Annotated in this window: 178 protein-coding genes, 2 tRNA genes, 1 other RNA gene and 4 pseudogenes; 115 read left to right on the top strand and 70 right to left on the bottom strand. The window is 62.8% G+C overall.

The genetic code is table 11. The annotated features are described in order from the left end of the window. Positions 1–98: 98 nt before the first annotated feature. From ACWGTI_RS22635 to ACWGTI_RS22600, 8 genes are all read right to left on the bottom strand, one after another. On the bottom strand, positions 99–773 hold the full coding sequence (locus tag ACWGTI_RS22635) for a peroxiredoxin-like family protein (protein WP_454589157.1): 675 nt from the start codon (positions 771–773) through the stop codon (positions 99–101). 420 nt (positions 774–1,193) lie between these two features. After that, complete coding sequence (locus tag ACWGTI_RS22630) at positions 1,194–2,435, bottom strand: MFS transporter (protein ID WP_454589156.1); 1,242 nt, start codon at positions 2,433–2,435, stop codon at positions 1,194–1,196. 159 nt (positions 2,436–2,594) lie between these two features. Then, entirely contained in the window at positions 2,595–3,695 is a 1,101-nt protein-coding gene (locus ACWGTI_RS22625) for an aminotransferase class I/II-fold pyridoxal phosphate-dependent enzyme (protein ID WP_454589155.1), read from the bottom strand. Positions 3,696–3,939: 244 nt separating this feature from the next. Continuing rightward, complete coding sequence (locus tag ACWGTI_RS22620) at positions 3,940–4,407, bottom strand: MucR family transcriptional regulator (protein WP_454589154.1); 468 nt, start codon at positions 4,405–4,407, stop codon at positions 3,940–3,942. Between the two features lie 211 nt (positions 4,408–4,618). Next, a complete protein-coding gene (locus ACWGTI_RS22615; protein ID WP_454589153.1) occupies positions 4,619–5,326 on the bottom strand; it encodes an ROK family protein in 708 nt (235 codons plus the stop codon). 154 nt (positions 5,327–5,480) lie between these two features. Next, positions 5,481–6,854 carry a glucose-6-phosphate dehydrogenase gene (zwf, locus tag ACWGTI_RS22610; protein ID WP_454589152.1) on the bottom strand — a complete coding sequence of 458 codons (1,374 nt, stop codon included), beginning with the start codon at positions 6,852–6,854 and terminating at the stop codon, positions 5,481–5,483. A gap of 22 nt (positions 6,855–6,876) precedes the next feature. Further along, positions 6,877–7,890, bottom strand: coding sequence for a phosphogluconate dehydrogenase (NAD(+)-dependent, decarboxylating) (gene gnd, locus ACWGTI_RS22605; RefSeq protein ID WP_454589151.1), 1,014 nt, complete (start codon positions 7,888–7,890; stop codon positions 6,877–6,879). A gap of 61 nt (positions 7,891–7,951) precedes the next feature. Next, a complete protein-coding gene (locus ACWGTI_RS22600; protein ID WP_454589150.1) occupies positions 7,952–10,354 on the bottom strand; it encodes a glucan 1,4-alpha-glucosidase in 2,403 nt (800 codons plus the stop codon). Between the two features lie 204 nt (positions 10,355–10,558). Between ACWGTI_RS22600 and ACWGTI_RS22595 the strand changes: the two genes are divergently transcribed. The 8 genes from ACWGTI_RS22595 (at position 10,559) to ACWGTI_RS22560 (ending at position 19,836) form a co-directional block, all read left to right on the top strand. Next, positions 10,559–11,572, top strand: coding sequence for a substrate-binding domain-containing protein (locus ACWGTI_RS22595; protein ID WP_454589149.1), 1,014 nt, complete (start codon positions 10,559–10,561; stop codon positions 11,570–11,572). A 46-nt stretch (positions 11,573–11,618) separates the two neighbouring features. Beyond that, positions 11,619–13,088 carry an ATP-binding cassette domain-containing protein gene (locus ACWGTI_RS22590; RefSeq protein WP_454589148.1) on the top strand — a complete coding sequence of 490 codons (1,470 nt, stop codon included), beginning with the start codon at positions 11,619–11,621 and terminating at the stop codon, positions 13,086–13,088. Positions 13,089–13,119: 31 nt separating this feature from the next. Next, complete coding sequence (locus tag ACWGTI_RS22585; RefSeq protein ID WP_454589163.1) at positions 13,120–14,067, top strand: ABC transporter permease; 948 nt, start codon at positions 13,120–13,122, stop codon at positions 14,065–14,067. 2 nt (positions 14,068–14,069) lie between these two features. Further along, on the top strand, positions 14,070–15,017 hold the full coding sequence (locus ACWGTI_RS22580; protein WP_454589147.1) for an ABC transporter permease: 948 nt from the start codon (positions 14,070–14,072) through the stop codon (positions 15,015–15,017). A 108-nt stretch (positions 15,018–15,125) separates the two neighbouring features. Next, positions 15,126–16,151, top strand: a complete 1,026-nt coding sequence (locus ACWGTI_RS22575; protein ID WP_454589146.1) for a BMP family protein — start codon at positions 15,126–15,128, stop codon at positions 16,149–16,151. Positions 16,152–16,328: 177 nt separating this feature from the next. Then, on the top strand, positions 16,329–17,840 hold the full coding sequence (locus tag ACWGTI_RS22570; protein WP_454589145.1) for an ABC transporter ATP-binding protein: 1,512 nt from the start codon (positions 16,329–16,331) through the stop codon (positions 17,838–17,840). Further along, positions 17,840–18,895: an ABC transporter permease gene (locus tag ACWGTI_RS22565; protein ID WP_454589144.1), complete on the top strand. Its 1,056-nt coding sequence runs from the start codon at positions 17,840–17,842 to the stop codon at positions 18,893–18,895. Before ACWGTI_RS22570 ends, ACWGTI_RS22565 begins: the two co-directional genes overlap by 1 nt. Continuing rightward, positions 18,892–19,836 carry an ABC transporter permease gene (locus tag ACWGTI_RS22560; RefSeq protein WP_454589143.1) on the top strand — a complete coding sequence of 315 codons (945 nt, stop codon included), beginning with the start codon at positions 18,892–18,894 and terminating at the stop codon, positions 19,834–19,836. The genes ACWGTI_RS22565 and ACWGTI_RS22560 overlap by 4 nt, the downstream gene beginning before the upstream one ends. Positions 19,837–20,042: 206 nt before the next feature. Here the strand turns inward: ACWGTI_RS22560 and ACWGTI_RS22555 are convergent, their stop codons facing one another. Further along, the gene (locus ACWGTI_RS22555; RefSeq protein WP_454589142.1) at positions 20,043–20,810 is read right to left on the bottom strand and encodes an SDR family NAD(P)-dependent oxidoreductase; all 768 of its coding nucleotides are present in this window, start codon (positions 20,808–20,810) and stop codon (positions 20,043–20,045) included. A 232-nt stretch (positions 20,811–21,042) separates the two neighbouring features. Here ACWGTI_RS22555 and ACWGTI_RS22550 point away from each other — a divergent pair, with 232 nt between their 5' ends. Both ACWGTI_RS22550 and ACWGTI_RS22545 read left to right on the top strand, forming a co-directional pair. Next, entirely contained in the window at positions 21,043–21,198 is a 156-nt protein-coding gene (locus ACWGTI_RS22550) for a hypothetical protein (RefSeq protein ID WP_454589141.1), read from the top strand. Between the two features lie 165 nt (positions 21,199–21,363). Next, positions 21,364–22,323, top strand: coding sequence for an LLM class flavin-dependent oxidoreductase (locus tag ACWGTI_RS22545; RefSeq protein ID WP_454589140.1), 960 nt, complete (start codon positions 21,364–21,366; stop codon positions 22,321–22,323). Between the two features lie 229 nt (positions 22,324–22,552). On the opposite strand, the gene ACWGTI_RS22540 is transcribed toward ACWGTI_RS22545, so the two are convergent. Then, positions 22,553–23,221 (bottom strand): cysteine hydrolase family protein, encoded by a 669-nt coding sequence (locus ACWGTI_RS22540; RefSeq protein ID WP_454589162.1) that lies wholly within the window; start codon positions 23,219–23,221, stop codon positions 22,553–22,555. Positions 23,222–23,565: 344 nt separating this feature from the next. On the opposite strand from ACWGTI_RS22540, the gene exbB reads away from it, so the two are divergent. The 5 genes from exbB to ACWGTI_RS22515 all read left to right on the top strand — a co-directional run bounded on the left by exbB (position 23,566) and on the right by ACWGTI_RS22515 (position 28,403). Further along, positions 23,566–24,549 carry a tonB-system energizer ExbB gene (exbB, locus tag ACWGTI_RS22535; RefSeq protein ID WP_454589139.1) on the top strand — a complete coding sequence of 328 codons (984 nt, stop codon included), beginning with the start codon at positions 23,566–23,568 and terminating at the stop codon, positions 24,547–24,549. 6 nt (positions 24,550–24,555) lie between these two features. After that, positions 24,556–25,020 carry a TonB system transport protein ExbD gene (gene exbD / locus ACWGTI_RS22530; protein ID WP_454589138.1) on the top strand — a complete coding sequence of 155 codons (465 nt, stop codon included), beginning with the start codon at positions 24,556–24,558 and terminating at the stop codon, positions 25,018–25,020. Continuing rightward, a complete protein-coding gene (locus ACWGTI_RS22525; protein WP_454589137.1) occupies positions 25,017–25,988 on the top strand; it encodes a TonB family protein in 972 nt (323 codons plus the stop codon). The genes exbD and ACWGTI_RS22525 overlap by 4 nt, the downstream gene beginning before the upstream one ends. Positions 25,989–26,212: 224 nt before the next feature. Next, positions 26,213–27,163, top strand: a complete 951-nt coding sequence (locus ACWGTI_RS22520; RefSeq protein WP_454589136.1) for a hypothetical protein — start codon at positions 26,213–26,215, stop codon at positions 27,161–27,163. Positions 27,164–27,191: 28 nt separating this feature from the next. Then, positions 27,192–28,403 carry a hypothetical protein gene (locus ACWGTI_RS22515; RefSeq protein ID WP_454589135.1) on the top strand — a complete coding sequence of 404 codons (1,212 nt, stop codon included), beginning with the start codon at positions 27,192–27,194 and terminating at the stop codon, positions 28,401–28,403. A gap of 66 nt (positions 28,404–28,469) precedes the next feature. On the opposite strand, the gene ACWGTI_RS22510 is transcribed toward ACWGTI_RS22515, so the two are convergent. The 3 genes from ACWGTI_RS22510 to ACWGTI_RS22500 all read right to left on the bottom strand — a co-directional run bounded on the left by ACWGTI_RS22510 (position 28,470) and on the right by ACWGTI_RS22500 (position 33,058). After that, complete coding sequence (locus tag ACWGTI_RS22510; RefSeq protein WP_454589134.1) at positions 28,470–31,895, bottom strand: acyl-[ACP]--phospholipid O-acyltransferase; 3,426 nt, start codon at positions 31,893–31,895, stop codon at positions 28,470–28,472. Positions 31,896–31,989: 94 nt separating this feature from the next. Beyond that, on the bottom strand, positions 31,990–32,277 hold the full coding sequence (locus ACWGTI_RS22505; protein ID WP_454577649.1) for a YiaA/YiaB family inner membrane protein: 288 nt from the start codon (positions 32,275–32,277) through the stop codon (positions 31,990–31,992). Between the two features lie 94 nt (positions 32,278–32,371). Beyond that, positions 32,372–33,058, bottom strand: coding sequence for a PspA/IM30 family protein (locus tag ACWGTI_RS22500; RefSeq protein WP_454589133.1), 687 nt, complete (start codon positions 33,056–33,058; stop codon positions 32,372–32,374). A 109-nt stretch (positions 33,059–33,167) separates the two neighbouring features. On the opposite strand from ACWGTI_RS22500, the gene ACWGTI_RS22495 reads away from it, so the two are divergent. The 4 genes from ACWGTI_RS22495 (at position 33,168) to ACWGTI_RS22480 (ending at position 38,658) form a co-directional block, all read left to right on the top strand. Next, the gene (locus tag ACWGTI_RS22495) at positions 33,168–33,776 is read left to right on the top strand and encodes a TetR/AcrR family transcriptional regulator (protein WP_454589132.1); all 609 of its coding nucleotides are present in this window, start codon (positions 33,168–33,170) and stop codon (positions 33,774–33,776) included. A gap of 60 nt (positions 33,777–33,836) precedes the next feature. Beyond that, a complete protein-coding gene (locus ACWGTI_RS22490) occupies positions 33,837–35,843 on the top strand; it encodes an acyltransferase family protein (protein ID WP_454589131.1) in 2,007 nt (668 codons plus the stop codon). Positions 35,844–36,351: 508 nt separating this feature from the next. Beyond that, positions 36,352–37,359 carry an acyltransferase family protein gene (locus ACWGTI_RS22485; RefSeq protein WP_454589130.1) on the top strand — a complete coding sequence of 336 codons (1,008 nt, stop codon included), beginning with the start codon at positions 36,352–36,354 and terminating at the stop codon, positions 37,357–37,359. A 207-nt stretch (positions 37,360–37,566) separates the two neighbouring features. Then, entirely contained in the window at positions 37,567–38,658 is a 1,092-nt protein-coding gene (locus ACWGTI_RS22480; RefSeq protein ID WP_454589129.1) for a hypothetical protein, read from the top strand. A 53-nt stretch (positions 38,659–38,711) separates the two neighbouring features. Here ACWGTI_RS22480 and ACWGTI_RS22475 read toward each other — a convergent pair whose 3' ends face one another. The 4 genes from ACWGTI_RS22475 to ACWGTI_RS22460 are packed head-to-tail and all read right to left on the bottom strand — an operon-like array spanning position 38,712 to position 42,373. After that, positions 38,712–39,860, bottom strand: a complete 1,149-nt coding sequence (locus tag ACWGTI_RS22475) for a glycosyltransferase (protein WP_454589128.1) — start codon at positions 39,858–39,860, stop codon at positions 38,712–38,714. Then, the gene (locus ACWGTI_RS22470) at positions 39,857–40,627 is read right to left on the bottom strand and encodes a glycosyltransferase family 2 protein (protein ID WP_454589127.1); all 771 of its coding nucleotides are present in this window, start codon (positions 40,625–40,627) and stop codon (positions 39,857–39,859) included. Before ACWGTI_RS22470 ends, ACWGTI_RS22475 begins: the two co-directional genes overlap by 4 nt. Next, positions 40,620–41,741 carry a DegT/DnrJ/EryC1/StrS family aminotransferase gene (locus tag ACWGTI_RS22465; protein WP_454589126.1) on the bottom strand — a complete coding sequence of 374 codons (1,122 nt, stop codon included), beginning with the start codon at positions 41,739–41,741 and terminating at the stop codon, positions 40,620–40,622. Before ACWGTI_RS22465 ends, ACWGTI_RS22470 begins: the two co-directional genes overlap by 8 nt. Then, a complete protein-coding gene (locus ACWGTI_RS22460; RefSeq protein ID WP_454589161.1) occupies positions 41,741–42,373 on the bottom strand; it encodes a NeuD/PglB/VioB family sugar acetyltransferase in 633 nt (210 codons plus the stop codon). The genes ACWGTI_RS22465 and ACWGTI_RS22460 overlap by 1 nt, the downstream gene beginning before the upstream one ends. A gap of 162 nt (positions 42,374–42,535) precedes the next feature. Between ACWGTI_RS22460 and ACWGTI_RS22455 the strand changes: the two genes are divergently transcribed. Continuing rightward, complete coding sequence (locus ACWGTI_RS22455) at positions 42,536–43,696, top strand: hypothetical protein (RefSeq protein ID WP_454589125.1); 1,161 nt, start codon at positions 42,536–42,538, stop codon at positions 43,694–43,696. Positions 43,697–43,938: 242 nt separating this feature from the next. Here the strand turns inward: ACWGTI_RS22455 and ACWGTI_RS22450 are convergent. After that, positions 43,939–44,014 (bottom strand) — tRNA-Ala (locus ACWGTI_RS22450). 160 nt (positions 44,015–44,174) lie between these two features. On the opposite strand from ACWGTI_RS22450, the gene ACWGTI_RS22445 reads away from it, so the two are divergent. Both ACWGTI_RS22445 and ACWGTI_RS22440 read left to right on the top strand, forming a co-directional pair. Then, positions 44,175–44,465: a YggT family protein gene (locus ACWGTI_RS22445; protein ID WP_454577644.1), complete on the top strand. Its 291-nt coding sequence runs from the start codon at positions 44,175–44,177 to the stop codon at positions 44,463–44,465. 13 nt (positions 44,466–44,478) lie between these two features. Beyond that, entirely contained in the window at positions 44,479–44,790 is a 312-nt protein-coding gene (locus ACWGTI_RS22440; RefSeq protein WP_454589124.1) for a DUF167 family protein, read from the top strand. A gap of 3 nt (positions 44,791–44,793) precedes the next feature. On the opposite strand, the gene ACWGTI_RS22435 is transcribed toward ACWGTI_RS22440, so the two are convergent. The 3 genes from ACWGTI_RS22435 to ACWGTI_RS22425 are packed head-to-tail and all read right to left on the bottom strand — an operon-like array spanning position 44,794 to position 47,543. After that, positions 44,794–45,675 carry a MurR/RpiR family transcriptional regulator gene (locus tag ACWGTI_RS22435; RefSeq protein WP_454577642.1) on the bottom strand — a complete coding sequence of 294 codons (882 nt, stop codon included), beginning with the start codon at positions 45,673–45,675 and terminating at the stop codon, positions 44,794–44,796. Between the two features lie 27 nt (positions 45,676–45,702). After that, on the bottom strand, positions 45,703–46,770 hold the full coding sequence (locus tag ACWGTI_RS22430) for an ABC transporter ATP-binding protein (protein ID WP_454589123.1): 1,068 nt from the start codon (positions 46,768–46,770) through the stop codon (positions 45,703–45,705). A 2-nt stretch (positions 46,771–46,772) separates the two neighbouring features. Continuing rightward, the gene (locus tag ACWGTI_RS22425) at positions 46,773–47,543 is read right to left on the bottom strand and encodes an SDR family NAD(P)-dependent oxidoreductase (RefSeq protein WP_454589122.1); all 771 of its coding nucleotides are present in this window, start codon (positions 47,541–47,543) and stop codon (positions 46,773–46,775) included. A gap of 179 nt (positions 47,544–47,722) precedes the next feature. Between ACWGTI_RS22425 and ACWGTI_RS22420 the strand changes: the two genes are divergently transcribed. From ACWGTI_RS22420 to ACWGTI_RS22405, 4 genes are all read left to right on the top strand, one after another. Then, positions 47,723–48,955, top strand: a complete 1,233-nt coding sequence (locus ACWGTI_RS22420; RefSeq protein WP_454589121.1) for an ABC transporter substrate-binding protein — start codon at positions 47,723–47,725, stop codon at positions 48,953–48,955. Positions 48,956–49,336: 381 nt separating this feature from the next. Then, positions 49,337–50,206: a carbohydrate ABC transporter permease gene (locus ACWGTI_RS22415; RefSeq protein ID WP_454589120.1), complete on the top strand. Its 870-nt coding sequence runs from the start codon at positions 49,337–49,339 to the stop codon at positions 50,204–50,206. Continuing rightward, complete coding sequence (locus ACWGTI_RS22410) at positions 50,203–51,027, top strand: carbohydrate ABC transporter permease (RefSeq protein ID WP_454589119.1); 825 nt, start codon at positions 50,203–50,205, stop codon at positions 51,025–51,027. Before ACWGTI_RS22415 ends, ACWGTI_RS22410 begins: the two co-directional genes overlap by 4 nt. Before the next feature lie 25 nt (positions 51,028–51,052). Continuing rightward, positions 51,053–52,600, top strand: a complete 1,548-nt coding sequence (locus tag ACWGTI_RS22405; protein ID WP_454589118.1) for a M81 family metallopeptidase — start codon at positions 51,053–51,055, stop codon at positions 52,598–52,600. A gap of 111 nt (positions 52,601–52,711) precedes the next feature. Here ACWGTI_RS22405 and ACWGTI_RS22400 read toward each other — a convergent pair whose 3' ends face one another. The 6 genes from ACWGTI_RS22400 to ACWGTI_RS22375 all read right to left on the bottom strand — a co-directional run bounded on the left by ACWGTI_RS22400 (position 52,712) and on the right by ACWGTI_RS22375 (position 58,031). Continuing rightward, the gene (locus ACWGTI_RS22400; protein WP_454589117.1) at positions 52,712–54,766 is read right to left on the bottom strand and encodes a M3 family metallopeptidase; all 2,055 of its coding nucleotides are present in this window, start codon (positions 54,764–54,766) and stop codon (positions 52,712–52,714) included. A gap of 95 nt (positions 54,767–54,861) precedes the next feature. Continuing rightward, positions 54,862–55,275 carry a nuclear transport factor 2 family protein gene (locus ACWGTI_RS22395; RefSeq protein ID WP_454589116.1) on the bottom strand — a complete coding sequence of 138 codons (414 nt, stop codon included), beginning with the start codon at positions 55,273–55,275 and terminating at the stop codon, positions 54,862–54,864. 67 nt (positions 55,276–55,342) lie between these two features. Then, complete coding sequence (locus ACWGTI_RS22390) at positions 55,343–55,987, bottom strand: carbonic anhydrase (protein WP_454577633.1); 645 nt, start codon at positions 55,985–55,987, stop codon at positions 55,343–55,345. A 139-nt stretch (positions 55,988–56,126) separates the two neighbouring features. After that, complete coding sequence (locus ACWGTI_RS22385; protein ID WP_454589115.1) at positions 56,127–56,891, bottom strand: DUF429 domain-containing protein; 765 nt, start codon at positions 56,889–56,891, stop codon at positions 56,127–56,129. Continuing rightward, positions 56,888–57,772 (bottom strand): pyridoxal kinase PdxY, encoded by an 885-nt coding sequence (gene pdxY, locus ACWGTI_RS22380; RefSeq protein ID WP_454589114.1) that lies wholly within the window; start codon positions 57,770–57,772, stop codon positions 56,888–56,890. Before pdxY ends, ACWGTI_RS22385 begins: the two co-directional genes overlap by 4 nt. Before the next feature lie 7 nt (positions 57,773–57,779). Then, complete coding sequence (locus tag ACWGTI_RS22375; RefSeq protein ID WP_454589160.1) at positions 57,780–58,031, bottom strand: hypothetical protein; 252 nt, start codon at positions 58,029–58,031, stop codon at positions 57,780–57,782. A 235-nt stretch (positions 58,032–58,266) separates the two neighbouring features. On the opposite strand from ACWGTI_RS22375, the gene ACWGTI_RS22370 reads away from it, so the two are divergent. The 7 genes and pseudogenes from ACWGTI_RS22370 to ppa all read left to right on the top strand — a co-directional run bounded on the left by ACWGTI_RS22370 (position 58,267) and on the right by ppa (position 63,417). Further along, positions 58,267–58,905 (top strand): LemA family protein, encoded by a 639-nt coding sequence (locus ACWGTI_RS22370; protein WP_454577630.1) that lies wholly within the window; start codon positions 58,267–58,269, stop codon positions 58,903–58,905. Positions 58,906–59,106: 201 nt separating this feature from the next. Beyond that, positions 59,107–59,916 carry a TPM domain-containing protein gene (locus ACWGTI_RS22365; RefSeq protein WP_454589113.1) on the top strand — a complete coding sequence of 270 codons (810 nt, stop codon included), beginning with the start codon at positions 59,107–59,109 and terminating at the stop codon, positions 59,914–59,916. 49 nt (positions 59,917–59,965) lie between these two features. After that, a pseudogene (locus ACWGTI_RS22360) lies at positions 59,966–60,430 on the top strand (TPM domain-containing protein); the annotation flags it as partial. Positions 60,431–60,487: 57 nt separating this feature from the next. Then, positions 60,488–61,369 (top strand): TPM domain-containing protein, encoded by an 882-nt coding sequence (locus tag ACWGTI_RS22355; protein ID WP_454589159.1) that lies wholly within the window; start codon positions 60,488–60,490, stop codon positions 61,367–61,369. A 5-nt stretch (positions 61,370–61,374) separates the two neighbouring features. Continuing rightward, positions 61,375–62,013, top strand: coding sequence for a TPM domain-containing protein (locus ACWGTI_RS22350; RefSeq protein ID WP_454589112.1), 639 nt, complete (start codon positions 61,375–61,377; stop codon positions 62,011–62,013). 240 nt (positions 62,014–62,253) lie between these two features. Next, positions 62,254–62,760: a GNAT family N-acetyltransferase gene (locus ACWGTI_RS22345; protein ID WP_181062087.1), complete on the top strand. Its 507-nt coding sequence runs from the start codon at positions 62,254–62,256 to the stop codon at positions 62,758–62,760. Positions 62,761–62,883: 123 nt separating this feature from the next. Then, positions 62,884–63,417 (top strand): inorganic diphosphatase, encoded by a 534-nt coding sequence (gene ppa, locus ACWGTI_RS22340; RefSeq protein ID WP_454577626.1) that lies wholly within the window; start codon positions 62,884–62,886, stop codon positions 63,415–63,417. A 5-nt stretch (positions 63,418–63,422) separates the two neighbouring features. On the opposite strand, the pseudogene ACWGTI_RS22335 reads toward ppa, so the two are convergent. Then, positions 63,423–64,015 (bottom strand): annotated as a pseudogene (locus ACWGTI_RS22335) (hypothetical protein). A gap of 43 nt (positions 64,016–64,058) precedes the next feature. After that, positions 64,059–64,670, bottom strand: a complete 612-nt coding sequence (locus ACWGTI_RS22330; RefSeq protein ID WP_454589111.1) for a TetR/AcrR family transcriptional regulator — start codon at positions 64,668–64,670, stop codon at positions 64,059–64,061. Positions 64,671–64,748: 78 nt separating this feature from the next. On the opposite strand from ACWGTI_RS22330, the gene ACWGTI_RS22325 reads away from it, so the two are divergent. Both ACWGTI_RS22325 and ACWGTI_RS22320 read left to right on the top strand, forming a co-directional pair. After that, the gene (locus ACWGTI_RS22325) at positions 64,749–66,032 is read left to right on the top strand and encodes an MFS transporter (protein ID WP_454589110.1); all 1,284 of its coding nucleotides are present in this window, start codon (positions 64,749–64,751) and stop codon (positions 66,030–66,032) included. 254 nt (positions 66,033–66,286) lie between these two features. Beyond that, positions 66,287–67,861, top strand: coding sequence for an alkaline phosphatase D family protein (locus ACWGTI_RS22320; RefSeq protein ID WP_454589109.1), 1,575 nt, complete (start codon positions 66,287–66,289; stop codon positions 67,859–67,861). Between the two features lie 177 nt (positions 67,862–68,038). On the opposite strand, the gene ACWGTI_RS22315 is transcribed toward ACWGTI_RS22320, so the two are convergent. Then, positions 68,039–68,317, bottom strand: coding sequence for a hypothetical protein (locus ACWGTI_RS22315; protein WP_454589108.1), 279 nt, complete (start codon positions 68,315–68,317; stop codon positions 68,039–68,041). A gap of 197 nt (positions 68,318–68,514) precedes the next feature. Between ACWGTI_RS22315 and typA the strand changes: the two genes are divergently transcribed. Then, complete coding sequence (gene typA / locus ACWGTI_RS22310; protein ID WP_454589107.1) at positions 68,515–70,344, top strand: translational GTPase TypA; 1,830 nt, start codon at positions 68,515–68,517, stop codon at positions 70,342–70,344. A 55-nt stretch (positions 70,345–70,399) separates the two neighbouring features. Here the strand turns inward: typA and ACWGTI_RS22305 are convergent, their stop codons facing one another. Both ACWGTI_RS22305 and ACWGTI_RS22300 read right to left on the bottom strand, forming a co-directional pair. After that, positions 70,400–71,032 carry a DUF1062 domain-containing protein gene (locus ACWGTI_RS22305; RefSeq protein ID WP_454589106.1) on the bottom strand — a complete coding sequence of 211 codons (633 nt, stop codon included), beginning with the start codon at positions 71,030–71,032 and terminating at the stop codon, positions 70,400–70,402. A gap of 388 nt (positions 71,033–71,420) precedes the next feature. Then, positions 71,421–72,455, bottom strand: a complete 1,035-nt coding sequence (locus ACWGTI_RS22300) for an L-idonate 5-dehydrogenase (RefSeq protein ID WP_454589105.1) — start codon at positions 72,453–72,455, stop codon at positions 71,421–71,423. Positions 72,456–72,596: 141 nt separating this feature from the next. Between ACWGTI_RS22300 and ACWGTI_RS22295 the strand changes: the two genes are divergently transcribed. Further along, positions 72,597–73,211 carry a LysE family translocator gene (locus tag ACWGTI_RS22295; RefSeq protein ID WP_454589104.1) on the top strand — a complete coding sequence of 205 codons (615 nt, stop codon included), beginning with the start codon at positions 72,597–72,599 and terminating at the stop codon, positions 73,209–73,211. A gap of 77 nt (positions 73,212–73,288) precedes the next feature. Here ACWGTI_RS22295 and ACWGTI_RS22290 read toward each other — a convergent pair whose 3' ends face one another. Both ACWGTI_RS22290 and ACWGTI_RS22285 read right to left on the bottom strand, forming a co-directional pair. Then, on the bottom strand, positions 73,289–73,612 hold the full coding sequence (locus tag ACWGTI_RS22290; protein ID WP_181062078.1) for a YciI family protein: 324 nt from the start codon (positions 73,610–73,612) through the stop codon (positions 73,289–73,291). Between the two features lie 123 nt (positions 73,613–73,735). Continuing rightward, a complete protein-coding gene (locus ACWGTI_RS22285; protein WP_454589103.1) occupies positions 73,736–74,299 on the bottom strand; it encodes a peroxidase-related enzyme in 564 nt (187 codons plus the stop codon). Positions 74,300–74,430: 131 nt separating this feature from the next. On the opposite strand from ACWGTI_RS22285, the gene ACWGTI_RS22280 reads away from it, so the two are divergent. Next, positions 74,431–79,221: an NAD-glutamate dehydrogenase gene (locus tag ACWGTI_RS22280; protein WP_454589102.1), complete on the top strand. Its 4,791-nt coding sequence runs from the start codon at positions 74,431–74,433 to the stop codon at positions 79,219–79,221. Positions 79,222–79,507: 286 nt separating this feature from the next. Then, entirely contained in the window at positions 79,508–80,887 is a 1,380-nt protein-coding gene (locus ACWGTI_RS22275; RefSeq protein ID WP_454589101.1) for an MFS transporter, read from the top strand. 37 nt (positions 80,888–80,924) lie between these two features. Here ACWGTI_RS22275 and purH read toward each other — a convergent pair whose 3' ends face one another. From purH to htpX, 5 genes are all read right to left on the bottom strand, one after another. Next, entirely contained in the window at positions 80,925–82,541 is a 1,617-nt protein-coding gene (gene purH / locus ACWGTI_RS22270; protein WP_454589100.1) for a bifunctional phosphoribosylaminoimidazolecarboxamide formyltransferase/IMP cyclohydrolase, read from the bottom strand. A 105-nt stretch (positions 82,542–82,646) separates the two neighbouring features. Continuing rightward, positions 82,647–84,371, bottom strand: coding sequence for a heparinase II/III family protein (locus ACWGTI_RS22265; protein ID WP_454589099.1), 1,725 nt, complete (start codon positions 84,369–84,371; stop codon positions 82,647–82,649). A gap of 143 nt (positions 84,372–84,514) precedes the next feature. Beyond that, positions 84,515–84,799, bottom strand: a complete 285-nt coding sequence (locus tag ACWGTI_RS22260) for a hypothetical protein (protein WP_454589164.1) — start codon at positions 84,797–84,799, stop codon at positions 84,515–84,517. 204 nt (positions 84,800–85,003) lie between these two features. Continuing rightward, entirely contained in the window at positions 85,004–86,389 is a 1,386-nt protein-coding gene (locus ACWGTI_RS22255; RefSeq protein ID WP_454589098.1) for an RsmB/NOP family class I SAM-dependent RNA methyltransferase, read from the bottom strand. Next, positions 86,380–87,411 carry a zinc metalloprotease HtpX gene (gene htpX, locus ACWGTI_RS22250; protein WP_454589097.1) on the bottom strand — a complete coding sequence of 344 codons (1,032 nt, stop codon included), beginning with the start codon at positions 87,409–87,411 and terminating at the stop codon, positions 86,380–86,382. The genes ACWGTI_RS22255 and htpX overlap by 10 nt, the downstream gene beginning before the upstream one ends. Before the next feature lie 104 nt (positions 87,412–87,515). Here htpX and ACWGTI_RS22245 point away from each other — a divergent pair, with 104 nt between their 5' ends. Continuing rightward, positions 87,516–87,734: a DUF1674 domain-containing protein gene (locus ACWGTI_RS22245; RefSeq protein ID WP_454589096.1), complete on the top strand. Its 219-nt coding sequence runs from the start codon at positions 87,516–87,518 to the stop codon at positions 87,732–87,734. A gap of 7 nt (positions 87,735–87,741) precedes the next feature. Here the strand turns inward: ACWGTI_RS22245 and ACWGTI_RS22240 are convergent, their stop codons facing one another. Continuing rightward, positions 87,742–88,407 carry an HAD-IA family hydrolase gene (locus ACWGTI_RS22240; RefSeq protein ID WP_454589095.1) on the bottom strand — a complete coding sequence of 222 codons (666 nt, stop codon included), beginning with the start codon at positions 88,405–88,407 and terminating at the stop codon, positions 87,742–87,744. 185 nt (positions 88,408–88,592) lie between these two features. Here ACWGTI_RS22240 and ACWGTI_RS22235 point away from each other — a divergent pair, with 185 nt between their 5' ends. From ACWGTI_RS22235 to ACWGTI_RS22225, 3 genes are all read left to right on the top strand, one after another. Beyond that, entirely contained in the window at positions 88,593–89,462 is an 870-nt protein-coding gene (locus ACWGTI_RS22235; RefSeq protein ID WP_454589094.1) for a transglutaminase-like domain-containing protein, read from the top strand. Positions 89,463–89,750: 288 nt separating this feature from the next. Beyond that, positions 89,751–91,112: a pilus assembly protein TadG-related protein gene (locus ACWGTI_RS22230; protein ID WP_454589093.1), complete on the top strand. Its 1,362-nt coding sequence runs from the start codon at positions 89,751–89,753 to the stop codon at positions 91,110–91,112. 363 nt (positions 91,113–91,475) lie between these two features. Further along, positions 91,476–92,744, top strand: coding sequence for a class I SAM-dependent methyltransferase (locus ACWGTI_RS22225; RefSeq protein WP_454589092.1), 1,269 nt, complete (start codon positions 91,476–91,478; stop codon positions 92,742–92,744). A gap of 1 nt (position 92,745) precedes the next feature. On the opposite strand, the gene ACWGTI_RS22220 is transcribed toward ACWGTI_RS22225, so the two are convergent. Next, the gene (locus ACWGTI_RS22220; protein ID WP_454589091.1) at positions 92,746–93,483 is read right to left on the bottom strand and encodes an MOSC domain-containing protein; all 738 of its coding nucleotides are present in this window, start codon (positions 93,481–93,483) and stop codon (positions 92,746–92,748) included. 9 nt (positions 93,484–93,492) lie between these two features. Continuing rightward, a complete protein-coding gene (gene acs / locus ACWGTI_RS22215; RefSeq protein ID WP_454589090.1) occupies positions 93,493–95,448 on the bottom strand; it encodes an acetate--CoA ligase in 1,956 nt (651 codons plus the stop codon). 315 nt (positions 95,449–95,763) lie between these two features. Between acs and ACWGTI_RS22210 the strand changes: the two genes are divergently transcribed. Further along, positions 95,764–96,036, top strand: a complete 273-nt coding sequence (locus tag ACWGTI_RS22210) for an usg protein (RefSeq protein WP_454589089.1) — start codon at positions 95,764–95,766, stop codon at positions 96,034–96,036. A 232-nt stretch (positions 96,037–96,268) separates the two neighbouring features. Here ACWGTI_RS22210 and ACWGTI_RS22205 read toward each other — a convergent pair whose 3' ends face one another. The 3 genes from ACWGTI_RS22205 to ACWGTI_RS22195 all read right to left on the bottom strand — a co-directional run bounded on the left by ACWGTI_RS22205 (position 96,269) and on the right by ACWGTI_RS22195 (position 99,892). Continuing rightward, complete coding sequence (locus tag ACWGTI_RS22205; protein ID WP_454589088.1) at positions 96,269–97,303, bottom strand: aldo/keto reductase; 1,035 nt, start codon at positions 97,301–97,303, stop codon at positions 96,269–96,271. Positions 97,304–97,345: 42 nt separating this feature from the next. Further along, positions 97,346–98,632, bottom strand: a complete 1,287-nt coding sequence (locus tag ACWGTI_RS22200) for an SGNH/GDSL hydrolase family protein (protein ID WP_454589087.1) — start codon at positions 98,630–98,632, stop codon at positions 97,346–97,348. A 66-nt stretch (positions 98,633–98,698) separates the two neighbouring features. Next, positions 98,699–99,892, bottom strand: a complete 1,194-nt coding sequence (locus tag ACWGTI_RS22195) for an MFS transporter (RefSeq protein ID WP_454589086.1) — start codon at positions 99,890–99,892, stop codon at positions 98,699–98,701. Between the two features lie 127 nt (positions 99,893–100,019). On the opposite strand from ACWGTI_RS22195, the gene ACWGTI_RS22190 reads away from it, so the two are divergent. Beyond that, a complete protein-coding gene (locus ACWGTI_RS22190; RefSeq protein ID WP_454589085.1) occupies positions 100,020–100,928 on the top strand; it encodes a LysR family transcriptional regulator in 909 nt (302 codons plus the stop codon). Between the two features lie 50 nt (positions 100,929–100,978). Here the strand turns inward: ACWGTI_RS22190 and ACWGTI_RS22185 are convergent, their stop codons facing one another. Together ACWGTI_RS22185 and ACWGTI_RS22180 are read right to left on the bottom strand one after the other, a co-directional pair. After that, positions 100,979–102,028, bottom strand: coding sequence for an aldo/keto reductase (locus tag ACWGTI_RS22185; RefSeq protein ID WP_454589084.1), 1,050 nt, complete (start codon positions 102,026–102,028; stop codon positions 100,979–100,981). A gap of 109 nt (positions 102,029–102,137) precedes the next feature. Continuing rightward, positions 102,138–102,800: a YggS family pyridoxal phosphate-dependent enzyme gene (locus ACWGTI_RS22180; RefSeq protein ID WP_454589083.1), complete on the bottom strand. Its 663-nt coding sequence runs from the start codon at positions 102,798–102,800 to the stop codon at positions 102,138–102,140. Between the two features lie 147 nt (positions 102,801–102,947). Here ACWGTI_RS22180 and leuS point away from each other — a divergent pair, with 147 nt between their 5' ends. Next, positions 102,948–105,575: a leucine--tRNA ligase gene (gene leuS / locus ACWGTI_RS22175; RefSeq protein WP_454589082.1), complete on the top strand. Its 2,628-nt coding sequence runs from the start codon at positions 102,948–102,950 to the stop codon at positions 105,573–105,575. After that, on the top strand, positions 105,562–106,137 hold the full coding sequence (gene lptE / locus ACWGTI_RS22170; protein WP_454589081.1) for an LPS assembly lipoprotein LptE: 576 nt from the start codon (positions 105,562–105,564) through the stop codon (positions 106,135–106,137). Before leuS ends, lptE begins: the two co-directional genes overlap by 14 nt. A 75-nt stretch (positions 106,138–106,212) precedes the next feature. On the opposite strand, the gene fsa is transcribed toward lptE, so the two are convergent. Next, a complete protein-coding gene (gene fsa, locus ACWGTI_RS22165; RefSeq protein ID WP_454572861.1) occupies positions 106,213–106,869 on the bottom strand; it encodes a fructose-6-phosphate aldolase in 657 nt (218 codons plus the stop codon). A gap of 90 nt (positions 106,870–106,959) precedes the next feature. On the opposite strand from fsa, the gene ACWGTI_RS22160 reads away from it, so the two are divergent. The 8 genes from ACWGTI_RS22160 (at position 106,960) to ACWGTI_RS22125 (ending at position 115,762) form a co-directional block, all read left to right on the top strand. Beyond that, a complete protein-coding gene (locus tag ACWGTI_RS22160) occupies positions 106,960–109,143 on the top strand; it encodes a primosomal protein N' (RefSeq protein WP_454589080.1) in 2,184 nt (727 codons plus the stop codon). A 15-nt stretch (positions 109,144–109,158) separates the two neighbouring features. Continuing rightward, entirely contained in the window at positions 109,159–109,854 is a 696-nt protein-coding gene (locus ACWGTI_RS22155; protein ID WP_454589079.1) for an aspartate/glutamate racemase family protein, read from the top strand. Between the two features lie 95 nt (positions 109,855–109,949). After that, positions 109,950–110,345, top strand: coding sequence for an AGROH133_08824 family phage infection protein (locus ACWGTI_RS22150; protein ID WP_454589078.1), 396 nt, complete (start codon positions 109,950–109,952; stop codon positions 110,343–110,345). 247 nt (positions 110,346–110,592) lie between these two features. Beyond that, positions 110,593–111,153, top strand: a complete 561-nt coding sequence (locus ACWGTI_RS22145; protein WP_454589077.1) for a F0F1 ATP synthase subunit delta — start codon at positions 110,593–110,595, stop codon at positions 111,151–111,153. Continuing rightward, positions 111,153–112,682 (top strand): F0F1 ATP synthase subunit alpha, encoded by a 1,530-nt coding sequence (atpA, locus tag ACWGTI_RS22140; RefSeq protein WP_454572867.1) that lies wholly within the window; start codon positions 111,153–111,155, stop codon positions 112,680–112,682. The genes ACWGTI_RS22145 and atpA overlap by 1 nt, the downstream gene beginning before the upstream one ends. A 31-nt stretch (positions 112,683–112,713) precedes the next feature. Further along, positions 112,714–113,598, top strand: a complete 885-nt coding sequence (locus ACWGTI_RS22135) for a F0F1 ATP synthase subunit gamma (RefSeq protein ID WP_454572868.1) — start codon at positions 112,714–112,716, stop codon at positions 113,596–113,598. 70 nt (positions 113,599–113,668) lie between these two features. Beyond that, complete coding sequence (atpD, locus tag ACWGTI_RS22130; protein WP_454589076.1) at positions 113,669–115,252, top strand: F0F1 ATP synthase subunit beta; 1,584 nt, start codon at positions 113,669–113,671, stop codon at positions 115,250–115,252. Positions 115,253–115,354: 102 nt separating this feature from the next. Further along, a complete protein-coding gene (locus ACWGTI_RS22125) occupies positions 115,355–115,762 on the top strand; it encodes a F0F1 ATP synthase subunit epsilon (protein WP_454572870.1) in 408 nt (135 codons plus the stop codon). 151 nt (positions 115,763–115,913) lie between these two features. On the opposite strand, the gene ACWGTI_RS22120 is transcribed toward ACWGTI_RS22125, so the two are convergent. After that, a complete protein-coding gene (locus tag ACWGTI_RS22120) occupies positions 115,914–117,422 on the bottom strand; it encodes a mannitol dehydrogenase family protein (RefSeq protein WP_454589075.1) in 1,509 nt (502 codons plus the stop codon). A gap of 174 nt (positions 117,423–117,596) precedes the next feature. On the opposite strand from ACWGTI_RS22120, the gene uxaC reads away from it, so the two are divergent. The 12 genes from uxaC to ACWGTI_RS22060 all read left to right on the top strand — a co-directional run bounded on the left by uxaC (position 117,597) and on the right by ACWGTI_RS22060 (position 129,774). After that, positions 117,597–119,006, top strand: a complete 1,410-nt coding sequence (uxaC, locus tag ACWGTI_RS22115) for a glucuronate isomerase (RefSeq protein WP_454589074.1) — start codon at positions 117,597–117,599, stop codon at positions 119,004–119,006. Between the two features lie 39 nt (positions 119,007–119,045). After that, the gene (locus ACWGTI_RS22110) at positions 119,046–120,023 is read left to right on the top strand and encodes a TRAP transporter substrate-binding protein (protein ID WP_454589073.1); all 978 of its coding nucleotides are present in this window, start codon (positions 119,046–119,048) and stop codon (positions 120,021–120,023) included. 57 nt (positions 120,024–120,080) lie between these two features. Next, entirely contained in the window at positions 120,081–120,608 is a 528-nt protein-coding gene (locus ACWGTI_RS22105) for a TRAP transporter small permease (RefSeq protein WP_454572874.1), read from the top strand. Then, positions 120,608–121,888: a TRAP transporter large permease gene (locus tag ACWGTI_RS22100; protein ID WP_454589072.1), complete on the top strand. Its 1,281-nt coding sequence runs from the start codon at positions 120,608–120,610 to the stop codon at positions 121,886–121,888. Before ACWGTI_RS22105 ends, ACWGTI_RS22100 begins: the two co-directional genes overlap by 1 nt. A gap of 12 nt (positions 121,889–121,900) precedes the next feature. Then, complete coding sequence (locus tag ACWGTI_RS22095) at positions 121,901–122,674, top strand: FadR/GntR family transcriptional regulator (protein ID WP_454589071.1); 774 nt, start codon at positions 121,901–121,903, stop codon at positions 122,672–122,674. 20 nt (positions 122,675–122,694) lie between these two features. Beyond that, positions 122,695–123,552, top strand: a complete 858-nt coding sequence (gene kduI, locus ACWGTI_RS22090) for a 5-dehydro-4-deoxy-D-glucuronate isomerase (protein ID WP_454589070.1) — start codon at positions 122,695–122,697, stop codon at positions 123,550–123,552. Further along, complete coding sequence (gene kduD, locus ACWGTI_RS22085) at positions 123,549–124,316, top strand: 2-dehydro-3-deoxy-D-gluconate 5-dehydrogenase KduD (protein WP_454589069.1); 768 nt, start codon at positions 123,549–123,551, stop codon at positions 124,314–124,316. The genes kduI and kduD overlap by 4 nt, the downstream gene beginning before the upstream one ends. Before the next feature lie 10 nt (positions 124,317–124,326). Next, on the top strand, positions 124,327–124,665 hold the full coding sequence (locus ACWGTI_RS22080; protein ID WP_454589068.1) for a cupin domain-containing protein: 339 nt from the start codon (positions 124,327–124,329) through the stop codon (positions 124,663–124,665). A 272-nt stretch (positions 124,666–124,937) separates the two neighbouring features. Continuing rightward, the gene (gene recQ, locus ACWGTI_RS22075; RefSeq protein WP_454589067.1) at positions 124,938–126,773 is read left to right on the top strand and encodes a DNA helicase RecQ; all 1,836 of its coding nucleotides are present in this window, start codon (positions 124,938–124,940) and stop codon (positions 126,771–126,773) included. Positions 126,774–126,953: 180 nt separating this feature from the next. Then, the gene (locus ACWGTI_RS22070) at positions 126,954–128,000 is read left to right on the top strand and encodes an alpha/beta fold hydrolase (RefSeq protein ID WP_454589066.1); all 1,047 of its coding nucleotides are present in this window, start codon (positions 126,954–126,956) and stop codon (positions 127,998–128,000) included. A gap of 284 nt (positions 128,001–128,284) precedes the next feature. Continuing rightward, the gene (locus ACWGTI_RS22065) at positions 128,285–128,923 is read left to right on the top strand and encodes a glycoside hydrolase family 25 protein (RefSeq protein ID WP_454589065.1); all 639 of its coding nucleotides are present in this window, start codon (positions 128,285–128,287) and stop codon (positions 128,921–128,923) included. Positions 128,924–128,976: 53 nt separating this feature from the next. Next, the gene (locus ACWGTI_RS22060; protein ID WP_454589064.1) at positions 128,977–129,774 is read left to right on the top strand and encodes a hypothetical protein; all 798 of its coding nucleotides are present in this window, start codon (positions 128,977–128,979) and stop codon (positions 129,772–129,774) included. A gap of 150 nt (positions 129,775–129,924) precedes the next feature. On the opposite strand, the pseudogene ACWGTI_RS22055 reads toward ACWGTI_RS22060, so the two are convergent. After that, positions 129,925–130,880: pseudogene (locus tag ACWGTI_RS22055) on the bottom strand (IS5 family transposase). A 77-nt stretch (positions 130,881–130,957) separates the two neighbouring features. Between ACWGTI_RS22055 and ACWGTI_RS22050 the strand changes: the two are divergent. Next, a complete protein-coding gene (locus ACWGTI_RS22050) occupies positions 130,958–131,653 on the top strand; it encodes a hypothetical protein (protein ID WP_454589063.1) in 696 nt (231 codons plus the stop codon). Positions 131,654–131,661: 8 nt separating this feature from the next. Here the strand turns inward: ACWGTI_RS22050 and ACWGTI_RS22045 are convergent, their stop codons facing one another. After that, positions 131,662–132,603: an AraC family transcriptional regulator gene (locus tag ACWGTI_RS22045; protein WP_454589062.1), complete on the bottom strand. Its 942-nt coding sequence runs from the start codon at positions 132,601–132,603 to the stop codon at positions 131,662–131,664. A gap of 127 nt (positions 132,604–132,730) precedes the next feature. On the opposite strand from ACWGTI_RS22045, the gene ACWGTI_RS22040 reads away from it, so the two are divergent. Then, on the top strand, positions 132,731–133,624 hold the full coding sequence (locus tag ACWGTI_RS22040; protein WP_454589061.1) for an SDR family oxidoreductase: 894 nt from the start codon (positions 132,731–132,733) through the stop codon (positions 133,622–133,624). A 50-nt stretch (positions 133,625–133,674) separates the two neighbouring features. Here the strand turns inward: ACWGTI_RS22040 and ACWGTI_RS22035 are convergent, their stop codons facing one another. Beyond that, entirely contained in the window at positions 133,675–134,163 is a 489-nt protein-coding gene (locus ACWGTI_RS22035; RefSeq protein WP_454589060.1) for a hypothetical protein, read from the bottom strand. A 347-nt stretch (positions 134,164–134,510) separates the two neighbouring features. Here ACWGTI_RS22035 and ACWGTI_RS22030 point away from each other — a divergent pair, with 347 nt between their 5' ends. Then, entirely contained in the window at positions 134,511–134,810 is a 300-nt protein-coding gene (locus tag ACWGTI_RS22030) for a DUF1236 domain-containing protein (RefSeq protein WP_454589059.1), read from the top strand. A gap of 72 nt (positions 134,811–134,882) precedes the next feature. Beyond that, a complete protein-coding gene (locus tag ACWGTI_RS22025) occupies positions 134,883–135,077 on the top strand; it encodes a hypothetical protein (RefSeq protein WP_454589058.1) in 195 nt (64 codons plus the stop codon). Between the two features lie 103 nt (positions 135,078–135,180). Here the strand turns inward: ACWGTI_RS22025 and ACWGTI_RS22020 are convergent, their stop codons facing one another. Next, positions 135,181–136,227 (bottom strand): class I SAM-dependent methyltransferase, encoded by a 1,047-nt coding sequence (locus ACWGTI_RS22020; protein WP_454589057.1) that lies wholly within the window; start codon positions 136,225–136,227, stop codon positions 135,181–135,183. Positions 136,228–136,504: 277 nt separating this feature from the next. On the opposite strand from ACWGTI_RS22020, the gene ACWGTI_RS22015 reads away from it, so the two are divergent. Then, entirely contained in the window at positions 136,505–138,484 is a 1,980-nt protein-coding gene (locus ACWGTI_RS22015; protein WP_454589056.1) for a putative bifunctional diguanylate cyclase/phosphodiesterase, read from the top strand. A gap of 741 nt (positions 138,485–139,225) precedes the next feature. Then, on the top strand, positions 139,226–139,825 hold the full coding sequence (locus tag ACWGTI_RS22010; RefSeq protein ID WP_454589055.1) for a hypothetical protein: 600 nt from the start codon (positions 139,226–139,228) through the stop codon (positions 139,823–139,825). A 399-nt stretch (positions 139,826–140,224) separates the two neighbouring features. Here the strand turns inward: ACWGTI_RS22010 and ACWGTI_RS22005 are convergent, their stop codons facing one another. Beyond that, positions 140,225–140,464: a hypothetical protein gene (locus ACWGTI_RS22005; protein ID WP_454589054.1), complete on the bottom strand. Its 240-nt coding sequence runs from the start codon at positions 140,462–140,464 to the stop codon at positions 140,225–140,227. A 351-nt stretch (positions 140,465–140,815) separates the two neighbouring features. On the opposite strand from ACWGTI_RS22005, the gene ACWGTI_RS22000 reads away from it, so the two are divergent. Then, positions 140,816–141,094 carry a hypothetical protein gene (locus ACWGTI_RS22000; RefSeq protein ID WP_454589053.1) on the top strand — a complete coding sequence of 93 codons (279 nt, stop codon included), beginning with the start codon at positions 140,816–140,818 and terminating at the stop codon, positions 141,092–141,094. A gap of 394 nt (positions 141,095–141,488) precedes the next feature. On the opposite strand, the gene ACWGTI_RS21995 is transcribed toward ACWGTI_RS22000, so the two are convergent. Then, on the bottom strand, positions 141,489–141,737 hold the full coding sequence (locus ACWGTI_RS21995) for a hypothetical protein (protein WP_454589052.1): 249 nt from the start codon (positions 141,735–141,737) through the stop codon (positions 141,489–141,491). Positions 141,738–141,840: 103 nt separating this feature from the next. After that, positions 141,841–141,930: transfer RNA gene (locus ACWGTI_RS21990), tRNA-Ser, on the bottom strand. 368 nt (positions 141,931–142,298) lie between these two features. On the opposite strand from ACWGTI_RS21990, the gene ACWGTI_RS21985 reads away from it, so the two are divergent. The 3 genes from ACWGTI_RS21985 to ACWGTI_RS21975 all read left to right on the top strand — a co-directional run bounded on the left by ACWGTI_RS21985 (position 142,299) and on the right by ACWGTI_RS21975 (position 144,088). After that, complete coding sequence (locus ACWGTI_RS21985) at positions 142,299–142,997, top strand: 50S ribosomal protein L21 (protein WP_454589051.1); 699 nt, start codon at positions 142,299–142,301, stop codon at positions 142,995–142,997. Between the two features lie 99 nt (positions 142,998–143,096). After that, a complete protein-coding gene (gene rpmA / locus ACWGTI_RS21980) occupies positions 143,097–143,366 on the top strand; it encodes a 50S ribosomal protein L27 (protein ID WP_454589050.1) in 270 nt (89 codons plus the stop codon). 134 nt (positions 143,367–143,500) lie between these two features. Continuing rightward, positions 143,501–144,088: a GNAT family N-acetyltransferase gene (locus ACWGTI_RS21975; protein ID WP_454572915.1), complete on the top strand. Its 588-nt coding sequence runs from the start codon at positions 143,501–143,503 to the stop codon at positions 144,086–144,088. Between the two features lie 181 nt (positions 144,089–144,269). Here ACWGTI_RS21975 and ACWGTI_RS21970 read toward each other — a convergent pair whose 3' ends face one another. Then, positions 144,270–145,133 (bottom strand): endonuclease/exonuclease/phosphatase family protein, encoded by an 864-nt coding sequence (locus ACWGTI_RS21970; protein WP_454589049.1) that lies wholly within the window; start codon positions 145,131–145,133, stop codon positions 144,270–144,272. 170 nt (positions 145,134–145,303) lie between these two features. Here ACWGTI_RS21970 and obgE point away from each other — a divergent pair, with 170 nt between their 5' ends. Together obgE and proB are read left to right on the top strand one after the other, a co-directional pair. After that, a complete protein-coding gene (gene obgE / locus ACWGTI_RS21965) occupies positions 145,304–146,335 on the top strand; it encodes a GTPase ObgE (RefSeq protein ID WP_454589048.1) in 1,032 nt (343 codons plus the stop codon). A 2-nt stretch (positions 146,336–146,337) separates the two neighbouring features. Next, positions 146,338–147,465, top strand: a complete 1,128-nt coding sequence (gene proB / locus ACWGTI_RS21960; RefSeq protein WP_454589047.1) for a glutamate 5-kinase — start codon at positions 146,338–146,340, stop codon at positions 147,463–147,465. Between the two features lie 6 nt (positions 147,466–147,471). On the opposite strand, the gene ACWGTI_RS21955 is transcribed toward proB, so the two are convergent. Continuing rightward, positions 147,472–147,957 (bottom strand): hypothetical protein, encoded by a 486-nt coding sequence (locus tag ACWGTI_RS21955; protein WP_454589046.1) that lies wholly within the window; start codon positions 147,955–147,957, stop codon positions 147,472–147,474. A gap of 78 nt (positions 147,958–148,035) precedes the next feature. Between ACWGTI_RS21955 and ACWGTI_RS21950 the strand changes: the two genes are divergently transcribed. From ACWGTI_RS21950 to ACWGTI_RS21940, 3 genes are all read left to right on the top strand, one after another. Next, positions 148,036–149,316, top strand: coding sequence for a glutamate-5-semialdehyde dehydrogenase (locus ACWGTI_RS21950; protein ID WP_454589045.1), 1,281 nt, complete (start codon positions 148,036–148,038; stop codon positions 149,314–149,316). A gap of 204 nt (positions 149,317–149,520) precedes the next feature. After that, positions 149,521–150,153 carry a nicotinate-nucleotide adenylyltransferase gene (locus ACWGTI_RS21945; RefSeq protein WP_454589044.1) on the top strand — a complete coding sequence of 211 codons (633 nt, stop codon included), beginning with the start codon at positions 149,521–149,523 and terminating at the stop codon, positions 150,151–150,153. 221 nt (positions 150,154–150,374) lie between these two features. Next, positions 150,375–151,655, top strand: a complete 1,281-nt coding sequence (locus ACWGTI_RS21940; RefSeq protein WP_454589043.1) for an MFS transporter — start codon at positions 150,375–150,377, stop codon at positions 151,653–151,655. A gap of 69 nt (positions 151,656–151,724) precedes the next feature. Here the strand turns inward: ACWGTI_RS21940 and ACWGTI_RS21935 are convergent, their stop codons facing one another. Further along, positions 151,725–152,579, bottom strand: a complete 855-nt coding sequence (locus ACWGTI_RS21935; RefSeq protein WP_454589042.1) for a mechanosensitive ion channel family protein — start codon at positions 152,577–152,579, stop codon at positions 151,725–151,727. A gap of 240 nt (positions 152,580–152,819) precedes the next feature. Here ACWGTI_RS21935 and rsfS point away from each other — a divergent pair, with 240 nt between their 5' ends. From rsfS to ACWGTI_RS21885, 10 genes are all read left to right on the top strand, one after another. Then, a complete protein-coding gene (gene rsfS / locus ACWGTI_RS21930; RefSeq protein WP_454572924.1) occupies positions 152,820–153,197 on the top strand; it encodes a ribosome silencing factor in 378 nt (125 codons plus the stop codon). Between the two features lie 62 nt (positions 153,198–153,259). Beyond that, entirely contained in the window at positions 153,260–153,742 is a 483-nt protein-coding gene (gene rlmH / locus ACWGTI_RS21925) for a 23S rRNA (pseudouridine(1915)-N(3))-methyltransferase RlmH (RefSeq protein WP_454589041.1), read from the top strand. Between the two features lie 210 nt (positions 153,743–153,952). Beyond that, positions 153,953–155,296, top strand: a complete 1,344-nt coding sequence (locus tag ACWGTI_RS21920; RefSeq protein WP_454589040.1) for a murein hydrolase activator EnvC family protein — start codon at positions 153,953–153,955, stop codon at positions 155,294–155,296. A 1-nt stretch (position 155,297) separates the two neighbouring features. After that, on the top strand, positions 155,298–156,623 hold the full coding sequence (locus ACWGTI_RS21915; RefSeq protein ID WP_454572927.1) for a S41 family peptidase: 1,326 nt from the start codon (positions 155,298–155,300) through the stop codon (positions 156,621–156,623). Between the two features lie 180 nt (positions 156,624–156,803). Continuing rightward, on the top strand, positions 156,804–157,982 hold the full coding sequence (locus ACWGTI_RS21910; protein ID WP_454589039.1) for a divergent polysaccharide deacetylase family protein: 1,179 nt from the start codon (positions 156,804–156,806) through the stop codon (positions 157,980–157,982). A 5-nt stretch (positions 157,983–157,987) separates the two neighbouring features. Then, a complete protein-coding gene (locus tag ACWGTI_RS21905) occupies positions 157,988–158,506 on the top strand; it encodes an RNA pyrophosphohydrolase (RefSeq protein WP_454589038.1) in 519 nt (172 codons plus the stop codon). Between the two features lie 295 nt (positions 158,507–158,801). Then, positions 158,802–159,935 carry an alanine racemase gene (gene alr, locus ACWGTI_RS21900; protein ID WP_454589037.1) on the top strand — a complete coding sequence of 378 codons (1,134 nt, stop codon included), beginning with the start codon at positions 158,802–158,804 and terminating at the stop codon, positions 159,933–159,935. A gap of 90 nt (positions 159,936–160,025) precedes the next feature. Continuing rightward, positions 160,026–161,282 (top strand): D-amino acid dehydrogenase, encoded by a 1,257-nt coding sequence (locus tag ACWGTI_RS21895; protein ID WP_454589036.1) that lies wholly within the window; start codon positions 160,026–160,028, stop codon positions 161,280–161,282. 71 nt (positions 161,283–161,353) lie between these two features. Further along, entirely contained in the window at positions 161,354–161,635 is a 282-nt protein-coding gene (locus ACWGTI_RS21890; protein WP_454572932.1) for a type II toxin-antitoxin system TacA family antitoxin, read from the top strand. After that, complete coding sequence (locus ACWGTI_RS21885) at positions 161,632–162,120, top strand: GNAT family N-acetyltransferase (protein WP_454589035.1); 489 nt, start codon at positions 161,632–161,634, stop codon at positions 162,118–162,120. The genes ACWGTI_RS21890 and ACWGTI_RS21885 overlap by 4 nt, the downstream gene beginning before the upstream one ends. Before the next feature lie 114 nt (positions 162,121–162,234). Here the strand turns inward: ACWGTI_RS21885 and ACWGTI_RS21880 are convergent, their stop codons facing one another. Together ACWGTI_RS21880 and ACWGTI_RS21875 are read right to left on the bottom strand one after the other, a co-directional pair. Continuing rightward, a complete protein-coding gene (locus tag ACWGTI_RS21880) occupies positions 162,235–162,585 on the bottom strand; it encodes a phospholipase D family protein (protein ID WP_454589034.1) in 351 nt (116 codons plus the stop codon). Between the two features lie 294 nt (positions 162,586–162,879). Continuing rightward, positions 162,880–163,761 carry a LysR family transcriptional regulator gene (locus ACWGTI_RS21875; protein ID WP_454589033.1) on the bottom strand — a complete coding sequence of 294 codons (882 nt, stop codon included), beginning with the start codon at positions 163,759–163,761 and terminating at the stop codon, positions 162,880–162,882. A 366-nt stretch (positions 163,762–164,127) separates the two neighbouring features. Here ACWGTI_RS21875 and ACWGTI_RS21870 point away from each other — a divergent pair, with 366 nt between their 5' ends. Then, positions 164,128–165,624, top strand: a complete 1,497-nt coding sequence (locus tag ACWGTI_RS21870) for a CoA-acylating methylmalonate-semialdehyde dehydrogenase (protein ID WP_454572936.1) — start codon at positions 164,128–164,130, stop codon at positions 165,622–165,624. A 324-nt stretch (positions 165,625–165,948) separates the two neighbouring features. Further along, positions 165,949–166,227: a hypothetical protein gene (locus tag ACWGTI_RS21865; RefSeq protein ID WP_454589032.1), complete on the top strand. Its 279-nt coding sequence runs from the start codon at positions 165,949–165,951 to the stop codon at positions 166,225–166,227. An 8-nt stretch (positions 166,228–166,235) separates the two neighbouring features. Here the strand turns inward: ACWGTI_RS21865 and ACWGTI_RS21860 are convergent, their stop codons facing one another. After that, a complete protein-coding gene (locus ACWGTI_RS21860; protein WP_454589031.1) occupies positions 166,236–166,925 on the bottom strand; it encodes a GntR family transcriptional regulator in 690 nt (229 codons plus the stop codon). Positions 166,926–166,994: 69 nt separating this feature from the next. Between ACWGTI_RS21860 and ACWGTI_RS21855 the strand changes: the two genes are divergently transcribed. From ACWGTI_RS21855 to ACWGTI_RS21795, 13 genes and pseudogenes are all read left to right on the top strand, one after another. After that, entirely contained in the window at positions 166,995–167,888 is an 894-nt protein-coding gene (locus ACWGTI_RS21855; RefSeq protein WP_454589030.1) for a dihydrodipicolinate synthase family protein, read from the top strand. A 10-nt stretch (positions 167,889–167,898) separates the two neighbouring features. After that, positions 167,899–168,342, top strand: a complete 444-nt coding sequence (locus tag ACWGTI_RS21850; protein ID WP_454589029.1) for a GNAT family N-acetyltransferase — start codon at positions 167,899–167,901, stop codon at positions 168,340–168,342. Then, on the top strand, positions 168,339–169,583 hold the full coding sequence (locus ACWGTI_RS21845) for an NAD(P)/FAD-dependent oxidoreductase (protein ID WP_454589028.1): 1,245 nt from the start codon (positions 168,339–168,341) through the stop codon (positions 169,581–169,583). The genes ACWGTI_RS21850 and ACWGTI_RS21845 overlap by 4 nt, the downstream gene beginning before the upstream one ends. Positions 169,584–169,596: 13 nt before the next feature. Beyond that, the gene (locus ACWGTI_RS21840; protein WP_454589027.1) at positions 169,597–170,598 is read left to right on the top strand and encodes a 4-hydroxyproline epimerase; all 1,002 of its coding nucleotides are present in this window, start codon (positions 169,597–169,599) and stop codon (positions 170,596–170,598) included. A 335-nt stretch (positions 170,599–170,933) separates the two neighbouring features. Then, positions 170,934–171,836, top strand: coding sequence for a branched-chain amino acid ABC transporter permease (locus tag ACWGTI_RS21835; RefSeq protein ID WP_454572944.1), 903 nt, complete (start codon positions 170,934–170,936; stop codon positions 171,834–171,836). Positions 171,837–171,840: 4 nt separating this feature from the next. After that, positions 171,841–173,436, top strand: coding sequence for a high-affinity branched-chain amino acid ABC transporter permease LivM (livM, locus tag ACWGTI_RS21830; RefSeq protein WP_454589026.1), 1,596 nt, complete (start codon positions 171,841–171,843; stop codon positions 173,434–173,436). After that, positions 173,436–174,542 (top strand): annotated as a pseudogene (locus tag ACWGTI_RS21825) (ABC transporter ATP-binding protein); the annotation flags it as partial. The gene livM and the pseudogene ACWGTI_RS21825, both read left to right, overlap by 1 nt. Positions 174,543–174,553: 11 nt before the next feature. After that, positions 174,554–175,282: an ABC transporter ATP-binding protein gene (locus ACWGTI_RS21820; RefSeq protein ID WP_454589158.1), complete on the top strand. Its 729-nt coding sequence runs from the start codon at positions 174,554–174,556 to the stop codon at positions 175,280–175,282. Positions 175,283–175,299: 17 nt separating this feature from the next. Beyond that, positions 175,300–175,647: a DUF6867 family protein gene (locus tag ACWGTI_RS21815; RefSeq protein WP_454589025.1), complete on the top strand. Its 348-nt coding sequence runs from the start codon at positions 175,300–175,302 to the stop codon at positions 175,645–175,647. 137 nt (positions 175,648–175,784) lie between these two features. Next, positions 175,785–176,906 (top strand): branched-chain amino acid ABC transporter substrate-binding protein, encoded by a 1,122-nt coding sequence (locus tag ACWGTI_RS21810; protein WP_142869799.1) that lies wholly within the window; start codon positions 175,785–175,787, stop codon positions 176,904–176,906. A 299-nt stretch (positions 176,907–177,205) separates the two neighbouring features. Next, positions 177,206–180,664 carry a pyruvate carboxylase gene (gene pyc, locus ACWGTI_RS21805; RefSeq protein ID WP_454589024.1) on the top strand — a complete coding sequence of 1,153 codons (3,459 nt, stop codon included), beginning with the start codon at positions 177,206–177,208 and terminating at the stop codon, positions 180,662–180,664. Between the two features lie 265 nt (positions 180,665–180,929). Then, positions 180,930–181,190, top strand: coding sequence for a DUF2312 domain-containing protein (locus tag ACWGTI_RS21800; RefSeq protein WP_023800031.1), 261 nt, complete (start codon positions 180,930–180,932; stop codon positions 181,188–181,190). A gap of 53 nt (positions 181,191–181,243) precedes the next feature. After that, positions 181,244–181,696 carry a hypothetical protein gene (locus ACWGTI_RS21795; RefSeq protein ID WP_454589023.1) on the top strand — a complete coding sequence of 151 codons (453 nt, stop codon included), beginning with the start codon at positions 181,244–181,246 and terminating at the stop codon, positions 181,694–181,696. A 10-nt stretch (positions 181,697–181,706) separates the two neighbouring features. Here the strand turns inward: ACWGTI_RS21795 and ACWGTI_RS21790 are convergent, their stop codons facing one another. After that, entirely contained in the window at positions 181,707–182,216 is a 510-nt protein-coding gene (locus tag ACWGTI_RS21790; RefSeq protein WP_454589022.1) for an arsenate reductase ArsC, read from the bottom strand. A gap of 203 nt (positions 182,217–182,419) precedes the next feature. Here ACWGTI_RS21790 and ACWGTI_RS21785 point away from each other — a divergent pair, with 203 nt between their 5' ends. Beyond that, positions 182,420–182,767 (top strand): hypothetical protein, encoded by a 348-nt coding sequence (locus ACWGTI_RS21785; RefSeq protein ID WP_454589021.1) that lies wholly within the window; start codon positions 182,420–182,422, stop codon positions 182,765–182,767. Positions 182,768–182,818: 51 nt separating this feature from the next. On the opposite strand, the gene msrB is transcribed toward ACWGTI_RS21785, so the two are convergent. The 4 genes from msrB to ACWGTI_RS21765 form a co-directional block, all read right to left on the bottom strand. Then, entirely contained in the window at positions 182,819–183,223 is a 405-nt protein-coding gene (gene msrB / locus ACWGTI_RS21780) for a peptide-methionine (R)-S-oxide reductase MsrB (RefSeq protein WP_454589020.1), read from the bottom strand. Between the two features lie 103 nt (positions 183,224–183,326). Then, a complete protein-coding gene (locus ACWGTI_RS21775; RefSeq protein WP_454589019.1) occupies positions 183,327–184,517 on the bottom strand; it encodes a vWA domain-containing protein in 1,191 nt (396 codons plus the stop codon). 8 nt (positions 184,518–184,525) lie between these two features. Beyond that, entirely contained in the window at positions 184,526–184,972 is a 447-nt protein-coding gene (locus ACWGTI_RS21770; protein ID WP_454589018.1) for an N-acetyltransferase family protein, read from the bottom strand. A gap of 90 nt (positions 184,973–185,062) precedes the next feature. Beyond that, on the bottom strand, positions 185,063–185,902 hold the full coding sequence (locus tag ACWGTI_RS21765) for an AAA family ATPase (RefSeq protein ID WP_454589017.1): 840 nt from the start codon (positions 185,900–185,902) through the stop codon (positions 185,063–185,065). Positions 185,903–186,047: 145 nt separating this feature from the next. Here ACWGTI_RS21765 and ssrS point away from each other — a divergent pair. From ssrS to ACWGTI_RS21735, 6 genes are all read left to right on the top strand, one after another. Then, positions 186,048–186,203: non-coding RNA, 6S RNA (gene ssrS, locus ACWGTI_RS21760), on the top strand. Between the two features lie 135 nt (positions 186,204–186,338). Further along, on the top strand, positions 186,339–186,926 hold the full coding sequence (locus tag ACWGTI_RS21755) for a 5-formyltetrahydrofolate cyclo-ligase (RefSeq protein ID WP_454589016.1): 588 nt from the start codon (positions 186,339–186,341) through the stop codon (positions 186,924–186,926). Between the two features lie 59 nt (positions 186,927–186,985). Beyond that, positions 186,986–187,810: a TIGR00282 family metallophosphoesterase gene (locus tag ACWGTI_RS21750; RefSeq protein ID WP_454589015.1), complete on the top strand. Its 825-nt coding sequence runs from the start codon at positions 186,986–186,988 to the stop codon at positions 187,808–187,810. Positions 187,811–187,883: 73 nt separating this feature from the next. Continuing rightward, the gene (locus ACWGTI_RS21745) at positions 187,884–188,645 is read left to right on the top strand and encodes a TerC family protein (RefSeq protein WP_454589014.1); all 762 of its coding nucleotides are present in this window, start codon (positions 187,884–187,886) and stop codon (positions 188,643–188,645) included. Positions 188,646–188,832: 187 nt separating this feature from the next. After that, complete coding sequence (locus tag ACWGTI_RS21740) at positions 188,833–189,582, top strand: YebC/PmpR family DNA-binding transcriptional regulator (protein ID WP_112559692.1); 750 nt, start codon at positions 188,833–188,835, stop codon at positions 189,580–189,582. Between the two features lie 32 nt (positions 189,583–189,614). Continuing rightward, positions 189,615–189,941 (top strand): SelT/SelW/SelH family protein, encoded by a 327-nt coding sequence (locus tag ACWGTI_RS21735; protein WP_454589013.1) that lies wholly within the window; start codon positions 189,615–189,617, stop codon positions 189,939–189,941. A 33-nt stretch (positions 189,942–189,974) separates the two neighbouring features. Here ACWGTI_RS21735 and ACWGTI_RS21730 read toward each other — a convergent pair whose 3' ends face one another. Together ACWGTI_RS21730 and ACWGTI_RS21725 are read right to left on the bottom strand one after the other, a co-directional pair. Further along, positions 189,975–190,451: an anthrone oxygenase family protein gene (locus ACWGTI_RS21730; protein WP_454589012.1), complete on the bottom strand. Its 477-nt coding sequence runs from the start codon at positions 190,449–190,451 to the stop codon at positions 189,975–189,977. A 1-nt stretch (position 190,452) separates the two neighbouring features. Continuing rightward, positions 190,453–191,286: an NAD(P)H-binding protein gene (locus tag ACWGTI_RS21725; protein WP_454589011.1), complete on the bottom strand. Its 834-nt coding sequence runs from the start codon at positions 191,284–191,286 to the stop codon at positions 190,453–190,455. A 111-nt stretch (positions 191,287–191,397) separates the two neighbouring features. Here ACWGTI_RS21725 and ACWGTI_RS21720 point away from each other — a divergent pair, with 111 nt between their 5' ends. Then, positions 191,398–192,033 (top strand): TetR/AcrR family transcriptional regulator, encoded by a 636-nt coding sequence (locus tag ACWGTI_RS21720; protein ID WP_454589010.1) that lies wholly within the window; start codon positions 191,398–191,400, stop codon positions 192,031–192,033. A 5-nt stretch (positions 192,034–192,038) separates the two neighbouring features. Here the strand turns inward: ACWGTI_RS21720 and ACWGTI_RS21715 are convergent, their stop codons facing one another. Next, positions 192,039–192,539 carry a hypothetical protein gene (locus ACWGTI_RS21715; protein ID WP_454589009.1) on the bottom strand — a complete coding sequence of 167 codons (501 nt, stop codon included), beginning with the start codon at positions 192,537–192,539 and terminating at the stop codon, positions 192,039–192,041. Positions 192,540–192,686: the final 147 nt, after the last annotated feature.

The raw sequence follows: 192,686 nt of genomic DNA, 5'->3' as shown, positions 1-192,686 counted from the left end.
CCGCGTCACACCCACAGAGTGCTCACACTATTTCCAAAACTCAGGATATGACCAAAACTAATCTCATCAAGCTCTAGCCCCCCTACCGAAGCTGCTCCTTACCTTCCGATTTGCGACGCGACCGACATCATCGCCTCAGAGTTCGGGTGGGCGCCCAAGCCGCCATCGAAAACCTCGGAGAACGTCCAGCGAACGACGCCGTTGCGGTCGAGCAGGAACTGGCCCATGAGCTGGCCCACGCCGGTCGCCATCATTTGCTGGTCCGCTTCAGCGATATCGTAATTGTCTATTTTGTTCAGATATTCGAGCGTGGCAAACGGATCCATCGGCTCAGGCATTTCGCCCGGCACATTGAGCCGCATAGCCTTCACATCGCTCATTGAGACCTTGTGCGGCCATGCGCTCTCGCCCTCGGTGATCTGCATATTGGGGAGCCCAAAAGCGCGGTGTGAAGCCCGCTCAGGATCAGACGCCGCGAGCAGAGCCGGCATCGGATGATAACGGAGATAAAGGCGTGCCCGTTCGATGGGCGTGTTCACCACCGTCAGGGTTTCGATGCCCTTTGCGTTAAGGGCTGGTGTGAGCAGCGAAACCGTTGCGATATGACGCCTGCAAAAAGGACAATGGAGACCTCGATACAATCCGACCAGCACTGGCTTCTCGCCGCGGAAATCGTCGATAGCTATCTTGCCCTCGCGAGTGATCGCGTCGAGCACGAAATTGGGCGCCGTTTCGCCAAGTTGCAGCGGGCCTATGTCGAGACGTTCTGACATGCTGATCCCTCCTCGCGGGCCAATCGACAACAGATGTGCGGGCGGGTGGCTTGAGCCCATGTTGCGGCACATACGTCCTTGGGTCTGCTGAAATGGCGGTCGGCCTAGGACGGCGTCGACGGTCCATTCATAGCACGGAGGGAACCGCTTTTACACTAGATGGCGCCCCGCGAACACCGCACCTTCTCGGGCAGACGATCCCACAAAGATTATGCTTCCGTACGCGTTCCGCAACGATGCAACTGCTGTCCAGCTTGCAACAGCTTTTGTATCGCGGGAATGGCGGCTATGGGTCGCTTCTGAAGGGCAGCTTCCCGGTCATTCGAGCGCAAACCTGTCCGTCAGCAAACGGCGCCATCACAGCCGGCGCAAGCTGATTGGCCTGGGCGTCGGATCCGGCGGCTCGGATCCGGCGCTCGATCAGTTGCGGCTGTTGAGATGCCGCACCTTGCGCAGTTGCGGAAACAGCACCGCCCACAGTCCGGCGACGGCAATCGCGCCGACGCCACCGATCACGACGGCCGGCACGGTGCCAATCAGCGCCGCCATGGTGCCGGCGCGGAACTCGCCGACTTCGTTGGAGGCGCCGACGAAGACCTGGTTGACGGCGTTGACGCGGCCGCGGACCTCATCCGGCGTCCACAGCTGGATCAGCGTCTCCCTGATGTAGACGCTGAACATGTCGGTGGCGCCGAGGCCGGCAAGGGCCAGGATCGACAGCCAGGTGATGGTGGAGACGCCGAACAGCACGGTGAAGGCGCCAAACCCAGCCACGAAGCCGAGCATGATCTTGCCGGCATTGTCACGCAGCGGATGTCCGGCAAGCCAGACCGCAACGCAGACGGCGCCGATGCCGGGCGCCGAGCGGAGCAGGCCGAGCCCCCAGGGGCCGAGCTCCAGAATGTCGCGGGCATAGACCGGCAGCAGCGCCGAGGCGCCCGACAGAAGCACGGCGAAGAGGTCGAGCGAGATGGCGCCGAGCACGATCTTCTCACTCCAGATGTAACGGAAGCCGGCAAACAGCGTTTCCATGGTCGGCTTGTCGGTAGCACTTTGCTGGGCGGGCTTGGGAATGGTGAAGATCAGCAAACCGGCCACCAACATCAGCAAGGAGGCGACGGCATATGCTGCTTCGGCCGAGACGCCATAGAGCAGGCCGCCGGCGACCGGGCCGACGATGGTTGCCATCTGCCAGGCGGACGAGTTCCAGGCGATCGCATTGCCGAAATCCTCCGGCGGCACCAGATTGGCGAACAGCGAAGAAGAGGCCGGCCCGTAAAAGGCGCGCGTCATTCCGAATAGAGCCAGCACAATGAAGATCGGCAGCGGACTGCCGAGGCCGCGCAAGGTCAGGAACAGGAGAACGAGCGCACAGCCCGCCTCGATCACCGTCGCCAGCGCCATGATGAGGCGGCGGCCGAAACGGTCGGCGACGACGCCGGTGACCAGCACCAGCAGCAGCGACGGCAGGAACTGGACGATACCGACAATGCCGAGATCGAAGGGATCGCGGGTCAGATCATAGATCTGCCAGCCGACGGCGACGGACACGATCATGGTGGCGAAGGTGGTCAGGAACCGCGCCGCCCAGTAGCTCAGGAAGGAGCGATGGCGGAAAGCGGCGTAGCGCTGGTCGGGCGATGTCTGGGAATGGGACGTCATGGATATAGCCCCGTTTGCTTTGGCATTCGCCGACGGGGCACTTCCCAGAAATGGGCGCTGTTCCGGCCAATGAGACTTATCAAAGTTCGGGGCGCGTATGCGTTATAATGGGCCTTGGATCAAGGTTTTTTCGCCGGGCTCGTCCGACCGCACGCGGAGTTACTGTCGCAATGCGGCGGAGATGGCGTCGAGACCGCCCTGCAATTCCGCCTCTTTCGGCCAGCCGAAACCGATGCGGAAAAAGCGCTTCGGCATATCGAACCAGTGGCCGGGCCCGACATAGGTGCCGTGGATTTCCGGCAGGTTGACGTAGAAGCGGTCGAGGTCGAAATCGGCGCCGACATTCAGGCGGGGAAAGCCGACGACGCCGCCTTGCGGTCGCACCCAGTCGACCAGGGGTTCGCGGTCGATCCACGCCTGGACGATGTCGCGGCGCTTCGCCATTTCGGGCAAAAGCGCGGACAGGAAAGCGTCGCGGCGCTCCAGCATGCCGCGCGCAATGCCTTCGTCGATGACGCTGCCGCAAATGCCGATCTGCTCCTTGGCGGCGAGGAAGCGCTCCTGAAGGTCGGCATCCCTGGTGATCAGCCAGCCGATGCGGATGCCGGGAATACCGAAGGCCTTCGACAGCGACGAGACACTGATGGCCTTGGGGCTTAGCGAGGCGGCCGCCGGCAGGCGCGTTCCGTAGGACAGATCGCGATAGGTTTCGTCGACCAGCAGGTGGCAGTCGCTCGCTTCGGCCAGCGCAATCAGCGCATCGAGATCGGCCCGGTCCATCATTGTGCCGGTCGGGTTGTGCGGGCAGGTGACGCTGATCAGCTTCGTGTTCGGTTGCATGCTTGCCGCGACGCTGCCGACATCGACGGCAAAACCTTTGTCGAAGTCGAGGTCGACATAGGAGATGGCGCAGCCGATCGCCTTGGGGGTCTCGATGTTGGTGGCATAGTTCGGGCGGACGACGACGAGATGGTCGCGCTCGGACAGAAGCGAGGTCGAGATGATGAACAGGGCGCCGGCCGCACCTGCGGTGACCAGGACGTCGTCAGGCGAAATGCCGGAATCCTGCACCGCGATCAGCGCCCGCAAATCCTTGTCGCCGCGATGCTCACCATAGAACAGGGTAAGATCGGGAAGCGACAGGCCGATGTCGGAGAGTTTCTGGTCGGCGATCGAGCTCTCGGAGAGGTTGTAGCGGATGCGGTCGTAACCGTATTCCTCCGGCGCCTCTTTCTCGATCACCATTCTGGCGTAGTTCATGGCCACTCCCCCAAAGTCCTGACATTTCAGAGGTACAAGCCATAAAAGCCCGAAGCCTGCCAAGAGCCGGATGATTTCAGGTCTGTTCGACCTGAAATCTGAATCCGTCTCTTAAATCAAAGAGAGAGCATGATGTCGTCCGAAAAACCGCTTCACACTTTTCGGCATCATGTTCTAGCTCATTCGCCGCCAGGCTTCTGTTCCAGAAGTCCAAACTGTTGGCTCAGCGCCGACCAACTGATGATCAGGCCGGGACCTTGGCCTTGCGACCCTTGGCCTTGGCCGGAGCGGGCGCGGGCGCGGCCTTGCGGCCGAGGCCGATCGACTTGGCGAGCTCGGAGCGCGACGCGGCATAGTTGGGGGCGACCATCGGATAGTCGGCCGGCAAGCCCCATTTGGTACGGTAGGCTTCCGGCGTCAGGTTGAAGTGGACGCCGAGATGGCGCTTCAGCGATTTGAACTTCTTGCCGTCTTCGAGGCAGATGATGTAGTCCGCCGTCACCGACCGCTTGGGATTGACGGCTGGGACCTGCGGCGGCGCCACCGGAGCCGGCGGCTGGCTGAGCCCGCCGATCGACGCCGCAACGCTGGCGATGAGATCGCTCAGGCCGGCAACGGGCAAGCGGTTCTTCTCGACGTAAGCGGACACGATATGGGCGGTTAGCTCGAGCAGGTCGATGTCCTTGTCAGAGTCGTTGCTGTCGTCGGCCAATTTATCTCTCCGTCGCTAGGGGGGTGGCGAAAACTCCCAGAGCTGTCCCAGCGGAGCCGGAAATTCGCTCTAGTCATTTGTTTTGCCGCGTTTGTACGGTTGCGCCAGATGATTCCATCCGGTGCAACCGATCTAATCGCCAAATCTGCGTAACGCAATGACTTCGTATCACGTCACACGTCATTTTGAACGACTATACTGAATCTTAATACTATCGGACGATCAGCGCTCCGTCGCGCCATAGTCGAAAGCCGCCCTCGAAAGCGCGCGTATTGTCGCCGCGCCTGGATTTGGCGGGCAATTCATCAAGCTTGTCCACGTTGCCGCCGCCGATGACGATGTAGTCCGGCTGCAGGGCCGCACGCAGCCGGTCGACCACGTCGAAGACGTATTTGCGCCATTTCTTCTTGCCGTATTTCTCCAGGCCGCGCTCGCCGACATAGTCCTCGAAACTGCGGCCCTTGCGGTAGGGCAGATGCGCCAGTTCCATCGGCTGGCCGACATTGTCGAGGATCATGGCAGCACCCAGGCCAGTGCCGAGGCCGAGGAACAGCATGCGTCCGCGATCGTAGCTGCCGATCGCCTGCAGCAGCGCATCGTTGACGACCTTGACCGGCTTGCCGAAGGCGGCTGCGAAGTCATAACCATCCCAGCCCTTGCCGAGATTGGCGGGATCGAGCGACGGCCTGTTGTTCCTGACAGGGCCGGGATAGCCCATCGAGATCACATCATAGGCCAGTCCCTCGGCAAGCGTCTTCACCGTGGCAACCATCTGCTGCGGCGTCAGATCCGGTCCGGAATCGGCGCGGCGCGGCTCGCCGCCGGCGCTGGTGAGGATTTTTACATGCGAGCCGCCGACATCGATCGTCAGCACGACCGGTTCGGCCTCGGCCTTCACGGGCTTGGCTGCCTTGGCCATGTCGTTTCCTCCGCTCACTTGAGCATGATGCCGAAAAGTGTGGAAGCGGTTTTCTCGGACAAACGGGAACCGTTTGTCCAGACATCGTGGTCTATCTCATTGTTGTAGAGCCGGATTCAGATTTCAGGTCGATACGACCTGAAATCATCCGGCTCTAGGTCGGATTGATCCAGCCGTTCGGCGGGCCGAAGCTGGCCATGGCGTCGGCAGGCCCCCAGGTCTTCGGCTCGTAGACGTGCGGCGGCGTGGTGTCGCCAAGCACCGGGCCGACGATGCGCCAGGCCAGTTCGCTGGCGTCCTGGCGGGTGAACAGTTGGCCATTGCCGTTCATGGCATCGCCGATCAGCCGCTCATAGGGCGGCATGTCGCCCTTCGAGTCGTCGAGCGCGGTGAGTTCGACCTGCTCGCCGACCATGTCGTCGCCGGGGGCCTTGCGCTGCGCACCGATCGAGATCGCCACCTGCGGATCGATACGGAAGCGCACATAGTTGGCGTCGCCCGGCTTGATCGGATCGAAGACGTCGAGCGGCGGCCGCTTCATCCGCACGATCACTTCGGTCACATGCACCGGCATGTTCTTGCCGGCGCGGATGAAGAATGGCACGTCCTGCCAGCGCCAGGTGTCGACCATGAAGCGCACCGCGGCAAAGGTCTCGACCGGCGAATTCGGCTTCACACCGGGTTCGGCGAGATAGCCGGTAAACTGGCCGCGCACGACGTCTTCCTTGGTCAGCGTGCGGATGGCGCGCAGCACCTGTACCTTCTCGTCGATCAGATCGTCGGCCGAGCGGCCGACCGGCGGCTCCATGGCGAGCAGAAGCAGGATGTTGAGCAGATGGTTTTCGATCACGTCGCGGATAGCGCCGACATCGTCATAGAACTTGCCGCGACCCTCGATGCCGAAATCCTCGGCCATGGTGATCTGCACGCTTTCGACGAAATTGCGGTTCCAGATCGGCTCGAGGAAGGAATTGGCGAAGCGGAAATAGAGCAGGTTCTGGATCGCTTCCTTGCCGAGATAGTGGTCGATGCGGAAGATCGACTGCTCGTCGAATACCAGATGCAGCACCCGGTTCAGCCAGCGCGCCGACTGCAGATCGTGGCCGAACGGCTTTTCCACCATCAGCCGCGCGCCATGCGCGGTGCCGGACTGTTCCAGCCCCTGGACCACGGTCTCGAACATGGTCGGCGGCACGGCCATATAGTGCAGCGGCCGCTGCGCCGGGCCGAGCGCGGTCTTCAGCTTCTCGAAGGTCGCGCCGTCGCGATAGTCGCCGCTGACATAGCGCAGCAGATTGGCGAATTTGGCGAAGATCTTTTCGTCGATCTTGCCGACGGCATTGACGATGCCGTCGCGGGCGCGCGCCTGCAATTGCTTGATTTCCCAGGCGTCGAAGGCGACGCCGATCACCGGCTCGGTCAGCGTCCCCTTGGCGACCATCTGGTAGAGGGCCGGAAATATCTTCTTGTGGGCGAGGTCGCCTGTGGCACCGAAGAGCACCAGCGTGTCGGACCGTTCCTGGCTCATGCGTGCGTCTCCCCTGTCGCCTTCACTTGCCGGCCTTCGGCTTTTCGACATGGCCGCCAAAGGCATAGCGCATGGCCGACAGCAGCTTGTCGGAGAATTCGGATTCGCCCTGCGAGGAGAAGCGATCGAACAGCGCCGAGGACAGCACCGGCGCCGGCACGCCGGTGTCGATCGCCGCCTTCAGCGTCCAGCGTCCTTCGCCGGAATCCGAGACGCGGCCGCCAAACTGAGCCAATGCCGGATCACTCTTCAGTGCGCCGGCGGTCAGGTCGAGCAGCCAGGAGCCGATGACGCTGCCATGGCGCCAAACCTCGGCCACGGCGGCCAAGTCGATGTCGAACTGGTAGTATTGCGGGTTTTCCAGCGGGCTGGTCTCGGCATCTGCCGTGCGCTGCCTTTTGCCGGCATTGGCCGACTTCAGGATGTTCATGCCTTCGGCATAGGCGGCCATGACACCGTATTCGATGCCATTGTGGATCATCTTGACGAAATGGCCGGCGCCGCTGGGCCCGCAATGCAGATAACCGAACGGTGCTGTCCCGGCGGCCGTGTCCGGCGTGGCGCCGGCATCGGCGCCGGGCGCCAGTGTGGCGAAGATCGGATCGAGATGTTTCACCGCCACGTCGGGGCCGCCGATCATCAGGCAATAGCCGCGCTCCAGGCCCCAGACGCCGCCGCTGGTGCCGACGTCGACATAGTGCAGGCCCTTGGAGGCGAGTTCGGCCGCCTGGTCGACAGCGTCGTGATAGTAGGAATTGCCGCCGTCGATGATGATGTCGCCGGGTTCCATCAGCGCCGCCACCTGGTCGGCGATCTTGCCGGTGATCGCCGCCGGCAGCATCAGCCAGGCGCTGCGTGGCTTGGACAGTTTGCCGATGAACTCCTCCATCGAGGCAGCACCTATGGCGCCGTCGGCGACCAGGCCGGCAACGCTTGCCGGGTTGATGTCGTAGACGACGCATTCATGGCCGTCGCGCATAAGGCGGCGCACCATGTTGGCGCCCATCCTGCCCAGTCCCATCATTCCGATCTGCATGGTGTTGTCCTAGTCGCTGGAGGAAAAATCGCTTGAGGAATCTACTGACCTGTCATCTCGATCATTGGGCCTCGATATCGACCGTGAAGTCGACATTCACCCAACGGCTGGTGTCAGGCCAGAAAAAAGTGAAGACGATCGTGCTTCCCGGTCGCAACATGGTTACGTCGAGGTCGACCAGATGCATGCCGAAAGCGTTTTCGGCGGTGCGGTCGTCGCGCACCGTCAGCCATTTGTCGCTGCTCCAATGCACCACGCCGCGCGCCGCCAACTCGACGCGCAGCCTCTTGCCTTCGGGGATCGAGCGGATCTTGTTGTTGAAGCGCCATGCTCTGAAAGGCGAGACCGTCTTGTCCTTGATGTAGCGTTTGACGCCTTGCGGCGGCATGTCGAAGACGACACCGTCGCGCAGAGAACGCAACAGCTTGATGTGTTCGGAATGCGCCCAGACCAGCGGCATGGCGCTGCCCGATGGCTTGCCCAGCCACAATTCGCGCTCCGGGATGTCGGCGCTGTCCCAGACCTGTTCCGGCATCAACCCGCCTTGACCGGCCGACGCCTCGAAGGTTTTCAGCAGGCTTTCCGCCTTGTCCTTGTTTCCGGCGGCCAGTTCGTAGTGGGCGCGCTCACCGGCGAGCAGTGGCCAGGGACGGCCCTGGCCGGTTCCGTCGAAGGGCGCGCCGTCGGCGTGTTCGCCATACCCGTCGTCGGTGTAACGGTACCAGAGAGGTCCTTGCGGCAGGTCACAGCGCAATTGCGCATCGATGACCTTGACCGTGTCGACGATGCGCGGATCATCCGCGGCTCTGAGGCCAAAGCGGACCAACGCCAGCGCGTCCGGGCTGACGATCGCCTCGGCGGGCTTGTCGGTATCGCCTGGCGGCCGGTTCTTGATCGGCACGAAACCGTCCTTCGGCGAGGCAGCACCGGCATCGTCGGCCGGTGCGATGCGGACATAGTAGCCGTCGACGCTGGCTTGCCGGCACTCCGGCGTATCGCTGACATAGGTCCAGCGCTCGATCTGGTCGTTCCAGCAATCGGCGATCTCGCGCAGATAATTAGCCGGCTCCGATTTTCCTGAAACCGCAAACAGATCGGCGGCGCCAAGCAGAGCCGAGATCTCGACGGCAAGCGTAAACGGGCTGTAGCCGGCATCCTCTTCCCAGCGATCCTCGCCGGTAACGGGGCCGTTGCGCACGACATAGGACGCCGCCTTCTCGATCATCGGCATGAAGGCGGCGAGTTTGGCGCGCGGCAGATGGCCGGCGCGGTGCAGCGCATCGGCAAGCAGCAGCGGGAAGGCGCATTCGTCCATCTGGATGCCAGGCCAATAGGTCGAGCCGTCGAGCCACACATTCTGCGGCCAATGGCCGTCCGGCTGCTGGATGGAGCGAAGATAGGCGAGAATCTCCAGCGCCTGGCTCGGATCGCCGGCAGCCAGAAAGCCGCCCGCTGTTTCGACGAGGTCGCGCGGCCAGACCAAATGATAGCCGCCGAGGTCGTCGTCGCCCTTGCTCGCCCCCCACGGGATCGACAGGCTGGCGACGGCAGCACCAGGCCTGGCCAGAGACAGGTGCGTCGCCAGCACCGCGGTGCTGACACGGTAGCTGTCGAGGCCGGAAGCATCATGGCGGTCGAGCTGAAGCAGGCTGTCCTGCCATTTCCGCCATTTCGCGACATAGGTCTTTGCCGCCGGCTCAAAACCGCGCTTCAAGCTGGCGGTGGCGTTTTCGGCGGCTTCGTCTGGCGTCGCGCCAAAGCCGAGCGCCAGCAAGGCCGTGCCGCTGCCTGAGGAAAAGCCGATCTCGCCGGTCAGCGCGACATTGCCGTCTTCGGCGCGTTGGCCGGCTGGATCGAGCCGGCCGTCGCGGCTGAGCTGCTGCCAGCCGTCGGAAAAGCCGACATAGCCTGCGGAGCAGTCACCCCAGGGCAGCGATGAGGCAAGCGCCAGGAAAGTACCGCGCCCGGAGGCGAACAGCATCCGCTTGCCCTCGTGCTCGCCGACCCAGGCGGTGTTACCCATGCCGGCATTGACCAGATGCGGCGCCAAAAGCGCGTAGACCCGGTAGTCGGCGGCATTACCCTCGAGCGCCGTAAAACTGGTTTCCTGCAGCAGGGCCGGGCGTGCCGGATCGGCCAGGATGCGCTTCTCGATCCGGTAGCGCGCCGTCGCATTGATCAGCCGGTAGGCGGGCACGCCATGCTCGAACGGCTCGATGGTGTGCGTGGCGTCGCGCTTCTCCTCGGAGAACCAGCCGTTGGGGCCGGTGACCAGCAGCCCCATGTCGCGCGTGCAGGCGCTGTCGAGGCCGGGATAGTAGACCTCGTTGACAATGCCGTGACTGAGCGTGAACCAGACACGGCTCGCCGGCGAAAGCGCTGCGCCAGCGCCGCTCTTGGCGCTCGACGTCCAGCGCGCCGGAATTCCGGGCGCGCCTTCGGCTAGGGTCGGCGTCGCTGCCATGCGTGGTCTCCTGGACCCTTCCCTAGACCAGCATGCAAGCGCTTTTCAATCGCCGCACCGCAAGTTGATCGTGAAACCGGTACCGACCGCAGTTGACAAGTGGAGCCATCTGAATTTGTCTGACAATAGATAAAAAACAGGGCGCGAATGCCAAAACCATCAGAAGCAGTCGGCGGGGCCGACAACCATGGGAGGAACTACAGCATGAAGAAACTACTCGTCTTGAGCGCTCTGGCGGCAATGCTCGCCTCGGGCACGGCGCTGGCCGACACCAGCGGCAAGAAGATCGCCTTCTCCAACAATTACGCCGGCAATTCGTGGCGCCAGGCGATGCTCGACAGCTACGGCATCGTCACCAAGAAGGCGGTCGAGGACAAGATCGTCGGCGCGGCCGATATCTTCACCACCGCCGACAAGGAAGTGCCGACCCAGGCAGCGCAGGTGCAGAACCTGATCCTGCAGGGCTATGACGCCATAGTCATCAACGCGGCGTCGCCGGATGCGCTGAACGGCGCCATCAAGCAGGCTTGCGATGCCGGGATCGTCGTCGTCTCCTTCGACGGCACCGTGACCGAACCCTGCGCCTACCGCGTCGTCGTCGACTTCAAGGACATGGGCAAGCAGGAAGTCGAGCAGATGGCCAAGTTCCAGCCCAAGGGCGGCAATCTGCTTGAGATTCGCGGCCTGGCCGGCACCTCGATCGACGATGCCATCCATGCCGGCATCCTCGAAGGCGTTGCCGCTCATCCCGAGTTCAAGATCGTCGGCTCGGTCACCGGCGACTGGGACCAGACCACGGCGCAGAAGGCTGTCGCGACCATCCTGCCGTCGCTGCCCGACATCGTCGGCATCGTCGACCAGGGCGGTGACGGTTATGGCGCCGCACAGGCCTTCGCCGCCGCCGGCAAGCCCCGCCCGACCATCATCATGGGCAACCGCCAAGACGAGCTGAAGTGGTGGAAGGAGCAGAAGGACAAGGACGGCTACCAGACCTGGTCGGCGTCGATCGCGCCCGGCGTCTCGTCGCTGGCCTTCTGGGTGGCGCAACAGGTACTCGACGGCCGCACCGATATCCCGCATGACCTGCTGGTGCCGTATCTGGCCTTCACCCAGGACGATTTCGAGGCCGAGTTGCCGAAGATCAAGGAGGGCGGCGTCGCCACCCACGAATATAGCCAGGAAGACGCCATCGCGGCGATCAAAGCCAACATCAAGTGATCGCAGGCCGGTTGCCGTCCGCATCGCCAACCGGATATCGTTGAGCATGCTCAAGGCGAATACCGACATCATCAGACTGAACGGCGCCGAAAAACATTTCGGCGCCGTTCGGGCGCTTAACGGCGTCGACTTTCATGCCGGCGCCGGTGAATGCGTCGGGCTGGTCGGCCATAACGGCGCCGGCAAGTCGACGCTGATGCATATGGTGGCCGGCACGCTGCGGCCCGATGGCGGCCAGATCGCGGTGCGCGGCAATGCGGAAACCGACTACTCGGTGGCGCGGGCGCTCACGCTCGGCATACGCTGCGTGTTCCAGGAGCTGTCGCTCTGCCCGAACCTCAGCATCGCCGAGAATACGCGCATCAATCATCCGGCGCTGACCGGCTTCGGCTGGTGGCGCAAGGCAGCCGCTCTGATCGCCGCCAAGCTGGACGAAATCTTTCCGGATCATGGCATTTCTGCGGATGACATTGCCGGCGACCTGTCCATCGGCCGGCGGCAGATGGTCGAGGTGGCGCGCGCCTTCACGGTGACACGCGATCCGCTGGACCTTGTCATCCTCGACGAGCCGACTTCCTCGCTCGATGCGCATACGGCGGGCCAGTTGCTGGCCTTCGTGCGCCGCTTCGTCGCCGCCGGCGGCAGCTGCATCCTGATCTCGCATGTGCTGGGCGAGGTGCTGCAAAATGCCGACCGCATTGTGGTGATGCGCGACGGCAAGGTCGTCGCCGCCGATGCGGCAAAGGCGTTCGACCGCGACCGGCTGGTCGCGACGATGGGTGGCGCGGAAGCGCGGGAGAAAATTGCGGCGGAGATCGCCGCCGCCAGGCCAGCGGCCGGCCCGCTCAGGGTGCGGGCACGGCCGGCGCGGCAAGAGGATGGCAAAGAGCTCGTTGCACGTGCCGGTGAAATCATCGGCCTTGCAGGGCTCGCCGGCCATGGCCAGACCGATCTGCTGCTGGCGATCTTTGCCGCCGCGGCCCGCGCCAGGGCGGGCATAGAGGTGACCGCGCCGGTGGCGCTGGTGGCCGGCGACCGCCAGTCGGACGGCATCTTTCCGCAATGGTCTATTGCGGAAAATATCGGCATCCGCTCACTGGCGCGGTTGCGCAAAGGGCTGCTGATCTCGCCGCTGCGCGAGGCTGAACTCGCCGAATTCTGGAAGCAGAAGATCGGCATCCGCACACCAGATATGACCAACAACATCTTTTCGCTGTCTGGCGGCAACCAGCAGAAGGCGCTGTTTGCCCGCGCGCTCGGCTCGGATGCCGAGATCGTGCTGATGGACGACCCGATGCGCGGCGTCGACATAGGCACCAAGCTCGAGGTCTACGACCTCGTGCGCGAGGAAGCGGCCAAGGGCCGGACCTTCCTCTGGTACACAACCGAGACCGAAGAGCTCGACAATTGCGACCACATCCACGTCTTCAAGAACGGCCGCATCGTCGCCAATCTCACACGCGACGAGCTGACGGAGGAAAAGATCATCCAGTCCTCATTCGGCGACGCGGCCTGAGATGACGGCAATCGCTCCCGGCACGACCCCAATGTCCTCGCCGCGCAGCAGCGCCGCCCGCGCGCGCCTGCTGCGCAGCCTGTTGCCGGCTTTGTCGCTGGCCCTGGTGCTGCTCGCCATCGCCTGGCTCAACCCGCGCGCCATCTCCTATTTCGGCTTCAGCCTGATGCTGAACCTGGCGATCCCGATCGCGCTGGCGACGATCGCGCAGATGTTCGTCATAGCCGGCAATGAGCTCGATCTGTCGATCGGCACCTTTGTCGGTTTCGTCGGCTGCGTCACCGCGACATGGCTGAAGGATGCGCCACTGATCGGCGTGGCTATCCTCCTGGGGTCCATCGGCGTCTATGCGGTGCTCGGGGCCCTGATCCATCTGCGCAACCTGCCGTCGATCGTGGTGACGCTGGGCATGAGCTTCGTCTGGCAGGGACTGGCCATCCTGGTCCTGCCGAAACCCGGCGGCAAGGCGCCGGACTGGCTGCTGGCGCTGATGTCCTTCAAGCCGCCCTTCATTCCGTTCCCGATCATCGCCGCGCTGGTGATCGCGGCGGCGGTGCATTTCGGCCTGATGCGGACTTCCTATGGCGTCATCCTGCGCGGCTCCGGTGGCAATCCGGCCGCACTTCGGCGCGCTGGCTGGTCGCTGCTCCGGACCAAGATCGTGCTGTTTGCACTGACCGGCCTCTTCGGCGTGCTGTCTGGCATGGCGCTGATCGGCATGACCACTTCGGCCGATGCCAATATCGGCAACGGCTATACACTGCTGGCGATTGCCGGCGTCATTCTCGGCGGCGGCGAGTTCGTCGGCGGCCGGGTGTCGCCGATAGGCGCCGTGCTCGGCGCACTGACGCTGGCGCTCGCGGCGTCGCCGCTGCTCACCTTCATGCACATTCCGCCGGACTGGCAGGTCGCGGCCAACGGCGCCATCCTGATCATCGTGCTGGCGGCCCGCGTCCTGATCAGCCGCAGGGAGAGGTAGCGATGACGCTGGTGAAATCGCTAGCCGCCAAACCCTGGATCTGGTCCTTCCTCGGCGCGTTGCTGGTCTGGCTGGCGACCATCGCCTTCACCGGCGGCTATGGCGCCGGCGGCATGGTCACGGCCGCACTGTCGCTCGCCGTTTTCACCGTCATCGTCGGCGTCGGCCAGATGTTCGTCATCACGCTCGGCCCCGGCAATGTCGACCTGTCGCTGCCGGCCAATATCGGGCTCGCCAGCGCCGTCGCCATGAAGGTGATGGATGGCAGCGATTCCATGATCGTGGTCGGTCTGATCGCCGCGCTCGCCTGCGGTGCGGCGATCGGCGCCGTGAACTATCTGCTGATCTGGGCGCTCAGGATTCCGCCAATCATCGCCACGCTGTCGGCCAGCTTCATCATCCAGTCGATCGACATCAGCTATGGACGCGGCCTGCAGATCAAACCACCGCCGGGCTTTGCCGATTTTGCCAATTGGCAGGTGCTGGGCATTCCGGTGCTGGCGATCCTGACCGTGCTGTTCACCATAGGCGCGGCGATAGCGCTGCAGCGTATGATCTATGGCCGCTCGGTGCTGGCGATCGGCCAGAACATCCGCGCCGCGTGGCTGGCCGGCGTCAATGTCGGCCGCATCCGCTTCCTCACCTACACGCTGTCGGGCACGCTGGGCGGTCTCGATGGCGCGCTGCTTGCCGGCTATTTCCGCGGCGCCAATGTCGACATCGGCAACGAGTATCTGCTGGCCTCGATCGCCGTCGTCGTCATCGGTGGCACCTCGGTCGCCGGCGGCAAGGCCAATGTTCCCGGCGTCTGGGGCGCGGCCCTGTTTCTGGTGCTGCTCTTGACGATGCTCAACACATTCGGCGTCAGCGCCGGCGTGCGCCTCTTGCTGACCGGACTGATCATCGTCGGTGTCATCACTTTGGCCGGTGGCGAGAAGGCCCTGCGATAAATCGCGCCAAATTTGACCATGTGGACAAAAGTCCGCACCCGTTCCATAGTTCCGCGTCTGATTTCAGAACAGCCGGCTCGACACGGCTGTCAAACAGAGGGGCACTAGATGGAAAACCGCAAAAACAAATCGCAATCGACCGGCCTGTCGCGGCGCGACGTGCTGGAACTCGGCGCACTCGGCCTGGCTGCCGCCATGTTGCCGGGCGCAGCGTTAGCCAAGGACAAGAAGCTGAAGGTGGCGGCGATCTTCGCCACGCCGATCGAGGAGCCGTGGGACAACCAGATCCACGTCGCCCTGCAGAAGGCCGAGAAGGAACTCGGCATCGAATACAAATGGTCGGAAAAGGTGCAGACCGCCGATTTCAGCCGCGTCATGCGCGAATATGCGCAAGGCGGCTACCAGCTGGTGCTGGGCGACGCCTTCGCCGCCGAGCGTGAATCGCGCAAGACAGCCAAGCAGTTCCCGAAGACCGCCTGGCTGTTCGGCTCCGGCGCCGGGCCTGCCGACCCCAATTTCGGCGTCTTCGACAACTGGATCCACGAGCCCGCCTATCTCTCCGGCATGATCGCCGGCAAGATGTCGAAATCGGGCACGATCGGCGCGGTCGCGGCGATGGGCATTCCCGAAGTGAACCGGCTGGTCAATGCCTTCTTTGCCGGCGCCAAGGAGGTCAATCCGAACATCAAGAAGAAGGTCGCCTTCATCGGCTCGTTCTTCGATCCGCCAAAGGCGAAGGAAGCGGCTGTCGCCCAGATCGATGCCGGCGTCGACGTCATCTATGCCGAGCGCTTCGGCGTCATCGAGGCGGCGGTGGACAAGAAGATCCTCGCAATCTCCAATATGTCCGACCAGTCCAGCCTCGGCCCCGACACGGTCATCACCGGCCCGGTCTGGGACATGTATCCGACGGTCGAGCAGGCGATCAAGCTGGTCAAGGCGGGCGTCTTCACCGCGCAGGACTATGGCGATTTCTCGCGCATGGCCAAGGGCGGTTCGTTCCTGGCGCCCTACCACAAATTCGACAAGACGCTGCCGGCCGAGGTGAAGGATCTGGTCGAAAAGAAGAAGAAGGAGATCCTGGAAGGCAATTTCCGCGTGGATGTCGACGAGAACACGCCGGTTTCGGATTAGGCGCGGGGTAACCCCTCCCCCTTGAGGGGAGGGTGGCCCGCAGGGCCGGGTGGGGTCCGCCGTGAAGTACTCCATCTTGTTAGGTCATAGGTTGAGGCAGTTGAGGCGACCCCTCCCGCCTCGCTTCGCTCGGCACCCTCCCCTCAAGGGGGAGGGTTATCAGCGCCAGGAGTACCCTTGTCCGCCCCTCTCATTGAAATGCGCGGCATCACCAAGAGCTTCGGCGCCGTCAAGGCGAACGAGGCGGTCGATCTCAGCGTCGCGCCCGGCGAAATCCTCGGGCTGCTCGGCGAAAATGGCGCCGGCAAGACGACATTGATGAACGTGCTGTTCGGCGCCTATGCGCCGGATGCCGGTGAGATTCTGATCCAGGGCAAGCCGGTACGGATCACCAGTTCAGCCGATGCGCTAGCTGCCGGCATCGGCATGGTACACCAGCATTTTCATCTGGCGCCGCGGCTGACGGTGCTGGAAAACCTGCTGATCGGCATTCCCGGCAAATCCGGCCGCATCGACCGCGCGGGCGGACTTGCCCGGTTGTCCGACATAAGCCGCCAGCATGGACTGACACTCGACCCCGATTTGCCGGTCTCGGCGCTGTCGGTCGGCGAGCAGCAGCGGCTTGAAATTGTCAAGGCGCTGTTTCGCGGCGCCAGGCTGTTGATCCTCGACGAGCCGACCGCGGTGCTGGCGCCAAGCGAGGTCGATGGGCTGTTTTCGGCGCTGCGTTCTATGGCGGCACAGGGGCTCGGCATTATCTTCATCTCGCACAAGCTGAACGAGGTGCGGGCGCTGACGCATCGCTGCACCGTGCTGCGGCATGGCCGCGTTGCAGGCCGGGTCGATGACCCCGCCAACACGACGTCGGCTGCAATGGCTGAGCTGATGTGCGGCCATGAGATCGTGCCGCCGGCGAGAGGTCCGTCGACGCCGGGCGCTGATGTGCTGACGCTGGCCGGCATCTCCACCTCGCGGCACTCGGGCACGCCGCTGCGCGATATCTCGCTTGCCGTTCGCGCCGGCGAAATCCTCGGCATTGCCGGCGTCTCCGGCAATGGCCAGCGCGCACTGGCCGAGGTGATTTCCGGTACACGGGTGCCGGACGCAGGCTCGATGACAATAGCCGGCAAAACAGTGACTAGGTTCTCGCCGCGCGAAGTGCAGGCGCTCGGCCTCGGCCGCATCCCGGAAGACCGCATGACGACGGGGCTGGTGACCAATTTGCCGCTCGCCGATTCCATGGTGCTGCCGCGTATCAGCACCGCGGCGTTCAGCAGCAAGGGCCTGCTCAAGCCCGACGCGATCCGCGCTTTCGCCGAGGAGCAGATCAGGGCCTATGATATCAGATGCCCCGGGCCAATGACGCGCGCCGGCGCGTTGTCGGGTGGCAATCTGCAGAAGGCGCTCCTGGCGCGCGAGCTGGCCTTCGACCCGAAGGTGCTGATCGTCTCGCAGCCGACACGCGGCCTCGACATCGGTGCGGCCCGTTTCATCCACGAAAAGTTCCTCGACATGCGCGCCAGGGGCTGCGGCATCGTCGTCATCGGCGAGGATCTGGAAGAGCTGCTTGTGCTCTGCGACCGCATCGCGGTGATGTATGAGGGCCGCATCGCCGGCACGCTGGACAGCGCCAATGCGACCATTGCACGGCTGGGGCTGCTGATGACCGGGGCCGAGGGCCATAGTTGATGTTGCGCCTGGAAGTCCGGACCTCGACCCCCGCCTGGCTCAATCTGGCGCTGCCGATTTTGGCGATCGCGGCCACGCTGGTCCTGTGCAGCGGCCTGATCGCATTGGCCGGAGCCGGTGTGCTCGAAGCCTACGGCGTGATGCTGTCGGCCTCGTTCGGCGACAGCTACGCCATCACCGAAACACTGGTGCGCGCGGCCCCGATGATCTTCACCGGGCTGGCGGTCGCCGTCGCCTTCCGGGCCAAATTCTGGAATATCGGCGCCGAAGGGCAATTGCTGGCCGGCGCGGTCGCCAGCTGCTTCGTCGGCGCCATCCCGATGCCGGGCGCGCTCGCGATCCTGTTGATGGCGCTGGCGGGCGCTGCGGCCGGTGCCGTGGTGGCGCTGGTGCCCGCGACGCTGCGGGTCAAATTCAAGGTCGATGACGTCGTCAGTTCGCTGCTGCTCAACTCAGTCATCTACTACGCGCTGATGGCGCTGATCGAAGGGCCGTGGAAGGACAATTTCAGCGGTTATCCGATCTCGCCGCCGATCGAGGATTCGGCGAACTTCCCGGTGCTGCTGGAAGGCACGCGCCTGCATCTCGGCGTCGTCGCGGCACTGATCGCAGCGCCCCTGATCTGGTTCCTGATCGTGCGCACCACGCTCGGCTTCCGCATCCGGGTCACCGGAGAAAGCCCGGAAGCCGCCCGCTATGGCGGCATCCATGTCGAACGGGTGCTGATCTCGACCGCCCTGCTTTCCGGCGCGCTGGCGGGCTTGGCTGGCGTCGGCGAGGTCGGCGGCGTGCATTTCCAGGTGATGAGCGACATCTCGCCGGGTTACGGCTATTCCGGCATCGTCGTTGCCATGCTGGCCAGGCTCAACCCGCTCGGCGTCGTGCCGGCGGCGGTCTTCCTGGCTGCCGTAATGACCGGCGCCGAGGCGATGTCGCGCGCCACCGGCGTTCCGGCCTTCCTCAGCGATGTCATCCAGGGCACGGCGCTGCTGGCCATGCTGGTGGCGCTGCTGTTCACAGCCTATCGCATCCGACGCGTCGGAGCCGCATCATGAACGCGGTGTTCGAACAGATTTTTCAAGTCGGCTTCCTTGCCGCCATCATCCGCATCGCCACGCCGCTCGCCTTTGCCACGCTGGGCGAAATGTTCTCCGAGCGGGCCGGCGTGCTCAATCTCGGCATCGAAGGCATCATGCTGCTCTGCGCGATGACCGGCTTCACCGCCGCCAGCCTCAGCGGCAGCCTATGGCTCGGCATATTGGCGGCGGTGCTGGCCGGCATGCTGATGGGGGCGCTGCATGCGCTGTTCACCGTGGCGCTGGGCTTGAGCCAGCATGTCTGCGGCATCGGCGTCACTTTGTTCTCGTCGGGTCTCGCCTATTTCCTCTACCGGCTGATTTTCGGCCAGCAATCGGTGCCACCGAGCATCAAGGGATTCGCCACCCTGCCGATCCCGCTGCTCTCGGACATACCGGTGCTCGGCCCCGCCGTGTTCAACCAGTTTGCGCTGGTCTACATGGCAATCATGGCCATCCCGCTCGCCGCTTTCGTGCTCTACCGTACGCCCTGGGGACTGTCCGTGCGCATGGTCGGCGAGAACCCGCGCGCCGCCGACTCCGCCGGCGTCAGCGTCATTGCCACGCGCTTCCAGGCGGTCATCCTCGGCGGTGCCTTGATGGGGCTGGCCGGCGCCTTCCTGTCGATGGCGCAATTCAACGCTTTCACCTTCGGCGTCGTGTCGGGCCGTGGCTGGGTGGCGATCGCCCTGGTCGTGTTCGGCCGCTGGGACCCATGGCGTTCGGCCGGTGCGGCCCTTTTGTTCGCCTTTGTCGACGCCCTGCAACTGCGCATGCAGGCAAGCGGCCTCGGGCACATCCCTTACGAAGCGTTCCTGATGCTGCCTTTTATCTTCACCATCGTGGCGATGGCGGTGATGTCGCGCAATGCGGTGGCGCCGTCGGCGCTGCTGAAGCCGTTCCGACGGGAAGAGCGGTAGACGACTTGGCGCCTTTCCTCTCCCTCCGGAGGGGGGAGAGGTGGCGCGGCGAAGCCGCGACGGAGTGGGGGAACCACCTGGCAACCGTTGCCAACGGATGCGCATTAATCTTCCTGCACCGCGCCAGTGGTCGACCCCCACTCCGTCGAGCTGCGCTCGACACCTCTCCCCGATCGACGGGGGAGAGGAAGGGCGCCAAGCTGGCCTCACATCGCCGTAAAGCCGTTGTCCACGAACAGATGCGCGCCGTTGACGAAGCTCGACTCATCGCTGGCGAGATACAGCGCTGCCTTCGCCACCTCTTCCGGCTCACCGATGCGACCCTGCTGGGCGGCCAGCGCGGCGTCGGACACATCGACCCCGAGTTTGCCGAGATCGGCCACCTCGCGCAGGCCATGCGGTGTGCGGATGAAGCCGGGGCAGACGGCGTTGCAGCGGATGTTGCGGTCGCGGAACTCGACGGCGATCGCCCGCGCGAACATATGGCAGGCGCCTTTGGTGGTGTCGTAGAGCACCTCCATCGGCGTCGCCGCAACCGCCGAGATCGATGAGGTGCAGACGATCGAACCGCCACCGGCGGCGATCATGCCGGGCAGCACGGCGCGGGTCATCAGGAACATCGAGCGGACATTGACGGCATGCAGCCAGTCCCATTCCTGCGCTGTCGTCTCCAGAAACGGCTTTATCACGATGGTGCCGGCATGGTTGAACAGAACGGTGATAGGCCCGAGTTTTTCGGTCGCTCCTTTGACTGCCGCCTCTACCTGCGCTTCATCGGAGACATCGGCGACGAAATGCTCGGCCACGTGCCCTCGTGAGCGTATCGCGGCTGCTGTCGCGGCAGCCGCCTCGCCATTGCGGTCGATGATCGCCACCTTGGCGCCTTCGGCCGCAAACAGCTCCGACGCCGCCCCGCCCATACCCGTCGCGCCACCCGATATGATGGCGACCTTGCCGGCCAGTCTTCCACCCATAGTTTCTTCTCCCATTCCCGATCAATGCCCGGCTTCGACGTTGGAATGACGATGCTATCCCCGATGCGAACGCCGGCCAAGCCGACCTGCGGGTTGTCGCCAATGTCCGCCGCATAGCAAAGCTGAACCAACTTTTTGCATCATTTGAGAAAATTGTTCCACATATCGCCAAAAAATAGCACTCGACAAAGTCTACTGATTTTATAGATTAATCCACAAGACGGAGGTCGATATGTCCTATATCCAGAACACCGAGACGGATCGCACCAGCCAGAGGCTGGCCAATACCCCGAGTTTCCGCCCGGCCTATGCAGGCGCTTTCGCCTATCTCGTCTTTGCCCTTGCGTTCGTGTTCACCGGGGCAGTCGTGCTCGGCCTTATTCCCTGAGCATCAGGCCGAAAGGGTGGCGACCTAACGCCTTCAGGTAACCGGAGTTGAAGAACCGAACGCGGATGCGCTTTGGCGCGGACGCTTTGTTTTTGCGCATGTCGTTGTCCCAAAACCGGGCCCGCTTTCAGGCGACATGCATCCAACGTGATGGAGGAGATGGCAATGCCGATCGAGTTCACGCATGTTCCCGGTAAAACGCATGCCGACGACGCCGGCTCGGCCGTATCTTTCTTCTATGATTTCGTCGAGACGGCGACAAAGCTGTCGCTGATCGAGGATTCCGGTTTCCAGAAGATCGTCGTCGACGACCCGGCTGGTCTGCTGACCAATATGGACATTGCCGCCCAGGCGCTGGACCGCACCGCGGCGCTGGAAGTGGTGCTGACGCATTGGGCCGGCGTGATAGCTCCCGCGGTTGCGGCGCGGCAGCTGGCGGCGCTCGACGCCAGGAGCGGCGGCCGGCTGTCGCTGAGGATGCTGAGCGAGCCGCTGGATGACGACGATGCCGAAACGCGCCCGGTCGGCCACACGGTGGTCTGGCAGCGCATCGACGAATATCTGGTGCTGCTGAAGCGGCTGTGGTCGAACGACCGGCCGTTCGACCATGAAGGCGCCTTCTACAGCATCAAGGGCGGCTACGTGCCTCGCAAGAGACCGCATGGCGTCGGTGTGACCATCCGCATGGGTGGCCAGTCCGGCACCGCGCTCAAGGTCGCCGGCCGCCATGCCGACGTCTTCGAACTGTCGCCGGGTTCGCTGGACGAGATCCGCCAATTGATGGAGCGGGCGCGCAGCGCCGCCGCCGAACATGGCCGCGCCGGCAGGCTGCGTTTTGCGCTTCCAGTTCGTATCCGCCCGGAAGGCGATGCGTCTGCGGCTGGCCACAAGGCGATCGAGCTTTCCGGACCGCCGGCGCAGATCGCCCTGTCGCTGTTGCCTTATGCGGCGCTGGGCATCGGCGAATTCATGATCGTCGGCGTCGACAGGCCGAGGGAGATTGCCAGCATCGGCCGCGAGACGATCGCGCTCTTGCGCAACTCGCTGGCGCGCCGCGAGGCAGAAGTGCCGCAGCCAGGCGCGTTTGCGGCGCGAGGTGGTGCGGAGGTGCGCGCGGGGGGGTGAGTCCACAGGGCCCCGACGAGGCAATGAAAAGACGCCGGCTAGCGATTCTTCACACCCCCCTCTGTCCTGCCGGACATCTCCCCCGCAAGGGGGGAGATTGGCAGTTTCGAAGTGTCGCTTGTCCTTCAAACTTAGGAGATTGGCGAAAGCGGCTGAGCGCGTAATCTCCCTCCTTGCGGGGGAGATGGCCGGCAGGCCAGAGGGGGTGCTGTCCCTCCAGCCTTGATATTTAGCGGGCCGACAACCGCGCCAACGCCTCCAGCACAGCACCCGACTCCGCCAGCGCGCCGAAAACGCCGTCCTCCACCGTTACCATATGCAGCGCTGCTTCATGCGCATATTGGTCGCCGCTCGCACACGCATCGCTGATCGTCAGGCACTGGAAATTGCGGTCGCAGGCCTCACGCAGCGTGGTGTGGACGCAGACGTCGGTCGTGCAGCCGGAAAACATCAGATGGGTGATGCCTCGCGCCCGCAGCACCAGCTCTAAATCGGTGTAGGTAAAGGCGCTGTTGCAGGTCTTGTCGATGATGATGTCGTGCGGCGCCACGTCGATATCGGCGACGATCTGGAAGCCGGGGCCGGAGCGCAGCAGCATGTCGGTGCCTTCGAGGCCCGCCCGCCTGCGGCGCCATTGCTCATAAGGCGTCATGTCGGCCATGTCGCCCCGGTAGCCTTGTCTGGTGTGGATGATGGTAAGGCCGGCCGACCGCGCGGCCGCGATCAGCCGGTTGACGGTCGGCAGGATGGCGCGCAGCGGCGCGGGGTCATAACCCTTCCTGGCGAAATAGCCTGTCGGCGACAGGAAATCCTCCTGCAGGTCGATGACCAGCAGCGCGGTGTTTGCAGGCACCAACCGGCCGTCATAGGGGAAATCGAACGGTGTCGCCTTGATCATCGCCGCATGCCTCAGTTGCTGCCCAGCATCGTGGCCCAGCAGCACCGCCGCCGTCCATCCCTCCGTGTGACGACGCCAGGTAGACCGACGCCAGACGATGTGCCGGTTGAGACATCGCGCCAACGACCGCTAGCCAAAAAAGCCGTCTTGTTTGTTGACTCGCAAACTCATGTTTTATAGTCAAGCGAGGGGGACACCGCCCGAATTGCTTTCCAGAGGCTGTGCCGCGTTTGAGACAAAGCCAGAATCCGTGGCTGGGCTTTTCGGGTCGAGATGGGGGTATTTGCGATCCCGTCACCGGCCAGCCCCATCGGTTGCATGCAATGATGAAGCGAGGACGAAGCGTGTCCAGAAATGGTTTGTTGACGGCACTGGCCGCGATCATGCTGTCGGCCGGCAGCGTTGCTGCGCAAGAGCAGCCGGCCACCCAACCTCGGGTGACAACGGAACCGGCCGCAACCGCCCAGCCGGCGCCGGCCTCGCCGCCAGCGGCGGAGGAACAGGCGGCACCGACTGCGCCTGTCGTGCCACCAGCCGCCGGGCAAGTCGCGCCGGCCGCGCCACTGCCGACCACCGAGCCCGGTGCGCCCGCGCAGGCCGAGCCTTCCGCCATTTCGTTGGCCCTGCCGCACGATCTGTCGCCGTGGGGCATGTTCATGGCCGCCGACATCATCGTCAAGGCGGTGATGATCGGGCTAGCCTTCGCCTCCCTCGTCACCTGGACGGTGTGGTTGGCCAAGTCGCTGGAAATCCTGTTCGGCAAGCTCGGCGCGCGGCGCGCGGCGCGCGCCATCGGCAATGCCGCGACGCTGCGACAGGCCGGGCGCGCGCTTGGCAACAGTGGTGCCCCCGGCGCGCTCCTGGTGCAGGCGGCCGAGGAAGAGGCCGCGCTTTCGGCCGGCGCGCTCGACCACGTGACCGGCGACGGGCTGAAGGAACGCGTGACGTCGCGCCTGTCGCGGATCGAGGCGGCGGCGGCCCGGCGCATGTCGCGCGGCACCGGCGTGCTGGCGACGATCGGCTCGACTGCGCCCTTTGTGGGCCTGTTCGGCACCGTCTGGGGCATCATGAACGCCTTCATCGGCATCTCGCAGGCGCAGACCACCAATCTTGCCGTCGTCGCGCCCGGCATCGCCGAGGCGCTGCTGGCGACCGCGATGGGGCTGGTCGCGGCCATACCCGCCGTCGTCATCTACAACGTCTTTGCGCGCTCCATATCCGGCTACCGGCAGATCCTCGCCGATGCCTCCGCCGGCGTCGAACGGCTGGTCAGCCGCGATCTCGATTTCCGCACGGTGCCCCAGGCGGCAGCGCTGGCGGCGGAGTGATGGGCCATGGCGGCTAGAATTCGCGAGACTATCGACGGCGATCTCGAGGAAAACCACGAGATCAACGTGACGCCGTTCATCGATGTCATCTTGGTGCTGCTGATCATCTTCATGGTCGCGGCGCCTTTGGCGACGGTCGACGTCAATGTCGACCTGCCGGGTTCGACCGCGACGCCGGCGCCGCGGCCGGAAACGCCGTTGTTCCTGACGTTGAAGGACGATCTGACGCTGGCGATCGGCAATGACAGCGTTCCCCGCCAAGCCTTTGCGGCTGTGCTCGACGGCAAGACAAAGGGCGACAAGCAGACCCGCATCTTCCTGCGCGCCGACAAGGCGGTCGGCTATGGCGAGTTGATGGAGGTGATGAATCTCCTGCGCGGCACCGGCTACCTGAAGATCGCGCTGGTCGGACTGGAGACGGTGCCGGCGGATGCCGCGCCGCCGCCCCCGCAACCAGGCGCCGCCCCATGACGCATCTGGCTGCCGCCGTTACCATGGCCGATCCGCCGCGCACTGGCGCGCGCGAGATCGGTTTGTGGACGGCTGCGGCCGTGCTCGCCGTCGGCGCGCATGTGGTCATCGCCTATGCCGTGCAGAGCTTCTGCTTGGCCAACGAGACCGATGGCGGGCCGCCGCCAGCGATGGCGATCGAGCTGTCGCCTCTCGCGCCGGCGGTGCAGGAGGATTCGATGCCCGACGTGGTGACGCCGGAGCCGCCGAACCAGGTCGAGGAGACCGAAGCTGATATAGAACCCGCGCCCAAGCCCGTTGTGGAGCCCGCACCCGAAGCCGAGGCCGATCAGGCCGAGCCCGTCGCCGAAAAGCCGGAAACCGTGCTGCCAGACGAGACCGCTCCGGCCGAGATGACCGAACAACTCGAACAGCCGCCGTTGGACGAGGTTGTGCCCGAGATCGTCCAGACCGTGGCGCCGGACGTGATCATCCCGCTGCCGCAGCCAAAGCCGAAAGATGACAATCCGGTGGAGGAAAGGACCGCCGGGATGGCGAAGAAGCCGGTCGAAAAACCTGGACAGCGCCCGAAGAAGGACAAGAAGGAAAAGGCGGCGCGGGCGAAGGCGGTGATGACGGCCAGCGTCGATGCAAAGCCGGCTGCCAAAGCAACTACGCCGAAGGCGTCGCAAACAGGCTCGCGATCCGGCGACGCCAACAGGTGGAGTGCCTCGCTGCGGTCATGGATCAAGCGGCGCACCCACTATCCAAGCACGGCGAGGCCGAGGGGGGCCGAAGGCACCGTCAATGTCAGCTTCGTCGTCGACGCCTCAGGCAGGGTGACCTCCGCCCGCCTGGCGCGCTCCTCGGGCGACGCGGACCTCGACCGCGCCGCGCTCAGCGTCCTGCAAGGCGCCACGGTGCCGACGCCGCCGCCCGACAAGGTCGGCGCCGTGGTTGCGCCGATCGTGTTCAGTTTGAGGGATTAGGATCCGTTGCCGTCATGATCTCGCTGGAGTTGGCGGTGTGCGAGACTAGGTCTTCTCCAACCCACACCAGGCCGATTACCGATCAAGTTCCGCAGCCAATCTGGACAAGAGCTCATCAGGATCGGCAGTTTCACATTCCCAAACCACGACCACTTGGCCAGTTTACCCCACCTTAGCCAATACCCCCCATCCTACGCCCCAACACTCTGCCAAGGGGAAAAACCTTGCTCAAGGCGGTTCTGCAGCTGCTGCCGGGTCGGTTCATGGATGTGCGCATGCGCGTGTCCGACAGCTACGAGACGCGCGTCGTGGAGCGGCCCGGGCGCTGGATGCAGCCGGCCCAGCTGGAGCAATTGAGCGCGGATTTGCGGCTGGTGGCGTCGAAGACGCTCAGGGACAGCAGCCTGACCTATGGCGTGTTTTCCGGTGACCGCAGCCGGCTCGAACATTCCATCATCACCATCGTCTACCGGCGCAGCGACGGGCGGCCGATCGCCTTCAATGCGCTGGCGCTGATGGAGATATCGCTGGCTGGCAAGCCCTATGAGGTGTTGCATCTCGGCCTGGTCATGGTCGATCCGGACGAGCGCAGCCGGGGCCTGAGCTGGATTCTCTACGGCCTGACCTGTTTCCTGATGTTCCTGCGCAATCAGCTCCGGCCGATCTGGATCTCCAACGTCACCCAGGTGCCGGCCGTCGTCGGCATGGTCGCCGAGGCCTTCAGCAATGTGTTTCCCGGCCCGCACGCCGGTGCGCGGCGCTCGCTCACCCATGTGCTTTTGGCGCGGCAGATCATGGCGCGTCACCGCCATGTCTTCGGCGTCGGTCCCGAAGCTGGTTTCGACGAAGAGCGCTTCGTCATCACCAATGCCTATACCGGCGGCTCGGACGATCTGAAAAAGGCATTCGACGAAGCGGCCAAGCACCGCGACGAGATCTTTAACGCGTTCTGCCGCAACGAGCTCGACTATGGGCGCGGTGACGATGTGCTGCAGATCGGCCAGATGAGCTTCCAGTCCGCGCGCACCTATCTCGCCGACACGGTGCCGCGCGGCTCGCTTGCCGCCCTTGCCGTGGCGGGTGCGGCCGCCACGTTGCAGCGTCTGGTGCTGCCGGTTGTTCACTGGGCCGACTCCAGCCGCCAATGGAATGTGCTGAGACCATGGACACGCTAAGCTTCTCTTTTGAGGGGCGCCTCGAGCCATGAACCTCGACGACACACTGGTCGCCGACACCATCACTTCGCTGGCTGCGCTGGCGGGGCTGCTGATCGTCATCTCGGTGGTGGGCGCGCGCGACACCGGCGATCCCTTGTCGAGACGCTTCCTGTTCGGCCTGAGGGTGCTGGCGGCGCTGCTCGCCTGCCGAATTCTCGACTGGACGACGGGCTTTGCCGTCTTCCGCTTCGTCACCATCGTCGCGGCGGGCCTGCTGCCGCTGGCGGCGCTTTTGCTGACCGAAGGCCTTCTGCGCCGTCACGCGCCGTTTGCGCTTAAATTTTTCGCTGCCAGCGGCGTAGGGCTGTTCTTCCTGCTGGCGCTGATTCCCGAACGCTTCGCAGAGCCGTGGCGGATGGCGGCGCTGCTGGCCTTCCAGTTCGGTGGCTTTCTCGCCATAGGCTGGCTGGTGATGACGCGCGACCGCGACAGCCTATCGGCTGCCGAGAACCGCACGGTCGAGCGCATGGCGCTGTCGCTGCTTTTGATCCTGCCGTTCATGGTCACCGACTATCGGCCCGGCCTGTTCGAAGTGCCGGTGCGGCTTGGCGGCATCGCCATCCTGTTCCTGTGTTGGCTCACGATCGGGCTTGGGCGCGCGAGCCTTGGCCATCGCGACACGATCGGCGCCTTTGCCGTCGTTGCGCTGAGCTCGGTGTTTGCCGGGCTGGCGCTGGGCGGCATCGACGATCTCGGCTGGCGCGGCAGCGTGCAGGGCGTGGTGATCGTGCTGTCGGCGACGCTGCTGGCCGTCATCTACAATGACAGCGTCAGCCTTACCGCCGAAAAGCGCCGCGACTCGCTGCTGAAGCATATGGCCGAGGGCGATCTGACCGATTCCGCGCGCTTCCTGCGTGGGCTGCAGCACCATATCCTTGTCGACGGTGCGTTGATCCTGCCAACCGCCGACCTTGGCGATTTCGACCTCAAGGTGCTGGCGCGGGCGCTGGAACAGGAGCCCGTGCGCTCGGTCGCCGATATGAAGCTGGATGCGCCGGTCGACCAGGATATACGCGAACAGCTGGCCTGGCTGTTCGAGAAATACGAAGCGACACATGTTCTGCTGGCGACGCTCGAACCGTTGACCGTGGTGGCGCTCAACATGCCGGCGTTGGCCTCGTCGCCGGGGCTGGAGATGGAGCTGCGCGCCGTCCAGCGCATGGCGATGCTGATCTCGCAGCGGGAGCTAAAGGGCTGACCGCTTTCGGGACATAAGGCCGCCGTTTTGCGCCGGCCTTATGTCCCGTCGATCAACGCGCCTCGATCAGGCGGCCTTGGTCTTCATGGCTTCTTGGTCGCGTACCGTTTTGGTGACGGCGGCGAAGTCGAGCTTGCCGGAGCCGAGCACCGGCACTTTTGAGACGACCCGTACCTCGGCCGGGACCATCAGGTCCATGGCGCCATTGGCCTTGGCGAAGGCGAGGAAGTCCGCGCGGGAGGCGCCGGGAGCCTCGGTGATGAGGATCAGCTTTTCGCCCTTGCGTGCGTCCGGCACCGTGGCGACGGCCGACAGCGAGCCTTTCCACAATTCGCCGGCCAGAGCCTCGACAGCCGCCAGCGAGATCATCTCGCCGCCGATCTTGGCGAAGCGCTTGGCGCGGCCGCGGATGGTGATGAAGCCGCCCTCGTCGATAGCGACGACGTCGCCAGTGTCATGCCAGCCGTCTTCGAGCCGTTCGAGCACGCCGGGCTTCTCGGCCCGGAGATAGCCGGCCATGACATTGGGTCCGCGCACAAACAGTCGTCCACCATCATCGACGCCGGGCACCGGGTCGAGGCGGTATTCCATGCCGGGCATGATCTTGCCGACGGTTCCGGAGCGGTTGTACATCGGCGTGTTGATCGAGATCACCGGCGCCGTCTCGGTGACGCCGTAGCCCTCGAGGATGCGCACGCCGAACTTCTCCATATAGGTCATGCGCGTCGCTGCCTTGACCGGTTCTGCACCGGCAAAGCAATAGCGTATCGAGCGGAAGTCGTAGGGGTGCGCGGTGCGCGCATAGCCCGACAGGAAGGTATCGGTGCCGAAGATGATCGTCGCGTTCGAGGCGTAGATCAGTTCGGGCACGATGCGATAGTGCAACGGCGAGGGGTAGAAATAGACCGGCACGCCGGAGATCAGCGGCAGCACGGTGCCCGCCGTCATGCCGAAGGAATGGAAGATCGGCAGCACGTTGAACACCTTGTCGCCCGAATGGAAATCGATGCGGGACGCCGCCTGGGCGGCATTGGCCAGGATGTTGCGGTGGGTCAGCACGACGCCCTTGGGCGTGCCTTCCGAACCCGAGGTGAACAGGATCACCGCCGGATCGTCGGGCAAGCGCTTCGCGCGCGGCGTCGATTTGCGCAGCAGGCCGAGCAGCTTGTCCTTGAGACCGATGGTCTTCCTGAGATCGTCGAGCCAGACGATCTTGACCGACCGACCGAGTTCCTCGACCACGGCGCCGAGCTTTGCCTGTTCGACGAATGCGCGGGAGGTGAGCACGGTCCGGACTTCAGCCGCCTTGCAGGCCGACAGTATGTTGGTGGCGCCGGCGGTGAAGTTCATCATCGCCGGGACCTTGCCCGCCGACATGACGCCGAGCAGGGCTGCGCAGGCGCCGTTGGCGTTGGGCAGCATGATGCCCAGCGTCTGCTGGTCGGCATACGTGTTCTGGAACTTCTCGCCGAGCACGGCAACGGCCGTCAAAAGCTTGCCGTAGCTGAGCGAGCCGGTGACCGGATCCTCGACGGCGAGCTGCTTCATGCCGCGCTCATTGGCTGTCTGGATGATTTTTCCCAGCACGGTCTTGTCGATGTCCTGGGTGCGGAAGACGAGATCCGACATCACCTGGTAGAGGGCAGAGCCGGCCGCGGCGCGGCGCTTGCGCCCCTTCAGCTCCTGCGGCACTTCGAGCTTGACCGGTTCCAGAATGGTCACTTTGACCTTGGGGAACAGACGGCGGCGCACATGCTGCGAGGACAGCCGCGAGAAGTAGGTCTTCTCCAGCCCGTCGATGCGCACCGGCACAACCATCGAGCCGGTCTTGTCGGCGACCGTGGCGGCGCCGTCATAGACCTTCATCAGGCCGCCGGTGACAGTGATGCGGCCCTCCGGGAAGATGACCAGCGGGTCGCCACCCTGCACGACCTTGATCAGCGTGCGGGTGGACATTGGCTTGGCCGGATTGAGCGGCAATGCGCGGGCAAGTTTCATGAACGGCTTCATCCACCAGGCCTGGGCGATGAAGTAGTCGATGGCGAAGACCGGCTCCTCATCGGTCAGCGTCAGCGCCAGCGGGCCGTCGAGGAAGCTGACATGGTTGAGCGCCAGGATCGGCGCCTTGCCGGCCGCCTTGAGGTTGTCCATGCCCTCGACCTCCAGGCGCAGAAAGGCGCGGAACAGGATGGAGACGAAGTCACGGAAGGGATTGGTCGGCAGGAATTTCAGCATCAGCCAGGCGGCAATCGCATTGGCCGCAGCGAGGCCGAAGAGGATGCCGCCGATGGAGACCTTGGTCTGGATCAGGGCAACGATGACGCCGCCGACGGTCATGAAGCCGGCGTTGACGATGCTGACCGCGGCGACGACGCGGGCGCGGCGCGCTTCGGGCGACCAGGCCTGCACGGCGGCGAAGGTCGGCACCACCAGGAAGGCGGCTGCAATGGCCATGCCGGCGAGGTCGATCGCGACCCGGATCGTGTTCGGCCCGGCAAAGAATGCGCCGAGGGTTTCTGTCGGGGGCGAAGGCGTCATGCTCGAAATGGTCCAGGCCAGATGCAGGCCGAACAGCGCCAGCAAGGCCGTGCCGACCGGCGCCGGCAAGAGCACGATGCGCCCTTGCGACATCCAGGCGGCGATGGCCGAGCCGATCGCGATCGAGACAGCGAACACGGCAAGATAGCAGGTGACCGCCAGCTCGTTGCCGCCGAGCGAATCCTTGATCAGCACAGGCAAGAGCGACAGCACGACTGCGCCGATCAGCCAGAACCAGGACGTCATCAGGCCGGCGCGCCAGATGCGCATGTCGGTGCGCAATTCGGCCACCTGACGCCAGGTCGAGCGGAAGATGTTCTTGTCGATGACGAGGTCGGGCGCTGCCGAACCGGTGGACGGGATATAGCGGCTGACGAGCCAGCAGCCGACGGCGAGCGCCATCATGATCGGTCCGAACACCGTGACACCGATGCCATCGGCGGAAACGACGCCGCCGGCGATGGTGCCGCCGAGGATGGCGGCAAACGTGGCCGATTCGATCCAGGCGTTGGCCTTCGGCAATTCCTTGCGCTCGAGGTGGTCGGGCAGGATGCCGTATTTGATCGGCCCGAACAGGGCCGAGATGATGCCGAACATCAACAATGCCGTCATCAGCACGGGGATGGACGACAACGCGATGCCGGCAACGGACACACCAGCGGCGGCGATTTCGGCGAATTTCAGACGCTTGGCGATGAGGGCCTTGTCGAAGCGGTCGGCGATCTCGCCGCCGAGCGCCGACAGAAGCAGGAAGGGCGCCATGAAGACGGCGCCTGCCAGGGTGACCAGAGAGCCGCCTTTGTCCGCCGCCAGCGTAAACAGAATAAGAAGGGACAGCGTGTTCTTCAGGAAATTGTCATTGAAGGCGGACAGGAACTGCGTCCAGAACAACGGCGCAAAGCGCCGGGACGTCATCAGATGAGCTGTGGGACGATTGATCGGAGCGATTTCCATAGCGGCGGTTTCCATTGGGCAAGACCGTTGAAAATCCAGACGGGATCGATCAGCGGTCTTGCGCGGTTTGAGCCTATGTGTAGCGGGAACCCGGTTACACTTCGTTACTGCGGCTGACATCCATCAGCAGCTTCTCGGTCTTGGCGTCTTCCAGCCGGTTGATGAAGCGGCTTGCCTCTTCCGAGTCGCGCAGTGTCTTGGTGATGGTGATCGAGGTGTGCACGAGCATGATGGCGGCCATGGCATAAAACCCCTTGGCGGCGAAACTTGCTTCCATGAAGTAGATGCCGCCTGCCATCATCACAGCGGCAACAGCGAAACTGGCCATGGTGAAGGTCTTCCAGGCGCTTGAATCCTTGGGGGAATAGGTGTTCGGGGTCATCGGTATAATCCTTTCGTTTCAGGGTTAGGTTGGCTGGGCGTGGGTCTGTTTCAGGCCGGATACAATAAGATCGGATTTGGCAGGCCGGTCAGGGTCAAGCTGGCTTGGCCATCTTGGCGGCGAGGCGCTGGAGCACGGCGTCGGCGCTACTGCGCAACGGGGCGCCACACCCGGCGGCCGCGAGCTTTTCGCTGACCGCGGCCGGATCGCCCGACTGCTCCATCTCGGCCATGGCGGCCGCGGTGGCGTCGATCTGCTTTTGCCTTGTGCGCAGGCGAAGCAGCGTCTCCTCGGCGTCCTTGAGCGCCGAGAGGCTTGAGCCCGGAGCGCTTTCGCGCAGGCGCTGGGTTGAGTCGACCGCGGCAACAATGCGCTGGCCGCGCTGCAGTTCGCGCAGTCGCATTTCGGAAGCCCGGACAATGCGCTTTAGCCGCTCGATCTCGGTGCTGAAGCTCTTCTGCGCCTCGCTGGAGGCATCGCGTTCGGATTCCAGCATGGCGATGGTTTCGGCGGCCTCGCGGGCCAGTTCATTCTGGCCCTGGTCGATCGCGGCGATCGTGCGCTTCTCCAGATCGTCGATGCGAACGACCAGCTTCTTGAACTGCAAGACTTCCTGTTCGTTCTGGGCGATGGCAATTGCGACTGCCCGGCGGGCAGCAGCAATGGCGTCGGCGCAATCGCGGATCTGCTGGCGCAGGATCACCAGGGCGTTGCGGTCGACCACAGTCTCGGCGGCTTCGTAGCTTCGGCCCCGGACGAGGGCAAAAAACTGTTTCAACATTCCCGTTTCTCCTCTATGAACGTTGTTCACGAATGCAACGTAACACATCGTGAACGACGTTCAAGACAAAAAATGAACGGCGTTCACAAATTTCGCGTAAGGAAGGTTAATGACGGCAAAACGGGACGCCAAACGCGAGGATCTCAAAGGCAGGCTGATCGAGGCCGCCCAGGCGCGTATTCAATCCTCGGGGCTCGCCGGCCTGCGCGCCCGTGACATCACGGCCGATGCGGGCTGCGCGCTGGGTGCGCTCTACACCGCCTTCGCCGACCTCGACGAGCTCATCCTGCACGTCAATTCGATCACGCTGGCCAGTCTGGGAGCGGCCTTGGAACAGGAGGCGACCGGCACCGCCAAATCGAGAGCAAGGCTGAAGGCGCTGGCCAAAGCCTATCTCAGCTTCGCGCGCGACAATCGCATGGCGTGGAAGGCGCTGTTCGAACACCGCATGGCGCCCGGCGTGGCCGTACCTGAATGGCACCTGGCCGAACATGCGGTGCTGATCCAGCATCTGGTCGAGCCGCTTGCCCAGCTGCTCCCGGCGTTGGACACACCGGAGCTTCTGGCCCGCGCCCGCACGCTGTTCTCTGCCGTCCACGGCATCGTCGCCATTTCGCTCGAAGACCGTTTCATCGGCTTGGCGCCCACCGACCTCGAAAGCGAGCTGCTGGGTTTCGTCGACACGCTGGTGAGCGGGCTGGAGACGGAAAGGGAATGAGCTGCGGCGATCGGCTCTTTGCCTTGCCGATTTCTGCCCTTATGAAGATCGCGGCCAGAAATGCCCTGTTGGTTCAGGCCGGCTGAAGCAATTAGGGGATCTTCGTTGACAATCGATCAGGAACGTCGGTTTCGGCCCGAAATACAGGGGCTGCGCGGACTGGCCGTCGCTCTGGTCGTTGTTTTCCACTTGTGGCCCAATGTGCTTCCCGGCGGATATATCGGCGTCGACGTCTTTTTCGTCATTTCGGGCTATCTGATCACCGGTCTGCTGGCTGAGATGGCGCTGCGCGACGGCCGTATCTCGCTGATCGAGTTCTATTCGCGGCGAATCCGCAGGCTTTTACCGGCCGCGATCCTAGTGCTTCTGATGACGCTGCTCGGCACCCTGCTGTTCATTTCCAAGGCACGCTGGGAGGAAACCGCCAAGCAGATCCTGGCCAGCGCGCTCTATGTCGAGAACTGGCGTCTGGCCCACGAAGCTGTCAGCTATCTCGACGCCGACAATCTGCCGACGCCAGTGCAGCATTACTGGTCGCTTTCCATCGAAGAGCAGTTCTACATCGTCTGGCCGGTACTCATGATCGGCGTGATCTGGCTGGCGCGGCGATGGCAGCTCTCCTTGAGACGAAGCCTGGCGACGACATTGTCGCTTGTTTTCGTGGCATCGCTTGTCGCCTCGATTGTCCTGACGAAAACTGACCCCGCCCAGGCCTATTTCGTCAGCCACACACGCCTGTGGGAATTGGCGCTGGGCGGCCTGCTGGTGCTTGGCGAGCACCGGTTTCGATTGGGCGCGGGTGCAAGCCGGCTGTTGGCGTTTGCCGGTATCGCCGGCACCCTAGCCTCCGCTTTTCTGTTTTCAGCGGCGACGCTATTCCCAGGCGTCAGTGCGTTATTGCCAACCTTGGCCACCGTGCTCGTCATCCTGGCTGGCGACGTCCAAGCCGGTCGATTTCGCGGGCTCGATTTGTGGCCGATCCGTTTCATCGGCGATCGTTCCTATTCGATCTACCTCTGGCATTGGCCGCTGATCACATTCTTCCTGGGGCAGGGCCATTCGCTGACATTTGCCAGTGGTGTCGGCCTGATTGCGGTGACCCTGATCCTGTCGGACCTGTCTTATCGCTATGTCGAACAACCCTACCGGCAATCCCGGGGCGGCGCGTGGTGGAAGCCGCTGGGGTACGGTACCGTCGCAGTGCTGGCATGCGTGGCTGCATCAGGCAGCCTGCTGCTTTTTCTGAAAGCAGAACGCATCGACACCGCGCTGATCGGCACGCCTTCCTACCCCGGGCCTGCCGCTCTCGTCTCCGGCGCCGCGGTTCCGGACGGCCTGAATCTACTGCCGCCATTGGCCCGGCTGAGAAGGGACGTGCCGGTCGTGTATGCAACGAAGTGCCACCAGGAGGAAAGCTCTGAGCCCAAACGGTGCTCTCTCGGCGATCCGGCGGGTACGAAAACCATTGTCCTGGTGGGAGATTCTCATGCAGCCCAGTGGGTTCCGGCTCTGGACAAGATCGCCAAGGACCGCAAATTCAAACTGGTTACCTTTACAAAATCGGCCTGCCCATTCAGCCGCGTGGCCATCACGGCGGATGGCAAACCGAACGTGTTATGTGCGCAGTGGGGCGAAAAGGTGCTCGCCGAGATCCTCAAGCTGAAGCCGGATCTGATCGTCACTAGCCAGTCCAACTACGGATCGGTGCCGCAAGACATGATGATCGAGGGGCTGCGAAGTGTCTGGAGCAGGTTGACGGAAGCTGGTTCGCAAATCGTCGCCATTCGCAACACGCCCTACATGAAATTCGATCCGGGCGATTGCCTGAGTTCGACGCCAACGAAATGCGTCACAAAGCTGGGCGACATTGAGCGGAGCGACGTGTTGGTGTTGGCCGCGGAGGGACAGAAAAACGTGCGCGCCATCGACATGATCGACGCCATCTGCGGGCCGCAACTATGTCCGGCGGTTGTCGGCAACATCATTGTCTGGCGTGACAATCATCATCTGACAGCCAGCTATTCGCTTGCCTTGGCGCCTTATCTCGCAGCGAAGGCGGGTCTTTAGGAGGCGCCGAGGCGATTTCTCTCGCCAGAGATGCAGACGGGACAGGCTCGGGAAAAATTCCGCTGGTGGAGGCTGAAATCCACCGAAAGCGCGCCAGCTTCGTTTCCTGCTGCTTTGAGAATATTGTGCTTTTGGATTTTAATATCTCCCCTCGTCCAGCGGCGTTCTGTATCATCCCTGCTTCCAAGATCGCATCGCGGTGCCGGAGCAATGCTCCGCACAGCAAAGGCCCGGCAGGATCCGAAGCGGTTGCCCGAGCGTGCTCTGTTCCGGCGTCGCTAACACAAAAGAACGCGTTGGCTCTGGTTGGCCGCGGTAAGTTCGTGGCCGTTGATGCCCTGGCGCTTGGTCGGTCACCGCTAAAGCGCTCGACGGCCCGATAGTACAGGCATTGATCTGCTTATTAGCGGGAAATCTTCAAATGAGATTGAGACTTTTGTGAATCAGCGGTAATGCGCGGTTATAGCGAGGATCCTTGTCCAATGCATTGGTATGAAAGCCTCCGGCCATGACGGCGATCGCGCCGGCTAGTCCGAGCAGCGATAATTTCACAGCGATTCGTCTGATCGCTGCGCTCAGTGTCGTTCTGAGTCATTCCTATCCGATGCTGGGACTTCCAGTTGAACCGATCATCATGAACAGGTCGCTCGGCAATTTCGCCGTGCATTGCTTCTTCGTGATCAGCGGGTACCTAATCGCCGGCTCTTGGGCTCGCTCGCGAGGCTGGCCCTTTGTGCTTCGCCGTGCGGCTCGTTTGCTTCCAGCGTTGATCGTCAGCCACGCTTTTGCGCTCGCCGCCGCTGCTTATTTTAACGACTATGCCGGTCAACCTCAGGCGGGCATCATCCACGGGAGCTTGTGGACAATCAACTGGGAGGTCCTGATGTACATCGGCGTTGCGCTGTTCGGCATCATGGCTCTGCTGCGCCCATCCGTTGTCGGAACTGTCTACGTGGTCGGTCTTCTGCTGATCATTATCAACATGAAGTCCGCCAGCAACGGTCAAACCGTGATAGCGCCCTTGGTCCTTTTATTCGTCTGCGGTGCCTACATCCGGCTTGAGAAAAGCATCGAGATAGCTCGCCTTGGCCCACCGGCGATAGCTGTTCTCGCCCTGCTGTTTACGCCAAACGTGTCCAATGACGTCCTGGCCTTCGTGCAAGCATGGTGGAAATTCGGCTTCATCTGGGACGTTACGATATGGGAGGTACGCTATTTCATCTACCTTTTGGCGATGCCCATCGCTTTGATCTACATCTGCGCCTTCGCACCGTTTTCGATCAAGCTGCAAAACGATTACAGCTACGGTGTCTTCGTCTTCGCTTGGCCTATCCAGCAAATCTGCGTCCATTACATGATGGCGGGCTGGATGCCGGCTAACCCGCTTTTGTTGTTTGCCGTGTCGGGCACGCTGTCCCTTCTGGTCGCGGTTCCGCTTTGGCGTTACATTGAAAAGCCGATCAGCAAATGGCGGCTCCAGCAGCGAGCTGAAGCGCCAGCGGTTTCGACCGCATAGACAACAATTTGCACGAAGGCGCCGGCATCTCTGCCGACAACGTTTGCTTGTGACATTCGCCAGACGACCAACCCTACGAAGCTAGCCAGGCCGCCTTGGGTTTGCGTCACGCCGTTTTTGGTTTAGCTCATCCAACGGGAGCAGAACAACAGGGTACTGACAGCGCCGCGTTTCAATTTACTACGGGTTGGTATCAACGGAATTTACATGTTCTTTCTCAAACCCACGCACAAAGCTCCGGTACTTCGGAGACTCCAGAGACAGGAGCGTGCCACGATTTTTCATCTTGGCACACCCAAGACTGGCACGACCTACATCCAATCGCTGTCACGGATAAACCAGACTAAACTTATGGCCGCGGGCATCGTTTACCCAGATGTCAGAGTTGAGATCGGCAACTACGCCCATCACTCACTGGCTGGCGATCTCGAAGCGCCTTCTCCTGGCGCTGCTGCAGCCGACTACGCTGCGCTCAAGAACCACGCTGAAAACATCGTCATATCCTCCGAAGGTTTTTCAGAGTTGTCCCCTCGTGGAATGAAAGCTCTTGCCGACCTGCATCCTCACCGTAGGGCCTTTGCCGTTGTCTACTTCCGCGAGATGTCAGGCTTCCTGCGATCATTCACCCAGGAGCTTGTAAAGCACGGCTGGACTGAAAGTTTCGCAACGGAGACGTATATCAATCGCTTGCGCGCTTTCGTTGAAGACCCCGCAAAGCACAATCTGGGGCACTATCGGCAGATCGCTCAGCGTTGCGCCATGGCGTTTGGCGAGCCCTACACTGTCTTCGTCGCCTATAATAACGTGATCGACCAAGGCACCGATCTGTTCACCCATTTTTGGAAGAGCGTGGTCGGTATCTCAACGTTTGGGATGGATATCTCGACCCCTTTCCCAAATCGTCACGTTGGCTTCGAAGCATTAGAGACCAACCGGTTACTAAATGTGGCGCTGGTAAAATTGGGCGAAGAGCCGGGTCCATGGGTCCATCGGTGGCTTCTGGAGAATCTGTCCGAAATTAAGGCCGAGGTTGCCGAACTGGTGGACCTCGTGTCGTATCGCAGCTCGATCAAAATTCACTCCGAGATTGAACAGTTTCTCACCATCGAGCGTGATTTAGCCAACCACCATAGCGGACAGTTCCTGAATGCATCCGGGCGCGGTCGCATTTTCTCACAGGCCCACGAAAGTGAGCTTGAGTGGGCCGATATCGAGCGCTTCAGCGCCGATCATCCGGCGGCAATCAAAAAGCTCAACGCCCTCGCTTGGAAATGCGCGAAGGAAGCGTTACGGGATTGATTTAGAGACGTGCAAATGACTTCACATATCGGCAAATATCGGCTTTGAAGCCGTTAGGGCTTGAAGACGAGTCCCCTCAAGCGGCGGGGCAGGCTTACTTTGATCCGTCTGCCGGCAATTCTTAGAAGCTCAACCGTCCTTGTTTCTGCGATCAGCCGTCCAGAACCGGTTCGAGTCGTTTCGGTTTGAGAAACGGCCGCGTCTCCACGAGGTTGAGGATATGGGATCCAGGCGGAGTTGCGGCCAACTTTCTCGTGAAAATGATGAGCAGATAAGCCTCTTTGAATTATCTCGTCTGGCGGTATTTCAAGCAGGATTTCAGCTCCGAGCTGATTGAACATCGTTTCATACAACCCTCGGTGGTCCAGCAAGTACGACGCGATTTCAAATTTCAATGCACCCGGGTCGCAACTCGTCGACGCATTGATAAACCCGAACGCAGCATAGAAATTCTCCGGAGTAATCCTCCTCATCATGTTCACAAGGATGAGCCTATGTTCATTGATCGACCTATTACTAGTCGTAGGGCTTGGGCGACTCGTATTGGTGGCATGCACACGGAACCCCACCAACTTCTCAGGCATCACGAAAATCTCGTAGTGTTGCAAGACCCTAAGCCACATGTCCAAATCGGGGAGCTGCCTGTAAAAATTGTTATACGTCCCAACAGTCCCATAAACCTCGCGTTTTATGAGCACCGACGGATGGCAGAGGCAGTTACCGCTTTCAATTAGATCCCTGATCCATGTAAAGCGGGATCGATTCGGTTGCCTGAAAACTGCCTCAAACGATGGCGAATTCGCCGATGACAAAGGGCGGCCCAGCTCGTCGATCCATTCAACGTCAGAAAAGACAGCAGCCAAATTCGGTCCGACCTTAAATTTCTCGAGCTGTTGCTCAAGCTTAGCGGGAACCCAGACGTCGTCAGAATTACAGACCGCAATGTAGGCGCCTTCACACATCGAAAGGCCTATATTCATGGCCTGACAGGCGCCAACATTGCTGGGCAGAATCCGACGAACAACTCGCTCGTCACCTTTTGATCGTATCACGTCTGCAGAATTGTCGGACGAAGCGTCGTCCACAATGACGACCTGCAAATTTTCATATGTCTGCGCAAGAACGCTATCGATGGCCGCGCCGACAAAGGGGGCGTGATTGTATGACGGTATAAGAACGGAGACCAGCGGACTCGACGTCATTTAGTGCTCGCTATGGCGGCGTCGATGTAAGGATCGAAGGAAGCGTCGACATTGTTCTTCAAGGCCAAAAGCGACTTGACAATTGCCGATCGCTTCTGCTCCGAATTGAGCCGGGTCCAGGTGCCATTCGCGTGCAACCTGTAAACCGTGCATGTTCGAGCGGCAAATAGGGCTCCCCCGCTCGAAGCGATTGTCATGTTGAGGAGCCAGTCGTAACCGCTTTTGACGTTCGTTCGTTCGACTACTTCTACGAATCTCTCCGTCCGATAAAAGCAATTCGAAAACGTAGCGATCGGATTGCTTGTGAGCATGTCGAGAAGTTCAACCACACGATGCCGATTGACCGGCCATCCGGGATGATGCCAACTGGTGCCTGCTGCGTCATCAGTCACAAGGCAGGCAGAAAAGCATAGGCCGACGCTCGGATGAGCATCCATGAGAGATTTCTGGAGCTCTAATTTGTCAAATGATTGCCAGTAATCGTCACCCTCAAGAATTGCTAGGTATGGCGTATCCGCCAGACGTGCAAGCAGCTTATAATGCTCCATAACTCCGAGGTTTGACGCGTTCTTCCTAACGGTGATATTCGCGGCCGCACCTGACACTTTCCGAGCGATATCAACTGTATTATCAACCGAGCAATCATCCGACACTATTACATTGCAGTGTCGAAAAATCGACTGACTGCGAGCGCTTTGAATCGCCTCGGCAATGTACGCCTCGTGGTTATACGTTGGTATAACGACGGTTATCTGGGTATCAGCCATCAATAGCGTCCTTGACCGACGTCGCAATGAATAACGCATCATCGTCTGTGACCCCGCCATGCAGCGGAAGAGTTAATACTTCCAAAGCGGCGCGTTTTGCGTTTGGAAGATCAAACATAGTCTGTGACATCCGGCTCGTGTACGGCGTTACATCGGACATCAGGGGGTAGAAATACTTCCGCGTATAAATGCCAATCTCTCGTAGGGCTAAGTACACTTTGTCGCGGAGGGGTCGTCCATTCTCGACAGGCAGGCGGATAGCAAAATAGCTGCTTGACCCGACTGTCCCAGGGCGCTGGGGAACAATCTGAATCTTGCGGTGTTCCGAAAGGCTATCCCGATAGATTTGAATAACGGCGCTACGGCGAGCCCGTTCCTCAAATAGAGCGTTTAAGTTTGCCAAGCCAAATGCGGCGTTCAGCTCACTCATCTTCCCGTTGATCCCTACCTCCGAAATCAAATCTTCAGATTCGATACCGAAATTTTTCAGGATGCTAACCCGTGAGTTGACCTCAAGCGACGACGTAACCACGGCGCCGCCTTCTCCGGTATTAAATTGCTTGGTCGCGTGAAAGCTCATGGTAGTGGCGTCACCATAGTTCACCACCGGGCGTCCGTTGTAAGTCGCGTCGAACAAATGCGCGCCGTCATAAAGGATTGGAATTCGGTTGGAGCTCGATATCGTTGCCAATGCGTCGACATCGCAGGGGCAGCCATAAACGTGCACTCCCAGGATCCCACTGACGTCGCCGTCGATCGCCGAAGCAACAGAGTCGGGACTGATTGTAAGATACTCTTCTTCAATGTCCACTAAAACAGGGTCGAGACCAATCCAAATCAGAGCTCCGACCGAAGCTGCGAAGGTAAATGGGGTGGTTATAACCTTTTTTCGAAAATTCAGCGCTTTCGCCGCGATCTCGATTGCTACGGTGCCGTTGCTCATGAGGTTGACATGGCGCGTGCGGAATAGCTCTGCCAATCGAAGTTCTAGATCGGCTGAGATCGGACCCCCGTTTGTAAGCCGGCGGCTCTCTAGTGCCGGAGTTAATTGTGCAACGAAATCATCGATCGTCGGTACGATTGGGCGAGCAATATAGATCGGCGTATTTGGCACTAGAAAGACCTCGGCTTTGCTGGCACGCCGACCACGATTTCGTGATCGCGGACGTCCCTCACCACGCACGCCTGGGCGCCAACGACCACATTGTCGCCAATGTTAAGGGGATGGTCGGATGTCCCATTGATTACGGTGCAACCGACGCCCAGCCAAACTCCTGAGCCTACCGTCACATTTCCAGCAATCGTCACACCGCCGGCTATGAAGGAATTGGCACCTATTTTCACGTCATGATGAAGAATGGAGCCGAAATTGACGATCACGTTGTCCTCTAGCGCTGTGCCAGCTGAAATGACGGCATTCGCAAATATTTGTGCGGCTCCAGAAATCGATGCGGACGGAGAAACTAGAGCACGCGAGCTAATGAATGAGCCGATTGGCAAGCCCAGATCTCGAAGCACAGCAAGGATGTTTTTCCTGCCAGCATTGTCACCGATTGCTACGAACCAGCGGCCGTCCAGGAAACGTGAGGAGGCACCTTCCCGGGAAAGCACCGGTATGCCCTCAATATCAAAGCCAGACCTGAAATCATCAACAAAGGCGAGCGTAGGTACTCCTTCGGCATGCAGCTGGAACTGCAATTCCCGCGCGTGCCCGCCAGCTCCATATATTATAGCTTTATGAGTCATCACTAATTTGGCTCGAAGGATGTCGTAGCGTTCTAAGATGGGCGATCCAGGATTGCTAGTTTTTTGTGCCGTTTGCCTTAGAAATGCACAGGGTGTGAACCTCGGCTTAGGTGAAGCAACTGAGAGGCCTGAGTCAGGGCCTATTTTTTGGCGAGTGATTTGATGAAATCGTACGATTTGTTACTTTTCGATGACGTTTTGCCATCTTCTCTCTCGCCCTTCAGGACAACGGAATACCAACATCTGATGGGTACGTTTGATTCCGCTCTTATCTCATTGGAGGGATGGGGAGCTTGGCTCAGGGGTAGAACCTTTCTTGAGGAGCTCGCGGGCTCAACATTTGATTTGAATGCAAAGTCACGCATTTTCACGATGAACAGCGCGCCGCAGACTTCTGGAAGGGTCGCGTATGTTACGTTTCTGAATAACGCAGTCGCACTGCTTCCACATTTCACTGACAGACGCCTGCCGTTCATCTTGCAACTTTACCCCGGCGGAGGTTTTGAAATAAATCAAGAAGGCACCGATACTAAATTGAGGTCCGTGCTCACGAGCCCTCTCTGCAGGAGAGTCATAACTACGCAAACCATAACCCGAGATTACATAACGTCTGAGCGCATAGGTTGCGAGTTCGATAAAATCTCCCATATATTTGGTGGCGTGTTTAAAGGGTCCCGAGATTTTGACTACAGCGTCGATAAGAAGAGCTTTCCAAAGCATAAGCAGACCATCGATCTATGCTTCGTAGCGCACAAATACAATGGAGATATTAAGTCGAAGGGTTTTGATTATTTCATGGAGTTATCCAAAATTCTTGCACGAGATATCTCCGAATTGCGCTTCCATGTCGTCGGTGAATACGACGCCCATGACGTGCCTTTGGAAAGCATTGGCGATAGGACAATGTTTTACGGACGCCAACCAAGTGAATTTTTCCCTGAGTTCTATGCGGGAATGGATGGTATAGTCTCGGTCAACAGGCCATTTGTTCTAACCCCTGGAGCCTTCGACGGATTCCCTACCGGCGCGTGTTTGGAGGCCGGCTTCCACGGAGTTGCGAATTTCATAAATGATCCGCTCGGACTAAACCCCGGGTTCAAGGACGGTGAGGATATCTTGCTGATTGATGAGAATCTAACGGCGGCGGCCGCTAAAATTGAGGCCGTCCTTCGCGATAAGGATCGGCTGGCAAACTTGGGGCTGGGTGCTTACCGGACCTTTAGGCGAGTAGTGGATATTGATCAGCAACTCTCGCTAAGGACAGAGTTGATCGCGTCCGAATTGTCGACCCTGAAAAATGCGCGTCACGCGGAAGCGCCGTAGCGATCATGTTAGAGTTGTGCGCGGCGAGGTGACGTAGATTTTCACCCATCTCTGAGTGTCGAACGTCTTCGCTGTGCGGTGCTCGGCATCAGCGAGAGCTGAGTGGATCCTGAAGCGTACCGAGGCGCCGTCGCTGTGAAATAGCTTAGAGGAAAAGATCGCTCGCCCGGGCTTTGCCTGAGGCAGCGCTCGAAGGTCGGCGAGCCGCAGGTCGCCCTGCTGGGCGCGTTAAATCATCCCGCTGGTGGAGCTGAGGAGGATCGAACTCCTGACCTCGTCATTGCGAACGACGCGCTCTCCCAGCTGAGCTACAGCCCCATCCAGCGGATGGCGCATTTATCGAAGGCTGCGGTTTCCTGTCAAGGCGCGGTTTTGCCGAAATCCCTCGCCGCCACGCGCCGCGTCGGGCGCTGTGCAAAGGCTGCCCTTGCCGGTTTCGTGCGCAATGGCTACATGTCGGCAACAATCGGAGACCGGCATGCTCGCCCTCATTCAAACAATCGTCATGGCGCTCGACCTCTACTGGTGGATCATCATCGCCTCGGCGATCTTTTCCTGGCTTTATGCCTTCAACGTCGTCAACTCGCGCAATCAGTTCGTTAGCAGCATCGGCAACATGCTCTACCGGCTGACTGAGCCGGCGCTGCGGCCGATCCGTCGGTTCATGCCCGACCTTGGCGGTGTCGACATCTCGCCGATCATCCTGCTTCTGCTCCTGTTCTTCCTCAGGCAGCTCATTCTCACCACGATAGCGCCGCTGGTCCTGTGAGGCCGAAGATCGCTTGAGCGCGCCTTTCCATACCCGTGAGAATGGCGTCGACCTGTTCGTCCGGCTGACGCCGAAGTCTTCCGTGGACAGGCTTGAAGGCGTCGAAATATCGGCGGACGGGCGAAGCTATTTGAAGGCGCGTGTGCGCGCCGTCCCGGAAAATGGCGCGGCCAATCAAGCATTGCAAAGACTTGTCGCTCAGGGGCTGGGCGTTCCTGCATCGGCGGTGTCGGTTGTTGCTGGCGCTACCGCTCGCATGAAGACGCTACGCGTGCTCGGCGACCCGGCGGCGTTGGTGACGAGCATCAAGGCGCTCGCCAACTAGCCCTCAATCGCCCAACGGCAATTTGGGATCGTCGACCTTCAGCGTGTTCACGCTCTGCTTGATGCGGCGCAGGTTTTCCAGGACCTTTGGCCCGCGCGTCTCGGCGACCGATGTGACGATCATGTCGACGATCGACAGCAGCGCGTAGCGCGACGAGGTCGGCTTGTAGATGTTTCCGTCTTCCAGCGACTGGAACTGGATGACCGTGTCGGCGGCCTTGGCAAGGGCGGAGTCCGGCGGGGTGATGGCGATGGTGGTGGCGCCATATTGCTGGGCGACCTGCACGGCATCGATGACCGAGCGCGCATAGCCTGAGACCGAAAAGGCGATCAGCGTCGTCTCCGGCGTGGCGACCGCGGCATACATGCGCTGCAATTGCCCGTCGATCTGCGCCAGCACCGGCACGCCGAGCCGAAACAGCCGGTTCTGCATCTCCGTCGCCATCATCGAGGAAATGCCGCCGGAGCCGATGCACAGCACATTGCCAGAATTGACGATGCGCGCGGCGACGCCCACCAGCGTCTTCATGTCGAGATTTTCTGAGGCGCGCTGGATGGCGGCGATTGCGGCTTCGGTGATGGCCGACGCAATGCGCTGCTCGCGCGCATCGCGGCTGAGGGGTTCGGGCGACAGATACTGGCCGCCAATGGCGATGGCCTGCGCCAGATAGAATTTGAAATCGCGCAACCCCTCGCAGCCGAGATTGCGGCAGAAGCGGGTCACCGTCGGCTCGCTGACGCCGACGCGCGCGGCAATCTCGGAGATCGCAGCCTTGGAGGCGAAATCGAGATCGGTCAGCACCAGGCCGGCCAGCCGGCGGTCCGATTTGGTACCATCCTGCGACATCAGCTGCAGGCGCGTGATGATGTCGGCCGGTGTTTTCATCTCAGGGTTTTCGTTTTCATGGCGCCTTCATAGCGGCAGGCCCGTGGCCTTGTCGAACAGATGGATGTTGCCCGGCGCGACCGAGACCGGCAGCAATTCGCCCGGCTTGACCTGCACCCGGTCGCGAAACACGGCGCGCACCGTATCGGTGCCAATGGCGCCATAGACATGGGTTTCCGAGCCCGTCGGCTCGACGACATCGACCTTGATCGCCATCGCGTCGGCGGCCTCGCCGATGACGAAATGTTCGGGCCGAATGCCGGCTTCGACCGTGCTGCCCGCCGGCACCGTCTTGCCGGCGAGAGCAAGCCGCCCGCCGCCGGCCGATTCGAACCAGCTTTTCCCGGGCGTGGTCTTCAGCGCACCGGAGACAAAGCTCATCGACGGCGAGCCGATGAAAGAGGCGACGAATTTGTTGGCCGGACGGTCATAAAGCTCCAGCGGCGCGCCGACCTGCTGGATCTTGCCGCGGTCCATCACCACGATGCGGTCGGCCATGGTCATGGCCTCGATCTGGTCATGGGTGACATAGACGATGGTCGATTTCAGCCGCTGGTGCAGCGCCTTGATCTCGGTGCGCATCTGCACGCGCAATTGCGCGTCGAGGTTGGACAGCGGCTCGTCGAAGAGGAACACGGAGGGTTCGCGCACGATGGCGCGGCCCATGGCGACGCGCTGGCGCTGGCCGCCCGACAGCTCCCGCGGGTAACGGTCGAGATAGGAGAACAGGTTGAGGATGCCCGACGCCTTCTTGACCTTCTCATCGATGGCCGGGCGCGCCTCGCCGCGGATCTTTGGACCGAAGCCGATATTGTCTGCCGCCTTCAGGTGCGGAAACAGCGCGTAGGACTGGAACACCATCGCAATATTGCGCTGCTGCGGTGGCAACGCGTTGGCGCGCACGCCGCCGATCAGCAGATCGCCCGATGTGATCGGCTCCAGCCCGGCCAGCATGCGCAGCAAGGTCGACTTGCCGCAGCCGGACGGGCCGACCAGCACGACGAACTCGCCGCTCTTGATGTCCAGGCTGATGTTCTCGAGGATCTTGTGCCGTCCGAAGGATTTCGACAGGTCGCGGAACTCGACATCGGTCATGGTCAGGCTCCCAAGATGTCGTCGATGAAGGGCAAGAAACCGGCGGTCAGTCCGGCGTCGACCGGCACCACCGCGCCTGTCATCCCCGATGCGCGTTCCGAGGCAAGGAAAGCCACGGTTTCTGCCACTTCCGAGGCGTCGACGATGCGGCCCAGCGGATAGAGCCGCTGCAGCTTGCCGAGGACGTCCGGGTTCTTGGCCAGGCGATGGTCCCAGGCGGCGGTGCGGATGGAGCCGGGGCAGACGACATTGGCGCGCAGGCCGCTGCGGCCGAGTTCCACCGCGACCGATTTCGCATAGGCGTTGATGCCGGCCTTCGCCGCGGCATAGGCAGGGTTGCCGAAATGAGCGATGGCGTTGACCGAGGAGATGAAGACGACGCTGCCCGAGCCACGCGCGGCCATCGCCTTGATCAGCGGATCGGCGAACAGCATCACCCCGGTCAGATTGAGGTCGAGCTCGTGCTCTATTCTGTCGGGGGTCAGTGCGGCAAGCGTCTCGGCGCGCGTCCAGCCGGCATTGTTGATCAGGATGTCGGGAACGCCGTCTTTGTCGAGGATCGCCGGTATCGCCGCCTCGATGGAGGCCCGGTCGAGAAGGTCGAAGACGTGGCGCGACGTGAGATGCGGGCTGCGGAGTTGGTCCGCCGACTGGTCGCAGCCGACGATGCGCGCGCCGCGCTCAGCCAGCAGCGCCACGATGGCCGAGCCGAGGCCGCCGCCAGCGCCCGTCACCACGACCGTCTTGCCTGCAAATTCGGCGTTCGAAACCACGCTATGCGTCTCCCCGGGGTCTAAGATAATCGGAAAACGCTATTTTAAGAAATGTAATTAAGCAACAAGATAATCCGCTTGCACAGCGCCAAATGATGGATAATGTAGGAAAGTCACATAAAGCTTGTGCTGCCTGAAAGCCGAAAGAGCGCAGGCGCGCATCAAATGGGAGAGATCATATGACGCTTGCGAAATGGACTATAGGCCTGATGGCCGGAATGAGCATGCTGGCGCTGACGGCGCAGGCAGATGCCGGCGAAGTACGCGTCACCGTCGCCGAATACAGCGCCAAGACCGGGCCGTATTTCGAAGCGGTGAAGAAGGAATTCGAGGCAGCCAACCCCGGCATCACCGTCAAGTTCGAAGTGGTGCCGTGGGATGTGCTCTTGCAGAAGCTGACCACCGACATCACCGCCGGCACCAATGCCGATCTGTCGATCATCGGCACGCGCTGGCTGATCGATTTCGTCCAGCAGGATGTCGCCGAGCCGCTGGACGGCTACATCAAGCCTGACTTCAAGGACCGCTTCATCGACACTTTCCTGTCGCCCTCGATCATGGACGGCAAGACCTACGGCCTGCCGATCGCCGCTTCGGCGCGCGCCATGTACTACAACAAGGAATTGTTCGAGAAAGCCGGCATCGCCAATCCGCCGGCAACCTGGACCGAGTTGCAGGAAGACGCACGCAAGATCAAGGCGCTGGGCTCCGGCACGTTCGGCTTCGGCTTGCAGGGCAAGGAGATCGAGACCGACGTCTACTACTACTACGCGATGTGGTCGCAGGGCACCGAAATCCTCAACAAGGACGGCACTTCGGGCCTTGGCACGCCCGGCGCGCTCGAAGCCGCCAAGCTCTACAAGTCGATGATCGACGAGGGGCTGACGGAGCCGGGCGTCACCTCCAACAACCGCGAGGACGTGCAGAACCTGTTCAAGCAGGGCAAGGTCGGCATGATGATCACCGCCCCCTTCCTGTCCAACCAGATCAAGGACGAGGCGCCGAACCTGAAATATGGCGTTGCCGCCATTCCGGCCGGTCCGACCGGCGCTCGCGGCACGTACGGCGTCACCGATTCCATCATCATGTTCAAGAACTCCAAGAACAAGGATGAGGCCTGGAAGCTGCTCGATTTCCTGTTCACCACCGAACAGCGCGCCAAGTTCACTCAGGGCGAAGGCTTCCTGCCGGTGAACAAGGAAGAGGCCAAGATGGACTATTACCTCAACAATGCCGATCTGGCCGCGTTCACGGCGCTGCTGCCGGATGCCCGCTTCGCTCCGGTGATCCCGGGTTGGGAAGAAGTCGCCCAGATCACCTCGGACGCCATGCAGAAGATCTATCTCGGCGGCGACCCCGAGGCGGGCCTGAAGGAAGCGGCTGATAAGGCCAATGCGGTGCTGAAGAAATAGGGCGTATCTCCCAGCGCCCGGCGCGCCTCAAGATCGGGGCGCGCCACTTTTTCGCTAGCGCTGCCCAGCTAGGCTCCTTTCCTCTCCCTCCGAAGGGGGAGAGGTGGCTCGGCGAAGCCGAGACGGAGTGGGGGAACCACCGGGCAGCGCCGCGAAGGGACGCAGTAAGGGCACCAGGCGCAAGCATCGTCTAGCCTTTTCGCCCAAGGGGTCGCCCCCCACTCCGTCGGGCTTCGCTCGACACCTCTCCCCCGATCGACGGGGGAGAGGAAAGCCCCTTCCGACGCTGCCACGGAAGGGGCAAGCAAATGAGGGGCAGCGCTGACGCCGGGAAGAATTCAGGGCCACCCAAGTCTACAGCAACACGGTACCATCCAGCCGATGCAAAATCGCTTCTTGCCCTATCTCTTGACCTTGCCCAGCCTGCTGCTGGCCGCGATTGTCATCTTCTGGCCGGTGTGGGACCTGATCCAGATATCGACGCATGATGTCAGCCGTTTCGGCCAGCTGCGCGACTTCAACAATTTCGCCAATTATTCCGCCTTCCTCGCCGATCCCGACTTTCTGGCAGCACTTTGGCGCACCGGCCTGTGGACGCTGTTGGTGGTCGGCGGCGCACTGCTTTTGTCTGTTCCGGTGGCGATGATCCTCAATACCGATTTCTACGGCCGTGGCGTTGCCCGCGTCATCATCATGCTGCCCTGGGCAGTGTCGCTGACGATGACGGCGGTGGTCTGGCGCTGGGCGCTCAACGGCGAAAGCGGCATGCTGAACTCGGCGCTGATCGGGCTCGGCCTGATCCATGAGAATATCCAGTGGCTGGCGCGCGCCGAGACTGCATTCCCGATGCAGGTGCTGATCGGCATTCTCGTGACGGTGCCGTTCACGACGACAATCTTCCTCGGCGGCCTGTCGTCGATCCCCGACGACCTCTATGAGGCGGCGGCACTGGAGGGGGCGACGCAGCTGCAGCAGTTCCGCGAGATCACCTTCCCGCTGTTGAAACCGTTCATCAATATCGCGATCGTGCTCAACACCATCTATGTCTTCAATTCCTTCCCGATCATCTGGGTGATGACGCAGGGCGGACCGGCCAACTCGACCGACATATTGGTCACCCACCTCTACAAACTGGCGTTCCGCATCGGCAAACTGGGGGAGGCGTCGGCGGTGTCGCTGCTGATGTTCGCCGTCTTGCTGATCTTCACCATGATCTATGTGCGCCTCGCCATGCGGGAGCAACGCGCATGACATCCAAGCTGAAACGCACCATCATCGCCTGGCTGCTGCTTTCACCGCTGCTCGTGGTGACGATCTTTCCGTTCGCCGTGATGTTCCTGACCGCGGTCAAACCGAGGCAGGAAGTGCTATCGCCGACCTGGTGGCCGAGCGAGTTTCGTTGGTCGAATTTTGCCGACATGTGGGTGGCAACTAGCTTTGGCCAGGCGCTGGCCAATTCGCTCTATGTCTCGGTCATCGCCACCGTCGGCGCCATCCTGATCTCGGTGCCCGCCGCCTACGCCATGTCGCGGTTTCGCTTTGCCGGCTATGGCGCCTTCCGCCAGTTCCTGCTGATCTCGCAGATGATCTCGCCGATCGTGCTGGTGCTTGGCCTGTTCCGGCTGATGGCCGCCTGGGGCCTGATCGAATCAACCACCGCGCTTGGCGTCATCTACATGGCCTTCAATGTCGCCTTCACCGTGTGGATGCTGCAGAGTTATTTCGACACCATTCCGCGCGATCTCGAGGAAGCCGCCTGGATGGAAGGCGCCGGCCGCTGGCTGACCTTGCGAAAAGTGTTCCTGCCGCTCTGCCTGCCGGCGATCGCGGTCACCGCCATCTTCACCTTCATCAACGCCTGGAACGAGTTCGTGGTGGCGCTGACCATGCTGCGAAGCCAAGAAAGCTACACGCTGCCGATCCAGGTGTTTTCGCTGGTCGCCGGCCGCTACACGATCGAATGGCACCATGTGATGGCGGCGACGCTGCTGGCGACCTTGCCGGTGGCGATCCTGTTCATCTGGCTGCAGCGCTATCTCGTGCGCGGGCTGGCGCTCGGGGCGGTCAAATAGCGGCGCCATTCACTACGGAGTTTTCATGCGTATCTTCACCGCCTCGCTGGCGACGGAAACCAACACCTTCTCACCGGTGCCGACCGACCGCGCCTCGTTCGAGATGGCCTTCTATGCCGGGCCGGGCAAACATCCGGACACGCCGACACTATGCTCCTCGCCAATGGTCGCGCTGCGCCGGCGCGCCGCCGCCGAAGGCCTGACCGTCATCGAAGGCACCGCCACCTGGGCGGAGCCGGGCGGCCTGGTGCAGCGCCAGACTTTTGAGGCGCTACGCGACGAAATTCTGGGACAGCTCAAGGCGGCCTTGCCAGTCGATGCCGTGATCCTCGGCCTGCACGGCGCCATGGTGGCGCAGGGCTATGACGATTGCGAAGGCGACCTGCTGGAACGGGTTCGCGCCATGGTCGGGCCGGATGTTGTGGTCGCGGTGGAACTCGACCCGCACAGCCACCTGACGCCGAGGCGCGTCGGGGCTTCCGATATCATGGCCTATTTCCTCGAATTCCCGCACACCGATTTCTACGAGCGCGGCGAGCATGTGGTCGATCTCGGGCTGGCGGCGGCGCGGGGCGAGATCAAGCCCGTGATTTCGACCTTCGACTGCCGCATGATCCAGGTGCTGCCGACCAGCCGCGAGCCGATGCGCTCCTTCGTCGACCGCATCAAGGCGCTGCACGGCAAGAACGGCGTGCTGTCGGTTTCGGTCATCCATGGCTTCATGGCCGCCGACGTGCCGGAAATGGGCACCCGCATCCTGGTCGTCACCGACAATGACAAGGCCAAGGGCGATGCGCTGGCGGAGAGGCTGGGGCGTGAACTCTACGCCATGCGCGAGAAGACGGCGATGACGATGCTGAACACCGAGGACGGCATTGATCGGGCGCTGGCCGTGCGCAAGGAAAACCCGGACAAGCCGGCTGTCATCGCCGACATCTGGGACAATCCCGGCGGCGGCGTCGCCGGCGACGGCACCGTCGTGCTGCGCGCCCTGCTGGAGCGCGGCGTCGACAAGGTCGGCGTGGCGACGATCTGGGATCCGATCGCCGTCACCTTCTGTCAGGCTGCCGGCGAAGGCGCCGTCATCGACCTGCGCTTCGGCGGCAAGGCCGGGCCACTGGCCGGCGAACCGATCGATGCGAAGGTGCGGGTGCTGAAGGCGGTTCCTGAGGGCTGGCAGAGCTTCGGGCCGAGCCGGGTGACGCTCGGGCCAACGGCGCTGGTGCGCATCGAAGGCACCGAGGTCGACATCATCCTCAACACCAACCGCACGCAAACTTTCGAGCCGGATATTTTCTCCAATATCGGCGTCGATCCGATGGGCAAGGATATATTGCTGATCAAGTCGACCAACCATTTCTACGCCGGCTTCGCACCGATCGCGGCCGAGATTATCTATCTCTCGGCGCCGAGCTCGTATCCGAGCAATCCGGCGGTGACCGATTACAGGAAGCTGACGCGGCCGGTTTGGCCGCGGGTTAAGGATCCTTGGAAGCTGCCAATCTCCCCCCTTGTGGGGGAGATGCCCGGCAGGGCAGAGGGGGGCGCGAAGGATCGCGACGCTTCCTCGTAAGACGCGTAAAGACAAGTCAGATGGCGCACCTGCCGTTCACGGAAGGTCGGCGGGACAGCGCCCCCCTCTGGCCTGCCGGCCATCTCCCCCACAAGGGGGGAGACTAGCCAATCACACCAGCCCCCGCTTCACCATCATCGCTTCCGGCGACGGCATTTTCCCGCGAAACGCCGTGTACAGCTCCTCCGGATCCTTCGAGCCGCCGGCAGCATAGATGTTCTTCCGCAGCCGCTCCGCCAGCTCCGGATTGAACGCATCGCCGGTTTCCTCGAAGGCGGCGAAAGCGTCGGCGTCGAGCACTTCCGACCACATGTAGGAATAGTAGCCGGCTGAATAACCGTCGCCGGAGAAGACATGGCCGAAATGCGGGGTGCGATGGCGCATGGCTATCGTGTCTGGCATGTCCAGCTTCTCCAGCGTCTCGGCCTCGAAGTGAAGTGGCTGGTCCGGTGCATCGGACCGGGCGTGATAGGCCATGTCGATCAGCGCCGATGCGGTGAATTCCACCGTGGCGAAGCCGGCGCCGAAGGTGCGGGCGGCCAGCATCTTGTCGAGCAGCGCCTTCGGCATCGGCCTGCCGGTCTTCACATGCAGCGCATGCTTTTCCAGCACCGCCGGCACGGTCAGCCAGTGCTCGTAGAGCTGCGAGGGCAGTTCGACGAAGTCTCGGCTGACAGAAGTGCCCGCCACCGACGGCCAGGTGACGTCGGTCAGCATGCCGTGCAACGCGTGGCCGAACTCGTGGAACAGGGTTTTGGCCTCATCGACGGACAGAAGGGCTTCCTCGCCCGCCGGTGGCTTTGCGAAATTCATGATGTTGTAGATAACCGGCTTCGAGCCGTGCCCTAGCTTGTAGCCGGATTTCAGCGCGCTCATCCAGGCGCCGGAACGCTTCGAGGACCGGGCGAAATAATCGGCGAGGAACAGGCCGCGCTCGCTGCCATCGGCGTTCTTCACCACGAAGGTGCGCGCGTCGGGATGCCAGGCTGCAATGCCTTTCTTCTCCTCGAAAGCGATGCCGAACAGTTTTGTGGCGACGTCGAAGCAGGCGTCGATGACGCGGTCGAGTTGCAGGTATGGCTTCAGCTCCGCCTCGTCGAAGGCGAATTTTTCCGCGCGCAATTTCTCCTGGTAGAAGCGCCAGTCCCAAGCGGCGAATTTCTCGTTGCTGCCGGCTGCGGTCGCCAGCCGTTCCAGTTCCTTCTGGTCGGCGGCCGCCTTCTCCAGCGCCTTTTCCCACACCGGGTCGAGCAGGTCGTGCACGGCCTTCGGCGTCTTGGCCATGGTGTCGTCCAGCTTCAGTGCAGCGAAGGAGTCATAGCCGAGCAGCCTGGCCTTTTCGGCGCGCAGCTTCAGCATATGGCGCACGACCGCGGTGTTGTCGCTGGCGCCGCCATTCTGGCCGCGCATGGTGAAGGCGCGGTAGGCGGTCTCCCGCAAGTCGCGGCGTTCGGAAAAGGTGGTGAACGGCTCGTAGATCGAGCGCGATAAGGTGACGGCGTAACGGCCCTTCTGGCCGCGCGTCTCGGCGGCCTCGGCCATCGAGCTCTTCACGAAGTCCGGCAGGCCGGCAAGATCGGCCTCATCAAGGAACAGCGCCCAGTCGCGCTCGTCGGCAAGGACATTCTGGCCGAATGTGGTGCCGAGCGCGGACAGTTCCTCGCTGATGTTGGCCAGCCTCTTCTTGCCGTCGGCGTCGAGCTTGGCGCCGGAGCGGACAAAGCCTTTCCAGGTCTTTTCCAGCACCCGCAGCGTCTCGGCATCGAGCTTCAGAGAATCGCGGCGCTGATAGAGGTCGTCGATGCGGGCAAACAGCTTCTCGTTCATCGAGATCGCCGAGAAATGCCTCGACATCTTGGGCGAAATCTCGCGCTCCAGCGCCTGGATCGCGTCGTTGGTGTGGGCGCCGGCCCGGCACCAGAAGATCGACGAGACATGGTCGAGCGGCTCGCCGGCAAGCTCAAGTGCTGCCAGCGTGTTCTCGATGGTGGGCGCATCCTTGTTGCCGGCAATGGCGTCGATCTCGGCTTCATGCGCCTTCAGCGCTGCGTCGAACACCGGGGAAAAGTCGCCGTCGCCGATGTTGGCGAAATCCGGCAGGCCAAGCGGCCCTTGCCATTTGGTCAGCGGATGGACGGCGAGGTCGACGGTTTTCGTGGACGGCATGGGGGATCTTTCGATGATTGGCGAGCGGGTGGGCTTGCTCACCGATGTAGGGCGATGCCTGGCGCGGCGCAACAGCGCGGTCGTTCAAGCGGGCGTCAGAAGCCGTCGCAATTTTCCGCGAGCGCCGCTTGCGAACTGGCGGTGATGCGGTTGCCGGTGACGGCAAACGTCTCCTGCATCAGCATGTCGTTGTTGGGAAAATCATAACAGGCAATGACCGTGGTGACGCCGGCTTCGCTCTTTTCGATGCGATGCCGGATAGCGGCGCCGGCCACCGCACCCTTCCATTCGTCGATCGAGGCGATGAATTCCTGCTTCGACTGCACGACGCCGAGATCGTCGAGTTTCATGCGGACATCGTCGGCGAGCAGATCCGACAATTCGGTGCGGTCGGCAACCAGCAGCGCCGAATACCAGCGGTGGATGATGGCGCCGTCATCGGCGCGGGCAGGGGTGAGCGCGAGCGTCAGCGCCGACATGGCGAAGGCAATCACACGCCAAACCCGCATTCCCCGCCTCATCTCATCTGACCATGGTCTTATCCGAAAACCTGTGTCCACTTTTCGGGATCATGGTTTACCCCAAATCCGGCCGCTCGAAATCGCCGGTGTCCTTGTTCATCACCCAGAGCTCGCCGGTCGAAATGTCGAACCAGGCGCCGTGCAGGGCGAGCCGGCCCTTGCCTTCGAGAATGGAGACGCAAGGGAAAGTCCTGAGATTGGCGATCGAATAGCGGATGGAGATGCGCTCCAGCGCAGTCTGCCGTTCCGTCGCCGTCATGAAGGTGCTGGACGACACGGTTTCGGCCGCCGGCGCAATCAGGCTCATCCATTTGCCGATGAAGTCGCCGGGCGACAGCGGCGCCGAATTGGGGTCGAGCGCGGCGCGGATGCCGCCGCAGCGGCCATGGCCCATAACCACGATGTTTTTCACCTTGAGGCTCTGCACGGCGAATTCGAGCGCGGCCGAGGTCGAGTGGAACTCGCCGTCGGGCGCGTAAGGCGGCACCAGATTGCCGACATTGCGCAACACGAAGAGTTCGCCGGGGCCGGCGTCGAAGATCGCCTCGGGCGCCGAGCGCGAGTCGCAACAGGCAACGATCATGGTTTCCGGGGCCTGGCCTTCACGGGCGAGGTCGCGATAGCGTCCGCTCTCGCTGAGATAGCGGCCGTTCATGAAGTTGCGATAGCCGGCGAGAAGGTGTTCGGGGAGATGGGGCATGGAGCCTTTCCGGGTTGGTGGCGGCCGCTCTTTCTCAGTTTAGAAAGCCTCTAACGGCAAATGCCCGTCGCGGGCAATGCCGAATTGCGGATGGCTTCGTCGCAAATCGCCATGCGGCATGCATGGCTCGCGGCTTGCCTCAGGCCCAGATGGCGACGGGAATGCCGAAACGATCGGCAAGCGGGGGGTCGGGAAACGGCCGTGCCGCGCCGGTCGCGATGCGGCCGGCGATCAACATCATCGCCGCCGCATCGAGAAAGTCGTCGCTGGCCGCGCCTCTTGGCGGCGGCTGATCCAGAAAGCTTCGCTCATAGCCATGCCGGCAGAGCAGCGCCTTGCGCTCTTCCATCCCAGCCGGATTGATGGCGCCCTTGATTTTCTTCGGCAGCGTCATCGGTTTTTCGCCATTCAGCCGGGAGAAGGCGACTTCCGGGTGCGATTCGAAGACGCGGCTGCGCAGTTCTGGGCGCGCGAGGAGCAGCGCGTCGATCTCGCGGATTTTGTCAAAAATGCCGAAAGCCTGGATCGAGACGCCACGCGGCGGGTCGGAGGTCGCCTTGGCGATTTCACTGGCGCGGCGATGCGCTTCGTACCAGGCCTCTACCGTGGTGAAGTCGTTCGTATCGGCGTAAAGGGCGGCGCGCGAGGGAATGGCAAAGACACTGGATTGCCTCGCTCCGAGCTGCGGCCGAACCAGCGCTTCCGGTCCGCGCCCGCCTTTCTGCGAAAAATCCGGCAGGCCGATCGGCATGTCGACGGCAATCACCGCATCGGCCGGCAAGGCGTCGAGCAGGGCTGCAAAGCTCCGAAAGACAGTCACCGACGGCGAAACGCTTGGCCCTCGATGGACGGCGATCCAGCCCGCCTTGCAACCGTCGACGCCAGCCAGCGGACCGGAGATCACGCCCGGCGGTCCCGCCCCGGATGTGTGAGATGACGCAGCTGAACCATCGCCATCGGGTGCGACAGGCTCTGGGCATCGGTTTCCAGCTGCAATTCGTCGCCACCGCGTTTGGCCGTGCGCGCCAGGATCTCGTAGACCGCGGCCGTGGTCGACTGCAGCGCCTTGATCGGCGGCTGTCCCGACAGGATGCGGGCGAGGTAGACGGCCGCCGTCAGGTCGCCCAGCCCGTTCGGCGGCTTGTCGATCAGGCGATGTTCGGCCAGCAGCGCCTGGCTGGCGTCTAGCAGCAGATTGCCGGTGCCGCCGGTCATCATCGACGGCGCCGACGTCACCAGCATGGTTCTTGGGCCGGCATGGAGGGCGGCTGCAATGACCGATTTCAGATCGGGCAAAGGAGCGCCCGCCATCCACTCCAGCTCGTAGCGGTTGGGTGTGGCAATGTCGGCGATCGGCATCAGCCGGTCGCGCATGGCCGCAGCCGTCGGCTCTGGCACATAGAGCCCGCCGGAATCGCCCATCACCGGGTCGCATATATAGACCGCGTCAGGCGTCTTCGCCTTGACCGTGGCAACCAGCGAGGCGACGGCCTCGGCCTGGCCAGCCTCGCCGAGATAGCCCGACAGCACGGCGCCGACCTCGCCTAGCCAGGGCGCTCGTTCGAGATCGGCCATCAGCGCCTTGAACTGGTCGAGCGGCGGCACGATGCGCGTTGCCCTTCCATGGCCGGGGTGCCAGGGCAGGATGATTGTCGGCACCGCCCACACCGGAAAGCCCAGCGTCTCCAGCGCAAACACGGCGGCGCGGTTGCCGACCGAGCCGCGGGCGACATGGCTGGAAATGACGATGACCGCGCGCGGCGCGTCGGCTTTTTCGCTGTTCATGAAATTCCTAGCTGCCCCGGGAAACGTAGTACACGAGCCAGATCAAAAGGCCGAGGGCGACGATGAGCCCAAGCGTGCGGCCGATGCGGGTGCCCCAGACCTCGATCGGATCGGAGCGATCGGCCTCGGCGGCGGTGACATGATCTCGCGCGCCTTTCGCGGCGCGCGCGATGAACGACGTACCGCCGAGGCCACCCTCGTTCGCCACGCGCTCGATGATGCGACGCGATTCGCTGTCTTCGTCGCGGCGGTCCGCCATGATCCAGTCCTGTTTGCCGGCGACCATATCGTGTTCGTGCGGGCAATCACAGGGCCTCGGGGGCGCATGAGTGCGCGCCAGCCGCAGACATTTTCTTGAGCGCGGATTGTGCTAGATCAGAGTGGAGCATGATCTTTAGGACAAAACGGTTCCCGTTTGTCCGTGAAAATCGGTTCCCACTTTTCGGGATCATGCTCTAAAGCTTCGTATGCAACTTCTGTCGAGGGACCACACCATGTTTGCCCAGCGCCTTGCTTCACCGTTCCCCTTCCGCAGCCTGCCGGCCGTGTTGATGATGGCCATCGTGCTGCCGCTGCTTGCCGGCTGCGGCTACAACACCATCCCGACAGCGGAGGAAAACGCCAAGGCGGCCTGGAGCGAGGTGCTGAACCAGTATCAGCGCCGCTCCGATCTGATCCCCAACCTGGTCGAGACGGTCAAGGGCTATGCGGCGCATGAAAAGGATACGCTCGACGCGGTGGTCGAAGCGCGCGCCAAGGCGACGCAGATCACGGTAACGCCGGAAACCCTGAAGGATCCCGAAGCCCTCAAGAAGTTCCAGGATGCCCAGGCTGGGCTGACGAGCGCGCTGTCGCGGCTGATCGCGGTGTCCGAGGCCTATCCCGATCTCAAGGCCAACCAGAACTTCCTGGCGCTGCAGGCGCAGCTCGAAGGCACCGAGAACCGCATTGCGGTGGCGCGGCGCGACTACATCCTGGCCGTCAAGGACTACAATCTGACACTGAGGACCTTCCCCTCGGTGCTGTGGGCAACCTTCTGGTTCCGTAGCAACGAGCCCTTCGCCAACTTCACAGTCGAAGAAGACAAGATGCAGCCGCCGAAGGTCGATTTCGGAACGAAGCAGGGCGGGTAAGCGATCGGTTGGCAAGCTTGGTCATTTTCGGCCTTGTATTCCGTCACACCCCCCTCCGTCCTGCCGGACATCTCCCCCGCAAGGGGGGAGATTGGCAGCTTCGTGGCCGGACATCTCTTTCAAACGGTGAAAATTGGCGAAAGCACAGATGACGTTCGATCTCCCCTCTTGCGGGGGAGATGGCCGGCAGGCCAGAGGGGGGTGGGACGGAACGCCTACCTAGCTTTCCTTGGCATACTTCTCTGCTTCCTCTTCCCACTCTGCGCCTTCGCCGCCGATCTGCCAGCGCTAACGGGCCGCGTCGTCGACAATGCCGGCATCATCGACGCAGGAACCAAAGCTGCGCTGACGCAAAAGCTCGCCGACTTCGAGGCAAAAGGCTCGGACCAGATCGTCGTTGCCACGATCCCAAGCCTCGATGGCGAGGAGATCGAACCCTATGCCAATCGGCTGTTCCGCTTCTGGAAGCTGGGCCAGGCCAAGGAAAACAACGGCGTGCTGCTGCTGGTGGCGCCGAACGACCGCAAGATGCGCATCGAGGTCGGCTATGGTCTGGAAGGCACGCTGACCGACCTGCACACCAGGCTGATCATCGAAAACGACATGGTGCCGGCGTTCCGCGCCGGCGATTTCTCCGGTGGTATTTCCAAAGCCGTCGACGACATGGTGATGGTGCTGGAAGGCAATCCGGAGGAACTGGAGGCGCGCGGCAAGCGCAACGAACAGCCGCCGGTCGACATGGACAATCTGTTCTTTGGTGTCTTCATCAGCATCTGGGCAATCATTTTCTTCGGCAGCATGGCGGCCTCCATCCTGCCGCCGATCTTCGGCAAGAAACTTGGTCCCGGCCGCTACCGTTGGCTGGGCATGACTTTCGAGCCGCACAAGCGGTCATCCAGCGGCGGCTGGTCTTCGGGGGGCGGCGGCTGGTCGTCGGGCTCAAGCGGTGGCGGCGGCTTTTCCGGCGGTGGCGGTTCGTCCGGCGGCGGCGGCTCCTCGGGAAGCTGGTGACGAGATGACCGCACGCATCATCAATTCCCGGCATGGCCGCCTCGTCACAATGACGGGCGCTGTTTTGCTGGGGCTGGCGGTTTTGCTTGTCGACTTTGCCGCCATGGCTGCGGAGTTGCCCGCACTCACCGGTCGGGTGGTCGACAATGCCGACATCATCGATGCCGCGACGGAGGCGGCACTGACGCAGAAGTTGACCGATTTTGAGACCAAAGGCTCCGACCAGATCGTCGTCGCCACGGTTCCCAGCCTCGACGGCGAGGAGATCGAACCTTACGCCACCCGGCTGTTCAACTTCTGGCAGCTCGGCCAGGCCGGCAAGAACAACGGCGTGCTTCTGCTGGTGGCCAGGAACGATCGCAAGATGCGCATCGAGGTCGGCTATGGGCTGGAGGACACGTTAACCAACCTGCACGCCACACGGATCATTGAAGACGACATGGTGCCGGCCTTTCGTGCCGGCGATTTCTCCGGCGGCATTTCCAAAGCGGTCGACGACATGATCACGGTGCTTGGGGACAGTCATGGTGGTTGAGGGCGATGCGGGTGCACTGGAGGCGGTGACGATATGATGACGCGGATCATCAGCCCCGCCAGCCTTGGCCGTCTCACCGGTGTGTTGTTCGCCCTGGCGATTTTGGTCTTCGGGTTCGCGGCGCTGGCCGCGGAGTTGCCGGCGCTCACCGGCCGCGTCGTCGACAATGCCGGCATCATCGATGCCGCGACCAAGGCAGCACTGACCCAGAAACTGGCGGATTTCGAGACAAAAGGCTCCGATCAGATCGTCGTCGCGACCATCATCAGCCTCGACGGCGAGGAGATCGAACCTTACGCCAACCGGCTGTTCCGCTTCTGGAACCTCGGGCAGGCGGGCGAGAACAACGGCGTGCTTCTGCTGGTGGCCAAGAACGACCGCAAGATGCGCATAGAGGTCGGCTATGGGCTGGAAGGCACGCTGACCGACCTGCACACAAGACTGATCATCGAAAACGACATGGTACCGGCTTTCCGCGCCGGCGATTTCTCCGGCGGCATTTCCAAAGCCGTCGACGACATGGTCATGGTGCTGGAAGGCAATCCCGAAGAGCTCGAGGCGCGCGGCAAGAGCAATCCGGCCGACCACAGCGCACCGATAGACCCCATCGTGGCGATCTTCCTGATCCTGTGGGCGACGATGTTCCTCGGCGGTCTGGCGATGGCCTTCCTGCCGCCGATCTTCGGCACCAAGCTGTCGCCGGGCGTGTATCAATGGCTGGGCATGACCTTTCGCTATGGCCAGGGACCGAGCGGGTCGTCGTCGGGTTCAAGCGGCTGGACGACGAGTTCGTCGTCGGGCAGTGGATGGTCATCAGGAAGCTCCGGCAGCAGCTGGTCGTCGGGCTCGAGTGGCGGCGGCGGGTTTTCAGGTGGCGGCGGGTCGTCCGGCGGCGGCGGGTCTTCAGGGAGCTGGTGAAAAGAATGGCAACACGACCGATCAGCCCGCAGGACCACGAGCGCATCGCGGCCGCGATCCGCGCCGCCGAATCGAAAACCGACGGTGAGATATATTGCGTCGTCGCGCATGCCAGCGACGGCTACTTCTTTCCCGCCGCCTTCATGGCGACATTGGGCATGCTGATCGTCAGCCTCGCCGTCGCCTATGGGCTGGAGGCCTGGTGGCTGTCGATCCGGCTGCCGCAGTTCGTCCTCGCCGAGCTGCTGGCACTGGCGTCGGTGCTGGTGCTCTTGTGGGCGCTGCCGGCCTTGCGTATCCATCTGGTGCCGCGCCGGCAGCGTTATCAGGCAGCCCATGACAATGCGCTCAGGCAGTTCCTCGCCCGCAATGTCCACCGCACCACGGCGCGCACCGGCGTGCTGGTCTTCGTGTCGATCGCAGAGCGCTATGCCGAAGTGGTCGCCGACTCCGGCATCAACAGCAAGGTCGGCCAGCATGTCTGGGACGGTGTTATCAGCGACCTGACGCAGCATGCCGGCGACGACCGGCTCGCCGATGGCTTCGTCAAGGCGATCGGGCAGGTCGGCGCGGTGCTGGCCGAGCATTTCCCGGTTACGTCGGGCGACGCCAATGAGCTGGACGATCATCTCGTCGAAATCTGAAAGCCCGCCTGCAAACGCACCTCAGCCGGACGGCTGACGCGGTTTTCTACGCTTCCGGTGCTCACCTACAAAAGTACGCTTCGCTCCGGTTCTCGAAACCCGCGCCATCCGCCTCGGCCGAGCGCGTTTTCAAGCAGGCTTTACCTCGGCGTCACCTACCATGATGGCCTGTGCGAAACGTCAGGTGCGCTCTGACGGGACTCTTGCAAATGGCCGATGCGGGTTTATGGTTAACAAATCATGAATACGCTGAGCATCGACATCAGGAAAGCCGAACCGCGCGACGCCGGCGCCATCGCCGACGTGCATCAGCAGGCCTGGGAGGGCGCCTATTCCGGCATCATCCCGCATCGCTCGCTGACCTCGATGATCAACCGCCGCGGCGCCGACTGGTGGGCGAACGCCATCCGCCGCGCCGCCACCGTGCTGGTGGTCGAAATCGGCGGCACCATTGCCGGCTACGCCACGATCGGCAAGAACCGCGCCCGCGAGCTTCGGCAGCAGGGCGAGATCTATGAGCTTTACCTCCGTCCGGAATATCAGGGCATCGGGCTCGGCAGCCGGCTGTTCAAGGCGGCGCGGGCACGGCTTGCCGACCACGGGCTGAAAGGCATGGTGGTGTGGGCGCTGGAAGACAACCAGAACGCGCTGGCCTTCTATGCCGGCGCTGGCGGCCGCGATGTTGCCGAAGGCGTCGAGGTCTTCGAGCAGAGGGCGCTGAAGAAGGTCGCCTTCGTCTGGGAATGACGGCCCTCGGTTACAAATCATCATAAACTGTGCGCTTCCATAAGCGCTCCGTACCAATCGTCGCATTGCGCCATTGCGCCTCGCCCGCTATCGATCTGGAAAATCGAGAGAGGGATTTGAGCCATGCGCATTGAGGCCATTGCCAGCGGAAAGAACCCGCCTGAGGACGTCAACGTCATCATCGAGGTGCCGATCGGCGGCGAGCCGATCAAATACGAGATGGACAAGGAGGCCGGCACGCTGTTCGTCGACCGCTTCCTGCACACCTCGATGCGCTATCCCGGCAATTACGGCTTCGTGCCGCACACGCTGTCGGGCGATGGCGACCCGATCGACGTTCTGGTCTGCAACACGCGCGCGCTGGTGCCGGGCTGCGTCATCAATGTGCGCCCGATCGGCGTCTTGATCATGGAAGACAATGCCGGCCAGGACGAGAAGATCATCGCCGTGCCGTCGCCGAAGCTGACGCTGCGCTACGAAAACGTCACCGAATACACGCAGCTGCCCGAGATCACCCGTGACCAGGTTCAGCACTTCTTCGAACACTACAAGGATCTGGAGCCCGGCAAATGGGTGAAGATCGAAGGCTGGCACGATTCCAAATACGCCAAGAAGATGATCGTCGACGCGATCGCGCGGGCGAAGGCGGCTAAGTAGCCCGCTCAGTTATCCACCCTGCCAAAGGCCGGGACGTTGCCGATGACGGTGTGCTTGTCCTTGCCGCAGGCAAAGGTCCTTGCCTTTTCGTCGGCCAGCTTGCGCGCCTGGTCATTGGCTTGCGGGTTGCCGGTGGCGAGCACCAGGCCGATTGTGCAGCCGTCGCGGGCATCCATCTGGGCGACCTTGGCGACGAGCAGCACTTCGGTCGGCTTGTTCTCGTCCTCGGGGTTGCTGATCGAGCGGCGGTGGATGACGGGAAGGGAACGACGACGTCGCCCTTGGTCTCGATACGCCACTCGACCTTGGCGCCTGACGAATTGAATCCGGAAAAGCTCTCCCAGACCGTCGTCATGTCGCTGCTGGGCGGGAAGCCGTAAAACAGCGACTCACGGGCGTCGTCATAGGCGATCAGCACGGGAAAGCCCTTATAGCCGGAGCAGGCGAGTTCGGCCCAGTCGCCGTCGCCTTCCTCAGCTTGCGCGTAGGTGGCGCAATCCTTTTGCGAGTCGAGGTCGGTGTAGACGCTGGATATGCCATCGGCATGGGCTGCCTGGCAGAAACCGGCAAGGACAAGCGAGAGCAGAAGAGTGCGCATGGCGGACAACCCGTTTCGAGCTGCCGCAGCGTATCGTCAAATGTTATTTCTTCAAGCTCGCCTCAATCAGCAGGTCCGCGTTGCGGGCGACCGATGCCGCCGGGCCGCCGAGGCCGAACAGCTGGCCGCTGATATAGGCGCCTTCGATCAGGAGCAGCAGGCCGTCGCCCAGTGTGTCAGGGTCCTGCGCACCCATCGCTGCGGCCATGGCGCGCAGGCGGTGGCGCAGCTCCTGCTTGTTGGCTTCGCTGACGACGCGCGCCGGATGGCCGTGTTCGGGATATTCCACCGCCGCGTTGGTCATGCCGCAGCCGCGATAGGCCGGTCTTTGCGTGCGCTTGCCGACGCGGGTCAGGAAAGCCTTGAGCTGTGCGCGCGGGTCGCCGGGATGGGCGGCCACGGCTTCGTCGAAACGCTCCCAATATTCGCGGTCATATTGCCTGAGGTACGAGGCGGCCAGTTCGTCCTTGGAGGGGAAACTGCGGTAGAGGCTGGGCTTTGTGACGCCGGCGCGCCTGACGATCTCATCGACGCCGATCGCCCTTATGCCTTGCCGGTAGAAAAGGTCGTAGGCCACGTCGAGGATCTTGTCCGCTGCCTTCGGGGCCGGCGGTGCCTCGCTGATCGACGCTTCAACATTTTTGTCCGATGACATGCAAACAACCCGCTTGACAATGTTACTGACCGGTACGTATGTAGGCCATCACCTCATTGCAACGTACCGGTCAGTAACATGATAGCTCAATCCCGTCCCTTTGGCCAGCGCTACGCTTTCGTCGTGGTCGGCGTCATCTTCCTCTGCCTGCTGATCGCGGCCGGTCTGCGTTCCGCGCCCTCCGTAATGATGCTGCCGTTGGACAAGAGCTTCGGCTGGGGACGGGATACCGTTTCGATTGCCGCTGCCATCGGCATCTTCCTCTATGGCCTGACCGGACCGTTTGCTGCAGCGCTGATGGAGCGGATCGGTCTGCGCCGTACGCTGCTTGCCTCGCTGATGATCATGTCGGGCTCGACCGCTCTCAGCCTGCTGATGACCGAGCCCTGGCACCTGTTCCTCACCTGGGGCGTGTTTTCCGGTATCGGCTCGGGTGCTGTTGCCACCGTGCTCGGCGCCACCATCGTCAACCGCTGGTTCAAGACCAATCGCGGTCTTGTCATGGGCCTGATGTCAGCCTCCAGCGCCACCGGCTTGCTGGTGTTCCTGCCGCTGCTCGCCTCGCTCGCCCAGTCCGGCGGCTGGCAGCCGGTCGCCATCGCCGTCTCTGTCGCCACCGCCTGTCTGTTGCCGCTGGTCTGGCTGCTGGTGCCGGAGCGTCCGGCTTCGATCGGCATGGTGCGCTATGGCGCCGAGGCCGATGACGTGCCGCCGGTGTCGCCGGCATCGCAAGGCAATTTCCTGGCGCATACGCTCAACACGCTGCGCCGCGCCGCCGGCACCCGCGTCTTCTGGTATCTGTTTGCCACCTTCTTCATCTGCGGTTTCACCACCAATGGGCTGGTCGGCACGCATCTGATCTCCTTCTGCGGCGATATGGGTATCGCCGAGGTGCAGGCTGCCGGCCTCTTGTCGCTGATGGGCATCTTCGACCTGATCGGCACGACGCTGTCGGGCTGGCTCACCGACCGTTTCGACCCGCGCAAGCTGCTCGGCGTCTATTACGGCATTCGCGGCCTGTCGCTGATCTATCTGCCCTATTCCGGCTTCTCCGCGACCAGCCTGATCATCTTTGCGGTGCTTTACGGTCTCGACTGGATCGCCACCGTGCCGCCGACGCTGAGGCTCGCCAACGAAGCCTTCGGCGACCGCAGCGGCCCGCTGGTGTTCGGCTGGATCGTCGCCGGCCACCAGGTCGGTGCGGCAACCGCCGCCGCCTTCGGCGGCACCATGCGCGAGCTGCAGGGCAATTACGAACTGGCCTTCCTGATCGCCGGCATGACCGCGATCATCGCAGCCTGTATCTCGCTGCTGATCAATACCAGCAGGCCGGCGTTCGAGCCGGAGCCGCAGGCGGCTTAGAGCTGGTCTTCCCCTTCTCCCCTTGTGGGAGAAGGTGTCGCCGAAGGCGACGGATGAGGGGTGTTCCAGGGAACGCAGACGTCTCACTCCGCTGGAACACCCCTCTTCCGTCTCGGCGCTACGCGCCGATCCACCTTCCCCCACAAGGGGGGAAGGAAGAGGTTGGTTGTTATCAAACCTTCATCATCCCGAGATGCTCCTGAAACATTGACGCCGGAGTTTGGCGGCTTCGTTCAAGCCATCAGGAGACAGCCATGAACAAGATCTCGTTGACCCGCCGCGCCTTCGTCACATCAGCGAGTGCGGCCGGTCTGCTCGGCGCATCGGGCCTCGCTTTGCCCTATTATTCGCGCGCCAGCCAGCGCCCGGCCTTCACCCATGGCGTCCAGTCCGGCGATGTCGATGCCTCGAGCGGCATGGTGTGGACGCGCACGGACCGTCCGTCGCGCGTCATGTTCGAAGTGTCGTCGACGGAGAATTTCGCCAATGCCACCCGGTTGGCGCCGCTCGACACCTCGCCGGCCAGCGATTTTACGGTCAAGCGGCTGCTCACCGACCTCGCTTCCGACCAGGACATTTTCTACCGCATGACGGCCGCCGATCTCTCGGACATCAATGTCGTCTCCGAGCCGATCGTCGGGCGCTTCCGCACCGCGCCCGCCTCGAAGCGCGACATCAAATTCGCCTGGTCGGGCGACACGGCCGGCCAGGGCTGGGGCATCGACGAGACCGGCATGAAGACCTACGCCACCATCGCCAAGCATACGCCCGACTTCTTCCTGCATTCCGGCGACACGATCTATGCCGATGGCGCCATGAAGGATGAGGTTGACCTGCCGGGCGGCGGCAAATGGAAGAACGTCGTGCTCATCGACGGCAAGCGCAAGGTCGCCGAGACGCTGGACGAGTACCGCGACCAGTGGAAATACAACATGATGGACAAGAACGTCCTCGCCTTGAGCGCCATCTGCCCGACCTTCTACCAGTGGGACGACCACGAAGTGCTGAACAACTGGTCGGATTCGAAGAATCTGAGCGCCGACAGCCGCTACACCGAAAAATCCATCCATGTGCTGGCGGCCCGTGCGGCGCGCGCCTTCCATGAGATGACGACGATCCGCTACGAGCCGTCGGAACCCGGCCGCGTCTATCGCAAGATATCTCACGGGCCGCTGCTCGACGTGTTTTTCCTCGACATGCGTTCCTATCGCGGCCCCAACGGACCTGACATGCAGGATACCATGACGCCGGAGTCCCGCATGCTCGGCGAACAGCAGACCAAATGGCTGAAGCGCGAGCTGGCCAACTCCAAGGCGACCTGGAAGATCATCGCCGCCGACATGCCGCTTGGCCTCGTCGTCTGGGACGACGGCACCAAGAAGGTCGGTGCGGAAGCCGTCAGCAATGGCGACAATGGTCTGCCGAAGGGCCGCGAGCTCGAGATCGCCGACCTGTTGCGCTACATCAAGAACGCCGGCATTACCAACACGGTGTGGCTGACGGCCGACGTGCATTACACAGCCGCGCATTACTACAACCCCGACAAGGCGCAGTTCCAGGATTTCAATCCGTTCTGGGAATTCGTCTCCGGCCCGATCCATGCCGGTACGTTCGGCCCCAACGATTTCGACATGACCTTCGGGCCGGAGCTGAAATTCATCAAGGCGCCGATCGCCGAACAGGGCCAGAACCTGCCGCCATCGGCCGGCCTGCAGTTCTTCGGATTGGTGGATATTTCAGGCGCTACCGAGCAGCTGACGGTGCGGCTGATGGATCGTGACGACAATGAGCTCTACAAGGTGACGCTGGACCCGGTGCGGTCGGCTTAGGCTGACTTTGATCTTCCCCCTTGAGGGGGAGATGGCCGCGAAGCGGTCAGAGGGGGTCGGTTCGACAGGGCTCAACCTTCAATCGCAGCGCAGGAGGTCGGCGCTTCACGCGATACAACCCCCTCTGTCGCCTTCGGCGACATCTCCCCCTCAAGGGGGGAGAGGGGGCAGCGCCCCTCAATCCGGATAGCAAACCGTCGGAATTTTCGGCCAAACCGCACTGTCGCAGCCGGCTAGCTGCTGCCTCTGCTTGAAAGACGCGCTGACCGGGCCGGTCACCACGGGGTCGACGCCGTCTGGGGCGTCGGCAAACATCTGTTCGGCCGTCTGGTCGGATGACGAAGCGGGATTGGCTTCCTTCAACGTCGCGGCCGATTGGGCGGCATTGGCGGCCAGCAGGCCAGCGAATGCGACCGAAGCGATGAGTGGCCAAAATCGGTTGAGTTTGTCGGTCATGAATTTCGAACTGCCCGGGCCCTGAAAGGTTCCCGCCTTGGTTAACAAAACCATCTCACACCGAGATGCTTAAGATTTGATGAGTATTTGGTGATGCGCCTCCTCTTTCGCAATTGCGAAAAACCCTGTATGAGCCGCGCAACCGAAAGAGGCGGCGCCTTTTGGCCTGCTGCCTGCAACGCTCCCGAGACCACAACATGAAAATTCGTAATATCGCGATCATCGCGCACGTCGACCATGGAAAGACCACCCTTGTCGACCAGCTTCTGAAGCAATCCGGGTCCTTCCGCGACAACCAGCGCGTCGCCGAACGCGCCATGGATTCCAACGACCTCGAAAAGGAACGCGGTATCACCATCCTGGCCAAGGCGACCTCGGTCGACTGGAAGGATACCCGCATCAACATCGTCGACACGCCCGGACACGCCGATTTCGGCGGCGAGGTCGAGCGCATCCTGTCGATGGTGGATTCGGCCATCGTGCTGGTCGACGCCGCCGAAGGCCCGATGCCGCAGACCAAGTTCGTTGTCGGCAAGGCGCTCAAGGTCGGCCTGAAGCCGATCGTCGTCATCAACAAGATCGACCGCCCGGACGCCCGCCATGTCGAGGTGGTCAACGAGGTGTTCGACCTGTTTGCAGCCCTCGACGCCACCGACGAGCAGCTCGATTTCCCGATCCTCTATGGTTCGGGCCGTGATGGCTGGGTCTCGGAAAACCCCGAGGGCCCGAAGGACCAGCAGCTTTCGCCGCTGTTCGACCTCGTCATCAAGCATGTGCCGGAGCCGACGGTTCATCCCGGCCCGTTCCGCATGATCGGCACCATTCTGGAAGCCAACCCCTTCCTCGGCCGCATCATCACCGGCCGCATCGAATCGGGTTCGCTGAAGTCCAACCAGGCGGTCAAGGTTCTGCACCATGACGGCACCCAGATCGAAACCGGCCGCGTCTCCAAGATCCTCGCTTTCCGCGGCCTCGAGCGCCAGCCGATCGACGAAGCCCAGGCGGGTGACATCGTCGCCATTGCCGGCCTGTCCAAGGGCACCGTTGCCGACACCTTCTGCGACCCGTCGGTGACTGAGCCGCTGCATGCGCAGCCGATCGATCCACCGACCGTGACCATGTCGTTCCTGGTCAATGATTCCCCGCTCGCCGGCACCGAAGGCGACAAGGTGACTAGCCGCGTCATCCGCGACCGCCTGCTGCGCGAAGCCGAAGGTAATGTCGCGCTGAGGATCGAGGAATCGCCGGACAAGGATTCGTTCTTCGTCTCCGGCCGCGGCGAATTGCAGCTGGCCGTGCTGATCGAGACGATGCGCCGCGAAGGCTTTGAAATCGCCGTGTCGCGTCCGCGCGTCGTCATGCAGAAGGGCGAGAACGGCGAATTGCTCGAGCCGGTCGAAGAAGTCGTCATCGACGTCGACGAAGAGCATGCCGGCGTCGTCGTGCAGAAAATGTCGGAGCGCAAGGCCGAGATGGTCGAGCTGCGCCCCTCCGGCGGTAACCGCCAGCGCATCGTCTTCCACGCGCCGACGCGAGGCCTGATCGGCTACCAGTCGGAACTGTTGACCGACACGCGCGGCACCGCCGTGATGAACCGACTGTTCCATGCTTATGAACCCTACAAGGGGGAACTGCCCGGCCGCACCAATGGCGTGCTGATCTCCAACGAGCAGGGCGAGTCCGTCGCCTATGCCATGTGGAACCTGGAAGATCGCGGCCCGATGGTCATCGATCCGGGCGTCAAGGTCTATCAGGGCATGATCATCGGCATCCATAGCCGTGACAACGACCTCGAAGTGAACGTGCTGAAGGGCAAGAAGCTGACCAACATCCGCGCCGCCGGCAAGGACGAGGCGGTGAAGCTGACGCCGCCGATCCGCATGACGCTGGAGCGCGCGCTGGCCTGGATCCAGGATGACGAGCTGGTCGAGGTGACGCCGAAAACCATCCGGTTGAGAAAACTCTATCTCGATCCGAACGAGCGCAAGCGGTTCGAGAAGTCGGCCAAGGTGGTCGGCGCGGCATGATCGCCTGATTGTCTGGATTTAAGAGGGGAGAGGCACCGGTGCTTCTCCCCTCTTTTCATTCACCCACGGCAGCCGAGATAATGGCTCTGCGATCCGGTTCGCCGGTCAGGTCGATGCGGATGGTCGTTCCCTCACGAGCTGGCTTGCGCAAAGCCTTGGCCCCTTCCTGATCATCAACCACCAGCAGTCGCTTCCCCTCCAGTGCCTGGAGTCGCGATCGCGAGATGCCGAGCTCGCCGGCGAGCAGCCGGTCGAGCCGCAGCGATGTCGGCAATTCCAGCCCAAGCCTGAGTTCCAACGCGGTCGCGCTATCGCCATTGTCGCCGAGCCTCTGTTTGTGAACGACGACGTCGGAGAATTCCTCGACGCGACCCACCCGGCTGCGCAGTGCGACAACATCGAAGGCATGGCGGCGCGCTAGGGCCGGATCGTTGCTTTCAAGGGCTGCCAGCAGCGTTGGTTCGATGTCGCGGCGGTTGCAACGTTCGAAAACGCCGAAATTCCACGAATTGTCGCAGTCGATGCAGCGGTAGATCAGCCAGACATCGATGCGCTTGCCATTGGCGTTGACGCGGAATTTGTCGCTGCAGCGATAGGCTTTCAAAGTGCCGCAGCGGCTGCAGTTTATGAGAGGTCGAGGTGCGATTTCGGGTGCAATTGCCCAGTGGATGCGCAGAGTGCCGGACATGCCGATAAGCCCTTCCCGTCGGGAAGTTCATCAGGTCGGCGATGTCGAGATGCCCATGCGGGCGCGGCGTGGCGAGAGGCTGCGGTTTTCTGAAAGTCAGGTGTCACAGGCGCAAGGCCACGCGACGGCGGTTCAGCAATGCCAAACCGGTCTCGAACCGCCGCCCGAGGAACACATGAAAATGAAGCAGGCTCCGCTGATGCGACGCCCTGCCAGGTGTAATCAGGGGGGTTGGCGAGACCGGCGGTTACTGAGGCAAAATGAAGCTCGAAATGGATGTCGGGACGGCTCTTCTACAGCAATTCCAGGAAAAGTGTGAAACGGTTTTCCGTCCGGAATTGCGAAAACAGGGCAACAGGGCGGCAGACAGACAAGCCTCGCGGTTTGCCTAATTGAACGCGATTTGCACCTTCATCGACTGGGTGCGGTCGCCGGCAATCTCGAAAGCCGCAACCGCCTCGTTCATCGGATAGATGCCGGTCAGCAGAGGTTTGACGTCGACGCGACGGTTGTTGATCAGATCAACGGCCAGCGCGAACTCATCGTGGAAGCGGAAGGAGCCGCGCATCTCGATTTCCTTGGCGACGATGAGATTCTGCGGCAGCGACATATCGCCGCCAAGGCCGAGCTGGACAAGCACGCCGCGCGGCTTCAGCACGTCTAGCCCCGCCCGCACCGCGCGTTCGTTGCCCGAGCATTCGAACATGACGTCGAAGCTGCCCTTTTCTATGTTGTAGGCGGCAAGGCTGGCGCCGTCGGTGGCGACATTGATGGTGCGGTCGGCGCCGACCTCCCGGGCCTTGACCAGCACGGCATACATGACATCGGTGGCGACGATCTCGCGCGCGCCGTGGACGCGCGCGGCAAGGATGCACAGCGCGCCGATCGGCCCGCTGCCGGTGACCAGCACCCGCTTGCCGAGCAGCGAGCCGGCGCGGTTCATGGCGTGCAGCGTCACCGCGAAGGGCTCGGCAAAGGCGGCTTCGTTGATGGAGACATGGTCGGCTATCTTGTGGCACTGCCAGGCCTCGGCGACGAGACGCTGGCGGAAGGCGCCCTGTATGTGCGGCATCGGCATGGCGCTGCCATAGAAGCGCATGCTGAGGCATTGGTTCTGCATGCCTTGCAGGCAGTAGCGGCAGGCATTGCAGGGCCGGCTGGGCGAAATCGCGACGCGATCGCCGACGGCGAGGCTTGAGACGCCCGCACCAAGCGCCTTCACCGTGCCGGCAACCTCATGTCCCAGGATCATCGGCTCGCGCAGGCGGACCACGCCAAAGCCGCCATGGTTGTAATAGTGCAGATCCGAGCCGCAGATACCGCCGGCTTCGACTGAAATCTCGACCTGTCCGCCGCCAGGCGTGCCTGGATCGGTCTCTTCGATGCGAAGGTCCTTTGCCGCGTGAATGACGATCGATTTCATGGCGGCGATCCTTTCTCAAACCAGCGGTGTCAGCAAGGTCCGGCCGCTGAAATCGTCGCGCGTGCTGGCCCATCAAGCTCAAGGGTGCCAAATCGCTATCGATCGGATATTCTTTGCCGCCCAACGCTCGAAGGCTCCGCCATGCACCTCACCTCGCTCCTGATCTTCGCCGCCGCTTTGTTCGTCGCTGCCGGTTCGCCCGGCCCATCGATCGCGGCGCTGGTTGCCCGTGTCATCTCGAAAGGGTTTCGCGATGTGTTCCCATTCCTGCTCGCTATGTGGATCGGCGAGGGCATCTGGCTGTCGCTGGCGGTGTTCGGGCTGGCTGTCGTGGCGCAGACCTTTCACTTTGCCTTCGTCGTAGTGAAATGGGTTGGTGTCGCCTATCTCGCTTACCTCGCCTGGAGGATGTGGACCGCGCCGGTCGAGGCCAGGGAAGGCGATATGCCGCGTGAAGATTCGGCGACAAAGCTGTTCTTTGCCGGCATGGCGGTGACACTCGGCAATCCCAAGATCATGATGTTCTATCTGGCGTTGCTGCCGACCATCATCGATCTGGCTTCGGTCAGCATTGTCGGCTGGGTCGAGCTGACGGCGACGATGGCGGTGGTGCTGATCGCCATCGATCTCGCCTGGGTGCTGGCGGCTTCGCAGGCGCGCAAGCTGCTGAAGAGCAAGCGGGCGATGAAGATCGCCAACCGCATCAGCGCCGGCACCATGGCCGGCGCTGCCGCGGCCATCGCGGCGCGGTCATAGGGCATGACCCCAAACCGAAGGATCGCATCAGCGAAAGGCGGGATCTTTTTTTGCTTCGATGACTTTGGTAGATCGCGTCACATCATTTCGATGATCGGCGCGATCTCGACACTGAACGCCGGGTCCATCAGGATCGGGCAACCCTTCGCCTTGGCGACGGCATCGTCGATGTCCTTCGCTTCGACGATCGTGTAACCGGCGGTCGGACTGCTGCCACCATTGTTCTCGACCTTGCCGCCGGGCAGCACCATCTTCGACTTGCCGACCGGATTGCCGCCGTCGACGACGGCCGAGCCAAGCTTGCCGTACCAGCCGGTCCAGGCATCCATCGAGGCTTTCCGCTCGGCCTCGTCGGTCGGCATCTTGCCGGAGCCATGATAGACATAGAGAAATTTCGCCATGTTCTCCTCCCTAGGTGAGCGGCCCGAACCGGCACGCGGTCATGCCGCCTGCCGATCATCGGACCAAACGGGCAAACAAGCAACGAGAATGAGGGATAGCTGATATAGGGCGGCCGCCGCGCCTCACCGCGCCATGGCGTGGTATTCGTCGTTCGGCCGCATGTCTATTGCCGCCGCCACCCGGTTCGACATGTTGAAGAAAGCGGCAGTCGAGGCGATGTCCCAGATGTCGCGGTTGGTGAAGCCGGCGTTGCGCAGCGCTGCCCGGTCAGCCTCGACGATCTTTGCCGGCGCTTCGGTCAGCTTGACGGCGAACTCCAGCATCGCCGTCTGCTTCGGTGGAAGATTGGCGGCGCGGAAATTCATCACCATCATTTCGCCGAAGGCCGGGTCGCCGGACAGCTGCCGCACCGCCGCGCCATGCGCGGTCAGGCAGTAATAGCAATGGTTGATCGAGGAGACGACCACCGCGATCATTTCACGCTCCAGCTTCGACAGGCCGGATTCGCCCAGCATCAGATCGTTGTAGGTATCGGTAAAGGCGCGCAGCTTTTTCTCGTCGAAGGCATAGGCAAGAAGGACATTGGGCACCAGGCCGAGCTTTTCCTCGCATTTGGCGAAATAGGCTTTTGTCGCCTCGCTGAGCTCCGCAATGCCGAGGTCAAGCGCGCTGATCTTGCCGGACATGGGGTCTTCCTCCTCGTTCTCTACGGCCTGGCCGCCGAATTCCGATAATTTTTAGCGAGCCGTCAAACCTTTGTCGCCAAACGGCGGTCATCTGCTACCATAGTCGTAAAAGCATGTGACGGGAGGACATCATGGCGAGCGTGAAATCCGCAGCTAAGCCGAAGAAAAAAGCCAGTGCAGCGGCGAAGCCCGACGAGAAGTCGGCCGGTCTCGCCGACTATCTGCTGGCACGCGCGCCGGCGGAAGACATTGCCGCCTATGACGCCGCCGACCTTCAGCGCGCCGCGGATCTGGCCGGGCGGGCGGTCGCCGTCCACAAGAAGGGCCAGAGCGTCGTCGCCGTCGATGCCGAGTCGGGCGTCTCCCGCGAGGGCCGGCCGATGACGGTCATCACCGTCGTCAACGACAACATGCCGTTCCTGTTCGATTCGATCCTTGGCGAGATCACCGAGACCGCCGGCGAGCCGACTTTGGTCACCCATCCGGTCATCGTGGTGCGCCACGGCAAGGCCGGCGTCGACGAGATTCTCGGCGACGGCAGCGTCATCAAGGACGACAGCACCCACGACCGGCTGAGCGTCGTCCATGTCCACATCCCGCGCCTGACGGCGGAGCAGGCGAACGCGCTCGCTGATCGCTTGCGCAAGATGCTCAGCCAGGTCCGCGCCGCGGTCAGCGACTGGAAGCCGATGCTCGCCCGCCTCGACCAGGCGATCTCCGAGTTTCGCTATTCCGCCATGCCGCTCGACAAGAAGAGCGTCGCCGAGGCGATCGCCTTCCTGGAATGGCTGCGCGACGACAATTTCACCTTCCTCGGCATGCGCGAGTTCAAATACTCCGGCGGCGCGGAGAGCGGCAATCTGGAGCGCGCCGACAAGCCCGGCCTCGGCATCCTCTCCGACCCCGATGTCCTGGTGCTCAGGCGCGGCACCGAAGCGGTGACGACGACGCCGGAAATCCGCGCTTTCCTGCACGGGCCGGAGCCGCTGATCGTCACCAAGGCCAACGCCAAGTCGCTGGTGCACCGCCGCATCTATCTCGATTATATCGGCGTCAAGACCTACACCGCCAAGGGCACATTGTCGGGCGAATTGCGCATCGTCGGCCTGTTCACCTCGACCGCCTACACGCGCTCGGTGATGAAGATCCCGTATCTGAGGTCAAAGGCCGAAACCATCATCGCCAAGTCGGGCTTCGACCGCCACGACCATTCCGGCAAGGCGCTGATCAATGTCCTGGAGAGCTATCCGCGCGACGAACTGTTCCAGGTCCCGGTGCCGATCCTGAAGAAGCACGCCGCGGCCATTCTCGGCCTGGTCGAACGGCCGCGCGTCCGAGCCCTGGTGCGTGTCGACCAGTTCGACCGCTTTGTCTCCATCCTCGTCTTCGTGCCGCGCGACCGCTACGACAGCGTCGTGCGCGAGAAGGTCGGCACCTACCTCAAGACAGTGTTCGAAGGCCGTTTGTCGGCTTACTATCCGGCCTTCCCGGAAGGCGGGCTGGCGCGCGTGCATTTCATCATCGGCCGCTCCGGTGGCAAGACGCCGAAAGTCGAGCAGGGGACCGTCGAAGCGGCGATCCGCGACATCGTGCGCACCTGGGACGATGCGCTGGCCGATGCGGCTGAGGCCGGCGGCAGCGATCAGGCGTTGAAGGCTATCGCCGCGCGGTTTCCTGAGAGCTACCGCGATTCCTTCAGCGCGAGCGTGGCGCTGGCCGATGCCGGGCGCATCGCCAAAATCAGCGCCGCCAATCCGATCGCCATCGATTATTATCGCCATGGCGAGCAGAAACCGCATCAGGCGGCATTGAAGATCTATCATCACGGCAGCCCGGTGGCGTTGTCCAGACGGGTGCCGGTGCTGGAAAACATCGGCTTCCGCGTCATCAGCGAGCGGACGTTCGAGGTTGACGAGGACAGCGGCGACACCGTCTTCGTCCACGACATGGAGCTGGAGAACAGCTACGGCAAGCCGATCGACCTCACCGATGGCGGCGCGCTGTTCGAGGACGCGTTCCTGTCGGTGTGGCGCGGCGATATCGACAATGACAGCTATAACGGCCTTGCCCAGACCGCGGGCCTGTGGTCGGGCGAAGTCACCATCCTGCGCGCCTATGGCCGCTATCTGCAGCAGGCCGGCATTCCGCAGAGCCAGGATTTCATTGCCGCCGCGCTCAACCGCTATCCCGACATTGCGCGCGGGCTTCATGCGCTGTTCGTCGCCCGCCTCGGCCCGACGGCCGGGACCGAAGGCGTCGTCGCCGCCAAGCACCTTAAGGCCAAGATCAAGGATGCCTTGGAAGAGGTGCCGAATATCGACGACGACACCATCATCCGCCGCTACCTCAATCTGATCGAATCGTCGCTGCGCACCAATCATTTCGTCACCGAAACGAAGGCGAGAGGCCAATCGCTGGCGATCAAGCTGGACTCACAAGCGGTCGAAGGCCTGCCGGCGCCGCGACCATGGCGCGAGATCTTCGTCTACGGTTCCGAGGTCGAGGGCGTGCATCTGCGCTTCGGTCCGGTGGCGCGCGGCGGCCTGCGCTGGTCGGACCGCGCCCAGGATTATCGCACCGAGGTACTCGGCCTAGTCAAGGCGCAGCAGGTCAAGAACGCGGTCATCGTGCCGGTCGGCGCCAAAGGCGGCTTCTTCCCCAAGCGCCTGCCCGCAGGCGGCAGCCGTGACGCGATCTTCGAGGCCGGCACTTCGGCCTACAAGAACTTCGTTTCCAGCCTGCTGTCGATCACCGACAATATCGGCCTTGATGGCGTCATCCCACCGGCCGGCGTCGTGCGCCGCGATCCGGACGATCCCTATTTCGTCGTCGCGGCAGACAAGGGCACGGCGACCTTCTCCGACACCGCCAACGCTATCTCGGAGAAGCACGGCTTCTGGCTAGACGACGCCTTCGCCAGCGGCGGCTCGGCCGGCTACGACCACAAGAAGATGGGCATCACCGCCAAGGGCGCCTGGGAAGCGGTCAAGCGGCATTTCCGCGAGATCAACCGCGACATCCAGACCGCGCCCTTCACAGTCGTCGGCGTCGGCGACATGTCGGGGGACGTGTTCGGCAACGGCATGCTGTTGTCGCCGCAGACCAGGCTGATCGCCGCCTTCGACCATCGCGACATCTTCATCGATCCCGATCCGGACAGGGTGGCTTCGATGGCCGAGCGCGAGCGCATGTTCGCGCTGCCGCGCTCGTCCTGGCAGGACTACGACAAGACCAAACTGTCGGAAGGCGGCGTCATCGTCTCGCGCAGCCAGAAGTCGATCACGCTGCCGCCGGCGGCAGCCGCCGCGATCGGCCTCGCCAAGACCACAGCGACCCCGGTCGAGATCATGACCGCCATCCTCAAGGCGAATGTCGACCTTCTGTGGTTCGGCGGCATCGGCACTTATTTGAGGGCCTCGGGCGAAACCAACGCCGATGTCGGCGACCGCGCCAACGACGCCATCCGCATCACCGCGCTCGATGTCCGGGCGAAAGTGATCGGCGAGGGCGCCAATCTCGGCGTGACGCAGCGCGCCCGCATCGAGTTCGGGCTTGCCGGCGGCCGCTGCAATTCCGACGCCATCGACAATTCGGGCGGCGTCAACTGCTCCGACGTCGAGGTCAATATCAAGATCGCGCTGGCGTCCGCCATGCGCAAGGGATCATTGACCCGGCCGGCGCGCAACAAGCTGCTCGCCGAGATGACCGACGAGGTCAGCGGGCTGGTGCTGTCCAACAATTACGAACAGACGCTGGCGCTTTCCATCGCCCGCAAGCGTGGCCTCGCCGACATCGCGCATCAGAGCCGCTTCATGACGGCGCTGGAGGCGCGCGGCCTGCTCGACCGCGCTGTCGAAACGCTGCCGTCGCCGGCCGCCCTTGCCGAACGCGAGGCGCGCGGCGAGCCGCTGACCCGGGCCGAGCTCGGCGTGCTGCTCGCCTATGCCAAGATCGTGTTGTTTTCCGACATCGTCGCCAGCAACGTGCCGGACGATGCGCATTTCGACAGCGACCTGATGGGCTATTTCCCCGACCGGATGGCGAAGAAATATGCCTCGGAAATCCATGACCATCGTTTGCGCCGCGAGATTATCGCCCGCGTCGTCGCCAACGATCTGGTCAATCGCGGCGGTCCGTCCTTCGTCAACCGGCTGCAGGAAGCCACCGGCCGAACCGCCGCCGACGTGGTCCGCACCTTCGCCGTGGTGCGCGATGGCTTCGCGCTGCCGGCGCTCTACCGCGAGATCGACGCGCTGGACAGCCAGATCGATGGTCAGGCGCAGCTCGACCTCTATCAGTCCGTCAGCCGGCTTATCTTTGTGACCAGTGGCTGGTACCTGAAGAACGATGCCGGCACCGCAGCGCTCGGCCAGCGCATCGCCGAACTGCAGGAGGCGCGCAAGGCGCTGGAGCCGAAGCTTGTCTCGCTGCTGCCGGCGTTCTCGCGCGAGCGCGTCGAGGAGCGGCGGCACGGCCTGTTCAAGGCCGGCGCGCCGGAAAAGCTCGCCGGGCAGCTGGCAATGGCCGATCTGGCGGAACTGATCCCCGACATCGCGTTGACGGCGCGCACAGCCAATGCCGACATCGTTGCTGCAGCCAGAGCGTTCTTCGCCGTCAGCGATGCCTTCCGCATTCCCCGCGTTGAAGAGGCAGCGCGTTCGATCACGCCGTCGGACTATTACGACCAGCTGGCGCTTTCGCGCGCCACCGACACGATCGGCGCTGCCCGGCGTGGCATCGCGGTGGCCGCGCTCACCGGCCATGCCGGGACGGCTGACCCGGTGGCGGCATGGCTGGAGGCCGGCGGCGAGCGCGTGGCGCGCATCCGCGAACGCCTGCAGGCGCTGACCGAGGGCGGCGACATCACCGTCTCGCGGCTGTCGGTCGCGTCGGGGCTGATGAGCGATCTGACCGGGATGTGAGCTTCAAAAGCTTGGATTCCTCGCCCCCGCGAAAAGCGGGGGAGAGGTGGCCGCGAAGCGGCCGGAGAGAGGGCCCTCGTAGGGCTGAGCCTCGACCGGTCAATCCAAACGTGTGGCGCTTTCCCCCTCTCCGTCTCGGCTTCGCCGAGCCACCTCTCCCCCACTCCGTGGGGGCGAGGAACTCGAGAGCAATGAGGGGGTGGCCCAGCGCTTGATATTTGCATGGGCATTCGAAACATGCAGACATGGCGCCCGACATGGGCGGAGCGGATGTCGGGGAATCAGCATGGCGGCGGTAGAAACAGTGCAGCGGGCATCAGGACGCGGCATCTGGGGATGGATGTTCTTTGACTGGGCGGCGCAGCCCTTCTTCACCGTCGTCACCACTTTCATCTTCGGGCCTTATTTCGCCTCGCGCATGGTCAGCGATCCGGTCATGGGGCAGGCAATCTGGGCTTGGGGCATCGCCGCCGCCGGTCTGGTCATTGCCGTTTTGTCGCCCATCCTTGGCTCGATCGCCGACCAGACCGGTCCGCGCAAACCCTGGATCGCTTTTTTCGCAACGATCAAGATCACCAGTCTTTGCCTGTTGTGGCTGGCTGCGCCCGGCTCGAATGCGTTCCTGATCGTGGCGTTGTTCTCGTTGGCCTCGGTGGCAGCGGAGTTCTCGACTGTCTTCAACGATTCGATGATGCCGCGCCTGGTGCCGAAGAGCGAGATCGGCCGCATCTCGAACATCGCCTGGGGCCTCGGCTATCTCGGCGGTATGGTCGCATTGATCTTTGTCATTGCCTTCATGGCCGGCTCGCCGGAAACCGGCAAGACGATCATAGGCCTCAATCCCATTTTTGGGCTCGATCCGAGGCTCGGCGAAGATGCTCGCGCCACGGGACCGCTCTCGGCAGGCTGGTATTTCCTGTTCATCCTCCCGATGTTCTTCTTCACGCCGGACGCCATCAAGGGGATTCCGATCGGGCCGGCGGTACGTGAGGGCCTATCGGAACTGAAGTCGACTATGGCCGAAGCACGCAAGCGCGTCGGTATTTTCCGCTTCCTTGTCGCCCGTATGATCTACCAGGACGGCGTCAACGCACTGCTGACGCAGGGCGGCGTGTTTGCCGCGGCGATGTTCGGCTGGTCGATCACCGAAATCGGCATTTTTGGCATCATCCTCAACGTGGTCGCCATCGTTGGCTGCTGGATTGCCGCGCGCGTGGATACGGCCTTCGGCTCAAAAGTGGTTGTGATGATCTCGCTCGTGATGTTGACGGTGGCCACAGCCGGCATCGTCTCTACCGGGCCAGGTTTTACCCTGCTCGGTCTCATACAGCTCTCGACCACCGATTCGGGCGGCCTGTTCGGCACCGCAGCGGAGAAGGCTTACATCCTTTACGGCCTGTTGATCGGTCTCGCCTTCGGGCCGGTGCAGGCGTCGTCACGCTCCTACATGGCGCGCAGCGTCACCGCGGCCGAATCGGGCCGCTATTTCGGCATCTATGCCTTGTCCGGACGGGCAACGAGCTTCCTGGCGCCCTTCCTGTTGGCAACGATCAGCTGGGCCACCGACTCAGCGCGGCTCGGCATGGCGGTGATCATCCTGTTCCTCGGAATTGGCATCGCGATCTTGATCAAGACGCCGTATCCGGCCGATCAGCCGGTGGAGTGAGCTTACCCTCCCCATGATGGGGAGGGTAAAAAAGGCGCTAATGCCGGAAATGCCTCACGCCGGTAAACACCATGGCGATGCCATGCTCATCCGCGGCGGCGATGACGTCTTCGTCGCGCATCGAGCCGCCGGGCTGGATGACAGCGGTGGCGCCGGCTTCGATGGCCGATAGCAGGCCGTCGGCAAAGGGGAAGAAGGCGTCGGAAGCGATGACCGAGCCTTTGGTCAACGGCTCCGCCAGGCCAGCCGCTTCCGCCGCGTCGAGCGCCTTGCGGGCGGCGATGCGCGAGGAATCGACGCGGCTCATCTGGCCGGCGCCGATGCCGACGGTGGCCCCGTCCCTGGCGTAGACGATGGCGTTTGATTTGACGTGCTTGGCGATGCGAAAGGCGAATTTGAGGTCGGCCATTTCGGTTGCCGTCGGCGCGCGCCTGGTCACCACCTTGAGGTCGAGATCGTCGACAACCGCATTGTCGCGGCCCTGGACGAGCATGCCGCCGGCGACGGACTTCACCTTGATGCCGGCAGAACGCGGATCGGACAGGCCGCCGGTAACCAGCAGGCGCAAATTCTTCTTGGCGGCAACGATGCGGACGGCGTCTTCCGAGGCATTCGGCGCGATGATCACTTCGGTGAAGGTCTTGACGATCTCCTCCGCCGCCTCGGCGTCGAGGATGCGGTTCATGGCGACGATGCCGCCAAAGGCCGAGACCGGATCGCAGGCCAGCGCCCTGGCATAAGCCTCTGCCAGCGAGGCGCCTTCGGCGACGCCGCACGGGTTGGCGTGTTTGATGATGGCGACGGCCGCGCAGCGGTTGGGGTCGAACTCGCCGACGAGCTCGAAGGCCGCGTCGGTGTCGTTGATGTTGTTGTAGGACAGTTGCTTGCCCTGCAGTTGCCGCGCCGTGGCGACGCCCGGCCGCTTGTCACCGTTGACGTAGAAGCCGGCGCTCTGGTGCGGGTTCTCGCCATAGCGCATGACGCTTTCCAGCTTGCCGCCGAAGGCACGCCATGTCGGATGCTCGATCTCCAGCGTCTCGGCGAACCAGCCGGAGATTGCGGCATCATAAGTCGCGGTGCGGGCAAAAGCCTTGGCCGCCAGCTTCTTGCGAAAGTCCAGCGACAGCGAGCCGATGTTCATCTCCAGCGCATTGAGGACCGAGGCGTAGTCGCCGGGATCGGTGACGATGGCGACATAGGCGTGGTTCTTGGCCGAAGCGCGGATCATCGCAGGGCCGCCAATGTCGATGTTCTCGACAACAGCGGCATAGTCGGCGCCGGACCGGCGGACTTCCTCGAACGGGTAGAGATTGGAAACGAGAAGATCGATCGGCTCGATACGGTGATCATGCATCGCCTTGGCGTGCTCGGGATCATCGCGCACGCCGAGCAGCGCGCCGTGCACCGACGGATGCAGCGTCTTGACGCGGCCGTCCATGATCTCGGGGAAGCCGGTCAGTTCGGAGACATCGCGCACGGCAAGGCCGGCTTCGGCAATCGCCTTTGCCGTGCCGCCGGTCGAGACCAGCTCGACGCCGGCCGCTGCCAGGCCCCTGGCGAAGTCGATCAGGCCGGTCTTGTCGAAAACGGAAAGCAGTGCGCGGCGAACCGGAACGAGGTCGGGTGCCGGAATGTTCTTGGCGGCGACGGCCATGGGCTGACGGCCTTTCAGGGCTGATTGGAGAGCGTTGCCGGGCCGTAGCACATGAGGTCAGGAAATCAAGCGGAAGCTCGATCAAGCCGGCACCGGCAACGACGCTCAGTTGTTCTCGGGGTAGCCGGCGATGCCGGTGCGCGTCAGCTGCCAATGGACCTCGGCAATTTCCGAGGCCTTGAAGGCGAGCACGATCTGGCGGCTGCGGCGCGGGCCGCCAAGGCCGGCGAAATAGATCGATTCCTCGACCTCCGGCACCACCTCCGAGCAGGTGAAGACCCAGGTGTCGGCCTGGTCGGCGGTCAGCACCAGGCGGTCATACTCGTCCTGCAGCAGATTGATGTCGGGATGGATGTGGAAGCGCACGACGACGAAATCGCGGCCGTTGTTGCGGATCGCCGCACCGCCGGGACGCAGAATGCGGTCCCTGCCGGCGAGCACATTGCCCTCGCTCGACAATTTCATCTCGCGCTCATGCAGAAAGCCGAAGCGCTGGATATAGCCGTCGTGACGGGCGATGAAGCCTTGCGTACCTTTCTGGTCGATGCGCTTGCACGGCACATGCTGCGGGCCGCCCAGCAGTGGCGTGCCGAGCAGGTCGTTGACGCGCAGCGAATGGGAAAACCGCGCCGACGAGGTGTCGTTGATGGTGGCGGTCGAGTGTGCCGCCGTGGCGCGGGCCAGCGGCCGGAATTCGGCGGCGCCGTAGGTGTCGATGCCAGCGTTGACGACATAATGCTGGCGGCCCGAGGACAGCTCGAAGGCCAGGCACCCGGCATGCGCGGCGTTGGATACGTCGACAGGTGGCGACGCGCCGGTATCGGCAATGACCGTCACGCCGCCCATCGACAGCCGCTCATAGCCGGAATGCGGCGCGTGAAGCAGCGGCGCGCCGGCGGTGTCGTCATGGCGCAATATGGTGGCGATGCGGTCGTGGATGGTCGCGCCCATGCCATTGAAGCGGGCGAGGCTGCCGTCCTGATGGCGGAAGAAACGCAGCGCCGGCAGCATGCGGTCGATGGCGCCCATAAGTGCTGCCGGCGGCGTTTCGGCCTGGTTGGCATAGGTCTGGCGCAACGGCAGGAGATCGGCGAGCAGTTCGAGAACCGACATCGGATTGCGCGAAATATGGCCGCCGTCGGGAAGGATCTGCCGATCGAGTTCTTCCGCCAGATTGCGGGTGGCGCCGCGCAATGCCGAGGCCGGCGCCGGCAGCGACAGCGCGGCGAAGGCAAGCGCGATGCGGGCGCGCAGCCTGTCCTTGCCATCCGGCATTTCGCGCGCCATCGAACGGAGATAGCGGATCTGCACGGCAAGCGATTTCAGGAAGGCGCGGTAAAAGGGAAATTCGGCCCCTTGTAGGACAACCGAGGAATGTTGCAACCAGGCGATGACCCGCTTGGCCGTGGTGCCCGGCTCCCAGGCGATGCCGGAAATCTGGTTGCCATGCATGGCGATCCAGTCGGCAACCAGCGCGCGGGCATTGGCGGCGGCAAGCTCGGTGCCGGCGGCGCGCATGTGGCGCAGCCAACGGAAGCCGTGCAGCGTCTTCACCCAGCCGCGATTGGCGACTTCGATCTGGAATGGCGATTTGCCGCCGGTCTCGACCAGGTGGCCCGATAGCGGATAGCGGCCATAATAGATTTCGAGCGCGATCTGAGGGTCGGCGAGGCGCAGGTCCGGTGGCGCAATCAGGACGCGCTCCGGCGTGCGTCCGGAATAGCGCCAGCGATAGACTGGCCCTGCGCGCAGGCGCCGGCGCGTCTTGCGCCAAAGCTCCTTAGCGACAAGCGTCCACAGACGTGTCGTGCTGCCGGCCGCCAGTGCCAAAACCCCTCCTCGTCACCTGTGATAGAGCATGATGTTGTCCCAAAACCGCGTCACACTTTTCGGCATCGTGCTCCTGTACCCCAGCACAAGCTTATATGATTCAAGAACTTATGCGAAGTCGAATTCCGCCGACGTGAAGGGCTTCACGTTGCCGTCGGCCGATCCATCCCGAAAAAAGTCAAGCGATTTCCGAGGCTAAGCCCGACAATCCAGCGCTCACTTGCGGTTGTGGCGCGATCGGACTCGCTCGGCGAACAGTTTTCGCGATCGCGAAACGGGCGCGAGAAATAGAAGGCCTCGTGGAGGCCGACGGCGGCGGCGATGGATTGTCCACCGATATTCGCTACCAGAATGTCGATGATGAAATCGATGCCAGGCGGGGGAAGCATCGGTCTCTCGACGACATGCTTTAAGGAAATCGCAAGCACTCGGGTATTGGCTGGACCCTCCACGACTTCGTCATCCCAGGGCAACGCAGGAGCGCAGTTCCGTCGCGAAGACCCTGGGATTCATGCCGCGACATCGATCGGAGGATGCAGCGGAGCGGAATTGCTCCGCCCCAGAATGACGAAGTCACGAAGGCTTCAGCCAATCACCAAGGTCAGCTGTCCAAAACCTCTGTGCCAAAAATCCTAAGCCACACGCCGCATGCGAGCGGCAAAGAAGCCGTCCAGGCCGGAAATTCCCGGCGAGCCGAGATCGAGATCGGCGGGCGTTGTGCGCAGCGTGCCTTGCGGGGTCAGGAACGCGTCGAGCCCGGCGATTTCGCCTGGCAGCAATGGATCGTCGGCGATGTTCTTGTTGCCGGCCAGAAAGGCGCGGTACAGATCTTCGCCTTCGATCGGGTCTAGCGAACAGTTGGAAAAAACAATCCGACCGCCCGGTTTGACCAACATGACGGCACGGGCGAGCAGCCTTGCCTGCAGCTCGGCGAGCTTTTCGACGTCGGCCACCGTCTTCGTCCATGGCACATCGGGGTGCCGCCGCACCGTGCCGGTCGAGGAGCAAGGGGCATCGAGCAGCACGGCGTCGAACAGCTCCTGCGGCTGGTATTTCAGCAGATCGGCCTGGACGATTTCCGCCGACAGGCCGAGGCGTTCGAGGTTCTGCGTCAGCCGCGCCAGCCGGTTCTTCGAGGTGTCCACGGCAGTGACCTTTGCACCGGCAAGGATCAACTGGGCGGTCTTGCCGCCCGGGGCGGCGCAGAGATCGGCGACGCGCAGTCCTTGGACATCGCCGAACAGCCGCGCCGGAAAACTGGCGGCGGCGTCCTGGACCCACCAGGCGCCTTCGGTAAAGCCGGGCAGGTCGGTGACGGCGGCGCTGAGCTTTTCCACGCGGATTGTGCCGGTCGGCAGCACGATGCCGCCGAGCTTTTCGGCCCACAGTTCGGGGTCGGCCTTGACCGTGAAATCGACCGGCGCCTCGACGCGGTGCGCGGCCAGGATCCGTCCGGTCATCTCGGCCCCATAGGCAGCTTTCAGCCGGTCGGTGAACCACTTTGGCGCTTCATCGGTGGCGGCAAGTGCTGCCGGCAGTTCCAAGTCCTTGGCGCGCGCCAGTGTGCGCAGCACGCCGTTGACGAGACCGGAAAAGCGCTGCGCGCGCGGATCGGACTTGGCGTGGGTCACGGCCAAATCGACGGCGGCGCTGTCGGGGATGTCGAGGAACAGGATTTGGGCCGCCGCGACATGCAGGATGTGCGACAGAGCCGTGGCGTTGGGCGGTAGCGGCTTTTCAAGGCGACGCGCAAGCAGCCCGGCAATGGTCATGCGGTAGCGCAGCGCGGTCACCAGTATGGCGCGCACCAGGCCACGGTCGCGCAGTTCGAGCGCCTTGTATTGCGGATGACCGTTCTCGTGGTCGGTCAGCCCGTCGAGCGGCGTGCACGCGTCGATGACGGCGGCCAGCAGCCGCGCCGCCGCCTTGCGCGCGGCAAGGCCGGCGACGGGCTCACCTGTATTGTCTTCACGATTGCCTGAATGCGCGGGCCGGCCCCTGGCTCCGCTCACGACCACGGACCTTTGGGTCCGGTCGGGTTGCGGCCCCACGGATTGGATCTTGGCTCTTCCGGTTCGGCCAGTGGGTCGGGCTGGGCCGCCTTGCCCCACGGGCCTTGCTGGCCATCAGTCTGTAATTCTTCGGACGGCTCGGGCGCCGGCGCCTGACGCGGCGCCGGCTGGCTGGTGCGGCCTGCCATCTCGCGCGCCATCGCCTGCAGCGCGGCGATGCGGTTGTCGGTGTTCGGGTGGGTCGAAAACAGGCTGTCCATGCGCTCGCCATGAAGGGGATTGATGATGAAAAGATGCGCGGTCGCGGGATTGCGCTCGGCATCCGGGTTGCGGATGCGTTCGGCGCCGCGGGCGATCTTGTCAAGGGCGGACGCCAGCCAAAGCGGATTTCCAACGATTTCGGCGCCGCGCCGGTCGGCCTCGTATTCGCGCGTGCGGCTGACCGCCATCTGCACGATCATGGCAGCAAACGGCGCCACCAGCATCGCCACCAGCACGCCGACAAAGCCGAACGGGTTGTTGTTGTCGCGGCTGCCGCCGAAGAAGAAGGCGAAATTGCCGAGCATCGAGATCGCGCCGGCGAGCGTGGCGACGATGGTCATGGTCAGCGTGTCGCGGTGCTGGATGTGAGCCAACTCGTGCGCCATGACAGCCGCCACCTCCTCGTGCGAGAGGCGCTCCAGCAGGCCGGTCGAGGCCGCGACCGCGGCATTCTCGGGATTGCGGCCGGTGGCGAAGGCGTTGGGTTGCGGGTTGTCGATCAGATAGGTTTTCGGCATCGGCAGGCCGGCCTGTTTGGCCAGCGCCTCGACGATGGCGTAAAATTCGGGCGCATTCCTGGCGTCGACCTCGACGGCATGGTTCATCGACAGCACCATCTTGTCGGCATTCCAGTAGCTGAACAGATTGGTGCCGGCGGCGAACAGGAAAGCAATCATCATGCCGCCAGTGCCGCCGATCAGAAAGCCGACGCCCATGAACAGCGCCGTCATCGCGGCCAGAAGCATGGCGGTGCGTAGCGTGCTCATTGTCTGCTCCGTTTGCGGCCGTGGCAGAAAGGGGTCGATCCGGGTGCCATCATCGCTATATGATGGGAAACGCTCGTTCCCGTTTCAATCCGCGGAATTATCGCATGACCGACGAACCCAGTAAAACGCCCGCCGGCACGGATGACGACGCGCCGCCAGAGTTGACACCCGCCGCCCGCCGCGCGCTGGCCGAGGCCAAGGCGCGCCGTGAAGAGTATCGCCAGAAGGAAGCCACGCTGCCGAAGGAAGTCGGCGGCCGCGGCGGCAAGGAACCCGGCCGCTACGGCGACTGGGAAGTCAAAGGCCTGACCAGCGACTTTTAGATACGTCCTAGGCCGCGCTGCGCTGTGCCTCCAGCGTCATCCAACCGCTATCATCAATGGCGATGGAAACAGCGTCATAGCCGGCAATCGCCGTGTGCGGCGTCGCCATCGGATGCTGGTGGGTGGCGCTGATCACCATCACCGACGCTCCCGCCGCCTCGGCTGCGGCGATGCCTGCCGGGGCATCTTCGAAGACCAGGCAGTCGCCGATATCGACGCCGAGCCGTTTTGCCGCCAACAGGAAACAATCGGGCGCCGGCTTGCCGTGCGAAACGTCCTCGCCCGCGACCATCAGGGCGGGAACCGGGATGCCGGCCGCCTGCATGCGCAGCAGCGCCAGCGGGCGCGGCGCCGAGGTGACGATCGCCCAGCGTTTGGGCGGCAGCGCGTTGAGAAACGAAACGGCGCCGGCGATCGGCAGCACGCCTTCGACATCGTCGGACTCGGCCTGAAGAAGCACAAATGCCTCGTGCACCGGGTCGACGCCGGGAAGCGCCAGTTTGGTGATGGTCTCGACGGCGCGGACGCCATGGATCGTCGGCAGGAAGGCTTCGACGTCAAGGCCATGCTTACGCGCCCACGCCGCCCAGACACGCTCGGCCGAAGCAATCGAATTGAGCACCGTGCCGTCCATATCGAAGAGGAAGGCGGCGAATTTTCTGCCTGCAAACATCTGATTTTCCAAAGGGTTTTTCGGGAGCGTTTCGGGAGGGTCAAAACATGTCGTTCGACCGTAGCGCCATGGCGCCTGCCTGGGAAGGCGCGGGCAGGTCTTTTCGATTAGGTCCGGGGAACCATTATCCTGCTTTTGGCGTTTCAACCAACTGTCTTCCAAAACGAAATGACGGGGGAACCGCGATGCTGATCAGGCTCGGCTACGAAATCGCCATTGAGTGCACCAATGCCACGCCGGTCATCTCGTTGCTCGAGATCCATGCGGACCGGCAAGCCGACATCAAGCGGCAAACGCGCGTGCTCACGTCGCCTTCGGTGCCGAGCAAGGTCTATCATGACCTGTTCGGCAATGCCTGTCGCCGCTTTGTCGCGCCCGCCGGCAATTTCCGCATCCTCTACGACGCCGCCGTCGAGGACAGCGGCGAGCCCGATGAAGTCAACACGCTGGCCAGGGAAGTGCCGGTGGCGGAACTGCCGGACGATGTGCTCGGCTATCTCCTCGGCAGCCGCTATTGCGAGACCGATCATCTCGGCGGGTTGGCCTGGCAGCTTTTTGGCCATCTTCCGTCCGGCTGGGCGCGGGTGCAGGCGATCGTCGACTATGTCCACAACCGGCTGTCCTTCGGCTACGGCTATGCCCGCCCGACGCGAACGGCCGCCCAGGCGCATGAGGAGCGCGTCGGTGTGTGCCGCGACTTCGCCCATCTGGCGATCACTCTCTGCCGTTGCATGAACATCCCGGCCCGCTACGTGAACGGCTATCTCGGCGACATCGGCGTGCCGGTCGACCCGGCGCCGATGGATTTCTCGGCCTGGATGGAAGTGTTCCTCGACGGCAAATGGTACACGTTCGACCCCCGGCACAACAAACCCAGGATCGGCCGCGTCGTCATCGCGCGCGGCCGCGACGCGACGGATGTGCCGCTGCTGCACAGTTTCGGTCCGCACCAGCTGAGCCTGTTCAAGGTCTGGACCTATGAGCAGAAGGGCAAGCTGTTCAATCCGCCCTATCACGGCGTCGACAAGACCGTCAGCGCGGGCATGCTCGCGTAGAGCGATTCGCTGTCGGGATTCTGATCCGCTTCGACACACTGCATCTGCCGGATATCTGTGCCGGATCGGGACCGGGATTCCGCATGCGGTGGATCATGGTAAGCGCTTCGTAAATGAAGTTGCTTCGGCGATTTTCTGTTTACCGGCTGTTTACCTTGTACTCTGAGCGAACCAAGCAAAAACAACAGCTTGATTGCCTTGCGGCGGCCTTCGTCGACGTAGCCGCGCGATCCGGCCGGAAACGTGCATCGGCCCCCACACGGCGACGAGGCCGAGGGGAGCTAACAAATGCGGAATTACGAAGGTCTTGTTCACGCGGCTGGCGTTTTCGCCAGGGATCGCAGCGGAAGTTTCGCGGTGCTGTTCGGCGTTGCTGCTTCGGTCCTGGCGCTCGGCGTCGGCTTTGCCGTCAACATCTCCCAGATCTACAACGCCAAATCGAGCCTGCAGGGCGTGGTCGATGCCGCTGTCACCTCGACCGCACGCGACCTGACCACCGGCGTGATCAAGGAAGCCGACGCCAACAAGTCCGTGCAGGCGTTTCTCGACGCCAACAGCATGGCCGGCATACTGCAGGCCGATCAGATCGTTCTTGACAAGCTGACCGTCGACAGGACCGCCAACACTGTCAAGGCCGACGCCCACGTCGATATCGGGCTTTACTTTCCGCTGTTCAGCGTCGGCGACATGCAGCGCGTCGGCGCTTCGACCACGGCGCTCTATTCCGACAAGACCATCGAGGTCTCGATGATGCTCGACGTCACCGGCTCGATGGCTGGTCAGAAGATCAAGGATTTGAGGGCAGCGGCAAGCAATGCCGTCGATGCGTTCCTTGCCGGCCAGGACATTTCGAAGCCGCGGGTGCGCGTCGCCATCGTGCCCTACGCCAACTCGGTCAATGCCGGTGCGCTTGCCGCCAGCAGCGTGTTTGTCGAAACCAAGTCCAGTCAGCGCAAACAGGCGCCGGCCAATAACGACCCGCAAGCCGTCTCGTCATCGACGCGCCCGGACAATTGCGCCACCGAACGCAAGGGCGCCAACCAGTATACGGATGCCGGCCCCGATGTCGGCATGGTCAATCGCGATTATCTCTTGTCGGGCTTCGCGCAAAACACCAACACGGCGGCCTGTCCGGCCGCAGCGCTGATGCCGCTGACGGCCGACGCCAGCGCGCTCAAGAACGTCATCAAGAATTTTTCCGCTTCGGGCGGCACCGCCGGCCATATCGGCGTGCAGTGGGTCTGGTACATGCTGTCGGAAAACTGGGGCAGCGTGATGAAGGCGTCGCAGCGGCCGGCCAAAATGGACCCGAAGAAGGTCGCCAAATTCGCGATCCTGATGACCGACGGCGAATTCAACCTGTCCTATTTCGACGCCAGCAGCGTCGATCAGGTCTACAACGACGCCGGCAAGGAACCGACCCGTACGGCAGCCAAGACCTTGTGCGGCGCGATGCGCAACAAGGGCATCGAGATCTTCACCATCGGCTTCAATCTCACCGAGAAGAACGCCAAGGCGACCTTGCAGGATTGCGCCAGCCCGGACACCGGCAGCATCAAGCATTTCTACCAGGTTGCCAGCGGCACCGAACTGAACGATGCCTTCCAGACCATTGCCCGCAACATCGAGAACCTTGCGCTGACCAACTAGCCGACTTTCAGGCTCCAAAGGAAAAGGCCGCCGCTTCTTGACGAAGCCGGCGGCCTTCCGTGTTTCCGTCCCTGGCGCGGCCGATGGCGGCGACCGAAGTCACCCGCCGCGCTTCTCGCGCCTTAACGGGAAGACTGCTTCCCGAAAGTGCAATCCGCTGAGGCCACGTTCTGGAAAACGAAATCACTCGACATCGGATCACCTCCTTTCGATTGTTGAACACACAGTGATGATGGGGTGCGTCGCAGCAAAAGACAAGATGCTGGTTTGAAATAGCTGGCGAGCCGCCGTCTGCGCGCTGGGTTGCGAACGGCCGCCGGGGCGGGCAAACTTCGGCTGGGGACCAGCATTCGGAGGAATGGCATGGAAGCAGCGGAGAAGGCGGCGCGCATCGTGCGAACGGTGATCGAAACGCTGAAGCCGGGTTTTGCGGTCCGGCTGTGGACCGGCGAGCGAATCGGCCCCGCCAGCGGGCCAGTGCTCACCATCAACGACCAGGACATTGTCTGGCAGGTGGTGAAGCGGCCGTCCTTGTCAACGCTGATCGAGATGTGGATTTCCAAGACGATAGACATCGAAGACGGGACGATTTTCGATTTCTACGCCTTGCCGTCGCAAGGCAAGCTCAGGACCAAGATCAAGTCCCTGCCGAAGCTGGCGATCCTGCGCGACCTGCCGGCGGTGCTCTTGTCACGCAAGCAGATGAGTGCGCGCACCGATCTGTCGGGGCGCAATCCCTATGTCAGCGGGTCGAGCCAGGAAGCGATCCAGCATCACTACGACATTTCGAATGCCTTCTACCGGCTCTTCCTTGATGAGCGCATGGTCTACAGCTGCGGTTATTTCACAGATTTCGCCAACGGCATCGACCAGGCGCAGGCTGACAAGCTTGATCACATCTGCCGCAAGCTGCGGCTGAAGCCTGGCGAAAAGCTGCTCGATATCGGCTGCGGCTGGGGCGCCATGCTGATCCATGCGGCAAAGAATTACGGCGTCGTCGGCCATGGCGTGTCGCTGTCGCAGGCCCAGACCGATCTCGCCCGCGAGCGCATCCGCGCCGAGGGGCTGGAAGACCGGATCACCATCGAGATCAAATCCTATGCGGAGCTCACCGGTTCCTTCGACAAGATATCGTCGATCGGCATGTTCGAGCATCTCGGGCTGGCCAACCACGCTACCTATTTCAAGACCATCCATCGCCTGCTCAAGCCTGGCGGCATCTATCTGCACCACGCCATCACAAGGCGCAGCAAGGGAGATTTGAAGAAGACCCTGCGCAAGGGGCCGGAGTTCAAGGCGTTGCTCAAATACATTTTCCCCGGCGGCGAACTCGATACGATCGGCATGACGCTCGGCAATTTCGAGGCGCATGGCTTCCTGGTCTACGACGTCGAGAATTTGCGCGAGCATTATGCGCGCACCTGCCGGCTGTGGGCCGAGCGGCTGCAGGCCCGCTTCGACGAGGCGGTCGCCGAGGTCGGCGAGGCCAAGGCGCGGCTGTGGCTGCTTTATCTCACCGGTTGTTCGATAACCTTCGAGCGCGCTTCGGCGCAGGTTTTCCAGACCGTCGTCACCAAACGCGCGCGCGGCCCAAGCGGCCTGCCGCCAACGCGGGCCGATTTGTATCGGTAGGTTAGAGAAACCGCATCGGCGCGCCGGTCTCGACGCTGGCCGGCCTGTCCACCGTGCAATAGACGCCGAGATTGTGCGCGTTGTGGCGGACCAGATTGCGCAGGATACCGGGATCGTTGTCGAAGTCGTCCTGGGAAATGATGGTGAAGCCGCAGCGGCGGCATGGCTCGGAGATGGTCAAGAGCAGATCGCCGATGGCGAGCTTGCGGCCGATCCATTCGGTCTCCGGAAACGAACCTTCGACCGCCGCCATGTCGACGACGATGTTGGGTCGAAAGCGGCGCGGGTCGGGAACGCCTTCAGCGTGTAGCGCCTTCAGCCGCGCCAGCGATGCGGTGGTCAAGAGATGGATCGGCGCCTTGCGGTAGCGCTCGGCGGTCAGCGGGCCAGTGTAGCCGGGCGCGTTGTCCCGGCTGAACGGCCGGATCGAGGCGGGGAAGCCGAGATAGGCTGAGATCGCGCGGTCGCATTCCGCACCCGGTGCGGCCAGCCAGTAGCCATCGGGAACAGCGATCTCCAGCTGCCGATCGTTGCTCAGCCTTGTGCGGATGCGCGGCACCTTGTGCCACTTGGCGTCGCGATCGGGCCGCGCGATCTCGTTGTCGGAGGTATCGACGAGACCGAACAGGCGGTCGCCGTCGATGGTCTCAAGGCCGACCGAAATGGCGTCCCGGCGCTCGCCGGCAAGCGAACTAGCGGGATAACGCCAGAGCTCCGTGACTGCGCCCAGTGCAGCCATCAAATCCCGTCAGCCCTTCTTGTTCTGGCGGTTGGCGACCAGATCGTCGACCACCGCCGGATCGGCCAGCGTCGAAGTATCGCCGAGCGCGGAAAAATCGTCCTCGGCGATCTTGCGCAGGATGCGGCGCATGATCTTGCCGGAGCGAGTCTTCGGCAGGCTGGGGGCGAACTGCAGCTTGTCGGGCGAGGCGATGGCGCCAATCTCCTTGCGGACATGGGCGACAAGCTCCTTGCGCAGATCCTCGGTCGGCTCGACGCCTTTCATCAAGGTGACATAGCTGTAGATGCCCTGGCCCTTGATGTCGTGGGGATAACCGACGACGGCGGCCTCGGACACCTTCTCGTGGCTGACCAGTGCCGATTCGACTTCCGCCGTGCCCATGCGGTGGCCGGAGACGTTGATGACGTCGTCGACGCGGCCGGTGATCCAGTAGTAGCCGTCGGCGTCGCGGCGGCAGCCGTCACCGGTAAAGTATTTGCCCTTGTAGGTGGAAAAATAGGTCTGCACGAAACGGTCGTGGTCGCCATAGACGGTGCGCATCTGGCCGGGCCAGGAATCGGTGATGCAGAGATTGCCATCGGCCGCCCCTTCCAGCACCTTGCCTTCGCCGTCGACCAGCTGCGGCTTGACGCCGAAGAAGGGCCGCGTCGCCGAACCGGCCTTGAGATCAGTGGCGCCCGGCAGCGGCGTGATCAGGATGCCGCCGGTCTCGGTCTGCCACCAGGTGTCGACGATCGGCACCTTGCCGTTGCCGACGATGTTGAAATACCATTCCCAGGCTTCCGGGTTGATCGGCTCGCCGACCGACCCCAGCACGCGCAGCGATTTGCGCGATGTCTTCTTCACCGGGTCGTTGCCTGCGCCCATCAGCGCCCGCAGCGCGGTGGGCGCGGTGTAGAAGATGTTGACCTTGTGCTTGTCGATGACTTCCCAGAAGCGCGACTGCGTGGGGTAGTTCGGCACGCCTTCGAACATCAGCGTCGTCGCGCCGTTGGCGAGCGGGCCGTAGACGATGTAGCTGTGGCCGGTGACCCAGCCGACATCGGCGGTGCACCAGTAGATATCGCCGTCATGGTAGTCGAAGACATATTGGTGCGTCATCGAGGCATAGACGAGATAGCCGGCGGTGGTGTGCAGCACGCCCTTCGGCTTGCCGGTCGAGCCGGAGGTGTAGAGGATGAAGAGCGGATCCTCGGCCTTCATCTTCTCCGGCCTGCAGTCGCCGTTCACCGTGGCGATCTCGTCATGGTACCAGACGTCGCGCCCGTGGACCCAACCGGTCTTGCCGCCGGTGCGGCGCACGACCACCACTTTTTCGACCTTCGTGCCGGCCTTGGCCGCGATCTCGATCGCCTTGTCGGTGTTTTCCTTCAGCGGGATCGGCTTGCCGCCGCGCAGGCCCTCGTCAGCGGTGATGACGAAAGTCGACTTGCAGTCGTCGATGCGGCCGGCCAATGCGTCCGGCGAAAAGCCGCCGAAGACGATAGAATGGATGGCGCCGATTCGCGTGCAGGCCAGCATCGCATAGGCGGCTTCCGGGATCATCGGCATGTAGATGGTGACACGGTCGCCCTTCTTGACGCCGTGTTTCTTCATCACATTGGCCAGCCGGCAGACGTGCTCGTAAAGCTCGTTGTAGGTGACCTTCTTGTCGTCGTAGGGATTGTCGCCTTCCCAGATGATGGCGGTCTGGTTGCCGCGTTTCTTCAAATGGCGGTCGATGCAATTGTACGAGACGTTGGTCTCGCCGTCCTCGAACCATTTGATCAACACCTTGCCGTCGAAGGAGGTGTTCTTGACCTTGGTGAAGGGCTTGAACCAGTCGATGCGCTTGCCGTGCTTGCCCCAGAACTTGTCCGGGTTCTTCATGCTGTCGGCATACCATTTCAGGTAGGTGTCGTTGTCGATCAGCGCGTTCTTCTTCCACGCCGGCTGGACGCGGTGGACATGGACCTCGGACATGTAAAGCTTTCCTCCCGAACCGTTCCGACGGCTTGACGACCGGCGGCATCGCGGCGAAGCGGCCGCGAATTCGCGGGCATTATTAACAGTTCCGCCGTGACAGCAATATTAGACGTTGGATTCGCGCGGCGGGATGCCGCAGTTCGACTTTTCGCTTGTGTCAGCACTCGCGGGCGGTCGCTGCTAACTGCATGTTTTCGCGCGGAAAACCCGTTTGCGATCAGGAAAAATCAATAGACAGTTAAGGAACGGCGCGCACAATTCGGAGTTGGGAGGAATGGAGAATCAACCAAGGGGACGCCTAAGGGGGCTGCCATGCGCGATCATTCCGAAATGGACCTGATGCTTAGGGGGTATGGCCTGACCACGGCCAAGATTCTGTATCACTTTCCTGACCACCCGCATCTCCTGCAGAGCTTCATCTGGCAGGATTACGATCTGGCGCCGGAGTTTCCGGTGCTGATCAAATTCATCGAGTTCTGGAAGGCCAGGCTCGACGGGCCGCTGCATTCGATCAGCTACACCCACCAGAAGCTGATCGCGCCGAACGAGTGGCGGAAAGTGGATGGCGAGTTCGTGCTGCACTAGGACTGCGGCTTCGGAATCGTTAGGTAGGCGCTCTACGGCGCCCCCCTCTGTCCTGCCGGACATCTCCCCCACACGGGGGGAGATCGGCAGTTCCGCTGATAGCGCTATCTTTTTACGCTGGTGATTGGCGAAAGCCAAAGTGACGTCCAATCTCCCTCCTCGTGGGGGAGATGTCCGGCAGGACAGAGGGGGGCGCTGTCCCGCGAACCTTGGCCTCAGTAGTCCGATGCGATCACACCGCTGGCGGGTTCAGCCGGGCGAAACCTTCCTGGCGGCGATAGGGGAAGTAGGGGTAGGGCGCCGTAACTTCACTTGCGGCGTCGAGCTTCTTCACCTGCTCCGGCGTCAGCGCCCAACCGACGGCGCCAAGGTTCTGGCGCAGCTGTTCCTCGTTGCGGGCGCCGATGATGACGGAGGAAACGGTCGGGCGCTGCAGCAGCCAGTTGATGGCGATCTGCGGCACGGTCTTGCCGGTCTCTTGCCCCACTGCGTCGAGCGCATCCATGACCCGGTAGAGATGTTCGTCCGCGACCGGCGGGCCGAAATCAGCGGTGTCGTGCAGGCGGCTCTTTTCCGGCAGAGGCTCGCCGCGGCGGATCTTGCCGGTCAGGCGGCCCCAGCCGAGCGGGCTCCACACCAGCGCACCAACGCCCTGGTCGAGGCCGAGCGGCATCAGTTCCCACTCATAGTCCCGGCCGACCAGCGAGTAGTAGACCTGATGCGCGGCATAGCGCGGGTAGCCACGCTTGTCGGCCTCAGCCAGCGACTTCATCACTTGCCAGCCGGAGAAGTTGGAGACGCCGACATAGCGCAGCTTGCCGGCACGCACGAGATCGTCCAGCGTCGACAAGACTTCCTCGACCGGTGTCGAGGCATCGAAGGCGTGGAGTTGCAAAAGGTCGATGTAATCGGTGCCGAGGCGCTTCAATGCCGCGTCCACCGACTTGATCAGCCGCGAGCGCGACGAACCCCAGTCGGCCGGCCCATCGCCCATCGGCAGCGACGTTTTGGTCGAGATCAGAACGGCATCGCGGCGGCTCTTGATGGCTTCGCCCAGCACCTCTTCCGAAGCGCCGTTCGAATAGACATCGGCCGTGTCGAACAGATTGACGCCGGCTTCGAGGCATATGTCGATCAGCCGCCGCGCCTCCTTGGCGTCGCTGTTGCCCCAGGCGCCGAACAGCGGGCCGGAGCCGCCGAAAGTGCCGGCGCCGAAGGAGAGTGCGGGCACTTTCAGGCCCGATGCGCCAAGAGGTCTGTAATCCATGGTGTTGTCCTTCAATGGTGAAATCGGCAGCAACGCAGCCGCTCAGTTTTTGATCAACGGTTCTACAGCCTCGGCCATGGCCCGGTTGCCCTTGCCGCCGGGATGCAAATGGTCGCCGGAATCGAATTCAGGCAGCAGGCGCGTCGGATGCGAGGGATCGCGCAGCAGCAGGTCGAAGTCGACGACGGCATCGAAGGCGCCGCTGGTCCTGATCCAGTCGTTGAGCTTCTGGCGCAGCGCGTCCTTCTCCGGCGTGTAGTAGCTGTCGAGCGGCGTGCCGCTCAACGCGCCCTCGAAGGGCGTCAACGTACCGCCGATAATCTTCAGATTGTGTGCGTGGGCCTGGGCGGCGAGCTGCAGGTAGCCACTGGTCAGCGCCGCCAGGGAAGGCAAGGATTTCTTGGGCGCGAACGGCGTGCCGGGCCAGCTGATGTCGTTGATGCCGATGAGCACAACCACTGCCTTGGCGCCGGGCTGCGCCAGCACGTCACGGCCGAAGCGCGCCGATGCCTTCACTCCCATTGCGTCGTCGAGCAGCCTGGCTCCGGATATGCCTGCATTGAGCACTGCCACCTGGCTGGAGGCGAGGCGCTCGGCCAGCAAGTCAGGCCAGCGGTTGTCGGAATCAAGCGTGGCGCCGTTGCCGTCGGTGATCGAATCGCCAATGGCGATGATTGCGCCGTCATTGGCTGGCGCGTCGACCAGGATTTCGCTGAGCAGGATCCGCGCGTCGGTGGTTTGCGCCGTCGGCATTGTTTCCGAGGCTGTCTGGTCGCCGTCGCCGATATAGGCTGTCTGCTTGCCGTCCCAATGGAAGGTCTTGAGCGGCGTTGCCTGCGGCAGGTAGACCGACACCGAAAGTCGGCTCAAGGCATCGAGGCGCAGGTCCACCGGGTCGCTGATCAGAGATGTACCCGGCGCGATTGTGGCCTGGGCCTGTCCGCCGAAGGTCAGCGCGCGATCGGTGCCGGCGACGATTTTCGACCCCTCGCCGGCGACTGCCACACGGGCCTCGCCGATCGGGACCGGCGTGGCGGCATACTCGTTCGACAAGACGACACGGAATTTCTCGCCACCAAGGCTGATCCGGACCGTCTGGCGAACGGTCTGGTTCTTAAGCTGCGGCGGTATCTTCACCGGCAACGCGAAATCGGCGCCCCATGTCGACTGCGGACTGGCCAGCCAGGTGCCAACCCAAGCCTGCTTTTCGCCGGCTATCGCCGGATCGAACATCAACGACGCCGCCAAGGCGAGCGGAACGAGCTTCAAACGCCTGACCGCCGCATAGGCAACAATGGCATAGCGAACCGGATCTCTGCTGTTGGTCACAACGGTCTCTCCTGTTGGGTTCGTGTCCTGGCTTTTGTCGGAGGCAGCGACGTTTCGCAGTCGCGGTCACTCCGCGGCGGCGGAGCAGACGGCGACCGGCGCCAATTGCCCGCCGTTTCTGTCGAGACGCAGCGCCAAGGCGGCGACGCCGAGGGCGGCGACCGGTAGCAAGGCGGCGATCCAGGTCAGCGAGCCGAGGCCGAGGCCATGGGCGATCACCGCGCCGCCGAGCCAGGCACCGGCGGCATTGCCGAGGTTGAAAGCGGCGATGTTGAAGGATGAGGCGAGGCTCTGGCCGGCACCTTGCGCCTTCTCCAGCACCCACATCTGCAGCGGCGCCACCGTGGCAAAGGCAGCAGCGCCGAGCAGGCCGACATAGATCACGGCCAGGACCTGGCTGTGGACGGCGAAGGTCATGGTGGCGAGCACCAGCGCCAGCACGATGAGGCTGCCCAGCACGGCCGGCACCAGCCAGCGGTCGGCAACCTTGCCGCCGAGCAGATTGCCGGCGATGAGACCGCCACCGAAAACGAGCAGGATCGGCGATACGGCAGCCTCCCTGAAGCCGCTGATCTCGGTCAGCAGCGGGGCGATGTAGGTGAAGACGGCGAAGACGCCGGCATAGCCGAGCACGGTGGTGGCGAGGCCGAGCAGCACCGGCGTGCGGCGCAGAACAGCTAGATCGGCGCGCAAATTGGTCTTTTCGGGCTCCTCCTGGCTGCGCGGCACCAGAAGGAGAATGACGGCAAAGGCCGCGAGGCCGACCAGGGTCACGGCCCAGAAGGTGGCGCGCCAGCCGAAGGCCTGGCCGAGCCAGGTGCCGAAGGGCACGCCGAGAATGTTGGCGACGGTCAGCCCGGTGAACATCAGCGCAATCGCCGAGGCCTTCTTGTTGGGCGCGACCAGACCGGTTGCGACCACCGAGCCGACGCCGAAGAAGGTGCCGTGGGCAAAGGCGGTGATGATGCGGGCGCCCATCAGCGTCCAGTAGTCCGGGGCCAGCGCGCAGGCGAGATTGCCGAGCGTGAAGATGGCCATCAGCGCCAAGAGCACGGTCTTGCGCGGCCATTTGCCGGTGGCGATGGTCAAAAGCGGCGCGCCGATGACGACGCCGAGCGCATAGCCGGAAATGAGCTGGCCGGCGGCGGAGATCGAGACGCCGAGATCTTTGCTGACATCGATCAGCAGGCCCATGATGACGAATTCGGTGACACCAATGCCGAAGGCACCGGCGGCGAGGGCGTAAAGAGCGAGAGGCATGGCGGTTCCACTTCGAAGGCGATAGGCGGGCCCTGTCCAAAGCCGCGTCCCGACCCGAGAGATCGTGTTGCCATGCCTTGTGAACCAGACTTGCCTTAGGCATATTTCCTGTGAAATAGATTCACAGATGGCCAGACCCGACATCAATCGCTCCGGCGAGATCGAAGTGTTTGTCCGCGTCGTCGAGGCGGGCAGCTTCTCGGCCGCGGCGCGGGCGCTGCGCATGACGCCGTCGGCGGTGAGCAAGCTGATCGCGCGGTTGGAGGCCAGGCTCGGCGCGCGGCTGGTCACCCGCTCGACGCGCAAGTTGCTGCTGACGCCGGAAGGAACGGCTTTCTACGACAACGGGGTGCGCATCCTGGCCGACATGGCGGCAGCAGAGCGCGAGGCCGCAGTTGGCGCCGCGCCGCGCGGACGGCTGCGGGTCAACAGCTATGTGCCGTTTGGGGTGCACCGGCTGATCCCGCTGCTGCCGCGCTTTCTCGAACGCTACCCCGAGATTTCAGTCGATCTGGTGCTGACCGACAGCGTCATCGACCTGATGCAGGAGCGTGCCGACGTCGCCATCCGCGCCGGGCCGCTCGGCGAATCACGGCTGGTGGCGCGCAAGCTCGGGCAAAGCCGGATGGCGGTCGTTGCCGCGCCGTCCTACCTCACCGTTCATGGGACGCCGCAGACACCGGCCGATCTCGACAAGCACAATCGCATGGCTTTCGGCTTTGTCCGGCATGTCGATGGTTGGCAGTTTGTCGACGCAGCCGGCACCGACATCATGGTTCCCATCACGGGAAACACGGCGGTCGGCGATGGCGAGTCGATGCGGCTGATGGCGGTTGGCGGCGCCGGCATCGCCAGGCTGGCGCGCTGGCATGTGGCCGATGACATTGCGGCAGGCCGGCTGGTGGCGCTGCTCGAGGATTTCAATCCAGGCGACAAAGAACTTACCCACGCCGTCTATGTCGGCCAGGGCAGGCACCTTCCGGCCCGGGTGCGGGCCTTTCTCGACTTTCTGGTTGAGAGCGTTCGGATGGCTTGAACGATTTTGGGGAGCCCATCTGGCTCCCCAAGCATTCAACTGACGGACTACTACTTCTTCGGCGTGAACGGCGCCGGGCGGCGGCCGGCGCCTTGGCGCTCCAGCATCCAGCCGGGATATTCGGCCGGCAGGGCGCTGACTTCATCCAGCCTGGCGAGATCGTCGGCGTCGAGCTTTACATAGGCGGCTGCAAGGTTCTGCTCCAGCTGCTCCATGCGGCTGGCGCCGATGATGACGCTCATGACGAACGGTTTTGCCAGCACATAGCCGAGCGCCACCGTGGCGACGCTGACATCGTGTTTCCTGGCGATGTCGCGCATCACGGCGACAGCCGCCCAGGCGCGGTCCTCATTGACCGGCGGGAAGTTGAAGGCGGCGCGGCGGCCTTCGCCATTGCCGGGCGCGCCGGGGCCGTATTTGCCGGACAGCAGGCCGCCGGCCATCGGCGACCACACCATCAGCCCGAGCTTTTCCTCGTTGATCAGCGGTACGATCTCGCGTTCGAGGTCGCGGCCGGCGATCGAATAATAGGATTGGATGGTCTCGAAGCGGGAAAAGCCCTTGCGCTCGGCAATGCCCAGCGCCTTGGCGATGCGCCAGGCCTGCCAGTTGGAAACGCCGACATAACGCACCTTGCCGCTGGCGACGAGATCGTCGAGCGCCCGCAGCGTCTCGTCGATCGGCGTCACCGTGTCGGTGCCGTGCAACTGGTAGAGGTCGATGTGGTCGAGCTGCAGCCGCTCCAGGCTGCCGTCGACCGCATCCATGATATGGCCGCGCGAGGAACCGCGCTCATTCGGCCCCTGGCCCATGATGCCATGCACCTTGGTGGCGATGACGACGTCCGAGCGCCTGACGCCGAGATCCCTCAGCGACTGGCCGAGCAGGCGTTCGGACTGGCCGAACGAATAGACGTCGGCGGTGTCGAAGAAATTGACGCCGGCGGCGATGGAACGGGCAACGATGTCGTTGACTCCCTTCTGGTCAAGGCTGGCGATCAGGCCCCATTGGGCATTCTCGCCGGCGGCGCCGAAGGTCATGGTGCCAAGGCAGAGTTCGGAGACGAACATCCCCGTATTTCCGAGTTGATTGTAGCGCATGGGTAGCGGCTCCAGCAGATTGGTGGTGACGCTGATCAAATAGGAACGGCACGTTTCGTTTCCAGTCGTGGTGCAACGAACTGGTGGCGCTGGTCCAAGTGTTGGGTGGTTATCTGCTGCCGAAAATTGCCGATCCGACCCGGACGCTGGTGGCGCCGAAGGCGATGGCGGTCTCGTAGTCGCCGGACATGCCCATCGACAGTTTGGCCACGCCGGCCTCGCGAGCGAGCTTTTCCAGCAGGGCGAAATGCGGGCCGGGGTTCTCGTCCGCCGGCGGGATGCACATCAGGCCTTCGATGGCGAGGCCATGGACATCCCGGCAGCGGGCAACGAAAGCGACAGCGTCGCGTGGCTCGATGCCGGCCTTTTGCGGCTCCGAGCCGGTGTTGACCTGGACATAGAGCTTTGGCGCGCGGCCTTGCCTGGCAATCTCCCTGGCGAGTTCGGCGGCGATCTTCTCGCGGTCGACGGTCTCGATGACGTCGGCCAGCGCAACCGCTTCCTTGGCTTTGTTCGATTGCAGCGGGCCGATCAGGTGTAGTTCTATGTCGGGGAATTCTGCTTTCAGCGCGGGCCATTTGGCCTGCGCTTCCTGCACCCGGTTCTCGCCGAAGACGCGCTGGCCGGCCTCGATGACCGGGCGGACGGCGTCGGCCTCGAAAGTCTTCGACACCGCAACCAGCGTCACCGAGCCGGCGTCGCGGCCGGCCTCGCGCTCGGCAGCGGCGATCCTCGTCTTGACGGCGAAAAACTGTTCGACGGCGCTGGCCATGCCTATATCCTGCCTGTCTTTCTAGCGCTGGCCGGCTCGCCGCAGTTGACGGGTCCGGCAATCCATGGTGAACACCGCGACGACATTTACCTCGGCCACCGGGCGTTGTCCGGCGGTCTGCGCCTGCTTTTAAGTGAAAATCATCCGATGGCAACCGAACGATACAATCCGCGCGCGTCCGAGCCCAAATGGCAGAAAGCCTGGGCCGAGAAGAAGCTGTTCGAAGCGCACAACAACGACCCGAAGCCGAAATACTACGTGCTGGAGATGTTCCCCTATCCGTCGGGGAAGATCCATATCGGCCACACCCGCAACTACACGATGGGCGACGTGGTGGCACGCTACAAGCGGGCCAAGGGCTTCAACGTGCTGCATCCGATGGGCTGGGATGCCTTCGGCATGCCGGCCGAAAACGCGGCCATGCAGAACAAGGTCCATCCCAAGGAATGGACCTACGCCAACATCGCCGCCATGCGCGAGCAGCTCAAGATGATGGGCCTGTCGCTGGACTGGGCGCGCGAATTCGCCACCTGCGACGTCGACTATTACCACCGCCAGCAGATGCTGTTCCTCGATTTTGTCGAGAAGGGGCTGGTGACGCGCAAATCCTCCAAGGTCAACTGGGACCCGGAGGACATGACGGTGCTCGCCAACGAGCAAGTCATCGACGGCCGCGGCTGGCGCTCCGGCGCGCTGGTCGAACAGCGCGAGCTGACGCAGTGGTTCTTCAAGATCACCGACTTTGCGCAGGATCTGCTGGACTCGTTGAATGGCCTCGGCGAATGGCCGGAAAAGGTCAAGCTGATGCAGCAGAACTGGATCGGCCGCTCGGAAGGGCTGCTGATCCGTTGGCCGCTGGCAGCGCCGGTTGGCGATGCGCACGAGCTGGAAGTCTATACGACCCGGCCCGATACTATTTTCGGCGCCTCGTTCATGGCGGTCGCCGCCGATCATCCGCTGGCGAAGAAAGCCGCCGAGACCAATGTCGAGCTGGCCAAGTTCATCGACGAGGTGCGCCATATGGGCACGTCGGTGGCCGCACTTGAGACGGCCGAGAAGAAGGGCTTCGACACCGGCATCCGCGTCGTCCATCCGTTCGATGAGACTTGGACGCTGCCGGTCTATGTCGCCAATTTCGTGCTGATGGAATACGGCACCGGCGCCATTTTCGGCTGCCCGTCGGGCGACCAGCGCGACCTCGACTTCGCCAACAAATACGGCCTGCCGGTCATTCCGGTGGTGATGCCGGAAGATGCCGACGCAAAGACCTTCCAGATCACGGAAGAGGCCTATATCGACGACGGCGTGATGATCAATTCGCGCTTCCTCGACGGCATGAAGCCGGACCAGGCGTTCGACGAGGTCGCGAAGCTGCTGGAACAGAAAAGCATCGGCGGTCGGCCGATGGCCGAGCGCAAGGTGAACTTCCGCCTGCGCGACTGGGGCATTTCGCGGCAACGTTATTGGGGTTGCCCTATCCCGATGATCCATTGCGAGGATTGCGGCGTGGTGCCGGTGCCGAAGGCCGACCTGCCGGTCAAGCTGCCCGATGACATCGAGTTCGACCGTCCCGGCAATCCGCTCGACCGCCACCCGACCTGGCGGCATGTGAACTGCCCGCAATGCGGCAAGGATGCGCGCCGCGAGACCGACACGATGGACACGTTCGTCGATTCGTCCTGGTATTTCGCCCGCTTCACCGCGCCCTGGGCCAATGAGCCGACCGAGCCCAAGGCTGCCGATGACTGGCTGGCGGTCGACCAGTATATTGGCGGCATCGAGCATGCGATCCTGCACCTGCTCTATTCGCGTTTCTTCACCCGCGCCATGCGCGAGACGGGGCATCTCGACCTCGCCGAGCCGTTCAAGGGCCTGTTCACGCAAGGCATGGTGGTGCACGAGACCTACCGTGTCGGCGGCGCATCGACCAATGGACGCTGGCTGTCGCCAGCTGAGGTCAGGATCGAGGATGCCGGCGGCAAGCGCCGTGCCATCGAGATCGCCACCGGCGAAGAGGCAGCGATCGGCTCGCTCGAAAAAATGTCGAAGTCGAAGAAGAACACGGTCAGCCCGGAAGACATCACCGACGGCTACGGCGCCGACACCGCACGCTGGTTCATGCTGTCGGATTCGCCGCCCGAGCGCGATGTCGAATGGACCGACGATGGCGCCGCCGGCGCGCATCGTTTCATCCAGCGCGTCTGGCGCCTGGTGTCGATCGCCGCCGAGACCCTCGACGGCGTCAAGCCGCAGGCCGCGAAGGAGGGCGAGGCCGGGGCTGTTTCCAAGGCCGCGCACAAGATCCTGAAGGCCATCGGCGAGGACATCGAGAAGCTTGGCTTCAACCGCGCCATCGCCCGCATCTACGAGCTGGCCAACGCCTTGACCACGCCGCTCAACGACGTTGCCGAGGGCAAGGCCGATGCGGCGCTCAAGGGCGCCTGCCGCGAGGCCGTGGAGATCCTGGTGCATGTGGTGGCGCCGGTCATGCCACATCTGGCGGAGGAGTGCTGGCATACGCTGGGCGGCGTCGATCTGGTCGCCGAACGACCGTGGCCGGTCTACGATCCGGCACTGGTGGTCGACAACGAGATCGTGCTGCCGGTCCAGGTCAATGGCAAGAAGCGTGGGGATTTGACAATTGCCCGCGACGCGGACCAAGGTGCGGTCGAAAAAGCGGTGCTGGCCCTCGACTTCGTGCAAAAAGCGCTGGAAGGTAAGGCGCCCCGCAAGGTGATCATCGTGCCGCAGAGGATCGTCAATGTCGTTGCCTGATCTTGAAAAGACGACGCATTTGCTGCGCCGTGCCGCGCTGTACGGCATGGTCGCCTCGATGGCGCTTGTCTCGGCCTGCACCGTGCGTCCGCTCTATTCGAGCGCGCCGCTGACGGCAGGCTCCACGGTCAGCGCTTCGGCCGAACTGGCTTCGATCGCGGTCAAGCCGGTCAAGACCCGCTACGCCCAGCAGGTCCGCAACAATCTGATCTTTGCTTTTGGACAGGGCGCCGGCGAGCCGCCAGCGCCGGTCTACATGCTCGATATCGGCGTCACCGAACTGGTCGAATCGGCGGCGCAAGTGCAAATTCAGAGAGACGAGGACGAGCCCACCGCAGGCACGGTGACGCTGACCGCAAACTATGTGCTGACCGATGCCCAGACCGGCGCGGTCATCGCCACCGGCAAACGCTCGATCCCGTCATCCTTCGACAAACCGACACAGGAGTTCGCCTCCTACCGGGCGCAGCTCGACGCCGAGAACCGTGCCGCGCGCGAACTGGCTGAAATCGTGAGCCTGTCGGTCGCCCAGGACTTGGTCAAGCACGGCAAGAAGGCCTGAGCGCTTCAGCACATTTCTGATTGCAATAAAAAAGGCCGGTCTCCCGGCCTTTTTTATTGGTGTCGAAGTCTGATCTCAGCCGATCTTCTGGCCGGTCTTGGCCCAGTCAGCGAGGAACTGTTCGAGGCCCTTGTCGGTCAGCGGGTGCTTAACCAGCGCCTTCAGCGTTGCTGCCGGCGCGGTAACCACATCGGCGCCGATCAGAGCTGCCTGCTTGACGTGGTTCACGGTGCGAACCGAAGCGACGAGGATTTCGGTGTCGAAATCATAATTGTCGTAGATATGACGGATTTCCTCGATCAGCTCCATGCCGTTCGCGCCGGTGTCGTCGATGCGGCCGACGAAGGGTGAGATGAACGAGGCGCCGGCCTTGGCGGCGAGCAGCGCCTGGTTGGCCGAGAAGCACAGCGTCACATTGACCATGCGGTTCATCTCGGTGCGGATCGTCCTGCAGGCGCGCAGGCCGTCCAGCGTCAGCGGGACCTTGATGCAGATATTGTCGGCGATCTTGGCCAGGATCTTGGCTTCGGCCATCATGTCCTTGTATTCGGTGGCGACGACCTCGGCCGAAACCGGGCCCTTGACGATGTCGCAGATCTGCTTGGTGACATCGGCGATCTTGCCGCCGGATTTCAGGATCAGCGAGGGATTGGTGGTGACGCCGTCGAGCAGCCCCAGGTCGTTCAGCTCCTTGATGTCCTTGATGTCAGCGGTGTCGACAAAAAATTTCATGGGGGTCTCCTGAAAGATTTCCATGTGCAGCTCATGCACATTCGGGGTTGCGCTTTGATCTAGACCAAAGTCGGGGCAAGGTCACGCCCGATGATCGAAGATTCGCCCTTTGTCGCAGCCGCGCCGGTGCTGGTGCCGATGCCCGCCGAGCGCCCCTACACCTATGCCGTGCCAGCCGGCATGCGCGTGGTGCCGGGGTCGATCGTGCGCGTGCCGCTGGGACCACGCCAGGTTGCGGGCATCGTCTGGGACGGTGTGGTCGAAAAGGTCGACGCCAAGAAATTGCGACCGATCGAGCAGCTTTTCGACTGTCCGCCGATCGATCGCGGCATGCGCCGCTTCGTCGACTGGATCGCGCAATACACGCTGTCGCCGCCCGGCATGGTGGCGCGCATGCTGCTCAGGGCGCCGGAGGCGTTCGATCCCGAACCGTGGATCGAGGGCCTGCAGCGGACGCTCGTCATGCCTGACCGGATGACGGATGCTAGAACGCGCGTACTGGAGACGGCCGAAGGCGGGCTTGCCTGGACGCGCGCGGGGCTGGCGCATGCCGCCGGCGTGTCGTCGACGGTGGTCGAGGGGCTCAAGGCGCAAGGCGTGTTCGAGACGGTGATGATCCCGCCGCGACCGGTGGTCGCAGCGCCAGATCCCTCCTACGCCCTGCCGGAGCTGATGCCCGACCAGGCCGAGGCGGCCGCCATGCTGCGCACCAATGTCGGGGCCGGCGCCTTCAGCGTCACGCTGCTCGACGGCGTTACCGGCTCGGGCAAGACGGAAGTTTATTTCGAAGCGGTGGCGGCGGCACTCGATCAGGGCAAGCAGGTGCTGATCCTGCTGCCGGAAATCGCGCTGACGCATGCCTTCCTCGAACGCTTCCAGCAGCGCTTCGGCGCCAAGCCTGCCGAATGGCATTCCGACCTGCCGCCAAGGATGCGTGAAAAGGTCTGGCGACAGGTTGCGGAAGGCGGCGTGCGCGTCGTCGCCGGCGCGCGCTCGGCGCTGTTCCTGCCGTTCAGGGAGCTCGGCCTGATCGTCGTCGACGAGGAACACGACCCTGCCTACAAGCAGGAGGATCGCGTCTTCTACAATGCGCGCGACATGGCGGTGGTGCGCGGCCATATCAGCAGCTTTCCGGTGGTGCTGGCATCGGCGACGCCTTCGGTCGAAAGCCGGGTCAACGCACAACAGGGCCGTTATGCGAGAGCAGTGCTGTCAGCGCGCTTTGCCGAGGCCGCCCTTCCCGACCTGAAGACAATCGACATGCGGCGCGCGCCGCCGGTGCGCGGCGGCTTCCTGTCGCCGCTGCTGATTGAGCAGATGCAACGCACGCTGGAGAGACAAGAGCAGTCGCTGCTGTTCCTCAACCGGCGCGGCTACGCGCCGCTGACGCTGTGCCGGGTCTGCGGCCATCGCTTCGGCTGCCCGGTCTGTTCGGCCTGGCTGGTCGAGCACCGCTTTCGCGGTCAGCTCGTCTGTCATCATTGCGGGCACAATGAGAAACGGCCGGAGGCTTGTCCGGAATGCGGCACGCTCGACCATCTCGTCGCCTGCGGCCCGGGCGTCGAGCGCATCGCCGAGGAGGTCGTGGCGCATTTCCCCGACGCGCGCACCATCGTCTTGTCGTCCGACCTGATGGGCGGCGTGCGGCGGTTGCGGCTGGAGCTGGAAGCCATCGCCAATGGCGAGGCCGACATCGTCATCGGCACGCAACTGGTGGCCAAGGGGCACAACTTCCCTAACATGACGCTGGTCGGCGTCGTCGATGCGGATCTCGGTCTCGCCAATGGCGATCCGCGCGCCGCCGAGCGCACTTTTCAACTGCTCAGCCAGGTGACCGGACGCGCCGGCCGCACCGGCAAGAAGAGCCTCGGCCTGCTGCAGACTTTCCAGCCGGACCATCCGGTGATGCGGGCGATCGTGTCGGGCGACGCCGAGGCGTTTTACGAGCGCGAGATCACTGAGCGCGAACGGGCCGCACTCCCACCCTTCGGCCGGCTCGCCGGCGTCATCGTCAGCGCAGTGACCCGCGCGGAGGCCGAGGGCCATGCACGCGGCCTGCGCCGCGCCGCACCCCCGGCCAGCGACCTGTTCGTGCTTGGGCCCGCAGAGGCGCCGTTGTCGCTGCTTGGCGGCCGCCACCGCTTCCGCCTGCTGATCCAGGGCGAACGGCGCGCCGACATGCAGGGTTTCATCCGCACCATGCTGGCCGAAGGGCCAAAACAGCGCGGCTCGGTCCGCGTGCAGGTCGATATCGATCCGCAGAGTTTTTTGTAAGGAGCCGCGAACGCTATGAAAACCATTGGCCTGCTCGGTGGCATGAGCTGGGAATCGACGGCGATTTATTATCGCCTGCTCAACGAGATCGTACGCGAGCGGTTGGGCGGGCTGCATTCGGCCAAGGTGCTGCTCCATTCGTTCGATTTCGCCGAGATTGCGGAGCGGCAGCATCATGGCGACTGGGACGGTGCGGGCGTGCTTCTGGCGGATGCCGCGCGCAAGCTGGAGGCGGGCGGCGCAGAGGGGCTGATGATCTGCACCAACACCATGCACAAGCTCGCCGACCAGGTGCAGGCGGCGGTATCCATCCCGCTCATCCACATCGCCGATGCCACGGCGGTTGCGGTGAAGGGCGCCGGCGTGAAGCGGCCGGCGCTGCTGGCGACGTGCTTCACCATGGAGCAGGATTTTTACAAGGGCCGGCTGACGGAGAAATATGCGCTGCAGCCGGTGGTGCCGGATCAGGCCGGGCGCGACATGGTGCATCGGGTGATCTATGACGAGCTCTGCCAGGGCATCGTCAGCGCGCCATCGAAGGCGGCCTATATTGATGAAGTCGCCCGCCTGCGGCGCTATGAAAAGATCGACGGCGTCATCATGGGCTGCACCGAGATCACCATGCTGATCGGGCAAAGCGATTTTGACATGCCGGTGTTCGACACCACGCGCATTCATGCCGAGGCGGCGGTTGAATTCGCGCTTGGCTGATGCGCCCTTCCTAAAGTGCCGCTGCCATCTGGCGCGTGGTTTCCCATTCGCTAGAATGGCCGCGATTTCAAACAGCCATTTATCGAGGGGACAAGATGGAATTTGCGTTTCCGTGGCCAACCAGTGAGGGCGAGTGGCTGGCGTGGTCGAGCGCCGTGGTCACCTTGGCGCTGGGCTTGCTGTTTTTCCTCGCTCCGGGGCTCGCCTTCCGGATTCTGCGGCTGCAGGTGCGGCCTGAAAAGGCAGCGGCCATCGCCGAAGGGCGCGGCCGCATGTCGGGCTTCTATCTCGGCGTCAGCCTATGCTGCATCCTGCTTGCGCAGCCATGGCTCTACATGGCGCTCGGCTTCTCCTGGCTGTTCACCGCTTTCGGCCGTTTGCTGTCGATGATGTCGGATGGCGCCAACACGCCTTTCAACTGGGCGTCGATCATTGTCGAGCTGGTGCTGGCCGCACTTCCGCTCGCCTTCGTCTTCGGCTTTCTGCCCTGAATCGGCGGCCAATCCGAAGGCTTTGGTTGAACTCTGCCGCCGGATGCGACAATAGTGCCCGAAAAGCATGCGGAACGACGCATTGCGGTCTTAAAATGCCTGTGCTAGACGGCAATCGACTTTCGGCCGGGGATAGCGGAAGCCGCGCCTCCGTGCTTGAAAAAACTTAGTAAGGTCAAAGATTTAGCCAGAGTTTTTTGCTCGCGCCAACAATCTGCGGCCTGTCAGACAAGAGAAAAGACGGTCCGTGGCTCAATCGTCATCGCCAATCTCAGGTGTCGCAGAACGCTATGCGGGTTCGCTGTTCGAACTCGCACTGCAATCCAATTCAGTTGCCAACGTCGAGGCTGACCTCAACAGTTTCGCAGCGATGCTGGATGGCAGCGCCGACCTGACGCGCCTCATCAACAGCCCGGTGTTCTCCAGCGAGGACCAAGCCAAGGCCATCGCGGCAATCACCGACAAGGCCGGCATCACCGGCTTGACCGGCAATTTCCTGCGAGTCGTCGCCCGTAACCGTCGCCTCTTCGCCGTTCCCGGCATGATCAAGGCATTCCGCCAGATCGCCGCCGAACATCGTGGCGAGACCGCTGCCGAGGTCACCTCGGCGCATGAACTGACGGCTGCCCAGCAGACCGAACTGAAGGCCGCGCTGAAGAGCGTCGCCGGCAAGGACGTGGCCATCTCCGTCACCGTCGATCCGTCGCTGCTCGGCGGTCTGGTGGTCAAGATGGGCTCGCGCCAGATCGATACGTCGCTCAAAACCAAACTCAATTCGCTCAAGCTTGCACTGAAAGAGGTCGGCTGATGGACATCCGCGCCGCGGAAATTTCCGCAATTCTGAAAGACCAGATCAAGAATTTCGGCAAGGAGGCCGAGGTCTCCGAAGTTGGACAGGTGCTGTCCGTCGGTGACGGTATCGCCCGCGTCTACGGCCTCGACAATGTCCAGGCCGGCGAGATGGTCGAATTCCCCGGCGGCATTCGCGGCATGGCGCTCAACCTCGAAGCCGACAACGTCGGCGTCGTCATCTTCGGCGCCGACCGCGACATCAAGGAAGGCGACACCGTCAAGCGGACCGGCGCCATCGTCGACGCGCCTGTCGGCATGGGCCTGCTCGGCCGCGTCGTCGACGCGCTCGGCAATCCGATCGACGGCAAGGGCCCGATCAAGGCGACCGAACGCAAGCGCGTCGACGTCAAGGCGCCCGGCATCATTCCGCGCAAGTCGGTCAACGAACCGATGTCGACCGGCCTCAAGGCCATCGACGCACTGATCCCGGTCGGCCGCGGCCAGCGCGAGCTGGTCATCGGTGACCGTCAGACCGGCAAGACCGCCATCATCCTCGACACGATGCTGAACCAGAAGGCCGTTCACGACAACGGACCGGAAAAGGAAAAGCTCTACTGCGTCTACGTCGCCATCGGCCAGAAGCGCTCGACCGTCGCGCAGTTCGTGAAGGTTCTCGAGGAGCGCGGCGCGCTCGACTATTCGATCATCGTCGCCGCCACCGCTTCCGATCCGGCGCCGATGCAGTTCCTGGCGCCCTTCACCGCCTGCACCATGGGCGAATATTTCCGCGACAACGGCATGCATGCGCTGATCAGCTATGACGATCTGTCGAAGCAGGCCGTCGCCTACCGCCAGATGTCGCTGCTGCTGCGCCGTCCGCCGGGCCGCGAAGCCTATCCGGGCGACGTGTTCTACCTGCACTCGCGCCTGCTCGAGCGCGCCGCCAAGCTCAATGACGACAATGGCGGCGGTTCGCTGACCGCTCTGCCGATCATCGAGACGCAGGCCAACGACGTGTCGGCCTATATCCCGACCAACGTGATCTCGATCACCGACGGCCAGATCTTCCTCGAAACCAACCTGTTCTTCCAGGGCGTCCGCCCGGCCGTCAACGTCGGCCTGTCGGTGTCGCGCGTCGGTTCGTCGGCGCAGATCAAGGCGATGAAGCAGGTTGCCGGCTCGATCAAGGGCGAGCTCGCGCAGTACCGCGAAATGGCGGCCTTTGCGCAGTTCGGCTCCGACCTCGACGCCGCCACGCAGCGCCTGCTCAATCGCGGCTCGCGCCTGACCGAACTCCTGAAGCAGCCGCAGTTCTCGCCGCTCAAGGTCGAGGAGCAGGTCGCGGTGATCTTCGCCGGCGTCAACGGCTACCTCGATAAGTTGGCAGTCAACCAGGTCGGCAAGTTCGAGCATGGCCTGCTCAGCCACATGCGCTCGGCCGGCAAGGACGTGCTCGACGGCATCCGCAAGGAAAAGGCGCTGTCGGACGATCTTCGGGCCAAGCTGAAGGCCGAGATCGACACCTTCGCCAAGACCTTCGCTTGAGAAAGCCGGACGCACGGGATCAGGTTGAAGCATGCCTTCGTTAAAAGACCTTCGTAACCGTATCGCCTCGGTCAAGGCGACGCAGAAGATCACCAAGGCGATGCAGATGGTCGCCGCGGCGAAGCTGCGCCGCGCGCAGGAAGCTGCGGAAGCCGCGCGCCCCTATTCCGAACGGATGGGCGCGGTGCTGGCCAACATCACCCAGGCAATCGGCAGCGGCGGCGATGCCCCGGCGCTGATGACCGGCACCGGGAAGGACGATGTGCATCTGCTCGTCGTCTGTACGGCCGAGCGAGGCCTGTGCGGCGGCTTCAATTCGCAGATCGCCCGTCTCGCCCGCGACCATATCCGCCGGCTGCTGGCCGACGGCAAGCAGGTCAAGATCATCTGCGTCGGCAAGAAGGGTTTCGACATCCTGCGCCGCGACTATGCCTCGATGATCCTCGAACGCGTCGATCTGCGCGAGGTCAAGACGCTCGGTTTCGTCAATGCCGATGCCATTGCCCGCAAGGTCATCCACCTCTTCAACGAGGGCGGTTTCGACATCTGCACGCTGTTCTATTCGCAGTTCAAGTCGGTGATCAGTCAGATCCCGACCGCGCAGCAGATCATTCCGGCCGGCATCGCTTCCGCCCCGGCCGAGGCGACCGCAGGCGGCAACGCCGTCTACGAATACGAGCCGGAGCCGGGCGAAATCCTGACCGACCTCATTCCGCGCAACATCTCGGTTCAGGTCTTCCGTGCGCTGCTCGAAAACGCAGCCGGCGAGATGGGCGCCAAGATGAGCGCCATGGACAATGCGACGCGCAATGCCGGCGACATGATCAACAAGCTGTCGATTACCTACAACCGCCAGCGGCAGGCGCAGATCACCAAGGAACTGATCGAAATCATTTCGGGCGCCGAGGCGCTCTAGGCGCGGCCGCCAGGAGGTTATCGACCTTCCGGTGGAGCGTGAGAAACAAAGGACGAAAAGGGTAAAGACGATGGCGAAAGCAGCGACCCCGAAGGCGGCAGCTCCCAAAGCGGCGACAAAGGCTCCGGCAGCAGCGGCGAAGGCCGCTCCGGCCAAGAAGGCGGCCGAGCCCGCCAAGGCAGCGGCCCCGGCCAAGGCTGCGGCATCGAAGACGACAGCCGCCGTCGTCAAGAAGACCGGCGTTGTCGGCAAGGTCCGCCAGGTCATCGGCGCTGTCGTCGACGTCCAGTTCGGCGATCACTTGCCGGCCATTTTGAACGCCATCGAGACGACCAATGTCGGCAACCGCCTGGTGCTCGAGGTTGCCCAGCACCTCGGTGAAAACACCGTGCGCTGCATCGCCATGGACTCGACCGAAGGTCTGGTGCGCGGTCAGGACGTCTATGACACCGGCGCGCCGATCACCGTGCCAGTCGGTCCGGGCATGCTCGGCCGCATCATCAACGTCATAGGCGAGCCGGTCGACGAGGAAGGCCCGGTCGACGGCATCGAAATGCGCGCCATCCACCAGCCGGCTCCGTCCTATGTCGAACAGTCGACGGAAGCGCAGATCCTGATCACCGGCATCAAGGTTCTCGACCTTCTGGCGCCTTACGCCCGCGGCGGCAAGATCGGCCTGTTCGGCGGCGCCGGCGTCGGCAAGACCGTGCTGATCCAGGAGCTGATCAACAACGTCGCCAAGGCGCACGGCGGCTTCTCGGTGTTCGCCGGTGTCGGCGAGCGCACCCGTGAAGGCAACGATCTCTATCATGAGTTCATCGAATCCGGCGTCAACAAGAAGGGCGGCGGCGAAGGCTCCAAGGCGGCGCTGGTCTATGGCCAGATGAACGAACCGCCGGGCGCGCGTGCCCGCGTCGGCCTGACCGGCCTGACGGTCGCCGAATATTTCCGCGACCAGGGTCAGGACGTGCTGTTCTTCGTCGACAACATCTTCCGCTTCACGCAGGCGGGCTCGGAAGTGTCGGCGCTGCTCGGCCGCATTCCTTCGGCCGTGGGTTACCAGCCGACGCTCGCCACCGACATGGGCGCGCTGCAGGAGCGCATCACGACGACGACCAAGGGCTCGATCACTTCGGTGCAGGCGATCTACGTGCCCGCCGACGATTTGACCGACCCGGCGCCGGCAACATCGTTCGCCCACCTGGACGCGACGACCGTGCTCAACCGCGCGATCTCGGAAAAGGGCATCTACCCGGCCGTCGATCCGCTCGACTCGACCTCGCGCATGCTCGACCCGATGGTTGTCGGTGAAGAGCACTACCAGGTCGCCCGCCAGGTGCAGTCGATCCTGCAGCGCTACAAGTCGCTGCAGGACATCATCGCGATCCTGGGCATGGACGAGCTGTCGGAAGAGGACAAGCAGACCGTGGCCCGCGCCCGCAAGATCGAGCGCTTCCTGTCGCAGCCCTTCTTCGTCGCCGAAGTGTTCACCGGTTCGCCGGGCAAACTGGTCGACCTCGCCGACACCATCAAGGGCTTCAAGGGCCTCTGCAACGGCGACTACGATCACCTGCCGGAAGCCGCCTTCTACATGGTCGGCGGCATCGAGGAAGCGGTCGAGAAGGCACAGCGCCTGGCAGCTGAAGCGGCATAAGAAGCGAATAGCGAATAGGGAGTAGCGAATAGGGGATTGTTGGGTTGAGCGGGTCTTCTTTTGCTACCCGCTGCTCACTATTCCCTACTCACTAAATTGATCATGGCTGAAGCTTTCCAATTCGAACTGGTCTCGCCGGAGCGCCTGCTCGTTTCCGAGCAGGTCGAAGCCGTCGTCATTCCGGGCGCAGAGGGCGAGATGACCGTGATGGCGCATCACGCGCCGGTCATGACGACGATCAAGCCGGGCGTCGTCACGGTGAAGACCGCAGGCGGCAAGGAAGAGCGCTATGTGGTGTTCGGCGGCTTTGCCGACATCGTCCCTGCAGGCTGCACGTTGCTGGCCGAATCGGCTGTCGCAGTCGGCGACATCGACCGCGCCGACCTCGCCCGTCGCATCCAGGACGCCAAGGAAGACGCTGCCGACGCCAAGGACGATCAGTCCCGCAGCAAGGCCGAGCAGTTCCTCGCCCAGCTCACCACGCTCGAAAGCGCTCTGCTGGCAGCTTAAGTCTCAGCGAAAACAAAAGACGAGATAGGCCGGGTTCAAACCGGCCTTTTTTGTGCCCACAGAAATGCGGGAGAACGTTATCGGTCGGACGGAGTGCCGACTTGCCGGCTCGGCAACGCGGGCTCTTTCCGATCAGAATCCTAGACCGCCGTTAGGCCTGTCTCGTCGGTCCCGGTATGCCGAGCGCCGAAAGCGCTAGTGCCACCCTGCCTTGCTGGATGTGGACTCGATGGGCGGCGACCAGGTCGATCAGCGTCTGCCGCTCGGGCTTGCCGCTGGCGAAGCCGGCGAGGTCGAACACCGTCGCGACTTTTTCCAGCGTCGGCCGCTCGCCGAGCGCGGCCAGCGCTGAGTCGAGCGGATCGGTAAAGTGGGCTTCCGGCAGGTCCTTGCCGCGTGCCTCGCACGCTGAGATCCAGGCGGCGATCACCAGCGTCAGATGCTCCGGGACCAGGCCGGCCTGGATGCGCTCGATGGCGGAAGCGACAATGCGCTGCGGCAGTTTCTGGCTGCCGTCATTGGCAATCTGCGCCGTGCGGTGGGCGAGCGCTGTGTTGGAAAAGCGCTCGGCAAGTTCCGTTGTATAGGCCGATGTGTCGAGCCCGGCATCTCCAGGCAAGGTCGGAATCGCCTCGGCCCAGAGCCGGTCGACAAATTCACGGATCGCCGGGTCGGCGAAGGCGCGGTCGACGGTCGCGTGGCCGGAAAGCAGGCCGAGATAGGCGATGCCCGAATGGGCGCCGTTGAGCAGCCTGAGCTTCATGTCCTCGAACGGCCCGACATCCTCGACCATGGTGACGGCGAACTTTTCCCAGGCCGGTCTTCCGGTCGGGAACCTGTCTTCGATCACCCATTGCCGGAACGGCTCGGTCATCACCGGCCAGGAATCCGTGATGCCGAGCTCGCCGGCGATGCGCGCCCGGTCGGCATCGGTCGTTGCCGGCACGATGCGATCCACCATGCTCGACGGAAACGCCACCTCGTCGGCGATATGGCCGGCGAGAGGGGCTTCGCCTGATGCAGTGGTCTGGGCATCCCGCAATCTCGCAAACGCGGTCAGCAGCCGGTGCAGCGTGGCGCCGTTGGCCGGCAAGTTGTCGCAACACAGCACCGTGAAAGGTGGTACGCCGGCGACGCGGCGGCGCGCCAGCGACTCTGCCAGGAAGCCGTGTGCTGTCTTCGGCGATCCGGGATTTGCCAGATCGTGGACGATGTCGGGATGGGTCGCATCGAGGCCGCCGTCGGCAGCCCGGAGGTAAGCCTTTTCGGTGATGGTCAGCGTGATGATGCGGGTGCGCGGATCGGTCAGCGCGGCCAGCACCGCGCCGGGGTTTTCCGGCGCCACCAGCATCGACTGGATGGAGCCGATGACCTGGAGTTTTTCGCCACCGCTGTCTCTGACCGCCAGCGTATAAAGCCCGTCCTGCGGCGCCAGCGCATCGCGCGTGTCGGGGCTGCGCAGCGAGACGCCGATGATACCCCAGCCGGTCTCGCCGGCCGCCAGGCAGTCATCGACATAGGCTGCCTGATGGGCGCGGTGGAAGGCGCCGACGCCGAGATGGACGATGCCTGGGGCGACCCTGGCGCGATCATAGGCAGGGACCGCTGCCGAGGCCGGCAGGGATCGCACCGTGGTATTGGAAAGGCGGCTGCTGGTCATGGCGCGGCTTGTTCGTTGCATGGCGTGCGAGGCGGGTCGGCTAGCGGCGTATCATCCGTTCTCCCGTCGCACAATGACCCGATGTCGCCTAAAAGTCATCATACAACAATCCAATTTTTGTATGTTGACATTACTTCTTTCCGATCCTACCGATAGCGCCCTGGGAGGATGGACGTGGCAGGACTGACCGATCCGGATCTGCTTTTTGCCGCCGAAGGGCGAGCGCTTTCAGTCGCGCGCGATCTCTATGCCGGGGTCAAGGATCTGCCCATCGTCAGCCCGCATGGTCACACCGATCCGCGCTGGTATGCTCTCAACGAGCCGTTCCCCGATCCGGCACAATTGCTGGTCGTGCCCGACCACTACATTTTCCGCATGCTGTTTAGCCAGGGCGTGCCACTGGAGGATCTGGGCGTATCGACCCTCGACGGTTCGCCGGTCGAAGCCGACCCGAGGGCGATCTGGCGGCGCTTTGCCGAGCACTATTATCTCTTCCGCGGCACGCCGACACGGCTGTGGCTCGACCATGTGCTCGAGCACCTGTTCGGCATCGAAGAGCCGCTCAACGCCAAGTCAGCCGACCGCCACTACGACACCATCGCCGACCTGTTGAAACGTGACGACTATCGTCCGCGCGCGCTGTTCGAGCGCTTCAACATCGAAGTGATCGCGACGACGGAAGGCGCGCTCGATAGTCTCCAATGGCACAAGGCAATCCGCGACAGCGACTGGCAGGGACGCGTCGTCACCGCCTACCGGCCGGACGCCGTCGTCGATCCCGACTTCGAAGGATTCTCGGACAATCTCGACCGTCTCGGCGAGATCAGCGGCTGCGACACCGGCACATGGGCCGGCTATCTCGGCGCCCACCGTCAGCGCCGCGCCTTCTTCAAGACTTTCGGCGCGACCTCGTCCGACCATGGTCATCCGACGGCGGAGACCGCCAATCTTTCCGACGCGGCGGCGGAAGAGCTGTTCAACCGCATCCGCCGCGGCTCCGATGACGAGCGCGAGCGCAAACTGTTTCGCGCCCAGATGCTGACCGAGATGGCCAAGATGAGCCGCGACGACGGTCTGGTGATGCAGATCCATCCCGGCTCATGGCGCAACCATTCGCCCGGTGTTTTCCAGAAATTCGGCCGCGACAAGGGCTTCGATATTCCGACCCGCACCGACTATGCGGCGGCGCTCAAACCCTTGCTCGACTGCGTCGGGCTGGAGCGCGACCTCACCATCATCCTGTTCACGCTCGACGAGACGAGTTATGCGCGCGAACTGGCGCCGCTGGCCGGCGTCTATCCGGCGCTGAAGCTCGGCCCGGCCTGGTGGTTCCACGACAGTCCGGAAGGCATGCGCCGCTTTCGCGAGATGACGACCGAAACCGCCGGCTTCTACAACACCGTCGGCTTCAACGACGACACCCGCGCTTTTCCCTCGATACCGGCTCGCCACGACGTGGCGCGCCGGGTCGACTGCGCCTTTCTCGCCCGCCTCGTCGCCGAGCATCGGCTCACTGAGGACGAAGCGCATGAGCTGGCGCGGGAGCTTGCCTACACGCTTGCCAAGAAGGCGTACCGGCTCTGAGCCGGGCGCCTTGATTTTTACAAAGGGAGGAAGACAGTCATGTTCTATTTTTCAAAACTGACGGCAGCCACATTCGCCTTCGGCTCGCTGATGATCGGCGTCGCCAATGCCCAGACCGTGCTGCGTTCGGCCGACACCCATCCCGACGGGTATCCGACCGTCGAGGCGGTGAAGTACATGGGCGAGCTGATCAAGGAGCGCACCGCCGGCCGCTATTCGGTCGAGGTCTATCATTCAGCGCAGCTCGGCGAGGAGAAGGACACGATCGAGCAGACGCAGACCGGTGTCATCGACCTGAACCGCGTGTCGATGGGCCCCTTCAACGGCATCGTGCCGGAGACTGCGGTGCCGTCGCTGCCCTACATGTTCCGCTCGGTCGAGCATATGCGCCATGTCATGGACGGGCCGATCGGCGGCGAGATCCTGAAGGCGTTTGAGGCGCATGACCTTGTCGGTCTCGCCTTCTACGATTCCGGCGCGCGTTCCTTCTATAACACCAAGAAGGACATTACCTCGATGGCCGATATGAAGGGCATGAAGTTCCGCGTCATCCAGTCGGACGTGTTCGTCGACATGGTCAATGCGCTCGGCGCCAACGCCACGCCGATGGCCTATGGCGAGGTCTATTCGGCACTGCAGACAGGCGTCATCGATGGCGCCGAGAACAACTGGCCGAGCTTCGAATCCGCCAAGCACTATGAAGTCGCCAAGCATTACACGATGGACCAGCACCAGATCGTTCCGGAAGTGCTGGTGATGGCGAAGGCGAGCTGGGACAAGCTGTCGCCTGAAGACCAGGCGATCGTGCGCCAGGCGGCCAAGGACAGCGTCGTCAAGATGCGCGAGCTTTGGGACGCGCAGGAGAAGAAGTCGCGCGATATCGTCGAGAAGGCCGGCGTCAAGGTCAGCGAGATCGACAAGCAGCCGCTGATCGACGCGATGAAGCCGGTCTACGACAAGTACCTGTCGACGCCGGCGCTGAAGGATCTCGCGGCTCGTATCCAGGCAACCAAGTAATTCGTCGCGAAGGTGGTGGCGCGATCATCCGCGCCACCACTCAGCGGAGGGGTCCACATGAAATCATTCTGGCTGGCAACGGAGCGGCTGCTGTCGCAACTGGCGAAGCTTGCGCTGTGGGTCAGCGGGGCGGGCCTGACGCTGATGACGATCATCATCTTCTGGCAGGTATTCTCACGCTATGTCCTGAACAACTCGCCGAGCTGGACCGAGTCCCTCTCGGTGCTGCTGATGGGCTGGTTCATCTTCCTGGGCGCAGCAGTCGGTGTTCGTGAGCGCACGCATCTGGGTTTTGATGTGCTGCTCTATTTTCTGCCGCACTCGGGCAAGGCGGTGCTGCGCAGCATTTCGGACTTGGTCGTGCTCGCCTTTGGCTTTGGCATGATCGTCTACGGCGTTCAACTCGCCAGGCTGACCTGGAACACAATCATGCCGTCCCTCGATATGCCGGGCGGTGTCACCTTCCTGCCGGTCATCCTGGGCGGCGCGCTGGTCTGTCTGTTTTCCCTGGAGCGGCTGGCCGGGCGATTTGCCGGGCTGCCTGTCGATGCCGATCAATATGCTACGGGCGAAGAGGATCTGTAATGGCCCTGATAGTTCTCTTCGGCACGTTCGTCTTCCTGCTCATCATCGGCACGCCAATCGCATTCTGTCTTGGCGTGGCCAGCTTCGCCACCGTGCTGGTGCTCGGCCTGCCGCCGCTGGTGGTGTTCCAGCGCCTCAACTCAGGCGTTTCCGTCTTCTCGCTGATGGCCATTCCGTTCTTCATCTTCGCCGGTGACCTCATGGTGCGCGGCGGCATAGCCGCCAGGCTAGTGGCGCTGGCCGGATCGCTGGTCGGCCATCTGCGCGGCGGTCTCGGTCAGGTCAACATTGCGGCGTCAACCATGTTCGGCGGCATTTCCGGTTCAGCCGTAGCCGACGCGTCGGCCGTCGGCGGCCTGATGATCCCGCAGATGAAGGCGCGCGGCTACGGCGTCGACTATGCCGTCAACATCACATCGGTGGGCGCTATCATCGCTCTTCTGATCCCGCCGTCGCACAACATGATCATCTATTCGATCTCGGCCGGCGGCCGTATCTCGATCGCCGACCTCTTTACGGCCGGCGTCATACCAGGGTTGCTGCTGGCTTTGTCGCTGATGATCACTGCCTATTGGGTTGCCACCCGGCGCGGCTATCCCACCGAGCCTTTCGCTGGCTTCGGCCGGGTCCTGCAACTGCTCGTCGCCGCCATTCCCGGCCTCCTGCTCATCGGCATCATTTTCGGTGGTGTCAGGTCGGGCATCTTCACCGCCACGGAAAGCTCATGCATCGCCATCGTCTACGCCTTCCTGGTGACGCTCATCATCTACCGCTCGATGAGTTGGGGCGACTTCGTCGCCGCAACCACGGCGGCGGTGCGTACGACGGCCATGGTGCTGATGATTATCGGCTGCGCAGCCGCCTTCGGCTGGCTGCTGGCCTATCTCAGGGTGCCCGCCGCGCTGGTTGCCTTCCTGCAGTCGGTATCCGACAACAAGCTGGTCATCCTGCTGCTGCTCAACATCATCCTGCTTATCCTCGGCACATTCATGGACATGTCGCCGCTGATCATCATCACCACCCCGATCTTCCTGCCGGTGGTGACAGCCTATGGCGTCGACCCCGTGCATTTCGGTGTCATCCTGATCCTCAATCTCGGCATCGGCCTGTGCACGCCACCGGTCGGGGCGGTGCTGTTCGTCAGCTGCGCCATTGGTCGGATCCCGATCTGGACGGCGATGCGCTCGATCTGGCCATTCTACGGCGCGGCCTTCACGGTGCTGATGCTTGTCACCTACATACCGGAAATCTCATTGTGGCTGCCGAGCCTGTTCCACTAGAAGGTTACCCACGTGGCCGAAACAATTGCTGATCTGAAGGTCGAGAGAAAGCCCAAGCTGTCGGAGACCGTCGTCGCGGCGATCCGCAAGCAGCTGCATGCCGGCGAGATCCTGCCCGGCCACAAACTGCCGACCGAGGGACAGTTGACCGAGACCTTCGGCGTCAGCCGCACTGTCATCCGCGAGGCGCTGGCCAAGCTTGCCGCCGACGGCCTGGTCGAGGCGCGCCAGGGCGCCGGCGTCTTCGTCACCGAACACATCTCGACAATGTTCGGGGCGCTTGCCGCCGACATGGGAGCCAAGGATTCGGTCGCGCTCAACGTGCTGGAAGTGCGCCTGGCGGTCGAGATCGAATCGGCAGGGCTCGCCGCCATCCGCCGTAACGCCGCGCAGGAGGCGGCGATCCAGGAGGCCTTCTTCGAGTTCGAGCGGCTGCTGCTCAACAGCGAGCCGACCGGACCGGCCGATCTCGCCTTCCATCGGGCAATCGCCAGCGCCACCAACAACCCGTTCTATGTCGAGATGCTGGATGTGCTGGGCCGCCGTGCCATTCCCTGCGACGTGACCTCGCCCTGGTCGACCGAACTGGTGCAGTCCGACAGCTATCAGCGCGGCCTGCAGCGCGAGCATCTGGTGATCCTGAACGCGATCACGTCAGGCGACGCCGAAGGCGCGCGCGAGGCGATGCGCGCCCATCTTACCGCCAGCCAGCAGCGCTACCGCGAGCGTCTGCACGCCCGCCAGGTCTTCTACGCCGACTCGGTCAAGGCGGCTGACACCGAATAGACAAAGCAGCTGGAGCAGTAATGAACGAAATTCATCCGCATACCGATTTCAACTCGCGTTTCGCTATCGACCCGGTTGCCGCGGCTGCCATGGGGACCGACGAATTGCGTCACCACTTCCACATTGACGACCTGTTCCAGCCCGGGCGCATCAGCCTGACCTATACGCACTATGACCGCATGATCGTCGGCGGCGCCGTGCCGGCGGCTGCACCGCTGCCGCTGGAAGCGATCAAGCCGACGGGTACCAGGGATTTCCTCGACCGCCGCGAGCTTATCATCGTCAACATCGGCGGCGCCGGCTCGGTGACGGCAAACGGCGAGAGCCACCCATTGCAGGCGCGCGACATGCTCTATCTCGGCATGGGCAGCACCGACGTGTCGTTCGCGTCGGCCGACAAGTCCGCACCGGCCAAATTCTATCTGCTCAGCGCGCCGGCGCACCAGACCTATCCGAACCGGTTGATCCGCATCGGCGATGCCAAGCGCCTCGACCTCGGCAGCAAGGAGACCTGCAACGAGCGCTCGATCTTCCAGTTCATCCACGCCGATGCCGCAAAAACCTGCCAGCTGGTGGTCGGCATGACCCAGCTGGCGCCGGGCTCGGTGTGGAACACCATTCCTTGCCATGTGCATGACCGGCGCACGGAGGCCTATCTCTATTTTGACCTGCCGGAGACGGCGCGCGTCTTCCATTTCATGGGCGAGCCGGACGAAACCCGCCATCTCGTCATGGCCAATGAAGAGGCGGTGCTGTCGCCGGGCTGGTCGATCCATTCGGGCGCCGGCACCTCCAACTACGCTTTCATCTGGGCCATGGCCGGAGACAATGTCGACTACACCGATGTCGACCCGGTGCCGCTGGACGAACTGCGGTGAGCGGGCCTTCAGCCTTCAGCCTGGCCGGCAAACGCATCCTGGTCACCGGCGCCAACACCGGCATCGGCCAGGGCATCGCGCTCTCCATCGCGCGCGCGGGCGGCACTGTCATCGGCGTCGGCCGCTCGGCGATGGATGACACGCAAAGACAAGTCGTCGAGCTGGGCGGGCAGTTCGAGGCCGTGCGTTGCGATCTCGCCGACCATGCTGCCGCGAAGACCGTGCTCGACCAGGTCTGGGAAGTGACCGGACCGATCGACGGCCTGGTCAACAATGCCGGCATCATCCGGCGCGCCGATGCCGTCGATTTCTCCGAGGCCGACTGGGACGACGTCATCGACGTCAATCTGAAGACGCTGTTCTTCTTGAGCCAGGCTTTTGCCAAACGCGTGCTGGCAGACACCGGACGGCGCGGCAAGATCGTCAACATCGCCTCCGTGCTGAGTTTCCAGGGCGGCATCCGTGTCGCCTCCTACACAGCGTCGAAACATGGCGCTCTCGGCGTCACAAGGCTGCTCGCCTGCGAATGGGCGGCAAAGGGCATCAACGTCAATGCGATTGCGCCCGGCTATATCGAAACCAACAACACCGAGGCGCTGCGCGCCGATCCCGACCGCAGTGCCGCGATCCTGGCGCGCATCCCGGCCGGCCGCTGGGGCGGGCCGGAAGACATAGGCGACGCCGCCGTCTTCCTGCTGGCGCCGGCGTCCGACTACATGCATGGCGCGGTGGTTCCGGTCGACGGCGGCTGGCTGGCGCGATGAGGAGAGGACAATGACCGAGCCGAAGATTTTCGCCCATCCCGGCGAGAGCGCCTGGACGCCGACCCCGGACGGCAACAGGCGGCGCGTTCTCTTGCACACCGATGAACTGATGATGGTCGAATTCGGTTTCGACAAGGGCGGCGTCGGCGCGCTGCACTCGCACCCGCATGTCCAGGCCAGCTATGTCGCCGAAGGCCGCTTCGAGGTGACCATCGACGGCCGGACCGACATCATCGAGACCGGCGGCAGCTTCATCGTGCCGTCCAATCTGGTGCATGGCGTCAAAGCGCTGGAGGCCGGACGCCTGGTCGACAGTTTTACGCCGTACCGCGCCGATTTTCTGGCCTGAGCCTTTTCCGGTCTGTTCCGCAAACAGAAACCCGCGCCTCCTGGGAGGCGCGGGCTGTTGCCTGTGCGCTCGCGGCGCAGCGGTACTCGAAACATCGCCGCAGGGTTTGGATGGTGCCGTAACTTGGTGAAGATAGGTTTAACGCATCGTCCCGATGGCGGGCGGAGGCAACGTCGCCAAGGCGAGAATTTCCATCGCAGCGATTGCCGTGGCATAGCTCGACGCTTATCGTCACGCCCGCGCCCTGTGGGGCGGTGATTCACAGAAATTGCATGATGCAGATATCGACAACGAGCGTGCACGATCCCAAACGGCGCGTCCTGAAGGACGTATTCGGCTTCGACGATTTTCGCCCGGGACAGGCCTCCGTGATGGAGGCGCTGCTCGCTGGCCGTCATGTGCTGGCCGTCATGCCGACGGGGGCGGGCAAGTCGCTCTGCTACCAGGTTCCGGCGCTGGTCAAGGGTGGGCTCACCATCGTCGTGTCGCCACTGGTGGCGCTGATGCAGGACCAGGTCGCGGCGCTGCGCCTTGCCGGCGTCGCCGCCGATACGATCAACTCCTCGATCGAGCGCGATGCCAATGTCGCGGCGTGGCGCCGTGTTGCGTCGGGCCAGACGCGCCTGCTCTATCTGGCGCCGGAGCGGCTGATGACCGAGCGCATGCTGGATGCGTTGGCCAGGCTCGATGTCAGCCTGATCGCCATCGACGAGGCACATTGCATTTCGCAATGGGGGCCGGCGTTCCGGCGCGAATATGAAGACCTGTCGCAGCTGCGCGGCATCTTTCCCGATGTGCCAATCATTGCGGTGACGGCTACGGCGGACGAGACGACACGGGCAGACATCGAGACACGACTGTTTGGCGGGCGTGTAGACACGCAGGTGCTCGGCTTCGACCGGCCGAACATCAAGCTTGCCATTGAGCCGAAGCAGGACAGCAAGCGGCAGTTGCTCAATTTCGTCGAGCGCCATCAGGGGCGCAGCGGCATCGTCTATTGCCTGTCGCGCAAGAAGACCGAAGAAGTGGCCACCTTCCTCGAAAAGAACGGCGTCACCGCGCTCGCCTATCACGCCGGGATGAGCAAGGAGGCGCGTGACGCCAACCAGAACGCTTTCATGACGCTGTCGGGTGTCGTCATGGTGGCGACCATCGCCTTCGGCATGGGCATCGACAAGCCCGACGTTGCCTATGTCTTCCACACCGATTTGCCGGGCAGCCTGGAGGCCTACTACCAGGAGATCGGCCGCGCCGGCCGCGATGGCCGGGCGGCAGAGGCGCATATGCTGTACGGTCTTGGCGATATCCGCATGCGCCGCATGTTCATCGATGACGAGGACGCCGCCGTCGAGCACAAGCGCCGCTCGCATAGCCGGCTCGACACGCTGATCGGCTATTGCGAGACGGCCGAGTGCCGGCGCCAGGTGCTGCTCGGCTATTTCGGCGAAGAGGCGGCCCCTTGCGGCAATTGCGACAATTGCCTGGAGCAGGCGCCGCGCGCCGACGGCACCGCCGAGGCACGCATCATCCTGGCGGCGGTCGCGCAGAGCGGCGAGCGTTTTGGCGCCGGCCATGTCATCGACATCCTCCTTGGCCACGAGACCGAAAAGGTGGCGACCAGAGGTCATCACAGGCTGGCCTGTTTCGGCAGCGGCGCCGCGCACAAGAAGGATTTTTGGCTGTCGCTGATCCGCCAGCTTGTCGCAAACGGTTTCCTGGTGCCGGATCCGGGCGGCCATGGCGGCCTGGCCATCGCTGAGAAAGGCCATGCGCTCGGTCGTGGCGAGGTCGCGTTTCAGTATCGCGTCGAGACGCGCACGCGGGCCGCACGCCGCGCGGCTCGTGCCGGCCAGATACCCCAGGGCGAAAATGTGGATGCCTCGCTGCTGGCCGCGCTCAAGACGCTGCGGCTGCGCCTGGCCAAGGAGCGCCAGGTGCCGGCCTATGTGGTGTTTTCCGACCGCACGCTGATCGACATGGCCGAGCGCCGCCCGCAAGACCTCGACGGTTTCGCCGAAGTGAACGGCGTCGGTGCGGCCAAGCTGAAGGAGTTCGGCCGGGTCTTCCTCGCCGCGATTTCTGGGCACCAGTCGGAAGCGCAAGGTTAGACGCTTTCGCCGAAGTCAAGCTTTGTCGTATCCCGAATGTGTGCTGATCGGCTGGAAATGTATCTCAGTGTGTCCGGGTGCCGCCTAGCTACATCCGCTTTCAATTTGAACGGATGGGGACACATGGGAGATACACCCGGGCCATCCTTTCCGGTTGGTACCAATCAGTAGGAGAAACCAATGGCCGACGAAATCAACCACGACCGCCGCCGCTTCTTCGGTACGGCCGCCCTGAACCTCGCTGCCGCCGGCTTGGTCGGCTCGGCCGGCGCGCTGGCCAGCACGGCAAAGGCGGCGACCCTGCCCACGGTCAAGCCAGGGACGAACACGTCCTTCGTGGCGCTGAAGCAGGTCAAGGCCGGCGTTCTCGACATCGGCTATGCCGAGGCCGGTTCGGCCGATGGGCCGCCGGTCATTCTGCTGCATGGTTGGCCTTACGATATCCACGCCTTTGTCGATGTCGCGCCGCTCCTGGTATCGGCGGGCTACCGGGTGATCGTGCCCTATCTTCGCGGCTACGGCACGACGCGCTTCCTGTCCGCCGAGACGATGCGAAATGGCCAGCAATCGGTGGTCGCCCAGGACGTCATCGCGCTGATGGATGCACTCGGTATCCCCAAGGCGACCCTTGCCGGTTTCGACTGGGGCGCGCGCTGCGCCTGCATCGTCTCGGCGCTGTGGCCGGAACGCGCAAAGGCGCTGGTCTCGGTGAGCGGCTATCTCGTCGGCAACATCAAGACCGGCAAGGTGCCGCTGCCGCCAAGCGCTGAACATGACTGGTGGTACCAGTTCTATTTTGCCACCGAGCGTGGCGCGGCCGGTTACGACAAATACCGGCATGATTTCGCGAAGCTGATCTGGCAGACGGCGTCGCCGAAATGGAACTTTGACGACGTCACTTTCGATCGCAGCGCCGCGGCCTTCGACAATCCGGACCATGTGGCCATCGTCATTCACAACTACCGCTGGCGCGGCGGATTGGCGGCGGGCGATCCGCAATATGACGATCTGGAAAACCGGCTCGCCGCTGGTCCGATCATCGGCGTGCCGGCCATCACGCTCGAGGGCGACGCCAATGGCGCGCCGCATCTCGACCCGACGGCCTATCGCAACAAGTTTTCAGGCAAATATGCGCACCGGACGATCGAGGGTGGCATCGGTCACAATCTGCCGCAGGAAGCGCCGCAGGCTTTCGCCCAGGCGGTCATCGACGTCGACGGATATTGATCCTGGAAAATGAAGCGGGCGGCCATTGGCCGCCCGTTTGTACAAAGGACGCGAAGCCGAAGCCGTCAACGACCGGATCGCCAGCTTCCTGCAAAGCTGTGTGAAGGGTTTCATAGAGGCGGCCTTAGATAGGGCCAATATGCCTGAATTCAGCGAAGCAAGAGAGTCAGGTTCTCTATTCCGCACCAGTGTTCGCTGAGCTTCGGGGAAGTTCTTACAGCTTGCATCAATACGAACGGGGCGCGCCAAATTTTCGGCGCCCGCTTGGCTATGGGAGCAGGGGCATGCCGACGCGTGAAGGGATCGACGTTTCGCACTATCAGAACGAGGCCGGTGGCGGCGGCGCCGGCGCCATAAAATGGACGCGGATCCGCAACGCAGGGGCCAAGTTCGCGTTCATAAAAATATCCGACAAGACCGGCAAGGATGCATTCGCGGTCCGCAATGTCGCCGATGCCAAGGCGGCAGGATTGCTGGTGGGGGGCTATCACTTCCTGCGCAACACCGCGCCCGGCGCCGACCAGGCGCATGCCTTTCTCAGCACGGTGTCGTTCGGCAGTGGCGACCTCATTCCCTCGCTCGACATCGAACTCATTCCCTCGACACCGGCGGCGCGGGCCGCCTATGTCCAGAAGGCGAAGGACTGGGTCGCCGCGGTGCGGTCCGCCCATGGTGGCCGCTGGCCGTTCATCTACACTCGCGCCAACATCTGGCAGGCGCTGGGCAACCCGAGCGGCTTTGGCAACTGTCCGCTCTGGCTTGCCCGCTACAGCTCGAGCCCGCCGCCGATACCGTCGGGCTTCACCAACTATGCGATCTGGCAATTCAGCGACTCGGGCAGCGTCGACGGGATCACCGGAAAGGTGGACGAGGACCACCTGGCGATGTCCTTCGCCGAGTTTCGCTCGCGCTACAGCCTGTGAGGGACGGCGATCCGGCGGGATCACTGGGGACGTAACTGTCGGGAGCCCTGGCTATGTTTCGTATCTTTGGTTTTGCGCTCGCTTTCGCTGCAACCGTCGGACCGGCTTTTGCCGAAGACGCCGCCGTTCCCAATGTCGGTCAATTGGGCACCGAGCTTGCCGCGCTCGCCGTGATCGTTCTGGTGGTGGAAAGCGCGCTCGCCACCATCTTCCAGTGGCGGCTGTACCGGATGCTGTTCAACAATCGCGCCGTGAAGACCCTGGTGATGGTCGCGGTGGGACTGACCGTCGTGCTCGGCTTCCACTACGACATCTTCGCCCGGCTGGTCGCACTGGTCACGTCCGGCAGCACGCCGGCCACCTGGAGCGGAAAGGTCTCGACCGGCCTGTCGGCGCTCATCATCGCCGGCGGCAGTGCGGGCGTGAACACCTTGCTGCAGCGGCTCGGCATACGCAGCCCCGTGCAGGCCGAACCCCAGCGGCCCGTTTTGAACAAGGATCAGGCCTGGATCTCCATCCGGGTAACGCGGAACACGGCGATCGGGCCGGTGCAGATCGCCGTGCGCGAGCTGGCCGATGACGCCAAGGCGCCGGCGACGCCCGCGTTGGCCGGCACCCTCGTTGAACGGACTTTCTGGGAAACGGTGCGGGAGGCGTTCATGGCCGACGCGATGCGGTTCCCGAGCTATGGCGGTCGCACGGTCACATCGGGGAAAACCTATGAGATCCTCGCCGTGGGGACGCGGCTGGTCCCGGTCAACGGTGTCAGCCAGAAAGAGGATTTCTCCGTCCCCGTCTACACAGGCGCCTTTGCCTCGCAGGCTATCGTCGACTTCAACGTCACCGTTTAACGTCACTCATTTGGGGCCTGTTGCGCAGTTGCTGACCAGGTAGCGCTGAGCGTGGAACGCAGGCGATTGCTGCTTGTGTCTTTGGAATTGGCGTCTAGTTTTCTGATTTTGGTGGCGGCTTGGCCCTGAGCGGCCGGATTGCAGGCGCAGCTATCCCGTGATGGCAGCCCATCGGCGCATGTTGAAGGCGATCGCCGCCATCGTGACCTGAGCAGTTGCCTTGGCTAGCCCGACATAGCGGATCATGGTCAGTCTCATGCGGTTCTTGAGCGTGGCGAAGGTGGTCTCCACTGCCGCCCGTCGCCTGGCGATCAACTGGTTGTAGTGCTTGAGCCGTGGCGATAGCGCATGGTGCTTGTTGGGACGGCGCGCGATGCGAGGCTTCTTGCCCTCGGCTTTGAGCCGGGCGCGGCGGGCATGGGTGTCATAGGCGGCGTCCGCCCACACCGTCTTCTCGTCGCCACAGATCAAGGCATCGGCTACCACCGTGTCGTTGACGTTGGCCGGCGTGGTGATCACCGTGCGGATCAGCCCGGAGCCCTCATCGACCCGACATGAGCCTTGTAGCCGAAGGTGAGACCCTTCTTGCCCTTGCGTGCGGTGACGCGGGCGTCCGCGTCCTGCGAGGCCCGTTCATTCGTCGGTGGCGCCGAGACCGCATTGATCAGCGTTGCGTCCAGCATCGTGCCGCGCCTGAGGATCACGCCGGCCTTCTCCAACTGCCGGTCCAACTCTGCGAACAGCTTCTCCATCAGCCCTTCGCCAACAAGCAGATTGCGAAACCGCGAAAGCACTGTGTGATCGGGAATGCTCTCCTCGAGACCAAGCCCGACAAAGCGCCGGAACGACAGCCGGTCACTGAGCGCCTCCTCCAGCTCGCGATCCGACAGCCCATAAAGCGATTGCAGCAACAGTGCCTTGAACAGCACCAGAGGCGGCCAGGCCGCACGTCCTGGCCCGCCATCGCGCAACGCCGCCAGCAGCTTCTCGAAACGGTACCACTTCACCAGACCTGACAATCGGTCGAGCGGCGAAGAGCCTCCCACCAGCTTACGGCCAAGAAAAGCCTCTGCCAGGCTCAACCGACCCGTCTGCTTCACTGCCATTGCGATTCCCTCCGAACTTCCGTCTCAGAGAATCACAACCAGCCAATTACGCAACAGGCCCATTTGGGGAGACAGCCATGACCACCGCCATGCAGGATGCGATGATCTGGATGAACAAGAATTTCGGTGCGGATATCGACGCTTCGGTCGCCGGCACGCCGATCACCAAGAATTTGCTGATCTCGATAGGCATTCAGGAAACCTTCTACATCTGGGCAAAGATGTACAAGACGGCAAAACCCGAAGAGGTGCTCGCCGTCTGCGTCGGCGATACGATCGATTTTCCCAAGCGTGCGTCCGCCTGGCCGAAAAACCGGGCCGACCTCGAAAGCCATGCCAGGGGCAAGGAAATGTTCAAGGTAGCCCGCGCCGCTTTGGTGCGCATCGCCGCGATCAATTCGGGTTATAAGACCGCGGCCACGAAACCGGACAAGTTCTGCCATGGCTTCGGCATGTTCCAGTACGACATCCAGTTCTTCGACGGGGACAAGGACTATTTCATCAACGAGAAGTGGGCGACCTGGAAAGGTACGCTCAGCCGCGGCATGTCGGAACTGACGGCACAGACCAAGGCGCTCTATGGCGCGGGCAAGAAAAGCTTGACGCATGATGAAAGCGTTTATGTCGCCATCGCCTATAATCAAGGCGCGAAGAAAACCAAGCACAACATGGACACCAGGAAATTCAAGCAGGGCTACAAGGATAATCTGGGTGTCTTCTATGGCGAGCACATCGACGCCAACCTGAAGGCCACGAAGGGGCTTTGGCCGTAATCCTCGCGTCAAGCGGCTTCGCGTTCGCCCTGCGCCGGCGAGTCCATCTCCAGGCGCCGGCCGTATTGCCGCGGCGAACAGCCCATGACGCGCTTGAACGCCGTGCTGAAGGCGCTTTCGGATTCATAGCCGAGCGACAGCACAATGACCGACACCGGATCGCCGGAATGCATCAGCCTGTCGCCGGCAAGCATCATGCGCCAGCGCGTCAGATAATCCAGCGGTGACGCCCCGACCGTCTGCTTGAATTTCAGCGCAAACGTCGACCGCGACATGCCGGCGCGCTCCGCCAGTTTCTGCAGCGTCCAGGCATGTGCCGGGTCTTCGTGCATGGCGCCGATCGCCGCGCCGATCTGCCTGTCGGTCAGCGCGAACAGCCAGCCGACGCTGTGCCGTGCTTCCATATGCAGGCGCAAGGCCTCGATCAGGATCATGTGGGCGAGATGCTCGACGATGAGAAAGCCGCCAGGTCGCCGCTGGCGCAATTCCTGCATCATCCGCTCCACCGGCCAGCGCAGCGCCGAATGGTCGCTCTCGGCGCGGATGTGAACGATGGGCGGCAGCATCCGCAACAGTATGCCGGCATGGTCGCCGGACAGCGCGAACCGGCTGCTGACCAGCAGGAAATCGCCGCCCCCATTGTGGGTGGTGATGCCTCCGGTGCGCGCCGGTGAGAAGATCGTGCTTGCATCGACCGTCGGCAGTGCGAGATCGCTGGCAAGACGGAAAGGCCGGCCGCGCGGCAAGAGGAAACAGTCCCCGACGTCCAGCCGCACCGCGTTGGCGACGCCCTCGACCGACAGCCAGCATCGGCCTGACACCACGGCACCGCATTTGATGGCGGCCTGCTGGTCGGGGAACTGGATCGCCCAGTCACCACCGGCTTCCAGCCCAGCCGACAGGTAATTGCGCGGCTTCAGCAGCGAAAGCACATCTGACAGCGGATCCATGAGCGTTCCCGGACGATTGCGAAGATATCTCGGACTTTACAGCATAGATCGTATGATCTCAACCAATTATCTCCTTCGGCAACGGGCCGCCTGCGCGGCCTTCGATAAAAGCCAAGGAGAAACCATCATGCGTGTGTTCGTTACCGGCGCCACCGGTTTTGTCGGTTCGGCGATTGTCCGCGAGTTGCTCGATGCGGGTCACAAAGTGCTCGGTCTCGCGCGCTCGGAAGCGGGTGCGAAGTCGATCGTCGCCGCGGGGGCCGAGGCGCATCGCGGCGATATCGACAGCCTGGACAGCCTGCGCAGTGCCGCCGGTCAAGCGGACGGCGTCATCCATACCGGCTTTAATCACGATTTTTCGAGATTCGCTGCCAGTTGCGCGGCGGACCAGCGCGCCATCGAAACGCTCGGCGCGGCGCTGGAAGGGTCCGAGCGGCCGCTGCTTGTCACCTCCGGGCTCGCCGGATTTGCGCAGGGAAGGCCAGCGACCGAAGACGACAAGCCCGCGGCTCCATCGGCCTCCATGCCGCGCGCTTCGGAAGCGACGGCCATGGCACTCGCTGCGCGCGGGGTGCGCGCATCGACGGTGCGGCTGGCGCCGACCGTCCATGGCGACGGCGACCATGGCTTCGTGCCGATGCTGATTGCCATTGCGCGTGAAAAGGGCGTCTCGGCCTATATCGGCGACGGCGTGAATCGTTGGGCGGCGGTGCACCGGGTCGACGCCGCCACGCTGTACAGGCTGGCACTGGAGAAGGGAGCCGGCGGCGCGAGCTATCACGCGGTTGCCGAACAGGGCGTGGCGACCAGGGAGATCGCCGAGACAATCGGCCGCCGCCTCAACCTGCCGGTCGTTTCCAAGAGCCAAGAGGAGGCGGCCGGGCATTTCGGTTTCCTCGGCCATTTCATCGGCAGGGATTTATCGGCCTCAAGCGAGCAGACCCGCACCATGCTGGAATGGTTGCCGGCCGGGCCGGGGCTCATCGCCGATCTCGACCGTGCCCGCTATTTCGAGAGCTGAACGGGATCAGGGTCAGTTGCGCTGCATGGCATTGACCGACAGCCAGGCGATCAGTGGCAGGGCGAGCAGAAGGGCCGCGCGCCCGCTGATCGTGCTCCGTTCATGTCGCCTCGCCGGAGCCGCAGCCAGGACTGCACGGTCGCGGCAAGAACAAACACGGCGTAGAGGCCGCCCGCAGCCCAGACGAGTTGCTCTCCCGTCACCGGAACGCCGGTCCGGTTCAGTGCCTCGCCGATGGCGGCTCCCGGTATCGCGACGAAGAAGGTCCCCGCGATAGCGATCAGGAAGCCGATCATCCCCCGGGGAAGGGTGTTGCCGACAACGCGACAACCACCGCCAGCAGGATGAGCGGGATGATGAATGCGCGCTGCGACAACTGTCGGGAAACTCCACCCATTGACGACTGAATAACAGCAAAGGCTTGGAAATCCGCTCGCGCCACTCCGTCTGGTGTGCGGCTCGTCGAGGGCGGCATTGATTATGTCCCACATATCGTCAACCGAACGTAGGATGAGCGGCCGATCTATGAAGGTCTCCATGTACCATCGCCCCAGGCGCCGGAAGAGACGTAACGGCGCCGACCGCGAGATGTCAGCCAAGGACTATTCCAATCACGAGGTGACCGCGCCGCAAACATAGGTGCGAGCAACCATCGCGCTTGGCTGACACTTCTATCCATTTGATTTGGCCGAACTATTTGCAACAGGCGTCGAAGCGGGAAGTTCCACGCAAAATTGCGGGCAAGACCGTTGCGTGTTTTCGATCGGACTTAGGTCCTACGGTATCCAGACTGAAGCCCAGTCCAGGGAACGTTTGAACTCGCTCGAGGTTGGCCTTTCGAGCACAGGGCATGGCGTCCTGCGCCAATCTCATGAAGGAGGAAACTATGAGAATGTATCTCACCGGCGCTGCCGCGACTCTTTTGTTGTTGGCTGGTATCGGCGCAGCCGCGGCGGAAGACATCATCATCCAGCCTGAACAGGAAACGGTGATCCGCACCTATGTGAAGAAGCAGCCGCTTGCTTCAGTGAAGATTCCCGGCGTGGAACTCAACATCGGTACAGCGCTGCCCGATACGGTCGAGCTTCACGAAATTCCCGACGTCAAGTATCGGTACACCGTGGTCGACAACCGCACGGTCATCGTCGATCCCAGCACTCACAAAATCATCAAGGTCTACGACTGACCACCTGCGGTTTCTTGGTCCGAGCCCGTTGCCTTCGTGGCGACGGGCTCTCACGTCAGATGGATAGACATCATGTTGAAAGCCGAGACTGGAAGATCCGACACCTTGGGGACCCGCATCGCCGACCTCAAGGCAAGGATGCTGGAAGCGCAGATTACAAAAGGCGAAATGCAGACTTTTCAGAAGGTCGCGGCCATCATGGAGTGCGGCCAGGGTCGCATTGATGGCGACGACCTGATTGCTGCATCGTTCCTTGCCGGAACATAGACCATCGCTCCCTGAGTGACCATTCGAGCGCGTAACCGTCGCGCGTGTCAGCCGTCGGGGTAGTTACGCGGATGCGCGCGCGATCTCCCGCACTTGGGCCCGGTTAGAGGTCGCCCCTCCTGACCTTGCCGTAAACGATGTTCCGGTTCGAGCCATAATATACCTGCGCTTCGAAAGAACTCCCGCCGAGGGCGGCATTGATGATGTCCCGCATATCGTCAGCCGAACGCAAGATGAGTGGCCAATCCATGAAGGTCTCCATGTAACCATCCGTCGTGATCTCGTCGCTGAAATTGGCAAACAGGAATTCGCCACCCGGCTTGACGAGTTCCATGGCTCTTTGCAGCAGGCGCACGCCGATGGCACGCGGCAGGTAATCGTAAAGCCCCGATGCGTAGACGAGATCGAATGTGCCAAGATCGTAGGCGCGGCGAAGAATGCCGCGTACAGAGCCGTGGATTGCCTCGACTGCCGTGCCGGCAAAGTCGTGGTTCACAGTGGCTACGCTGACGGGGTCCTGATCCAGGCCGATCCAACGGTGCAATTTACGCTTGGCCAACGCGTCGGAGCGTTCGGCTTCCCGCAGGTGGCCGCAGGCAATCGCCAGCACCTCCGCCTTTTCCACATTGCTGGCCGTCTCGTCCACCGTCCTGGCCAGAATATCCCGCCGCTCGCGCCCCGCCACCGAACTGGCAGCTTCACTGGTGTACGCGTAAATTTGCCGACCAAGCGAGGTCGATGAAGCCACGATATCGGCGGCAGTGGGATGTTTGTAGTAAATGTCCAGCAGGCCTGCGTCGCCAGAATACCCACGAGGTTTTTCGACCGACCAACGTGTGAACGGGTCCTGGATCAAATATTCCGCGACGCGGTGCTGCTGAGCCAACGGGACGAGTTTCTGCCAGACCGCGGGGGCAACCTGCCGGCGGAGCTTATGGAGTCTGCCTGCCAGGCGGTGGACGGTGAGGGCGGCCGGTTTGCGCCGCACGAAGGCCTGATGAGCAAGATCCAGTATCAATGCGAGCTGGACCGCGCTGTTCCTCAACTCGTCGGAGTCGGCCCTCTCTTCAGAGCTAGCAGCATGTTTTTTCATCAGTCTGGTGGTGACGAGGCTGTATTCGTCGAGCTGCAATTTTGGGTCGATAGGCATGCCGTTTACCCTCTGGTTTGCCCCCCGGCCCACGTCAAACAGCACAGGTGTGGCGCTGCATGACGCAAACTATTTTAATAAAACTTTAGTAAAACTTTAGTAAAACTTTAGCCAATTGAGCGGTCGTCCGCCTCCTGAACCGGCTAAATCCGAACCGCCTGTTTACCGTCGGTTAGCGACATCCGACTTTTCTTGCGGACAGTGGTGCCTTCATTGTCCGATGGCGGGCGACCTCGGCTATTGCATTCGCTACTGCAGATCGCGGAGGAGCGTTGCAATGCAACTGAGTGAGGACGTTGCCCAGAAGGTGGCGGCTGCAATTGCACGCCCGCGGTGGCATTCGGCCGATCCGGAACTCCTGGCACTGTTCCTGCAGAAAGATGCCGATAAAAATCGCAGTCTCGTGCGATGGGGAATTGCGGCTGCCGTATTCAGCTATGTGGCCTATGGCCTCTTCGATTGGTTTCTTTTTCCGGATATCGCGGATCGGCTTCTTTTGACCCGCATTATGCTAGGGGTCACTTCCCTGGCGCTCGTCGAATTTGTCGCCCGGCGAGGCTTCGCCCTTGCCACCTTGCACCTTGTAGCAGCACTGGCGATTGTCTCCGGTGCCCTTGGATGGCTCGTATCCGCTAGTGGAACAGAGCATCAGGATGCCCTCTCCCATTTCATGGTTTTTGGCACCGTATTCATCCTGGGTGCGAACTTGTTCTTCAACTTCCGGTTCTGGCTTTCGGCCATAGCCTCCGCGACGGTCGCTGCGAGCTTTGTATGCGCCGCGATGTTCTCCCTTCAGGCCGACATGGCGGGCCGGGTTGTGCTGTCGGCCTATTTCGTGAACTGCCTGGTGCTGTCGCTTTACCTTTCCTGGCGACTGAGCCTGGAGCGGTACCAGACGTTCCTGCACGCACTTCGGGCACAGATTCAGGAGCAGGCTGCTATCCAGAAGGGGCAGAAGCTAACCGAAATCGCGGATACCGATCCGCTCACGGGAATGAAAAACCGAAGAGCGATCATTCGAGAATTCTCGGAGCTGCGCGAAGACTGGGTCGCGGACGACGACGAGATAGGCCTTATTCTGATCGACGTGGACTACTTTAAAAGGTTCAATGACGGACTTGGTCATCAGGCCGGCGACGATTGTCTGATCAAACTCGCTCACGTCCTTTCCGAGATGGCGGCTTCGAACGACGCCGTCGCGGCCCGCTATGGCGGAGAAGAATTCGTCATTCTCTGCAAGGTCACCGGACGGGCTCACCTTCATGAAATAACGCAGCAATTTTGTCGGGCTGTGGAGGATTTGGAGATCTACCACCCCGATCGGGGCGACAAGCTCAACATTGTCACGATCAGTGCCGGAGCCTCGTTGACGCGCCCCGATCAGAGCATAGAACTTAGAATCCTGCTGCAGGAAGCTGACCGCGCACTCTATGCGTCCAAGTTTGCTGGTCGGGCTACGTTCACAATTTACGACCCGCACGCCACCGGCCGGGATCGCTCCGGCGAAAATCTTTCAGAACTGCTGAAGCTGGCGGTTTCCAGCCAACTCGTTTCTGTCGCCTACCAGCCAATTTGCGACCTGGCGTCTGGACGAGTGCTCGGCCACGAGACCCTGATGCGGGTATGTGACTTCGACGGCACCATGATCAGTCCGTCCGTATTCATACCCGTTGCCGAACAAACCGGAGCGATAGTGGAACTGGGTACGTGGCTGATCGATCGAGCCTGCGGTGACATGGCGGAATACGGATTGGGCTCGGTCGTGACCGTGAACGTATCTGTTCTTCAGCTCAAGGTTCCCAACTTTTCACTCCGGATCACCGAAATCCTCAGTCGGCATGGCCTTGCGCCACAGAAACTGGCCATCGAAATCACCGAAGGCAGTGACATCTTTCTGGAGGCGCAAGCGGTAAGAAACGTGGAGCGGCTGCGAAAATTGGGCGTTCAGATCTGGCTGGACGACTTCGGAACGGGATTTGCTGGCCTTACATGGCTCCGCCGTTTCAAATTCGACGTGGTCAAAATTGATCGCAGCTTCCTCCACGATTGCCAGACGTCTCGTGGCTTGAGCCTGTTGCGGGACATGGTCGGACTGCTTCGCAATCTCGGTCATGTCGTGCTCGCCGAGGGCGTTGAAACCGAAGAGCAATACATGTTGCTGCAGCGCCTGGGGGTGCATTTGATGCAGGGCTTCCTCACCGGGCATCCGGTCCCGATCGAAGAAGTAAACCAAATCAGGCAAGGCCTCGTTGCCTAGAGCACGTCATCGTTTCACGGAACGGCGAAATGCCCTATCTCTTTGATTTCACCCACTTTCGGGCGGAAAACCGTTTCACACTTTTCCTGAAATTGCTCCAGTAGCCGCCAATCGAAGATCGGCACGACGATTTAACGGGAATTTTCCCATGGCGGGAAGAAGTTTCCGCCGGGAAGTGCCACCACAACAAACGCTTCCCTCGGAAAGCTCCGCGACCGCTTTGCCACCCATGCGCCCGCGGTGGAATGGGATCTGAAGCCAAAGCTGAAATGCGAAGTTTGCCAGTCGAAAGATGTCGGCCTGATCTACCCGCCGGATTCAGCCAAGGTGTCCGCCATGGCCAGAACCTGTATTCGAAGGCGAAGGAAACCCAGTTCTGGCTGCTCGCTTATGAGCAGATGAGCACACGCGGGACCAACTTCTTTGACCGATGGATGGCCGAACACCTGCCGAACGCATAACGGACGATCCTGTCGCTGTGAGCGACCTCGTAGACGAGATCGAGGCAATGCTTCACCGCGATGGCAGCTTGGCGGACTGACGCCACGGGCCCGCCCTGCTCGCTATGGCGCGGCCAGTGTAAATCCATTTAAAATTTTAGGAAAATCCTTAAAAATCATTAACCACGTCGGTGGAAAAGCGATGCCATATTAGAAACTCAAAATGTAGCTGCACGTAATATTAGATGGCAGCCGGCATGGTTGGGGCTGCCTCAAGCGCAACGACAAACAGGAGAGTGTTATGGCTTCGATCAGCAAAACGTTCACCAGCATGTTGGCAGGTGGCGCAGTGATTTTCATCCTTTCGATGCCGGCAATGGCCGACAGTGGGATTGGTGTCGGCGCGGGCGCTTCGATTGGCGGCAGCGGCGGCGTCAATGCAGGCGCAGGCGCATCCATCGGTGGAAGCGGTGGTGTAAACGCCGGCCTTGGCGCATCAGTGGGCGGGTCTAACGGTGTTAATGCTGGTGCGGGCGTTTCGGTTGGAGGCGAAAACGGTGTCGGCGCTGGCGCAGGAGCCACGGTCGGCGGGGCGAGCGGAGTTACCGCTGGTCTGGGCGCTAACGTTGGCGGTGCTGGCGGCATCGGCGCTGGCGCCGGTGTCGGCATAGGCAATGGCATTAACGTTGGCGCTGGGGTCGGCGTCGGAGGGACTGTCCCCGGCACGCTTGGCACCCCCGGTACACCTGGAACGGTGACGCCCGATATACCAGGAGTTGTTGCACAGATGTCGACCAGTCAGATTAGCCGGATGAAGAAGCGCTGTGCGGATGTGCTTAGCAATGGCGGCAGCTACGACGCTGACTTGCGTCAACTCTGCTTGCTGATCTCGCGCCGCTAAGCGATCTAACCGGAACGGGTAGGGCAACAGGCAGGAGGCCAATGGCACTCTCCGGCCCCCAGCCCGTCAGAAAGCCCACCGCTCACGCGGTGGGCTTTTTGGCTCCCAGTCTGGGCTGCGCCTAAATGTGAACCTAGTCCAGCGGCCCGAGCTTAGCCGCTAACCGTCTTAGAATTTCATCGCCACGCCTACGCGGAAGTCGTGGGTCTGCAGCGTGTGTTCAAGCGTGCATCCCCCGCCGCAATATTCTAGCGACTTCTTGCCGGGGTGGGAAAAAGCCGGCGTCCCAAAGGGGGTTTGGGGTGGGTAAGCGCGGGACGCCGGCACTGGTAGGTCGGGGCCTACCGATAGGCCAGGCTAATGTAGGTTACGCTGATGCATATGGTGTGATCGCGTAAGTCATGGTCCTGGTGGCGTCACCGGCCCGGTCCCGCTCCACTGGATGAATTCGGCCCGCTTGCCGGTGATGGTCTCGATTGACTTCAACAGCGGCTCATGGACCTCACGAAGCGCGCGGTAGTGCTCGCTGTGGTACGCCAGGAGTGGACCGACGATGCTCTTGTGCAGCGCCTCCGCCGCGACGAGGAAGCGCTCGATTTGAGCCTCTGAAAGCTGTTTTGCAGGTTTGGTTCTTGCCATGGTAGCGAACTCCGTTTTGAGGGGATCGCCGCAACGGGACAATATTCCTACACCCCGACCAGGCTGGCAATCAAGCCGTGGCCCTACCTCACAGGAAGCAATATAGAGCCACGCGCCGCAATTCGGTGGATCGGGCACTCAGCATAGCGACGGCAGGCCACGCCCAGCCCAGGAACCGACCGCAACCTACGGTCACCCGGTGAGCATCCACGCTAACAGTGCTCGCGAGTGGAAGCCGACCTTCGAGAGAGGGCTTAGGGACTTCAGTCTTAGTTGAGCTATCGCTAATATGCCTGTAGCTTGGGCAGCGGGGGAAAAACAAATACCAAACTGTCCGCGGTAGTGTCGCGCATGTTTCCCCGCATCGTCGGAAGGCTGGCCGAAGTGCTCTCAACTGTATTGCGGGAAAAGCTGGTTTGCGAATGCGGTCGCACCGGGTATTTGAAACTACGAGAAGACAATCAGCCTCTCAGTGGCGCATGGGAATCCTACAGTTTGGAGGGTTTCAATGGCGGCAGCCTGACGGTCACCAGTTCGGGAAATATTCCGGGCGACAAGTTGGCCTATCTCCATCCTTTGTGCCCTCAATGCAGTCGGTGGGGCAAGGTGAAGTATGCCAGCCGTGCCTGAGCATGCCTATGCTATCCGACCTAGCTTCAGTCTCACCCCGGCGCCGCCGCCGTTTGGGGTCGGGTGGTGTGGAGATTTCCACGTTTCTCCCAGACGGTTTCAGGCGTGGACACCAGCCTACTTTGTCAACCCCAGGGTCTCGGCTAAGCCCGCACCCAAATACGCAATGAGGATCGCTCCCAGTGGTGGGATCGAACCGAGGACAACGAGCCAGAAGACGTACCAGAAGATCTTGACGACCAGCATTCGCTAACCCTTGTTGACGACCACCAGCTTCGGTCTCGCGCCACCCGAGTTATGCCCAACCGTAGATCGTCTCCCATGTGAGGCCACTTTCGCGCAGTGGGAAATGAAACCAGCTTGCCCTAGTGTTACAGGGAACCCAGCGAGCGCGCTAATGCACATCGACGTTGTCGCCGTATAGGTCACGCTGGAGCATCAGCCGTTCGAAATGCAGCCATTCGGAATAGGCCATCAGGAGATCAGTGCGGCTAATAGTCCGCGCTGCCTCTACTGGCTCAGGTGCCCCGATGGCGGCAGCGGCGACGACAACAGGCGCCGAAGCAACGGCGCGGATGAGCACGGCCCGGCGAGAGAAACGGCCTTTGAACCAAGCGGCCGGCGAGTCAGAAAAGCTGGTCATTTCCAGTCCTCCTCTAAGTTGCAGTCCATTGGGAACCGCATTGGGAAGGAGACATGCGCAGCCAGCCGTTTCGCAGCTAATTCAATGCCTTATCGACAGAATATGGCGGAGAGGGAGGGATTCGAACCCCCGATGGGCTTGCACCCATGCCGCATTTCGAGTGCGGTGCATTCGACCACTCTGCCACCTCTCCGCGGTCATGGTCGGCCGTTGCCGGCGCGGCGCACTAGATAACGGCTGGGCGGGCAGGTTACAAGGCCAAATCCGCGGGGAAATTCAGTTGCTGTGGGGGCTCTGCCGGGAGAGCTGTGTTACGGCCGCGTCGACAGGCGAGGCCGACCAACCTTCGACCGCAGGGATCGGCCGCGACAAGCAGCCAGCATGGCTAAGGAATCCGGCCGTTTGCCTTGACTTCACCCGAACCTTCGGTTAGGGGAAGCGCGCAATCGGCGTGGAGGGTTCTTCCGCGCCGCTTGTTTTTTGAACCCGCAGACTGACAAAAAGACGGCCGAACCGCGTAAGGCGGTTCATCAAGGCCGACCGAACAGCGAAAGGCAAAAAATGTTCGCAGTCATTAAAACGGGCGGTAAGCAGTATCGCGTTGCCGCCAACGATCTCCTGAAGATCGAAAAACTCGAAGCCAATATTGGCGATATCGTCGAAATCGGCAGCGTTCTCGCGCATGGCGAGGGCGAGAATGTCACCTTCGGCGCTCCGTTCGTCGATGGCGCTCTGGTCACGGCGGAAGTCGTCGAGCAGGGCAAGAACCGCACCGTCATCGCTTTCAAGAAGCGCCGCCGGCAGAATTCGCGCCGCAAGATCGGCCACCGCCAGCTTCTGACCACCGTGCGGATCGCCGAGATTCTGCTGGGTGGCGCCAAGCCTTCCAAGAAGGCCGCCGCCAAGGCTGAGGCAAAGGCTGAAGTCGCCGCCGAGGCGAAGACCGAGGCCGCGCCGAAGGAAGCCAAGGCCAAGAAGGAAGCCAAGGCTGAGGCTGCCCCGAAGGCGGAAGCCAAGGCTGAGACCGCTGTCGCTGCGCCGCTGTTCAAGGCGCCGAAGGGCGAGCCGGACGATTTGACCGTGATCAAGGGCATCGGCCCGGTCGCCGCCAAGGATCTGGCCGAGCAGGGCATCATCACCTTCGCGCAGCTGGCCAAGCTGACCGACAAGGATGTCGCCAAGATCGACGAGCACATGCCCTTCAGCGCCGACCAGATCAAGGACTGGCGCGAGCAGGCCAAGGAACTGGCGAAGAAGTAATTTTCCGGCGACGAAGCTCGCCGGTAGAGACTTGAAACGGAACGCGAACGCGTTCATAAGACCATTCAAGCGTCCTCAGGGCGCATCGGAGTTAGTTAGATGGCACACAAGAAAGCTGGCGGCTCGTCGCGCAACGGTCGCGACTCGCATTCCAAGCGTCTGGGCGTGAAGAAGTTCGGCGGCGAAGCCGTCATCCCGGGCAACATCATCGTCCGTCAACGCGGCACCACCTGGCATCCCGGCGTCAATGTCGGCATGGGCACGGACCACACCCTTTTTGCGCTCGAGACCGGCGCAGTCACCTTCAACAAAAAAGCCAACGGCCGAACCTACGTATCGGTCAATCCGATTACCAAAGCCGCGGAGTAGCCGGTTCCGCACTATAAAACCGGCGCCCATCTCGGGAACCGGTGTCTGGAAGCCAAAAGGTTTGGCAAATCCAGGAAAGGATCAGGGGAGATGGGTTTTCCATCTCCCCTTTTTTCTTGCCTGGAGGACTGAAAATGGTTGCCGAAGCGGAAGACACCGAAGACGAAAGTTACGCGATAGACTGCCCGACGCTGGCCACGGAGCGGCTGGTGATGCGGGCGCCCTGCGAAGCCGATATCGCGCAACTGGTCGAGCTTGCCGACAACCGTCATGTCGCCGAAATGCTGGCCCGCATGCCGCATCCCTATGGCGAGGCCGAGGCGCGCGCCTTCCTGGCCATGACGCGGTCGCGCAGGGCAGGCATTGCCTATGCGCTGACGCTGGCCGGCACCGACACGTTCGTCGGCTGCGCCGGGCTCAACATGACCGATCGCGGGCTGGAACTCGGCTACTGGATCGGCGAGCCCTACTGGAAGCGCGGCTATGCGACGGAGGCCGCGCATGCGCTGGTCGACCTCGCCTTCCAGCGGACCTCGACGCAGGTGCTGCAGGCCTCGACCAGGGTCATCAATCCGGCCTCGCGCAGGGTCATCCACAAGTGCGGCTTCCAGTATGCGGGCCAGGGCATGCTGAACTCGATCGTCGCCGGCCAGGTGCCGGTCGAGCGGTATAGGCTGGATCGCAAGACGTGGATCAGCCTCCGCAACTGGGTCCACTTCTAGGTGGGTCGGTATTCAGGTGAGGCCGGCCTGCAAACGCTGGTTTTCTGCGCTTCCGGTGCTCACGTACTTGAGTACGCTCCGCTCCGGTTCTCAGAAGCTACCATTCTCGACGCGGCCTGACCTGAATCTCGACCCACCTGGGCGCGTGCCCGCGAGGCCAGAAGGTCCGTGAAGTCGTGGCTCAGCCCATCTCGACCCAGACGGGCAAATGGTCCGAGCCGACGGCTTTCTGGTCGACCCACAGGCGCTTCAGCGAGCCGGCGAGCGAGGCTGAGGTGAAGATGTAGTCGATGCGTTTGTGGCGGCCTGTGTCCTCGGGCCGGTTGGGGTCGACCCAGGTGACGAGATCCGATGCATCGAGGCGCTGGGCGACATCGACGGCGAGATCGGCGGTCAGCGGCATGCCGAACTCGTGGTCCGGTCGGCCGACGAGTTCGACATACTCCGAGGAGCCGGGCAGCATGTTGAAGTCGCCCATGACGATGAAGGCTTCGGGATAGGGCAGGTCAGGCAGGCCGATCTCGGGAATGCCGGAGAGACCGCCGCCCTCGAGGGCATAGTTCAACAGGCGCTGGCGCAGAAAACGGATCTGGCTGGCGCGCTCAACCGGACTGCGATGGTCGAGGTGGGTGGAATAGAAGCGGACGAAGCCGAGCGGGGTCTCGATCAGCGCCTCGAGCGCGCCGCGCTGGAAGTTCATCGCCTCCAGGCTGCGGCTGCGCGGCAAAAGCAGATTGCGCGACAGCTGGATGGGCGTCTTCGACAGCACCATGTTGCCGAGCTGGAAGGTTGTGGTGATGGCGCGGCCTTCCTCCAGGCGCGAACCGACATTGACTTCGAAATTGCTGCCATAGGCGGCAAAATACTCAGGCAGCGCTTCGCCGATCTCGGTCACCATGTCGCGGTTGCCGTTCCTCGGGTTGTTGCGGGTCACTTCCTGCAGGGCAATCACGTCGGCGCCGCGCACCGCGTCGGTGATGCGGCCGAGATCGTAGCGGGCATCGAGCCCGATGCCGTACTGGATGTTATAGGTGACAACCTTCATTCCCGCCCCCCTCACGCTCCGTCCCGCGACCATAGCTACTGCGTCCCCGGCAAAAGGGCATCAGGCGCTTTAGTCGCAAATCGGCCTCGCCCTTCGGTCCGCCTTGGTTTAGAGCAAGGCGCAAGGTCAGAGCAAAGCCGCAAGGCCAACGGCAGAAACTGCGTAGTCCAATGAAATTTCTCGATCAAGCCAAGGTCTATATCCGCTCCGGTGACGGCGGCGCCGGTTCGGTGTCGTTCCGGCGCGAAAAGTTCATCGAGTTCGGCGGCCCGGACGGCGGCGACGGCGGCCGCGGCGGCGATGTATGGCTGGAAGCCGTCAACGGGCTGAACACGCTGATCGACTATCGCTACCAGCAGCATTTCAAGGCCAAGACCGGCGTCCATGGTATGGGCCGCAACATGACCGGCGCCAAGGGCGCCGATGTGACGCTGAAAGTGCCGGCCGGAACCCAGGTGTTTGCCGAGGACAATGAGACGCTGATCTGCGACCTGACCGTGGTCGGCCAGCGCTATTTGCTCGCCAAGGGCGGCAATGGCGGTTTCGGCAACCAGCATTTCAAGACCTCGACCAACCAAGCGCCGCGGCGCGCCAATCCCGGCCTGCCCGGAGAAGAGATGAGTGTCTGGTTGCGGCTCAAGCTGATTGCGGATGCCGGCCTCGTCGGCCTGCCCAATGCCGGCAAGTCGACCTTCCTGGCGGCGGTGACCGCGGCCAAGCCGAAGATCGCCGACTACCCCTTCACCACGCTGCATCCCGGCCTCGGCGTTGCCCGCATCGATGCACGCGAATTCGTCATCGCCGACATTCCGGGCCTGATCGAAGGCGCGCATGAAGGTGTGGGCATCGGCGACCGTTTCCTCGGCCATGTCGAGCGCACGCGGGTGCTTCTGCACCTGGTCTCGGCGCAGGAAGAGAACCCGGGCAAGGCCTACAAGACCGTGCGAGCCGAGCTCGAAGCGTACGGCAACGGGCTGACCGATAAGGTCGAGATCGTGGCGCTCAGCCAGGTCGACATCCTTGACGCCGATGAGCGCAAGAAGAAAGCCGCGTCGCTGAAGCGCGCCGCCGGCCGCGCGCCGATGCTGTTGTCGGCGGTCACCGGCGAAGGCGTCGAAGCGGTGCTGCGCGCGCTGATGGCGGTGGTTGGCGAAGCGCGCGACAGGGCTACGGCCCCCGTCGAGACCCGCTGGAATTCATAACGATGACAGCGCAGTCGCTGACAAAATACCGGCGCATCACGGTCAAGGTTGGTTCGGCCTTGCTGGTCGACCGCACCAGCGGGCTCAAGCGCGACTGGCTGGCTTCGCTTGCCGAAGACATTGCGGTGCTGGCCAATGGCGGCGCCGAGATTCTCGTCGTGTCGTCCGGCGCCATTGCGCTCGGCCGCACCATTCTGGGGCTCGGCAAGAGGGCGTTGAAGCTCGAAGAGAGCCAGGCGGCAGCGGCTGTCGGGCAGATTGCGCTGGCCGGCGCATGGTCGGATGCGCTGGGCAAGGGCGCGCTGAAATCGGGCCAGATTCTGCTGACGCTTGGCGACACCGAAGAGCGCCGCCGCTACCTCAATGCCCGCGCGACGATCTCGACGCTGCTCAAGATGAAGGCGGTGCCGGTCATCAACGAGAACGACACGGTGGCGACCTCCGAAATCCGCTATGGCGACAATGACAGGCTGGCGGCGCGGGTGGCGACGATGATGGGCGCCGACCTGCTTGTGCTTCTCTCCGACATTGACGGGCTTTATACGGCACCGCCGGCGCGAGACCCGCAGGCGAAATTCATTCCGGTGGTCGACCGCATCACGCCCGATATCGAGGCGATGGCGGGGGCTGCCGCGTCCGAACTGTCGCGTGGCGGCATGCGCACCAAGCTCGACGCCGGCAAGATCGCGACTGCCGCCGGCACCGCCATGATCATCACCTCCGGCACCAGGCTGTCGCCGCTGATGGCGATCGAGCGCGGCGAGCGTGCGACCTTCTTCAAGCCGAGCGCCAATCCCGTGAAGGGCTACAAGACCTGGATCGCCGGCCAGCTCGAACCGGCTGGGCGGTTGACCGTCGATGCCGGCGCCATCGGTGCGTTGCTCTCCGGCAAGTCGCTGCTGCCGGCCGGCGTCAGGCTGGTCAGCGGCAATTTCTCGCGCGGCGATACGGTGGCGATACTCTCGCCCGAGGGCCGCGAGATCGCGCGCGGGCTGGTTGCCTATGATGCCGCCGATGCCGTCAGGATCGCAGGCCTGAAGACCGCCGAGATCGAAACCGTGCTCGGCTACGAGGCGCGCTCGGCAATGATCCACAGGGATGACCTTGTCGTGAGCGGCGCTGCGGACTGAGGGGCGCTACTTCTCGGGTTCAGGCGGCCATTTGGGTGGGTGACGGTATCGATCCTCGACGTCCTGCTGCATCTTCAAAAGCTCGCTGCAACTTCCCAACTGTCCTTCAATGACAGCCTTAGCACGTTTGTCCATTTCGGCTTGGGGCAGGTCGGCTCCGTCGGCGATCAGATCGTGCATTACGGAGTCGGCCATCTTTGCGTCTGTCGCATTTTCCTCGTCCATCTTTTTCTTGAATTCTACCTCGAGCCTCGCACGCGGCCCACATCCGTGGCCCTCCTCAACAATAACGTAGATCCGGGAAAGCGATGTCGGTGGCGCGCCGCAATAGCGCTCGGCGAGCACAATGGCCATCATCGAACCTACCATAGTCATGGCCTTGCCATCCGGGCTCTCGCCGGGTTCGATCTTGTCGTCGCAATAATCGGCGGCGCGAACGCCTGTCGGCAAGAGCATCGCGCCAAGCGCAACGAGGATTATGGCTCTGTTCATTCTGCCCCCTCAACCTTGCAGCCATTGCCGCGAAGGCCAGCCGCGTGTAAATCCACCAGGCTTCACCGGAGCGGTCAGATGCTGAACAAATTTCAAGGCGATGATGTAGTCAGTTTGATGGCCGATATCGGCTGCCGCGCCCGCGCTGCCGCTCGACCGCTGGCCATCGCCACCACCGCCGCCAAGAATGCCGCGCTCATCGCTATGGCGAATGCTATCGTCGCCCGTGAGCAGGAAATCGTCGAGGCCAATGCCATCGATGTCTCGAACGGCCACGAATCCGGGCTTTCCGGCTCCTTTATGGACCGGCTGAAGCTCGATTCGGCGCGCATCCGCGCCATCGCCGACGGCATCCGGGAAATCGCGGCACTCGCCGATCCGGTCGGCGATGTCATCGCCGCCTGGGATCGCCCCAACGGCCTGCAGATCGAGCGCGTGCGCACGCCGCTCGGTGTCGTCGGCGTTATCTATGAGAGCCGGCCGAACGTGACGGCGGATGCCGGGGCGCTCTGCCTCAAGGCCGGCAATCCGGTGATTTTGCGCGGCGGTTCGGATTCGCTCAATTCATCCGCTGCCATCCATGCCTGCCTGGTCGAAGGGCTCAAGGTCGCCGGCCTGCCGGAAGATGCGATCCAGCTGGTGCCGACCACCGACCGCGCCGCTGTCGGCGAAATGCTGAAGGGGCTCTCCGGCAATCTCGACGTCATCATTCCACGCGGCGGCAAAAGCCTGGTCGGTCGGGTGCAGAGCGAGGCGCGGGTGCCGGTATTCGCTCATCTCGAAGGCATCTGCCATCTCTATATCGACCGCTCGGCCGATCTCGACATGGCGGTGAAGATCGCCGTCAACGCCAAGATGCGCCGCACGGGCGTCTGCGGCGCCGCCGAGACGCTGCTGGTCGACCGCGCCGTCGCGTCCACCCATCTGGTGCCAATCCTCGACGCGCTGCGTGCCGCCGGCTGCGAGATCCATGCCGATCTCGAAGTGATGAAGCTGTTCTTCGACGCCAAACCGGCGACGGACGCCGACTGGGTGACCGAATATCTCGACGCCATCATCGCAGTGAAGCTGGTCGACGGCATCGCCGGCGCCATCAACCATATCGAAACGTTCTCCTCGCATCACACAGAGGCGATCATTGCCGAGGATGCGAAGGCGGTGGACCGCTTCTTCAGCGAGATCGATTCGGCGATCCTCCTGCACAATGCCTCGACCCAGTTCGCCGATGGCGGCGAGTTCGGCATGGGCGCCGAGATCGGCATCGCCACCGGCAAGATGCACGCGCGCGGGCCGGTCGGCGTTGAGCAGCTGACCTCGTTCAAATACCGCGTGCGCGGGTCGGGACAGGTGAGGCCTTGATGCCGGTCGTTCACAAGGCCTGAAGCTTGCATCCAGGCACCCCCCTCTGTCCTGCCGGACATCTCCCCCGCAAGGGGGGAGATCAGATGTCTTTACGGCTTTCGCCAATCTCCGGCGTGGGAAGAAGCGCGTTATCGATGGAACTGCCAATCTCCCCCCCTGCGGGGGAGATGTCCGGCAGGACAGAGGGGGGTGCCTAGCGCGATGCTATCCACGTCGGCGCCTGCCATCCCCGTCCCCTATCTCCGCATGCCGCACGCCGAAAAGGGCCTCGCCGTCGGCCTGTTCGGCGGCTCGTTCAACCCGCCGCATGCCGGCCATGCGCTGGTGGCCGAGATTGCGCTCAGGCGTCTGGCGCTTGACCAGCTGTGGTGGATGGTAACGCCGGGCAATCCGCTGAAGAACACGCGTGAACTGGCACCGCTCAGTCACCGCCTGGCCCGGTCGGAGCAGATCGCCAAGAACCCGAAGATCAAGGTCACTGCCTTCGAGGCGGCGCACCATATCCGCTTCACCGCCGACACGCTGGCTCTGGTCAAGGCGCGCAATCCCGGCGTCGATTTCGTCTGGATCATGGGCGCCGACTCACTTCGCGATTTCCATCGCTGGCAGCGCTGGCGCCAGATCGTCATGACCTTCCCGATCGCCGTCATCGACCGCCCGGGAGCGACGCTGTCCTTCCTGTCCTCCGTGGTCGCCAAGACCTTCGACTATGCCCGCGTCGACGAGGGCGACGCTCCAAGGCTTGCCCGCATGAAAGCGCCGGCCTGGACTTTTATTCACGGCCCGCGCTCGTCGCTGTCGTCGAGCGCCATTCGCAGGCAAGCGAAGGGGTAAGGGCTGATTTCCCCTTCCCCCCTTGTGGGGGAAGGTGTCGCCGTAGGCGACGGATGAGGGGTGTTCCAGGGAACGCCGACGCCTCACTCCGCTGGAACACCCCTCATCCGTCTCGGCGCTGTCGCGCCGATCCACCTTCTCCCACAAGGGGAGAAGGGGGAAACCGCCCATGTCGCTTTTACGGCGGCCTTTCAACGTCGGCTGAGCGATGCTGCGCTGATATGGCCACTCCAGTGAATCACACTCACATCGACCCGCAGCACGGCGCCCCGCCGGCGCCGCTGATTGCCATTGCCAGTGTCGTTGTGTCGATGGCGCTGATCGCGGTCGGCAACGGCCTTATGTTCGCCTACATCCCGGTTCGACTCGGTGTCGAACGTTTCGATCCGACCTGGGCCGGGCTGATCATCACCGGCCTGTCGGCCGGCGGCCTTGCCGGCTGCATCCTGACCGGACCTCTCGTCAGAAGGGTCGGGCATGCCCGCGCCTTCATGGTGTTGTCGGCGCTGATTGCGCTGTCCAATGCCGCCATCGGAGCCGGCACCTATCCGCTCTTGTGGATTGCGGCGCGCGCTCTTTATGGTTTTGCCATATGCGGCCTGTTCATCGTTGCCCAGAGCTGGCTCAACGATGCCGTCGCCAATGCTATCAGAGGCCGGGTGATGGCGGTGTTCTACGTCGCTTATGTCGCCGGCCTCGGCGTCGGCTATGCTCTGCTCGCGGCGGTCGATATCGCGACGGCCGAAGCGCCGCTGATCGGCATTGCCTTCACCGCGCTGTCGATCTTGCCGGTCGGCATGACGCGGCTCGCCCAGCCGCCACCGCCGCAGGCCGCGTCCGTGGCGCTCGGCCGCGCCTGGCGGATTTCGCCGGTGGGGGTGGCCGGCATGCTTGCGGTTGGCGGGCTATCGATGGCGATCTCGGGATTCGCGCCGATCCACGCCACGGCCAAGGGCTACAGCCAGGCCGATGTCGCGCTGCTGCTCTCGGCGATGCCGGTCGGCACGCTGATCCTCCAAATACCGCTCGGCTGGATCTCTGACCGTACCGACCGCCGCTACGTGCTCGCAGGTGCTGCAGCACTCGCCATCGTCGCCGGCTTGCTGGCCATCGGCTTCGATGGCGGCGCGCTGGCGGTGCTGGTGGTGATCTATGTGATCTGGGACGGCGCTTCGGAATCGATCTATTCGCTGGCCAGCGCGCATGCCGCCGATCGCGCCGGCAAGGACGACATGGTGGCACTGTCGAGTTCGCTGCTGTTTGCCTGGTCGCTGTCGGGTTTCATTGTGCCGGGCATCGTGACGGCCCTGTCGGCCGTCTATGGAACGCAGGCCTTCATCTATGTGGCCATCGTCATCGCCACCGTGTTTTGCCTGTTCGTGCTGTGGCGGGTAGCGACGACGCGCGCCGTCCCCGCGACGGAGACCGGCAGTTTCGCGCCGATGTCGGCACAGGCGCCGTTGCCGGTGGAACTCGCTTACGCCCCGGAAGAGCAGCGCTAAAGCAATTTCAGGAAAAGTGTGAAGCGGTTTCCGCCCGGAATTGCTGAAGCAAGGAACAGTTCCTCGGACCTACTGTCGGGTGGCGGATGCCTCCTGTCGGGCCTCCGGCGGCGGCGCCGGAACCGAGATGGCCTCGGCGTCGAAGGCTTGCTTGACGCGTTTGGTGAGATCGATCTGGGTGGCGAAGAAATCCGCCGCTGACGTCCAATAGCGCAAGGTGATGGCGACGCTGGCATCGCCGACCGTGGCGACGAAGGCGATCGGCGCCGGCTCGCGTTTGATGCGGCGCTCGCCACCGGCGACCCCCAGCATGGTCTTCTGCGCCAGGTCGATGTCGTTCCACGAGCCGATGGTCAGCGTGATGTCGCTGCGGCGCACGCCGTTGCGGGTAAAATTGCGAACCGGCTGGTTCCACAGCGTCGAATTGGGTGCCAGCACGTAGACGCCGTCCGTCGTGCGAAGCTTGGTGGCGAAAAGGCCGATTTCCTCGATGGTGCCGGCAATGGCGCCGACCTCGACATATTCGCCGATGCGGAATGGCCTGAGCGCCAGAAGCATGATGCCGGCGGCGATGTTCTGCAGCGTGCCTTGCAGCGCAAGACCGATGGCAAGACCGATGGCGCCGATGGCGGCGATGATCGAGGCCGTCTGCACGCCGAATTGGCCGAGCACCATGATGACGACGAGAATCAGGATGGCGTAGCGCACGATCTTCGAGAAGAAATGCCGTAGCGTCGCGTCGAAGCCATGGATATGGCCTAGCCCGGCTGAGATCGAGCGCTCGGCGAGCCCGGCCACGGCGTAGCCGACCACAAGCAGGATTATGGCGCCGATGGCGGAGAAGGAATAGGAGACGATCAGCGTGCTGAGTTGCGCAAGCCCTGCCTGCACGGTGAGAAGCGTGTTTTGGGGGTCGATAGGCATCAGGAAAATCCGGTTGGGGGAGTGTCGATAACCCCTGCGGACGCCATGGGTTCCGATTTTTTTGAAGGCCGGCGGAACCGCAAGGTAGGCGTCACGTTCGCGCTGGCAGGGCGCGCGTCTTGAAACTGCAACGGAACTCTGCCTATCTATGGGGTGTCACCTGATTTCATGGGTGATTTGGTTGTTCTTGCTGCGAAAGGAAATACACTGAGAACAGCACTGCGGAAGAAGGCCGACATCGTGCCTTCGCCGGCCGGGATCAGCGTAGACGACGCCGTGTCCCGCGCCATCAAGACAGTCCTTGCCAGTCTGGAAGACTCCAAGGCCGAAAATATTGTCTCAATCGACATTCAGGGGAAATCGAGCCTCGGCGACTACATGGTCGTCGCATCGGGCCGATCGCACCGTCATGTCTCGGCTGTTGCCGACCATCTCCTCAAGGCGCTCAAGGATGCCGGACTCGGCATGGCGCGCGTCGAGGGGCTGTCCGGCGCCGACTGGGTCCTGATCGATTCAGGCGACATCATCGTCCATGTCTTCCGCCCCGAAGTCCGCGAATTCTACAATCTTGAAAAGATGTGGCAGGCGCCGGATCTCGAGGAAGAGACCTTGCACTGAGCTCCGTCTCATGTCGTAACCGTCGTGGGTGCGACATGGGCTGAAAGCTCGGCGAGGCAGGGATGAAGATATCAGTTCATGCCGTGGGCCGGATGAAGACCGGCCCCGAGAGAGAGTTGGCCGACCGCTATTTCGAGCGTTTCGGCAAGAGCGGCCCGGCGATCGGGCTCGAATTCTCTGGTGTCGCCGAGATTCCTGAGGGACGCGCCCAGAACGCCAATGAGCGCCGCCGCGAGGAAGGCCAGAAGCTGCAGGCGCAGCTACAGCCGGGCACGGTGCTGTTCCTTCTGGATGAACGCGGCAAAAACCTGTCCTCGGACGATTTTGCCACCCGCATCGGCCAGCTGCGCGACGGCGGCCGCAAGGCGCTGGTCATCGCCATTGGCGGCGCCGATGGTCACGACCAGCCGCTGCGCGACCAGGCCGATCTGGTGCTGTCGTTCGGCGCCGCAACCTGGCCGCACCAGCTGGTGCGTGTCATGCTGGGTGAGCAGCTTTACCGCGCGGCGACGATTCTTGCAGGCCATCCCTATCATCGTTCGTAAACCGGTGGGTTGAGGTCAACCGTACCGATTTCCGCCCCAATGCACCGCTGTTTTATGCTAAAGCGCGTCATGCGACGCGCTTTAGGTCTTTGGTTTTTATGCATGTCGTTTTCCCAAAACCGAGGTCACTTTTGGGCGACATGCATTCGGCTTCGGTTTCGATCATGGTTGATGGTTCGTTAACGAAGCCACGCATAGAGTCGGGCTTCAATGTCTGAAAACGGGAAATCAGGAACGGGCTTCCGGCACGCGCGCTGCGGCATCGCTGCAGCAGTGGTTTTGCTGTCGCTCGGGCTTGCGCGGGCCGAAAACACGCTCGACGTGGCGCCCGACCCCGATCAAAGCCGCGCCGAATATGAGAAGGTTTCGACCGAGATCACGCTGTCGTCCGAACGATTGGCCAAGCTTGCTGCCGACATTGCGGCGGTCAAGAAGGACCATGCTTCGATCACCGCGGCGCTGATCCAGTCGGCGATGACCGAGCAGAAGCTTGGCCAGGACATCGAGGATATCGGCGCCAGGCTCGAAGGCCTGAAGGGCGAGGAGCAGAAGATCCGCGTCTCGCTGGCGGCGAGGCGCGACGTGCTGGCCGAGGTGCTGGGCGCGTTGCAGCGCATGGGACTCAATCCGCCGCCGGCGATCCTGGTCAAGCCGGAAGACGCGCTGTCTTCGGTGCGAAGCGCCATCCTGCTTGGCGCAGTGGTGCCGGAACTGCGCCAGCAGACTGAAAAACTGCTGGCCGACCTCAAGGAACAGACGCGGGTGACGGCCTCGATCGAGGCCGAGCGGACCCGGCTGACGGCGGCGGTCGGCGAGCAGACAGCGGAGAAGAAGCGCCTCTCCATGCTGCTCGAGGCCAAGCAGAAGCTCGAGGCGGACACCTGGACCGCGATGGTGGCGGAAAAGCAGCGATCCCAGGCACTTGCGGCCAAGGCCGGCAGCTTGAAGGAACTGATTGCCTCGCTCGAGGCCGACAAGAGCCGCAAGGCGGCGGATGCTGCCAAGGCCGGCGAGCAGAAGGCCGCCGACGGCGACAAGACGGACGCGGATACCACCGCGTCGACCGAGCTCGCCTCGCTGCCGGTGCCGGAAGGCAATCGTCTCACCGCGGCGGCGCCGTTTTCGGCGCTTCAGGGCCAGGTCGCGCTGCCGGTCACCGGCAAGATCAAGCGCCGTTTCGGGGCCGATGACGGTAACGGCGCGGTGATGCTTGGCGACATGGTTGCGACACAATCCGGAGCCATCGTCACGGCACCGGCGGACGGAAATGTGCTTTATGCGGGGCCTTTTCGCTCCTATGGTCAACTCTTGATCCTCAATGCGGGAGACGGCTATCATGTCGTCCTGGCGGGGATGAGCAGAATCAGCGTCGCGTCTGGCCAGTCGGTACTCGCAGGAGAGCCGGTCGGCGCGATGGGAGAGGCCCGGGTGGCAAGCACCTCGGCCTCGAAGAATGGAAATGCCACGCCGGAACTCTACGTCGAGTTCCGCAAGGATGGAAAACCCGTCGATCCGACCCCATGGTGGGCGGACCGCTTCTCTGGAAGGACGTGAAATGATGCGGAAACTGTCGCTTCTTATTGCCGGTGCGCTGATGGGCGCGTCAGCGATGAGCCTGGTTTATGGCGCGCCCGGCTCGACGGCGAACGCTGCAGGCTCCGAAACCTACAAGCAGCTGGCGATCTTCGGCGACATTTTCGAGCGCGTGCGGGCGCAGTATGTGACGCCGCCGGACGACAAGTCGCTGGTCGAAAACGCCATCAACGGCATGCTCGCCTCGCTCGACCCGCATTCCTCCTACATGAATGCCGAGCAGGCGCAAGACATGCGCGTGCAGACCAAGGGTGAGTTCGGCGGCCTCGGCATCGAGGTCACCATGGAGAACGACCTGGTCAAGGTAATCACGCCGATCGACGACACCCCGGCTGCCAAGGCAGGCGTGCTGGCCGGCGACTATATCGCCAAGATCGACGGCCAAGAGGTTCGCGGCCTGACGCTGAACGACGCGGTCGAGAAGATGCGCGGCCTGGTCAATACGCCGATCAAGCTCACCATCCTGCGCCAGGGCGCCGACAAGCCGATCGAGCTCACCGTCGTGCGCGACATCATCAAGGTCAAGGCGGTCAAGTTCCGGGTCGAGAACGACATCGGCTACATGAAGATCACCTCCTTCACCGAAAAGACCTATGACGACCTCGAGAACGCCATCGACACCATCAAGAAGCAGGTGCCGAACGACAAGCTCAAGGGCTATGTGCTGGATCTGCGCCTCAATCCGGGCGGGTTGCTCGACCAGGCGGTGAGTGTGTCCGACGCCTTCCTCGACCGTGGCGAGATTGTCTCGACCCGCGGCCGCGATCCGAAGGATGTCACCCGCTTCGACGCCAAGGCAGGGGACGACATCGGCGCCAAGCCGCTGATCGTGCTCGTCAATGGCGGTTCGGCCAGTGCTTCGGAAATCGTTGCCGGCGCGCTGCAGGATTTGCGCCGCGCCACCGTGGTCGGCACGCAGTCCTTCGGCAAGGGTTCGGTGCAGACCATCATCCCGCTTGGCGAGAACGGCGCGCTGCGCCTGACGACGGCGCTCTATTACACGCCGTCCGGCAAGTCGATCCAGGGCAAAGGCATTACGCCCGACATCAAGGTCGACCAGCCGCTGCCGCCCGAACTGCAGGGCAGGGACCTGACGCGCGGCGAATCGGACCTCAAGGGCCATATCAAGGGCGCCGACGAGAGCGATACCGGTTCGGGCTCGGCTGCCTATGTGCCGCCGGATCCGAAGGACGATCTGCAGCTCATCTATGCAGAACAGCTGCTGCGCGGCCAGAAAACCGATCCGGCTTTCCCGCCGAATCCGGAGAAGGCCGTGCTCAACCAGTAACTCGACCAACGGCTCTGGCCGCCTGATCGATGCGATGCAATGCTGCCGGGACCGCAAGGTTCCGGCAGTTTGATTCGGGGGGCGGCTGGGGCGGCGTTCCCAAGGAATGCGCGGGGACGTGCCAGTGGTTGAATTTGCGCTTTCTGAAGCCTTTCGGAATTATGCGCCCGGGGATGCGGCTTGGCTGACATCGGCAAAGACATAGAACGCCCGCTCGGACAGACCGTCCGGCCGCGCGCCGCGTCGCGCGGGTTGAGCGCCCGTACTGTCGCGACGACACTGGTCGTGCTGGCCGCGGTCGGCGTCTCCGGCGCGATCGCGCTGCGCGAAAAGCCGTTCCGCAAGCCCGAACAGCCGGTGGTCTCGACGCCGAAGGTGACGGCGGCAGCGGAGCCTGCCCCGGCAGCACCAACCGCAGCGCCCGCGGCGCCGAAGCCGGAAACGCCACCCAAGGGCAGCGGGCCGCAGATCATCCATGTGCAAACCGAAGAGGGCGATAGTCCGCCCAATGCAGCCATCGTCATCCATGATCCGTCGACGATCGGTCAGAATCTGAAGATTGCGCATATCCCTGATAAGGCGCTGATCGAGGCCAGTGACACCGGCCCGCTGCCGGTACGCGCCGCCGACGGCAGGCGGCCTTTCGATGTTTATGCCAGGCCGTGGTCGGGTTCGCGCGGCGCGCGGGTAGCGATTGTCATCGGTGGGCTTGCGGTGTCGCAGACCGGCACGCAGGCGGCAATCGCCAAGCTGCCGGCGGAAGTGACTTTGGCCTTTGCGCCGCAAGGCAACAGCATCGGCCGCTGGATGCAGGCGGCACGGCAGAGCGGGCATGAGGTCGTCATGCAGGTGCCGCTCGAACCGTTCGACTACCCCAACGTCAATCCCGGCCGCAACACGCTGACAGTGGCGGCAAGCCCGGACGACAACCTGAAGAACCTGCGCTGGGCGTTGTCGCGAACGACCAACTATACCGGCGTCATGAACTATATGGGCGCGCGCTTTTCCGCCGACGCGACGGCGATGGGACCGTTCATGGCCGAACTCGGCAAGCGCGGCCTTGCCTATATCGACGACGGCTCGTCCGCGCGGAGCCTGGCTCCCGATCTCGCCCTGAAGGACGGTGTGCCGTTTGTCGCCGGCGATATGGCGATCGATGCCGTGCAGGACCGCGGTGCCATCCTGAAGAAGCTCGACGCGCTGGAAGCCACCGCACGCGCCAAAGGCTCCGCCGTCGGCATTGGTTCGGCTTTCGATCTTACCGTCGACACGGTTGCGGCGTGGGTGCTCGAAGCGAAAAAGCGCGGCATCGAAATTGTGCCGATCTCGGCGGTGGCTATAGATCCGGAAAAAGGCTGACCTGTATGGAGAAGAAGAAGACTGTCGATCCAGAGACGCTGCCGTACCGGCCCTGCGTCGGGCTGATGATCCTCAATGGCGACGGGCTGGTCTGGGTCGGGCATCGCATCGCCGAACCGGACAGCGAATTCGCCGGCACTACGCAGCTCTGGCAGATGCCGCAAGGCGGCATCGACAAGGGCGAGGAGCCGCTGCAGGCGGCCGGGCGCGAGCTGTACGAAGAGACCGGCATGCGCTCGGTCACGCTGCTGGCCGAGGCACCGCACTGGATCAACTACGATCTGCCGGCCGATCTGGTCGGCATCGCCTTCAAGGGGCGTTATCGCGGCCAGACGCAGAAATGGTTCGCCTACCGCTTTCACGGAGAAACCCGCGAGATCCAGATCAATCCGCCGCCCGGCGGCCATACGGCCGAATTCGATGAATGGGCCTGGCGGCCGATGCGGGACCTGCCCGACTTGATCGTGCCGTTCAAACGCAAGGTCTATGAGGACGTGGTGGCGGCGTTCCGGCACTTGGCGTAGGCGGATTTGAGCAGCCAGGTTCGCATGGTAAGAAATCCATGCTTTATTGGTTGAAGCATGGACGACGCCCGGCAATCGCCCCCTAGCGCTGCGTTAGCGCTGCCCCTCACCTGGCTGCCGCCATCCTCTCCCCGTATAGGGACGGGGAGAGGGGCGATGTCGTCGACGATTTCGCCAATCACCAGCGTCGCAAGAAGAGAGCGGGCGTTGAGGCCAGCCCTTTCTCCCCGTCCCTATACGGGGAGAAATCTCCGGCAGGACAATGAGGGGCGGCGCCGACCTCCATGTGTCTGCCATGACTGAAGCGAAGGCGTCTCTGCCACAATCCGATACGATCACCGAGGCCGCCGCAGGCGCGATCCTGACCATCGATCTCGGCGCGGTCCGGGAGAATTACCGGCGGCTCAAGGCAAAGCTCGGTGGCGTGCGCTGCGCCGGCGTCGTCAAGGCGGACGGTTACGGGCTCGGCGCGCGGCAAGTGGCGACGGCACTGGTTGCCGAAGGCTGCGACATCTTCTTTGTCGCGCATCTCTCTGAGGGTCTAGCGCTGCGGGACGCGCTCGGGCCGTTTCCATCGATCCATGTGCTGAACGGCTTGCCGCCGGGCTCGGAGCCGGAGGCGGTCGCGGCGGATCTTGTGCCCGTCATCAACAGCGCCGGGCAACTGAAGGCGTGGGGCGGGGTCGGCCAAAAGGCCGGCCGCAAACTCAAGGCGGCCATCCAGGTCGATAGCGGCATGTCGCGGCTCGGCATGCCGCCGGCCGAGGTGGAGACGCTCGCCCGAGACGCGACAGGCTTCGACGGAATCGACGTGGCATTGGTGATGAGCCATCTCGCCTGCGCCGACGAGCCGGCGCATACGGCTAACGAGCGGCAGTGGCTGGCCTTTGAGCGCTTGCGCAAGATGCTGCCCGAGGCTCCTGCTTCGCTCGCCAATTCCTCCGGCATCTTTCTGGGGCCGACGTTTCATTTCGACCTCGCGCGCCCGGGCGCCGCGCTCTACGGCATCAACCCGACACCGGGCGAGGCAAACCCGATGCTGCCGGTGGTGCGGCTGGAGGCAAAGATCGTCCAGACGCGCAGCATCGAAAAGGGCGCGGGCGTCGGCTACGGCCATGCGTTCCTTGCCAGCGGCCCGCTACGTGTTGCAACGATCTCACTCGGCTATGCCGATGGCTGGCACCGGCGCGCCGCGTCGGCCGCCTGGTTCGACGGTGTCAGGCTGCCCTTTGTCGGACGGGTGTCGATGGATTCGATCATCCTCGACATTTCGGCGTTGCCGGCCGGGCGGCTGCGCGAAGGCGACCTTGTCGAGCTGCTGGGTCCGTCGCAGAGTGTCGATGACGCCGCCGGCCATGCCGGCACCATCGGTTATGAAATCCTGACCAGCCTCGGCCCCCGCTTCCACCGCCGCTATGTGCACGCATAGGACGAGACGCGCCCCCTTGGCGGACGCCGCAAAATCCGGCAGACAGGAGATGGCGGCCTTCTGACAGATGTCGTCGTGGAGAGTGATGCGATGAAGATCTTCGTGTTGGGCGGCGGCGTGATCGGGGTAACCACCGCCTACTATCTCGCCGAGGCCGGCCACGAGGTCACGGTGTTCGATCGCCAGAAAGGGCCGGCGCTGGAAACCAGCTTCGCCAATGCCGGCGAGGTCTCGCCGGGCTATGCCTCGCCCTGGGCCGGTCCCGGCATTCCGCTGAAGGCGATCAAATGGCTGCTGATGAAGCATGGCCCGCTGGTCGTGCGGCCGGCCTTCGATCCGCATATGTGGACGTGGCTCATCAGGATGCTGCGCAACTGCACGGCCGATCGCTACGCCATCAACAAGGCGCGCATGGTGCCCCTCGCCGAATATAGCCGGGACACGTTGAAGGCGCTACGGGAGGCGACCGGCATCGCCTATGACGAGCGGAGCAAAGGCACGCTGCAGCTGTTTCGCACGCAAAAGCAGCTCGACGGCACCGGCGGCGACGTCGAGGTGCTGAAGAAATACGGCGTGCCCTATGAGTTGCTCGATCCCGATGGCTGCATTGAGGCCGAGCCGGCGCTGGCCAGCGTGCGGGAAAAGTTCGTCGGTGGGCTCAGGCTGCCCGGCGACGAGACCGGCGACTGCAAGATGTTCACCGACAGATTGGCCGAGCTTTGCGTGGCGCGCGGCGTCACGTTCGAATATGGCGCGCAGCTCAGGCGCTTCACCAAGAATCGCAATCGTATCGTCAGCCTCGGCGTGGATCAGCGCTCGCGCGCGGCCGACGCCTATGTGCTGGCGCTGGGCAGCTATTCGGCGCGCTTCATGCGCCTGCTGCGGCGCCCGATCCCGGTATACCCGGTCAAGGGCTATTCGATCACCGTGCCGATCAAGGATGCAGCGGCCGCACCGGTTTCAACGGTGATGGACGAAACCTACAAGGTGGCGATCACCAGGCTCGGCGACCGCATCCGCGTCGGCGGCACGGCGGAGATTTCCGGCTTCGATCTCAGGCTGCACGAATCGCGCCGGCGCACGCTCGAACATTCGGTCGGCGATCTCTTCCCGGATGGCGGCGACCTCAAGGCGGCGTCGTTCTGGTGCGGGCTGCGGCCGATGACGCCCGACGGGCCGCCGCTGATCGGCCGCACTGAGTTCTCCAACCTCTATCTCAACACCGGCCACGGTACGCTTGGCTGGACCATGGCCTGCGGCTCGGCCAAGGTGCTGTCCGACATCATCTCCAGCAAGGTGCCTGACATCGATGTGCGGGCGCTGGGACCGGAGCGGTATCAGAGGTAGGGATCCGACAAGCGAAAAAGATACACATTGTGTATGCGGTCGTGTTATGATGGCGGGGCAAGGAAATCGTCATGACCGCAAAGACCCCTGAGACTCACGCCAAGCCTGTCAATCTGCGCATCCGTGAAGACGTCCGCAATCTGATTGACCGAGCCGCCAAGCTGCGCGGCAAAACCCGTTCAGACTTCATGATCGACGCGGCATACCGTGCCGCTGAAGACACTCTGCTTGATCAGGCGCTCGTTAAAGTCGATGCCGACAGCTATAGGCACTATCTGGACATTCTAGACCGGCCGCCAAGCGGCGAAGGGTTTGCCCGGCTCATGAACGCTCCGAAGCCCTGGCAGAAATGACGCTGTCGGCGCCGACGCTGCTGACCGAAACGCACGATCTCGAACCTTTTCAAAGTGGGGCGGACAGCCTTGATCAATGGCTGCGCCGACGGGCACGCGGCAATCAGGTCAGCGGGGCGTCTCGAACCTATGTTGTGGCGATGGACGGGCGCGTCGTCGGGTACTACTGCATTTCCTCCGGCGGGCTTGACCTCGCGGATGCGCCGGGATCGATCCGCCGCAATATGCCCGATCCAATACCGGTTGTGGTGCTTGGCCGCCTCGCCGTCGATCGGCGCTGGCAAGGCAAAGGCCTTGGCGCCGCGCTCCTGCAAGATGCAGCTTTGCGTGCGGCCCAGGCGGCGGCCATTCTGGGAGTTCGTGGGCTTCTGGTTCACGCCATATCCGAAGAAGCGAAGGCCTTCTATGAGCATTACGGGTTTGCCGCCTCCCCCAACAATCCGATGACGCTCGTGCTTTCCCTGAAAGCTTCGACGCAGGAGTAACAGGCTGGACGGGGGGTTGAGCTTCAGACTCTTTTTTGCCACCGAAGGATGCCGCTCAAAACGCCTCCTTCACCCAGCCCTTCGAGAACAGCAGCCGGTAGGCCCATGGTATCGTCACCTTGGTCGAGACCGGCTTCGAATGGGCGACATAGTCGTCGTAGACCGGCTGCATTCTGGCATAGAAGGCGGGTCGAGGACCATCATGCCGTTCTCCAGGTCATGGAAGAAGCTGCGGTTGTTGAGGTTGACCGACGGGATCGTCACCAGCCTTTCGTCGATCATCACGATCTTGGAATGCAGCACGACGTCGGGCGCCTGGAATTCGCGGATGTTGATGCGGTCGCCATATTTCTCGACGAACAGCTTGTTGAGCGCGGTCAGCAACTTGCCGCCAATGTCGCCCTTGAGGTCGATGCGGCCGACAATGTCGATCCTGACGCCGCGCCAGCGCCCGCTCGATGGCAAGGCTGAGCTTCGCCGGTGCGGGTGCCGGGACCACAATAATTGCCAAAGACGAAGGGCGAGGGGCGGGCCATTGCAGTGCGAACAGGCTTGGGAAGGTCGGATTCCGGAACTTCGGCCCATGGGTTGGCGCAGGCCGAAAGCACAGCAAGCGTCAAGATGGCTAGAATGGCTCGCATCTTGATCCGCGCCAGCGTTGCAAAGAAATGTCCCACCCGGCGCAGCCAGTCCCTCAAATGATCGGCGACATCGCGCTTACTGCCACACGCGCCGTTTTTATGGCAAGGGAATGGCGGCCTACACGAACAGGCTTCGCTCTTTCTCAACCGCCTTGGTGATGAAGTTGGCGACGATCTGGACGCGGCGCAGCGGACGAACCGATTCATGATAGACCAGCCAATAGGCGCGGCGAATCGGCGTCACGATGTCGACGGGGATCAACTCCGGCATCGAGCGGGCGACGAAGGTGTGCAGGATGCCGATGCCGGCGCCCGAGCGCACCGCTTCGGCCTGGCCGAGGGCCGAGGAAATGGCGAAACTGGTGCGCCAGTCCGGGCTGAATTCGGCGGCATAGTCGAGTGACGGGCTGACGATGAGGTCCGGCACATAACCGATCAACGTATGCTGGCCAAGTTCCGCTGATGTCCGCGGCAGGCCATGCGCCTCGACATAGCCACGCGAGGCAAACAGGCCGAGCGTGTAGTCGACCAGCTTTCCCGCCACCAGCCTGCCTTCGCTCGGCCGCTCGACGGTGATGGCGATGTCGGCCTCGCGCCTGGACAGCGAGAAGGAACGCGGCACCGGCACCAGCTGGATAGTCAGTTCGCGGTGCAGCGCCGTCAGCGCGCCCAGACGCGTGGCGAGGAAAGCGACGCCGAACCCGTCAGGCGCGCCGATGCGCACCGTGCCGGAGATGTCGTCACCTTCGCCCGACACAGTCGAGCGCGCGGCAATCATGTCGCTCTCCATGCGCTCGGCGATGTCGAGAAAGCGCTCGCCGGCCGGCGTCAGCTCGCTGCCGGTGGTAAGCCGGCGAAACAGTTTGGTCCGCAGTGCATCCTCGAGCGCCGCGATGCGGCGCGAGACGGTGGCGTGGTTGAGCTCGAGGCGCTTAGCGGCACCGAGGATCTGGCCAGCGCGCGCGACTGCGAGGAAGATGCGGACGTCATCCCAGTTCATGGGGGTGGTCCGGGTTAGTTGCCGGCGTCGCGTTCCCGCCCACCCCCCTCTGTCCTGCCGGACATCTCCCCCGCAAGGGGGGAGATTGGATATCGTCTCTGCTTTCGCCAATCACCAACGATTGAGAATGGGCGTCACCGAGGAAGCTGCTGATCTCCCCCCTTGCGGGGGAGATGGCCGGCAGGCCAGAGGGGGGTGTGAGGGAACGCAATATTCGGGCCTTTTCAGCAAGCCGCCATTTGCGGCAATTAATGCACACCTGCCCCTCGTTGTCTATTTTCCGCACAACGGTTGCGTTCTCCCTCGCGTTGCCTTCGCGCCTGCAAAGGCGTTGAATGCATCATCACAAACTCAGGGAGAGAAACCATGATCGAATACGGTCATTTCATCGGCGGCAAGCATGTCGCCGGGACCAGCGGGCGCAAGCAGGACGTGATGCAGCCGATGGACGGCACGGTGCGCGGCACGGTGGCGCTGGCTTCGCCGGCGGAACTGCGCGCGGCTGTCGAGAACGCCAGGGAAGCGCAGCCGAAATGGGCCGCCACCAACCCGCAGCGCCGCGTGCGCGTCTTGATGAAATTCCTCGAACTGGTCGCCCGCGACTATGATGAACTGGCCGACATACTGGCGCGCGAGCATGGCAAGACCATCGCCGACGCCAAGGGCGACATCCAGCGCGGTCTCGAAGTGGTCGAGGTCTGCATCGGCGCGCCGCACATGATGAAGGGCGAATTCACCGACGGTGCCGGCCCCGGCATCGATGTCTATTCGATGCGCCAGCCGCTCGGCGTCGTTGCCGGTATCACTCCATTCAATTTCCCGGCGATGATTCCGCTGTGGAAGATCGCGCCGGCAATCGCTTGCGGCAACGCGTTCATCCTGAAGCCTTCCGAGCGTGACCCGGGCGTGCCGATGCGCATCGCCGAACTGTTCATCGAAGCCGGCCTGCCGGCCGGTATCCTCAACGTTGTCAATGGCGACAAGGATGTTGTCGATGCCATCCTCGACGACCCGGACATCAAGGCCATCGGCTTCGTCGGCTCGACGCCGATCGCCCATTACATCTATTCGCGCGGAACGGCTGCGGGAAAACGCGTGCAATGCTTCGGCGGCGCCAAGAACCACATGATCATCATGCCCGACGCCGACATGGACCAGACGGTCGATGCGCTGATCGGCGCCGGCTACGGCTCGGCCGGCGAGCGCTGCATGGCAATCTCGGTGGCGGTTCCGGTCGGCAATGACACCGCCAACCGGCTGATGGAAAAGCTGGTACCGCGCGTCGAAAGCCTCAAGGTTGGCCCATCGACCGATTCCTCCGCCGATTTCGGCCCGCTGGTGACCGCGCAGGCACTGGAGCGCGTGAAGGGCTATGTCGACACCGGCGTCAAGGAAGGCGCCAAGCTGGTCGTCGACGGCCGCGGCTTCTCGATGCAGGGCTATGAGGACGGCTACTATATGGGCGGCTGCCTGTTCGACAATGTCACTGCGGACATGCGCATCTACAAGGAAGAGATCTTCGGGCCGGTGCTGTCGGTGGTGCGCGCGCCGACCTATGAGAGCGCCATCAAGCTCGCCAATGACCATGAGATGGGCAATGGCGTCGCCATCTTCACCCGCGACGGCGACGCCGCGCGTGACTTCGCCAGCCGTGTCCAGGTCGGCATGGTCGGCGTCAACGTGCCGATCCCGGTTCCGATCGCCTACTACACCTTCGGCGGCTGGAAGGCGTCGTCCTTCGGCGACCTCAACCAGCACGGCCCGGACGCGTTCCGCTTCTACACCAAGACCAAGACGGTGACGTCGCGCTGGCCGTCCGGCATCAAGGACGGCGCGGAATTCGTTATTCCAACGATGAACTGAAATATCGCCCATAGCTGGGTTTTCGCGGGCGCCTCGTCTTTGGGGGCGCCCGTTTTGCGTCAGAGCCCGCCCGGTGATGCCAATCCTGGCGGCGCTTGAAACGACGCTTGTTTTCGAGAGGCAGGGCCACCATATCGAATCCAGGGAGCGTTATAGCTGCTCCCGACGACAGACCGGAAACCAGAAGGAGTGACGTGATGAAGACGTCGAATCCGGCCTGGAGCGCTTCGGTACATTGAGGCGGCCGATATGCCTCCCTTGCCGGAACGCGAAGGCAAAGGAGGGTGCCCTATGGCACGCACATTCTTGTTTCGATGGATCAGGGTGGCCGCGATCGGCACTGCGCTGGCGCTGTCGACGCCATCGGCGCAGGCGCAATTTATCTGCGGTGGCCACAGCGACCTGGTCGCGGGGCTGGCGCAGGCCTTTCAACAAAAGCAGATCGGCTACGGTGTGGTCGGCGAGGCCGCCATTGTCGAGATCTATGTTTCGGCAAATGGGACCTGGTCGATGCTGGTGACCGACGTGCAGGGCCGAAGCTGCATCTTCGCGACCGGTGACGGATGGGAGAATACCGCCATCGCCACCGCGCAAGGGATCTGATCGCCCGTTCAGCGGGTCGCGGCGACCTCGGCATGGCCGCGCAGCAGGGCCATCAGCCTCTTGGCGTCCTTGGCTGCGGCTTCCTCGTCGCCGGCCAGGATTGAGCGGATCAGGGCGACATGGTGCTCGGCGGATTCGGCGAGGCCCGTGTCGGCCTTGTAGCGGAACCAGAAGCGGCGGCTGTGGGTCTGCAAGGGCGCGGCCAGCCGCGCGGCGAACGGGTTGTCGGCGGCCAGCGCCAGCGCCTCGTCTAGCGCCTTGTCGGCCTGGATGAAGGCTAGCACATTGCCCGAGATGACTGCCTTCTGCATGGAGAGTGCCGCGTCGTGAAACAGGTCCGCGGCCTCGCGGGTGACGAAGCGGGCGGCCGAGCGGGCCAGCACCACCTCCACGCCGCGCCTGGCATCGAGCACCCGCAGCCAGTCGCCGGGATGCAGCGGGGCAATGGCGATGCCGGCACGTGGCCTGATGTCGAGCAGGCCTTCCCATGCCAGGCGCTGGATCGCCTCGCGGACCGGTGTGCGCCCGAGGCCGAGTCTTTCGATGAGGGCGCCTTCGGTGACGAAGCTCGCCGGCGCCAGTTCCAGCGTCACGATCATATGCTCAAGCATACGGTAGGCCCTGGCGGCGACCGGTTCAGCGGACTGGGTGTCGATGGATATCAAAGGCGTGCTCCTGATATATTTTAGATATATCATAACGGAATCCGTATTGACAGCGGGTTTTCTAACAGATATACGGCTGATATATCAGATGGAGAGACAACTATGTGGACCGGAGTTTTCCCCGCCGTCACTACCAAATTCACCGAAGACGACCGCCTCGACCATGCCGAGATGGAGCGTTGCTTTGCCTTGCAGATGGAGGCCGGCTGTGATGGCATCATCGTCTGCGGCTCGCTCGGCGAGGGTCCGATGCTGTCGCATGACGAAAAGATCGAAGTGCTGAAGACCGCCCAGAAAGTCGCCGGCAAGAAGCCGGTGCTGCTGACCATCAACGAGGCCGGCACCCGCGAGGCGGCGAGCATCGCCAAACGCGCCGCCAAGGAAGGTGCCAATGGGCTGATGGTGGTGCCGAGCCCGATCTATCACACCAATCCGGAAGAGACGGTCGCCGCCTTGCGCGCTGTCGCTCAGGCCGGCGACCTGCCGGTGATGATCTACTCCAACCGGCTCGCCTACCGCGTCGACGTCACAGTCGACCAGATGGAAGAACTGGCCACGGACAAGCGCTTCATCGCCATCAAGGAATCCTCCGACGACATCCGCCGCTCGACCGAGATCATCAGCCGCTTCGGCGACCGCTACGACCTCTTCACCGGTGTCGACAATCTCGCCTTCGAGGCGCTGTCGGTCGGCGCCATCGGCTGGGTGGCGGGTCTGGTTGTCGCCTTCCCGCGCGAGACCGTCGCCATCTACCAGCTGATGAAGCAAGGCCGGCGCGAAGAAGCGCTTGCGATCTACCGCTGGTTCCGGCCGCTGCTCGATCTCGACGTATCGACCTATCTGGTGCAGAACATCAAGCTCGCCGAAGTGTTCGCCATCAACACCAACGACCGCGTGCGCATGCCGCGCCAGCCGCTATCGGGTGAGCGCCGCAAGGCGGTCGAGAAGATCGTCAAGGACGCACTGGCGGTACGGCCGAAGCTGCCGACGTTCTGAGGAAGGTTCCATGCCGCCTCAACTCAAGCGCGTCGAAAGCGATGGAGACTGGGCGGCATATCACGGCATACGCAAGCGGGTGCTTTGGGAGGATCGGGGCTTGGAGGGCTATGACGAACGGCATCCCGACGACCGTCTTGCCGATAATCATCCTCTGCTCCTCATGCATGATGAATCGCCGGTGGGGACTGCCAGGCTGGATGTTGTCGACCAACGCCTCGGCATCGTCAGGCTTGTCGCGATCGAGGCCGGGCTGCAACGGCGTGGCCTCGGCCGGATTCTCATGCGGCAAGTCGAGATCTATGCCCGTGGCCTCGGTCTCGTCCGGCTGGAAGTCAATGCCGCCAGGGACGCCGAAGGGTTCTATCAAAGGCTCGGCTGGGAGACGGTGCATTCGGACCGGAAGAACCCGCTGATGACGAAAGTGCTGAAAGCTGGAGACAGCCCATCGTGACCGCGCCTATTTTGGACGTCGCCATTGTCGGTGGCGGCATTGTCGGCATTTGCGCGGCAGCCATGCTGGCCGAGGCGGGGCGCAGCGTCACGACCTTCGACCGCACGGGCATTTGCGAGGAAACCAGCTCCGGCAATGCCGCCGCCTTTGCCTTCTCCGACGTGCTGCCGATGGCGCACAAGGGCATGATACGGCAATTGCCGAAATGGCTTGCCGACCCGCTCGGGCCGCTCAGCATTCCACCGGCCTATCTGCCCAAACTCCTGCCGTGGCTGATCCGCTTCTGGCGCGCGGGCGCGCCCCGGCACTATGAGGCTAGCCTTGCCGCCCAGGCCGGCATGATGAAGCTCGCCGAGGCCGAATGGATGGCGCTGCTCGACCGCTCCGGCACGCGGCCGATGCTGCGCGAGGACGGCTCGCTGGAGCTTTACGAAAAAGAGGCCGAGTTTCAGGCAGGGCTGTCCGGCTGGGCGGCTCGCGAGCGCTTCGGCATCGGCTTTCACCATGTCGAAGGCGAGGAACTGGCGCGGCTGCAGCCGGGCCTGTCGCCGCGCTTCATCAAAGGCACGTTCGTACCGGGATGGAAGACAGTCGCCGACCCGAAGCTGCTTGGCAAGGCGGTATGGGCCTATGCCGAAGGGTTGGGCGCGCGTTTCGAGAAAGCACACGTCGAACGCATCGAGGCCGGACCCGAGGGCACGACAATCGTACTTTCGGACGGCACGGCGCGGAAGGCGAGGCAAGCTGTCATTGCCGCCGGCGCATGGTCGCATCTGCTGGCGAAGGCGCTTGGCGATGCCATCCCGCTCGAGACCGAGCGCGGCTACAACACAACGCTGCCGGTCTCGGCCTTCGACCTGAAGCGTCAGTTGATCTTCCCCGGCCACGGCTTCGTTATCACGCCGCTCGACACTGGACTGCGCGTCGGTGGCGCCGTCGAGTTGGGCGGACTCGATCGGCCGCCGAATTTTGCGCGCTCGAAGGCAATGCTGGAAAAGGCCAAGCAATTCCTGCCAGGATTGGATTCTTCAGGCGGCCGCGAATGGATGGGTTTTCGCCCGTCGCTGCCGGATTCGCTGCCTGTGATCGGCCGGGCAAAGGCGCCGAACATCCTTTATGCCTTCGGCCATGGCCATCTCGGGCTGACACAGGCGGCGGCGACCGGCCGCTTGATCCGCGATCTCGTTCTCGGGCAGACTTCGCCGATCGATCTTGCTCCCTTCAGCCCGCAACGGTTTTGAGTTCGAGGAAATCATGGCCAAAAAATCCTTCTTCTGCATCGACGGCCACACCTGCGGCAATCCGGTGCGGCTGGTCGCCGGCGGCGGTCCCTTGCTCGAGGGTTCGACGATGATGGAAAGGAGGGCGCATTTCCTGGCCGAGTATGACTGGATCCGCACCGGGCTGATGTTCGAGCCGCGCGGCCATGACGTGATGTCTGGCTCGATCCTTTATCCGCCGACGCGCGAGGATTGCGACATCGCCATCCTGTTCATCGAGACGTCGGGCTGCCTGCCGATGTGCGGTCATGGCACGATCGGTACGGTGACCATGGCCATCGAACACGGGCTGATCAAGCCGAAGACACCGGGTGTGCTCAGGCTCGATACGCCGGCCGGGCTGGTCATCGCCGAGTACAAACAGGTCGGCGACTATGTCGAAGAGGTGCGCATCACCAATGTGCCGTCCTTCCTCTATGCCGAAGGGCTGACAGTGGAGTGTCCGCAGCTTGGCGAAATCACTGTCGATGTCGCTTATGGCGGCAATTTCTACGCCATCGTCGAGCCACAGGCGAATTACCGTGACATGGCGGATTACTCCGCCGGCGATTTTATCGCCTGGAGCCCAGTGGTGCGCCAGCGGCTCAACGAGAAGTATTCCTTCGTCCATCCGGAAAACCCGGGGATCAACCGGCTGTCGCACATGCTGTGGACGGGCAAGCCGACGGTCGAAGGGGCGGATGCGCGCAATGCCGTCTTCTATGGCGACAAGGCGATCGACCGCTCACCGTGCGGCACCGGTACCTCGGCGCGCATGGCGCAGCTTCATGCCAAGGGCAAGCTCAAGGCGGGCGACAGCTTCGTCCATGAATCGATCATCGGCTCGCTGTTCAAGGGCAAGGTGGAGAAGGACGTCACCGTCGCCGGCAAGCCGGCCATCATTCCTTCGATCGGCGGCTGGGCACGGATGACTGGCCTGAACACCATCTTCATCGACGACCGCGACCCGTTCGCGCATGGTTTTGTGGTCAAGTAGTGAGAATCCTGCCCCCGAGGAAAGGAATGTGGCTAAAAAACGAAGCGTGCCGGAATCGCAACGTTTCGTCTCTTCACCTAAACTTGACGGCGATTTCTTCGAAAAAGCGTGCATTCTCAAGCTGAATCGTCAAAGACATTGCGTTATGCCAATGATAGGGTCCGCGATAGTCCAGGGGTCGGGAGCAAAAAAACGGGCAATCGGAAGGCGTGCCGGCAAAACACGCACGACGTTTGAAAAATCACGTTGCAATCCGGGCTCGAAACTTTACGACTAGGGGAAATACGAAAAGGAATGCGTCTGCATGGGCGACATTCCAGGGGAGCCATGTACACATGCAATATTTTGTCCAGCAGCTTATCAATGGGCTGACGCTGGGATCGATCTATGGGCTGATCGCAATCGGCTACACGATGGTCTACGGCATCATCGGCATGATCAACTTCGCCCACGGCGACATTTTCATGGTCGGGGCCTTCGCCGCCCTCGTCGTCTTCCTCATCCTCGGCTCCTTGTTCTATTCGGTGCCGGTCGTCCTGGCGCTGCTGATCATGATGATCGTGGCGATGCTGCTTACCAGCCTGTACAACTGGACGATCGAGAAGGTGGCCTACCGGCCGCTTCGCGGTTCGTTCCGGCTGGCGCCGCTGATCACTGCCATCGGCATGTCGATCGCGCTGTCGAACTTCATCCAGGTGACGCAGGGTCCGCGCAACAAGCCGATCCCGCCGATGGTCAGCCAGGTCTACAACATCAACGGCATCAGCGTGTCGCTGAAGCAGATCATCATCGTCATCGTCACCGCGCTGCTGCTGGCGCTGTTCTGGTACCTGGTCAACAGGACCTCACTGGGCCGGGCGCAACGGGCGTGCGAACAGGACCGCAAGATGGCGGCACTGCTCGGCGTCGATGTCGACCGCACGATCTCGATCACCTTCATCATGGGCGCCGCGCTTGCGGCCGTCGCCGGCACGCTGTTCCTGATGTATTACGGCGTCATCGCCTTCTCCGATGGCTTCGTGCCGGGGGTCAAGGCCTTCACCGCGGCCGTTCTCGGCGGCATCGGGTCTCTGCCGGGCGCCGTGCTTGGCGGGCTTTTGATCGGCTTCATCGAAAGCATGTGGTCGGCCTATTTCTCGATCGACTACAAGGACGTCGCGGCGTTCTCCATCCTGGCGATCGTGCTGATCTTCCTGCCTTCCGGCATTTTGGGCCGGCCAGAAGTCGAAAAGGTCTGAGACAATGGCGGTTTCCGTATCCTCGGAGCGCGACACCGTCGCCTCCCCCGTGCAGCGTGCATTTCGTGAAGCGCTCTATGCCGGTGCCATCGCGCTGGGCCTGTTCATTCTCTTCATCGGCCTGAAGACCGACCAGAACATCAGCAACCAGCTGATCCTGGCGCAGCGCTGGGGGCTGCTCTTAACCGTGGTCGTGCTGACCATGCTTGGCCGCTTCTTCTATATCGCCTACGGCCAGCCGTTCATGGCCAATCAGAAGATCGCCAATGTTGCCACCGGCCTGTTGCCGGCGAGCGTGGCGTCGCGCTTCTTCCTGCTTCCGGCCTTCATCGCCGCCATCGTGCTGGCGGCGGTCCTGTTTGTGCTCAGCGGCTCCCTGCCGGGGCTGGTGGGCGATGCAGCGGCCGGCTCTCTGCAGTTCATCCGCGCACTGGCGATCATCTATGCGCTGGCCTGCGTGATCTTCTACTTCCGCGCGTTCATCCACGCCAATTTCACCAAGCTCGGGATCACCGCATTGGTGCTCTATCCGATCCTGGTCGTCGGCGTGCTGTCGCTGATGTCTTGGTCGTTCGTCGGCGGGCTGCAGGGCTCGCTGAAATGGATCGACAATTTCGGCATCCAGATCCTGATCTATGTGATGCTGGCCTGGGGGCTGAACATCGTCGTTGGCCTCGCAGGTCTGCTGGATCTCGGCTACGTCGCCTTCTACGCGGTCGGCGCCTATGCCTATGCGCTGCTCGGCTCGCATTTCGGCCTGTCCTTCTGGATCCTGCTGCCGGCTGCCGGCGCCATGGCCGCTTTCTGGGGCGTGATGCTCGGCTTTCCGGTGCTCAGGCTGCGCGGCGATTATCTGGCAATCGTCACACTGGCCTTTGGCGAGATCATCCGCCTGGTGCTGATCAACTGGCGTGACGTGACCAACGGCTCGGCCGGCATCTCCGGCATCCCTAAGGTCACCTTCTTCGGCCTGATGACGTTCAATTCGACGGACCCGAACTATATCGGCAAGGTGCTGCACATCGCCCAGTCGAGCGCCTACTACAAGATCTTCCTCTACTATCTGATCCTGGCGCTGGCGCTGCTGACCGCCTTCGTTACGATACGGCTCAGGCGCATGCCTGTCGGCCGCGCCTGGGAGGCACTGCGCGAGGATGAGATCGCCTGCCGCTCGCTCGGCATCAACACCACCACCACCAAGCTCACCGCCTTTGCCACCGGCGCCATGTTCGGCGGTTTTGCCGGCGCCTTCTTCTCCGCACGGCAGGGCTTCGTCAGCCCTGAATCCTTCGTCTTCCTGGAATCGGCGATCATCCTGGCCATCGTTGTGCTCGGTGGCATGGGCTCGCTGGTCGGTATCGCGGTCGCCGCAATGGTGATGATCGGCGGCACCGAGGCATTGCGGGAGCTCGACTTTCTCAAGCAGGTCTTCGGCAAGGATTTCACGCCGGAGCTTTACCGCATGCTTCTGTTCGGCATGGCCATGGTCATCGTCATGCTGTGGAAGCCGCGCGGCTTCGTCGGTAGTCGTGAACCGACAGCCTTCCTCAAGGAGCGAAGAGCGGTCTCCAGTTCCTTCACCAAGGAAGGACACGGCTGATGAATGCGAGTTCGATTCAGAAGGCCAATCCGGGCATGAAAGACGCCATTCTCCAGGTCGAGCATCTGTCGATGAAGTTCGGCGGCCTGGTCGCCATCGGCGACCTGTCATTCCAGGCCAAGCGCGGCGAGATCACCGCGCTGATCGGGCCCAACGGCGCCGGCAAGACCACCGTTTTCAACTGCATCACCGGCTTCTACAAGCCGTCGGAAGGCATGATCACGCTCAACGGCGCCGACGGCTCGAGCTTCCTGCTCGAACGGCTGCCCAATCATGAGATCCCGGCGCGCGCCAAGGTGGCGCGCACCTTCCAGAACATCCGCCTGTTCTCGGGCATGACGCTGCTGGAGAACCTCTTGGTTGCCCAGCACAACAAGCTGATGAAGGCATCGGGCTATACGATCCTCGGCCTGTTCGGGATCGGCGGCTACCGCCGGGCCTCGGCCGAATCGGTGGAACTCGCCAAGCACTGGCTGGAGAAGGCGGATCTTGTCGATCGCGCCGACGATCCGGCCGGCGATCTGCCCTATGGCGCACAGCGGCGCCTCGAGATCGCGCGCGCCATGTGTACGGGGCCCGAGCTTCTGTGCCTCGACGAGCCGGCAGCCGGTCTCAATCCGAAGGAATCGGCCGCGCTCAATACGCTGCTGATGGACATCAAGACCAGCACATCGATCCTGCTGATCGAGCATGACATGTCGGTGGTCATGCAGATATCCGACCATGTCGTGGTGCTCGAATATGGCCGCAAGATCTCCGACGGCAGCCCGCAATCGGTGCGCACCGACCCGCGCGTCATCGCCGCCTATCTCGGCGTCGACGACGAGGAGGTCGAGACGGTGCTGACCGAGGTTGGCGATGAAGACGTCATCGAGCAGTTGGACATAGGGCCTGATACGGCACACGGACCAGGCACGTCGTCGTCTTATCTCGCCGGCCCGGTGAGCGACACGATTGGCCACAGCGAGGGCGAGCGGGTCACCGTGTCGAAGGGCGCCTCGAAGGCAGCTCAATTCGATGCCAAGGCCAACGTCGCGCCGAGAAAACCGACCGAGCGGGCCACGGCCAAGCCCGCCGGGAAATCCCCGACATCCAAGCCGCGCGGAGGGCGTAAGTGATGGCCGAGACAACGCTGCTCGACATCAAGGGCGTCGAGACCTACTACGGCAACATCAAGGCGCTGAACGGCGTCGATGTGCACGTTAACCAGGGCGAGATCGTCGCGCTGATCGGCGCCAATGGCGCCGGCAAGTCGACGCTGATGATGACCATCTTCGGTGCCCCGCGGGCGCGTGCCGGGACCATCACTTTCGCCGGCACCGACATCACCCAGATGCCGACGCACCAGATCGCGCGCATGCGCATCGCGCAGTCGCCCGAAGGCAGACGCATTTTCCCGCGCATGACGGTGATGGAAAACCTGCAGATGGGCGCCGGTCTAGACAACCTCAAGCACTATGACGAGGATGCCGAGAAGGTGTTCACGCTTTTCCCGCGCCTCAAGGAGCGCATCGCCCAGCGCGGGGGCACGCTGTCGGGCGGCGAGCAGCAGATGCTGTCGATCGGACGGGCGCTGATGGCGCGGCCGAAGCTGCTCCTGCTCGACGAGCCGTCGCTGGGCCTGGCACCGCTGATCGTCAAGCAGATCTTCGACGCCATCCGCGAGCTGAACCGCACGCAAGGACTGACCGTGTTCCTGGTCGAGCAGAACGCCTTCGGCGCGCTCAAGCTCGCCACGCGCGGCTATGTCATGGTCAACGGCAACGTGACCATGAGCGGCACCGGCAAGGAATTGCTCGCCAATCCGGAAGTGCGCGCGGCCTATCTCGAAGGCGGCCATCACTGAGTTCAGGAGTCTTCATCATGCAAGGCATTCTCTACGAAGAACCTTCCATCTGGCAGTTCTTCTTCGTCACCTGTCTGCTCGGGGGCTGGGCGGCATGGATGACCGGCAAGGCCAGCGCCCAGACTTGGCGCAGCCTGCCGGCGCTGTTCGCTTACTTGCTGGGGTTAGGCATCGGCATCAGGTTCATCCATCACGCCCTGTTCGGCGGTACGATGTTTTCGCTGCAATACTATATCGTGGACACAATCGTGCTCATGATATTGGGGTTCGTCGGCTATCAATACACGCGCACCAACCAAATGGTGACGCAGTATAATTGGCTTTACGAACGGGCTTCGATCTTAAGCTGGAAACCGAAAGGCTGACGTTCACCATTAACGCCGTTTCGGGGATGAATCGGCGTGACAAGGGCCTGAAAATCGGCAAAGTACACTTTCTGCGATAAGGGTGGGCATCGCATGAAAGTATCATCCACGCCCACCTCGTAAATGGGAGCGTTTAAATGAAAAAATCACTTTTGTCCGCCGTTGCCCTGACCGCGCTTGTCGCGTTCGGCGGTAACGCATGGGCTGATGTACTCGTCGGCGTCGCCGGTCCGATCACCGGCCCGAATGCGGCTTTCGGTGCGCAGCTGCAGAAGGGTGCTGAAGCGGCTGTCGCCGACATCAACGCAGCAGGCGGCATGAATGGCGAGCAGATCAAGCTTGAAGTCGGCGACGACGTCTCCGATCCGAAGCAGGGCATCTCGGTCGGCAACAAGTTCGTTGGCGACGGCGTCAAGTTCGTGGTCGGCCACTTCAACTCGGGCGTCTCGATCCCGGTGTCGCAGGAAGTCTATGTCGACAACAACATTGTCGAGATCACCCCGGCGGCGACCAACCCGAAATTCACCGAGCGCGGCCTGTGGAACGTGTTCCGCACCTGCGGACGCGATGACCAGCAGGGCGGCATTGCCGGCGCCTACATCGCGGCCAACTTCAAGGACGCCAAGGTTGCCGTCATCCACGACAAGACCCCCTACGGTCAGGGCCTTGCCGACGAAACCAAGAAGGCGATGAACGCGGCCGGCCTGACGGAAGTCATGTACGAAGGCGTCAATGTCGGCGACAAGGACTTCTCGGCGCTGATCGCCAAGATGAAGGACGCCGGCGTCACCCTGATCTATTGGGGCGGCCTGCACACGGAAGCCGGCCTGATCATCCGCCAGTCGGCTGACCAGGGCCTCAAGGCTACCCTGATGTCGGGCGACGGCATCGTCACCGACGAGCTGGCTGCGATCGCCGGCGATGCGGTTATCGGTACGCTCAACACGTTCGGTCCGGATCCGCGCCTGATCCCCGAGAACAAGGCACTGGTCGAGAAGTTCCGCGCGCAGGGCTTTGAACCGGAAGCCTACACGCTCTACGCCTACGCCGCCATGCAGGTGATCGCGGAGGCCGCTGCCGTGGCCAAGTCGAACGACCCGGTGGAAGTGGCCAAGGCTATGCATGAGAAGGGTCCGTTCAAGACCGTTCTGGGCGACCTCGCCTATGACGAAAAGGGCGATCCGAAGCTCCCGGGCTACATCATGTACGAATGGAAGAAGGGTCCGGACGGCAAGATCACCTGGCTCCCGAAGTCCTGATCGGATAACTCAATGCCTACGAAATGCCCGGCGCTTGCGCCGGGCATTTTTCTTTTGATCGGAGCAGGGCGCGATTGCGTTGGCTAAAAGACATCCTGTTAGCCGGGAGCGGATTGTCCGCAGGATGGCAATTAGGCAATTAGCGTCACTTCGCGACGCCATTCGCACGCAGTCTTTTGCTTTGCGGTGCTATAATCCATTTAAATCGGTTTAATCGCCTCCCGATTTTGGTTGCACTGCAGCATTTTCGCGTTAATCATTTGCTGAGCCCATCCCTCCCTGTCCCGGAGCCTTCTTCCTTGGCCATCACGAAGATCCTCGTCGCCAACCGGTCCGAAATTGCCATCCGCGTCTTTCGCGCGGCCAACGAGCTCGGCCTCAAAACCGTGGCGATCTGGGCCGAGGAGGACAAATATTCGCTGCATCGGTTCAAGGCCGATGAAAGCTACCAGGTCGGGCGCGGGCCGCATCTGGCCAAGGACATGGGGCCGATCGAAAGCTATCTGTCGATCGAGGAAGTGATCCGCGTCGCCAGGCTGTCGGGCGCCGACGCCATCCACCCGGGCTATGGCCTTTTGTCGGAAAGCCCTGAATTCGCAGATGCCTGCGCCGGGGCCGGCATCACCTTTATCGGCCCGAAGCCAGACACGATGCGCCGGCTCGGCAACAAGGTCGCCGCACGCAATCTCGCCATCGAGGTCGGCGTGCCTGTGATCCCCGCCACCGATCCGCTGCCCGACGATATGGACGTGGTCAAGAAATTGGCCAAGGAAATCGGCTATCCGGTGATGCTCAAGGCATCGTGGGGCGGTGGCGGGCGCGGCATGCGCGCCATCCGCGCCGAGGCCGATCTGGTTCGCGAAGTCACCGAAGGAAAGCGCGAGGCCAAGGCCGCCTTCGGCAAGGACGAGGTCTATCTCGAAAAGCTGATCGAGCGCGCCCGCCATGTCGAGGTCCAGGTTCTTGGAGACACGCATGGCAATGCCGTGCATCTGTTCGAACGCGACTGTTCGATCCAGCGCCGCAACCAGAAGGTCGTCGAGCGGGCGCCGGCGCCGTATCTCGAAATGTCGCAGCGCGATGAGCTTTGCGGGTTTGCGCTCAAGATCGCGCGCGAGACCAGCTATATCGGCGCCGGTACGGTGGAGTTCCTGCAGGACGCCGACACCGGAAAATTCTACTTCATCGAGGTCAATCCGCGCATCCAGGTCGAGCATACCGTCACCGAGCAGGTGACCGGCATCGACATCGTCAAGGCGCAGATACACATCCTGGACGGCTTTGCCATCGGCACGAAAGAGTCGGGCGTGCCGGCGCAGGCCGAAATCAGGCTGAACGGCCACGCGCTGCAGTGCCGCATCACCACCGAGGATCCGGAGCATAGTTTCATTCCGGATTACGGCCGCATCACCGCCTATCGCGAAGCCGCCGGTTTCGGCATTCGCCTCGACGGCGGCACCGCTTATTCCGGCGCGGTCATCACCCGCTTCTACGATCCGCTGCTGGAGAAGGTGACGGCTTGGGCGCCGACACCGGCCGAGGCGATCGCCCGCATGAACCGGGCCTTGCGCGAGTTCCGCATCCGCGGCGTGGCGACCAACCTCACCTTCCTCGAGGCGATCATCAACCATCCGCGCTTCGCCGACAATTCCTACACGACCCGGTTCATCGACACGACGCCGGAACTGTTCGCGCAGGTGAAGCGGCAGGACCGCGCCACCAAGCTGCTCAACTATCTGGCCGACGTCAGCGTCAACGGCCATCCCGAAACCCGCGGCCGTCCGATGCCGAAGGCCGATGCGGCAGCGCCGGTCGTGCCCTATCTCAACGGCAATGTGCCGGGTGGCAGCAAGCAGAAACTCGACGCGCTGGGGCCGGAGAAATTCGCCGCCTGGATGCGTGAGCAAAAAGAGGTGCTGGTTACCGACACGACGATGCGCGACGGCCACCAGTCGCTGCTCGCCACCCGCATGCGCACGCATGACATTGCCGGCATTGCCGGCACCTATGCGCGGGCGCTGCCGCGGCTGCTGTCGCTGGAGTGCTGGGGCGGCGCCACTTTCGACGTTGCCATGCGCTTTCTCACCGAGGACCCGTGGGAGCGGCTGAGCAAAGTGCGCGAGGCGGCCCCCAACCTTTTGCTGCAGATGCTTCTGCGCGGCGCCAACGGCGTCGGCTACACCAACTATCCCGACAATGTCGTGCAGCATTTCGTCAGGCAGGCGGCAAGCGGTGGCGTCGACCTGTTCCGTGTCTTCGACTGCCTGAACTGGGTCGAGAACATGCGCGTCGCCATGGACGCCGTGGGCGCCGAGGGCAAGCTGGTCGAAGCGGCGATCTGCTACACCGGCGATATCCTCGATCCGGCGCGCGCCAAATACGACCTCAAATACTATGTCGGGCTGGCGAAGGAATTGCAGGCTGCGGGCGCCCACATCATCGCCGTCAAGGACATGGCGGGGCTGTTGAAGCCGGCGGCTGCCCGCGTGCTGTTCAAGGCGCTGCGCGAGGCGACCGATTTGCCGATCCACTTCCACACCCACGACACGTCGGGACTGTCGGCGGCGACCGTGCTGGCGGCGGTGGAAACCGGTGTCGACGCCATCGACGCGGCAATGGATTCCTTCTCCGGCAACACCTCGCAGCCTTGCCTCGGCTCGATCGTCGAGGCGCTAAAGGGAACCGAGCGCGACCCCGGCCTCGATCCGCAGTGGATCCGCAACATCTCCTTCTACTGGGAAGCGGTGCGCAACCAGTATGCCGCCTTCGAAAGCGACCTCAAGGGGCCGGCCTCGGAAGTCTACCTGCACGAAATGCCGGGCGGCCAGTTCACCAACCTCAAGGAACAGGCGCGTTCGCTCGGGCTGGAAACGCGCTGGCACGAGGTTGCGCAGGCCTATCACGACGTCAACCTGATGTTCGGCGACATCGTCAAGGTGACGCCGTCATCCAAGGTGGTCGGCGACATGGCGCTGATGATGGTGAGCCAGGACCTGACCGTCGCCGACGTCGAAAACCCGGCCAAGGACATCGCCTTCCCGGACTCGGTCGTCTCGATGCTGCGCGGCGATCTCGGCCAGTCGCCCGGCGGCTGGCCTGCGAAGCTGCAGAAGAAAGCGCTGAAGGAAAGCAAACCGATCACCGTGCGGCCGGGCTCGCTGCTCAAGCCGGCCGACCTCAAGGCCAGCCGCAAGGAGATCGAGGAGAAACTGGAGCGCAAGCTCTCGGAGTACGAATTCGCGTCCTGGCTGATGTATCCGAAAGTGTTCACCGACTTCGCCGCCGCGCAGGAGACTTACGGGCCGGTCAGCGTGTTGCCGACGCCGACCTATTTCTACGGCATGAAGTCCGAGGACGAGATCTTCCTGGACATCGAGAAAGGCAAGACGCTTGTGGTGCGCTGTCTCGCCATCGGCGATGTCGATGAGAAGGGCATGGTCACCGTGTTCTTCGAGCTCAACGGCCAGCCGCGCCGCGTCCGGGTGCCGGACAGAGCGCACGGCGCCTCGGCGGCCAAGGCACGGCGCAAGGCCGAGCCTGGTAACGAGGCGCATGTCGGCGCGCCGATGCCGGGCGTGGTCTCCGCGCTCAGCGTGGCCGCCGGCCAGGCGGTCAAGGCTGGCGACGTGCTGTTGTCGATCGAAGCCATGAAGATGGAGACGGCGCTGCATGCCGAGCGCGACGGCACGATCACCGAAGTGCTGGTCAAGGCCGGCGACCAGATCGATGCGAAGGATTTGCTGATCGCGTTCAGCTAAGGCGTATTGATATTCAGGTGAGGCCGGCCTGCAAACGCGGCTTTCTGAGCTTCCGGTGCTCACGTACTCGAGTACGCTCCGCTCCGGTTCTCGGAAGCCGCCGTTTTCGGCTCGGCCTGACCTGAATTTCAACACGCCTTGTGGCGCGCGCAACTCTTCATGCCGCATCGATAATGGCTTGACCCGCCGCGCCCGCTCGGGCATCGAACCCGCTCCAATTTCGCCGCGCCAGAATCGCGGCGCTTAAAAAGAAGCGGAGAAAAACATGGCCGACGACATCACCGAGACCAGCCAGACTGTTGCCGCCGGCCAGTTGCGCGCCTTCATCGAACGCATCGAGCGGCTCGAGGAAGAAAAGAAGACCATCGCCGACGACATCAAGGAAGTGTTCGCCGAGGCCAAGGGCACCGGCTTCGACACCAAGGCGATGCGCTCGATCATCCGGCTGCGCAAGAAGGACCAGGCTGAGCGGCAGGAAGAGGAAACGATCCTCGATCTGTACAAGGCCGCGCTCGGCATGGTGTAAGGCTGGTGGCAGCCTCCGGGCGCCGGTAGCGGCGCCCTTCGACGGGTCGAACCATGAGCGAATTCGACTTCGGCGCCCGCCGCGCCTCTGAATTCCGCCAACGCAGCTTCTGGGCGCTGTTCGCCGAACGGCATCCGGAGGAACGCGCATCAATGGCACGGCGCGGACCTTGGTTCTGGCAGCGCGGGCTGCCAGACTTCGCCCTGGTCCTGTCCATGTATGTCGCGCCGGCGCAGAGCCAGGTCGGCGTCTTCTTCGGCCGCAACGAGAAGTTCGGCGCCACTGAAGCATGGTTGCGGCTGAAGCCGTTCCAGCCGGCGATCGAAGACAGGCTGAAGCTCAGGCCGGAACAGAGTTGCGAGGGCCTGGGCATCAATTCGATGTGGCAGGTGAACTGCTATGCCGAAGACAACTGGCCGGCCATGGCCGATTGGCTGGTGACGGAATGCTCACGCTTCGAGCGCGCCGTCACCGAGGTACTCGGCCAAGCCGAGACCGGCGCGTGAACTGGGCCGCCTAGTTCGGCTTCGGCGCGTCGCGGCCGATCTCATCCAGATGCTGCTGCAAAGCCATGTGGTCGAGCGCGTCCATCGGCAGGTTGGTGAACAGCGAGATGCGGTTGTTGAGCATGCGATAGGCATCGGCGAAGGCCAGATGCATCTCGGCGTCGGTGCCTTGTGCCTTGGCCGGATCTGGTATCGCCCACAGGGCGGTCATCGGGTGACCGGGCCAGACCGGGCAGGGTTCATTGGCAGTGCTGTCACAGACGGTGAAGACGAAATCCATTTCCGGCGCGTCGGGCTTTGCAAACTCGTCCCAGCCTTTCGAGCGGGCGAAGCCGGTGTCGTAGTTGAGGCTTTCGAGCAACTGCAGAGCGTAGGGATTGACGGTGCCCTTCGGCTGCGAGCCGGCGGAGAAGGCCTTGAATCTCTCGGCGCCAATGCGGTTTAGGATGGCTTCGCCCATGATCGAGCGGGCCGAGTTGGCGTTGCAGAGAAAGAGAACATTGTAGACGTGATCGCTCATTTCGAACTCCCTCCAGGTTTCGAATTCCCTCCAGGCAGGCGCTCCAGGGAGAGAATGGCAATCCAGATGATAAGTTCCGGTGCCATCGTAGCGAAAACGTTGATGACAGATTTCTGTGTCATGCATGTGTCACATTTCATGCGGGCCTTGCCTTGCGGGCAAAGTTCGGCACTTTCGGCGCTGCGGAAGCGAGGCTCAATCCGATGAGCGATTCAGACCCGACCGAGAGGATGGCCAGGAAAGCAGGCCACCCGGCTGCCGCCTTCTTCCGCTCGCGCTGGCAAGGCGAGGTGCCGCTCGACCGCCTGTTCTGGCGCGATCTGGTCGTTGTCGGTACGGCCATCAACATCGCATCGTCGGCGCTGGCGCTCATTCTGCTCGGGTTGAAGCTGCCGCTTGGGCTGGTTCTGGCCGTGCATTTCGCGCCGGTGCCCTACAATCTCTTCCTGACCTTTGCCGTCTGGCGAACCACCGAAAAATTGACGGGCACCAAGGCGTGGATGATCACGCTCGGTGCCACGCTGTGGCTGGTTTTGGTGGTCGTGGCCTGACAGGCACAAAAAAGGCGGCCAAAGCCGCCTTTTCCATTCCCGGACAGCCGGCTACACCGCCGGCTCGAATTTCAGCGCCACGCCATTGATGCAATAGCGCAGGCCGGTCGGCGGCGGGCCGTCCTCGAAGACATGGCCGAGATGGCTGCCGCAGCGCGCGCAATGGCATTCGGTGCGGACCATGCCGTAGCTGCGGTCGACGGTGTTTTCGACCGAACCCGGCACCGGGTCGTTAAAGCTCGGCCAGCCGGTGCCGCTCTCGAACTTCAGCTTGGATTCGAACAGAGGCTGGTCGCAGCCGATGCAGGAAAAGGTGCCGGCGCGCTTTTCATAGAGCAGCGCGCAGCTTCCGGGCCGTTCGGTGCCATGGCCGCGCATGACCGCATATTGCTCCGGCGTCAGCCGGGCACGCCATTCGGCGTCGGTACGGGTAACGGGGTAGGTGTGGGTATCCATTTGATCTCCTCAGCCTTGCCGGCTTGTTGTTGGTTGCAACCTGTGTTCGCACGAAGATAGGGGTTTGTTACAGGTTCGACCAGCGCTGCGATGTCCCTGATCCTCAATGCTTGCGTGAAAGCTGCTTCGTCGCACCTTCCAGCCCGGCCAATGTCAGCGGGAACATACGGCCGCCGAAGAGGTCGCGGATCATCGCGATCGAATGGGTAAAGCCCCAGTTCTTCTGGTTCTCCGGGTTCAGCCAGACCGCATTCGGCCATTGCTGCACCAGGCGGCCGAGCCAGACGCTGCCGGCTTCCGGGTTCCAGTGTTCGACAGAACCACCTGGATGCGCAATCTCGTAGGGGCTCATCGAGGCATCTCCGACGACGATCACCTTGTAGTCGGGGCCGTATTTGTGGAGCAGGTCGAAGGTCGGGATCGTCTCGGAATGTCTGCGGCGATTGTCCTTCCACACGCCCTCATAGAGGCAGTTGTGGAAGTAGAAATATTCGAGCTGGCGGAATTCGGCGCGGGCGGCCGAAAACAGCTCCTCGACGCTTTTGATGTGGTCGTCCATCGAGCCACCGACATCGAAGAACATCAAGAGCTTCACGGCGTTGCGCCGTTCGGGGCGCGTCTGCACATCGAGATAACCGTGCTCGGCGGTGGCGTGGATGGTGCCGGGCAGGTCGAACTCTTCCTCCGCGCCCTCGCGCACCCAGCGGCGCAGGCGCTTCAGCGCCACCTTGATGTTGCGGGTGCCGAGTTCGACCGCGTCGTCGAAATTCCTGAATTCGCGCTTGTCCCAGACTTTTACGGCGCGGCGGTTGCGGCTTTCATGCTGGCCGATGCGCACGCCTTCGGGGTTATAGCCATAGGCGCCGAAAGGCGAGGTGCCACCAGTGCCGATCCACTTCGAGCCGCCCTGGTGGCGGCCCTTCTGCTCCTCCAGCCGCTGCTTCAGCGTCTCCATCAGCTTGTCGAAGCCGCCGAGCGCCTCGACCAGTTTCTTCTCTTCCTCGGTCAAGTGTTTTTCGGCGAGCCGGCGCAGCCACTCCTCGGGGATGTTGGCGACATCGACGGCCTCCGGTCCGGCCAGCGCTTCAATGCCCTTGAAGACATGCGCAAACACCTGGTCGAAGCGGTCGATATGGCGCTCGTCCTTCACCAGGGCGGCGCGGGCGAGGTAGTAAAAACCCTCGACATCATAGTCGACCAATCCTGCCTCCAACCCTTCCAGCAGCGACATATATTCCCTGAGCGAAACAGGTACCCGCGCGGCTTTCAGTTCGAGGAAGAAGGGAAGGAACATGGGCTCGTCTATAGCAGATCATACTCGATGAAGCCCGTGCGCCGCGCGACATGGTCGTAGAGCTTGCGCGCGGTGGCGTTGGTCTCGTGGGTCATCCAGTAGACGTTCTTGACGCCGATCTTGCCGGCCTCCTGCCTGACCGCTTCGATCAGCGCCGCACCGATGCCCTTGCCGCGCACGTCCGGGTCGGCGAACAGGTCCTGCAGGTAGCAGTTGTTTTTTTCGGACCAGCCGGAGCGATGGTAGAGATAGTGGGTGAGGCCCACAGCCTTGCCGTCGAGCGTAGCGATGAACCCTTTCGGCTCGAACTCGTCGGCCGTGAACAGCCGCTTCCAGGTGATGGCGTAAACCTCTTCTGGCAGCTTTGTTTCGTAGAAGGTGAGATAGGCCGTCCACAGCCGGCGCCATTCGGCGTGATCGGACTGCGCCAAGGGACGAACGCTGATCTCGGACATCTTGTTTTCCTCCATTGCTTTGACGAAGTTGCGCCCGGCGCCGCCTGCCGGGCAACGGTCCACAGCCCGGGAAGTGCTGTTGCTGCTCGCCTAGCCTTGTCGTCTCGCCATGAAGGCCAGGCGCTCGAACAAATGCACGTCCTGCTCGTTCTTCAAGAGCGCGCCATGCAGCTTGGGCAGCGCGTTCTTCGGGTCGGCACGCAGATCCTCCGGGGCTATGTCGTCGGCGACCAGCAGGCGGATCCAGTCGAGCGCCTCGGAGGTTGAAGGTTTCTTCTTCAGGCCCGGCACCTCGCGGATTTCATAGAACTGGGTGAGCGCCGCGCGCACCAGATTCTGCTTGATGCCGGGATAGTGGACATCGACGATTTTGTGCAGCGTCTCGACGTCGGGGAAGCGGATGTAGTGGAAGAAGCAGCGACGCAGGAAGGCGTCGGGCAGTTCCTTCTCATTGTTGGAGGTGATGATGACGATCGGCCGGACCGCGGCGCGGATCGTCTCGCCGGTCTCGTAGACGAAGAACTCCATCCGATCGAGTTCCTGCAACAGGTCGTTGGGGAACTCGATGTCGGCCTTGTCGATCTCGTCGATCAGCAGCACGACCTTCTTGCCGGCCGCGAACGCCTCCCAGAGCTTGCCGCGCTTGATGTAGTTCCTGATGTCGTTGAAGCGCTCGTCGCCGAGCTGACTGTCGCGCAGCCGCGAGACGGCGTCATATTCGTAGAGGCCTTTCTGCGCCCGCGTCGTCGACTTGACGTGCCATTCGATGAGATCGAGGTCAAGTGCGGCCGCCACCTGGCGAGCAAGTTCGGTCTTGCCAGTGCCGGGCTCGCCCTTGACCAGCAAGGGCCGCTCCAGCGCGATCGCCGCGTTGACCGCCACCATCAGGTCCTTGTCGGCGACATAGGCGGCCGTGCCTTCAAAACGCATTTCCGCTCCTTGGTTCACTCCGGGCGACCGTAAGGAGGCGGCCCGGTCCGCGCAAGGGTTGGTGTCCGCGGCGAGCGTGTGAGGATCAAAGGGAAAGAACGCCGGCTCTCTGGCGCTCAGGGGGCCATCAGCCTATATTGGTCAAGACGGTCTGCGCTTCCCGGCAGGAGAACATTTTCCCCGGGGCCTTAACGATCCTTAGGGAGCTGTCCCTGGGAAGACCCGTGGGTTTTCTCACACGGCGCCCACCTACTTTGTAGGTTCCCGGGATCGCTCTCTCCACCGGTTGTGTGGATCGTCACTCACGAACGAAAAGTTCGCCCCGGTACTCTTTCCGCAAGATCGTTCGCCTGACCGCTGCCATTCGGTTGATCATGCGGTAGAAAACGTCGCTTCTAAAACTCCATCCAAATCTGACCTTTTCTAGCGTCTGCGCATGACATCTCCCAAGGAACTGAAAAAACATCTGCGCAAGGAAGCGCTCGCACGCCGGGACGCGCTTGATGATTTCTGGCGGGTGGAAATCGCGCTCGAAATGGCCGAGACCGCGCGCGACCAGATCGCTGTCGAGCCGGGCCAGGTCATTTCGGGTTTCTGGCCGATGCGCTCAGAGGTCGATGTGCGGCCGCTGATGTTCGCCTTACGCGAAAAGGGCGCGCGGCTCTGCCTGCCGGCGATCCTCGACAAAACCACCATCGTCTTTCGCGAACTGGTGCGAGGCGCGCCGATGGTCGAGATGGGTTTCGGCACGGTCGGGCCGCATGAAGAGGCGGCGGTGCTCGACCCCTCGGTGATGCTGGTGCCGCTTGCCGCTTTCGACGCGCGCGGGCACCGCATCGGCTACGGCGCCGGCTATTATGACCGCGCCATCGCCAAACTCGTCGACAAGGGCCAGCCGCCCAAGCTGATCGGCATCGCCTTCGACTGCCAGGAGGTGGCGCTGGTGCCGGATGAGAACCACGATGTGGTCATCCCGGAAATACTCACCGAGAGCGGGTTGCGCCGGTTCATGCCACAATTGTAGATAGTTTTTTGAAACGCATGATCTTTGCCGAAAAGTCATGCAACTTTTCGGATGTTCATATGAGACTTCTCTTCCTCGGCGACATGGTGGGCAAGACGGGACGTACGGCAGTGTGGGAACAACTGCCCGGCCTGATCTCCGATTTCAAACTCGACTTCGTCATCGTCAATGGTGAGAACGCCGCCGGCGGCTTCGGCATCACCGAAGAGATTTTTCGCGACACGATCGCCGCCGGCGCCGATGTCGTCACCACCGGCAACCATGTCTGGGACCAGCGCGACGCGCTGATCTTTGCGCCGCGCGAGGAACGTTTCCTGCGTCCGTCCAATTTTCCCAAAGGCACGCCGGGGCGCGGCTCCGGCGTCTATATCGCCAGGAACGGCGCGCGCGTGCTGGTCGCCAACATTATGGGCCGGGTGTTCATGCATCCCGAGCTCGACGATCCGTTCCAGGCCGGCGAGCGCGAGCTGGCCGCGTGTCCGCTGGGCGAGCAGGCCGATGCCGTGGTCATCGATTTCCACGCAGAGGCGACTTCGGAAAAGATGTGCTTCGCGCATTTCGTCGACGGCCGCGCCAGCCTCGTCATCGGCACCCACACGCACCAGCCGACCGCCGACCACCAGATCCTCAATGGCGGCACCGGCTACATGTCCGACGCCGGCATGTGCGGCGACTATGATTCCTCGCTCGGCATGGACAAGGAGGAACCGCTCAACCGATTCCTGTCGAAAGTGCCGAAAGGTCGCTTTGAGGCAGCAACGGGACCGGCGACATTGTGTGGCATCGGCGTCGATATTTCCGATCGCACCGGCCTGACCGAGAAGATCGCGCCGTTTCGTCGCGGGCCTCGGCTTGAAGAGACCGCGCCATCCTTCTGGTCGTGACATTGATATAGTCGAGTACAGTACCTAACTGGCGACGAAACTGCTCTAGATCGTTAAAGAGGGGACGACCTCCATGCAGCTGATCGAGTTCTTCGCGCCGCATTTTCAATTCGTTTCCGACCCCACCGCCTGGGTCGCGTTGCTGACGCTGATTGTGCTCGAGGTCGTGCTCGGCATCGACAATCTGATCTTCATCTCGATCCTGACCAACAAATTGCCGGAAGCGCAGCGGGCGCGGGCCCGCCGGCTCGGCATATCGGCGGCGCTGATCATGCGGCTGGTGCTGCTTGCCACCATTTCCATCATCGTCCAGCTGACGACGCCGGTGTTCACCGCCTTCGGCCACGGTTTTTCCTGGCGCGACCTGATCCTGATCGCCGGCGGCCTGTTCCTGGTCTGGAAGGCGACCAAGGAAATCCATCACACGGTCGATCCGGAAGACCACAAGGACACGATGCTGGGCGAGACGCTGCAGATCTCGCTTGCCGGCGCCATCTTCCAGATCCTGCTGCTCGACCTCGTCTTTTCGATCGATTCCATCATCACCGCCGTCGGCATGACCGACGAGATCGCCATCATGTATATCGCCGTCATCGTGGCGGTCAGCGCGATGATGCTGGCGGCCGGGCCGCTCGCCAACTTCATCGCCAAGAACCCGAGCATCGTCATGCTGGCGCTGGGCTTCCTGTTGATGATCGGCATGACGCTGATCGCCGACGGCATGGGCTACCATGTGCCCAAGGGCTACATCTACGCGGCGATGGGCTTTTCGGCGCTGGTCGAAGGCCTCAACATGCTGGCACGGCGAAGGAAGAAATCCGGCGGCGGGCACTGAACTCGGCGCGAACGCTGCGGCTGGACGAATTGAGCCGATTTATCTATAAGCCGGCCATTCCGACAGAGAGCGACGTATGCCTTCGCAGGCATGCGAGAGACGTTCTGAAGTTTAAATTCGAGCATAAGGAGGACGAGGCAGGAATGCCTCGCCTCGAAATGCTCTAGCCGAAGACGACAGGGGTGCCATGGCTGGCCATTCACAGTTCAAGAACATCATGCACCGCAAGGGCCGCCAGGATGCGGTGCGGTCGAAAATGTTTTCCAAGCTGGCGCGCGAAATCACCGTCGCCGCCAAGAGCGGGACGCCCGATCCGTCGATGAACCCGCGCCTGCGTCTGGCGATCCAGAACGCCAAGGCGGTGTCGATGCCCAAGGACAACATCCAGCGCGCCATCAACAAGGCGTCGATGGGCGATGCCGAAAACTATGAGGCAGTGCGCTATGAAGGCTACGGCCCGGGCGGCGTGGCGCTGATCGTCGAGGCACTGACCGACAACCGCAACCGTTCGGCCTCGAACGTGCGCGCCGCCTTCACCAAGGCCGGCGGAGCGCTCGGCGAAACCGGATCGGTGTCGTTCATGTGGAACCGCGCCGGCGAGATCTACTATCCGGCCTCCGTCGGCAGCGCCGACAAGGTCATGGATGCGGCGATCGAAGCTGGCGCCGACGATGTCGAGTCCGACGAGGAAGGCCACACCATCTACTGTGCCTTCGAGAGCATGGGCGAGGTGTCGAAAGCGCTGGAAGCCTCGCTCGGCGAGGCCGAATCGGTGAAGCCGATCTGGCAGCCGCAGAACAATGTTCCGGTCGACGAAGAGCGGGCGCAGTCGCTGATGAAGCTGGTCGCCACGCTTGAGGATGACGACGACGTGCAGAGCGTCTACGCCAATTTCGAAGTCGACGACGAGACCATGGCCAAGCTCAGCGCGGCGTGATCAACCAGGATATGAGCGGAGCTCAATCCGACATGACAGACAAGCCGCTGCCCAGCATCCGCATCACCTATTGCACGCAATGCCAGTGGCTTTTGCGTGCCGGCTGGATGGCGCAGGAGCTGCTCTCCACGTTCGGCACGGATCTCGGCGAAGTGACGCTGGTGCCGGGCACCGGCGGCATCTTCACCATTTCCTGCAACGATGTGCTGGTTTGGGACCGCAAGCGCGACGGCGGCTTTCCCGATGCCGCCAAGCTCAAGCAGCTGGTGCGCGACGTCATCGAACCGGGCCGGGATCTCGGCCATGCGGACCGAAAAGCTCATACGCCCAGGGGCCATGAGCAAAAGGACCCCACCTGAGGCAGGGTCCTGCGCGGTTGCGACTTGCCATCTTCAGAGCAGTGCGAAGATGAAGCAGGCCATCGCCACGATGGCGGTGACGGTGCGGACGTGGTTCCACATCACCCATTCGCTGAGATGGTTTGCCCACACGGCGGCGCCGTTGGCGCTGGCCGGGTCGACGGCCGCTAGCGCATCGTTGAGCGGCACGTTGAAGACCATGTTCACGATCGGGTTGCCGACCACATAGATTACGGCGCCGGCAAGCAACCAGTACGAGCCGGACTGGTTCCACCCCATGATGGCGGCGGCGATAAGCACCAGACAGAGCAGGCCGGTGCCGAACAGCGCCGTCATGAAGGTCGGCGTGATCACCGTGATGTTGATCGAGTTCATCGCCGCAATGCCTTGAGGGACGGGCAGCCGGGCAAGCGCTGCCATGACGAAATTGGAAAAGGCGAAGAACACGCCGCCGACGACGCCCGAGCCGATTGCGGCAATGATGGTGAGGGTGGGAAGAAGCTTGACCATCTCAGTTGCTCCAGATGCCGGTTGCGGCTGTTTCGGTTGCGTAGGCGGAAAAGTCTTTCGGTGCACGGCCGAGTACACCCTGGACGCCATCGGTCAGGACCTCGTTGCGGCCATCGAGCACTTCGGTGAAAAGCTCGTTGAGCAGCCAGGCGATTTCGGGCGGCAGTTCGTGTGCCGCCGTCGCGGCGGTGAATTCGTCATGCGAAATCCTGACATAGCTTATATCGCGGCCGGTCGCCTTGGCGATCTCGGCGACTGCGTCGGCGAAGCTCAGCAGCCGCGGTCCGGTCAGTTCATAGAGCTGGCCGACATGGCCTGGCTCGGTCAGCGCGACGAAGGCCGCGTCGGCAATGTCGTCGACATCGATAAAGGGCTCACCGACATTACCGACCGGCAGGGCCACTTCGCCATCGAGCAGGGAGTCGACGAGAAAGCCTTCGCTGAAGTTCTGCGAAAACCAGGCGCAGCGCAGGATCGTCCACTCGGCGCCCGAGGCTTTGACCATCTCTTCGGCGCGCTGGGCCTCGGTCTCGCCGCGTCCGGAAAGCAGCACCAGGCGGGTGACGCCATTGGCCACTGCAAGCCTGGCGAAGGCGCCGACGGTCTCGGCGGCACCCGGCACGGCGATGTCGGGATAGTAGCTGATGTAGACGGCACTCACGCCTTGCATGGCCGGACCCCAGGTCGCGGGAACCTCCCAGTGGAAGCGTGGGCTGCCGGAACGCGAGCCGATGCGCACTGCAACCCCCTGTGCGGTCAGCCGCTCGGCGAGGCGACGGCCGGTCTTGCCGGTACCGCCGAGGATCAGGATTGGTTTTGAAGTCGTGTCAGTCATTTCGATTTCCTCTCTTTCTAAACATGAGTAACCCTCACATTTGCAAAACGTGATAAACCCTCGTATTTTGCGAGTCAAGCCAGTTTGTCGAAGAATTTTCCGGAGAGAGCCATGGAAGGCAGAGCCGAAACGCAGGATGGGCAGGTCGCATCGCCGCGCCGGGCGCCCACCCAGCAGCGCAGCCGCGAGCGCGTCGAGCGCATGCTGGCCGCAGCCTCGGCGCTGATCGCCGAACAAGGCAGCGACGCCATGCGCATGGGCGAGGTGGCTGAACGGGCAGAGGTGTCGATCGGTTCGCTCTACCAATTCTTTCCTGACAAGCGGGCGATCGTCTGGGCGCTGGCCGAGCGCTACACCGCCGAAAGCCAAGCCTGCATCTCCTCGGCGCTGAAGGATGTCGGCGACGCCGAAGGCCTGCGGCAGGCGTTTTCGGAACTGGTCGATATCTACTATCGGCTGTTCCTGGCCGAGCCGGTGATGCGCGACATCTGGTCGGGCACGCAGGCCGACAAGGCGCTGCGCCAGCTCGAACTCGCCGACAGCCGCGCCAATGCCGAATTCCTGACCGCAGTCCTCAAGCGGCTGCAACCTGACGCCGATCCGGTGGCGCTGGAGACGACGGCGTTTCTGGTCTGGCAGATGGGTGAAGCCGCGGTGCGGCTGGCGATCTCCGTCGACCGGCAGGAGGGCGACAGGCTGGTCGAGGCTTACAAGCGCATGGCGCTAAGGGAGCTGGTGGGCGAGTAGGCGGGTTAGCTGCCCCAATACATCTTGAGCATTTCCTCGCGCTCATCGTCGGTGACCATCACTATTCTGGCCATGCTGAGACTGCCACGATGGAAGGCGACGACGGCCAATGCGTAAGTCGCGGTCGCCTCGTCGGTGGTGGTTGCCAGGTCTCGCAACGCCAGATGCAGCAGCGTCTGCCAAGCCGCCCTATAGTGGGGTTCGATCCAATCGGGGATCGGCGGATTGCGCTCTTCCACCAACCGAGCCTCTTCGATTACCGCAGCGAGCCCATAGGCTGCCCAATTCGTGGGGACGTGTTCAGCCGAGATGCGAACGATCTCCGGGATCGCCGCGTAGGATGCGCTCCCGACATCCCCTTGATGGTGCAATTCCTCCCAAAGTTCGTTCCAGATTGCCCTTTCGTCGTAGCGAGCAGCCAATGCGCGTAAGGCTGGTCTTGGGTCGTAGACGACCTTGTACCCACCCCGGAGGTCGGACCATCGCTCGTCATCAAGATCTATCACTTGTATCCCCATCGTGGTCGGCTCAGCCTCCTATCGGCGGGACGTCATGGCAACAAAAAACCCGCCTCGATGAACTGACCCCGTAAAGTTGGACGGTTCATTGAGCTGGTAGATTTAAGGACTGGTTCCTGTATTGCACAGGGGCCA

The organism is Mesorhizobium sp. ArgA1 (genome assembly GCF_053714375.1).
The sequence above is the reverse complement of the archived record's forward strand: the minus strand, read 5'-3'. Positions and strand labels throughout refer to the sequence as shown.

Coding starts and splice junctions, on each gene's coding strand:
- ACWGTI_RS21870 (WP_454572936.1), top strand. CDS start 164,128: ATGATCGAATACGGTCATTTCATCGGCGGCAAGCATGTCGCCGGGACC.
- ACWGTI_RS22010 (WP_454589055.1), top strand. CDS start 139,226: ATGGCTTCGATCAGCAAAACGTTCACCAGCATGTTGGCAGGTGGCGCA.
- ACWGTI_RS22230 (WP_454589093.1), top strand. CDS start 89,751: ATGCGGAATTACGAAGGTCTTGTTCACGCGGCTGGCGTTTTCGCCAGG.
- ACWGTI_RS21820 (WP_454589158.1), top strand. CDS start 174,554: ATGGCCGAGACAACGCTGCTCGACATCAAGGGCGTCGAGACCTACTAC.
- msrB (WP_454589020.1), bottom strand. CDS start 183,223: ATGGATACCCACACCTACCCCGTTACCCGTACCGACGCCGAATGGCGT.
- fsa (WP_454572861.1), bottom strand. CDS start 106,869: ATGAAATTTTTTGTCGACACCGCTGACATCAAGGACATCAAGGAGCTG.
- ACWGTI_RS22070 (WP_454589066.1), top strand. CDS start 126,954: ATGGCCGACGAAATCAACCACGACCGCCGCCGCTTCTTCGGTACGGCC.
- gnd (WP_454589151.1), bottom strand. CDS start 7,890: ATGCAGATCGGAATGATGGGACTGGGCAGGATGGGCGCCAACATGGTG.
- ACWGTI_RS22350 (WP_454589112.1), top strand. CDS start 61,375: ATGGCAACACGACCGATCAGCCCGCAGGACCACGAGCGCATCGCGGCC.
- ACWGTI_RS22510 (WP_454589134.1), bottom strand. CDS start 31,895: ATGGAAATCGCTCCGATCAATCGTCCCACAGCTCATCTGATGACGTCC.
- ACWGTI_RS21840 (WP_454589027.1), top strand. CDS start 169,597: ATGGCCAAAAAATCCTTCTTCTGCATCGACGGCCACACCTGCGGCAAT.
- ACWGTI_RS22550 (WP_454589141.1), top strand. CDS start 21,043: ATGTCCTATATCCAGAACACCGAGACGGATCGCACCAGCCAGAGGCTG.
- ACWGTI_RS22490 (WP_454589131.1), top strand. CDS start 33,837: ATGCCCTGTTGGTTCAGGCCGGCTGAAGCAATTAGGGGATCTTCGTTG.
- ACWGTI_RS21810 (WP_142869799.1), top strand. CDS start 175,785: ATGAAAAAATCACTTTTGTCCGCCGTTGCCCTGACCGCGCTTGTCGCG.
- ACWGTI_RS21750 (WP_454589015.1), top strand. CDS start 186,986: ATGAGACTTCTCTTCCTCGGCGACATGGTGGGCAAGACGGGACGTACG.
- ACWGTI_RS21730 (WP_454589012.1), bottom strand. CDS start 190,451: ATGGTCAAGCTTCTTCCCACCCTCACCATCATTGCCGCAATCGGCTCG.
- ACWGTI_RS22060 (WP_454589064.1), top strand. CDS start 128,977: ATGTTTCGTATCTTTGGTTTTGCGCTCGCTTTCGCTGCAACCGTCGGA.
- ACWGTI_RS22015 (WP_454589056.1), top strand. CDS start 136,505: ATGCAACTGAGTGAGGACGTTGCCCAGAAGGTGGCGGCTGCAATTGCA.
- ACWGTI_RS22205 (WP_454589088.1), bottom strand. CDS start 97,303: ATGGATTACAGACCTCTTGGCGCATCGGGCCTGAAAGTGCCCGCACTC.
- ACWGTI_RS22495 (WP_454589132.1), top strand. CDS start 33,168: ATGACGGCAAAACGGGACGCCAAACGCGAGGATCTCAAAGGCAGGCTG.
- ACWGTI_RS21955 (WP_454589046.1), bottom strand. CDS start 147,957: ATGAACAGAGCCATAATCCTCGTTGCGCTTGGCGCGATGCTCTTGCCG.
- ACWGTI_RS22245 (WP_454589096.1), top strand. CDS start 87,516: ATGACCGACGAACCCAGTAAAACGCCCGCCGGCACGGATGACGACGCG.
- ACWGTI_RS21995 (WP_454589052.1), bottom strand. CDS start 141,737: ATGACCAGCTTTTCTGACTCGCCGGCCGCTTGGTTCAAAGGCCGTTTC.
- ACWGTI_RS21975 (WP_454572915.1), top strand. CDS start 143,501: ATGGTTGCCGAAGCGGAAGACACCGAAGACGAAAGTTACGCGATAGAC.
- ACWGTI_RS22105 (WP_454572874.1), top strand. CDS start 120,081: ATGAAATCATTCTGGCTGGCAACGGAGCGGCTGCTGTCGCAACTGGCG.
- ACWGTI_RS21850 (WP_454589029.1), top strand. CDS start 167,899: ATGCCGCCTCAACTCAAGCGCGTCGAAAGCGATGGAGACTGGGCGGCA.
- ACWGTI_RS22025 (WP_454589058.1), top strand. CDS start 134,883: ATGTTGAAAGCCGAGACTGGAAGATCCGACACCTTGGGGACCCGCATC.
- ACWGTI_RS21875 (WP_454589033.1), bottom strand. CDS start 163,761: ATGAACTGGGATGACGTCCGCATCTTCCTCGCAGTCGCGCGCGCTGGC.
- ACWGTI_RS22625 (WP_454589155.1), bottom strand. CDS start 3,695: ATGAACTACGCCAGAATGGTGATCGAGAAAGAGGCGCCGGAGGAATAC.
- ACWGTI_RS22485 (WP_454589130.1), top strand. CDS start 36,352: ATGACGGCGATCGCGCCGGCTAGTCCGAGCAGCGATAATTTCACAGCG.
- ACWGTI_RS22480 (WP_454589129.1), top strand. CDS start 37,567: ATGTTCTTTCTCAAACCCACGCACAAAGCTCCGGTACTTCGGAGACTC.
- exbD (WP_454589138.1), top strand. CDS start 24,556: ATGGCGGCTAGAATTCGCGAGACTATCGACGGCGATCTCGAGGAAAAC.
- ACWGTI_RS21745 (WP_454589014.1), top strand. CDS start 187,884: ATGCAGCTGATCGAGTTCTTCGCGCCGCATTTTCAATTCGTTTCCGAC.
- ACWGTI_RS21950 (WP_454589045.1), top strand. CDS start 148,036: ATGCTGAACAAATTTCAAGGCGATGATGTAGTCAGTTTGATGGCCGAT.
- ACWGTI_RS22220 (WP_454589091.1), bottom strand. CDS start 93,483: ATGGCTGCACTGGGCGCAGTCACGGAGCTCTGGCGTTATCCCGCTAGT.
- ACWGTI_RS22575 (WP_454589146.1), top strand. CDS start 15,126: ATGGAAAACCGCAAAAACAAATCGCAATCGACCGGCCTGTCGCGGCGC.
- leuS (WP_454589082.1), top strand. CDS start 102,948: ATGGCAACCGAACGATACAATCCGCGCGCGTCCGAGCCCAAATGGCAG.
- ACWGTI_RS22435 (WP_454577642.1), bottom strand. CDS start 45,675: ATGAAAACACCGGCCGACATCATCACGCGCCTGCAGCTGATGTCGCAG.
- ACWGTI_RS22410 (WP_454589119.1), top strand. CDS start 50,203: ATGACATCCAAGCTGAAACGCACCATCATCGCCTGGCTGCTGCTTTCA.
- ACWGTI_RS22300 (WP_454589105.1), bottom strand. CDS start 72,455: ATGAAATCGATCGTCATTCACGCGGCAAAGGACCTTCGCATCGAAGAG.
- ACWGTI_RS22515 (WP_454589135.1), top strand. CDS start 27,192: ATGAACCTCGACGACACACTGGTCGCCGACACCATCACTTCGCTGGCT.
- ACWGTI_RS22185 (WP_454589084.1), bottom strand. CDS start 102,028: ATGCGCTACAATCAACTCGGAAATACGGGGATGTTCGTCTCCGAACTC.
- ACWGTI_RS21860 (WP_454589031.1), bottom strand. CDS start 166,925: ATGATATATCTAAAATATATCAGGAGCACGCCTTTGATATCCATCGAC.
- ACWGTI_RS21800 (WP_023800031.1), top strand. CDS start 180,930: ATGGCCGACGACATCACCGAGACCAGCCAGACTGTTGCCGCCGGCCAG.
- ACWGTI_RS22545 (WP_454589140.1), top strand. CDS start 21,364: ATGCCGATCGAGTTCACGCATGTTCCCGGTAAAACGCATGCCGACGAC.
- ACWGTI_RS22100 (WP_454589072.1), top strand. CDS start 120,608: ATGGCCCTGATAGTTCTCTTCGGCACGTTCGTCTTCCTGCTCATCATC.
- ACWGTI_RS21935 (WP_454589042.1), bottom strand. CDS start 152,579: ATGCCTATCGACCCCCAAAACACGCTTCTCACCGTGCAGGCAGGGCTT.
- ACWGTI_RS21945 (WP_454589044.1), top strand. CDS start 149,521: ATGCTATCCACGTCGGCGCCTGCCATCCCCGTCCCCTATCTCCGCATG.
- ACWGTI_RS22035 (WP_454589060.1), bottom strand. CDS start 134,163: ATGGAGACCTTCATAGATCGGCCGCTCATCCTACGTTCGGTTGACGAT.
- acs (WP_454589090.1), bottom strand. CDS start 95,448: ATGTCCGAGGTCCATGTCCACCGCGTCCAGCCGGCGTGGAAGAAGAAC.
- ACWGTI_RS21765 (WP_454589017.1), bottom strand. CDS start 185,902: ATGCGTTTTGAAGGCACGGCCGCCTATGTCGCCGACAAGGACCTGATG.
- proB (WP_454589047.1), top strand. CDS start 146,338: ATGACAGCGCAGTCGCTGACAAAATACCGGCGCATCACGGTCAAGGTT.
- ACWGTI_RS22370 (WP_454577630.1), top strand. CDS start 58,267: ATGTTTGCCCAGCGCCTTGCTTCACCGTTCCCCTTCCGCAGCCTGCCG.
- ACWGTI_RS21920 (WP_454589040.1), top strand. CDS start 153,953: ATGTCTGAAAACGGGAAATCAGGAACGGGCTTCCGGCACGCGCGCTGC.
- ACWGTI_RS22415 (WP_454589120.1), top strand. CDS start 49,337: ATGCAAAATCGCTTCTTGCCCTATCTCTTGACCTTGCCCAGCCTGCTG.
- ACWGTI_RS22240 (WP_454589095.1), bottom strand. CDS start 88,407: ATGTTTGCAGGCAGAAAATTCGCCGCCTTCCTCTTCGATATGGACGGC.
- ACWGTI_RS21740 (WP_112559692.1), top strand. CDS start 188,833: ATGGCTGGCCATTCACAGTTCAAGAACATCATGCACCGCAAGGGCCGC.
- ACWGTI_RS21895 (WP_454589036.1), top strand. CDS start 160,026: ATGAAGATCTTCGTGTTGGGCGGCGGCGTGATCGGGGTAACCACCGCC.
- ACWGTI_RS21790 (WP_454589022.1), bottom strand. CDS start 182,216: ATGAGCGATCACGTCTACAATGTTCTCTTTCTCTGCAACGCCAACTCG.
- obgE (WP_454589048.1), top strand. CDS start 145,304: ATGAAATTTCTCGATCAAGCCAAGGTCTATATCCGCTCCGGTGACGGC.
- ACWGTI_RS22195 (WP_454589086.1), bottom strand. CDS start 99,892: ATGCCTCTCGCTCTTTACGCCCTCGCCGCCGGTGCCTTCGGCATTGGT.
- ACWGTI_RS21735 (WP_454589013.1), top strand. CDS start 189,615: ATGACAGACAAGCCGCTGCCCAGCATCCGCATCACCTATTGCACGCAA.
- lptE (WP_454589081.1), top strand. CDS start 105,562: ATGTCGTTGCCTGATCTTGAAAAGACGACGCATTTGCTGCGCCGTGCC.
- ACWGTI_RS22445 (WP_454577644.1), top strand. CDS start 44,175: ATGCTCGCCCTCATTCAAACAATCGTCATGGCGCTCGACCTCTACTGG.
- ACWGTI_RS22420 (WP_454589121.1), top strand. CDS start 47,723: ATGACGCTTGCGAAATGGACTATAGGCCTGATGGCCGGAATGAGCATG.
- ACWGTI_RS22630 (WP_454589156.1), bottom strand. CDS start 2,435: ATGACGTCCCATTCCCAGACATCGCCCGACCAGCGCTACGCCGCTTTC.
- ACWGTI_RS22595 (WP_454589149.1), top strand. CDS start 10,559: ATGAAGAAACTACTCGTCTTGAGCGCTCTGGCGGCAATGCTCGCCTCG.
- ACWGTI_RS21725 (WP_454589011.1), bottom strand. CDS start 191,286: ATGACTGACACGACTTCAAAACCAATCCTGATCCTCGGCGGTACCGGC.
- ACWGTI_RS22500 (WP_454589133.1), bottom strand. CDS start 33,058: ATGTTGAAACAGTTTTTTGCCCTCGTCCGGGGCCGAAGCTACGAAGCC.
- ACWGTI_RS22555 (WP_454589142.1), bottom strand. CDS start 20,810: ATGGGTGGAAGACTGGCCGGCAAGGTCGCCATCATATCGGGTGGCGCG.
- alr (WP_454589037.1), top strand. CDS start 158,802: ATGACTGAAGCGAAGGCGTCTCTGCCACAATCCGATACGATCACCGAG.
- ACWGTI_RS22050 (WP_454589063.1), top strand. CDS start 130,958: ATGACCACCGCCATGCAGGATGCGATGATCTGGATGAACAAGAATTTC.
- ACWGTI_RS22110 (WP_454589073.1), top strand. CDS start 119,046: ATGTTCTATTTTTCAAAACTGACGGCAGCCACATTCGCCTTCGGCTCG.
- ACWGTI_RS22600 (WP_454589150.1), bottom strand. CDS start 10,354: ATGGCAGCGACGCCGACCCTAGCCGAAGGCGCGCCCGGAATTCCGGCG.
- ACWGTI_RS21890 (WP_454572932.1), top strand. CDS start 161,354: ATGACCGCAAAGACCCCTGAGACTCACGCCAAGCCTGTCAATCTGCGC.
- ACWGTI_RS22355 (WP_454589159.1), top strand. CDS start 60,488: ATGACGCGGATCATCAGCCCCGCCAGCCTTGGCCGTCTCACCGGTGTG.
- ACWGTI_RS22235 (WP_454589094.1), top strand. CDS start 88,593: ATGCTGATCAGGCTCGGCTACGAAATCGCCATTGAGTGCACCAATGCC.
- ACWGTI_RS22455 (WP_454589125.1), top strand. CDS start 42,536: ATGAAATCGTACGATTTGTTACTTTTCGATGACGTTTTGCCATCTTCT.
- ACWGTI_RS21835 (WP_454572944.1), top strand. CDS start 170,934: ATGCAATATTTTGTCCAGCAGCTTATCAATGGGCTGACGCTGGGATCG.
- kduI (WP_454589070.1), top strand. CDS start 122,695: ATGAACGAAATTCATCCGCATACCGATTTCAACTCGCGTTTCGCTATC.
- ACWGTI_RS22400 (WP_454589117.1), bottom strand. CDS start 54,766: ATGCCGTCCACGAAAACCGTCGACCTCGCCGTCCATCCGCTGACCAAA.
- ACWGTI_RS22560 (WP_454589143.1), top strand. CDS start 18,892: ATGAACGCGGTGTTCGAACAGATTTTTCAAGTCGGCTTCCTTGCCGCC.
- ACWGTI_RS22275 (WP_454589101.1), top strand. CDS start 79,508: ATGGCGGCGGTAGAAACAGTGCAGCGGGCATCAGGACGCGGCATCTGG.
- typA (WP_454589107.1), top strand. CDS start 68,515: ATGAAAATTCGTAATATCGCGATCATCGCGCACGTCGACCATGGAAAG.
- ACWGTI_RS22045 (WP_454589062.1), bottom strand. CDS start 132,603: ATGGATCCGCTGTCAGATGTGCTTTCGCTGCTGAAGCCGCGCAATTAC.
- ACWGTI_RS22585 (WP_454589163.1), top strand. CDS start 13,120: ATGTCCTCGCCGCGCAGCAGCGCCGCCCGCGCGCGCCTGCTGCGCAGC.
- ACWGTI_RS22020 (WP_454589057.1), bottom strand. CDS start 136,227: ATGCCTATCGACCCAAAATTGCAGCTCGACGAATACAGCCTCGTCACC.
- atpA (WP_454572867.1), top strand. CDS start 111,153: ATGGACATCCGCGCCGCGGAAATTTCCGCAATTCTGAAAGACCAGATC.
- zwf (WP_454589152.1), bottom strand. CDS start 6,854: ATGAGCCAGGAACGGTCCGACACGCTGGTGCTCTTCGGTGCCACAGGC.
- ACWGTI_RS21815 (WP_454589025.1), top strand. CDS start 175,300: ATGCAAGGCATTCTCTACGAAGAACCTTCCATCTGGCAGTTCTTCTTC.
- ACWGTI_RS22430 (WP_454589123.1), bottom strand. CDS start 46,770: ATGACCGATGTCGAGTTCCGCGACCTGTCGAAATCCTTCGGACGGCAC.
- ACWGTI_RS21940 (WP_454589043.1), top strand. CDS start 150,375: ATGGCCACTCCAGTGAATCACACTCACATCGACCCGCAGCACGGCGCC.
- ACWGTI_RS22540 (WP_454589162.1), bottom strand. CDS start 23,221: ATGATCAAGGCGACACCGTTCGATTTCCCCTATGACGGCCGGTTGGTG.
- ACWGTI_RS22395 (WP_454589116.1), bottom strand. CDS start 55,275: ATGCGGGTTTGGCGTGTGATTGCCTTCGCCATGTCGGCGCTGACGCTC.
- ACWGTI_RS22160 (WP_454589080.1), top strand. CDS start 106,960: ATGATCGAAGATTCGCCCTTTGTCGCAGCCGCGCCGGTGCTGGTGCCG.
- recQ (WP_454589067.1), top strand. CDS start 124,938: ATGATGCAGATATCGACAACGAGCGTGCACGATCCCAAACGGCGCGTC.
- ACWGTI_RS22580 (WP_454589147.1), top strand. CDS start 14,070: ATGACGCTGGTGAAATCGCTAGCCGCCAAACCCTGGATCTGGTCCTTC.
- ACWGTI_RS21985 (WP_454589051.1), top strand. CDS start 142,299: ATGTTCGCAGTCATTAAAACGGGCGGTAAGCAGTATCGCGTTGCCGCC.
- ACWGTI_RS22210 (WP_454589089.1), top strand. CDS start 95,764: ATGCGCGATCATTCCGAAATGGACCTGATGCTTAGGGGGTATGGCCTG.
- ACWGTI_RS22590 (WP_454589148.1), top strand. CDS start 11,619: ATGCTCAAGGCGAATACCGACATCATCAGACTGAACGGCGCCGAAAAA.
- htpX (WP_454589097.1), bottom strand. CDS start 87,411: ATGAGCACGCTACGCACCGCCATGCTTCTGGCCGCGATGACGGCGCTG.
- purH (WP_454589100.1), bottom strand. CDS start 82,541: ATGGCCGTCGCCGCCAAGAACATTCCGGCACCCGACCTCGTTCCGGTT.
- ACWGTI_RS22120 (WP_454589075.1), bottom strand. CDS start 117,422: ATGACCAGCAGCCGCCTTTCCAATACCACGGTGCGATCCCTGCCGGCC.
- ACWGTI_RS22190 (WP_454589085.1), top strand. CDS start 100,020: ATGGCCAGACCCGACATCAATCGCTCCGGCGAGATCGAAGTGTTTGTC.
- ACWGTI_RS22390 (WP_454577633.1), bottom strand. CDS start 55,987: ATGCCCCATCTCCCCGAACACCTTCTCGCCGGCTATCGCAACTTCATG.
- livM (WP_454589026.1), top strand. CDS start 171,841: ATGGCGGTTTCCGTATCCTCGGAGCGCGACACCGTCGCCTCCCCCGTG.
- ACWGTI_RS22475 (WP_454589128.1), bottom strand. CDS start 39,860: ATGACGTCGAGTCCGCTGGTCTCCGTTCTTATACCGTCATACAATCAC.
- ACWGTI_RS22325 (WP_454589110.1), top strand. CDS start 64,749: ATGATAGCTCAATCCCGTCCCTTTGGCCAGCGCTACGCTTTCGTCGTG.
- ACWGTI_RS22030 (WP_454589059.1), top strand. CDS start 134,511: ATGAGAATGTATCTCACCGGCGCTGCCGCGACTCTTTTGTTGTTGGCT.
- ACWGTI_RS22295 (WP_454589104.1), top strand. CDS start 72,597: ATGCACCTCACCTCGCTCCTGATCTTCGCCGCCGCTTTGTTCGTCGCT.
- ACWGTI_RS22225 (WP_454589092.1), top strand. CDS start 91,476: ATGGAAGCAGCGGAGAAGGCGGCGCGCATCGTGCGAACGGTGATCGAA.
- rlmH (WP_454589041.1), top strand. CDS start 153,260: ATGAAGATATCAGTTCATGCCGTGGGCCGGATGAAGACCGGCCCCGAG.
- ACWGTI_RS21855 (WP_454589030.1), top strand. CDS start 166,995: ATGTGGACCGGAGTTTTCCCCGCCGTCACTACCAAATTCACCGAAGAC.
- ACWGTI_RS22125 (WP_454572870.1), top strand. CDS start 115,355: ATGGCTGAAGCTTTCCAATTCGAACTGGTCTCGCCGGAGCGCCTGCTC.
- rpmA (WP_454589050.1), top strand. CDS start 143,097: ATGGCACACAAGAAAGCTGGCGGCTCGTCGCGCAACGGTCGCGACTCG.
- ACWGTI_RS22065 (WP_454589065.1), top strand. CDS start 128,285: ATGCCGACGCGTGAAGGGATCGACGTTTCGCACTATCAGAACGAGGCC.
- ACWGTI_RS22285 (WP_454589103.1), bottom strand. CDS start 74,299: ATGTCCGGCAAGATCAGCGCGCTTGACCTCGGCATTGCGGAGCTCAGC.
- ACWGTI_RS22290 (WP_181062078.1), bottom strand. CDS start 73,612: ATGGCGAAATTTCTCTATGTCTATCATGGCTCCGGCAAGATGCCGACC.
- ACWGTI_RS22000 (WP_454589053.1), top strand. CDS start 140,816: ATGTTTCCCCGCATCGTCGGAAGGCTGGCCGAAGTGCTCTCAACTGTA.
- ACWGTI_RS21905 (WP_454589038.1), top strand. CDS start 157,988: ATGGAGAAGAAGAAGACTGTCGATCCAGAGACGCTGCCGTACCGGCCC.
- ACWGTI_RS22135 (WP_454572868.1), top strand. CDS start 112,714: ATGCCTTCGTTAAAAGACCTTCGTAACCGTATCGCCTCGGTCAAGGCG.
- ACWGTI_RS22405 (WP_454589118.1), top strand. CDS start 51,053: ATGCGTATCTTCACCGCCTCGCTGGCGACGGAAACCAACACCTTCTCA.
- ACWGTI_RS22525 (WP_454589137.1), top strand. CDS start 25,017: ATGACGCATCTGGCTGCCGCCGTTACCATGGCCGATCCGCCGCGCACT.
- ACWGTI_RS21785 (WP_454589021.1), top strand. CDS start 182,420: ATGAGCGATTCAGACCCGACCGAGAGGATGGCCAGGAAAGCAGGCCAC.
- pdxY (WP_454589114.1), bottom strand. CDS start 57,772: ATGAACAGCGAAAAAGCCGACGCGCCGCGCGCGGTCATCGTCATTTCC.
- ACWGTI_RS22150 (WP_454589078.1), top strand. CDS start 109,950: ATGGAATTTGCGTTTCCGTGGCCAACCAGTGAGGGCGAGTGGCTGGCG.
- ACWGTI_RS21720 (WP_454589010.1), top strand. CDS start 191,398: ATGGAAGGCAGAGCCGAAACGCAGGATGGGCAGGTCGCATCGCCGCGC.
- ACWGTI_RS22505 (WP_454577649.1), bottom strand. CDS start 32,277: ATGACCCCGAACACCTATTCCCCCAAGGATTCAAGCGCCTGGAAGACC.
- ACWGTI_RS22040 (WP_454589061.1), top strand. CDS start 132,731: ATGCGTGTGTTCGTTACCGGCGCCACCGGTTTTGTCGGTTCGGCGATT.
- ACWGTI_RS22460 (WP_454589161.1), bottom strand. CDS start 42,373: ATGACTCATAAAGCTATAATATATGGAGCTGGCGGGCACGCGCGGGAA.
- ACWGTI_RS22005 (WP_454589054.1), bottom strand. CDS start 140,464: ATGGCAAGAACCAAACCTGCAAAACAGCTTTCAGAGGCTCAAATCGAG.
- ACWGTI_RS21755 (WP_454589016.1), top strand. CDS start 186,339: ATGACATCTCCCAAGGAACTGAAAAAACATCTGCGCAAGGAAGCGCTC.
- ACWGTI_RS22345 (WP_181062087.1), top strand. CDS start 62,254: ATGAATACGCTGAGCATCGACATCAGGAAAGCCGAACCGCGCGACGCC.
- ACWGTI_RS22155 (WP_454589079.1), top strand. CDS start 109,159: ATGAAAACCATTGGCCTGCTCGGTGGCATGAGCTGGGAATCGACGGCG.
- ACWGTI_RS22080 (WP_454589068.1), top strand. CDS start 124,327: ATGACCGAGCCGAAGATTTTCGCCCATCCCGGCGAGAGCGCCTGGACG.
- ACWGTI_RS21775 (WP_454589019.1), bottom strand. CDS start 184,517: ATGTTCCTTCCCTTCTTCCTCGAACTGAAAGCCGCGCGGGTACCTGTT.
- ACWGTI_RS22615 (WP_454589153.1), bottom strand. CDS start 5,326: ATGGCCAAGGCAGCCAAGCCCGTGAAGGCCGAGGCCGAACCGGTCGTG.
- ACWGTI_RS22180 (WP_454589083.1), bottom strand. CDS start 102,800: ATGGCCAGCGCCGTCGAACAGTTTTTCGCCGTCAAGACGAGGATCGCC.
- ACWGTI_RS21885 (WP_454589035.1), top strand. CDS start 161,632: ATGACGCTGTCGGCGCCGACGCTGCTGACCGAAACGCACGATCTCGAA.
- ACWGTI_RS22330 (WP_454589111.1), bottom strand. CDS start 64,670: ATGTCATCGGACAAAAATGTTGAAGCGTCGATCAGCGAGGCACCGCCG.
- ACWGTI_RS21970 (WP_454589049.1), bottom strand. CDS start 145,133: ATGAAGGTTGTCACCTATAACATCCAGTACGGCATCGGGCTCGATGCC.
- atpD (WP_454589076.1), top strand. CDS start 113,669: ATGGCGAAAGCAGCGACCCCGAAGGCGGCAGCTCCCAAAGCGGCGACA.
- ACWGTI_RS22280 (WP_454589102.1), top strand. CDS start 74,431: ATGGCGAGCGTGAAATCCGCAGCTAAGCCGAAGAAAAAAGCCAGTGCA.
- ppa (WP_454577626.1), top strand. CDS start 62,884: ATGCGCATTGAGGCCATTGCCAGCGGAAAGAACCCGCCTGAGGACGTC.
- ACWGTI_RS21915 (WP_454572927.1), top strand. CDS start 155,298: ATGATGCGGAAACTGTCGCTTCTTATTGCCGGTGCGCTGATGGGCGCG.
- ACWGTI_RS22470 (WP_454589127.1), bottom strand. CDS start 40,627: ATGGCTGATACCCAGATAACCGTCGTTATACCAACGTATAACCACGAG.
- ACWGTI_RS21770 (WP_454589018.1), bottom strand. CDS start 184,972: ATGTCCGAGATCAGCGTTCGTCCCTTGGCGCAGTCCGATCACGCCGAA.
- ACWGTI_RS22375 (WP_454589160.1), bottom strand. CDS start 58,031: ATGGCGGACCGCCGCGACGAAGACAGCGAATCGCGTCGCATCATCGAG.
- ACWGTI_RS22320 (WP_454589109.1), top strand. CDS start 66,287: ATGAACAAGATCTCGTTGACCCGCCGCGCCTTCGTCACATCAGCGAGT.
- ACWGTI_RS21795 (WP_454589023.1), top strand. CDS start 181,244: ATGAGCGAATTCGACTTCGGCGCCCGCCGCGCCTCTGAATTCCGCCAA.
- ACWGTI_RS22305 (WP_454589106.1), bottom strand. CDS start 71,032: ATGTCCGGCACTCTGCGCATCCACTGGGCAATTGCACCCGAAATCGCA.
- ACWGTI_RS22315 (WP_454589108.1), bottom strand. CDS start 68,317: ATGACCGACAAACTCAACCGATTTTGGCCACTCATCGCTTCGGTCGCA.
- ACWGTI_RS22565 (WP_454589144.1), top strand. CDS start 17,840: ATGTTGCGCCTGGAAGTCCGGACCTCGACCCCCGCCTGGCTCAATCTG.
- ACWGTI_RS22635 (WP_454589157.1), bottom strand. CDS start 773: ATGTCAGAACGTCTCGACATAGGCCCGCTGCAACTTGGCGAAACGGCG.